We start from the raw sequence: 225952 nt of genomic DNA, 5'->3' as shown, positions 1-225952 counted from the left end.
GCGCGCGCGCAGGGCGGGGCGGCCGCCGTGCTGTTCTACGGCTCGGCCCTGCGCGACAGCGCGCTCGACGGCGTGCTCGACTTCTACGTGCTGGTCGACCACGTCGGCGACTGGCCGGGCTCGTGGCTCGCGGCCTGTGCCAACCGCGTGCTGCCGCCGAACGTCGGCTACCTGGAGGAGTCGGTCGCCGGCCGCAGCCTGCGCGCCAAGTACGCGGTCATGACGGTCGCGCAGTTCCGGCGGGCGATGTCGGTGCAGCGCATCGACACCACCCTGTGGGCCCGCTTCTCGCAGCCCTGCGCCTGCATTCATGCGCGCAGCGAGGCCGACCGGCTCACCATGCGCGATGCGGTGTGCGATGCGGTGGTGGCCGCTGCGCATTGGGCGGCGATGCTCGGGCCGCTGCGCGCCGAGCCGGTCGCCTTCTGGCGCGCCCTCTATGCGCGCACCTACGCGGCGGAGTTGCGGGTCGAGCGCAGCACGCGCGGCGCAGACCTGCTCGCGCACGACGGGCCGCGCTATGCGCGCCTGCTGCCGTTGGCCTGGGAAGAGGGCGGGCTGGCCTTCACCACGGCGCCGGGCGAAGTGGCACCCGTGCTGGCGCCGGACGAACGCACCACCGCCGAGCACCGCTGGCGCAGGCGTCGCCGGCTGGGGCCGGTGCTGAACCTGCTGCGGCTGCTGAAGGCGGCGCTGACCTTCGACAACGCCACCGACTATGTCGCGTGGAAGGTCGAGCGCCACAGCGGCTACAAGATCGAACCCACCCCCTTCCAGCGGCGGCATCCGTTGCTGGCGGCGCCGGGCATCTACTGGCGGCTGCGACGCCGCGGCGTGCTGCGCTGATGCGCTGAGAATGGGGGGATCTTTCCCGCCTTCTCGCCCATGCCTTTCTTTCCCCTGCGTTTTTCCCGGCATCGCCTCTGGCTGTGCACGGCGGTCCTGCTGGCCTCGGCCTCCTTGGTCGCCTCCGCCGCCGAACCGAGTACGCCGCCGGCGCGCGACGCCGAGGCCAAGGTCTACCCGACCCGCATCGCGCGCTCCTTCACCGTGCTCTATCAGATGCAGCGCGGTGGTATCCGGGGCAGCGGCGAGTTCGTCTGGAAACGCACGGGCGATGCCTACGAGGCGCACCTCAAGGGCACGGTCGCCGGCCTGGCGCTCATCAACTGGGCCAGCCAGGGCGGCTTCGACGCCGCGGGCGTGGCCCCCGGCAGCTACGTGGAGAAGCGCCTGGGCAAGTCCGCGCGGGAGGCGACCTTCGTGCGCAGCGAATCGAAAATCGATTTCTCGGGCTCCGCCCCGGACATCCCGCTGGTGCCGGGCGCGCAGGACCGCGTGAGCTGGCTGGTGCAGCTGCAGGCCATCCTGACGGCGGACCCGGCCAAGGCGAAGGCCGGCGGGCGGGTCGTGATGCCGGTGGTGGGCGTGCGCGGCCGAGCCGAAACCTGGATCTTCGAAGCCGCGGGTGCCGAGACGGTCAAGACCCCCGCGGGCAACCTGCGGACCCAGAAGCTGACACGCGTGCTGCGCCAGCCCGACGACACGCGGGCGGAGGTCTGGGTGGAGCCGGCGCGGCAGTTCCTTCCGGTGCGCATCCGCCTCACGCTGCCGCCCTTCGACGCGCCGCTCGACATGACGCTGGCCGACGTGAGCGGATAGCCGTCTTCCTGCAGAACGCTGCGGAACTGGAGCCCCCGCCGGGGGCTTCCCGCAACCGGTATGCTTTAGCCCCCTCCCGATTCCTTCCGCAGAGCCGTGACTGCCACCTCCACCCCCCTTGAACGGGCTCCCGCCGCCTCAGCGGCTGCACGAAATTTCGCATGGCGGGGGCAGGCGCGCGCGCTGATCGACGACCTGTTCGAACGCTCACCGGCCATCTACTGGACCGACTTCCTGCTCAGCACGGGCATCGGCTGGGCGTTGACGGCCGTCTATTTCCTGGCGACGCCCTGGAGCGCCGTGCAGATCGCCGCGTTCGTGGTCGCCAGCCTGCTGTTCTTCCGCTCGGGCACCTTCATCCACGAGATCATCCACATGCCGAACCAGCAGATGGTGTGGTTCAAGCGGGCGTGGAACCTGTTGCTGGGCATCCCGTTCCTGATGCCGTGGATCATGTACAGCAACCACATCGAGCACCACAACCACCGCCGCTTCGGCACCCCGTCGGACGGCGAATACCTGCCGCTCGGTTCGTCGCCGGTGAAGGAAACCCTCAAGTACCTGGCGCAGGCTCCGCTCCTGCCGCTCTTCATGGTGGTGCGCTTCGGCGTGCTGGGGCCGCTGTCGTGGCTCCACGGCGGACTGCGCCACTGGGTGCTGACGCGCGCGTCGGCGGCGGTGTCCAACCCGTACTACAGCGAGCGCTTCCCCAAGCGCTTCGAGAAGCACCTGAAGATCGTCGAGGCGCTGTGCTTCGCGTACATCATGGCGCTCGCCGTGCTGGTCTGGCGCGACGTCATCAGCTTCAAGCACGTGGCCATGGGCTACCTGCTGCTGGCCTTCACGCTGGGGCTGAACTGGGTGCGCAACCTGGCGGCGCACCGCTACGTCAACGACGGCACGCCGATGGACCTGGCGGGGCAGGTCGAGGAATCCATCAACATCACTGGCCAGACCTGGCTGACCATCGCCTTCTTCCCGGTGGGCCTGCGCTACCACGCGCTGCACCATCTCTTCCCGGCGCTGCCGTACCACAACATGGACGAAGCGCATCGCCGCCTGATGCAGAACCTGCCGGCGGATGCGTCCTACCGCATCACCAACCGCGACAGCTTCTTCGCCGCCGTGCGCGAGCTCTGGCAGTCGGCCCGGCAGACGCCGCACGAGCAGTCGGCGATGCGCGCTTGGCTGCCGCGGTCCGGCCGATCTTGAACGCCGAGGTGCCCGGGCTGATGCCCGTGTTGGAGTCGCTCGACGCACTGGCGACCGTTTCGATGCCGCCGTGCCTCATCGTCAACCCGTTGAGCTTTCGCGCGTCACGCGGCTTGGCCGAGCAGGCGCAGGCGCTGGCGAAGGCGCAGGGCGCCGAGGTGGTCGTGGTGGACGGTCCCGCCTCGCTCACCGCCGCGGTCGACGCCATCCTGGCCCGGCGCCAGCGCCACGTGATGGTGCTGGCCGGCGACGGGACCGTGCGCGCGGTCATCGACCAACTGGCCAGCCTGCCCACGGGGGCCTGGACGCCGGACCTGCTCGTGCTGCCCGGCGGCCGCACCAACCTGACGGCCGCCGACCTGACACCGGGTATCGACGCGATGCGCCTGCTCGAGCGCGGGCTGGCCGCCGTCGCGGACAAGCGCTGGGATGCCGCTGTCGTCGAGCGCGCCACGCTGTGCATCGAGCAGGGGCCGGCACCGGCACGCCGCGGCCTGTGGGTGGGCGCGGCGCTGATCGACGGCGTGATCCGCCGCACGCACGCCCACCGCATCGGTGGTGACGGCGCGCTGCGCACCGGCCACCTGAGCACGCTGTCGTCGTTGCTGCGCCTGGTTTGGCTGGCATTGCGTGGGCGTTCCGGCCTGTCGTGCCCCGAACTGCGCATCGATGCCGGTCCGCTGGGCCGCTTCGAGGGCAAGGTGAACCTGCTGCTCGCGACCACGCTGCAGCACCGCCAAGGCCTGTTCGACCCGTACGCCACGCGCGCCGATGGCGGCATGCGCCTGACGGCCGTGTCGCGCCATGCCAGCCGCTTCTACCGCTCGCTGCCGCGCCTGCTCACGGGGCGTTTCTCGCGCGCGATGGACACGGCCCACGGCTTCCTCAGCGGCGGCTGTGCGCAGGTCGAGATCACGGGCCTCGGCGGCTATTCGCTCGACGGCGAGGCCTACGACACCGACCCGGCGCGCCCGGTCGTGATCCGTCGCGGCCCCTCTCTTCGGTTTTTTGCCGCATGAGCGGCGAGCCCATCGACGCCGTGACTGCCGCTCGCGCCCGCGGCGCGGTGCCCATGATCGCCGCCTTCGTGCGCGCCTACCCCGGCCGCAGCCTGGCCGCGCTCGCCGCGGTCTTCGTCGCAGGCCTGCTCGATGGCCTCGGCATGTCGATGCTGCTGTCGATGCTCACGCTCACGACCGCCGGCGACCCGGGCCGCAAGCCGTCGATGCCCGAGCAGGTCGCCACGCGCATCGCCGACGTCCTCGGCCTGCCGCCGACCGCGCCGGTCATGCTCACGCTGGCGATCGCGCTGATCGCGCTGCGCGCCGGCCTCACGCTGGTGGCCAACAAGCAGGTCGGCTACACGGTGGCGCACATCGCCACCGACCTGCGCCTGGCGCTGATCCGCGCGGTGATGGGCGCGCGCTGGAGCCACTACCTGCAGCAGTCGGTCGGCCGGCTGTCGAACGCGGTCGCCACCGAGGCGCAGCGTGCCTCCGAAGCCTTCCAGTACAGCGCCGAGATGGCGGCGATGCTGCTCAATTCGCTGATCTACATGGGCATTGCCCTCGCGATCTCGTGGCAGGCGGGCGTGGCCACGGCGATTGCCGGCGGCCTGCTGCTGACCTTGCTGCACACACTGATCCGCAGTTCGCGCCGTGCGGGCCAGCACCAGACGCAGTTGCTCACCTCGCTACTGTCGGCCATCGGTGCGCAGCTGGCCGCGGCCAAGCCGCTGAAGGCGATGGCACGCGAGGACCACGTCGATGCGCTGCTGTCGGACCAGATGAAGCAACTGCGCCGTGCGCTGCGCCGCCAGGTCGTCAGCCGCGAGGCGCTCAGCGCGCTGCAGGACCCGCTGCTCGCCATCATGGTCGGCACCGGCTTCTTCCTGAGCCTGGTGGTGCTGAAGATGCCGCTGGCGTCGGTGCTGGTCATGCTCTTCCTGCTGGCGCGGGTGGTGAGCTACCTCTCCAAGACGCAGCGGGCCTATCAGCAGATCGTCGTGCGCGAGAGCGCCTATTGGGCCCTCATCGACGGCATCGACGCCGCGCATGCGCAGGCCGAGCCGAAGGGCGGCGACCGTACGGCGACGCTGTCCGACGGCATCGCGTTCGACGGCGTGCGCTTCCGCCACGGCGACGGCCGCCTGGTGCTCGAGGACGCGTCCTTCACCATCCACGCGCGCGAGCTGACCGTCATCGTCGGCCCCTCGGGCGCCGGCAAGACCACGATGCTCGACCTGGTGGTCGGCCTGCTGGAGCCGGAGGCCGGCAGCGTGCGCGTCGACGGCGTGCCGATGCCTGAACTGGCCCTGCGCCCCTGGCGGCGGCAGATCGGCTACGTGCCGCAGGATTCCGTGCTGGTCAACGAATCCATCGCCTACAACCTCGCGCTCGGCGAGCAGGACCTGAGTGAGGCCGACCTGCGCGATGCCCTGCGTGCCGCCGATGCGCTCGACTTCGTCGACGCCATGCCCGAGGGCCTGCAGACGCGGGTGGGCGAGGGCGGATCGCGCCTGTCCGGCGGCCAGCGCCAACGCCTGGCCATCGCGCGGGCGTTGGTGCACAAGCCCAGCCTGCTGGTGCTCGACGAAGCCACCAGCAGCCTCGACGCCGAGGCCCAGGCCGTGGTGATCGACACAGTGAAGCGCCTGAAGGGCAGCCTGACGATCCTGGCCGTGGCGCATCAGGGCCTGCTGATCGACGCGGCGGACCGGATCTACCGGCTGGCCGATGCGCAGGTGAGCCTGGTGCGCGGTCCGCAGGAACCAGAGGTGGCCGCGTGAGCGACGCGGAACGCCCGGTCGACTTCGGCCGCCGCCTGCGGCGCGCCCGCCGTCGCGCGCTCTTCCTCGGCTTGCGCACGCTGCTGCGCGTGGCCGGCTTCCAGCGCGTGCGCCTGCTCGGCCAACTGACGGGCGCGCTGCAGTACCGGCTGGCCTGGCGCCAGCGCCGGCGCATCGCGCACGACATGGCGCTGGCGCTGGGCAAGCCGCCCGGCGACCCGTCGATCGCGCCGCTGCTGCGCGAGGCCTACCGGGTGAACAACACCGCCGTGCTCGAGATTCTGGCGATGTTCGACCAGCGCCAGGACGAGGACATGCTCATCGCGCGTTGCGAGGTCGACGGCCTCGCGCACCTGCGCACCGCCATGGCCGGCGGGCGCGGCGCGATCCTGCTGGCCACGCACATGGGCAATGCGGCGCTGCTCACCATCCAGTTGGCCCGCGCCGGCTGGGGCGTGAGTGTGGTCTACCGCGAGGCGCGGATGATGTCGGCGGGCCTGCTGCAGAACGGGCTCGAGCAGTACGGCATCGAAGGCATCCTTGCAAACACCGGCCTGCGCGCCTATGCGCAGATGGTGTCGGCGCTGAAGCAGGGCCGCATCGTTTTCGTCATGATGGACCAGGGCGTGCAGCAGGCCGAGACCGGGCTGATGCAACGCTTTCTGGGCAAGGACGCCGCCATGCCGGCCGGCCCCGCGCAGCTCGCCCGCGCGGCGCGTGCGCCGCTGCTGCCGGTGGCCACGACGGCGGCCGAGCCGGTCTGGCGCTTCGAGATCCAGCCGCCGGTGCCCTTGGGTCAGGGGTCACTGGCGTCGGATGTCGAGCGCCTGGTTCAGCTCACCGAACAGCAGGTGCGCCAGCATCCGCAGCTGTGGAGCTGGCATCACCGCCGCTGGCGCAAGCTGCCGCTGGCCACCACGCCGCCGCCCGTCGCGTCTTCCTGACGCGGCCTTCTGACGAAGCCCCATCGGGCTTGCTTTCGGTGAGTTCGACTTGCTGCTGTCATCTAAAATTCAATCATTCGACTATGATTGGATAATGGAAACAAATGAGGCTGTCCGTGCGCTGGCCGCGCTTGCCCAACCCCTGCGGCTGCAGGTCTTCCGGCGTCTGGTGGTCGCCGGTACCGACGGCATGACGCCCGGGGCGCTGGTCGAGGCCCTCGGTGTCCCGAGCACCAGCCTCTCGTTCCACCTCAAGGAGCTGACGCATGCCGGCCTCGTCACGCAGGAGCGCCAGAGCCGCAATCTCATCTACCGCGCTGCCTTCGACCAGATGAAGGCGCTGCTCGGCTACCTCACGGACAACTGCTGCCAGGGCGAGGCTTGCATGGCCTCGGACGGCTCCCTTCGTTGTTGATCTCCACCAACCCACCGACCATCATGACCGACACTCCCCACAACGTGCTGTTCATCTGCACCGGCAACTCCGCGCGTTCCATCCTGGCCGAAGGCCTGCTCAACCAGTTGGGGGGCCGCCGGTTCAAGGCCTTTTCCGCCGGTAGCCATCCCAAGGGCGCCGTGAACCCGCTGGCACTCGAAACGCTGCGGACGCTCCACATCGAAGACCGCGGCTACAGCAGCAAGAGCTGGGACGAGTTCGCCAAGGAGGGCGTTGCGCCGATGGACTTCGTGATCACCGTCTGCGACCAGGCCGCGGGCGAGATGTGCCCGGTGTGGCCCGGCCAGCCGATCACCGCGCACTGGGGCCTGCCGGACCCCGCCGCGGTGGAAGGCACCGAGGAAGAGAAAAAGCGGGCCTTCATGGACACGGCGGTGACGCTCAAGCGCCGCATCGAGTTCATGCTGTCGCTGCCGATGGACAAGCTCGAGCGCATGGCCATCCAGCATGAAGTGCGCGAGATCGGGACCCGCCGGTGACGATGATCGTCCTGATCCTCCGCACCCACGAGAAGCGCGCCGTGTGCGATCAGACCCCATGCTGACGGCCATCCTCATTTTCATCTTCACGCTCGTCCTGGTCATCTGGCAGCCCAGAGGCCTGGGCATCGGCTGGAGCGCGTCGCTGGGCGCCGTGATCGCGCTGATCTTCGGGGTTGTGCAGCTGAGCGACATACCGGTGGTCTGGGGCATCGTCTGGAACGCCACCGCCACCTTCGTGGCCGTGATCATCATCAGCCTGCTGCTGGACGAGGCCGGCTTCTTCGAATGGGCGGCATTGCACGTCGCGCGCTGGGGCGGCGGCCATGGACGGCTGCTGTTCGCTTTCATCGTGCTGCTCGGCGCGGCCGTGTCGGCCCTGTTCGCCAACGACGGTGCCGCGTTGATCCTCACGCCGATCGTCATGGCGATGCTGCTGGCCCTCGGCTTCACGCCCGCCGCGACGCTGGCCTTCGTCATGGCCGCGGGCTTCATCGCCGACACCGCCAGTCTGCCGCTGATCGTCTCGAACCTGGTGAACATCGTCTCGGCGGACTTCTTCAAGATCGGCTTCGACGACTATGCGGCCGTCATGGTCCCCGTGAACATCGCCTCGGTGCTCGCCAGCCTCGTGGTGCTGATGCTGTATTTCCGGCACGGCATTCCCGCCACCTACGACGTGGCGCAGCTCAAGCCGCCGAGCGAAGCGATCAAGGACCGCGCCACTTTCCGGGCAGGCTGGGTGGTGCTGGCGCTCCTGCTCATCGGCTTCTTCGGCCTGGAGCCGCTGGGCGTGCCGGTGAGCGCGGTGGCCGCTGTCGGCGCTGCGCTGCTGCTGGCCGTGGCGGCGCGTGGCTCGGTGATCAGCACGCGCAAGGTGCTGCACGGCGCGCCCTGGCAGATCGTGATCTTCTCGCTCGGCATGTACCTGGTGGTCTACGGCCTGCGCAACGCGGGCCTTACCGACCGCATCGCCGGGCTGCTGAACATCTTCGCGCAGAGCGGCGTCTGGGGTGCGGCGATGGGCACCGGCGTCCTCACCGCGCTGCTGTCGTCGGTGATGAACAACATGCCGACGGTGCTGATCGGCGCGCTGTCGATCGACGCCTCTTCCGCGACCGGCGTGGTGAAGGAGGCCATGATTTATGCCAACGTGATCGGCTGCGACCTCGGCCCGAAGATCACCCCCATCGGCAGCCTGGCCACGCTGCTCTGGCTGCACGTCCTGGCCAGGAAGGGCACCACCATCACCTGGGGCTACTACTTCCGGGTCGGCATCGTGCTCACCGTGCCGGTGCTGCTTGTGACCTTGGCCGCGCTGGCGATCCGCCTGGGTTTCGCCTGAAGGGCCGGCGGGCTCCGGGCATCGAACCGGCCCGGTCTTCGCAAATAGCCGCGCGGATGCGCATTTCTTCCTGAAAGTGCGGACTGCCGCGCGCCGTCGCCTGCCTGGCGCGGCCACGCCCTCAAGGTTCACCGATCGCTGCCGATAGCTGGGTCATGCCACGCGATCGGGCCGCGGCCTGCAGAGCTTTCTTGCTATCTCTGTTCACGCTGTCCCGGCGCCTCACACGTACGGACTTCGCCGAACAAGGAACAGCTCATGCCTTGCAGAACCCCCAACGCCCTCTTCGGCGCGATCGCATCCCTGGCTGCGGCCGCCATCCTCGCGGCCTGCGGCGGTGGAGGGGGCGGTGGTGAGGGGGGCGCGGCTGGCACCGCAGGCGCGAGCGCGCCACCGGTGGCCGCCATCGACACGCCGTCGCCGCTGACCGCGGCCTGCACCGACTGCGGTGCGGTCGACGGCAGCACCTATGCCGGTGCCGGCACCGGCGTGTGGCAGGTCTCGAACGCCGGGTCGCTGGCGAAGGACTTCCCCCTCGCCATCAAGGGCCTGACCGGCCAGCTCGTGACCCTGGTCTTCACCAACGAATCGGCACAGGAAGTCGCGATGCCGTCGCTGCAGATCCTGTCGTCGTCGACCACGCTGGCGCCGACCCTGAGCAAGACGATGGCTGGCGGCGGCGACAGCGCCGACGCGGGCACGGCATTCAACGCCGACGTGGCCAACTTCAACCGCGACGGCTTCGCCCGGCTGCTGAGCACGCCGACCGCGGCGGCCGGCGTCGCCGCGAAGCTCTCCGCGCTGTCGGCCCCGACAGCGCCGGCCGCCACCTACACGGTGGGGCAGCAGCGCACCGTGTACTTGCTCGACCGGTCGCAGCGCACGGTCCGGCTCGCGGGCCAGCGCGCCACCGGCGACGGCACGGTCGTCAACGTGTGGGTGGAGACGAGCGAAATCGACCCGGCGCGCGTGTCCGCGACGCTGAGCGACCGCGTGCGCGACGCCTTCGCCGGTGCCGGCGGCATCTACGACATGCTGGTCAAGGTCGGCGGCCCGCTGTGGGGCCCGCACGGGCACACCGAGCTGCTGCCCGGCAGCGGCCAGCCGATCGACATCTTCCTCGTCAACTTCGACCGCAACGCCCAGCCCTACGGCATGGGCGGCTACTTCTGGGGCCTGAACAACTTCAAGACGGGCGCGGGCCAGCTGGCCTACAGCAACGAATCGCTGAGCATGTACATGGACACCGAGACGATGTACCTCGACGGCGAACGCGGCCTGCGCCAGGTGGTCACGGCGCTCGCGCACGAAGGCATGCACATGCAGAACTTCTACCGCCGCAGCGTCAGCATGGGTTCCCAGTTCGCCTTCGACGACTGGCTCGAGGAGATGTCGGCACTGATGATGGAAGACTGGGCCAGCTACGCGCTCGACACCAGCCACAACGCCATCCGCGATGCACGCCTGCCGTATTACCTGAACTACCGCGGCAGCGGCAGCTACAACTGCGAGCTGACCCGCTGGGACCCGATGGGCACCGTGTGCGAAAGCTACGCCGTGGTCGGCTCCTTCGGCGGCTACCTGAACCGCCAGTTCGGCCTGGGCTTCTTCCAGTCGGTGTTGCGCAGCACCGGCCTGACCGACTCGGCCGCCGTGCTCGAGGCCGCGATCAAGGCCCAGCGCCCGGATTCCGGCATCGGCCAGGAACTGCGCCGCTTCTCGTCCGCCGCGGCCGGCCTGGTGCCGTTGAGCGCCGGTGTCGCCGGCTACAGCATGCCCATGCGCAACGACGACGGCCTGCAACTGGTGGCCATGGACCCCGCGGCCCTCGGCGAGTCGGGTCGCGGCTTGCCGGCGGCGGTCCCGTCGACGCTGAAGGGCTTCGCGAGCTTCCCGGTGTCGCGCTTCCGCCTGACCGGCAGCTACAAGGAAACGGTGCGTGTGCCGCCGGGCAGCACGCTGACGGTGGTCATCCGCTGAGCCGATGAGGCCCTGGCGGGATGGTCAGCACCGGAGAACGGCCATTCACCCGCCCAGATAGGCCCGACGGATCGCCGGGTCGGCCAGCATGTCGGCCGCGGTGCCGTCCTTCACGATGCGACCGTTCTCCAGCAGGTAGGCGCGGTCGCACATTTCCAGCGCGGCGTAGGCGTTCTGCTCGACCATCAACACCGTCACACCTTCGCGGCGGATCTCCAGGATCAGGTCGAAGATCATCTCGACGAAGTTCGGTGCGAGGCCAAGCGAGGGCTCGTCGAACATCACCAGCCGCGGACGCGCCATCAGCGCACGTGCGATGGCCAGCATCTGCTGCTCGCCGCCCGACAGCGTCCCGGCCGCCTGCTTGATGCGCTCGCGCAGGCGCGGGAACTTGTCGAGCAGGCGCTCCATGTCGTCGCGCGCGCGCTGGCGGTCGGTGCGGCGGTAGGCGCCCATCTCGAGGTTCTCGCGCACCGTGAGCTGCGGGAACACCCGTCGGCCTTCGGGGCAGTGCGAGATGCCGCGGTCGATGATCGTCGCCGGCGTGGCGCCGGACACGAGATGGCCGTCGAAGTGGATGGTGCCGCCGGCGAGCGGCTCCAGGCCGTTGATGGCGCGCAGCGTGGTCGACTTGCCGGCGCCGTTGGCACCGATGAGCGTGACGAGTTCGCCTTCGCGCACATGGAGCGAGATGCGGTCGACACCGGTGGTCGCGCCGTAGCGGACCGAAACCTGATCAAGCTTGAGCACGGCGCAGTCCTGACCCGAGGTAGGCGCGGATCACTTCGGGATCCTGCTGGATGGCTGTGGGAATGCCGGTCGCGATGAGCCGGCCGTGGTTGAGCACCACGATGTGGTCGGAGATCGACATCACCATGTGCATGTCGTGCTCGACCAGCAGCACGGTGATGCCGCGGTCGCCGATGCGCCGCACGGTCGCCTTGAAGGCTTCGGTCTCCGAGGGATTCAGGCCGGCGGCGGGTTCGTCGAGGAGCAGCATGCGCGGCCTGGCCGCCAGCGCAAGCCCGACACCCAGCACCCGCTGTTCGCCGTACGACAGGCTCGACGCGAGCTCGTCGGCGCGCGACTGCAGCCCGAGAAAATCCAGCATCTCGCGCGCCTGTTCGCACAGTGCGGCTTCCTCGCGCCGGAAGCCTGGCGTGCGCAGCAGCGTCTTCCACAAACCGGCACGGCCCTGCAGGTGCAGGGCCGTGAGCACGTTGTCGAACACGGTGCAACCGGCGAACACGCTGGTGCGCTGAAAGCTGCGCACCAGACCGCGCTGGGCGATGCGGTCGGGCGACAGACCGACGATGTTCTCGCCAAAGAGCATGACCTGCCCGGCGGTCGGGCGCATGTAGCCGGAGATCACGTTGAAGGTTGTCGTCTTGCCCGCGCCGTTGGGCCCGATCAGGCTCACGATCTGCCCGGCCTCGACCGAGAAGCTGAGCTGGTCGACGGCAGTGAGGCCGGCGATCTGCATGGTGACGTTCGACAGCGTCAGAACGGGGGAGCTCATGCCGGTTCGCTCTCTGCCGCGGAAACGTGCGCGACCCTGGGCGTGCGCCGCGCTGCCACCCGGCGCTTCAGCGCGCCGGCCGCGGGAACGATGCCCTTGGGCAGAAAGATCAGCACCAGGATCATCAGCGCGCCATAGATGATCCATTGCACCTCGGGCGCCAGCACGCCGCGCAGCACTTCCGGTAGCAGCCCGAAGAGCAGTCCGCCGATCACCGGCCCGGCCAATGTGCCTTTGCCGCCGACGATGACCATGATGACCATCGTGACGGTGAACATGAACATGAAGACGTCCGGGTCGATGATGCGCACCGTGTGTGCGTACAGGCCGCCCGCCGCGCCGGCGATGCCGGCTGCGCCCACGGCGGCGATGCGCAGGAAGCGGGTCACGTCGATGCCGATGGAGCGCGCCAGCGTCTCGTTCTCGCGCAGCGCGATCATCGCCCGGCCGAGCCGGCTGGTGACCAGCGCGGCCACCAGCAGATAGGCCGCCACGGCGGCCGCGAGCACCAGCCAGTAGATCGATGCCTTGGTCGCGATCGGCAGCGTGCCGGTGCCCGGCAGCCACAGCGTGAGCGGCGGGATGTTGTTGAGCGCCATCGGGCCTTCGGTCAGATCGACCCAGTTGAGCGCGACCATCCGCATCACCTGCGCGAAGCTGATGGTCACGATCACGAAGTAGGCGCCGCGCACCCGGAAGGCGATGCGGCTGACCAGCCAGCCGAACAAGCCCGCCACCAAGATGCCGCTGGCGAAGGCCAGCCACACCGGCTTGGGCGCGACCACCCACGGCGTGCCGGTGCCGAGCAGGTCGACGTCGAAGCCCAGCGACATGAGGGCGCTGGTGTACGCGCCGATGCCGAAGAAGGCGACGTGCCCCAGGCTCAGCTGGCCGGTGAAGCCCAGCAGCAGGTTGAGGCTGATCGCCGCGATGATGAAGATGCCGCAGGAAGCCACCACCGACAGCATGTACGGATCGGGCCACAGCAGGGGCAGCACAGCGAGTGCACCGACGCATGCCACGAAGCCGAGTTGTTTCTGGCGGCTCATCCGATGCGCTCCTTGCCGGTGAAGAGGCCTTGTGGGCGAACGATCATGACGAGCAGGATCACGAGAAAGCCGATCGCATCGCGGTAGGCCGTGGAGATATAGCCAGCACCGAACTCTTCGACCAGCGCCAGCGCGAAGCCACCAAGCGCCGCGCCCGCCAGGTTGCCGAGTCCGCCGAGGATGACGATGGCGAAGGCCTTCAGGTTCGCCAGGTCGCCCATCGTGGGGCTGACCACGAACACCGGCGCCAGCAACGCACCGGCGACGGCCGCCAGGCAGGAGCCGAGCGCGAAGGTCGCGGTGTAGATGCGCGACACGTCGACACCGACGATGCGCGCCGCATCGCGATCCTGGAAGGTGGCGCGCATCGCCAGACCGAAGCGGGAGCGTTCGATGAGCAGGTAGAAGACGCCCAGCAGAACCAGCGCCGTGCACAGCACGAACAGGCGGATCGGTGACACCGACACCTCGCCCCACACCAGCGGCTCCTGCGAGAACGGCGAGGGCACGGCCTTGGCGACGCCACCCCAGGCCAGCAGCTCGGTGTTCTGCATGATGAGCATGGTGCCGATCATGATCAGCATCACCTCGTCGATGGAGCCCAGGTCACGCCGGCGCAGCAACACGTATTCGATCAGCGCGCCCATCACCAGGCCGGCAATGGCCGCGAGGATCAGCGAGCCGAAGTAATTGAGGTCGAACACCGACACGGCGGCATAGGCGACGTAGCCGCCCAGCGCGTACAGCTCGCCGTGCGCGAAATTGACCACGCGCATGATGCCGAAGATCAGCGTCAGGCCGATGCCCAGCAGCGCGTAGGTGGCCCCGAGCACGAGCCCGTTGAGCAGATGTTGAAGGAATTGATCCACCGTGTGTTCCAAGAGCCGGGCAACGGCGTGCCCGGCTGGTTGTGCTTACTTGACGGTGACCGCGCCGTCCTTGAGTTCGACGACGTAGATGTTCGGCTCGGCCTGGCCGCTCTCCTGGCCGGCAGGGCCTTCCTTGCCGAAGGCGATGTCGCCGTTCACGCCCTTGAGCTTGACCTTCCACAGCGCATCGCGGATGGCGGCCGGCTCGGCCTTGCCGGCGACCTTGATCGCCTCGGCGATGGTCAGGATTGCGTCGTAGCCGCGGAAGCCTTCGGTCTGGCCGGCGAAGTCGAGCTTGCGTGCGTTCCAGCCATCGACGAAGTCCTTGGCCACGTCGGGGTACTTGGCGCGTTCGACGGCCCACGGTGCGAAGAACAGCAGGTGCTGGCTGGCGTAACCCTTCGGGCCCGGCGTCTTCAGCAGCGGTTCCGGGAAGGAGCCACCGGTGGTGATCAGGCGCTGACCGAGGCGCTGCTCGCCCGCCTGGCGGATGGCCAGCGTGAGCTGCTCGATGCCCGAGGTGACGATCAGCGTGTCGGAGCCGGTGCCCTTGAGCGCGGCAAGCTGGGCCGACAGATCGGTCGCGTCGGGCGCCATCGTCTCGGTGCGGCCCACGGTGATGCCCTTGGCTTCCAGCATCTTCTTGAACTCGGCGGCGGCGCCCAGGCCCCAGTCGTTGTTGACCGACAGGAAGTCGACCTTCTTGATCGCCGGGCTGAACGACGCCAGCTGCTTGCCGAAGGCCAGGGCCTCCATGGCCGACGTCGGGCTGGTGCGGAAGATCCACGGGTTGCCCGAGGTGGTGATCTTGCCGGACGAGGCGGTCTCGACCACCATCGGCACGCCGTATTCCATGAGCTTGGGCATCACGGCCAGCGTGAAGGTCGAGCTCCAGGCGCCCATCATCACCGGCACCTTGTCCTTGAGGATCAGCTTCTCGGCCGAGTTGACCGCTTCACGCGGGTTCGACTTGTTGTCCTCGATGACCAGCTCGATCTGCTTGCCGAGCACGCCACCCTTCTTGTTGATCACGTCCGCCGCGATGCGCGCGCCGTTCGTCACGTAGTTGCCGGAGGCCGCGACCGCGCCGGTGAGCGGTTCCGACACACCGATCTTGATCGTGTCCTGCGCATGTGCGGACAACGCGGTCAGCGCCGTGAAGGCGGTGGCGCCAGCGATGGCGGCCCAGGTCTTGGTACGGATCCACATGGTTGATTTCCTTGGAGAGGTGGGGGACGTGAGAGGAACGGAGAAGAGCGAAGTCAGGGCCTCGAGGCGCCCGGCCACAGGCTGCGCAGCCATGCCTTGAGCAGGCTCCACAGGTCGATGGCGTTGTCGGTGGGGCGGGATGCCGGGACGGTGGCAGAGGCCAGGGGCGCGTGGCCGGTGGCGGCGCCGTCTTCGGACGACGCCGCAACGCAAGGCGCGGCCTGTGGCAACCGTGCCTGCAGCTGCTCGGCGAACTGTCGGCTCAGCTGGTCGGCCAGCGCGCGCACGATGCCTTCGCGGCTGAACTGCGCGAGCGCGCCGGTGATGGTGAAGTCGACCGTCAGCGCGACGCGGGTGGATCGCGCGTCGTCTGCATCCGGTTGCACCGAGAAGCGGGCCTCGCCTTTGATGCGGCTGCTGGTGCGGGTGTCGACCGCGCTGCCAGCGAAGCTGCCGGTGCGTGCGGTGTCGTCGAGCGCGATGCGGCCCTGGCCGGCGAAGGCCGCGGCGATCGGGCCGAGCTTTACCTTGAAGAGGAGCGGCACGCTCTGGGCGTCGGCGGGGGTGCCGGCGGGGTCGATCGAGGCGCCGGGCAGGCAGTCGACGAGCAGTTCGACATCGTGAAAGGCCGTCCACACCGGCTCGATCGGGGCGGCGAGCGTGAAGGCTTGCTCAAGCTGCATGGCGGAGCCCTTCGGTGTCGCCACGCGCGCGAAGCACGCACTGGATGGCCTTCACGATGCCGGCGTAGCCGGTGCAGCGGCACAGGTTGCCCGCCAGTTCGTCGCGGATGCGTTGCTCGTCGGCCTGCGGCAGCCGCAGCACGATGTCGCGGGCCGTCATCAGCATGCCGGGCGTGCAATAGCCGCACTGCAGCGCGTGCTCGGCCGAGAAGGCGTCGCGCAGCTGCGCCATCACGGCGTCGTCGTCGAAGGCTTCGAGCGTGCGCACCCGCTTGCCTGCGAAGCGCGTCGCCGATTGCAGGCAGGCGCGTTGCGGCGCACCGTCGACCTCCACCGTGCAGGCGCCGCACACCCCGTGCTCGCAGCCCAGATGGGTGGCGGTCAGTCCGCACTGCTCGCGCAGCGCGTCGGCCAGGTGGGTGCGGGGCTCGACCGTCATCGCGTACGCGCGTCCGTTGATGTCGAGCGTGATGCGCGCCTCGCGCACCGCCGGGAATTCGAGATTGACAGCCGTCATCGGGGTGTCTCCATGTCGTTGAGCGCGAGCCGCAGCATCTCGGCCAGCAGCGCGCGGCGGGTGTCGTCGAGGCCCTGGCCGGCGTCGTCCAGTAGCGCTTGGCGCCGTGTCATGTCGGCGGTGAGGTCGTGCAGCAGACCGGCGCCCTCGAAGACGCGGGGCGCGCCGTCGAGTGCACCCAGCACGAGCCGCTCCGTGCCGTCGGCCGGATCGATCAGCGCGCCGACCGTGGCGTGCGAGAACTCGCCGGTCTTGCGGCAGAACTTGCGGTACGACCAGCGCGCGGCTGGCGAGCGGCGCGGCACGCGCACGCCGAGGAGCAGTTCGCCGTCGGTCAGCTGGGTCTCGAAGGCGCTGGTCATGAAGCTGGCCGCAGGGATGTCCCGTCGGCCCGCTTCACCGGCCACCGCCACCGTGGCACCGAGCAGCGGCAGGCAGGCGACCCAGTCGGCCGCCGGGTCGGCGTGGCACAGGCTGCCGCCGATGGTTCCGCGGTTGCGCACGGCGCGGTAGGCGATGCTGCGGGCCACGAAGGGCATCAGGCCGCCGCTCGGGTCGGGCACGTGGCCATCCTCGATGGCGGCATGGGTCGTCATCGCGCCGAAGAAGACGTGGTCGGCGGCCTCCTTCACGTCGCGCAGTTCACTGATGCCGTCGAGGTCGACCAGCGTCTCGGGCTGGGCCAGACGCAGATTGAGCATCGCGCCGAGCGACTGGCCGCCCGCGACCGGCTTGAAGCCCCAGCCGCCGTCGCGCAGCACCGAGGTCGCAGCATCGACCGATGCGGCCGCCTCGAAAGCGTAGGCGACGGCCTTCATGCGGGTGCTCCGGTGCGCGCGGCTGCGAGCGCGCGCAGCACGCGCTCGGGGCTCGCGGGGCATTCGGTGAGCTCGGCGCCCAGCGCATGCAGCGCGTCGTTGACCGCGTTGACGATAGCCGCCGGTGGGGCGATGGCGCCGCCTTCGCCGATGCCCTTCTGGCCGAACAGCGTGAGCGGGCTCGGCGTTTCCATGTGGACGATCTTCAGCGGCGGCATCTCGCCGGCGCCGGGCATCAGGTAGTCGGCCAGGGTCGAGGCCAGCGGCTGGCCTTCGCCATCGAAAGGCATCTCTTCGTACAGCGCGGTGCCGATGCCCTGCGCCAGGCCGCCGATCAGCTGGCCTTCGACGATCTGCGGGTTGAGCAGCACGCCGCCGTCCTCGCAGATCGCGTAGTCGAGCAGGGTCACGCGGCCGGTGGCGATGTCGACTTCGACCGCGCAGGCATGGCAGGCGTAGCTGAAGGTGCCGGTGTCGGGCGCGGTCTTGTAGCCCACCACGACCTCCAGGCCGGAAGGGTCGATGCCCAGCGGGATCTTCTGCGGCGCGCGGTACCAGGTGCGCGCGATCTCGTCGAGCGCCAGGCCCGGCGAATCGGGCATGCCGATGCGTCCGCCTTCGACCCGCAGCGATGCGGCCGGCACGCCGAGCAGCGCCGCAGCGATCTCGGTCATCCGTGCCGCCAGCGCCTGGCAGGCCGTGCCGACTGCGCCGCCGGCCATGACGGCGCAGCGCGAGCCCCAGGTGCCGGTGGAGTAGGGCGAGTTGGCGGTGTCGCCGTGCTGCACGCGAACGCGGTCGATGTCGATGCCCAGCACCGTGTGCGCCACCTGCGCCATCGAGGTCTCCATGCCCTGGCCATGCGAATGCACCCCGAGCCGGATCTCCAGGATGCCGTCGGGCGTGAAGCGCGCGGCGCACTGCTCGTAGCCCGGCACCATCGGGATGCCCCAGCCGTGATAGACCGAGGTGCCGTGCGCGCCTTGCTCGCAGAACACCGCCAGGCCCAGGCCGATGCGCTTGCCGGCCGCTGCCTTCGGCTGCCGTTCGCGCCAGGCCTGCCAGCCCAGCGCCTCGACGGCCTGGGTCATGGCCGCGAGGTAGTCGCCGGAGTCGAAGTACTTGTTCGTGATGTTGGTGTACGGCATCGCCGATGCAGGCACCAGGCTGCGGGCGCGCAGTTCGTAGGGTTCGATGCCGAGTTCGCGGGCCGCGGCGTCGAGCATCAGCTCCAGCGCGAAGCAGACGCCGGTGCGCGCCACGCCGCGGTACGGCAGGATGGGCGGCTTGTTGGTCGCGACCGAGCGGGTGCGGCAGACGAAGCGGTCCATCCTGTACGGGCCGGGCAGGATCGAGCCGATCTGTGCGGCCTCGAGGCAGGCGCTGAAGGGGTACGACGAGTGCGCGCCGGAGTCGACCATGGCGTCGCAGTCGATGCCGACCAGCCGGCCGTCTGCTTCGACCTCGACCGCGATGTCGTAGGCATGTTCGCGGCAGTTGGCATTGGCGCCCAACTGCTCGCGTCGGTCTTCCAGCCAGCGCACGGGGCGGCCCAGGTGGCGCGCCAGCCAGGCACAGCAGATCTCCTCGGGCAGCAGCAGGCCCTTGTAGCCGAAGCCGCCGCCCACGTCGGGTGACACCACGCGGATTTGCCCCTGGTCGAGGCCCAGGCATTCGGCCAAGCCGGTGCGGTTGATGTGCGGCACCTGCGCCGCCGAATACATCACCAGCTGGTCGAGCCGGTGGTCCCACCAGCACAGCACGGCGCGGCCTTCGAGCGGCATCATGCATTGGCGTGAGGTGCGCAGGCGGCGGCGCACGGTGCGTGTGGGCTTCTGCGCGGCATCCGCAGCGACGGCGCTGCGCTCGGTGTTGGTCTCGGCGAAGACGTTGTCGCTCCATTCGTCGTGCACGCGCGTGCCCGAATCGACGGCGCCTTCCATGCTGGCCAGCACCGGCAGATCGATGTAGTCGACCATCACCTGCGCGGCGATGTCCTCGGCGCGGGCGCGGGTCGGCGCCACGCAGGCCGCCACCAGCTCGCCGACGAAACGCACCTTGTCCCTGGCCAGCGGATGCTGCACCGAGCGCTTGAAGCCGGGCAGTGCGGACGCGGCGAGGATCGGCTGCACGCCGTGCAGGTCGTCCATCGTGTAGACCATCGACGCCAGCCCCTCGGGCTTGTCGATGCGGCCGAGCCGGGCATGCGCCACGGGCGAGCGGACGAAGGCCACGTCGAGCATGTCGGGCATGCGGATGTCGCCCACGTACTGGCCACGGCCGAGCAGCAGGCGGCGGTCTTCCTTGCGGCGCGGGCTGCCGCCGATGCCTTGGTCGGCGTCGGCCGGAAGCACCAGACCGGCCGGTGGGGTGCGAGCGTTCATCGGTCGCTCCTCTGGAGAAGTGGGGTGTGCCACATATTGATATCGTGTTGTCTAGGCCGCGACGTGCTCAGACGCGCGTGCGCCGGTACTGCTGGTCGCGGTACTCGCCCGACAGCACCGGCGGGTATTTCGCCTGGCCTTCGGGCGCGATGCATTCGACCAGCGCGTCGTAGTTCGGATGGTGGAAGAAGGCCAGCGAGATGCGCTGTGCCGCCGGGCCGCTGCCGGGCGGCGGGTTGACCACGCGGTGCACGTTCGACACCCAGCGGTCGTTGGTCCAGCGCATCAACAGGTCGCCGATGTTCACGACGAAGGTGTCGGGGGCGGTCTCGACGCGCAGCCACTGCCCGCCGCGCGTCTGCACCTCGAGCCCGCCAGGCGTGTTCTCGCCGTTGAGGATGGTCAGCAGGCCGTAGTCGGTGTGCGGGCCGGCGCGCATCTGGCCGGCCAGCGGCGCTTCCTGCTGCGCGGGGTAGAAGTTCAGGCGCATCGCGGTGATGTGCCGGTCGATCTTGTCTTCGAAGAAGTCTTCGTCGAGCCCGAGCGCCAGGGCGGCGAGCGACATCATCTGGCCGGTGAGCCGTTCCATCTCGGCGTAGTACACGGCAGCCGCCGCGGCGAAGCCGTCGGGCCGCGCCGGCCAGCGGTTCGGGATGAAATAGCGCTGGCCCGTCTCGCCGGTGTAGTAGGGCGTGTCCGGCCAGCTTTCGCGGCCGAAGTGGTAGTACTCCTTCAGGTCGCCCGGCGCGTCGCCGGCATTGCCGCGCGACAGCGCGTCGAAGCCCAGCGCGCGGTAGCCGCGCGGCACCGTGACCCTCTCGGGCTCGGCGCGGCGCTTCTCGTCCAGTGGCAGATTGAAGAAGGTGCTGGCGTGGCCGCGCAGCGTGTCGATCAGCGCGAGTGGCACGCCATGGCCCGTGATCGTGAAGAAGCCGATGTCGGTGCAGGCGGCCTCGATCTCGCGCGCGACGCGCAGGCGCTCGGCGCGGTTGCCCTGCAGCGCCGGGGCGAGGTCGATCACGGGAATGGTGGTGTCGGGCATGGCAGCAGGCTCGGACATCAGTGGAAGTACGCGCCGCCGTCCACCACCAGCGTCTGGCCGGTGATGAAGGCCGACTGTGCGTCGGCGAAGAATTCGATGGCGCCCACGAGGTCGGCCGGGGTCATGTCCCGGGCGAGCACTCGGTTGCGCATCGACGGCTCGCGCACGCCTTCGACCAGCGTCGGGTTGCGGTGGACGCCGTCGCTCAGCGTGAAGCCCGGCGCCACGCTGTTGACGAGGATCTGGTAGCGGCCGAGCTCGGTGGCGAGCGCCCGCGTCAGCGAGATCACGGCGCCCTTGCTGGCCACGTAGTGCGCCATCCAGGGGTTGCCCTTGAAGGCTACGCCCGAGGAGATGTTGACGATGCGGCCGCCCCCGGCGCGCTGGAAGGCCGGCAGCACCGCCTGGCACATCAGGAACACGCCGATCACATTCACGTCGAACACCTGGCGCCACTCCTGCGGCGTCAGCTGCTCGAAGGGCTTGGGTTCGAGCGTCGAGTAGATGCCGGCGTTGTTCACCAGCACGTCGATGCGGCCGTGGCGCGATTCGGTGGCCTGCACGGCGGCACTCACCTGCTCGGGCGACGAGACGTCGAGCGCGACACCCGTCACCTGCAGGTCGCGCGCTGCCAGCCTGGAGGCCGCTTCTTCGGCGCCGCTGCGGTCGGCGATGACGACCCGCGCGCCCCGCTCGGCCAGGCGCTCAGCCGCGGCGAAGCCGATGCCGATGGCAGCGCCCGTGACGATGGCGACAGAACCTTGCAGACCCATGAGACCTCCGGTGGCGGACACCCGTGGCAGAAAAGCCGCGGACCCGTGGGCTTTCAAGCAACGTCCATGCCACTAGCAGCTTGCGGTATCTCTTGTCCTTGCGTTGCGTCAATATCCAGGCGAACGTGTGGCTCGGCGCATGAGATTCACGGTCACATGGAAGCTTGTCAGCGTCTCGCGGCGTGCGTGATGCACCGTATCGGTGGCATGCCGCGCATGAATGGGGCATGCCACCTATTGTCGATGCAAAGCGGGACTACGCGTTGCCGGCTTCCGATGAGGCTCAGCGCAGCCGCAGGGGTGCCACGCTCTTGTGGTTGTTCGCTTCCACCAGCCGAATCAGCTGCAGCATGAACAACTGCCGCTCGGCTGCAGGCAGGTGTTCGATGGTGCGGTCGTGGGCGCGCTGGGCTGCGGCTTCCATGCGGCGAACCATCGCCTTGCCCGTGCGACTGAGCTTGACCAGCTTCACGCGCTTGTCCTGCGCCGACTGGTTGCGCTCGATGAACTCGCGGCTTTCCAGGCGGGGCAGCACCTCGGCGACCGTGGTGCGTTCGAGGCCGATCTCCATCGCCAGGGTGTTCTGGTCCATCTCGCCGTGCTCCGCGAGGGCGGTCAGCAGGCTGTACTGCACGGGCGTGATGTTGAAGGCCTTGGTTTCTTCGGTGAAGAGGCCGCTGTGGATCTGATGCAGCCGGCGGATCAGGAAGCCCGGGCGGGCGAACAGCATCGAGCGTTCCTGCGCGGCCTGGAGTTCTGCCTGGATGGTCTTGCTCTTGGTTTTCTCTGTCATCTGAAGACGTGCGCAGCGTTGAGCGGCTTGGGCCGCATCCCGGCCCCGCGGAAGGGCGGGGCTGCGTGTCAGTTTAGCGGGCATACCGCATATCGGCTGCACGGTCGGCCGGTTCCGGGGTGGCACGAAACATGCGGCATGCCACCTATCTAATTCCTCAGAACCCATTCGGAACGACCAAGGACATGACGAACATTCTGCTCAAAGGCGGCTGCGTGATCGACCCGGCCAGCCAGCGCAACGGCATCATGGATGTGCTGGTGGCGGGCACGCGCATCGCGGCTGTCGGTCCTGACCTGGCGGTCAGCGCGCCGGCCGGCACCGAAGTGGTCGACTGTCGGGGGCAACTCGTGTTGCCAGGGCTCATCGACACCCATGCGCACGTCTACCAGGGCGTGACCGGCCGCTTCGGGATGAACGCCGACCTGTGCGGTGTGCATTCCGGCGTGACCACCCTGGTCGACCAGGGGGGGCCGAGCTCGATCACGTTGCCGGGTTTTCGCGACTACGTCGTGGCCACCGCCAAGTCGCGTGTGGTCGCCTTCATGTCCTGTTACCTGGTGGGCGGGCTCGAGGGGCACTACTACCCCGAGCTGTACCGCCCGGACTGTCTCGACGTCGATGCGGCGGTGAAGGCTGCGCGCAGCAACCGCGATCTGGTCCGCGGCCTGAAGGCGCATGCCGAGATCGGCGGCTTCGCGCGCTGGGGTGTCGACGTGATGCGCCTGGCCGCCCGCATGGGCCGTGAGGCGGACCTGCCGGTCTACATCCATTTCGGTCAGCTCTGGCCGAAGCCGCAGGAGGGTGGGCTCGCCGTCGACCCCGACTCGATCTTCAACCAGGTGGTCGACATGCTGAAGCCAGGCGACGTGCTGGCACATCCCTTCAGCCGGCACCCGGGTGGCTTCGTCGAACTCGACGGGAAACTGCATCCCCTGGTGAAGGAGGCGGTCGCACGCGGTCTGAAGATCGACGTGGGCCACGGTTCGCACTTCAGCTACCGCACGGCGCGCATCGTGCTGGATTACGGCGTCATGCCCGACACCCTCGGCGCCGACATGCACGGCTACAACACGACGGTGCCGGCGCCGCCGGGCACGCCGGAGTCGCACCCGGACGAGGAAGACCACATGTTCAAGGGCCGCATCCGCTTCAGCCTGGTGTCGGCGATGACGAGCATGCTGGCGCTGGGGCTGACGATCGAGCAGGTGGTGCCCATGGTCACGGTGAATGCGGCCCGCATGATCGGCATGGAAGACACGCTCGGCACCCTGCGGGTCGGCGCAGAAGCCGACGTGAGCGTTCTGAACGACCAGCGCGGCCGCTGGACCCTGCACGACAACGAAGGCACAGCCGTCACGACCGACCGCCTTCTGAAGCCGGCCTTCTGCTTGCGTGCCGGCGAGCGCTTCGATGCCGTCGCATCGATCCTGCCTGTGGCGCAGGCGGCCTGACGGAATGCCGGGCATGGCTTCCTCGCTGCCTGCGTCGTCGCTGGCGGCCGATGCCGCATCTTGGGCGCGGCCCTTCGAGGGCGCCAGCCTGCGCGACGTGGTGTCGCGCCGCGAGGCGTTGCCCGACCTGGGCCCGACAGTGCTGCTGCACGCCGGCCCGCCGTTCGAAGGCGAGCTTCCGCGTGCGGTGCGCAACGCCTGCGTGCAGGCGCTGCTGTTCGAAAGCCTGGCCGCCGACGAGGCGCACGCGCGCGCCATGCTGTCGACCGGCGCGGTCGAGCTTCGTCCCGCGCAAGACCACGGTGTGGTCACCCCGCTGGCGCAGGTCGTTTCGGCCTCGATGCCGATGGCCGCGGTCGGCGACGCGGCCCGCGTCGCATGGGCGCCGCTGGTCGAAGGGCCGCCGCCGGCCCTGCGCTTCGGCACCGAGGCGCCGGAGGCGCGCTTGCGTCTCGCCGCGATCGCCGATTTCGGCCTGCAGCGGCTGGCACCGCTGCTGCGTGCGCAGCCCGTGGCGCTGGCCCCGATCGTCGCGCAGGCGCTAGCGCAAGGCGACGAATGCCATGCGCGCACCGGGGCGGCCAATGCGGCGCTGGTCGAGGCCATTGCCGGCCTTGCCGCCGACGACCGGGCGGCACTGCAATCCAACCCAGGCTTCGTGCTGACGATCCTGATGGCGGCGGCATGTTGGCGGCTGCGCCACGCCACGCACGGTCTGGCCGCCGTCGGCGGCAATGGCGTCGACTTCGGGTTGCGCATGCATGGCGACAGCCGATGGCACCGATGCCCGGCCACGCCCCCGAGGGGCACGCGCATGCCCGGCCATGCCGACACCGAGGCGCTGGGCGCCATCGGAGACAGCGCGGTCATCGATTTCTGCGGGCTGGGTGGCCAGGCGCTGGCCGCGGCGCCGGCGCTGCAGGACGAATGGCTGAATGTGTTGCCCGACGCACTGGTGGCGCAGCGCGCTGCGGTGGTCGAACCGGCCACAGGGCTGGTCGACATCGCGCGCGCGGCGGCGAGCGGTGTGTCGCCGCTGGTCGATCTCGCCATCCTCGACCAGCAAGGCACGCACGGACTGATCGGCCGCGGTGTGTACCGGCCCGACGTGGCGCTGTTCGTCGAAGCCTCGGGCGAAGTCCCTGGGCGGGCCCCGACGTCGTGATCGATCGCGGATGAGCCTCTATGCCTTGCTGGGTGTGCCCGAGGACGCGAGCCTCGAGGAGATCGAAGCGGGCTATCGGCGCGCCCGCGAGGCGCTCGGGCCGGAGCGAACGGGCATTGCGCTGCGATGGCGCTGGCGGCTGCGCCGGTTGCAGCGCGCCCGTGCGTGCCTTGGGGACCCTGCGCGTCGCCAGGCCTACGACGCGATGCCGCCGCTGATCGAGCTGTTTGGGACCAGCCCGCCCGGGCTCCTGTGAGCCTTTTGGCAGCGCAGCGACTGCTGCCTTCTCTGGCGTTGGCGCGGAGCCAATGCTAGGCTCGGCGCCCATTGCATGTCCTTCCGAGGCCTCGCCGATGCCAGATGACTTTTCCCCCCGCTCCGGCCGGGCGTATTCGCGCTCCTACCGTGAAGAGCTGCAGCGCCGTCGCGCCGCACGGCGCTACCTGCTGCTGGGTGTCGGTGTGCTGGTCGCCGTGGCGGCGACGCTGTTCATGACGTGGATGCCCGATGCGCTGTCGGGGCGAGCGGCGACAGTCGCGGCCGTCGACGACGGCGGGCCGGCCGAACGCACTGCGGCGCTCCCCCCGCTCAACCTGCCGGCCGACGACGCTGCGCACGGTTCGGGCATGGAATGGTGGTACTACAACGGCATCCTCGATGCGGCGAACGGCGAGCGCTATGCCTTCCACGTGGCGGTCTTCGTCGCCACCGGCCTGGTCAAGCACACGGCCATGCATGCCGCGGTGACCGACCTGCAGACCGGCAAGCGCTATGCCAGCCAGACCCGCACCGGCGGGGTGCCGGCGCAGGCGATCGCCAACGGCTTCGACTTCTCGCAGGGGCGCTGGCGCGTCGCGGCGGCCGGGCCGTCGCACACCTTGCGGACCGCGTCCGACGACATGGCGATCTCGCTCGATCTGAAGGACGCGGGTCCGGTGGTCGCGCACCGCGCCGCCGGCTCGAAGACGCCCGGTCTGCTCGACTTCGGCAAGGCCGGCATCAGCTACTACTATTCGCGCCCGCGCATCGCCGCCAAGGGCGACATCGTGGTCGGCGGCAAGACCGTGTCGGTGAGCGGCCCGGTGTGGTTCGATCACCAGTGGGGCGAGTTCGACGCCTCCACGCTGGGCTGGAACTGGTTTGCGCTGCATCTGGCGAACGGCTCCGACGTGATGGTCTACCAGCTCTTCGACGCCGAGGGCCGCAAGGTCATGACCGCCGGCACGGTGTCCGATGCCAAGGGCGCCGTGCCGCTTAAGGGCGAGGACATCGAGCTCACGCCGGGCGCGAGCTGGACCAGCCCCGTGACGCGGATCCCCTATGTCGTCGAGTGGCGCCTGCGTCTGCCTTCGGGCGTCTACGACGTGAAGCCTTTCTACCCCGACGGCGAATTCGATTCGCGCCAGACCACGGCCAATGTCTATTGGGAGGGGCCGGTGCGCGTGAGCGGCAGCGCCGAAGGGCAGGGCTTCCTGGAGATGAGCGGCTACGACCGCCTGGCGAACCTCGCCGCTGGCCGGCGCTGAGCGGCTTTGCGCGACGGCCTGCAGCGAGGCCGGCCCGCGCAGCGGCGAGAATGGTCCGCCGCCCCTCGCCTCTTCCTCACCCGCCGCGCAGCGCATGAATCCCGTCCCTCTCCAGCCCGGCCTTCTGGTCTTGCACGGCAACCGCGCCGAACTGCTGGGCGACGCGCTGTTCGAATGGATCAGCCGCCACCCGTTGCAGCCGCTGGAGGAAGAGATCTTCCTGGTGCAGAGCAACGGCGTGGCCGAGTGGCTGAAGATGACGCTGGCGGCCACGCGCGGCGTGTGCGCGGCCACGCGGGTCGAGCTGCCGGCGCGTTTCCTGTGGCGCAGCTACCGCCAGGTGCTGGGCCGGGACGCGGTGCCGGCGCGCTCGGCGCTCGACCGTCAGGCGCTCACCTGGCGCCTGATGCACCTGCTGCCCGTCGTCGCGCCGCGTCCCGGCTTCGCGCCGCTGGCCGGCTTCCTGCGGGACGGCGACCTCGGCCGGCGCCTGCAGCTGGCGCAACGCCTGGCCGACCTGTATGACCAGTACCAGGTCTACCGCAGTGACTGGCTCGCCGCCTGGGAGGCGGGCCGCGACGTGTTGCCAAGCCTTTCAGGCATCGGCGACCTGCCGCTGCCCGACGACCAGCGCTGGCAGGCCGCGCTGTGGCGCGAACTGCTGGCCGGGCTCGATGCGGAAGCGCTGACCTCGGCCCGCACGCAGCTGCACCAGCGCTTCCTCGCGACGCTCACCACGGGCGCGCCGCTGGCCGCGCCGGTCGCGCGCCGCGTGATCCTCTTCGGCATGACCCACGTGCCGATGCAGACGCTGCAGGCGCTGGCCGCTTTGGCGGCCCACACCCAGGTGCTGATGGCCATCCCCAACCCCAGCCGCTACCACTGGGCCGACATCATCGAAGGGCGCGAGCTGCTGCGCATGGAGCGCCGCCGCCACCCCTTGCGCGGCGCGCGCGACCTGGCGTCGGTGCCGCTGGAAGAGATGCATGCGCACGGCCATCCGCTGCTCGCGGCGTGGGGCCGGCAGGGCCGCGACTTCGTGCGGCAGCTCGATGCCTTCGACGACGCGGCGGCCGCGCAGCAGCGCTTCGGCATCGCCCGGATCGACCTGTTCGACGACGCGCCGGCCAGGACGCTGCTGCAGCAGGTGCAGGCGGCCATCCGCGACCTGGTGCCGCTGCACGAGCACCCGCACACGCCGGTCGATGCGGCCGACCGCTCGGTCGTCTTCCACATCGCGCACAGCGCGCAGCGCGAGGTCGAGATCCTGCACGACCAGCTGCTCGCGCTGCTGGCCGAACCGCCTGATGGCACTCCACTGCAGCCGCGCGACATCGTGGTCATGGTGCCCGACATTGCCGCCTTCGCGCCGGCCATCCGCTCGGTCTTCGGTCAGTACCCGCGCAGCGACAAGCGCTTCATTCCCTTCGATATCGCCGACCTGAACGAGCGGGGCCACAACCCGCTGCTGGTCGCGCTTGAATGGCTGCTTCGCCTGCCGCAACAGCGCTGCGGCCTCACGGAGATTCGCGACCTGCTCGACGTGCCGGCGGTGGCCGCGCGCTTCGGCATCGGTGCCGACGAGCTGCCCTTGCTGGCGCGCTGGATGGAGGGCGCCGGCGCGCGCTGGGGCCTGAACCTGGCGCACCGGTCGGCGCTGGGGCTCGATGCCTGCGGCGAGCAGAACACCTGGCGCTTCGGCCTGCAGCGCATGCTGCTGGGCTACGCGAACGGCGAGGCGGATGACGGGGCCTTCGATGGCATCGAGCCCTACGCCGAAGTCGGCGGGCTGGAAGCCTCCGTGGCCGGCGCGCTGGCCGACCTGCTGGACGCGCTCACCGCGTGGTGGGCACAGACCGCCAGCGACGCCACGCCGGTCGCCTGGGCCGAGCGTGCCCGCGCCTTGCTCGCGACCTTCATGGCGCCGACCGACGAGCGAGAGCGCCTGGCCCTGGCCGCCGCGCAGGAAGCTCTCGGCGCCTGGCTCGAGGCCTGCGACAGCGCCGACTTCCACGAGCCGGTGCCGCTGGCCGTGCTGCGTGAGGCCTGGTTCGAAGGCATCGACGAACCCGGGCTGAGCCGCCGCTTCCGCGCCGGCGGCGTCACCTTCTGCACGCTGCTGCCGATGCGCGCCGTGCCCTTCGAGGTCGTCTGCCTGCTGGGCATGAACGACGGCGACTACCCGCGCAGCAGCCCGCGCAGCGACTTCGACCTGATGGGCCTGCCCGGCCAGCGCCGGCCCGGCGACCGCTCGCGCCGCGACGACGACCGGCAGCTGATGCTGGAAGCGCTGCTGTCGGCGCGCCGCGTGCTCTACGTCAGCTGGACGGGCCGCAGCGTGCGCGACAACAGCGAGCAGCCGCCGTCGGTGCTGGTGTCGCAACTGCGCGATTACCTGGAGGCCGGCTGGCACAAGGAGGTGGTCGAGGCGCGCACCACCGAGCATCCGCTGCAGCCTTTCAGCCGCCGCTATTTCGAGGTGCAAGAGCTCGATCCCGAGGACCGCGAGGCACCGCTTTTCACTCATGCCCGCGAATGGCGTGGCGCGCACGAAGCGGCTTCCGAATCCGATGCGCGCGATGTGGTGTGGCCCGACGGTGCGCCGGCCGCCATCGACACCGCGGTACCGATCACGTTGTCCGCACTCACCAGCTTCCTCAAGAACCCGGTCAAGGACTTCTTCCGCCGCCAGCTCGCCGTCGTCTTCGCCGAAGGCGAGGAGGTGATGGAGGACCACGAGACCTTCGCGCTCGACGGCCTCGCGCACTACGGGCTGCTCGACGAATCGCTGGATGCGCTCGACGCCGCCGGCGCGCCCGATGCCGCCGCGCCGCTCGATCGCCGCATCGACGCCCAGCTTGCGCGCATCCGCCGCAGCGGCCGTCTGCCGATGGCCGAACTGGGCGAGCGCGCCGAGCGCGAGTTGGCCAGTGCCTTGCGGCCGATGCTGGCGCGCTGGCGCACGCTGCACCACGACTACCCCGTCGCGGGCGTGAAGGAGCCCCTGCGCTTCGAGCACGAAGGCCTGGTGCTCGACGACTGGTTGGATGGCTTGCGCCTGTCGTCGACGGACTCCGGCGCGCCGGTGTGGCTGTCGCTGCAGGCCAGCCGCCTGGCCACCGACAAGGGCGCGCCACGGGTCGACAAGTTGATCGGTGCGTGGATCCACGCGCTGGTCGGCAGCGCCTGCGGCGTGCCGGTGCAGGGCGTGCTTGTCGGGCGTGACGCGACGCTCACCGTACAGGCCATGCCGGCCGACCGCGCGATGGCGACGCTGCGCGATCTGCTCGATGCTTGGCGCGAGGGCATGGGCCAACCGCTGCCGGTGGCGCCGCTCACGGCCCTTGCGTTCCTCGACGGCGGCAAGCCCGAGTCCGCCTACGAGGGCGGCATGTTCCTCGACGGCGAAGGCCGCGAAGCGTGCCTCGCGCGCGTGTTCCCCGACTTCGAGACGCTGGCGGCCGATGGTCGCTTCGAGGAGTTCGCGGAAGTCCTCTACGGACCCTTGCGCGACTGGGCGGCCACGCATGTGGCGGTCGAGATGCACGCTGCCATGACGGAGGCGTCTGCCGCATGAGCGAACACCTCGATCCGCTGACCTTGCCGCTGTGGGGCAGCCGCCTCATCGAGGCCAGCGCCGGCACCGGCAAGACCTGGACCATCGCCGCGCTCTACCTGCGGCTGGTGCTGGGCCATGGCGAGGCCGATGCCGACGGCACATCGGCCGGTTACCTGCGCCCGCTGGTGCCGTCCGAAATCCTCGTGATGACCTTCACCCGCGCGGCGACGCGTGAACTGTCGGACCGCATCCGCGCGCGCCTGCTCGAGGCGGCGCGCTGCTTCCGCGGCGAGGCGGTGCCCGACGACGGCGACGCCTTCCTGCGCAGCCTGATCGCGGCCTATGCCGAAGGTGCGCCACGCCAGTCCGCCGCCTGGCGGCTCGCCATGGCCGCCGAGAGCATGGACGACGCGGCCGTCCACACCATCGACGCCTGGTGCCAGCGCATGCTGCGCGAGCATGCCTTCGACAGCGGCTGCCTGTTCGACGAAGAGCTCACGGCCAACGAACGCGCGATGCTCGACGAGGCGGCGCAGGACTACTGGCGCCAGCAGCTCTACCCGCTGTCGGGCGACGCCCTGGACGCCGCGCTGTCGGTCTGGCCCACCGTCGACGCGCTGGCCAAGGATGCGCGCGGGCTCGTCGGCCAGACGCTGCCGGCGGACGTGGGGCAGGGTCCCTTGGGCGCGCTGATCGACGAAACGCTGGCCGCGCACCGCGCCGAGCTCGCATCGCTCAAGCTCGGCTGGGCGCAGCGCGCGCAGGCGATGCAGGGCTGGATCGACGCACAGATGGCGCGCAAGCCGTGCCCCTTCGACGGCCGCCGCATGGCACCGAAGAACTACACCGGCTGGTTGAAGGCGCTGGCCGCCTGGGCCGACGACCCGCGCGCCGACATGCCCGACCTCAAGACCGGGCGCACCCGCTTCACGCCCGAGGGCATGCAGGGCGCGCTCAAGGCCGGCGGCACCATCGACCTGCCCGAGGATTTCGCGGCCTTCGAGCAGTTGATGCTTGCACTCGATGCGCTGCAGCCCATCGATTCGGCGCTGCGCCTGCATGCCGCCGCACAGATCGCGCAACGGCTCGCCGAGCTCAAGCGCCAGTCGGGCAGCTTCGGCTTCGCCGACATGCTGCAGCGCCTGGACGATGCGCTCGACCCCGAGCGCAACGGCGAGGCCGCGCTGCGGCTGCGCGCGCGCATGCTGGCGCAGTACCCGGTCGCGCTGATCGACGAGTTCCAGGACACCTCGCCGGTGCAGTCGCGCATCTTCGACCGGCTCTACCGTATCGCGGCGAACGAGCCGTCGAGCGGCCTGCTGCTCATCGGCGACCCGAAGCAGTCGATCTACGGCTTTCGCGGCGCCGACATCCACAGCTACCTGCAGGCGCGCCGCGCCACCGAGGGCCGGCATTACATGCTGGGCACCAACCACCGCTCGACCGCGTCGGTGGTGGCGGCCGTGAACCACCTGCTGGCGCACCCGGAAACGCGCGACGGCGAGGGCGCCTTCATGTACCGCGGCGGGACCGACGACAACCCCTTGCCCTTCGCACCGGTCGAAGCGAAGGGTCGGAAGGAGTCCTTCGTCAGCGCCGCGGGTGCCGAGCCGGCGGTCACGCTGGCGCTCGACGCCACGCTGCTCAACGCCGAGACCAGCCGTCGCCACTTCGCGGCGCGCTGCGCCGAGCGCATCGTCGTGCTGCTGAACGATCCGGACGCCGGCTTCGCGGAGGCGGGCAAGCCTTTCGTGCGACTGCGCCCGGCCGACATCGCGGTGCTGGTGCGCACCGGCAAGGAAGCCGCCGCCGTGCAGCGCGAACTGCGTCGCCGTCGTGTCGCCTCGGTCTACCTCTCCGACAAGGACTCGGTCTTCGCCAGCCCCGAGGCGCAGGACCTGCTGCACTGGCTGCGTGCCGTGGCCGAGCCGCTCGACGTGCGCCTGGCGCGCGCGGCCTTCGCGACGCGCACCGTCGGCCTGTCGATCGACGAGCTGCGCGTGCTCGCGCGCGACGACGAAGCCTTCGACCTGCGCAGCGAGCAGCTGCGGCAGCTGCACGGCATCTGGCAGCAGCAGGGCGTGCTGACCATGCTGCGCCGCACGCTGCACCTGCTGGAGTTGCCGACGCGCTGGCTCGGCGGTGCGGCCGACGGCGAACGCCGACTCACCAACTTCCTGCACCTGGCCGAGCTGCTGCAGGCGGCCAGCGGCCAGCTCGACGGCGAGCAGGCACTGGTGCGCTGGCTGGCCGACCAGGTGCGCGGCGATGCAGCCGGCGGGGACGAGCAGATCGTGCGGCTCGAAAGCGATGCCGATCTGGTGAAGGTGGTGACGGTGCACAAGTCCAAGGGCCTCGAGTACCCGCTGGTCTTCCTGCCTTTCGCCAGCGGCTTCCGCGGCGTGAAGAAGGCCGGCACCTCGCACCTGAACCTGGCGGACGACGAAGGCGAACGCACGCTGCACCTGCACCTGAGCGACGCCCACATCGCCGAGGCCGACAAGGAGCGCCAGCGCGAAGACCTGCGCCTGCTGTACGTCGCGCTCACGCGGGCGCGGCATGCCGTGTGGGTCGGCCTGGCGGCGCTGAAGGAAGGCAATGCCAACGCGCCGACGCTGCACCGCAGCGCCATCGGCTACGTGCTGGGCGGGACCGAGGAGGTGCTGCCCGAGCAACTCATGACGCGCATCCAGGATGTGGTGCAGCCCTGCGCCGATATCGCGCTGGTGCCGGCCGACGACATGGCCGGCCTCGGCACGACGCCGCTGCAGCCGCGCGGTGAACCCATCGCACTGCGTGAGCTGGCGCGCTACGACGCGGACTTCGACCGGCGCTGGTCCATCGGCAGCTTCTCGGCCCTGGTGCGCACGCTGTCGGCGGTATCGCCGCTCCCGGGCGTGCTGGCATCGAGCGTGGCCGCGGTGCGCAACGACGAGCCGGGCGATGCAGTGGATGGCGAGATGGCGGCAGTGCCGTTGCGCGCCGCGCCCATCGACGCACCCTGGCACCGCTTCCCCCGCGGCGCTTTCGCGGGCAACTTCCTGCACGACCAGCTCGAATGGCTGGCGACCGAAGGCTTCGACCTCGCGGCCTCGCCCGAGCGCCAGCAACAGTTGCTGCGCCGTTGCGAGCGCCAGGGCTGGACCGAGCGCGCGCCCGACGTGCTGGCCTGGCTGCTGCGCGTGCTGCAGTCGCCGCTGCCGCCGGTCGGCGCGGCGCTCGATGCGCTCGCGGTCACCGTGCCCGAGATGGAGTTCTGGCTGCCCGCGCAGACCTTGGCTGCCGCGCAGATCGACGCCCTGTGCCGCCAGTACCTGCTGGGTGGCCGCGATCGGCCTCTGCTGCCGGAGCGCGAGCTGCACGGCATGCTGATGGGCTTCGCCGACATCGTGTTTGAGCACGGCGGGCGCTACTGGGTGCTCGACCACAAGTCGAACCACCTCGGCGGCAGCGATGCCGACTACGACCGTGATGCGCTCGAAGGCGCGATGGCTGCGCACCGCTACGACGTGCAGTCGGCCATCTACCTGCTGGCGCTGCACCGCCTGCTGCGCAGCCGCCTGGGTGCTGCCTACGACCCGGCGGCGCAACTGGGCGGCGCGGTCTTCCTGTTCCTGCGCGGCATCGACGGGCCGGCCCGTGGGTGCTACCACGTGCCGCCGGTGCTGCCGCTGCTGGATGCGCTCGATCGGCTGCTGGGCGCCACCACGGATGTCGGCGCATGACGCCCGCATCGTTGTTGACCACGCTGCGCGAGTGGGCCGAGTCCGGCTGGCTACGCCGGCTCGACGCCGCCTTCGCCGGCTTCCTGTACGAGCTGGTGCCCGACGCCGTCCCCGAGCTGCTGATGGCTGGTGCGCTGGTCGCGCACATGGAAGGCCGCGGCCACGCCTGCCTGCTGCTCGACGAACTGCTGGGGGATCCCGATGCGCTGCTCGGCTGGCCCGCCGAGGCGCAGACGGCGCTGCAGGCGGCGATGGCGTCGCTGCACACCGACCCCGGTGCATGGACTGAGACCCTCCAAGCGAGCCCGCTCGTGGGCACGGGCGACGCCCCAAGCAGCGCGCCGCTGGTGCTGCACGAAGGCCGCCTCTACCTGCGCCGCTACTGGGACTACGAACGGCGCGTCGCGACGCAGGTGCTGGCACGCGGTGCCACGCCGCTGCCGGTCGACACGATCGCGGTGCGGCGGCAGCTCGACCTGCTGTTCCCCGCAGCGGGCGACGCATCGACGCTCGACTGGCAGAAGGCCGCCTGCGGCCTCGCGCTGCGCGGCCGCTTCTCGATCATCACGGGCGGCCCCGGCACCGGCAAGACGTACACGGCCGCGCGCCTGCTCGCCTTGCTCTTCGCGATGGATGCGAGCCCCGACCGCCTGCGCGTGATGCTGGCCGCGCCCACCGGCAAGGCGGCGGCGCGGCTCAAGCAGTCGATCGATGCAGCGCTCGATGCGTTGAACGCACAGGTCGGCGACCGCCTGCCGCTGGACGAACTCGCCTCGCACATCCAGCCGGCCCGCACGCTGCATTCGCTGCTCGGCGCGCGGCCCGACACGCGGCGCTTCCGCTTCGACGCGGCGCATCCGCTGGAGGTCGACGTGCTGATCGTCGACGAGGCGTCGATGATCCACCTGGAGATGATGGCCGCGCTGCTTGAGGCGCTGCCGCCGACGGCGCGCGTGGTCTTCCTGGGCGACAAGGACCAGCTCGCCTCGGTCGAGGCCGGTGCCGTGCTGGGCGACCTGTGCCGCGATGCCGAGGCCGGGCGCTACCGGCCGGAAACACTGGCCTACCTCGAAGCGGTCACCGGCCAGCGCGTGCCCGATGCCTTTGCCGGCGACGGCCCGCCGCTGGCGCAGCAGACCGTCATGCTGCGCGAGAGCCGCCGCTTCGGCGGGCCGATCGGGCAGCTCGCGGTGGCTGTGAATCAGGGAAACGCGACATCGGCCGTGAGGCTGCTACACGGCGACCAAAGCGCGGCGCTCGCCTGGCTCGATGCCCCGTTGCCCGCCGACGTCATCGCGCTCGCACTGCGGGGCCGCGACGGTGCGCTAGGCGGTTTCGGTGGCTATCTGAAAGCGCTGCATGTGCGGCCGGCACCCGGCGATGCGCAGACCCATGCCGACTGGGTGCTGACGGTGCTCCAGGCTTTCGAACGCTTCCGCCTGCTCTGCGCCGTGCGTCAGGGCGAGTGGGGTGCCGAAGGCTTGAATGCGGCCATCGAACGCGCGATGGTGGCCGAAGGCTCCCTCGTCAAGCGCGGCGCCTGGTACGAAGGCCGCCCGGTGATGGTCACGCGCAACGATGCGGCGGTGGGCGTCTTCAACGGCGACATCGGCATCACCTTGCCTCCGGCCACGCCGGGCGCGCCGCTCCGGGCCTACTTCCTCGACGGCAATACGGCGCGCTCGGTCGGCGTGAGCCGGCTGGCCTCGGTCGAGACCGCCTTCGCGATGACCGTGCACAAGTCGCAGGGCAGCGAGTTCGACCACACCGTGCTGGTGCTGCCGCGCGATGCCGGCCGCGTGCTGACGCGCGAACTGGTCTACACCGGCATCACGCGCGCGCGCAGCGCCTTCACGCTGGTCACGCCGCGCGCGCCGGCCTTCGCGGAAGCGCTCGCGCAGCGCACGCGGCGTGCCAGCGGGCTGCTGTCGCTGTTGCGCTAGTGGGGGTGGCTGCGGCGCGGCAGCGTCAGCGCGGCGATGAGCCCAGTCGGCTCGGCGTTGCGCAGGCTCAGCTGTCCCTTGTGGTGCCGCGCGATGTCGTGCGCAATCGCCAGGCCCAGGCCGACGCCGCCGTGGTGCCGGTTGCGCGAGGCCTCGAGCCGGTGAAAGGGTTCGAGCACGCGTTCGAGGTCGGCCTCCGGAATGCCGGGGCCCTCGTCGTGCACCTCGATGCAGAGACGGTCGGCGTGGTCGATCAGGTGGATGTGCGCCGAGCCGCCGTAGCGCAGCGCGTTGTCGACCAGGTTGTCGATGCAGCGGCGCAGCGACGAGGTCTGCGCGCGGAGCGGGCGCACCGGGCCCATCGTCAGGCCGACATCCTGTCCGCAGGCCTGCCGGTCGTCGGCCAGGCTGCCCAGCAGCGAGGCGACGTCCAGCAGCACAAAGGCCTCGGGTTCGGCCGCACCGCGCAGGTAGTCCAGTGTGGCCGTGATCATCTCGTTCATCTCGACGATGTCGCGACTGAACTCGCGGCGCGCGACCGGGTCGCCGAGACCTTCGGCGCGCAGCGCCAGGCGCGTCAGCGGGGTGCGCAGGTCATGCGACACGGCTGCGACGAAGCGGTCGCGCTCGTCGAGCTGGCGGCAGATCTGCGCCTGCATCTGGTTGAAGACACGGGTGGCGGCGCGGCATTCCTCGGTGCCTTGCTCGGCCATGGGCGGCCTGCGGATGTCGAGCCCGATGTCGCGCGCGGCGGCGGCAAGCTGGCGGATGGGCTGCGAGAGCCAGCGCGCGCCGATCCAGGCGGCCAGCATCAATGCGCCGAGCCGCACGCCGATGTCGAGCAGCAGGCCGGGGTGCAGGCCCGGCGGTGGCCTCCGGGGCACGGTGCCGGGCGGCAGCGGCGGCCGCAGCTCGAACATGAGCGTGAGCGCCAGCACATGGCTGGCGAGCACGGCGACGAACAGCAGCAATGCGAGCCGGCCGAACAGGGTGCTCGGCACGAGTCGGGCCCAGGCGCGCGTCATCCGTGCTGCCAGGCGGGCTGGCCCTGCACCGATCGCACGTTGAACAGGTAGCCGGCGCCGCGCACCGTCTTGATCATCTTCGGCTCGCGCGGGTCGTCGGCCAGCTTCTGGCGCAGCCGCGACACCAGCAGGTCGATGCTGCGGTCGAAGGACTCCATCGCGCGGCCGCGCGCCTGTTCCATCAGCTGGTCGCGGCTGAAGAGACGGCGCGGCATCTGCAGGAAGGTGAAGAGCAGCCGGAACTCGGCGTTGGACAGGGCCACCATCAGGCCCGCCGGCGAGATGAGGCAGCGGTCGTCGCGGTGCAGTTCCCAGCCGTCGAAGCGGACCACGTTGCTGTGCAGCGGCGCGCTGGCCGCTTGCGCGCCCTTCGCGCGGCGCAGCACGGTCTGGATGCGGGCCACCAGTTCGCGCGGCTCGAAGGGCTTGCCCATGTAGTCGTCGGCGCCCGATTCCAGACCCAGCACGCGGTCGTACGGATGGGAGCGCGCCGTCAGCATGATGATCGGCATCGCCGTGGACCGGCGCACCTCGCGGGCCAGCTGCAGACCGTCGGTGCCCGGCAGCATCAGGTCGAGCACCAGGAGGTCGATGGCATGGTCGGCCAGCTGCCGGTGCATGGCCGCGCCGTCGCACGCCACGTGCACCTGGAAGCCGAAGCGCGCCAGGTAGTCCCGCAGCAGTTCGGTGATGCCTTCGTCGTCGTCGACGATCAGGATCTGCGGTACGGAGGGGCCGGGGGGATGCATGGGTCCGGACAGTCTAGGTGGCGCCCGCGCAGGGCCAAAGCCCGAGCAGGCGGGGGAATCGCCGCTTGTTCGGGCGCTGAATCGGCCTTTCGTATCAGCCTTGGTACACAACCGACAAACGCAGCTGACAAGCGCTCTGAAGAATGGCCGGTGCCGCTGCTCGTCGTCGATGGGCGTGGCTTTCACTCAACCATGAACTAGAAGGGGTAACGACCATGAGCGCCATCAGCGGGGTCAGTAGCGCCAGCAACAGCTGGTTCGATATGCGAAGTCAGATGCCGGCGAAGATGCTTGCCAAGGCCGACACGGACAAGAGCGGCGGTGTCGACAAGACCGAACTCCAGGGTGTCCTCGACGACATCGCCGAAAAGACCGGTGTCGCCGCGACCGGCGACACGGCCGAGCTGTTCGGCAAGATGGACGCCGACGGCGACGGCAGCCTGTCCGGCGAGGAGTTGGCCGAGGGCATGAAGGACGTGATGCCCAAGCCCGGCGGCGACAAGGGCAAGGACCTGTTCGCGAAGGCCGACGCCGACGGCGACAGCCTGGTCAGCAAGGTGGAGATGCAGATCCTCCTGGCCAAGATGACGGGCGAGGGGGCGGAAGGCACGTCGTCCACCGAGGACACGGCCGCCAGCGACGAACTGTTCGCCAAGCTCGACAGCGATGGCGACGGCAGCCTGAGCCAGACCGAGTTCGAGGCGGGCCGTCCGTCGGGCCCCGACGGCGCCCCGCCCGCCGGTGGTCCGCCGCCGGCCGGCGGTGCGGGTGGCGGCGGGGGAGGCGGTGGCGTTGCGGGTGTCACGACCTACGACCCGCTCGACACCAACGAAGACGGGGTGGTGTCGCTGGCCGAGCGGATGGCCGGCGACGTGTCGACCGATGCGGTGCAGGCGCTGCTCCAGGCGATCGACACCGACGGCGACAGCCAGGTCAGCAGCACGGAGTCGGATGCCTTCGTCCAGGCATTGAGCGCCCAGGTCGACTCCACGGACGTGTCAACACAAGGCACGCTCGGCGGCACCCAGCTGGTCGAACTGGTGCAGCGCGCCTATGCGCAGATGGCCAGCGAGTCGGCATCGCAGACCCGGGGCAGCACGCTCGACACCTCTGCCTGATGCGGCGCGGCGGGCCTGTGCCTCAGCGCAGCCTTCCGCTCAGGTAAGGCTCGGGGTCGACCGCGGTGCCGTCCTTGCGGATCTCGAAGTGCAGCTTCACGCGGTCGGCTTCGCTCTTGCCCATCTCGGCGATCTTCTGGCCCTGGCGGACGATCTCGTTCTCCTTCACCAGCAGCGCCTGGTTGTGCGCATAGGCGGTGATGAAGGTCTCGTTGTGCTTGACGATGAGCATGTTGCCGTAGCCGCGCAGCTGGCCGCCGGCATAGACCACGCGGCCGTCGGCCGCGGCCAGCACCGGGTCGCCGGCGCTGCCGGCGATGTCGATGCCCTTGTTGGACTTGCCGTTGAAGCGCGCCAGCGTCGTGCCGCTGGCCGGCCGGATGAACTGCGGCTTGGCCTGCGCCGCGGCGCCGGGGTTGCCGCTGCCCTTGGTCGGGCCGGTCGTGCCGCAGGCCACCAGGGCTGCGGTGGCGGCGGCCGCCAGGCCGATGCGAAAGGTCAGGGACAGGGGGTGTGTCAGTGGTGGCATGCGCGGTTTGGAATGGGTTCGACGGGCGAGGTTCCCGTCATTGGGGCTGGACCATGCGCTGCAGCAGCGGCTGGCGTGCCAGCACCGCGTTGCGCGGGCCGATGTCGAGCACGCGGCCGGCTTCCATCAACAGCACGGTGTCGAAGCGGTCCAGCAGGCTCAGCCGGTGGATGGAGGCGATCACGCAGGCCTCGGGGAAGGCCGCGGCAATGCGCTCGAGCACCCGCGCCTCGGTGCCGGCATCGAGCGCGCTGGTGGGTTCGTCCAGCAGCAGCAGCGAGCTGCCCTCGGCCGCGAGCACGCCGCGCGCGAGGCACAGCCGCTGGCGCTGGCCGCCCGAGAGGTTGAAACCGCGCTCGGACAACGGCGAGTCCAGGCTCCCGTTGTTGGCCTTGAGCACCTCGTCGAAGGCGCTGGCGTACAGCGCGGCTTCGATGCGCGCGTCGCTGCCAGGCCGGCCGAAGCTCAGGTTCTCGCGCACGCTGGCCTCGAAGACCTCGGTCTCCTGCGGGATCAGCGTGGCGATCTGCCGCAGGCGGCCCCATTCGAAGGGCTGCCCGTCGAAATGCAGCTGTCCGGCCTGCGGCGCGTAGAGGCCCGCCAGCAGCCGCAGCAGCGTGCTCTTGCCGCCGCCGCTCGGTCCGACCAGCGCGATACGCTGGCCGCGCCGCAGCGCGAGCGACACGTCGTGCAGGCCGCTGCGGACGGTCTCGCCCTCGACCGGCGCACCCTGCCGCTCGTACTGCCAGCGCACGCCCGTCACCTGCAGCTCCGACCAGCGGGTGGCCGCGTCGATGTGCTCGTGCGCCGGCACTTCTTCCGGCGGCGTGGTGAGCGCGGGGCCGGTGGGGGCGGCCCAGATCGGCGCCGCGCTGCCGTAGTCGGTGTGCATGCGCGCGAAGAACTGGAAGTTGGCCGCCATCGACGACACCACGCCCGCGGCTTGCTGCGCGTACTGGTAGATCATGAAGACCGAGCCCAGCAGCACCGCCTGCCCTGGCGTGCGCGACTGCCACACGTAGATGACGACCAGGCCCCAGGTCAGCAGCAGGCCGAGCATGTCGACCACGAACCACTTGCCTTCGTTGAGCACCACGGTGCGCTTGAGCGGCACCGAGATGGCGGCCATGCGCGCGCGCAGCAGCAGCCGCGAGGCGCCCTGCAGCCGCAGGCCGATCACGGTCGATGCATTGCCGATGAAGTCGAGCAGCGCCGCGACGTAGCGGCGGTCGGCGTCGTTCTCGGCTCGCGCCAGGCGCATGAGCGCCTTGTCGATGCGCAGGATGATCAGGCCGATCAGCAGGTAGCCCACCAGCGCGGTCGCGCCGCTGGCGCGCGAGAGCAGGGTGAGCGCCACCAGCGGCCCCACGATGCTCACCGCGTTGTTCAGCCAGATGAACTGGTTCTGCGCGAAATCCGACAGGGCGCGGCTGGCCTGGTGCACCCGGTGCTGCAGTTCACCGGAATGGTGGCCGTCGTGCCACGCCAGCGGCGCGGCGGCCAGGCGCGTGTAGAGCTGGTCGGCCAGCGATTCGCGCACCCGCACGCCGACGTTGCGCTCCAGGATGCGCCCGGGGCCGTGCAGCATCCACGACAGCAGGTAGACGCCGGTCAGCGTGGCGATCCAGCCGCCCGCGCCGGGCAGGTTGCCGCGCTGCAGCGCATTGATCGCCTGGCCGGCCAGGTAGGGCAGCGTGAGCTTGACCAGCTGCGACGCCGTGAGCAGCGCGGTTGCGCCCAGCAACTGGCCGCGCGCGCCTTCGGCGAAGCGCCAGAGCGCTGCATAGAGCTCGCGGACCGCACCTCCCGGTGCGTCGGGCGTTTCGTTCATCCGTGGCGGATCGCTTTCGTCACTTGACGGGGATGACGGTGGCGCGGTCGACCGGCACGGCCGTCACGCTGTTCTGTGGCGAGCCTTCGATCAGCCGGTCGGAATAGCTCAGGTAGATCAGCGTGTTGCGCTTGGCGTCGACCATGCGCACCACGCGCAGGCGCTTGAACATGATCGACTGGCGTTCGCTGAAGATCTCGTCGCGCTTCTTGAGCGGCTCGGTGAAGCTCAGCGGGCCGACCTGGCGGCAGGCGATCGAGGCCTCGGCCTTGTCTTCGGCCAGGCCCAGCGCACCCGACACGCCGCCGGTCTTGGCGCGCGAGACGTAGCAGGTCACGCCGTTGACCTTGGGGTCGTCGTAGGCCTCGACGACGATCTTGTGGTCGGGGCCGATCAGCTTGAAGACGGTGTCGACTTCGCCCACCTGTTCGGCCGCGGCCGCGCAGGCGGCCATGGCGCCGAGAAGGAGGAGGGCCAGACGTTGCTTCATGCCGTGGCTTTCAGACGATGTCGAGCGTGTGGACGCGGTCGAAGTTGCCGCGCTGGCGGTCCTCGAAGTAGAAGCGCAGGGTCTCGCGCACCGTGCGGAAGGCGATCTCGTCCCAGGGAATCTCTTCCTCGGTGAAGAGCTTCGCCTCGATGGTCTCGTGGCCGGGGTCGAACACGTCGTCGAGCAGGCGCGCGCGGTAGAACATGTGGACCTGGCCCACGCGCACCACGCTCATCACCGAGAACAGGCCTTCCATCTCGAAATGGGCACCGGCCTCTTCGTCGGTCTCGCGCGCCGCGCCTTGCGATGTGCTCTCGTTCAGCTCCATGAAGCCGGCCGGCAGCGTCCACTTGCCCCAGCGCGGCTCGATGTTCCGCTTGCACAGCAGCACCCGGTCGCCCAGCACGGGGATGGTGCCCACCACGTTGGTCGGGTTCTCGTAGTGGATCGTGTGGCAGGCCGGGCACACCGCCCGCTCGCGCGTGTCGCCGTCGTCCGGCACGCGGTAGACCACCGCGGTACCGCAGTTCTTGCAATGCTTGATGGGCAGGTGGACGACCGACATCGATCAGGCGATCTTGACAGTCAGCGTCGGCAGGCCGGCGATGGTGCCGACCAGCGTGTCCCCGGCCACCACCGCGCCGACGCCTTCGGGCGTGCCGGTCATGATCAGGTCGCCGGGTTGCAGTTCCCAGGCGGCCGACAGGTGCTCGATGGTTTCGCCGATGTTCCAGATCAGCTTGCTGACGGTGCTGCGCTGGCGGTCTTCGCCGTTCACCTGCAGGGCGATCTCGGCATTGGTTGCGTCGCCGGCGGCGGCCACGGGCACGATCGGGCCGATGGGCGCGCTCTGCTCGAAGCTCTTGCCGATGTCCCAGGGGCGGCCCTGCTTCTTCATCTCGTTCTGCAGGTCGCGGCGGGTCATGTCCAGGCCCACGGCGTAGCCGAAGATGTGCTTGTGCGCATCGGCCGCCTTGATGTTCTTGCCGCCGGTGCCGATCGCCACGACGAGTTCGATCTCGTGGTGCAGGTTCTTCGTGAGCGTGGGGTAGGCCATGGAGCCGGTCTGGCCGGCATCGACCACCACCACCGCATCGGCAGGCTTCATGAAGAAGAAGGGCGGCTCGCGGCCGGTAAAGCCCATTTCCTTCGCGTGATCTTCGTAGTTGCGGCCCACGCAGTAGATGCGGTGCACCGGGAAGCGGGCTGGTTGGCCGACGACGGGGAGGCTGACCACAGCCGGCGCAGGGAAAACGTACTCGGAAGCCATTGGGGATTCGTCCTGATGAATGCGGGAGAACACCAGTTTGCCAGAGCCGGCAGAGGTGCGGTGCGGGGCAGTGCTGCGGCTATGCTTGCGGCCATGATGAAGCTGCACAACTACTTCCGCTCGTCCGCCTCCTTCCGCGTGCGCATCGCGCTCAACATCAAGGGCCTGGCCTACGACTACGTGCCGGTGCACATCGCGCGCGGCGAGCACCACCAGCCGCCGTTCTCGGCCATTGCGCCCGAGCAGCTGGTGCCGCTGCTGGAAGAAGACGAGTCGTCCGGCGGCGAGCGCATCTCGCAGTCGATGGCCATCATCGAGTACCTCGACGAGGTCAACCCCGAGCCACCGCTGCTGCCGCACGACCCGGTGGGCCGGGCGCGCGTGCGGGCGCTGTCGCAGATCATCGCGTGCGAGATCCACCCGATCAACAACCTGCGCGTGCTGAAGTACCTCGTGAAGGAACTCAAGCTCGACGAGGCCGCCAAGAACACCTGGTACCGCCACTGGGTGCGCGAGGGCCTGGAGGCCTTCGAACGCCAGCTGGCCGAGCAGCCCGCCGGCATCTACTGCTACGGCAACACGCTGACCATGGCCGACTGCTGCCTGGTGCCGCAGATCTTCAACGCCCAGCGCTTCGACTGCGACCTGAGCGGCCTGCCGCGCACCATGGCGGCCTACGAGGCGGCCATGCAGACCGACACCGTGCAGCGCGCCCAGCCCGCGCGCTGCCCCGACGCGGAATCCTGATGCACGACTGGCTCGTGCCCGACTGGCCGGCGCCTGCGGGCGTTCGCGCGGTGTGCACCACACGGGCGGGCGGGGTGTCGCCAGGCGCGTTCGGTGGACTGAACCTCGGCGGGCATGTTGGTGACGACCCGGCGTTCGTCGCTGCCAACCGCGCGCAGTTGCAGGCGGCGATCGGCGTACGGCCGGTGTTCCTGCAGCAGGTGCATGGCACCGACGTGCTGCCCATCGATGCGGCAACGCCCGATGGCGCCGTGTCGGATGCCTGCACCACGGTCGACGCCGGGGTCGCCTGCACGATCATGGTCGCCGACTGCCTGCCGGTGCTGTTCACCGACCGCGACGGCCGGCGGGTCGCCGCGGCCCATGCCGGCTGGCGCGGGCTGGCGGCCGGCGTGCTGGAGCGTACGGCGGCCGCCTTCGGCGACACGCGGCCGATGGCCTGGCTCGGCCCCTGCATCGGGCCGACGGCTTTCGAGGTGGGCGACGAGGTCCAGGCGGCGTTCCTGGCGCAGTCCGCCGACGCCGCGGCCTGTTTCCGGCCCGGCCCGGCGCCGGGCAAGTGGTGGGCCGACCTGCCGGCGCTGGCGCGTCAGCGGCTGCGCGCCGTGGGTGTCGAGGCCATGTACGGCAACGACGGCAGCGACGCCTGGTGCACCGTACGCAACCCGTTACGTTTTTTCTCGCACCGGCGCGATGGTGTCAGCGGGCGTTTGGCCGCGGCCATCTGGCGCGGCTGACGCGGCAGCGCGGCGTGCCGCTTCCTGTACAGCCGCCTCGCGTTCCTTCAACACACGCCGGCGCGCCGGCGTGTTCAACAGGTAAACCACCAATGCGAGCGGCAGCACGCCGTAGAGTAGAAAGGTGAAGATCGCACCCAGCACGGTGCCGGTCGAGTTGGTGGCTTCGGCCACGGCCATCATCAGGGTGACGTAGAGCCAGGCGATGATGACGATGTACATGGTCGGTTTGCGGGGGGCGGTGAATGCAGCATACTCAAAAGCAGAATCGACCCGGCGAGGAATCAGGAGACTTCATGAAGCAACAGGCCCCGTTCGCAGACGCCTTCGGTCCGTTTCAGCAGGCGCTGACGCAGGGTTGGCAGAAGGCCGTCGATTCCTTGCCGCCGATGGGTGTCGCCGGCGCCGCGCCCGCGATGCCGCGCCTCGCGTTCGCGCCGGACAAGCTCAAGGCCATCCAGGAGCAGTACGTCGCCGAAGCCGGCGAACTCTGGCGCCAGGGCTTTGCCGCCACACCGGCTGGCGACCGGCGCTTTTCGAATGAGGCGTGGACCCACAACCCCCTGTCGGCCTTCGCCGCCGCGGTGTATCTGCTCAACGCGCGCACGCTGCTCGGCATGGCCGATGCGGTCGATGCCGACGCCAAGACCCGCGCGCGGCTGCGTTTCGCCATCGAGCAGTGGCTGGCGGCCTCGTCGCCCAGCAACTCGCTCGCCTTCAATGCCGAAGCCCAGCGCAAGGCGCTGGAGACGCAGGGCGAGAGCATTGCCAAGGGCATCCAGAACCTGGTGCACGACGTCCGCCAGGGCCACCTGAGCATGACCGACGAGAGCGCCTTCGAGGTGGGCCGCAATGTCGCGACCACCGAAGGCGCGGTGGTGTTCGAGAACGAACTGTTCCAGCTGCTCGAATACAAGCCGCTGTCCGCCAAGGTGTACGAGCGGCCCTTCCTGCTGGTGCCGCCGTGCATCAACAAGTTCTACATCCTCGACCTGCAGCCCGAAAATTCGCTGATCCGCTATGCGGTGGAGCAGGGCCACCGGGTGTTCGTGGTGAGCTGGCGCAACCCCGACGAGTCGATGCGCGAATTCACCTGGGACCGCTACATCGAGGACGCGGCCATCAAGGCCATCCATGTGGTGCAGGAGATCGGTGGCCAGGGCAAGGACGGCAAGATCAACGCGCTGGGCTTCTGCGTGGGCGGCACCATCCTGGGCACCGCGCTGGCCGTGCTGGCCGCACGCGGCGAGACGCCGGCCGCTTCGGTCACGCTGCTGACCACGCTGCTCGACTTTTCCGACACCGGCATCCTCGACATCTTCATCGACGAGGCGATGGTGCAGTTCCGCGAGATGCAGATGGGCAAGGGCGGCCTGCTGCCGGGCATGGACCTGGCGTCGACCTTCAGCTTCCTGCGGCCGAACGATCTGGTCTGGAACTACGTGGTCGGCAACTACCTCAAGGGCGAGACGCCGCCGCCCTTCGACCTGCTCTACTGGAACTGCGACGCCACCAACCTGCCGGGTCCGTTCTACGCCTGGTACCTGCGCAACACCTACCTCGAAAACAAGCTGGCGGTGCCGAACGCGCTGACGGTGTGCGGCGAGAAGATCGATCTGGGTCGCATCGACATCCCGGCCTACATCTACGGTTCGCGCGAGGACCACATCGTGCCGATCGGCGGTGCCTATGCTTCGACCCAGTTGCTGGGTGGCAAGAAGCGCTTCGTGATGGGCGCGTCGGGCCACATCGCCGGCGTGATCAACCCGCCTGCGAAGAAGAAGCGCAGCCACTGGATCCGCGCCGACGGCAAGCTGCCGGCCACGCACGCCGAATGGCTGGCCGGTGCCGTCGAGCATCCGGGCAGCTGGTGGACCGACTGGTCGCAATGGCTCAAGCCGCTCGCCGGCAAGCAGATCGCCGCACCCAAGGCGTATGGCAAGGGGCGCGCCTACCAGGCGAGCGAGCCCGCGCCGGGCCGTTACGTCAAAGCCAAAGCCTGATTTTTTACACACCGAACGGAGAACTCCATGGAAGACATCGTCATCGTTTCCGCCACGCGCACGGCCGTCGGCAAGTTCGGCGGCTCGCTTGCCGGCATTCCCGCCACCGAGCTCGGCGCCCTCGTGATCAAGGAAGCGCTGGCGCGCGCCAAGCTCTCGCCCGAGCAGATCGGCGAAGCCATCATGGGCCAGGTGCTGGCCGCGGGCGCCGGCCAGAACCCGGCCCGCCAGGCCTGGCTCAAGAGCGGCGGCGTGAAGGAAACGCCGGCACTCACCATCAACGCCGTGTGCGGCTCGGGCCTGAAGGCCGTGATGCTGGCCGCGCAGGCCATCGCCACCGGCGACAGCGAGATCGTCGTGGCCGGCGGCCAGGAAAGCATGAGCCTGGCACCGCACGTGCTGCCCAACTCGCGCAACGGCCAGCGCATGGGCGACTGGAAGCTGGTCGACACCATGATCGTCGACGGCCTGTGGGACGTGTACAACCAGTACCACATGGGCATCACGGCCGAGAACGTGGCCAAGAAGTACGAGATCAGCCGCGACGCGCAGGACGAACTCGCGCTGGGCAGCCAGACCAAGGCGGCCGCCGCGCAGGATGCCGGCAAGTTCAAGGACGAGATCACCGCCGTCACCATCCCGCAGAAGAAGGGCGACCCGGTCGTCTTCGACAAGGACGAGTTCATCAACCGCAAGTCCACCGCCGAAGGCCTGGCCGCGCTGCGCCCCGCCTTCGACAAGGCCGGCGGCGTGACGGCCGGCAATGCCTCGGGCCTGAACGACGGTGCGGCCGCCGTGGTCGTGATGTCGGCCAAGAAGGCGGCGGCCCTCGGCCTCACGCCGCTGGGCCGCATCGCCAGCTACGCCACCGCCGGCCTCGACCCGGCCATCATGGGCATGGGCCCGGTGCCGGCATCGACCAAGGCGCTGCAGCGCGCCGGCTGGAAGGCCGCCGACCTCGACCTGCTGGAGATCAACGAAGCCTTCGCCGCCCAGGCCTGCGCCGTGAACCGCGAGATGGGCTGGGACGTGAGCAAGGTCAACGTGAACGGCGGCGCCATCGCCATCGGTCACCCGATCGGCGCGTCGGGCTGCCGCATCCTGGTGACGCTGCTGCACGAGATGCAGCGCCGCGACGCCAAGAAGGGCATCGCCTCGCTGTGCATCGGCGGCGGCATGGGCGTGGCGCTGACCATCGAGCGTTGAGCGCGAGCGCCGGGGCGCCCGCGGCCCCCATCGTCATCGACACCAACATCGTCCTCGACCTGCTGGTGTTCGACGACCCCCGCTGGGCGCCGCTGCGGGCGGCGCTCGCGGCCGGCGAGCTGCGCTGGCTCGCGACCGCCGCCATGCGCGACGAACTGCTGCGCGTGCTGGGCTATCCGCTGATCGCGCGGCGCCTGCAGAAAGACGCACGGCAGGCCGATGCGGTGATGGCCGCCTTCGATGCGCAGGTGCACACTGTGGCGGACGTGCCGGTGCGCGCGCGTTTCGTCTGCAAGGACCCGGACGACCAGATCTTCATCGACCTCGCCGTGGCGCAGGCCGCGCGCCTGTTGAGCAAGGACCAGGCGGTGCTATCGATGCGCAAGCGGCTGGCGACGCTGGGGGTCGAGGTCACTCCGATCTTCCCGGCCGCCGCCTGAACCGTTGACACATAAACATTTGAAAAGTAATGTACTGACGCCGGGCCGTCGGTAGCGCCGACGTCCTCCTTTCCTCGTCAAGGAGTGCGTGTACATGAAGATTGCCGTCCTGGGCGGTGGCCATGGCTGTTATGCCGCGGCTGCCGATCTCTCCGAAGCCGGTCACGAGGTCCGGTTGTGGCGCCGCGATGCGGCGGCGCTGTCCGCGGTGCAAGCGGCAGGCTCGATCCGCCTGAAGGATGCCGACGGTGCGCGCGACGTGCCGATCGCGCTCGCCACTGCCGACATCGGTGTCGCGCTGCGCGAGGCCGAACTCATCGTGGTGCCGTCGCCGGCCGTCGCCCAGGCCGACATCGCGCGTGCCATGGCGCCGCATCTCGTCGATGGCCAGGTGGTGTTCCTGCCGCCCGGCACCTTCGGCAGCGTCGTCATGGCCGGCCTCGTGCGCGAGGCCGGCAGCCGTGCCGACGTGGCCTGGGCCGAGACCGGCACGTTGCCCTACCTGGCGCGCAAGCACGGCGAGCGCGAGGTGAACCTCACCATCCGCGCGCTGCGGCTGCCCACCGGGGTCTATCCGGCGCGTCAGGCCGACGCCGCCATCGCGGTGATCCGCCAGGCCTACCCCAGCGTGCATGGCTGCGGCGACGCGCTGTCGGGTGCGCTGATGAATGCCGGCCCGATCATCCATCCGCCGCTGATGGTGATGAACGCGGCGCCGTTGCAGCATTTCGAGCGCTGGGACATCCACAACGAAGGCACCCAGCCCGCGGTGCGCGCCGTCACCGACCAGCTCGACCAGGAGCGCATCGCGGTGCGCGAGGCCTTCGGTTACGGCGGCCCGCACTATCCGCTGCGCGACCACTACGACAACGATCGCTGGATGTACGGCGATGCCCACAAGAAGTTGGTGAAGTCGGGCGACTGGCGCGAGCACATCGACCTGCACACCCACCGCTACATCACGGAAGACACGGTGCTGGGCCTGGCCTTCCTCGCCTCGGCGGCGCGCCATGCCGGTGTGGACGCACCGATCGCGCACGGCCTGCTGGCCATCGTCGGCGGCTTCCTCGGGCGCGACTTGCGCCAGGGGCCGCGCAGCTTCGAGGCGCTCGGCCTGGCCGGGCTCGCACCGGAGGCGCTCCGGGCGCGGCTGCATGACGGCGCCTGAGCCCGTGACGCCGCCGCGCTTCGCCGCCGTGGGCGCCGGCCGCATGGGCCGCGGCATCGCGATCGCCTTCGCCTATGCCGGCTACCGCGTGGCACTGATCGACCTGCGCGAGCGCACCCCCGAGGCCTGGCGCAGGCTGCACGACGAGGCGCGCGCCGAGATCGCGGGCAGCCTGGCCGGCCTGGCACGGCTCGGCGTGGTCGACGCGGCACAGGTGGATGCGATCGCCGCGCGGGTGGAGCTGTTCGACGCCGGCGGCGCCGCTGCGGCGCTCGCCGGTGCGGAGCTGGTCTTCGAAGGCGTGCCGGAAACCCTGGCGGCCAAGCGTGAGGCCTTCGCCCGCATCAACGCGCACTGCCGCCCCGACGCCATCCTCACCTCGACCACCAGCAGCATCCTGGTCACGCAGATCGCCGAATTCGTCGAACGGCCGGAGCGCTTCCTGAACATCCACTGGCTCAACCCGGCCTACCTGATCCCGGTCGTGGAACTGAGTCACCATGCGGGCACGGACCCGGCGGTGCTGGCGCGCGCGAAGGCGCTGATGGAATCGATCGGCAAGCTGCCGGTGGTCTGCGGCCCGACCCCCGGCTACATCGTGCCGCGGCTGCAGGCGCTGGTGATGAACGAGGCGGCCCGGATGATCGAGGAGGGCGCGGCCACGGCCGAGGAGATCGACAAGGCCACGCGCTTCGGCCTCGGCCTGCGCTTCGCGGCGCTCGGCGTGGTGGAGTTCATCGACTTCGGCGGCGCGGACATCCTGCACCACGCCAGCCGCGAGATGTCGGCATCGATCGATGCGCAGCGCTACCGCGCGCCGGCCATCCTCGGCCGGATGATGGACGAGGGCCGGCTGGGGCTGAAGACGGGCAGCGGCTTCTACGACTACGCCGGGCGCGACGTCGGCGCCTACCGGGCCGACGTGCTGCTGCGCACCCTCGGCATGCTCCGTCATGCGGGGCTGTGGCAGCCGCCGGCCGAGCGCACCCGGGACTGAGCCCGATGCCGCCCATCCGCCGCGCCTTCGCGGACCTCTCCGTCGGCCAGGTGCACTACGCGCACTGTGGCGATGTCGATCGTCCCGCGGTGCTGCTGCTGCACCAGACGCCGCGCAGCTGGGCCGAGTACCGCGCGGTGCTGCCGCTGCTGGGCCTGCGCTACCGCGCGATCGCGATGGACACGGTCGGCTTCGGCGACTCCTGCGCGCCGCCTTGGCCGCCGAGCATCGAGGCCTGGGCCGCGGTGGCGGTGGAGCTGCTCGATGCGCTGGGCATCGCACGCGCGCATGTCGTCGGGCATCACACCGGCGGCGTGATCGCCGTGGAACTCGCCGCCGCGCATGCGGCGCGCGTCGGGCGGCTGGTGCTCTCGTCGACGCCCTTCACCGACGAAGCCTTCCGGCGTTCGCGGGCCGACCGGCCGCCGATCGACGAGGTGGCGCCCAGCGAGGACGGCACCCACCTGGCCGCGTTGTGGCAGAAGCGCCAGGGCTTCTACCCGGCGCAGCGGCCGGACCTGCTGGAGGCCTTCGTGGCCGATGCGCTCAAGATCTCCGGATCGCTCGAGGGGGGACACCGTGCGGTGGCGCAGTACCGCATGGAGGATCGCATCGCTCAGGTGCACCAGCCCACGCTCGTGCTGCGCGCGCCGTCCGACCCCTTCGCATCGCCGCATGCGGCTGAACTGGCGGCCCACCTCGCCGATGCGCGCATCGTCGACATCGAAGGCGGCATGGTGCCGCTGCCGGATCAGCTGCCCGAGGCCTTCGCACAGGCAGTGCTCGACTTCCTCGACGCCGCGCCCTGAGCGGCACCGGCGCCGGGCCGCTCAGTCGTCGTCGTCCGTCACCTCGGGCGCTGCGCTCTCGTGCAGTTCGATCATGCGGCGCAGCGTGGTCTTCAGCGCCTCGGCACTCTTCAGGCCGAAGGGCTCGAGCACGCGCCGCTCGTGCTCGGTCGCCAGTTCCATCAGATGCTTCACGGTGCGCTCGCCATCGTCGGTGATGCGCACCAGCGTGATGCGGCGGTCACTGTCATGGGGCAGGCGCTCGACATGGCCGGCGGCGGCCATGCGGTCGAGCATGCGCGTGACGGTCGGCTGCTTCATCACCGCGACCTGCGCCAGCCGGCCGATGCTGAGCGCCTGGCCGCCCGCCAGGGTCGCCATCACACGCCACTCCGACACCGAAAAACCGTGCTCCCGCGCGACCTTGTGGAACTCCGAGGAGATCAGGTGGCTGGCCTGCGCCAGCAGCGCCGGGAGGTAGTTTTCGACGAAGCGCCGCGGCGCGGGCTGGGCGGGCACGGTGCTTGCTCGTCTAGGGTTATTCATGATTGTGGATAGATTCACATCTAAAGAATATACGCCCATCGCGCTTCTCGGCGCGCGGGCTTGCAAGGAGCATCATGGCTGAACGTTCGTTTGTCGAAGAGGTCAAGAAGCTGCGGCTCGGCGCTGGCGAGGTCTTCAGCGGCGAAGGCATCCTGGCCGTGACCAAGGCGCTGCTCGAGTCGGGCGTGGCCTATGTCGCGGGCTACCAGGGCGCGCCGATCTCGCACCTGATGGACGTGCTGGCCGACGCGCAGGACATCCTCGCCGAGCAGGGCATCCGTTTCGAGAACAGCGCCAGCGAAGCGACCGCGGCCGCCACGCTGGCCGCCTCGGTCAACTACCCGCTGCGCGGCGCCGTGACCTTCAAGGCGACGGTCGGCACCAATGTGGCGTCCGACGCGCTGGCCAACCTGGCCTCCGGCGGCGTCACCGGCGGCGCGCTGGTGATCGTGGGCGAGGACTACGGCGAAGGCTCCTCGATCATGCAGGAGCGCAGCCATGCCTTCGCGATGAAGTCGCAGATCTGGATGCTCGACCCGCGGCCCAACCTGCCGTCGATCGTCGAGGCGGTGAAGCAGGGCTTCGAGTTGTCCGAGGCGAGCCACACGCCGGTCATGCTGCAACTGCGCATCCGCGCCTGCCATGTGCACGGGCAGTTCATCGCCTCCGACAACCGCGCACCGTCGTTCACCCTGAAGCAGGCGCTCGAGCAGCCGCAGCGCGACGTGGGGCGCATCGTGCTGCCGCCGGCGAGCTTCGTGCATGAACAGGAGAAGGTGAACGACCGCTGGCCCGCCGCGGTGCGCTTCATCGAGGAGCGCGGCCTCAACGAGTTCTTCGCGGAGGACGCCGGCGATCTCGGCATCATCGTGCAGGGCGGCAGCTACAACACGCTGATGCGCGCGCTCGAGCGCGTCGGCCTCGCCGACGTCTACGGCAACTCGCAGGTGCCGCTCTACGTGATGAACGTCGCCTACCCGGTGATCGACAGCGAGGTGGTGCGCTTCTGCCGCGGCAAGCGCGCGGTGCTGTTGGTGGAAGAGGGCCAGCCCAACTTCATCGAGCAGAACGTCGCCACGATGCTGCGGCAGGCCGGCTGCGACACCGCGCTGCACGGCAAGGACCTTTTACCGGTGGCCGGCGAGTACACCGCGGCCGTGCTGCTGAAGGCCGCACGCGCCTTCTTCGAGCGCTACGAGCGCATCGCGCCGGTGCCGGTCGTGCCCGTCGCACGCAAGGTGATCCCGCTGACGGCGGTGGCGTCGATCGGTGTGGACCAGGCGCCGGAGCCCGCGCTCGCCCCGATCGACGACACGGTGCATGCCCGGCCGCCGGGCTTCTGCACCGGCTGCCCGGAGCGGCCGATCTTCAGCGCCATCAAGCTGGTCGAGCGCGAACTCGGCACGCACCACATCAGCGCCGACATCGGCTGCCACCTGTTCTCCATCCTGCCGCCGTTCAACCTCGGCAACACCACCATGGGCTACGGGCTGGGCGCGGCCGGTGCGGCGGCGCTCAACGTACCGGCCGGCAAGCGCGCCATCTCGGTGATGGGCGACGGCGGCTTCTGGCACAACGGCTTGACGAGCGGCATCGCCAACGCGGTGTTCAACCGCAGCGACAACCTCACCATCGTGGTCGACAACAACTACACGTCGGCGACGGGCGGCCAGGACATCCTGTCCTCGACCGCGCACAACCCCACGCGCAGCACCGGCCACGAGATCGAGCAGGCGGTGCGCGGCGTCGGCGTGAAGTGGGTCAAGACGATCCGCCGCACCTACGACGTGGCTGGCATGCGGCGGCTGCTGCGCGAGGCGCTCACGACCGGCGAGAAGGGCCCGAAGGTGCTGATCGCGCAGTCCGAATGCATGCTCAACAAGCAGCGTCGCGAGAAGCCGCTGGTGCGCAAGGCGGTCGCCGCGGGCAAGCGCGTGGTGCGCGAGAAGTTCGGTGTCGACCCCGACACCTGCACCGGCGACCACTCCTGCATCCGCCTGTCGGGCTGCCCGTCGCTCTCCATCAAGGCGAACCCCGACCCGCTGCGCACCGACCCGGTGGCGCATGTGCTCGACAGCTGCGTGGGCTGCGGCAACTGCGGCGACGTCTCGCATGCGGCGGTGCTCTGCCCGTCGTTCTACAAGGCGCAGATTGTGAGCAACCCGAGCTGGTGGGACCGCACCCGTGACCGGGTCGGCGGCGCCGTGGTTGGCTGGCTGCAGCGCGCCGAAGCCCGGCGGCGCGACCGATACGCCTTCTGACGCCTGCAGACAAGAACTCCAGAACAACGCCCACGATGAACCCGGCACAACCTATCAAGATCGCGATCCTCGCCATGGGCGGCGAGGGCGGCGGCGTGCTCGCCGACTGGATCGTCGACCTCGGCGAACACTGCGGCTACATCGCGCAGACCACCTCGGTGCCCGGCGTCGCGCAGCGCACCGGCGCGACCATCTACTACGTCGAACTGTTCCCCGAAGCCCGAGCCCGGGCCGACGGCGGACGTCCGGTGCTGGCGCTGATGCCGCTGCCGGGCGACGTGGATGTCGTGCTGGCCTCGGAACTGATGGAGACGGGCCGTGCGGTGCAGCGCGGCCTCGTCACCGCCGACCGGACCACGCTGATCGGCTCCACCCACCGCGTGTACTCGATCGCCGAGAAGTCGGCGATGGGCGATGGCCGGGTCGACAGCGCCCAGCTCGAACGCCAGGCCGACCGCGCCGCCAAGCGCTACATCCGCTTCGACATGGCCGAGGCAGCGGAGCGGGCCGGCAGCGTGATCAGCGCGGTGCTCTTCGGTGCGCTCGCGGGCGCCGGCGTGCTGCCGTTCAGCCGGGCCCAGTTCGAAGCCACGGTCGAACGTGGCGGCGTCGGCGTGAAGCCCAGCCTGAAGGCCTTCGGTGCCGCCTTCGACCGCGCGCAGAACGGCGATGCGCCACCGACCACCGATGCCGCCACCGCCGTCGCAGCGCCGCCGCAGCCGCACCATGCGGCGGTGCGGGCGCTCGTCGAGCGGGTGCAGCAGCGCTTCCCCGTCGGGTCGCAGGCGCTGCTGCTCGAAGGCGTCCGCCGGCAGATCGACTACCAGGACATCGCCTATGCCGCGACCTATCTCGACCGGCTCGCGCCGTTCTACGAACGCACGACCGATGACGGCATCCGCCTGGCCGACGCCGTTGCCCGGCACCTCGCGCTCTGGATGTCCTACGAGGACACCGCCCGCGTCGCCGCGCTGAAGACCCGCGCCACCCGCTTCGACCGGGTGCGCGAGGAATCGCGGGTGCAGCCCGGCCAGGTGATGGCGATCCACGAGTACATGCACCCGCGGCTGCAAGAAATCTGCGAGACGCTGCCGGGCGGCATCGGCCCCTGGCTGGCCGGCTCCGGCCTGCCGCGCCGCCTGGTCGAGCGGCTGACGCGCGAGGGTCGGGTGGTGCGCACCAGTTCGCTGGGCGGCTACCTGCTGCTGCGGGCGGTGGCGAGCGCACGTCGCTGGCGCCGCTCCACGGTCCGCTTCGCGCAGGAGAACGCGCTGATCGAAGGCTGGCTGGCGCGCATCGCGCGAGCCGCCACGCTCAACCCGCAACTGGCCGCCGAGATCGCGGAATGCCAGCGGCTGGTCAAGGGCTACAGCGACACGCACGAGCGTGGCCTGCGCAACTACACGCTGGTGATGGACGCCGCGGAACGCGCCGGTCCCCAACTGGCACCTGCCACCCTGCGCGAGCTGCGCGACGCCGCCCTGGCCGACGAGCACGGCGACCGGCTGCGCGCCGCACTCGCGCGCCATGCGCTCGCCTGAGTTCGAGGAATGCCGCCCATGTCGCATCCCGCCACCGCCCAGCTCACCGTCCGCGTCGAAGAGGCGGCCCTGCTCAATCCGCTGATCCGCCAGTTCCGCCTGGTGGCCGCCGACGGCGCGCCGCTGCCCGGCTTCGAGCCCGGCGCGCATGTGCGGGTGCAGGTGACGCTGCCCGACGGCCGCATCGACTGGCGCCACTATTCGCTGATCGACACCGACGGCCGACCCGCCACGACCGCGGCGCCCGCGGCCTACCGCATCGCCGTGCGCCGCGAGGCTGATGGCCGCGGCGGCTCGCGCTTCATGCACGAGCAGCTGCAGCCCGGCGCGCTGCTGCAGATCGAGGCGCCGAAGAACGACTTCCCGCTGGACGCACCCGGCGGCGCCACCGTGCTGGTGGCCGGCGGCATCGGCGTGACGCCGCTCATCGCGATGGCGGCGCGCCGCGTGGCCGAGGGCGCGCCCGTGCACATGCACTACGCGGGCCGCAGCCGCGCGCTGATGGCCTATCTGCCGGAGTTGAGCGAGCTGCTGGGCGAACGCTTGTCGGTGCATGCCGACGACGAGGCCGGCCGGCCCTTCGACGTCGCGGCGCTGCTCGACGCCTGCGGTGCCGAGGACCACCTCTACATCTGCGGCCCGAAGGTGATGCTCGACGCGGTGCTGGCGGCCACCCAGGCGCGCGGCTGGCCGACCGGGCGGGTGCATTTCGAACTTTTCACCGAGCCGGTGGTGGAAGAGGGCGACCGGCCCTTCGAGGTCGAACTGGCGCAGTCGGGCCAGCGTTTCACCGTGGCGGCCGACCAGAGCCTGCTCGACTGCCTGATCGAGAACGGCTGCGACCCGATGTTCGACTGCAAGCGCGGCGAATGCGGGGTCTGTGCCGTGCCGGTGATCGACGGTGAGATCGACCACCGCGACTACGTGCTGAGTGCCCGCGAGAAGGCCGAGGGCAACGTGATGCAGATCTGCATCTCGCGCGCCAAGGGCGCCCGCCTGGTGCTCGACCTCTGACGCGCCGGAACGAACGAGGACCCCCACGATGACGACCTACCGAGGCAACCCCGACGCCGTCCGCGCCCTGGTGCAGCCCGACCGCGTGCACCGCGACCTGTACATCAGCCAGGAACTGTTCGAACTCGAACAGGAGCACTTCTTCGCCAACACCTGGAACTACGCCGGCCACGACAGCCAGCTGCCCGAGCCCGGCGACTACATCCGGGTGGAGATCGCCGGCCGGCCGCTGATCGTGGTGCGCCACACCGACCGCTCGGTGCGGGTGCTGATGAACCGCTGCGCCCACAAGGGCTCGCAGCTGGTGAACGCGCCGTGCGGCAACACCGGCAAGTTCTTTCGCTGCCCCTACCACGCCTGGACCTTCCGCACCGACGGCTCGCTGCTGGCGATCCCGCTGAAGAATGGCTACGAGGGCACGCAGCTGCACGAATGCGAATCCGCCAAGGGCCTGGTCGCCGTGAAGAACGTGCGGCTGTACCGCGGCTTCATCTTCGTGAAGATCAACGACGTGGGGCCGGACTTCGAGAGCTACTTCGGCGACTCGCTCAGCTCGATCGACAACATGGCCGATCGCTCCCCGGAGGGCGAGCTCGAGATCGCCGGCGGCTGCCTGCGCTTCATGCACCAATGCAACTGGAAGATGTTCGTCGAGAACCTGAACGACACCATGCATCCGATGGTGGCGCACGAATCGTCCGCCGGCACCGCCAAGGCGATGTGGGCCGGCCAGCCGGCCGACGCGCCCAAGCCGATGGCCATCGAGCAGTTCGTGCCCTTCATGTCCGACTACAAGTTCTTCGAGGACATGGGCGTGCGCACGTACGACAACGGCCACAGCTTCACCGGCGTGCACTTCAGCATCCACAGCAAGTACAAGCCGATCCCCGCCTACGACGACGCCATGAAGGCGCGCTACGGCGAGGAGAAGACGGCGCAGATCCTCGGCATGGCGCGGCACAACACCGTGTACTACCCGAACCTGACGATCAAGGGCGCGATCCAGTCGATCCGCGTGGCGCGACCGATCGCGGCCGACCGCACGCTGGTCGAGAGCTGGACCTTCCGCCTCAAGGGCGCGCCCGACGAGCTGCTGCAGCGGACCACCATGTACAACCGCCTCATCAACTCCCCCTTCTCGGTGGTGGGCCACGACGACCTGCAGGCCTACCGCGGCATGCAGGCCGGCCTGCATGCCAGCGGCAACGACTGGGTCAGCCTGCACCGCAACCACGATGCGGCCGAGGTCCGCGGCGGCGAGATCACCACCGTGGGCACCAGCGAGCTGCCCATGCGCAACCAATACCGCGCCTGGAGCCGCTACATGACGGAGACGATGTGAAAACATTGCTCGCCCCCAAGCTTCGCGCACTTCGTGTCGCTTCGCCAACCCCCTACCGGGGGCAACACCAGCGGCCTGGCGGAGCCAGTTCCGCGGTGTTCCTGGAAGAAATCCCATGGCCCCAATGAACCACCAGGCGCTGATCGACTTCGTGGTGCGCGAGGCGCGCCTGCTCGACGAACGTGCGTACGACGCCTGGAACGCGCTCTTCACCGACGACGCCTTCTACTGGATCCCGCTGGTGCCCGACCAGGCGGACGGCATCCACCACACCTCGCACCTGTACGAGGACAAGCTGCTGCGCGACCTGCGCATCGAGCGGCTCAAGAGTCCGCGGGCCTTCTCGCAGCAGCCGCCCAGCCGCTGCCACCACCTGCTGCAGATGCCCACCGTCGAAGTCTATGAACCGTCGGCCAACCGCTACGTGCTGCGCACCGAATTCCACTACACCGAGTCGCAGGGCGACGAGCTGCAGTTCTACGTCGGCACCTGCTTCCACCACCTCACCGTGGTCGACGGTGCGTTGCGCATGACGCTCAAGCGGGTCAACCTGCTCAATTGCGACGCGGCCTTGCCCGCTGTGCAGCTCTTCCTCTGAGCACCGCCCGATGCACACCGTCCACGACGCCTTCGCCACCACCGCGGCCCGCACGCCGAGGGCCGACTTCCTGTTCACCGAAGCCGTGACCGCTGCGGCCTACGGCACCGCGCCGGGCGCCATCGCATGGGGTGCGGCAGCGGCCGAGGTCGAACGCCTGCGCGCCGCCTACGCGGCGGCCGGCTACGGCCACGGCCACCGCGTGGCGCTGCTGCTGGAGAACCGGCCGGCCTTCCTTTTTCACTGGTTCGCGCTGAATGCGTTGGGTGCCAGCGTGGTGCCGGTGAATGCCGACATGCGATCGGCCGAACTGAGCTACCTGATCGGCCACAGCGAGGTCGTCTTGGCGGTGACGTTGCCCGAGCGGGCCGCCGACCTGCGCAGCGCCGCCGCGCAGGCCGGCGTGGCCACCTTCGCCACCATGGCGCCCGACGGTGCGGTGCCGCCCGCCGCGACCGCGCCGCCGCGTGTCGGCGAGCCGGTGGGCGCGAGCACCGAGTGCGCCTTGCTCTACACCTCGGGCACCACGGGGCGGCCCAAGGGCTGCATCCTGTCGAACACCTACTTCCTGAACGCCGGCCGCTGGTACGCCGCGCTCGACGGCGTGTGCAGCATCCGGCCCGACACCGAGCGCGTCATGACGCCGCTGCCGCTGACGCACATGAACGCGATGGCCTGCTCGACCATGGTGGTGCTGGTCGCCGGCGGCTGCCTGGTGCAGCTCGACCGCTTCCACCCGCGCAGCTGGCTGCAGAGCGCGCGCGAAAGCGGCGCGACGGTGGTGCACTACCTCGGCGTGATACCGGCAATGCTGCTGGCCGCGCCGCCGTCGCCGGCGGACCGTGACCATGCCATCCGCTGGGCCTTCGGCGCGGGCGTCGATCCCAAGCACCACGCCGCCTTCGAGGAGCGCTTCGGCTTCCCGCTGGTGGAGGCCTGGGCCATGACCGAGACCGGCGTGGCCGCCTGCATCATGGCCAACCGCGAACCCCGCCTGGTCGGCCGCGCCTGCTTCGGCCGTCAGCCCGACTTTGTCGAGGTGCGGCTGGTCGACGATGCCGGCCAGCCCAGTGCCACCGACGCGCCGGGCGAACTGTGGGTGCGCTCGGCCGGCGGCGATCCGCAGCGTGCCTTCTTCTCCGGCTACCTGAAGGACGAGGCGGCCACCGCCGAAGCCTGGGCCGACGGCTGGTTCCACACGGGCGACCTGGTGCGCCGGGATGCCGAAGGCAACTTCTTCTTCGTCGACCGCAAGAAGAACGTCATCCGCCGCAGTGGCGAGAACATCTCGGCCGTCGAGGTCGAGAGCGTGCTGAACCAGCACCCCGCGGTGAAGGCCTCCGCCGTCGCCGCCACGCCCGACGCGGTGCGCGGCGACGAGGTGCTCGCCTGCATCGTGCTCAAGGAGCCGGCCGACCTGCAGCGCCAGGCGCCGCTCGCGGCCGACATCGTGGCGCACGCGCTGGCCCAGCTTGCCTACTACAAGGCGCCGGGCTATGTCGCCTTCGTCGATGCTTTGCCGCTCACCCCGTCGCAGAAGATCCAGCGCGGCGAGCTGCGCGTGCTCGCGCAGGCCCTGCCGACGCAACCGCACTGCGTCGACACGCGTGCCATGAAGAAGAGGCAGGCGTGATGGCCCCATCGAAACGCAGTTCCTACGACGGCGTGGCGGTGGCCGTGCCCATCACCGTGCCTTACGTGCGCTACGCCACCGAGGGCGCGCACTGGTTCATCGGCCGGGCGCTCGACGCGCTGGTGCGCGGCGCCGGCGTCGCGAAGGAAGACATCGACGGCCTGTCGCTCAGCAGCTTCTCGCTCGCGCCCGACACGGCCGTGGGCGTGACGCAGCACCTGGGCCTGTCGCCGCGCTGGCTCGACCATGTGCCGACCGGCGGCGCATCGGGCGTGATGTGCCTGCGGCGCGCCGCGCGCGCGGTGCAGGCGGGCGATGCCGACATCGTCGCCTGCATCGGTGCCGACACCAACCACGTCGACTCCTTCCGTCAGACACTCGGTAGCTTCAGCAACTTCGCCCGCGACGCCAGCTATCCGTACGGCTCCGGCGGCCCGAACTCGATCTTCGCGATGATCACCGCGAACTACATGCGCCAGTACGGCGCGACGCGCGAGGACTTCGGCCGCATCTGCGTCGACCAGCGCACCAATGCGCTGGGCAACCCGAACGCCATGTTCAAGAAGGCGCTCACGCTCGACGAGTACATGGCCGCGCGCCCGATCTCCGACCCGATCCACCTGTTCGATTGCGTCATGCCCTGCGCCGGCGCCGATGCCTTCCTGGTGATGAGCGAGGCGCGCGCCCGCGACCTCGGCCTGGCGCACGTCGTGGTGCGCGGCGCCATCGAGCGCCACAACGCCTTCTCTGACGACCCAGTGATGGTGCGCGGCGGCTGGCTGCAGGACCGCGACGACCTCTATGCGCAGGCCGGCGTCGGCCCCGCTGCGCTTGACTTCGTCCAGACCTACGACGACTACCCGGTGATCGTGATGATGCAGTTCGAGGACCTCGGCTTCTGCGACAAGGGCGAGGGCCCGGCCTTCGTGCAGTCGCACACCATGGCCTTCGACGGCAGCTTCCCCAACAACACCAGCGGCGGGCAACTGTCGGCAGGGCAGGCGGGCGCGGCGGGTGGTTTCCTCGGCATGGTCGAGGCGATCCGGCAACTCACCGACCAGGCCGGCCCGCGCGCCGTGCCGGACGCGCAACTGGGCCTCGTTGCCGGCTTCGGCATGGTGACCTACGACCGCTGCCTGTGCACGGGCGCCGTCATTCTGGGAAGGCCGTCATGACGATGCCGATGATGCGTCCCCCGCGCAAGAACCCGGTGCTGCGCACCCGGCAGATGAACCTGCCGCCTGGCGCGCGCGGCCGCGTGGCGCTCGGCCTCACGGCCGCCGCGGCCGAGGGCCGCTTCGAGCTCCAGACCTGCGACGCGTGCGGCACGGTGCAGTACCCGCCGCGCGAGGTCTGCCACCGTTGCCTCTCGACCGCGCTGCGCTGGCGCGTGCAGGGCGGCGAGGGCGAACTGCTCGGCAGCACCACGCTGCATCACAGCAACGACCTGTTCTTTCGCGAGCGGCTGCCCTGGCGGCTCGGCCTGGTACGGCTCGACGCCGGCCCCACGCTCATGGTCCACCTGCACGGCGAGGTCGGCGAGGCGCCGCAGCGCGTGCGCGTGGGCGCCCATCTCGATCGCGCGGGCCAGGCCGTGCTCATCGGTTTCCCGAAGGAAGGAAGTGCCCATATGGCCGACGACAAGATGCTGCGCGAGATGACCAGCGACCCCAAGTTCCGCAAGGTGCTGGTGACGGACGGCAAGACCGAGACCGGCCAGGCCCTGGTGCGCGCGCTGGTCAAGGCCGGGGCCGACCTCGTCTGGGTCGGCCACGCCGAGCCGTGGAAGAAGATGGGCGACGGCCTGGACGACATCTCCGCGCTGCCGCAGGTGACGCTGGTCCCGCTGGACCTGACCAACGGGCGGCAGGTGACCGAACTGGCGGGCTCCATCGGCGGCAAGGTCGACATCGTGATCAACAACGCCGAGGTGCATCGCACCTTCGGCATCGGCGCGCGACGCGGCACCGACGTGGCCAAGGCCGAGATGGACGTCAACTACTTCGGCCTGCTGCGCCTGGCGCAGGAGTTCGGCCCGGCGCTCAAGGGCCGTTCGGCCGACGGCCCCGCGGGCGCCACGGCCTGGGTCAACCTGCTGTCGATCTACGCGCTCGCGAACTTCCCGCCGCACGGCACCTTCAGCGCGTCGAAGGCAGCAGCGCATTCGCTCGCGCAGTGCCTGCGCGCCGAGATGCGCCCGGCGGGCATCCGCGTGGTGAACGTGTTCCCCGGCCCGATCGACGACGACTGGAACCAGCACACGCCGCCGCCCAAGCTCGCACCCGCCACGTTGGCCAACGCCATCGTCAAGGCCCTGCGCGACGGCGTGGAAGACATCTATCCGGGCGACGTGGCACAGGAATGGCTGGCGCGCTGGCGCGACAACCCCAAGGTGCTGGAACGCGAACTCGCCAACGGCGGCAGCTGAGAGCAGGAGCCCACATGACGACCCCCACGACCGAACTGATGTCCACCGCCGGAATCCTCGGCGGCCTCGTGAGCGCGATGACCAGCGGCCGCATCCGCGTGATCGACCTCACCCAGACGCTCACGCCCGACTTCCCGCAGATCGCGCTGCCGCCGGAGATGGGCCAGTGCTGGCCCTTCCGCATCGAGGAGGTTTCGAAGTACGACGAGCGCGGGCCGGCCTGGTACTGGAACAACTTCTCCTGCGGCGAGCACACCGGCACCCACTTCGATGCGCCGATCCACTGGATCTCCGGGCGCGACCTGCCGAACAATTCGGTCGACACCATCCCGCCGCAGAACTTCGTGGCCGCGGCCTGCGTGATCGACTGTTCGCCGCAGGTGAAGGACGACCCCGACTACCTGCTCACGCTGGCAGACATCGAGGACTGGGAGGCGCGGCACGGCCGCATCCCGAAGGGTGCCTGGGTGCTGATGCGCACCGACTGGTCCAAGCGCGAGGACCCCGAGGCCTACCAGAACTACGACGAGACCGGGCAGCACACGCCGGGGCCGAGCGCCGAGGCGGTGCGCTTCCTGGTCGAGCAGCGCGACGTGCTGGGCTTCGGCTCCGAGGCCATCGGCACTGATGCCGGGCAGGGCTACCACCTGCGCCCGCCGTACCCGTGCCACTATTACATGCACGGGGCAGGGCGCTACGGCCTGCAGTGCCTGTGCAACCTCGACCTGCTGCCCGAGGCCGGCGCGGTGCTGATCTGCCCGCCGCTGAAGATCGAGAAGGGCAGCGGCAGCCCGTTGCGTGTGCTCGCGCTGGTGGAGCAGCGGTCATGAGCGCACGCAAGGTGGCGGCCGTCACCGGCGGCAGCGCCGGCATCGGCAAGGCGATCTGCCAGGACCTGCTCGACAAGGGCTACCAGGTGATCTCGCTGGCACGGCGCGCGAGCGACATCGCGCACCCGCGCATGCACAGCATCGAGGTCGACCTGATGGACCGTGCCGCCACCGCGGCCGCCGCACGGCAGCTCGCGCACCAGTTCGAGGTCACGACGCTGGTGCACAACGCCGGCGTCATCCGCCCGGCGCCGATCGCCGAGGTGAAGCTCGAGGACCTCGATGCCCTGGTCGACCTGCACCTGGGCTGCGCGGTGCAGCTCGTGCAGGCGGTGCTGCCCGCGATGCGCGACCAGCGCTTCGGCCGCATCGTGCTGATGTCGTCCCGCGCGGCCGTCGGCGCGCAGTCGCGCACCAGCTACTCCGCGACCAAGGCCGGCATGCTGGGCATGGCGCGCACCTGGGCGCTGGAACTCGCCCCCGAGGGCATCACCGTCAACGTGGTGGCGCCGGGACCGGTGCGCACGGACATGTTCTACGACATCGTGCAGGCCGGCGAGCGGGAGCGCGCGCTGGCTGCGTCGATACCGGTGCGGCGATTGGGCGAGGCGGACGACGTCGCGCGCGCCGTCGGTTTCTTCGCCGATGCGGCCAACAGCTTCGTCACCGGCCAGGTGCTCTACGTCTGCGGCGGCACCAGCGTCGGGAGCCTCACGCTGTGAGCGCGCTCGCCTCCATCTCTCTCATCACCCACGGAAGGATCGCCATGAACGTCTCGTCACGCCAATTCCTGCGCACCGGCATCGCGCTCGCGCTCGGCACGCTCACGTCGCTCGCGGCGACGAGTGCGCTGGCGGCCGATCTCAAGGTCGGCTTCATCACCTCGCTGTCCGGCCCGGTGTCCTCGCTGGGCATCCCCTACGAGAAGGGCATGAAGGCGGCGGTGGCCTATCGCTCCGAGGTCGACGGGCGCAAGGTGCAGCTGGTGCAGCTGGACGATGCCTCCGACCCGTCGACGGCGGCGCGCAATGCGCGCAAGCTGATCGACGAGGAGAAGGTCGACGTGATCATCGGCACCGCGGGCTCGCCCGGGGCGCTGGCGATCGCCGCCGTGGCCCGCGAGACGAAGACGCCGCTGATCTCCATCGCCAATGCGAACCTGCCGGGCGAGGAGGGCGCCTGGATGGTGACCCTGCCGCAGCCGGCGCCGCTGATGGTCAGCGCGGTGGTCGAGCGCATGAAGAAGTCGGGCGTGAAGACGGTCGGCTACATCGGCTTTTCCGACGCCTGGGGCGACCTGGTCTACGACGCGCTGCAGAAGAGCGCCGAGCCTGCCGGCATCAAGGTGGTGAGCAACGAACGCTATGCGCGTGCCGATGCCTCGGTCACCGGCCAGGTGCTGAAGATCGTGGCGCTCCGGCCCGATGCGGTCATCACCGGCACCTCCGGCACGCCCGGCGCGCTGCCGTACCTGGCGCTCGCCGAGCGTGGCTACAAGGGCCAGATCTATGGCATGCATGCGTTGATCAACCCCGACTTCGTGCGGGTCGGCGGCACCGCGGTCGAAGGCCTGCTCGCCCCCACCGGCCCGGTGATCGTCGCCGAGCAGCTGCCCGACTCGAACCCGATCCGCAAGGTGTCGATGGACTTCCGCGCGGCCTACCAGAAAGCCAACGGTGCGGCACCCACGGATGCCTTCTCGGCCTATTCCTTCGATGCCTGGCTGCTGTTCCTGGACGCCGCGTCGCGCGCCAAGGGCGAGCCCGGCACGCCGGCCTACCGGGTCGCGCTGCGCGACGCGATCGTCAGCACCAAGGAGCTGGTCGGCACGCACAGCGTCTACAACTTCAAGCCCACCGACCGCTACGGCTCGGACGAACGCTCGCGCGTGATCGTCAAGCTGGAAAAGGGCCAGTGGAAGCTGGTGCCCTGAACGAATTCCTTCATCTCTCCACCGACCGAACCATGAACAAGCCCACCTCCCTCCTGGCCGCCGCGGCGCTCGCGCTGTCCGTCTCGCAGGCCTTCGCTGCCGATCTCAAGGTCGGCTTCATCAGCTCGCTGTCGGGGCCGGTCGCGGCCCTCGGCATCCCTTACGAGAAGGGCATCCGCGCGGCCATCGCCGAGCACCCCTCCATCGGCGGGCGCAAGGTCGAGCTGATCGTGCTCGACGACGCTTCCGACCCGACCACCGCCGGGCGCAATGCCCGCAAACTGGTGGTCGACGACAAGGTCGACGTGCTGATCGGCACCTCCGGCGTGCCCGGCGCGATGGCCATCGCCGCGGTCGCACGCGAACTCAACGTGCCGCTCATCTCGCCGACGCCGGTCACCATCCCGGGGCCGGAAGGCGTCTGGACGGTGACCGTGTCGCAGCCCTTCCCGCTGATGGTGTCGGCGGTGGTCGAGCGCATGAAGAAGTCCAACGTGAAGTCGGTCGCCTTCATCGGCTTCTCCGACGCGCTGGGTGACCTGGCCTACGACTCGCTGCAAAAGAGCGCGGAGGCCGTGGGCATCAAGGTCGTCACCAACGAGCGCTATGCGCGCAGCGATTCGTCGGTCGCCGGCCAGGTGCTGAAGATCGTGGCGCAGCGGCCCGATGCGGTGTTCGCCGGCAACTCCGGCACGCCCGGTGCCTTGCCTTACCTCGGGCTGGCCGAGCGCGGCTACAAGGGCCAGATCTACGGCACGCATGGCCTGATCAATGCCGACTTCGTGCGCGTGGGCGGCAGCGCGATCGAAGGCCTGCAGGTGCCCAGCGGCCCGGTGCTGGTGGCCGACCAGCTGCCCGACAGCAACCCGATCAAGAAGGTGTCGCTGGCCTTCCGCGCGGCCTACCAGAAGACCCACGGCAGCGTGCCGACCGATGCCTTCTCGTCGTACACCTACGACGCCTACCTGCTGCTGGCCGATGCGGCCGCGCGCACCAAGGGCGAGCCGGGCACGCCGGCCTTCCGGACCGCGCTGCGCGACGCGATCGTCACGACGAAGGAGCTGGTGGGCACGCATGGCGTCTACAACTTCAGCCCCGACAACCGCTACGGCTCCGACCAGCGCGCGGTGGTGATCGTGAAGATGGAGAAGGGCCAGTGGAAGCTGGTGCCCTGAGGCGCAGCCGCCACGCCGCCGAGTCCATCGCCGTCTGAATCGCCATGTTCGACCGCTACCGAGGCCGACCCGACGCCGTCCGCGCGCTGGTGCAGGACGACCGCGTCCACCGCGACCTGTACCTGAGCGAGGAGCTGTTCGCCCTGGAGCGCGAGCAGTTCTTCGCCGCGACCTGGAACTACCTGGGCCACGCGAGCCAGGTGCCGAACGCGGGCGACTACCTGACGCAGGACATCGCCGGCCGTCCGCTGGTGATGGTGCGCCAACCCGACGGCGGGCTGAAGGTGCTCTACAACCGCTGCGCCCACAAGGGCACGCAGCTGGTGAGCGACCCGTGCGGCAACACCGGCAAGTTCTTCCGCTGCCCGTACCACGCGTGGACCTACCGGCTCGACGGCGCCCCGCTGGCGCTGCCGCTGAAGGCGGGCTACGGGGGCACGCAGCTGCGCCAGTGCGAATCGGGCCGCGGCATGGTGACCCTGGCGAACGTGGTGGTGTACCGCGACTTCGTCTTCGTGCGCCTGAGCGAGGCCGGGCCGTCGTTCGAGGACTACTTCGGCGACGTGCTGCAGGCGATCGACAACCTGGTCGACCGCTCGCCCGAGGGGCGCCTGGTGGTGGCCGGCGGTGCGATGCGCAACATCATCCACTGCAACTGGAAGATGTACCTGGAGAACATCAACGACACGGTGCATCCGATGTCGACCCACGAGTCGGCCACCCAGGCGGCGAACCAGCTGTGGGCGGGCCACGGGCCGGACGATCCCAAGCCGATGGCGATGGAACAGATCCTGCCCTTCGGCGCGGGCTACGACTTCTTCGACCGCATGGGCGGGCGCGTGCTCGCCAACGGGCACAGCGTGCTCGGCGTGAACTTCAGCATCCATTCCAACTACGCGCAGGTGCCCGAGTACGAGGCGGCGATGACCGCGGCGCATGGCGTGGAGCGGGCCGCCGACATCCTGCAGCGCTCGCCGCAGAACGCGGTGCTCTTCCCGAGCCTCGCGGCCAAGGGCTCGCCGCAGGCCATCCGCGTGATCCGGCCGCTCGCCGCCGACCGCACGCTGGTGGAAGCCTGGGCCTTCCGGCCGGCCGGTGCGCCGGATCTGCTCTTCGAGCGTTCGCTCACCTACAACCGGCTGGTGTTCTCGCCGATGTCGATCGTCGCGCACGACGACGTCGCGCTGTTCGAGAGCATGCAGCAGGGCCTGCGCGCCGACGGCAACGAGTGGATCAGCCTGCACCGCGACCACCGCGCGGGCGAGGCCGACACGCCGGTGCAGACCGTCAACGGCACCAACGAGATCCTGATGCGCAACCAGTTCCGCGCCTGGGCGCACTTCATGACGCAGGGCATGGAGGCGGTGGCATGACGGACGGCCTGTTCACGGAAGACGTGCTGTCGCGCTTCGTCGAGGACGAAGCCGCGCTGCTCGACGACGGCCGCTACGACGAATGGCTGGACCTCTTCGCCGCCGACGGCCATTACTGGGTGCCGCTCCTGGGCGCACGCCAGGCCGATCCGCACACCCACAACTCGATCGCCTACGAAGACCGGCTGCTGCTGCAGTTGCGCATCGAGCGGCTGAAGAATCCGCGTGCCCATTCGCAGCATCCGCCCAGCCAGGGGCAGCACGTGCTGCAGCGCCCGCGGGTGGTGTCCGTCGACCCGGAAGCCGGCGTGGCGGTGTTGCGGACCCCGTTCCTCTACGTTGAGGCGCGTGGCGAGCGCGAGCTGCTGCTGACCGGCCGCTACCGCCACACGCTGGTGCGCGAGGCCGGCGTGCTGCGCCTGCAGCAGAAGCGCGTCGACCTGCTGCAGCCGGAGCGGCCGCTGCCGGCGATCCAGTTGTTCATCTAGTTCCCTCCTTCCACCCATTCATCCACCCACGAGGCCCCCGCCATGAAGCGCTTGATCCGGACCCTGACACGCTGCGCCACCGCAGCCGCCGCCCTGGCCACCTTCGCCGCCTTGCTGCCGGCCGCGCAGGCGGCCGACCTGAAGGTGGGCCTGAGCGTTTCGCTCTCCGGCCCCAACTCGTCGATCGGCGTGCCCTATGCCAAGGGCATGCAGGCGGCGCTGGCGTACAAGGGCGAGGTCAACGGCCGCAAGATCCAGCTGGTGGTGCTGGACGACGGCTCCGACCCGACCGCCGCCGGGCGGAACGCGCGCAAGCTGGTGGACGAGGAGAAGGTCGACGTGCTCATGGGCACCTCGGGCGTGCCGTCGGCGATCGCCATGGCGCAGGTCGGGCGCGAGGCGAAGACCCCGCTGATCGGACTGACCCCGCTGCTGCTCGACCCGGCCGAGAACCCCTGGGTGATGACGGTGGCGCAACCCACCCAGCTCATGATCGATGCGGTGGTCGAGCGCATGAAGCGCAACGGCGTGAAGAGCGTGGGCTACATCGGCTTCTCCGACGCCTGGGGCGACCTGGTCTACAACGCGCTGATGAAGGCGGCGCCGGCCGCCGGCATCACGGTGCTGGGCAACGAACGGTATGCGCGCGCCGATGCGTCGGTCACCGGCCAGGTGCTCAAGCTGCTCGCGCTCAAGCCCGAGGCGGTGATGACCGGCGGCGCCGGCACCCCCGGTGCGCTGCCCTTCCTCGCGCTGCAGGAGCGCGGCTTCAAAGGCGGCGTGTACGGCCAGCACGGCCTGATCAACCCCGACTTCGTGCGCGTCGTCGGTTCGGCAGGGCAGGGGGCGCTGATGCCCACCGGCCCGATCATCGTGGCCGAGCAATTGCCCGCGGACCATCCAAGCAAGAAGATCGGGCTCGATTTCCGCGCCGCTTTCCAGAAGGCCAACAACGCGCCGACCACCGACGCGTTCTCGGCCTACTCCTTCGACGGCTGGCTGGTGTTCGCCGATGCCGCATCCCGCGCGATGGCCAAGGCCGAGCCGGGCACGCCGGAGTTCCGGGTCGCGCTGCGCGACGCCATCTTCAGCACCAAGGAAGTGGTCGGCGTGCACGGCGTCTATAGCTTCAAGCCCGGCAACCTCTACGGCGTCGACGAACGCGCCCGCGTGATCGTCAAGCTCGACAACGGCCAGTGGAAGCTCGCCCCTTGATCCCGTCCGTCCAACGCCTTCCACATCCCGACGCCCGGAGCAGCGCACGATGAGCTGGGACATTGCACTCATCCTCGGCATCGACGGCCTGGCCAACGGCGCGGTGTACCTGCTCGCCGGGCTCGGCCTGGTGCTGATCTTCTCGGTCACCCGGGTCGTCTTCGTACCCTTCGGCGACGTCGCCGCCTTCGCGGCGCTGACGCTCGCCGCCTTCGAGACCGGCCGCACGCCGCCGACCATTGGCCTGGTGCTCACACTGGCTGCCATCGCGGTGTTGGTCGAAGTGGTCGCGCTGGTGCGCCGCCACGAGGCCGCGCGCATCCCGAAGGCGATTGCCCTCTGGGGCCTGCTGCCGGCGGTTCCCTGCCTGCTGGCCTGGCTGGCTGCGCGCAGCGGCATGCCGGCGGCGGTGCAGATCGTCGCGTCGGTGCTGCTGGTGGTGCCGATCGCGCCGCTGCTGGCGCGCATTGTGTTCCAGCCCATCGCCGATGCCTCGGTGCTGGTGCTGCTGATCGTCTCGCTGGCGCTGCACTTCCTGCTGTCGGGCCTGGGCCTGCTGTTCTTTGGGCCCGAAGGCTCGCGCACCCAGCCGCTGGCTTCGGGTGTGCTGACCCTGGGCGACGGCTTCACCGTCAGCGCGCAGGTGATCCTGATGGTCGGCTCTGCCGTGGTGCTGAGCGGCCTGTTCTTCCTGGTGTTCGAGCGCACCGTGGCCGGCAAGGCGCTGCGGGCGACGGCCGTGAACCGGGTGGGGGCGCGGCTGGTCGGCATCCGGCCGGCGCGCACCGCCATCCTGGCGTACGGCTGCGCGTCGCTGCTGGCCGGGCTGATCGGCGTGCTGATCGCGCCGGTGACGACCATGTACTACGACTCCGGCTTCATCATCGGCCTGAAGGCCTTCGTGGCGGCCATCATCGGCGGCCTGGTGAGTTACCCGATCACCGCGGTCGGGGCGATCGCGGTCGGCCTGGTCGAGAGCTTCGCGTCGTTCTGGAGCGGTGCGCTGAAGGACGTGATCGTCTTCAGCCTGCTGATCCCGGTGCTGATGCTGCGGTCCTTCCTAAGCGTGCATTCGGAAGAGGAAGACGACGAGGTGGACCAATGAGCGCCCGTTCTTCCAGTCCTTCGTCCAGCCGCTTCTCGCGCCGCCTCTGGCTCGGCCTGGTGGTGCTCGCCTTCGCGCTGGCGCCGCTCGTGGCCGGCAACTTCACCGTCTCGCTGATGAACGACATCGGGATCGGCGCCCTGGTCGCGCTGGGCCTGGTGCTGCTGACCGGCGTGGGCGGGGCCACGTCCTTCGGGCAGGCCGCCTTCGTCGGCATCGCGGCCTACGCGACCGCCTGGCTCACCACCACGCAGGGGCTCTCGCCCTGGATCGGGCTGCTGTTCGCGCTGCTGCTCACCGGGCTGTCGGCGCTGGCCATCGGCATGCTCACGCTGCGCCTGGGCGGGCACTTCCTGCCGCTGTCGACCATTGCGTGGGGGCTGTCGATCGCGATGCTCTTCGGCAACGTCGATGCGCTGGGCCGGCACACCGGCCTGTCGAACATCCCGGCGCTGCGCGTCGGCACCTGGGTGCTGTCGGACCCGCGCTCGATCTACTACCTGATCTGGAGCATCGTCGGCCTGGCCTTCCTGTTCAGCCAGAACCTGTTGCAGTCGCGGCCGGGCCGCGCGATCCGCGGGCTGCGCGGTGGCGCCACCCTGCTGGCCAGCGTGGGGGCGGACGCTTACCGCGTGCGGCTCACGCTCTTCGTCACCGCGGCCTTGCTCGCGGGCGTCGCGGGCTGGCTCTATGCGCACATGAACCGCTTCGTGAGCCCGGCGCCCTTCGACGTGCGCGCCAGCATCGAGTACCTGCTGATGGCGGTGGCCGGCGGACTCGGCCAGCTCATGGGTGCGCTCGTCGGTGCGGCGCTGGTGCTGGTGCTCAAGAACGGGCTGCAGGACGTGCTGCCGATGCTCACGCAACGCGCCGGCCAGCTTGAGGCCATCGCCTTCGCGACGCTCTTCATCCTGCTGCTGCACTTCGCGCGCAGCGGGCTGATGGGCTTCGTGCGGCGCATCACCCAGGGCCGCTTCCAGGCGCCGCCGGCCACGGCCCCCGCCGAACCGGTGGCACCGCTGCCGCAGCGTGCGCTGCCGGTGCGCGGCACCCGCATCCTGTCGGTCGAGGGCGCGGTCAAGCGCTTCGGTGGTCTGGTGGCGGTGAACGACGTGAGCTTCGAGGTGAACGCCGGCGAGATCATCGGCCTGATCGGTCCCAACGGCGCCGGCAAGTCGACCATGTTCAACCTGCTGACCTGCACCGCGCCGATGACGGCCGGCAAGGTGCGCTTCCTCGACCGGGACATCGCCGGCCTGCCGCAGCGCGAGGTCGCGCGGCTGGGCCTGGCGCGCACCTTCCAGCACGTGAAGCTGCGTCCTCAGATGACGCTGCTGGACAACGTCGCGCTCGGCGCCTATGCGCGCACCGGCGCGGGCGTGCTCAAGGCCGGGCTGCGGCTCGACCGGGCCGAGGAGCAGCAGGTGTTGCAGGAGGCGCAGCGCCAGCTGGCGCGCATCGGTCTGGGCGACCGGTCCCACGAGCTGGCCGGCAGCCTGCCGCTGGGCACCCAGCGCATCTTGGAGATCGCCCGCGCGCTGGCGGCCGACCCGGTGCTGCTCGTGCTCGACGAGCCGGCGGCCGGTCTGCGCCGCAAGGAAAAGATGGCGCTGGGCGAGCTGCTGCGCAAGCTTCGGGAGGAGGGCGTGACCATCCTCATCGTCGAACACGACATGGACTTCGTCATGAAACTCGTCGACCGCCTGGTGGTGATGAACTTCGGCTCCAAGCTGGTGGAAGGCGTGCCCGCGGCGGTGCGCGCCGACGAGCGCGTGCAGGCGGCCTACCTCGGGAGCGTCGTATGAGCGCCGCGATGCTGGAGATCGGTGACCTGCACGTCTCGTACGGGCAGGTGGACGCCGTGCGCGGCGTGTCGCTCTCGCTCGACAAGGGCCAGATCGTGTCGGTGATCGGGCCCAACGGCGCGGGCAAGACCACGCTGCTGGCCGCGGCCATGGGCCTGCTGCCGTCGAAGGGCGTGTTGCGCTTCGAAGGCGAGGACCTGCACGGCCTGGACGTCGAGTCGCGGGTGGAGCGCGGCCTGGTGCTCGTGCCGGAGAAGCGCGAGCTCTTCGGCGAGCTCAGCGTGCTGGACAACCTGCAGCTGGGCGCCTTCTCGCGGCGGCTCCGCAGCGACGTGCTGAAGAAGCGGCTGGGCGCCGTCTACGAGCGCTTTCCGCGGCTGGCGGAACGCAAGGCACAGCGCGCCGACACGCTCTCGGGCGGTGAGCGGCAGATGCTGGCTGTGGGGCGGGCGTTGATGTCGGGGCCGCGGCTGCTGATGCTCGACGAGCCCAGCCTCGGCCTCGCGCCGCTGATCGTGCGCGACATCCTCGCCATCGTGCGCGGCCTGCGCGACGACGGCGTGTCGATCCTGCTGGTGGAGCAGAACGCGCGCGCGGCGCTGGAGAGTTCCGACGAAGGCTATGTGCTGGAGACCGGCGAGATCGCGCTGCACGGCGCGTCGCAGTCGCTGGCGAGCGACCCGCGGGTGCAGGCGACCTACCTGGGGGGCGGAACCCATGACGACTGACACCGCCGCGCGCCTGGTCGACCATGCCTGGCCGCTGGCCGAGCGCACCGTGCCGCTGCTGCTGCAGCAGCAGGCTGCGGCGCTGGGTGCCCGGCCGCTGCTGACCGTGGGCGGCGTGCGCTGGACGCATGCCGATGCGGTGGACGCCGTGGCCCGGCGGGCCGCCGCGTTGCAGGCCGCCGGTGTCGGGCGCGGCGACCGGGTGGCGATCCTGTGCGGCAACCGGGCCGAGTTCCTCGAGGTGTTCCTGGCCTGCGGGTGGATCGGTGCGGTGTCGGTGCCGATCAATTCCGCCTCGATGGGGCCGCAGATCGCGTACTTCCTGGCCGACAGCGGTGCGCGGCTGATGGTGGTGGAAGCGCCTTTCGTCGAGCGGCTGCAGACCGCCGAACTGGTCGGCACCGCGCTCGAATGCGTCTGGGTGGTGGGCGGCGAGGGGCCGATGCCCGCGCCGCAGGGCCTGCGCTGCGAGGCCTATCCGCCGGCCGGCGATGCGGTGGCCCCCGCGGCGGTGCAGCCGGGCGATCCGCTTGCCATCCTCTACACCTCCGGCACCACCGGCCCGGCCAAGGGCGTGGTCTGCCCGCATGCCCAGTACCACGGCTGGGGCGCCAACACCGCACGCATCCTGGGCCTGGGGCCGGACGACGTGCTGGCCACCACGCTGCCGCTGTTCCACATCAATGCGCTCAACACCTTCGCCCAGGCCTCGCTCACGGGCGGCGAGGTGGTGTTCCTGCCGCGCTTCTCGGCCTCGGGCTTCTGGCCCGCGATGCAGGCCTGCGGCGCCACGGTGGTCTACCTGCTCGGCGCGATGGTGCCGATCCTGCTGGCCCAGCCGGCCGGCGCGGGCGAGCGGGCGCACCGGGTGCGCACCGGGCTCGGTCCCGGCGTGCCGGCCTCGGCCAGTGCCGCCTTCCGCGAGCGCACCGGCGTCAGGCTGCTCGAAGGCTACGGCTCGACCGAAACCAATTTCGTCATCGCCACCCGACCGGACAGCGAACGCGCCGGCGTCATGGGCTGGTTGCAGCCGGGCTTCGAGGCCCGGGTGGCCGACGCCTTCGACGCGCCGCTGCCCGACGGCGAGGCCGGCGAACTGCTGCTGCGCGCCGACGAGCCCTTCGCCTTCGCGACCGGCTACTTCAACCTGCCGGACAAGACGGTGGAGGCCTGGCGCAATCTGTGGTTCCATACCGGCGACCGGGTGGTGCGCGAGCCCGACGGCGCCTTCCGCTTCATCGACCGCCTGAAGGACGCGATCCGGCGCCGGGGCGAGAACATCTCGTCGTACGAGGTCGAGCAGGTGCTGCAGGGCCATCCGGCGGTGGCGACGGTGGTGGTCTACCCCGTGCGCTCCGAGCTGGCGGAGGACGAGGTGATGGCCTCGGTCATCCTGCGGCCCGATGCCGCCGTCACGCCCGCCGACCTCGCGGGCTACTGCGACGGCCGCCTGCCGTACTTCGCGATCCCGCGCTACATCGACCTGGTCGACGACCTGCCGCGCACCGAGAACGGCAAGGTGCAGAAGTTCCGCCTGCGCGAGCGCGGCGTGACGCCGAGCACCTGGGACCGCCAGCGCTGAGCGCGCCGGCATCGCACGGGAAGCCCAGTCATGAAGGCCAACGACCCCTCGCACACCTTGCTCAGCCGCGCCAGCGAACTCGGCCACGAGGCGCGTGCCGGCAGTGGCGACCACGCGGTGCTCCGGCTCTGGCTGCGCATGCTCGCCACCACGACGCAGATCGAACGCGAGATCCGGACCCGGCTGCGCGAGCGCTTCGGCATCACGCTGGCGCGCTTCGACTACCTGGCGCAACTGCACCGCTACCGCGAGGGCCTCTCGATGCGGGCGCTGTCGCGCTACCTGATGGTGACCGGCGGCAACGTGACCGCCCTCACCGACGAACTCGAGCGCGAGGGCGCCGTCACGCGCCGCAGCAGCCCGGACGACCGGCGCTCCTGGATCGTCAGCCTGACGCCGCAGGGCCGGCGCGCCTTCGAATCCATGGCGAAGGAACACGAGCAATGGATCCTCGGGATGTTCTCCGCGCTCGACGGCGCCACGGTGCAGCAGCTGCATGCGCAGCTCGGTGCGCTGCGTGTGCACCTGCTGCAGGATGAGCCATGAGCGCCGTGCCCTTCCTGCGCGAGCGCCTGATCCGGTTTTCCGACTGCGATCCGGCCGGCATCGTGTTCTACCCGCAGTACTTCGTGATGTTCAACGGTCTGGTCGAAGACTGGGTCGAGGAGGGGCTCGGCGTGGGCTATCGGCGGCTGATCGTCGAGCGCCGCATCGGCCTGCCGACCGTACGGCTGGAGGCCGAGTTCCGCGCAGTCAGCCGGATGGGGGACCGCGTCCGGCTGCAGCTGGCGGTGAAGCGGCTGGGCGGCCGTTCGCTGACGCTCGACCTGCGCTGCATCGGCCGCGCGGCCGACGGCAGCGAGGAGCTGCGCATGCGCGTGGAACAGGTGCTGGTCACGACCTCGCTCGAGACCCACCGTTCGATCGAGGTGCCGGCCGATCTGCGCAGTGCCATCGACGCCAGCGGGCAGGGTCCGTCAGAGGCCGGGGCTGTACCAGCGACCCAGCAGCCGCGCTGACGCACGCACCCGCTGCGTGTCGCGGCCCCAGCGCCGTCCTTCGGGCAGGTGCCGCAGCCAGCGCATGCGCCGTGCGGCGTGGGCGATGCGTTCGCGCACCGCATCGCTGGCGTCGGCCTGCACCGCATGCCAGTGCTCGCCCGCAGCTTGGGGCGAGGCGGCCCGCACCAGCATCGCGGTGGAGTGCAGGTAGCTGAGCCAGTCGCGCACCTGGCATTCGGCCAGGCCCAGCGTCTCGCCGGGGTCGTCCTCGAAATCGATGTAGCCGATCACGCCGTCGGGGCATTGCACAAGGTTGCGGTCGAAGGCCTGGCTCAGGTAGAGGTCGCGCGCGTGGACGGTGGCGATGGCGTTCAGGCCATCGCGCCAGGCGGCCAGCAGGGCGGCGGGGCCGACGACGGCGGCCTGTTCGAGCCGCTCGCGCAACACGAGCACGGTCGCGCGGCTCTCGCCCAGGTCGGACATCAGCAGGCCGTCGCTCTGTTGCGCCAGCACGGCCGGCACGCGCAGGCCCGCCGCGCCCAGTTCGCGCAGGCGCCGGCCTTCGATGGCGATGGCCGCCTCGCCGCCCGGGTTGGGCACCGGCGTGAGCACGTCGAGCCGGAGAAGGCGGGCGATCAGCCCCAGCAGCCGGTAGCCCCATTTGCCGTGGCGCGGCCCGGCCTTCTTGAGCCAGACGCGTTCGGCGCCGAGGCGGTGGCTGGCCACCGGCTGGGGTTGCCGCGGCAACATGCTGCGCAGGAAGTCGGCGTAGTCGCCCGGCTTCGCATCGGGTGCGCCCGCCTCGAGCGGCGCGGGTGCCGACGCGGCACCCTTGCGCATCTGGATGCGGCCCCCGCTGCCGCCGCCGCGTCTCAGGGGATTCATGCGGCCAATGCCTGGTCGACCGGCTCAGGCATGTCCTGCGCCATCGGCTGGAAGCTGTGTGCGCTGGCCAGCGGCCAGTACATGCGGAACACGGTGTGCTGGCGGTCGAGCGGGCCGAGCAGGGCGCCCGGCTGCACCTGCATCACCAGGTTGCTCAGCAGCCGCACCTCGGTGTCGGAGATGCGCCGCACGATGTGGTGCGCGGTGATTTGCTGAGGGTGGTCGAGCCCCGCGGCCTGCACCAGCTCCTGCAGCGCATGCAGCGTGCTGCGGTGGAAGTTGCGCACGCGGTCGGCCTTGTCGGGCACCACCAGCGCCTGCTGGCGCACCGGGTCCTGCGTGGTCACGCCGGTCGGGCAGTGGCCGGTGTGGCAGCTCTGTGCCTGGATGCAACCCAGCGCCATCATGAAGCCGCGGCCGGCGTTGCACCAGTCGGCGCCCAGCGCCATCATCCGCGCGAGGTCGAAGGCGGTGATCACCTTGCCCGCGCAGCCGATCTTGATGCGGCTGCGCAGCCCCACGCCCACCAGCGTGTTGTGCACCAGCAGCAGGCCTTCCTGCAGCGGCGCGCCGACATGGTCGATGAACTCGACCGGCGCCGCGCCGGTACCGCCCTCGGCCCCGTCGACCACGATGAAGTCCGGCGTGATGCCGGTGGCCAGCATCGCCTTGACGATGGCGAACCATTCCCACGGGTGGCCCACGCAGAACTTGAAGCCGGTCGGCTTGCCGCCCGACAGTTCGCGCAAGCGGGCGACGAAATGCATCATCTCGACCGGCGTCGAGAAGGCGCTGTGCGACGAGGGCGAAATGCAGTCGACGCCGACCGGCACGCCGCGCGCGGCCGAGATCTCGGCCGTCACCTTCGGCCCCGGCAGCACACCGCCGTGGCCGGGCTTGGCGCCCTGGCTCAGCTTGATCTCGACCATCTTCACCTGCGGGTCGCGGGCGTTCACGATGAAGCGTTCCTCGCTGAAGCTGCCGTCGTCGTTGCGGCAGCCGAAGTAGCCCGAGCCGATCTCCCAGATCAGGTCGCCGCCGTGCACGCGGTGGTGCTGCGAGATCGAGCCTTCGCCGGTGTCGTGCGCAAAGCCGCCCAGCTTCGCGCCCTTGTTCAATGCCAGCACCGCGTTGGCCGACAGCGCACCGAAGCTCATTGCCGAGATGTTGAAGACGCTGGCGCTGTAGGGCTGCGTGCAGGTGAAGCCCGACGGCGTGGCCGGGTTGGGCGTGCCGCCGATGACGATGCGGAAGTCGTGGTCGGCCAGCGCGGTCGGCTGCATCGAATGGTTGATCCATTCGTAGCCGGCGATGGTGACGTTCAGCTGCGTGCCGAAGGGCCGGTTGTCGGGCTCGCCCTTGGCGCGCTGGTAGACCAGCGAGCGCTGCGCGCGCGAGAAGGGCGCGGCTTCGCTGTCGCTTTCGATGAAGTACTGGCGGATCTCCGGCCGGATGTACTCCAGCAGAAAGCGCAGGTGGCCGATGACCGGGTAGTTGCGCAGGATGGCATGGCGCGCCTGCCGCAGGTCGTGCACGCCGGTGCCGGCGAGCGTGGCGAACGCCGCCAGCGCGACCCAGCCGAACCAGGCCTGCGGCAGCAGCACCACCGCAGCCACGCTGGCCGCGAGCCCGGCGAGACACAGGACGAAGGCCGTGTAGCGGGCCGGAAAGATGGAAAACGTGGGGGTCGAAATAGGGGGTCTCCCGAAGCCTGCTGCATCATAGAGGGCTCAATCCGCCACCTTCATGACCACGAATTCCGACGCTGCGCCCGACGCGCCCACCCCCTCGACCGACCGCGAGGCCCTCGGCCCCGAGGATTTCGACCTGCTCGACACCCTGCTCGACGCCATGCGCGAGAAGGACGAGGAGATTCCGCAATGGGAGTTCTGCGAGGGCTTCCTCGCCGCGCTGGTGTGCGCCCGCCGCCCCATCGCGCCCTCCGAATACTGGCCGGTGCTGCTGGGCGACAGCTTCGTGCCCGCGCAGCAGATGGAGTTTGTCTGGCACTGGAAGCGCCGCTGGCAGGAGATCGAGCAGGCGCTCGACGCCGACGTGCAGGCGCTCGACGACGACCGCAGCTTCCAGCCCGAGGTGCTCGACACCCGCGGCGCCATCGCCTCGCTGCCCGAGGACGAACGCGCCGAGGTCGAGGGCGAGGCCATCCCGTCCTTCGCCCAAGTGTGGGCGCTGGGCTTCATGTACGCCGTGGAGAACTTCCCCGACGACTGGGCCGCGCCGCGCGACAAGGAAGCCGCCGGCATGCTCGACGACGCGCTGCAGTCGATCGTCGCCCTGACCGAGGACGACACCGGCAAGCCCGAAGTCTCGATGTTCGCCGAGGACGGCCCGCCCAGCGTGAGCCAGCGCCGCCTCGACGACTTCGGCGAGGCGATCTGGGCGGTGTACGACCTGCGCCAGCTGTGGAAGAGCCTGGGCCCGCGCGTGGAGACGATCCGCAAGGAAGCCACGCCGGGGCGGAACGACCCCTGCCCCTGTGGCAGCGGGAAGAAGTACAAGAAGTGCCACGGGGCGGGCTAGCCGCCACGCTGGAGCTCAACGGAGAATAAATTGTTTCCCGGCGCTTCATCCTGGGCAACAATTACGAATGCTTTCGACCGCATCACCCGATGGCGGCGCAGTGCGGGAAGGGTTCGTCGTGCAAGCGATGGCCCCTGCATCGGCCGTCGTCAGTTTCCCTTTCGGCTGGATCCGGCTCGCCGTTCCTGGCGAGTGGCGAGACCTGCGGGGAGAGCTGCCACCGGGTTGCCCGCCCACCTTCGCCAAGGACGGCGGGGCCGGGGTGTTGCAGCTGCGGTCGCTGCCAGCCGGCGGCGGGGCAGGGCCAGAGGCGATGCGCGCTGACCTGGACGCTGCCGACGCGCCGGCCAACTGGCGCCGCACGCTGGGGGACATCGTCCTCGTCGCCAGCTACGTGACCCTGATTCCGGGGGCGGAGATTCCTCCGGGTGAGCAGGACGAGATCGAGAGCTTGCTGAGGAATGCCGCCGTGGTGTGGGCCCAGGGCTGACCTCGATCCCGGCCAAGCCCGGCGAGCGCACCGTCAATCCGGGCCACCGGGCATCGCCAGGACGGTCTCGAATCGATAGCCTTGCCCGTAGATGGAGGCGAGCCTGAACCCCCCCTCCGGACGCAGACCGAGCACCTTGCGCACACGCGAGACGTGGGTGTCGAGCGACCGGGACATCAACTCCGTGCCGGGTGGATTCGCGTTGCCCCAGATGGCCTCGAGCAGATGCTGGCGGGACAGCAGCCGCCCCGGGTTCTGGAAGAGGAAGAGGGCGAGATCGAATTCCTTCTGTGTGAGCGCGACGGGCGCGCCATCCACCTCGAGCCGACGCACCGTCGGCAGAAAGCGGTACCGCCCCCAGACCTGCTCGTCGGGCGGCAGCTCGACGTAGGCGCGGCGCAGCAGGGCGCGCACGCGCGCGACCAGTTCCCCCACGCGCATCGGCTTGACCATGTAGTCGTCGGCACCGGCCGTCAGGCCCTCCACGATGTCGCGTTCCTGATGCCGGTTGGTCACGAAGAGGATCGGCACGCGGTCCTTCACGTTGGCGCGCACCCATCGAACGATGTCGGGGCCATTGCCATCCGGGAGATGCCAGTCGAGAACCAGCAGGTCGAACGACTCTCGCTGGAGCGCCCGTCGGAGGGCGGCACTTTCGGCATAGACATGACAGTCATGGCCGATCGATTCCAGGGTGCATTTCACAAGGTCAAGCTGAACGGTGTCGTCGTCAAGCGCGGCAACTCGCATTGTCTTCAGGGTCCTGGTGAGGGGGAGGAAGCCACAAAGGTCAACGCCTTCAGCAACAAAGTGTAGTGGCCTGTCGGACGCCATCGCGGCAACGAATGTCAACCATTGTCAAAACGTGCGCTCCCGTCTTTCTCCGGTGAGCGCTGATTCCGCGCCGTGCGTCCGGACACCTCGGGGCGCTTCAAAACTCATGGATTGTCAATTCGATTGATTGCTGTTCGCACGCTCTCTACATTTGCGCCCGTCGACCGCAGGGCCTTGCCCTGTTGCGACGACGCGTCTTTGCACTTCATGCGGCGAACGCCGTGCGAAGACCTGCTGCCGAATTTGCCATCGCCGAAAGAATGACCGACTTGCATCCCACCCTGCGCGCGAACGACAGCGCACCGTCCGACCCACGACCTCTGGCCTTGCTTCAGCGACTGGCGAGCGCGCGCCTGCCCGTCATGGTGGCGGAAGATGCCGAGATCGAACTCGTGCGGGTCCTCCAGTTGAGCGGATCGCTCAAGGCCTCCGTCCCCGAACCGCGCAGGACCTTGCACGGCCACCTGCAGGCGCCCGCCACGGTGACGGAAGTCACCCGCCTGGGCTTGCAGCTGCTCGGCAGTTTCGTTCGTTGCCGCAGTTCGTGGCGGCTACGCGCCACGCCGCACGCCCCCTTGTACCGACGCGCCGCCAGTTGCGGGCAGATGGGCGAATGATGGACGTCTTCGACCCGCGATCGCACGCGCCTGCGCCTGTGCCCATCGCACGCTCGACGATGGTGTTGCTGAGCCTCGCCCTGGCGAGCGACGGCCTGGTGTCGTGGGCGCGACGCCTGGGGTTGTCCGAGCAGGCCCTGCGGACCGCGCGCAGCCGGGGGCGGCTTTCCCCTGCGATCGCGGGCGCACTGGCGCTGGAACTCCAGCACGACCCGGGCCCCTGGATGGTCGTGGCGGCCCTGGAAACCGAACGCCAGAGCGCGTGCAAGGAACGCATGCAGAAGCACTTCGGGCTCGGTTGAAGGCGTGTCGCGGCGACCGGAAGACCGGCTGGCTCACCGCCGGCTACTACCATGTCAACGAGAACTTCAAGGTCGGCGTCGGCTACAACTTCACCGACTACTCGGACAACCTGACCGACCTGAGTTATCGCAGCCGCGGCTTCTTCGTGAATGCGCTCGGGAAGTTCTGATCGGCCTTGCGCATGGACAGGCACGACCCGCGCACCGGTCAGGCGCCGCGACCCTTCTTGATCTTGCTGGTCAGGCTCTTCAACCAGGTGGCGCTGCGTTCCTTGGCATTCTCGGCGCGCGTTGCCGACAACGCCGCGTGCAACTTGGCGAGGCTGGCCTCGTTGCACTGCCAGGTCGCATCCACCACGAAGTGGCCACCACCCTGCGATCCGACGCGCGGCGCGACGCTCGACAGGGTCGCGCCCATGCCTTCGAGCATCTTGGCGCGGGCATTGGCGAGCGCGACGCCATCGATGTCGTCGGTCGTTCGATGTTCGAAGCGGTAGACGATCTTGAAGCCCGTCGCGGCGTTCCGGGCCAGGAAGGCGGTCAGTTCCAGGAAGACGAGCTTGCGCAAGGCGATGCTCGGCGAGACGAAGGCCGGCGAATACTCGAAGTTCTGCAGCACCACGGTGCCGCCATCACGTGACATCTTGACGCTCTTGACCGTGCCGACGGGCAGGTCGCCGATCCAGACAAACACGGGCGTGCCAGGCGCGTAGGCTTTTCTGGCTTCGCTCGAAAAGACGAATCCTTCGGTGGCCATGGTTTCTCCGGCTGAGACGATGTCGCCTCGCCCGCGATCCTAGGACGGTTGTGAGTACGTCGGTTTTCGTGGTTTACCCTGGGTGGCGCAAGGCTCCGATGGCATGCGGCCAGTGGGGGATCCCCCGGCACGCGATCCCCGTGCCCGCGGACTGGGCATCATCAAGGCCTGATTCCGCATCCGGCGAACCCAGAGAAAATCCCGCCCATGACCGCTCATCTCAAGATCGATTTCGTCTCCGACGTGTCCTGCCCCTGGTGCGCCATCGGGCTGACCGCGCTGGAATCCGCACTGGCGCGCGTGGCGCCGGACGTCACGGCGCAGCTGCACTTCCAGCCCTTCGAACTCAATCCGCAGATGGCGCCCGAGGGCGAGGACACCATCGAGCACCTGACGCGCAAGTACGGCATCTCGGCCGAGCAGGCGCGCACCAACGCCGAAGCGATCCGGCAGCGTGGTGCGGCGGTCGGCTTCACCTTCGGCCTCGACAAGCGCAAGCGCATCTGGAACACCTTCGACGCGCACCGGCTGCTGCACTGGGCCGAACTGGAAGGCGAGGCCCCACAGAAGGCGCTGAAGAAGCGGCTGCTGCAGGCCTACTTCACCGATGGCGAGAACCCGTCGGACCACGACGTGCTGCTGCGTGCCGTGGCCGACGTCGGGCTCGACACCGCGCGCGCGCGCGCCATCCTCGAGAGCGACGAATACGCCGAGGAGACCCGGCAGCGCGAGCGCATGTACACCGAGGCGGGCATCCATTCGGTGCCGGCGGTCATCATCAACGACCAGCATCTGATTTCGGGCGGGCAGCCGGTCGAGGTCTTCGAGCGCGCCTTGCGGCAGATCGCCGGCGCCGCCGCGCCGCAGACCCAGACCGCCTGACGGGCGACGCCTTGTCACCCGTCTTCACGCGGCGTTGACACGGGCCTGTCAACCTGCGCGTTTCGCGAAAGGTTGAACAGGCATGTCGTTCCTCCGATCTCCCGCTGTGCAAAACGCGGCACCGACGTGGCGCCTCCTGGTTGCCTCGGTGGTCGCCTTGCTCGCGGCCTGCAGCAGCGTGCCGACACCGACGCTCGCGGTGGCGCCGGCCGACGCGGCCGCGCAGCGCCAGTGGCTCGACCGCGTGAGCTGGGGCGCGAACGCCGACGACGCACGGCAGGTGGCGTCGGTCGGCGTCCCACGCTGGCTCGGCGCGCAACTGCACCCGAGGCCGGCCCCGCTGCCGGCCGCCGCGCAGGCGCAGATCGATGCGATGCGCATCAGTCGCACGCCGCTCGAGCAGCTCGCCCGCGAACTGGAAGACCAGCGCAAGGCGGCCGACGCCCTGGCCGACGACGACGCGAAGAAAGCCGCGCGGCAGGCCTACCAGCAGGCGCTGAACCAGCTGGCGCGCGAGGCGCAGCAGCGTTTCCTGCTGCGCGCGCTGTACTCGCCCAACCAGCTGCAGGCGCAGATGACCTGGTTCTGGATGAACCACTTCAACGTGAGCACCCGCAAGGCCAACCTGCGCGCGCTGGTCGGCGACTACGAAGAGACCGCCATCCGACCGCATGCGCTGGGGCGCTTTCGCGACCTGCTGGGCGCCACGCTGCGCCACCCGGCGATGCTGCGCTACCTCGACAACGCGCAGAACGCAGCGAACCGCCTCAACGAGAACTACGCCCGCGAGCTGATGGAACTGCACACGCTGGGTGTCGGTGGCGGTTATTCGCAAGACGACGTCCAGGCGCTGGCCCGGGTGCTGACCGGCGTTGGCGTTTCGCTGCGCGAGGACGGCGCGCCGCCGCCGCGCCTGCGGCCCGAGCTGCAGGCGGCCTACGTGCGCGACGGCTTGTTCGAGTTCAACCCGGCCCGGCACGACATGGGCCCGAAGACGCTGCTGGGTGCGCCGATCACGCAGCGCGGCCTGGCCGAGGTGGACGAGGCGCTCGACCGGCTGGCGCGTGCGCCCGCCACCGCGCACTTCATCGCGAACAAGCTGGCCGTGTACTTCGTCGCCGACGTGCCGCCGCCCGCGCTGGTCGAACGCATGAGCGCCACCTTCCAGCGCAGCGACGGCGACATCGCCGCGGTGCTGACGACGATGTTCGAGTCGCCCGAGTTCACCGCCTCGCTGGGTCGCAAGTTCCGCGACCCGGTGCATTACGTGGTCGGCAGCGTGCGGCTGGCCTACGGCGGGCGTGTGGTGGCCAGCATGGACCCGATGATCGGCTGGATCAACCGCATGGGTGAGACGCTCTATGCGCACGAGACGCCCGACGGCTATCCGCTCACGCAGGACGCCTGGGCCAGCGCCGGCCAGATGACGACGCGCTTCGAGATTGCGCGCGCCCTGGGCGCCAACGGTGCGGTGCTGTTCCGCGGCGACAACCAGGCGCCGCTGGAGAAGCCGCCGTTCCCGCCGCTGGCGGAATCCGCGCCGGTGCGCGATGGCCTGCCGGCCCTGAGCAGCGCGACGCGCCAGGCACTGGCGCAGGCCGCGACACCACAGGACTGGAACACCTTCTACCTCGCGTCGCCGGAACACAACCACCGCTGAAAGGCCCCGCCATGCAACGCCGTGACCTGCTGAAGTTGCTTGCCGTCGCCGCACCCCTGGGCGGCGGCACGGGTCGCCTGATGGCTGCGCCCGCTGCGGACGGTGCCAGGCTGCTCGTGGTGTTCCTGCGCGGCGCCTACGACTGCGCGAACCTGCTGGTGCCGATCTCCGGCGCGGCCAGCGACTTCTACCGCAGTGCGCGCCCCGGCATCGCGGTGCCGATGCCTGGCGAGGCCAACGGCGCGCTGCCGCTCGACGGCGACTGGGGCCTGCACCCGGCGCTCGCGGGCAGCCTGTTGCCGCTGTTCCAGAAGAAGCAGGCGGCGTTCATTCCCTTCGCCGGCACCAACGACCTGACGCGCAGCCACTTCGAGACGCAGGATTCGATCGAACTCGGCCAGGCGCTCGACGGCGGGCGCGACTACCGCTCCGGCTTCCTCAACCGGCTGGCCGGCGTGCTCGGCGGCGGGCCGCTCACGGCCGTGGCGCCCATCGCCTTCACCGACCAGCTGCCGCTCGTGATGCGCGGCGAGGCCAAGGCCGCCAACATGGCGCTGGGCAACGTCGGTCGCCAGGGCATCGACGCACGGCAGAGCCAGGTGATCGCGGCGATGTACCGCGACACCGCGCTGGCCCAGCCCGTGGCCGAAGGCTTCGCGGTGCGCGACGAGGTGCTGCGCTCGGTGAAAGCCGAGATGGACGCGGCCAGCCGCAACGCGATGACGGCCAAGGGCTTCGAGCTGGTTGCGCGCCGCATGGCCCGGTTGATGAAGGACCGCTTCGACCTCGGTTTCGTCGATGTCGGTGGCTGGGACACGCACGTCGGGCAGGGCGCGGGCACCGGCTATCTCGCCACCCGTTTCGAGGAACTGGGCCGGGGGGTGGCGGGCTTTGCCGAGGAGATGGGCGAGGCGGCCTGGCGGGACACGGTGGTGGTCGTCATCAGCGAGTTCGGCCGCACCTTCCGCGAGAACGGCAACAAGGGCACCGACCATGGCCACGGCACGGTGTACTGGGTGCTCGGCGGCGGCCTTGCGCAGGCCGGCGGCCGCGTGGTGGGCGAGCAGGTCGCGCTGACGCAGCCCGGTGCGCTGTTCCAGAACCGCGACCATCCGGTGCTCAACGAGTACCGGGCGGTGTTCGGGGGGCTGTTCGCCCGCATGTACGGGCTGTCGCCCGCGCAGCTGGACCACGTCTTCGGCGGCGTGGCGCCCAAGGATCTGGCGCTGGTCTGAGGCGCGCCGTTCTTTTCGTGCGCTTCCGATGCGTCTACCAGCTGCCCGACGCGCCGCCCCCGCTGCTCGAGCCGCCGCCACTGGACGAACTGCTGCTGGAGGAGGAACTGCTGGACGACGAGGAGCTGCTGCTCGACGAATCATCGTCGTCGTCGTCGCTGCTGCCCCCACTGCTGCCACCCAGCGATGCCGCGAAGACGAACAGCATCGACAGCGCAGCCGCCAGGGCGACGGGGATCCAGCCTTCGGCCGCGTAGGCCACGTAGCCCGTGATGCCGAGCACGATCAGCCACTGCACCATGAAGCCGACCCGGCTTCTTCGGTAACCCGCCCGCATCCCGAAGCCGATGATGCCGAGGATCAACGCGCCGAAGGCCGCCGCGAAGCAGCCACCGACCACCAGCATCAGGCCCTGGGCCAGGTCGTCGCCGCCGACGAACCGGGCCGCGCCCCAGAGGCCCACACCGACGGCCACCAGTCCGGCGGTGACGAAGCGCATGGCGCGCCAGCGGTAGCTGCCGTAGCAGAGCAGGACGGCGAACACCATGAGGACGAGCTGGCCGGCCGGCGTGAGGGTCCCGCCGCGCGGCGCATCGTCGGCGTCCGTGATGTCCGTGGTGCCGACAGCCGATTCATCGCCCACAGCGCTCCCGTCCACCCCCATGCCGCCGCCCAGCCGTTCGATCAGCGCATCGACTGCCGCGTCGATGCCGCCGTGGTAGTCGGCCTGCCGAAAGCGCGGTGCCATCTGCGCATCGATGATGTGGCTGGCCGCCAGGTCCGGCACACGGCCTTCGAGGCCCTGGCCCACTTCGATGCGCATGCGCCGGTCTTTCAGCGCCACCAGGATCAAGAGGCCGTCGTCGTCCGCCGCGCTGCCCAGCCGCCACTGGGCGAACACGCGCGTGGCATAGGCTTCGATGTCCTCGGGGCCCGTGGTCGGCACCACCAGCACCGCGAGCTGCGGACCCAGGCGGGCCTGGAGGTCATCGAGCTTCTCGCGCAACGCCGCCTGCTGCGCCGGTGTCAGGGCGCCGGTGGTGTCGGTTACCAGGGAGTGCCGCTCGGGCACGGCGATCAGCGGGCTCGGCGCCAGGGCGGCGGCTGCGGGTTTGGTGGGGGCTGCGGCAGCGGTCGGGCCGATGCAGATCCACAGGCACAACAGCCACGCCAGGGCCCGGAAACGCGCGGCCGGCGCTCGCCGGTGTCGAAGGAAATGCATGCGCCGATGCTACCGGCGCGCGCCGGCCTTCAGCTGGCGTGCCCGCCCAGGTAGGCCGCGCTCACCCGCGGGTCCTTCGCCATGCTGGCCGCGTCGCCCTCGAGCACGATGCGGCCGCTGTCCATCACGTAGGCGGTGTCGGCCACGCGCAGCGCGGCGCGCGCGTTCTGCTCGACCAGCAGCACCGCCGTGCCTTCGGCACGGATGTCTCGCACCAGCTCGAAGACCTGCCGCACGACGATCGGCGCAAGGCCCATCGACGGCTCGTCCATCAGCAGCAGCCGCGGCCGGCTCATCAGTGCGCGGGCGATGCACAGCATCTGCTGCTCGCCGCCGGACATCGAGCCGGCCTTCTGCCCGATGCGTTCCTTCAGGCGCGGGAAGCGCGTGAGCATGCGGTCGAGGTCGTGCGCGAACTCGCTGGCCGGGCGCTTGCCGGCACCGAGCTTGAGGTTCTCCAGCACCGTCATCGCCGAGAAGATCTGCCGGCCTTCAGGCGCCTGCGCCAGCCCGCCCGCGACGATCTCGTGCGGCGGCCGGTTGGTGATGTCGCGCCCTTCGAACATGACCTGGCCCGATGTGGTCTTGTACACGCCCGACAGCGCGCGCATCAGCGTGGTCTTGCCCACGCCGTTGCTGCCGAGCACGCTGACGATGCCGCTCTGTGGCACCTCGATCGACACGTCGTGCAGGATGGTCTGTTGTCCGATGCGGACGCCGAGGTGGTTGACGCGCAGCAGCGGCTCGTTCATGCGGGTTCTCCCAGGGCGAGGGCGACGGGCGCGTCGTCCTCGAGGTCGGTGCCGAGGTAGGCGTCGAGCACCTTCGGGTCCTGCGAGACGGCGGCGGGCGTGCCGTCGGCGATCTTCTGGCCCGAGGCCATCACCATCACGCGTTCGCAGAGGTTCATGACGAAGCCCATGTCGTGTTCGACCAGCAGGATCGTCATGCCTTCGTCCGACAGCGCGCGCACGAAGCGCGAGAGCTCGGCGGTCTCGGTGTCGTTCAGGCCGGCCGCGGGCTCGTCGAGGATCAGGAGCGTCGGCTGCAGCGCGAGGGCGCGGGCGATCTCGAGGTACTTGCGCTTGCCGTAGGACAGGTTGGCCGCCAGCTCGCCGGCCAGCGATTCGAGGCCGGTGCGTTCCAGCGCCTGCATCGTGAGGTCGCTGATGCGCCCCGAGATGGCGCGCCGCCCGAACAGGCTGTTCCACGGGCTGTGGCCCACGTGGCCCAGCGCGCCGATCGACACGTTGTCGAACACCGTCACGTTCGGCAGGATGCGCAGGTTCTGGAAGGTGCGGGCGATGCCCAGGCGCGCGACCTCGTGCGGCTTGAGCGCTGAGATGGATTGGCCCTTGAAGCGCACGTCGCCCGAAGACAGCCTGGTGTAGCTGGTGATCAGGTCGAACAGCGTGGTCTTGCCCGCGCCGTTGGGGCCGATCAGGCCGACGCGCTCGCCCTGGGCGATGTGGCCGCTGAAATCGCCGACGGCGGTGAGGCCGCCGTAGTGGCGCGAGACGTTGTCGATGTCGAGGAGATGGGTCATGTCGCGTCGTTCCCGGCTCAGCGCCAGCCCAGCGTGTCGGACGAACGCCAGGCCGCGCCGAAGCGCTTGCGCACGAGTTCGATGGCCGACACCTCGCCGAACAGGCCCTTGGGCCGGAACATGATCGACAGGAACATCACCAGGCCAACCACGATCATGCGGAAGTCGCCGATGGGGCGCATCAGCTCGGGCAGGCCGATCAGCAGGGCCGCGCCGATGATGGCGCCCGGCAGGCTGCCCAGTCCGCCGACCACGATCATCGAGAGGATCAGGATCGACTCCGAGAAGCGGAAGTCCGCCGGCGACACGTAGCCCGTGCTGTGGGCCCACAGCGCGCCCGCCACGCCCGCGAAGAAGCAGGAGAAGCCGAAGACCTGGACCTTGAGCCGCACCACGTTCAGGCCCATGGCCTCGGCGCACTGGTCGTCTTCGCGCACCGCGCGCAACGCATTGCCGAAGTAGGAGTGCGACAGCCGGTGCACCACCGCCACCGTGACCGCCAGGCACAGGGCCGTGACCAGGTAAGCCGCCATGTCGCTGTTGGCCGGCAGGCCCGGCAGGCCGAGCGACGAGATGCCCGTGATGCCCATCGGCCCGCGCGTGAAGCCGACCCAGTTGAGCAGCGTGACGTGGATGATCTCGCCCACGCCCAGCGTGGCGACCGCGAAGTAGATGCCGACCAGCCGCATCGTCGGCAGCGCCAGCAGGACGCCCGAACAGGCGGTGACGATGCCGGCCACCGGAATGGTCAACCACACCGGCCAGTGCAGGGCGGTGCCCAGCAGCGCGGCCGCATAGGCGCCGATGCCGTAGAACGCCGCATGGCCCAGCGACAGCAGCCCGGTGGTGCCGGTGATGAGGTTGGCGCTCAGCGTGAGGATCGCGAACACGCAGATGGTGGTCGCGATGCGGAAGACGTAGCCGCCGCCGGCGGCGAGGCCGATGGCCGGCACCACCAGCAGCAGCACCGCCAGCAGCACGAACGTGAGGGTTCGGGGAGATTTCATGTCGGCACAGCGTGTGTTCAGGCGCGTTCGCGCCCGCCGCCGAACAGGCCGGTCGGGAAGAAGACGAGCGTGATCAGGAGGAACAGGTAGGCGACCATGTCGCCCCAGCCCTGCGCGACGAAGGTGGTGGTCAGCGCCTCGGCCATGCCCAGGATCAGCGCGCACACCACGGCACCGCCGATCGAACTGAGCCCGCCCATCACCATCGCGACGAAGGCCTTCACGCCGGGCGTGAAACCCATCGACGGAAAGATCGAGCCCTGGTAGAGGCCCACGACCAGGCCCGCCACCGCACCCATCATCGAGCCGATGACGAAGGTCGCGACGATGGTGCGCTCGGTGTTCAGGCCGACATACATCGCACCCATCGGGTTGTTCGCCACCGCGCGGATCGACAGCCCGATGCGCGTGCGGAACAGCAGGAAGTACAGGCCCGCGAGCATCACGATCGACAGCCCGAAGATCACGAATTGGCCGCTCGAGAATGAGATGGGGCCGATCTCGATCGGCGTCATCAGCAGGTAGTCTTGCGGGATGGTCTGCATGCTGGCGCCGAAGAACTTCTCGACCAGTTCGCGGATGACGATCGACAGCGCGAGCGACGACAGCAGCGTCGCTTCGCGGATGGCCTTCGACTTGAGCGAGGCCTCGTCGCGGAAGCGGCGGAAGGGCCGGAAGGCGATGCGTTCCAGGCTGAAGCCCAGCGCCGCGCCCACCGCCAGCACGAACAGCAGCACCGCGAACAGCGGTGGTGCCGTGCTGGTGATGAACAGCAGGCCCGCGTAGGCGCCCAGCATGTAGATCTCGCCGTGGGCGAAGTTCACGACGTTGAGCACACCGAAGATCAGCGTGAAGCCGATCGCCATCAGCGCATAGACCAGGCCGAGGCTCAGGCCGTTGGCGAGCTGCTGGACCAGGAAGGCATCGAACATGAGGGCCCGCGCCTTACTTGGCGACGACGGTGAAGGCGCCCGCGTTCACTTCCATGCGCGTGAGGCCCTTCGACGGCTCGCGCGTCTTCGGGTCGAAGGTGGTGTCGCCGGTCACGCCCGGGAAGCCCTTGGTGGCGGCGAGCGCGTCGCGCACCTTCTGACGCGTGGGGTTGGGGCCGGCCGCGACGATGGCGTCGAGCATGATGTTGGTCGCATCGAAGGCCTGCGCGGCGAACATGCTGGGTTCGGCGCTGTAGTGCTTCTTGTACTCGTCGACGAAGGCCTTGACCTTGGGGGCCGGATTGCTCGCGACGAAGGTGGTCGGGAACTTTACGCCGTTGGCGCTCGGGCCGGCCAGCTCGATGAGCTTGGGTGCGTACATCGACGAAGCGCCGTAGATGGGCGTCTTCACGCCCAGCTGCGTGCGTTGCTGCAGGAAGGACGCGCCTTCTTCATAGAACATGAACATCACGATCGCATCGGGCTTGTCACGGCTCTGTTTGGTGATGATCGAGCGGAAATCGCGGTTGCCGGGGTTGAAGAACTCGGTGCTGGTGATCTGCGTGCCCGCCGCCTTGGCGGCATCGGTGAAGGCCTTGACGGCGCTCAGGCCCCAGTCGTTCTGGATGGCGACCACCGCGTATTTCTTCAGGCCGTTCTCGGCCAGCCACCTGGCGATGAAGGGCGACTCGATCTCCATCGTCGTGATGTTGCGGAACTGCCAGTCGCTGATCTTCAGGAAGTCGGGGTGCGACGCGGTCTGCGACAGCTGCGGCACCTTCTGCTGCGCGTACACCTGGCCCGCGGCCATCGACACGGTCGAGTTGAAGTCGCCCAGCACGCCGACGATGGCGGCGTCGTCGGAGAACTTCTTGGCGATGTTCACGCCCTCCTTGGCGTCGCTCTTGCTGTCCTCGTAGCGGATCTCGACCGTGCTGCCCTTGAGCCTGCCCGCCTTGTTGAAGTCGTCCAGCGCGAGGGTGGCCGAGTTCTTGAACAGCGTGCCGTACTGCGAGTTGTCGCCCGACAGCGGCAGCTGGTAGCCGATCACGATCTTGTTCTGCGCGAGGGCAGCCGTGGCAACAACGCCGAGGGCAGCGGCCAGCACGGTGGGCAGGGCACGACGGAGGATGGATGTCATGGGAGCTTCCGATGAGAAAGAGAAAAAGGGTTCAGGCGGCGGCGGGCGTGGGAAAGATCGGCTCGCCCAGGTTCAGCATCAGGCGGTTGGCCCAGGCGAACAGCGCCACGGAATGGACCAGGTCGAGCACCTCGATGTCGGTCAGGCCGACGGCCTTGAGCGTCTGCACATGCGCGGCCGACAACGCATCGGGCCGCAGCGTGAGCTCGGCCGAGAACTGCACGATGGCCTTCTCGCGTTCGGTCGTGCCGGCGGTGGCCGGGTCTTCGAAGACCTGCTCGATCACGTCGCGGCGCTTGGCCAGCTGCTCGAAGCGCTGCGCATGCACCGAGGTGCAGTACACGCAGCCGTTGATGCGCGATTCGACCGTGGCGCCCAGCTCGCGCTCCGCGCGCGGCATGCCGCCCGGCGCGAACATGATCGCGTTGAAGGCGATGGAGCGCTGCAGCAGGATCTCGGGCTGGTGCGCCAGCAGCAGGAAGTAGGCCGACTGCTTGGCGGTGGGGCTCATCTCGTCGAGCGCGGCAATCTGTTCGGGCGTGGCGTCTTCCAGCTTGACGGTGTCGAGCCAGGATTCCCAGTCCAGCACCGCGTTGGTGAAGCCGTTGATGTTGATCACCTCGGGCTTCGGCAAACCTCCGCCCTCCGGGCTGCGGTGCTGAGCGCCTTCGGGCCGCCGGGCGGCGCTCGCTGCCCCCTCCGCAGCCGCCATGGCCTTCAGGCCCGCAACGACGCGCACCTGGTACGACAGGAACGCGATGAGCTGCGCCAGCGCCACGATGGCCGGCGTGGAGATGCCGGCCTTCACCAGCGTCTGCACCGCCTCGCGGTCGCCGTCGATCGGGCGTTCGATCAGCTTGGTGGTGAAGTCGAGGATGGCGGCGATGCGTGCATCGTCGATCGCCGCGATGCGGCCGGCCTCGACGGCGGCGATCAGCGCTGCATCGGCCTTCTCGGCGACCAGGCGCTCACGGTAGTGCGCGGCCAGGCTGTCGGCCTTCGACAGGCGGCAGGCATGAAAGGCCGTCAGCAGGCGCTCGACCACCGAGATGCCTTCGATCTCGGGTGCGAAGAGGCCGTCGTAGCTGCCTTGCGTGGCGGCGACGACCTTGGTGCGTTGGTGGCGAACGGCGTGTGTTGCCTGCGAGGGTGCGAGGGGCACGGCGTGGTCGATCACGTCGGTGGGGAATGGACTTGTCATGTGGTTCTCGGGAATAGGGTTCGTCAAGGCGGTGCGTGTGCTCAGGCCGGCGTCCACTCGTTGCCGAGCAGTTCCGGGTCGTCATAGGCTTCGAGCCGCGCGAAGTGGTACTCGAAGTCTTCCCGGTAGAACAGGCTGGCGATGCCGTTGGCCAGGCGGCGCGCGCCGTCGCTGATGGCCGGGATGTCGCCCGACACCGCGCCATGCGAGAGGGTGGCCGGGTAGCAGAAGCAGTGGATGCGGTCGAGACCGGGGCAGGCGCCGGCGGTCTTTTCCTGCAGCTCGAAGACCGGCCCGAGGTCAGGCGAGTCGGCGAGTTCCGTGTCGTCGGCGCCGGGCGCGGGGGTGAAGCGGTCCTTCCAGGCGCGCACGTGCGGCGCGATGGCGGCGTACTCGGGTCGAACGGCCCAGTCGATCTTGAAGCCGGTCGAGACGATGAGGAAATCGAAAGCGAACTCGCCCTTGGGGGTGTTCACGCGCATGGCCTGACCGTCGCGCGCCACCGACAGCACCGGGCAGCCGAAGTTGAAGCGCGCATTGGCATGGCGCGACACGCGCAGCGTGCTGCCGTGCGGCGGCGGCACGTTGGCCACGTTGATGTAGTGACGCAGCCGCCATTTCAGCTCGTCGGGCAGGTCGAAGTGGCCCTGCGTCAGGCCCGGCACGCCGGCGCCCTTGGACTTGTTGATGCGCGGCAGGTCGTCGCGGCGGATCAGCAGGTCGACGCTCTTGGCGCCGATCTCGAGCGCGGTCGCGGCGCTGTCCATCGCCGACGAGCCGGCACCGATCACGCCGACGCGCAGGCCTTCGAGCTGCGCGTAGTCCATCACGTCCGACGAATGCGCCCACTGCGTGCGATCGAGTGTCTGCACGAAGGCCGGCACGGCCGGGCCGCCCAGGCCATCCCGGCCGGTGGCGAGCACCACGCGGCGCGCCAGCACGCGCGAGTCGCCGGCCGGTGTCTGCAACGCCAGCAGCACCTTGCCGTCGGCCCGGGGCGTGACGGCGGTGATGGCCGTGTCGTTGCGCACGTCGACCGCCATCACGCGGCGGTACCAGCGCAGGTAGTCCATCCACTGCAGGCGCGGGATCTTGTCGAGCTGCGTCCAGGCGTCGGCGCCGAACTGCGCCTCGAACCAGGCGCGGAAGGTGAGCGCGGCCAGGCCCAGTGCCGGGCCGGTGAGTTCCTTGGGTGAGCGCAGCGTTTCCATGCGCGCGGTGGTGGCCCAGGGGCCTTCGAAGTCGCGCGGCGCGCGGTCGAACACCACGGCGTGGATGCCTTGCTGCGCCAGCGCGGCCGCGGCCGCCAGACCGGCCTGGCCGGCACCGATGATGGCGACGTCGAGCACGGGCATGCCGTCTTCGGCGGCCTGCTGCGGCATCCAGTCGCGGGCCGGCCAGCCCAGGCATTCGAGGTCTTTCGCCAGGCGCTGTTCGAGCGCGATCAGTCCGGTGGCGGGCGGGGAGAGTTCCGTGGTCATGAAGCGTGCGGCGTGTGGGGTCGTGTCAATCGATGCTGATGTTCGCCGCCTTGGCCACCTCGGCCCACTTCACGCGGTTGTCGTGCACCGTCTTCTTGAACTGGGCCGGTGATTCGATGCGCACCGTGTTGCCCTGTGCCTCGAACCTGGCGCGCAGCTCCTTGTCTTCGAGCACCGCCTTGATGGCGCCGTTGAGCTTGTCGACGATCTTCGGATCGGTGCCCTTGGGGGCGAACACCGCGAACCAGATGGAGCTGTCGAAACCCTTCGTGCCCGGCAGTCCGCTCGAGGCGATGGTCGGCACTTCCTTCACGGCCGCCACCGGCGCGGCGGTGGTCACGCCCAGCAGGCGGACCTTGCCGGCCTTGTACTGCGGCAGCACCGTCTGCACCTGGTTCATGATGCAGCAGGTCTCGCCCTTAACCACCGAGCTGATGGCTTCGGGGCCGCCCTTGTAGGGCACGTGCGTCATCTGCAGGCCCAGGCGCGAATTGAACTCCGCGAAGGCCATGTGCGTTCCCGCGCCGTTGCCGGTGGAGGCGTAGTTGTACTTGCCCGGGTTGGCCTTCACCAGGTCGACGAACTCCTTGAGCGTGGTCACGTTCATCACCTCGGGGTTGATGGTGAGCACGTTCGACACATCGAGCACCGGCGCCACGGCGACGAAGTCGTCTTCCACGTCGAAGGGCAGCTTCTTGTAGAGCGCCGCGTTGCTGCCATGGGTGGCCGCGGTACCGAAGGCCAGCGTGTAGCCATCGGCCTTGGCACGCGCCACGTATTCGCTCGCGATGTTGCCGGCCGCGCCCGACTTGTAGTCGATGATGACCGGCTGGCCCAACTGCTTGGCCAGGGGCTCCTGGATGGCGCGGGCCACCACGTCGACGCCGGATCCGGCGGGGAAGCCCATGATCATCGTCACGGGCTTGGTCGGCCATTCTTCCGCGGCAACGGGTGCGGCATGAACGAAGAGGGAAAGCGCCGCCGAGAGCAGGGCGATGGTGCGGCTGGAGCGGAGGGATGGGGTCATGCGGTCCTCGTTGGAAGGGGATGGCTTGTCAAGGCAATGTCCATGCCAAGTAGTAATTTATCAACAGCAGTCTGGCGATCGTTAGATATAAGTTTTCGCCATATCGATATAACGAGAAAAATATTTCCAACAGAAGCCGGGGCGGCGATTGTGCGCGAACAACGTTTGCCCCGCTGGCGGCCCTGACGACAAAAATTTTCTCGTGCTCCAGGCCGTGCCTTGCCGTGGCGTCGCGAACGACATCATGGCGCGAACAGGCGGCGCCTGAAAAGGGTGCGCCTCAAGCCTGCGGCATGCACGATTCGATGCGCCCCGACGTGTCGCGCCCATGGCTGGCGGTGCCCATGCAAACGGCCCGCACGAGGCGGGCCGATGAATGCAGCATGCAGGCGCTCGGCGCCGAGGGATCAGAGGTGCCGCTGCATGCGGTCGAGCGCCGACTGCATGTCGCGCATCAGATCGTTGCAGGACTCCAGCCCGGCGTGGATGCGCAGCAGCGGGCCTTCGAGCGCCCACGGCCGGACCGCGCGTGTGGGCGCATCGACCGGCAGTGCCAGGCTTTCGTAGCCGCCCCAGGACAGGCCGATGCCGAAGAGCTCGAGGCTGTCGAAGAACACGCCCAGCGCCTCGCGGCCGACCGGCTTCAGCGCGACGCCGAAGAGCCCGCTCGCGCCTCGGAAGTCGCGGCGCCACAGCGCGTGGCCGGCATCGCCGGGCAGTGCCGGATGCAGCACCTGGGCAACCATCGGGTGGCGCGCCATGCTCTCGGCCAGCAGCACGCCGTTTTCCCAGTGGCGATGCAGGCGGACCGCCAGGCTGCGCAGGCCCCGCAGCGCGAGGTAGAGGTCGTCCGGCCCGGCCGTCTGGCCGAAGTCGTGGGCGGTCTGCTGCAGCAGCGCCCAGGCGCGCTCGTTGGCCGTGGCCGCGCCGAGCAGCGCGTCGGAATGCCCGACGATGTACTTCGTCGCGGCCTGCACCGAGATGTCCACGCCGTGCTCGAAGGGCTTGAAGAACAGCGGCGTCGCCCAGGTGTTGTCCATGACCACGAAGGCGTCGACCTTGTGCGCTTCTTCGGCGATGGCGGGGATGTCCTGCACCTCGAAGGTGGTGGAGCCGGGCGACTCGACGAACACGACACGCGTGGACGGTCGGATCTGCCGGCGGATCTCGCCTGCCGCGAGCGGGTCGAAGAACTCGACATCGATGCCGAAGCGCGTGAGCACCTTGGTGGCGAAGCTGCGCGTCGGGCCGTAGACGCTGTCGCTGATCAGCGCGTGGTCGCCGGGTTGGAGCAAGGCGAGCAGGCTGTGGGTACAGGCGGCCAGACCCGACGGAAACACGATGGAGCGGTAGCCGCCTTCGAGTTCTGCCAGCGCGGTTTCGAGGGCGCGGGTGGTGGGCGTGCCGAAGCGACCGTACGACGCATAGGGGTTGCCCGGGAGCTTGCGCGACTCCCACTCGGTGAGCGAATTCGACAGGATGGTCGAGCCGCGGAACACCGGCGTGTTGACCATGCCGCCATGGCTGGAGGGGTCGCGCCCGGTGCGGACCAGAACGGTTTCGGAATCGAAGGAAGTCAACGGCCGGTCTTTCGGTGAATGCTGTGGCGGTGCTCCAGTCTAGAAAGGAGAACGTGGTTTCTTTTGCTGAAATTTGCCTCTTCATGTCGTCATCGCGCAAAATTCTTCTCAACATGACATCCATATTGGATTGGGATACTCAATGGACAAGATCGACAAGGCGATCCTCGAACTGCTGCAAGTCAATGCGAGCGCCTCGCTGCAGGAGATCAGCGAACAGGTGAGCCTGTCGGCCACGCCCTGCTGGCGCCGCATCCAGCGCCTCGAGCGCGAGGGCTACATCCGCCAGCGCGTGGCCTTGCTCGACCCCGACAAGCTCAACGTGGGCGTGACGGTCTTTGTCGCCATCCGCACCAGCCAGCACAACGAGAAATGGTTCAAGCGCTTCAGCGCCGTGGTCGCGGCCATCCCGCAGATCGTGGAGTTCTATCGCATGAGCGGCGACGACGACTACCTGCTGCGCGTCGTGGTGCCCGACATCAAGGCCTACGACGCGGTCTACAAGCGCTTGATCCGCGAGATCGAGCTGTCGGACGTGAGTTCGAGCTTTGCCATGGAACAGATCAAGTACACGACCGCCTTGCCGCTCGATTACGCCTGAGGGTAAGGGGCAGGCGGCGGAATGTTCACATGAGGTTACGGCGCCCGATGGCGCATGGTTTCCAATGGAGGGCCGCGCCGCCATGGCGCTCGAAAGGAAGTTGCACCCATGTCCGAGCGTGAACCCGATTTCCGGCCCGCCCGACAGTCGCCCGTGACGGCCGTCGTCGTGGCGGTGCTGATCGCCATTGCCGCCGGGGGCTGGTGGTACTGGTCGCAGCGCGACGTGGCCGCACCCGTGCCGCCAGCCGCCGCCACCGCACCGGCCGTGCCCGATGCGCCACCGCCCGCGCCGCCGGTGGCGGCCATGGGCCCGCAGAACCCGGTCGATGCACTGGCCGAACCCGATGCCGTGCTGCCCGCGCTGGGCGACTCGGACGCCCAGGCGAAGAAGGCGCTGACCGATCTGCTGGGCGCCCAGCGCGTGACCACGCTGCTCAACATCGACGGTTTCGTGCGGCGCGTGGTCGCCACGATCGACAACCTGCCGCGCGCGCAGGCGCCGTCGCGCATGTGGCCGATGGTGCCGGCGCCCGAACGCTTCACCGTCGACGCCGGCGCGACGCGCACGACCATCGGGCAGGCCAACAGCACGCGCTATGCCGCCTTCACCCAGATGGTGGAGGCGGTGGACGCCGAACGCGCAGCGTCGCTCTACGCGCGCTTCTACCCGCTGTTCCAGCAGGCCTACGAGGAGCTCGGCTACCCGGGCCGCTACTTCAACGACCGGCTGGTGGCCGTCATCGACCATCTGCTGGAGACGCCCGAGCCGACCGGCCCGGTGCAGGTGCAGCTGACCGAGGTGCGCGGCGAGTTCACGGCCGAGCGGCCCTGGACGCGTTACGAGTACGTCGACCCGGCGCTCGAATCGATGTCCAGCGGCCAGAAGCTGATGGTGCGCGTGGGCCTGGCGAACGAGCGGCGGCTCAAGGCCAAGCTGCGTGCATTCCGCGCGCAGGTGGCGACCGGTGCCGTGGCCAAGCGCTGATTCATGAAGATCGCGACCTTCAACGTCAATGGCGTGAATGGTCGCCTGCCCCGGCTGCTGGAATGGCTGGCCGAATCGAAGCCCGACGTGGCCTGCCTGCAGGAGCTGAAGTCGCCCGACGCCAACTTCCCGGCCGAGGCGATCCGGGCCGCCGGCTACGGCGTGGTGTGGCACGGGCAGCGGTCGTGGAACGGCGTGGCGATCCTCGCCCGGGGTCGCGAGCCGATCGAGACCGGCCGCGGCCTGCCGGGCTTCGAGGACGACCCGCAGAGCCGCTACCTCGAGGCCGTGGTCGACGGCATCGTCATCGGCTGCCTCTACCTGCCCAACGGCAATCCGCAGCCCGGCCCGAAGTTCGACTACAAGCTGGCGTGGTTCGAGCACTTCAATGCGCATGCGAAGCGGCTGTTCGGCTGCGGCCTGCCGGTGGTGCTGGCCGGCGACTACAACGTCGTGCCGACCGACGTCGACATCTACAACCCGGCGTCCTGGCGCGACGACGCCTTGCTGCAGCCGGCCGCCCGCGATGCCTTCGCGCGTCTGCTCGAGCAGGGCTGGACCGATGCACTGCGTGCCCGCCACCCCGGCGAGCGCATCTACACCTACTGGGACTACTGGCGCAACCGATGGCCGCGCAACGCCGGCCTGCGCATCGATCACCTGCTGCTGAGTGCCGACCTGGCGTCACGGCTGCAGGACGCCGGCGTCGACCGCGACGTCCGCGGGCGCGCCGGTGCGAGCGACCATGCGCCGACCTGGGTCGTGCTGTGAACCGGTGAGGCGCCCGGACGCACTGTAGGAATCGCTCTGTACACTCCGGCGGGTCCTCCTGTCTCGACCGCGGCCCTGCGCTGGCGCCGGTCTGCCCCGTTCATGAACCACAGCGCGCCTTCCTTGCCGCCCATCGCCTCGGCCGACCACCTGCTTCTGGCGCGCATGGTTCGCGTCGACCAGCTGGTGTCGGTGCGGCGCAGCGTGCTGGCGGCCATGCCGATCAACATCGTGCTCAGCTGCACCGCGGCACTGGTGGCGATCAAGTCGGGCCGCCCGGCCATGGGTCTCTCCTGGCTGATGCTGACGCTGACGGTCAGCGTGGTGCGCATCGTCACCAGCCGCCGCCTGCTCGAGCGCTCGGCCGCCACGGCGGCGCAGGGCGGCGATACCGGCCTGGCCAATGCCCACTGGGTCGAATGGCAGCTGCGGTTGACGGCCATCGCCGCCGGCGTCTCGGGCTGCGTGTGGGCCCTGGTGAGCTTTCTGTGCGACGGCTACACCTCGCCGCAGACGGTGTTCTACCTGACGATCGTCTGCGGCACCTGCGCGGGCGCCGTCACCTACAGCAGCGCCTATGCCCTGGCACCGCTGAGCTTCATCCTGCCGACGCTGCTCTCGGTGATGGTGTCGCTGGTGATCGCCGGCGGTTTCGAGAACGTGAGCCTGGCCGCGATGGTGCTGCTGTACTTCGTCGGCCTCACCCGCGGCTCGCTGGTGAGCGAGAAGGCCTTCCGCGCCGGCAGCCGGCTCAAGAACGAGGCCACCGAACTCGCGGCACGGCTGCACCAGGCGCACCAGTCGCTGCAGGCGTCGACGCAGGCGCTGGCCCGCCGGGCGTCGCACGACTTTCTCACCGGGCTGCTCAACCGCGAAGGCTTCACCCAGGCTGTGGCTGCCCATCTGGCCGAACATCCGCAGCAGTCGCACTGCCTCATGCTGCTCGACCTGGACGGGTTCAAGACCGTCAACGACGTCTTCGGCCACAAGGTCGGCGACCGGGTCCTGGAGGACGTGGCCCGCTGGCTGACCAACGAGCTCGACGGCCTGCAGGCGGTGGCGGGTCGATGGGGCGGCGACGAGTTCGCCATCCTGTACAGCCCGGGCGGGCTGACGACGCCGGAGAAGCTGGCCGAGGCCCTGATCCGTTCCATCCCCTTCGCCACCTCGCACTACGGTGGACACCTGGGGGTGAGCATCGGTGTCCTGAAGTTCCAGGCAGCGGACGCGCTGGCGTTCACCGACCTGATCAGCGTCGTCGACGAGGCGCTCTACGAAGCCAAGCGGGCCGGCCGCAACCGTTACCAGGTGGTCGACGAGGCGCTGAACCTGCAACTGGCCACACGCCGCGAAGTGGAGCGCGACCTGCTGGGAGCGATCCAGTCGCGCAGCATCGAGCTGTGGTACCAGCCGATCCTGGAGCGCCAGAACGGACGCGTCCACAGCCTGGAGGCGCTGATCCGCTGGACGCATCCCCGGCATGGCCGCATCTCGCCTGAACACGTGGTGTTTGCAGCCGCCAGCACCGGCATCGCCGAGAACCTGCTGCGCTACATCCTGGATGAAATCTGCCGGGCCATGGCGCAGCTCGATGCGCCCGGTTCGCCCCTGGCCGGCGTGCCGGTGGCCATGAACGTGTCGCCGCGCGAGATGGCCCAGCTGGCGGTCGACGAGATCGTGCTGGGGACGCTGGCGGCGCGCGGCATCGCCACCTGCCGGCTGCAGATCGAGATCACCGAAGAGGTCGCCCTCGATACGCAGGCCACGCGCGGCCGCCTGAGCGCGCTGTCGGCCGCGGGCGTGGCGATCGCCGTCGACGACTTCGGCGTGGGCTATTCGTCGCTGGCCTCGCTGCGCAGCGACTACGTGCGGCAGGTCAAGATCGACCGCAGCTTCATCGACGGGCTGGAAACCTCGCCCGGCAACGCGGTGCTGGTCAATTCGATCGTGCAGCTGGGCAACTCGCTCGACATCCTCGTCGTGGCCGAGGGCGTCGAAACCAGGGCCGAGCTGGAAGTGCTGACCCTGCTGGATTGCCGGCTGGTGCAGGGCTACCTGTTCGCGCGGCCGGCACCGCTGCCCGAGGTGATGGCCTGGGCGGCGGCTCTACCGAACTGAGCGCGCGGCGTCCCCGTCAGCGGCGCTGCAGCTCGCTGCCGCCGATGTAGATGCGGTTGTGCACCGGCGCGATCACCAGCTCGTTGATGCACACGTGCGGCGGCATCTCGGCGATGAAGCGGATGGTGCGGCCCATGTCTTCCTCCTGCAGCATCAGCGCCTTGTCCTCGGCGCTCGGTTCCACCGGGCGCTTCTTCAGGATCGGCGTGGCCACTTCGCCCGGGCACACGGCCGTGGCGCGCAGGCCGTGCACGCATTGCTCGATGTTGAAGTTGTGCGTCATGGCCGTGAGGCCCGCCTTGCTTGCCACGTAGGCCGGGCCGGTGAGGTAGCTCTGGTGCCAGCCGGCGAAGGACGCGATGTTGATCACCGTGCCGCGGCGCCGCGCCTGCATGCCCTTGAGCACCGCCAGCGTGCAGAAGGTCGCGCCGTTGAGGTTGATGTTGACCACCTTGGCGAAGGTGTCGCCGTCGGTCTCGCTCCAGAAGCGCTTGGGGAAGTTGACACCGGCGCTGTTGACCAGGATGTCGACGCCGCCGTGCCGCGCCTCGATGGCGGCGGCCACGGCGTCGACGGCGGGGCGGTCGCCCACGTCGAGCGCCATCGCCGTGATGCTGCCCCGCGGTGCGCCCTTGGCCTCGGCGTCGGCGATCGCGGCGTCGAGCTTGGCCGCTTCGCGCCCGGAGATCACGACCTGGCAACCGGCCTTCGCCAGGTCGATGGCGCCGGCCAGTCCGATGCCGCTGCCGCCGCCGGTGACCCAGGCGATCTGCCCGTCGAGGGGCTGCTTCGTTTCACTCATCGATGTCTCTCCTTGGAATGGGAAACATCGATTGTGCCGCCGCGATCAGCTCGTCGTGTACGCGTCCACCGGCACGCAGCTGCAGAACAGGTTGCGGTCGCCGTAGACGTTGTCGACGCGGCCGATCGGCGACCAGTACTTGGCCTGCTTGAGGGCGGCCAGCGGGTAGGCACCGAGCTCGCGCGAGTAGGGGTGGGTCCACTCGGTGCTCATCAGGCTGGCGGCGGTGTGCGGCGCGTGCTTGAGCGGGTTGTCCTCCTTCGGCCACACGCCTTCCTCCACCCGGCGGATCTCGCCGCGGATGGCGATCATCGCGTCGATGAAGCGGTCGAGCTCGGCCAGCGGCTCGCTCTCGGTCGGCTCCACCATCAGCGTGCCGGGCACCGGGAAGCTCAGCGTGGGCGCGTGGAAGCCGTAGTCGATCAGGCGCTTGGCGACGTCCTCGGCGGTGACGCCGCAGCGGTCCTTGATGGGTCGCAGGTCGAGGATGCACTCGTGCGCGACATGCCCGTTCGGGCTCGCGTAGAGCGTAGGGTAGTGGTCCTTCAGGCGCGCGCTGATGTAGTTGGCCGAGAGGATCGCCGTCTCGGTCGCGGCCTGCAGCCCGGCCGCGCCCATCATGCGGCAGTACATCCAGCTGATCGGCAACACCGCGGCGTTGCCCAGCGGCGCTGCAGACACGGCGCCGACGTCGTGCCCACCGACACCGGCCGTCGCATGGCCCGGCAGGAAGGGCACGAGGTCTTCCACCACGCACACCGGGCCGACGCCGGGGCCGCCGCCGCCGTGGGGGATGCAGAAGGTCTTGTGCAGGTTCAGGTGGCTCACGTCGCCGCCGAACTCGCCCGGGGCAGCCACGCCGACCAGCGCGTTCATGTTGGCGCCGTCGACGTACACGCGGCCGCCATGCGCATGCACCAGCTCGCAGAGTTCCTTCACGCGGGTCTCGAACACGCCGTGCGTGCTCGGGTACGTGATCATCACTGCGGCGAGGTTCGCGCTGTGCTTCTCGCAGGCGCGCTTCAGGTCGTCGAGGTCGACGTTCCCTTGCGCGTCGCAGGCGGTCACGACCACCTGCATGCCGGCCATCTGCGCGCTGGCCGGGTTGGTGCCGTGCGCCGACGACGGGATCAGGCAGATGTTGCGCTGGCCTTCGCCCTTGGACACATGGAAGGCCTTGATCGCCAGCAGGCCGGCGTACTCGCCCTGCGAGCCGGCGTTGGGCTGCAGGCTGATGCCGGCGTAGCCCGTGGCTTCGCAGAGCCAGTCGCGCAGCTGCTGGTCGAGCTCGGCGTAGCCCTGCAACTGGTCGGCCGGCGCGAAGGGGTGGATGTTCGCGAACTCGGGCCAGGTGATCGGGATCATCTCGCTGGTCGCGTTGAGCTTCATGGTGCAGCTGCCCAGCGGGATCATGCTGCGGTCGAGCGCCAGGTCCTTGTCGGAGAGGCTGCGGATGTAGCGCAGCATCGCCGTCTCGCTCTTGTGCGTGTTGAACACCGGGTGCGTGAGGAAGGCCGAGGTGCGGCGCAGGTCGTCCGGAATGCGCACCGGGGCGGTGTCGGCCAGCTCCTCGAAGCGCGGCATCGGCGTGCCGGTGGGCACGAACAGCGCCCACAGCGTCTCGATGTCGGCGCGCGTCGTCGTCTCGTCGAGCGAGATGCCCAGGTGCTGCTGCAGCCGATGGCGCAGGTTGACGCCGGCCGTGTTCGCGTGCGCGAGGATGGCGGCGGTGTCGTCGCCGCTCTTCACGGTCAGCGAATCGAAGGCGGTGGTGTTGACCAGCTCGCGGCCCATCTGCTCGAGGCCCGCGGCCAGGATGCCGGTGAGCGCTGCCACCCGCTGCGCGATGCGCGTGAGGCCGGCCGGGCCGTGGTACACGGCGTACATGCTCGCGACGACGGCCGGCAGCACCTGCGCCGTGCAGATGTTCGACGTGGCCTTCTCGCGGCGGATGTGCTGTTCGCGCGTCTGCAGCGCGAGGCGGTAGGCGGGCGAACCGTGCACGTCGACGCTCACGCCGACCAGCCGGCCCGGCAGTGAGCGCTTGAACGCATCGCGGCAGGCCAGGTAGGCGGCGTGCGGGCCGCCGTTGCACATCGGCATGCCGAAGCGTTGGGTGGTGCCGCAGACGATGTCGGCGTCCCATTCGCCGGGGGGCGCCAGCAGCGTCAGCGCCAGCAGGTCGGCCGCCACGCACAGCGCGGCGTCGCAGGCATGCGCATGGCCGGCCAGCGGACGCAGGTCGTGCACCTGGCCGGTGGTGCCGGGGTACTGCGCCAGCACACCGAAGAAGTCGCCGCTGGTCATGAGGTGCGGCAGCGTTTCGGACGCAGTGCTCACCTTGATCTCGATGCCCAGGGGGGCAGCGCGCGTGCGCAGCACTTCGATGGTCTGCGGGTGGCAATCGCCGGCCACCAGGAAGATGTTGCTTTTGGACTTCACGCTGCGCTTGGCGAGCGTCATGGCCTCGGCCGCGGCCGTCGCTTCGTCGAGCATCGACGCGTTGGCGATCGCCATGCCGGTCAGGTCGCAGACCATGGTCTGGAAGTTGACCAGCGCCTCCATGCGGCCCTGCGAGATCTCGGCCTGGTAGGGCGTGTAGGCCGTGTACCAGGCGGGGTTCTCGAGGATGTTGCGCAGGATCACGCCAGGTGTGTGGGTGCCGTAGTAGCCCTGGCCGATGAAGTTGCGCGCCACCGTGTTCTTCGCCGCCATCTTCTTCAGTTCGGCCAGTGCGTCGGCCTCGCTCACCGGCGCGGGCAAGCGCATCGGCCGCGTACGGCGGATGGCCGGCGGCACGATGCCGTCGATCAGTTCCTCGCGCGTGGCCGAGCCGATGACCGGCAGCATGCGCGCCTCGTCGGCCGGTTCGATGCCGATGTGACGGGCGATGAATTCGTCGGCGTTCTCGAGTTCGCGCAGGGTGGGGAAGGATGGCGTCGGCATGGGAATGAAGCGATGGGGGCGAGGAAGAAAGGCGGATCAGCTTTCGGCGGCGAACTTGTCGTAGTCGGCCGCGTCGAGCAGGGTGTCGAGCTGCAGCGGGTCGCTCAGCTTGACCTTGAAGAACCAGCCGGCGGCCAATGGGTCGCTGTTGGCGAGCGAGGGGTCGGCGCGCAGGGCTTCGTTGACTTCGGTGATTTCGCCCGAGACGGGCATGAACACGTCGGCCGCGGCCTTGACCGACTCGACGACGCCGGCGACTTCGCCCTGCGCGAAGGTCTTGCCGACGTCCGGCAGATCGACGAACACGACGTCGCCCAGCGCGTCCTGCGCATGCACGGTGATGCCGACGATCGCGTCGCTGCCGGTGGCCTGGACCCACTCGTGGTCCTTGGTGAATTTGGTGCTCATGGGGGCTCCTGAAAAGGGATGAAAAAGAAATCAGCCTCGGTAGTATCGGGTCGGCACGAAGGGCAGGGTGGTGACCTCCATCGGCACTGGCTTGCCACGCACGATGGCCTGGATGCGGGTGCCCGGCTCCGCATACGCGGTGGCGACATAGCCCATGGCGATCGGCCGGTCGGCCGTCGGCCCGAGCAGGCCGCTGGTCACCTGGCCGATGGCGGCACCCTCGAAGGACTCGAGCGGCGTGCCGTCGCGCACCGGGATGCGTTCCAGCGCGACCAGGCCGACGCGGCGGCGCTTGAGCGTGTCGTGGTCGGCGATGCCCGCCGCGCCCGACGCTGCGGCCGCCAGCTGGGCCAGCACCTTGTCGGCACCGGGAAAACCGCCGGCCCGCGCGCCACCGGTGCGGCGCACCTTCTGGATCGCCCAGTTGAGCGAGGCCTCGACCGGCGTGGTCGTCTCGTCGATGTCGTGGCCGTAGAGGCACAGGCCCGCTTCCAGCCGCAGCGAGTTGCGCGCGCCCAGGCCGATCGGCTGCACCTCGGGCTGCGCCAGCAGCAGGCGGGCCAGCGCCTCGGCGTCGTCGGCCTTCACCGAGATCTCGAAGCCGTCTTCGCCGGTGTAGCCGCTGCGGGTGACGAAGGCCGGGATCTTCACGTCCTTGTCGCCGATCTGCACCGCGCCGCCCGTCATGAAGACGAAGCGCTCGACGCCAGGCGACAGCCGCGCCAGCGTGGCGGCGGCCTGCGGGCCCTGCAGCGCGAGCAGCGCGTGGTCGGGCATCGGCTGCACGTCGCAGCGCGCGCCGATGCGAGCCTGGATGTGCGCCAGGTCGGCCACCTTGCAGGCGCCGTTGACGATGACGAAGAGCGAGTCGTGGCCTTCGTTGAAGAACATCAGGTCGTCGAGGATGCCGCCGGCATCGTTCAGCAGCAGGCCGTAGCGCTGCTTGCCGGGCGCCAGGTCGACCACGTCGACCGGCATCAGCGTCTCGAAGGCCGCGGCGGCGTCGGGGCCGACCAGGCGCAGCTGGCCCATGTGCGAGATGTCGAACAGGCCGGCGGCCGTGCGGGTGTGCTTGTGCTCGGCCATCAGGCCGGCGGGGTACTGCACGGGCATCGAGTAGCCGGCGAAGGGCACCATGCGGGCGCCGAGTTCGACGTGCAGGGCGTGCAGCGGGGTCTTCTGGAGCGGAAGCGAATCGTCGGAAGCAGCCATGGGCGCTCTCCAAAACAAGGGGCAGACGGAATCCACGACGCAAGTCATGGGCCACCCCTGCTGTCCGCTCTACCTGAGAGATTCGCCCCGCCTCGTCAAAGGCTTAGGGTTTGCTCCTTCGGTGGGCCGGCGTGTCGCGATGGACTACCGACCTCTCTCCAGCAAGGAAACGCCCGGGTGAACGGGCGCCTCGTCAGTCCTTGGTACCTGAGCGTTCGGATGGATCCTGCGCCTTCGGCGGCCCGTTGCGGGCACTCTCCTGACCGGGTGAGTGTAGTGGATCGGCGCGGGCTCAGTGCACCGTTTCGGCTGGCAACAACCTGGCAATGCGATCACGGATGGCGTCGGCGCGCTCGTCGCCAGCGGCCTGGCGGATCTCCGCGAGCATCGTGTCGGCGACGGCCAGCATGGAGGGGCGGTCGCGCGCCTCGCGCAGCGTGTCTCGCAGGACCTGCGCCATCGCGGGGTCGCGCCGCGCGAACATGCGCTCGCACAGGTCGAACAGGAACATGCGCGTGGTGGCCAGCGACGGCTTGCCGTCGAAAGGGTCGGCCGATGCGGTGGCGGGCACAGCGGGCGCCGACGGCTCGGGCACCTCCGCGACGACGACGGCTGGTGCGTCGAGCCGCTCGTCCGGCGCGTGCAGATACCCCTCGTGCAACAGGTGGCGCGCCACGCGCAGCGCCTCGTCCCGGTCGGTGAAGAGCGGCACGAAGTCGGTCACCGAGCGCTGGCCGTCGGCCATCAGCAGCACGGCGCGCTCGCGCTGCGTCAGCGTGCGGCGGCCGGGGCGCAATTCGTCGCGGGCCTTGTCGGTCTTGCTGAAGAACATCGGATGCCGGGCGGAGGATAGGACTCGCCAGCATCGGGGCTGGGCGTGACAGCGGCATGAAGGCCACTGTCACGCCCGTGCACTATTTCGCGTAGACCAGGTCGCGCAGCGTGAGGGAGATCGCCGGGAAGTAGGTGATCAGCATCAGGCAGCCGAGCACCACCCCCACGAAGGGGATCAGGTCCTTCACGATGCGGTCCAGGGATATTCGCGCCACGGTGCAGGCCGCGAACAGGTTCACGCCGAAGGGCGGCGTGATCATGCCGAGCGCCAGGTTGACCACCATGATCAGCCCGAAGTGCACCGGGTCGATGCCGAAGTGCATCGCCACCGGCGCCAGGATGGGCGCGAGCACGATGATGGCCGCACTGGTTTCGATGAACATGCCGATGACGAACAGCGCCGCGTTCACGCCCAGCAGGAACATGGCGGGCGACTGCAGCACCTGCTCGAGCCAGCGGCCGATGGCGTCGGGCACGCCCGCGCGCGTGATCAGGAAGGCGAACAGCCCGGCGTTGGCGATGATGAACATGATCACCGCCGACGACAGCACCGACTTGCGCAGGATCACGAACAGGTCGGTGACCTTGATCTCGCGGTAGATCACCATGCCGACGACCAGCGCGTAGAACACGGCCACGGCCGATGCCTCGGTGGGCGTGAAGACGCCGCCGTAGATGCCGCCGAGGATGATCACCGGCATCAGCAGTGCCCAGCCGGCCTGCCACAGGGCGCGGCCGAAGGGCATGCGGCCCTCGCCGTCGTTCTTGCCCCAGCCCTTGAACTTGCAGTAGACCCACACGAAGAGCATCAGCGCCAGGCTGATCAGGATGCCCGGGCCGAAGCCGGCGATGAACAGTTCGCCGATCGACACCTCGGCGCTCACGCCGTACAGGATCATCGGGATCGATGGCGGGATGATCACGCCCAGCTCGGCGCTGGTGGCCTGCAGCGCGGCGGCGTACGAGGTGGGGTAGCCGTGCTTGATGAGCGCGGGGATCAGGATGGCGCCGATGGCGAAGGTGGTGGCCACCGACGAGCCCGACACCGCCGCGAAGATCATGCAGGTGAGCACGCAGGTCATCGGCAGGCCGCCCTGCACGCCGCCCACGATGCTCTTGGCGAACTCCACCAGGCGGCGCGAGATGCCGCCGGTTTCCATGAGGTTGCCGGCCAGGATGAAGAAGGGGATCGCCGCTAGCGGAAACTTGTTGATCGAGTTGAAGATCTCCTTGGCGGAGATCAGCATGTTGGCGCCGTTGACCTGCATGCCCACGATCGAGGCGAGGCCGATCGAGACGGCGACAGAGACCGACAGTGCGAAGCACAGCACCATCGTGCCAACCATCATGGGCGTCATTGCGCGGTCTCCAGTTCGAGCCGCTTCGGATCGAGAAAATTGCCGGCGATGCCGAACAGGGAAAAGACGGCGCCGACGGGCAGCGCGAGGTAGGCCCAGACCATCGACAGGCTCTCCAAGCCCGCCATCGACTGCACGCGGCCGCGCATCGCGTAGTCCCAGCCGTACCAGAGGATGATCAACATCAGCGTGAGTGCGGCGAGGCTCACCACCGCGTCCAGCACGCGGCGAAAGCGCGGCGGGCTCCAGCGGTAGAGCACGTCGACGCTCACCATGGCGCCCTGGCGGAATGCCATCGGGATGCCCAGGAAGACCATCCAGATCAGGCTGACCCGGATGAGGATCTCGCTCCACTCGGCAGGCCGCTCGAGCACGAAACGGGTGACGATCTGGAACACGCCGAGCGAGGAGGCGATGACCAGCATCGCGCAGGCGAGCACCATGGACGCGCCGGTCGTCCAGCGCTCCAGGCCAAGGAATTTATCTTTCATCTCTACGCCGTTCTCAAAAACAAAAAAGCCCGCCGAAAGCTGCGGCGGGCCCCGGTGCCATCCCGTGCGGGACGGCGGCCCGGGCATCACTTCACATCGCGGATCTTGTCGAGGTTGGCCTTGCCGAACTGCTTCTCGAAGTCGGCGTTGACGGGCGCCAGCATGGCGACGAACTTCGCCTTGTCGACGTTCTCGATCACGGTCATGCCCTGGGCGCGCAGTTCCTTCACGCCGTTGGCATCGTCCTGGTCGACGCGGTCGCGGTTGGCCTTCACGGCCACCTTCGCGGCCTCGAGGAACGCGGTCTTGTCGGCGGCGCTGAGCTTGTCGAACGACGCCTTGTTCATGACGAAGATGCAGGGCGAGTACACGTGGCCCGTCAGCGACAGGTGCTTCTGCACCTGCGAGAACTTGGCCGACATGATCACCGGCAGCGGGTTCTCCTGGCCGTCGACCGTGCCCTGTTGCAAGGCGGTGAAGACCTCCGGGAAGGCCATCGGCGTCGTGATGATGCCCAGGCCCTTGTACGCCGCGATGTGCACCGGGTTCTCCATGGTGCGCATCTTCAGGCCCTTGAGGTCCTCGGGCGCCTTCACGTCGCGCTTGCTGTTGGTCATGTGGCGGAAGCCGTTCTCGCCCCAGGCCAGTGCCTTGAAACCCTTGGCGTCGAACTTGGCCAGCAGGTCCTGGCCGATCGGGCCGTCGAGCACCGCGCGGGCGTGCGCCTTGTCGCGGAACAGGAAGGGCACATCGAGGATCTTCGTCTCGGGCACGAAGTTGGGGACGGGGCCGGTCGACGAGAAGGCCAGCTCCTGCGTGCCGAGCTGAACCGCCTCGATGGATTCGCGTTCGCCGCCGAGTGCGCCGTTGTAGAAGGTCTCGACCTTGTAGCGGCCGCCGGTGCGGGTCGCGACTTCCTTGGCGAAGGTGTCGATGGCGACGCCCTGGTGCGAGTTCTGCGCGGTCGAGATGCTGATCTTCATGGTGGTCTGCGCGAACGCGGCGCAGGCCAGGCCCATTCCCAGAACCAGGCCAGCGGCCAGTCGGTTCAACTTCATGCGGTGTCTCCTGTTTTGAAAAAGACTGCGCGCGGGACATGCCGGCGCGCAGGCAGGCCGCGACTATGCCGCACTCTGCTGCAGTGCAGCGTCGGGATTTCCACGGGGAGCGCGCCGTGTTAAGAGCGCGCGTTTCCGGTGTGTTTCAGGCGCGGGCCGGGCGGATCGCCGACTTCGGCCGGAAGGCCTTGCAGACGGCGTCGTCCGTCTCGAGGTACGGCCCGCCGATCAGGTCGATGCAGTAGGGCACGGCCGCGAAGATGCCCGGCACGGCCTGCGAGCCGTCGGCGTTCTTCAGGCCTTCGAGCGTCTCCGCGATGGCCTTGGGCTGGCCCGGCAGGTTGAGGATCAGCGCGCGGTCGCGAATCACCGCGACCTGGCGCGACAGGATCGCCGTCGGCACGAAGCGCAGGCTGATCTGCCGCATCTGCTCGCCAAAGCCCGGCATTTCCTTGTGCGCCACGGCCAGCGTCGCCTCGGGCGTGACGTCGCGCAGGGCGGGGCCGGTGCCGCCGGTGGTGAGCACCAGCGCGCAGCCGGCGTCGACCAGCTCGATCAGCGTGGCGCTGATGCCGGCCTGCTCGTCGGGGATCAGCCGCGCCTCGAAGTCGATCGGGTTGCGCAGGGCGCGGGTCAGCCAGTCCTTCAGCGCGGGCAGGCCCTTGTCTTCGTACACGCCGGTGGAGGCGCGGTCGCTGACCGAGACGATGCCGATGTGGACGGGGTCGAACGTGTCGTTCACGCGTCGCGCTCCCGCGATTCCTCGCTGGCTTCGGCCGCACGGTCGCTGCCTGCGTGGGCGGCCAGTTGCGCGCGCACCAGCTGGAACACCTCGCGGTAGGACTTGCCCTGGCGCGGTGCTTCGCCGGGCTTGCCGGCCTTGATGTCCTTGCGGGCCTGACGCACCAGGGCGCGCAGCTGCTGGCTGTCGGTGTCGGGATGGGTTTCTATCCAGCCGCCGAGCGCGTCGTCGTCGGCGATGAGCCGGTCGCGCCAGCGCTCGGCCTCGTGCAGCATGGCGGTTTCCTCGGCGGGTCCGCTGTGCTGTTCGTCGAGCGCGCTGCGCACGGCGTCGAGCACCTCGGGGTCGAGCGCGCGCATCAGCTTGCCGATGAACTGCATCTGGCGGCGCTTGCCTTCGAAATTGGTGATGCGGCGCGCCTCGACGATCGCGTCGACCAGCTTCTCGCCGAGCGGCAGCTGGTCGAACAGGCCGGCGCGCAGACCGAGCAGGTCTTCACCGAGCTTCTGCAGCTCGGCGCTTTCGCGCTTGAGGTCGGTCTTGCTGGCGTCGTCGGTGCCCTTGAGCTCGCGTTTGAGCTCCAGGTCGAGTTCGCTGCCTTCGGCAACGAATTCGCCACGGACGTAGTAGCCTTTTTTGGGTTTGCGGGACATCGGGAGATCCTGGGCCGCAAAGGACCGCGCGAGAGAGGAGAACAGGGGGCCAAGTATCATAGCCAACACATGACGACATCCTCCACGCGCCCCGCGTCCGGCTTTGCGTACAGCCGCTCTTTCTTCGAAAACCTGGTCGACTCCGCCTTGGCGCATGCCAAGAAGCTGGGCGCCACCGACGCGGGGGCCGAGGCCTCCGAGGGCTGCGGCCTGAGCGTGTCGGTGCGCAAGGGGGAACTGGAGAACGTCGAGCGCAACCGCGACAAGTCGCTGGGGATCACGGTGTACGTCGGCAACCGCCGCGGCAACGCGAGCACCTCCGATTTCTCCGAGGCCGCCATCGCCCAGACGGTGCAGGCTGCCTACGACATCGCACGCTTCACCGCCGAAGACCCGGTCGGTGGACTGCCCGACGAGGCCGACATCGTGCGCGAGCAGCCCGATCTCGACCTGTTCCACCCCTGGGACATCGACAGCGAGCGCGCCGCCACGCTGGCGCTCGAATGCGAGGCTGCGGCCCTGTCGACCGACAAGCGCATCACCAACAGCGAAGGCGCCGGCGTCTCGGCCCAGCAGAGCCACTTCTTCAGCGCCCACACGCACGGCTTCCGCGGCGGCTATGCCAGCTCGCGGCATTCCATCTCAGTCGCACCGATCGCCGGCAAGGGCGACGACATGCAGCGCGACGCCTGGTACAGCTCCATGCGCTCGGCCGACGAACTGGCCAGCCCCGCATCGGTGGGCCGCTATGCCGCGGAGCGTGCGCTGTCGCGCCTGAAGTCGCGCAAGATCAAGACGACGCAGTGCCCCGTGCTGTTCGAGTCGCCGCTGGCCGCCGGCCTGCTGGGCGGCCTGGTGCAGGCCACCAGCGGCGGCGCGCTCTACCGCAAGAGCACCTTCCTGCTCGATTCGCTCGGCAAGCCGGTGCTGCCCCAGCACATCGACGTGGCCGAAGACCCGCACCTCCTGCGCGGCAAGGGCAGCGCGCCCTTCGACGACGAAGGCGTGACGACCCGGCCGCGCAAGATCGTCGACGGCGGTCGGCTCGAGGGCTATTTTCTCAGCACCTACTCGGCCCGCAAGCTGGGCATGAAGACCACCGGCAACGCCGGCGGCTCGCATAACCTGACGCTGCGCTCGCGTCTGACGAAGCCCGGCGACGACCTCGACGAGATGCTGCGCAAGCTGGGCACCGGGCTGTTCGTGATCGAGCTGATGGGACAGGGCGTGAACTACGTGACCGGCGACTACTCGCGCGGCGCCAGCGGCTTCTGGGTCGAGAAGGGCCGCATCGCGTTTCCGGTGCAGGAGATCACCATCGCCGGCAACCTCAAGGACATGCTGATGGGCATCCAGGCGGTGGGCGCCGATGCCTACAACTACGGCGCCAAGACCACCGGCTCGATCCTCATCGACCGGATGAAGATCGCCGGGAGTTAGGCCCACCCCCGAAGCGGCGCACTGCGTGTCGCCGCTCCCCCCTCAAGGGGGCGCACCCGGCGGACTGTCGGAGCCAGATCCGCGGGTGCCCTGCCACTGAGTTGATCAGCGCGCTGCGCGCGCCATCGCGATGGCGCGGCGATAGGGCTCCGCGAAGCCGTCCAACGGCGCATCTGGCGCCAGCCAGCGGAAGCGGAATACCAGCCCATCCTCCTCCGGGCTGCCGCTGGCGACATGCTCGAAGGTCTCGGGCAGCACGCCGTCCAGCCGCATCACGTAGAGGTGCCACAGCTGGGCATGTCGGTGCACGTTGCCTTCCACGCCCGCCTCGCACTCGCGTTCCATCGTGCCCAGTGGTTCCAGCGCGCCTTCATAGGCGATGCCCGACTCCTCCAGCAACTCGCGCCGCACGGCGTCTTCGGGCGTCTCGCCGGGCTCCACCGTGCCCTTGGGCAACTGCATGCCGCCGTCCTCCGGGTGGTCGAACACCAGCAGGCGGCCGCGGCTGTCCACCAGGCAGGCGCAGGCCTTGTGGACAGGACGCCGGGCCTCGGCGTCCATCAGGCGCCTGACAAGGCCGCCTTGACGGCTGCGCTGACCTGGCCCATGTCGGCCTTGCCGGCCAGGCGCGTCTTCACGACGCCCATGACCTTGCCCATGTCGCCGGGGCCGCTGGCGCCCAGTTCGGCCACGATGGCCTTCACGGCGGCCACGGTCTCCTCGGCGCTCATGCGCTGGGGCAGGTAGACCTCCAGGACCTTGATCTCGGCGGATTCCTTGTCGGCCAGGTCGGCGCGGCCACCGGTCGTGAAGGCGGCGATCGAGTCCTTGCGCTGCTTGACCATCTTGTCGACGATGGCCACGACCATGGGGTCGTCGAGTTCCACGCGTTCGTCGACTTCCTTCTGCTTCAGCGCGGCCAGCAACAGACGGATGGTGCCCAGGCGCTCGCTGTCCTTGGCGCGCATCGCGGTCTTCATGTCTTCGGTGATCTGTTCCTTGAGGGTCATGGCTTTCTTCTTTCCTTGTCGGCGGCAAAAACAAAAGCCGCGGCAGGTTTCCCCGGCGCGGCTCGGTTCACTGGCACGCGGCCAGCGAAGGGGTGCTTAGTACAGCTTCTTGGGGAGCTGCATGCTGCGCACGCGCTTGTAGTGGCGCTTGACGGCCGCAGCCTTCTTGCGCTTGCGCTCGGCGGTCGGCTTTTCGTAGAACTCGCGGGCACGCAGGTCGGTCAGCAGGCCGAGCTTTTCGATGGTGCGCTTGAAGCGACGAAGGGCAACGTCGAAGGGCTCGTTTTCTTTAACGCGGATGGTGGTCATTGATGAATCGTTGAACTGAAGTTGGCCGGGGGAGATCGAGGCCCCAGGCCGGGGTTCCTCAACTGAAAATCTTGGTGGCCGTTGAGGGAAGGCCAAAAGTTAGCCCGCGATTATAACGCGTTGGCGCACGCATGGGCACTGGCCCACGCCCATTGAAAGTTGTAACCGCCCAGCCACCCCGTCACGTCGACCACTTCGCCGATGAAAAAGAGGCCCGGCTGCTTCGATTCGAGGGTCTGGGACGAGAGGTCGCGCGTGTCGACGCCACCGGCCGTGACCTCGGCCTTCTTGTAGCCCTCGGTGCCGGCCGGGGTGATGGCCCAACGGCTGACGCGCTCGGCCAACTGGTTCAGGGCCTTGTCGGCGGCCTCGTTCACCGGGCGCTGGAGAGCCGGGTCGCCGCCCACCCAGGCGTCGGCCAGCCGCGACGGGACCAGTGCCGCCAGTTCGTTGGCGATGCGCTTGCGCGAGCGGGACTTGGCCTCGCCCAGCGCCGCCGCCACGTCGGTGCCGGGGGCGAAATCGATCGTGAGCGGCTCGCCCTCGCGCCAGTAGCTCGAGATCTGCAGCACGGCCGGACCCGACAGGCCGCGGTGGGTGAAGAGCAGGTCTTCCAGGAAGGCGATGCGTTCCTTCTTGCGGCCGGTTTCGATCTGCACCGGCAGCGCCAGGCCGGCCAGCCCGGCGTAGGGTGCCCAGCCGTCGCCGGCGAAGGTGAGCGGGACCAGCGCTGGACGGGGCGCCACCAGACGCAGGCCGAACTGCTGGGCCAGCCGGTAGCCGAAGTCGCTCGCGCCCAGTTGCGGGATCGACAGGCCGCCCGTCGCCACCACCAGCTGGGGTGTTTCGACCCTGCCGCGGTCGGTGTCGAGGCAGTAGAGGGCCTGGCTTTCGTCGAACGCCACGCCCCGCACGGCGCAGGGTTGCCAGCGCGTCACGCCGCCCGCGTCGCACTCGGCCAGCAGCATGTCGATGATCTGCTGCGACGGTCCGTCGCAGAACAGCTGGCCCTTGTGCTTCTCGTGGTACGCGATACCGTGCCGCTCGATCAGCCCGATGAACTGCTGCGATGTGTAGCGCGACAGGGCCGAACGGCAGAAATTCGGGTTCTCGCTCACGAAGTGGCGCTGCGGCGCGCGCACGTCGATGTCGCGGTTGGTGAAGTTGCAGCGGCCGCCGCCCGAGATGCGGATCTTCTCGGCCACGCGTTCGCTGTGGTCGATCAGCAGCACCTTGCGGCCGCGCTGGCCGGCCTGCGCTGCGCAAAACAGCCCGGCGGCCCCCGCACCGATGACGACGGCGTCGAACGTCAACGCGCGGTCGTCCCGTCGACCACGATCACCGGCGGCGGGTTGTACTTGAGGTGGCCGACGTAGCGCAGCGGCTGCGTTGCGGGGATCGACGGCACGTCGCCCTCGCGCATGTGCAGCAGGTCGGCCGGGCTCACCCAGCGCGGGTCGGCCATGGTCACGGGCAGGCCGGCCTGGTTGTAGGCTTCCAGCACGAACTGCGAACAGAAGAATTGGTCGTTGCGACTCGCGCCCAGTTGCACCATGGCGAAGCCGCGCAGGCAGAAGTCGCGTGCGGCGCCGGGCATCAGCGGCAACTCGCAAATGCGTCGGTTCAGCACGAAGGGCGCGTTCAGCATCACGCCGACCGTGTTGTAGCGCGTGCCGACCTGCGACATCGCCCAGCCACGCAGGCGCTGCGCGTGCTCGGCGTCGATGCCGGGGTGACGGAAGGCGACCACCATCTGTTCTTCGGCCACCACGTCGTCGATGCGACGCGCACGCACGCCGTCGCCCACGGCTTCGGCGACTTGGCCGTCGCCCAGGTACAGCACGGCGTGGCTCACCGGCGAAAAGGTGCCCAGCCGGATGCCGAAGGAGCCCAGCGTCGCGACCGACGTGAGCAGGATGTCCCCGGGCTCGAGCGCGGTCGCCGGGATCAGCTCGCCGCCGTTGCCCGGCGCGATCGCCGAGCTCTGGACGTTGAGCCGCGGCAGCCCGCCGTTCTCGGAAGGCTCGAAGCGCGAGGCGCAACCGGCCAGCAGCAGGGCGGCGACGAACAGGGAAGCGCCACGCAGGCCGGTCGGGCTCAAGGCGCTCAACCCTTCCACACGAACGGAAACTTCAGCTGCTTGAAGAACCCATTCGGCACGTAGTCGCCCAGCACGCCGTACTGTTCCGGCCAGAGCTTGGTGCTCTTCACCGCGGTGCCGAAGAGGTAGTCGAGGAAGGCGTAGTGCGCTGCGTAGTTGCGGTCGAGCGCCTCCTGGTCCTGCGCATGGTGCCAGTGGTGGAAGTTCGGCGTGACGATGAGGTAGCGCAGGGGGCCGAGGCGCACGTTCACGTTGCAGTGGTTGAACACCGCCTGGAAGCCGACCACCACGATGTACGCGTCGATCACTTCCTTGCTGAAGCCCAGCACGTAGATCGGCGCCAGCACCAGCGTGCGCGTGATCAGCAGTTCCAGGATGTGCTGACGCGAGCCGGCCATCCAGTCCATGCTCTTGACGCTGTGGTGCACCGCGTGCAGGCGCCAGAGCACCGGCACCTCGTGGTAGGCGCGGTGCGTCCAGTACTGCACCAGGTCGGCCACCAGGATGATCAGCAGCACACCCGCCCAGAAGGGCAGGCCGGCGATCCAGCCGCGGATGCCGTCGTTGGCGGCCCAGCCGAAGAGCTTGTGCACCAGCAGGTTGGTCGCCAGCAGCACGAAGCCCACGATCATGTGGTTGACGACGAAGTGATGGAAGTCGGTCTGCCATTCGGCGCGGAACACCGGCTGGTCCTTGCGGTGCGCGAACAGTTTCTCGATGAAGATGAAGATCAGCGCCGAGCCCAGCAGGTCGAGGATGAACCAGTCCAGGCCGATGTAGGGCGTGTTGTCCGCGAAGTCGTTCACCGGCACCTTGTGGCCGCCCAGCAGCGCCGCCGAGACGATCAGCAGGAAGGCCGCCGACGACAGCCAGCGCGAGCGGTTGAACACGATGTTCACCAGCGCCAGACCGCCCGCCACGACCATCGCCACCAGCAGGATGGTGCGCATGATGTCGACGTTGTAGCTGCGGCGCAGCTCGGGCGTGGTGAGGTACTGCGGGAAGTGGAAGGCCAGCACCCCGAGGAAGCACAGGATGCCCAGGCTCAGCGCGATGGTCCCGGTGACCAGCCCCTTGCCGCGCTGCAGCTCGCCGTGGCTCGCCGTGAACTCGTTGAGCTTGTCGATCTTGAGCATGCCGACCCCTCGATGTTGTTGTGGAATCGGCGGATTTTAGGGGCAGCCCTCGCGCGACGCGACAGGCCGAACGGCGTGTGCCGCCGTCGTGCCCTTACCTGCGCCCGGCCTCTCGGCGCGAAGCCTCCGGCTGCACGCCCGCCGCCGCCAGACCGCGCAGCACGTCGCCCACCACGATCACCGCCGGGCTGCCCAGGCCGGCGTCGGCCATGTCGAGGCACAGGCGCTCGAGCGTGGTCGCCACGTGGCGTTGGTGCGGCAGGCTCGCGTACTGCACGACCACGACCGGCGTCGAGGCCGGCAGGCCCTGCAGCAGCTCGCGCTGGATGTGCGCCGCACCGGCCACGCCCATGTAGATCACCAGGGTCAGGCGCGCGTGATGCGCCATGCCGGCCAGGCCGCGCCAGTCGGTCGGGTCCTGCTGTGCGCCGGCGCCGGTCTTGGCGTGGCCGGTGACGAAAACAACGCCCTGCGCGTGGTCGCGGTGCGTCAGCGGCACGCCCAGCGCGGTCACGGCGGCCAGGCCGGCGGTGATGCCGTTGACCACGGCGACCTCGATGCCGGCCTCGCGCAGGTGTTCCACCTCCTCGCCGCCGCGGCCGAAGATGAAGGGGTCGCCGCCCTTGAGGCGCACCACCGTCTCGCCCTCGCGCACCGCGGTGATCATGAGCTTCTCGATGAAGGCCTGCGGCGTGCTCTTGCAGCCGCCGCGCTTGCCCACGTGCACGATGCGTGCGCCGGGGCGGGCATGCTCGAGGATGGCGTCGTTCACCAGGTCGTCGACGAAGAGCACGGTGGCTGCGCCGATCGCCTTGACCGCCTTGAGCGTCAGCAGTTCCGGGTCGCCGGGGCCGGCGCCGACCAGCGTGCAGGCGCCGTGGTGGCCGTGATGGGTGAGGTCGTTCATGCGTGGGAGGCCAGTTGTCGGATGTGCGCGACCTGCGTGGCGATCGCTTCAGGCACGGGCAGTTCGCCCGCCAGCACGCGGCGCGTGTAGTGCACGGTCGATGCGATGTCGATCTCGGTCGGCAGGCCAGGCACCTCGGCCAGCGTGCCGGCCTGCTGCGCCTGCAGTTCCTGCCGCGCGCCGCGCACGTAGCCGTCGATCTGCGCGGTGCGGCGCGGGTCGGACACGACCTCGCCCTCGAGCCCGCGCGACAGCAGCGCCGTGGTGCCGGTGAGCGCGAAGGTGTCGCCCATCACCGTGGCGTAGGCCGGATGCGTGTAGCTCGCGACCACCACGCAGGGGCCGGCGGTCGGCCGCATCAGCTTCACGACGCTGTGGCCGGGGTTGCGCAGGCCGACCACGCGGCGCACGTCGAGCAGTTTCTTCAGCGCCGGGTTCAGCAGCTCGGTCGACGCGAAGGCCACCTCGCCGTCGGCGATTGCGCGCACGGCGGCGAGCGCCGGCACGTCGAGCGCGGCCAGCACGTTCGACGCCAGCACGCGGCTCGACTCGCTGGCACTGCCGTGCACCAGCACCGGCAGGCCTTCGCGCGCCAGCAGCATCGCAAGCAGCGGCGTGAGCACCGGCAGCTTGCGCGCGCCGTTGTAGCTGGGCAGCACGACCAGCGCGCGGCCCGCGGCGGGAAACAGGGTCAGGCGCGCGTGGGTGGCGTCGAGGAAGCCGGCCATCTCCTCGGGCGTCTCGCCCTTGATGCGCATGGCCAGGCAGAAGCCGCCGATCTCGAGGTCGGTGACGGTGCCGTCCAGCACCTGGCCGAACAGGTCGGCCGACTGTTCGCGCGTGAGTGGCCGGGCGCCTCGGGCGCCGCGGCCGATTTCCTTGATGTACTGGCTGATTCCCATGGGTAGGCGGATTGTCCCGCAAGGCTTATGCCGAAAAAGCGCTTCGCTTATGCCCGTGGACGCACCAAGGACGTTCACGACAGCGCCACCTCGGGTGCGGCGGCCGCGGCCGGCGTGGCGTGCAGCATGCGCTGCAGTTCGGGCAGGCAGGAGCCGCAGTTGGTGCCGCATTGGAGTTCGCCCTGCAGCGCGGCCAGGCGTTCGCGATCCGCGCCTGTGCAGCGCGGCAGGTGCAGCTGGATGGCGGTTTCGGTCACGCCGAAGCAACTGCAGACGACCTTGCCGCGTGCCTGCATGGGCACCGGTGCCGTGACACCCGGCCGCAGGAGCTGGCGGCCGAAGGCCTGGGCGGGCAACTGGTCCTGCAGCAGCGGTTTGAGCCAGGCTTCGGCGCGCGTATCGCCGCCCAGCAGGAAGGTGTCGAGCCGTGCTTCCTGCGGGTCGGTGTCCGAGCGCACCAGCCGCGCGGCGCGGTGCTGGCCCCGGCGAGCGTCGATGTAGCGCAGGGTCTCCGGTGCGGCCAAGCCGAGCAGGGCCTCGATCTCGGCGAGCAGTTCGGGTGACGCAGCTTCGGTGTCGGCCGCGCGGAACAGCAGCCCGCTGCGTTCGGACGCGCCGCCCGCCAGCGCGCCGCCGCTGCCGAAGGGCACGCAACTGGCGAAGGCGAAGCGCGGCATCAGCGCGCGCAAGGCGGTATGCGCCGCGAGCACCCGGTCGCCGGGCAGCCAAGCCACAGCGAGCAGCGACCAGGGCAGCTCGGCCTTCGCAATCTGCACCGCCGCGTGCTTGAGTTCGGGCTGCTTCGAATCGGGGCAGAACACCGGGGTGCTCAGGGTGTTGACGCCGGCCAGCCGCTCGCCGGCGCTCGACCGGCCGCTCAGCGCCTCTTCGCCCCAGTGCATGGCGATGAAGCTCTGGCCCGGGCCGATGTCGGTGCTGCCCTGCGCCGGCAGCACGATCGCGCCGCGCTTGGATGCGACCTGCACGAGGTCGCCGTCGCGAAGCGCCCGGTGCACCATGTCCTGCGGGTGCATCTGCACGACCGGCTCCGGCACGTGGCCGAACAAGCGGCCCAGCGTGCCGGTGCGGCTCATGCCGTGCCACTGGTCGCGCAGCCGGCCGGTGTTGAGAGAGAGCGGGTAGCGCGGTTCGCGCGCTTCGGCCACCGGCTTGTAGGCGACGTCGTAGAAGCGGGCGCGGCCGTCGGGTGTGGGGAACACGCCGTCTTCGTACAGGCGGGCCTTGCCGAACTGGCGCCTGACGGCCGGCAACGCGGTCGCGTTGCCGTTGTCATTGCCGCCGCAGGCCGTGTCCGCAGGACACGGCCATTGCTGCGGACCTTGTGCGTCCAGAATGGGCCAGCTGAGTCCGGTGATGTCCAGGTCGCGGCCACGCGTGCTCTCGCGGTGCTCGTTCCAGATGGCTTCGGCACCGGCTTCGGCGTCGAGGGCGTAGGGGAAGAGCGGCGTGACGCTGCGCGGCGGCAGCACCGCTTCGAGACGCTGCGCGAAATCGGCGACCGCCGACCAGTCGTGCCGCGCCCCGCCGGGGGCGGGCACCGCTTGGCGGACGCGCGAAATGCGGCGCTCGCTGTTGGTCACGGTGCCCAGCTTCTCGCCCCAGGTCGTGGCCGGCAGCAGCAGGTCGGCGTAGGCGCAGGTCGCGGTGGTGGCGAAGGCCTCCTGCACGACCACGAACTCGCAGCGCTCCAGCGCGCGGCGCACGGTGGCCTGGTCGGGCATCGACTGCGCGGGGTTGGTGCAGGCGATCCACAGCGCGCGGACCTCGCCGTCGGCCGCGGCCTGGAACATCTCGACCGCGGTCTTGCCCGGTGCGGCCGGTACGTCTGCCACGCCCCACAACGCCGCCACCTCGGCCCGGTGCGCGGGGTTGGCCAGGTCGCGGTGCGCGCCCAGCAGGTTCGCCATGCCGCCGACCTCGCGGCCACCCATCGCGTTGGGCTGGCCGGTCAGCGAGAAAGGCCCGGCACCGGGCCGGCCGATTTGCCCGGTCGCCAGGTGCAGGTTGATCAGCGTCGCGTTCTTCGCCGTGCCCGACGACGACTGGTTCAAGCCCTGGCAGTACAGGCTCAGCGTGGCGGCCGAGGTGGCGAAGAGGCGTGCGGTTTCGAGCAGGTCGCGCGCATCGATGCCGCAGACCTGTGCCACGCGCTCGGGCGTGCAGTCGCGCACCCGCGCCGCCAGCGTATCGAAGCCGCTGGTGTGCGCTGCGATGTAGTCCGGGCGGGTCCAGCCTTCGCGCAGCATCAGGTGCAGCAGGCCGTGGAACAGCATCACGTCGGTGCCGGGCTGGATGGCCAGGTGCAGGTCGGCGATCTCGCAGGTGTCGGTGCGGCGCGGGTCGACCACGACGATCTTCATCGCCGGGTTCGCGCGCTTTGCGTCCTCGATGCGACGGAACAAAATGGGGTGCGCCCAGGCCGTGTTGCTGCCCACGATGAACAGGCACTGCGCGTGGTTGAAGTCGTCGTAGCAGGCCGGCGGCGCGTCGGCGCCCAGCGTCTTCTTGTAGCCCGCGACCGCGCTGCTCATGCACAGGCGCGAGTTGGTGTCGATGTTGTTGGTGCCGATCAGGCCCTTGGCCAGCTTGTTGAAGACGTAGTAGTCCTCGGTGAGGAGCTGGCCCGAGATGTAGAAGCCGACGGCGTCGTGGCCGTGGTCGCGGATCACCTGGGCGAACTTTGCGGTGGCGGTGTCGAGCGCGGCGTCCCAGGTGATGGCCGCAGGCGCCGTGCCGCGTTCCGCGCGCCGCATCGGCTGCAGCAGGCGCGTCTGCATCGTGACCGCGGCTGTCGCCGTGAGGTGCAGCGTCGAGCCCTTGGTGCACAGCCGGCCGAAGTTGGCCGGATGGTCGGGGTCGCCGCGCACGCCCGTGATCTGCGCGCCGGCGGACTCGATGATCACGCCGCAGCCCACGCCGCAATAGGGGCAGGTGGACCGGGTTTCCCGCGTCGCGCCGTGCATGGACAGGCCGAGGCTCATGGCGGCTCAGGCGTTCTCGCCGAACATCAGCGTGTCGCGGATGCCCTGCACGCTGCTGCCGTCGCGCAGCAGTTGCAAGTACCAATTGCCGTCCACCGTGTCGCCGTAAAGGCAGGCGCCGACCAGCTTGTCGTTCTTGATCACCAGCTTCTTGTAGACGCCACCCGTGGGGTCGCGCAGCACGATGGCCTCGGTGCCTTCGCCGCCCATGAAGTCGCCGGCGCTGAAGAGGTCGATGCCGGTCACCTTCAGCTTGGTCGAGGTGAGCGATCCCATGTAGCGGCCGTAGCCCATCTCGGCCAGGTGGTTGGCCGCAACGCGCGCTTGCTCGAACAGCGGCGCGACCAGGCCGTAGGCAATGCCGCGGTGCGCTGCGCATTCGCCCACCGCGTAGATGCGCGCGTCGGTCACGGTCTGCAGCGTGTCGGTGACGACGATGCCGTGCTGGCAGTGCAGCCGCATCGATTCGGCCAACTGCACGTTGGGGCGGATGCCCACGGCCATCACCACCAGGTCGGCCGGTTCTTCGCTGCCGTCCTGGAAGCGCACCGCGCGCACGCGGCCCGCGCCGTCGTCCAGCAATGCCTGCGTGTGGGCACCCAGGCGGAACTTCAGGCCGCGGTCTTCGAGCGACTGGCGCAGCAGGCCGGCCGCCACGTCGTCGAGTTGGCGGTTCATCAGCCATTCGCTGACGTGCACCACGGTCACGGTCATGCCGCGCAGCATCAGGCCGTTGGCCGCTTCCAGGCCCAGCAGGCCGCCACCGATGACGACCGCGTGGCGGTGCGTCTTGGCGGTCTCGATCATGGCCTGCGTGTCGGCGATGTCGCGGTAGGCGATCACGCCCTCCAGCGTGTTGCCCGGCACAGGGAGCACGAAGGGATGGGAGCCGGTGCACAGCAGCAGGCGGTCGTAGGGCGCCTCGGTGCCGTCGTCGGCGCGCACGATGCGCCGCACGCGGTCGACCTCGACCACCCGGCGGCCCGCATGCACCGTGATGCCGTGCTCCTCGTACCACGACCAGGGGTTCAACACGATCTCGTCGAGCGACTGCTCGCCCGCCAGCACCGGCGACAGCAGGATGCGGTTGTAGTTGGGATGCGGCTCCGCGCCGAACACGGTGATGTCGTAGAGCGCCGGGTCGATCTTGATCAGTTCCTCGAGCGTGCGCACGCCGGCCATCCCGTTGCCCACGAGCACCAGCTTCTGCTTTTTCACGCGCATGTCCATGGCGGTTCCCGGCATGCGGCGTTCAGGCCGCCTTCTCGACGTGGCCCTGCCGCGTGTAGAGGAAGTCGATGACCGCCTTGCGGTAGTGCACGTAGTCGCGGTCCTCGGCCAGCTCGACGCGGTTGCGCGGCCGTGGCAGGTTCACCGGCAGCACCTCGCCGATGGTGGCCGAGGGGCCGTTGGTCATCATCACGATCTTGTCGGACAGCAGCACCGCCTCGTCCACGTCGTGCGTGACCATCACGACCGTACTCTGCGTCTTCTGCACGATGGCCAGCAGTTCGTCCTGCAGGCGGGCGCGGGTCAGCGCGTCGAGCGCACCGAAGGGCTCGTCCATCAGCAGCACCTTGGGTTCCATCGCCAGCGCACGGGCGATGCCCACGCGCTGCTTCATGCCGCCGGAGATCTCGCCGGGCCGCTTGCCCGTGGCGGGCGTGAGGCCGACGAGCGCGAGCGCCGCGTCGGTGCGGGCCTTCAGCTGCGCCTTGCTCTCGGTTGCCGCGAAGACACGCTCCACGCCGAGGTAGATGTTCTCGTAGCAGGTGAGCCAGGGCAGCAGCGAGTGGTTCTGGAAGACCACGGCGCGCTCCGGGCCGGGGCCGGCGATTTCCTTGTTGGCGCACAGCAGCGTGCCGTGCGTCGGTCGGGTCAGGCCCGCGATCAGGTTCAGCAGCGTCGACTTGCCGCAGCCCGAGTGGCCGATCAGCGCGACGAACTCGCCCTTGGCGACCGTCAGGTGAATGTCGCGCAGGGCCTGGAAGCTGCCCTTGGGCGTCTTGAAGGTCTGCTCGACGCTCTGGATGTCGATGAACTTGGAATCATCATTCATGACTTCACCTCTTCGAACGTGAACGCAGTGGCGATCTTGATGAGCGCGAATTCGAGCACCAGGCCGACCACGCCGATGACGAAGATCGCGATGATGATGTTGGCGACGTTGAGGTTGTTCCACTCGTCCCACACCCAGAAGCCGATGCCCACGCCACCGGTCAGCATCTCGGCCGCGACGATCACCAGCCACGCGGTGCCGACGGCCAGGCGCACGCCGGTCAGCATGTAGGGCAGCACGGCAGGGAAAAGGATCTTGGTGAGGATCTTCCATTCGGAGAGGTTCAGCACCTTGGCCACGTTCATGTAGTCGCTCGGCACGCGCTGCACGCCGACCGCGGTGTTGATCACCATCGGCCAGATCGAGCAGATGAAGATGGTCCAGATGGCCGCCGGGTTGGCGCCCTTGAAGACCAGCAGGCCGATCGGCAGCCAGGCCAGCGGCGACACCGGGCGCAGCAGGCTGATGAGCGGGTTGAACATGCGCGAGAGGAACTCGAAGCGTCCGATGGCGAAGCCCGCCGGGATGCCGACCAGCGCCGCCAGGCCGAAGCCCATCGCCACGCGCTGCAGCGACGACAGCACGTTCCAGCCCACGCCCTGGTCGTTCGGCCCCTTGCTGTAGAACGGATCGGCGAACACCGTCAGCGCCTGCTTGCCCGTGACCAGCGGCGAGGGGAAGCCGGTGGTGCTGTTCATCGCGATCAGCTCCCAGACCAGCAGCAGCAGGCCGAAGCCGGCCAGCGGCGGCAGCACGCGCATCCAGAAGGCGCGCAGGTCGATCGGCTTGCGGGGCGCAGTCTGCACCGGCGCAGGCGCCGCAACGGCGGCGGCCTTGGCTGGTACGGCGGCCGACGCGGTGGCCGGTGTGGCGAGAGGCACATGGGCCTCCAGGGGGGAATGAAAGACGGCGCTCACCATGGTGTTCTCCTCAGGCCTTGACCTTGAACGAATCGGCGTACTTGGCCGGGTCCTTCCCGTCCCACACCACGCCATCCATCAGCTTGCTGGTGCGCATCGGCGAGGCGGGAACGGGCGTCTTGGTGGCGGTGGCCGCCTGCTTGTAGATGTCGACGCGGTTGATCTCGGTGGCCACCTTCAGGTAGTCCGGGTGTGCCTTGAGCAGCCCCCAGCGCTTGTGCTGCGTGAGGAACCACATGCCGTCCGACAGGTACGGGAAATTCACCGCGCCGTCGTTGTAGAACTTCATGAAGTTCGGGTCGTCCCAGCTCTTGCCCATGCCGTTGACGTAGCGGCCCAGGATGCGCTGGTTGATCGCGTCCACGCTGGTGTTGACATAGCTCTTGTCGGCGATCGTCTCGGCCATCTTGTTCTTGTTCTGCAGCCCGGCGTCGATCCACTTGCCGGCCTCGAGGATGGCGGCGGTCACGGCGCGCGCGGTGTTCGGGTACTTCTTGACGAAGTCGGCCGTGGTGCCCAGCACCTTCTCGGGGTGGTCCTTCCAGATGTCCTGGGTGGTGATGGCCGTCACCCCGATGCCGTCCATGATGGCGCGCTGGCCCCAGGGCTCGCCCACGCAGAAGCCGTCCATGTTGCCGATGCGCATGTTCGCCACCATCTGCGGGGGCGGCACCACGATGTTCTTCACGTCCTTGAACGGGTCGATGCCGGCCGAGGCCAGCCAGTAGTACAGCCACATCGCGTGCGTGCCGGTCGGGAAGGTCTGGGCGAAGGTGTAGTCGCCCTTTTCCTTGGCGATCAGCTTGGCGAGCGAGGGCGCGTCGACCGCGCCCTTGTCGGCCAGCTTCTTCGACAGCGTGATCGCCTGGCCGTTGTTGTTCAGGGTCATGAGCACCGCCATGTCCTTCTTCGGGCCGCTCAGGCCGAGGTGCACGCCGTAGACCAGGCCGTACAGCACATGGGCCATGTCGAGGTCGCCATTGACCAGCTTGTCGCGCACACCGGCCCAGCTGGCTTCCTTGCTGGGCACGATCTTCACGCCGTACTTCTTGTCGATGCCTAGCACCGAGGCCATCACCACGCTGGCGCAGTCGGTCAGCGGGATGAAGCCGATCTTGACCTCTTCCTTCTCGGGCTTGTCGGAGCCCTGCGCGTAGGCGAGGGCGCGCAGCGCGGGGTCGATGCCGGCGGCACCGACAGCGGCAGCCTGCAGCACGCGGCGGCGGCTCAACTTCGTTTTCAGCAGATCGGTCATGGGGCGAACTCCGGAAGGAATGGCAAGGCCAGAGACAAACAACAAAACAAAAACAAAAAAGGCGTCCGCGTCGCGCCGAAGCTGCTGGGAAGCGAGCTTCGACGGACACGGACGCCTTTGTCCGGTTCGGTGGGAGACACCCCGCGTTGGATGCCGCCTGCCTGAAGACCTACGTCGGTCTATGCACGGTGACATGCAAGCGGTGTGCCAGCAGTCGAGAATCTGTTTTTGCTACTGAAGTTGTAGCGACGAAGCAAGGTCTGGCTGGGGGCGGGGGCTCATTGGATCGACCAGCCTTGTGCAGCACGCTTGTTGTGCGATGCACCAATTGCGCTCAGGGCTTCCCGTCCACGGGCAGGTACTCCGCCATCGAGAGCACCGATTCGGCCACGTCGATCAGCCGCCGGTTCTGGTTCATCGCGGTTTGGCGCAGCATCTTGTGCGCTTCGGCCTCGCTCAGGCGGCGGTGCGCCATCAGCAGGCCCTTGGCCCGCTCGACCAGCTTGCGTTCGTTGAGCGACGCACGCACGGTGTCGAGCTCGTCGCTCATGGCCTGCAGGCGCAGCGACTGCTCCTGGACCATGTCGAGGATCGAGCGCTCCAGCTGGCGGCCGTACGGCGGTCCGCCGGCGGCGGGCGAGGCGGCGAGCAGCGGCGTGGCCGGCTGGTCGAAGAAGGCGGCTGGCGAGGCGGGCGGCGCGTGAGCGAGCTGCGCCAGCAGCGACTCGTGGGTCTGCAACTCGCCGCGGGCGCGGCTGATCTTGGCGATACACAGCTGGTGCAGGTCCGCCGCCAGCCGCTCCTCGACCGTCTGCATGGCGTCGATGCGCCGCGTGCAGCAGTCGAACCACACCGGGCTCAGGTTGGGGTCGAGCGCCACGCCGGCGGGCGCGGCGCAGGCGATGCGACGCAGCCGCTCGAGCTCCGCCGTCTGGGCCGGCGGCAGGTGGGCCAGCCACTGCGCCTCCAGCTCGGGGCCGGAGAACTCCGAGAAGACCTGAAAGCAGCGCTCCTGCGATTCGATCAGATGCAGCCATTGCTGCTGCCGTGCCGCCTCGTTGCGGCCGGACGCGAAGGCCGCAGCACCGCAGGCGCGCTCCTGGCCGGCGAGCTCCTTGCCCTGCATGAAGTTGAACATCGCCACCAGCAGGCGGGAAATCTCGGGGTCGGTCGCGCCATCGGCGGCCTCGAACACCACCGCGAGCAGGCCGGCGATCACCTTGACGAAGGCACCCGTCGCCTCGGCGGCCGGCATCTGCAGGGCACCGATGCGCTGGCGCAGCGCCGGCAAGGCGTCCAGGCCCGGTACCACCCACGCGATGCGGCTGAACAGCCGGGCACTGTTGCCCAGGCGGCGCGGGTCCGCTTCGAGCGCGTCGAAGCATTCGCGCACCGCCTGCTCGAGGCCGGCGCACTCGGCGATCTGCGCAGTCCGTTCGGCGGCGAAGCGCTGGCCACCGGAGGCCAGCAGCACGTTGGAGATGCCGCGCTCGCGCTGCAGGGCATGCACCAGCCGGCCGATGGTGCCGACCAGCGCGCTGGTGCGCGACAGCTGATCGAGTTCGTCGATCTCGCTGCGCAGGGCGGCGATCAGGAAGCTCAGTCCGGATTTCATCGTGTCGTGGGCGTTCCGAGGGGCGGGTGAAGGGGCATGCAGCAACATCCATGCCCCGCAAGCGCGCGCATCCTACACTCGCGGCCATGCTCGTATTGGGAATCGAATCGTCGTGCGACGAAACCGGCGTGGCGCTGGTCGAATGGGAGGGCGCGGCCGTGCCGCGGCTGGCCTCGCACGCACTGCACAGCCAGATCGCCATGCACCAGGCCTACGGTGGCGTGGTGCCCGAACTCGCGAGCCGCGACCACATCCGCCGCGTGCTGCCACTGACGCAGACGGTGTTCGACGAAGCCGGCAAGCGGCTGGCCGATGTCGATGTCGTCGCCTACACGCGCGGCCCCGGCCTGGCGGGCGCATTGCTGGTCGGCGCTGGCGTGGCCTGCGCGCTGGGCGCGGCGCTGGGCAAGCCGGTGCTGGGCGTACACCACCTCGAAGGGCATCTGCTGTCGCCGTTCCTGAGCGAAGATCCGCCGGAATTTCCCTTCGTTGCGCTGCTCGTGTCGGGCGGCCACACCCAGCTGATGCGTGTGGACGGCGTGGGCCGCTACGAGATCCTGGGCGAAACCATCGACGACGCCGCCGGCGAGGCCTTTGACAAGTCCGCTAAGCTGATGGGTCTGCCGTACCCCGGCGGACCGTGGCTGGCCAAGCTGGCGGAGCAGGGCGACCCGGCGGCCTTCAAGCTGCCGCGCCCGCTGCTGCACAGTGGCGATCTCGACTTCTCCTTCGCGGGCCTCAAGACCGCGGTGCTCACGCAGGCCAAGAAGCTCGGCGACCAGCTCGACGTGCGCAAGGCCGATCTGGCGGCATCGACGCAGGCCGCCATCGTCGAGGTGCTGCTCAAGAAGAGCCTGTCGGCGCTGGCCGAGACTGGCCTGAAGCGCCTGGTGGTGGCCGGCGGCGTCGGCGCCAACCGGATGCTGCGCCAGCAGCTCGACGCCGCCTGCGCACAGCGCGGCGTGCGGGTGCACTACCCGGAGCTGCACCTGTGCACCGACAACGGCGCCATGATCGCCATGGCCGCCGCCATGCGCCTGCAGGCCGGCCTGCAGGAAGCGACCGAGGCCTACGCCTTCGACGTCAAGCCGCGCTGGCCGCTGGACAGCCTGGTGCAGACCGCGACCCCCGTCGCCACGGCCACGTTCACGGGCTAGCGGCCGCCGCGGCCTGGCGCGGGTGGTGCGGCTGTCATCCGGTCGACATCCACCGGTCTCCCAATCTTGTACATTTGGAAACGTTCGTAACTTAGCGAATGACAAATGTGGGCGCGTCGATGCGGGCATCTCGCCGTTGCCATCGCGGGCCGACCGGGGAGACATTTTTGAGGTTTTTTGGCAGGGCCATCGCGGCCGGCGCGCTCACCTTGCACGCCTTCTTTCTACCGACGACAGCCCAGGCCCAGGGGACACCGGTCACCTTGGCGGGCCTGGCGTTCTCTGGCGACGCGGCCAGCCTGGACCAGCGCTTTCCGTATTCCCGCGCCTATGAGAAGGGCCTGGAGCAGGCGGGAGACCGGGCCTACGCACGCATCCAGGCGAACATCGCTGCGACGCCGCCCCGGCATCTGACCATCGCGCCGGGCATGATCGAGGAGCTCAAGGGCCGCGACCAGGCGATCGTCACCTCGCTGGTGGTGAATTCGGAGACGGTGTCGGTCGAGCACTTCGGCAGCCTGCGCAAGCTGTTCGTGCTGATCCGTGCACAGGCGCTGTTCTTCGACTTCAAGACCATGACCGTCGTCCGGTCGTATCCGCTGAGCTTCGCGTACATCGATGTCTTCGACCGCGAGCCCACGAAGGCCGAGGTCCTCGCGCGGGTGCAGGCCGTGTACGAAGGTGCCGCGAACAAGCCGGGGATCTTCGTGCGCTATGCCAACGTCCTGGCCGATGCGACGCTCCCGTCGCAGGTGCCGCGCCTGCTCAAGGTTTCCAAGGTCAGCCTGGACCCGAGCGTCATGGCCAGCCTGCCGCCATACCTCAAGAGCGAGCCGGGCATGGCCGAGACGTGGGCCGCCGACATAGTGAGCGAGGCGATTTCGACCCGCGCTGGTGTTCCGCTGATTCCCTATTCGCAAGGCTACGCCGTGGGCAACGTGTTCGCCATGCGCGTGTCCGACGGCACCGTCTTCACCTTGAAGCTGCCCGAGCCCGACTACACGATCGCGGTGGATCTCACCGGCATCAAGAAGGTGAAGTTCGGCTCCGTCGCGGCCGGCGACAGCTTCGTCTACGGCACCTACGCCACGATGAAGATCGAGCAGCCGCTGATGGGCACGGCCTACCTCCACACGGCGCTGAAGAACGGCGAGACCAAGGTCGTCCCCGCCACGCAGACCTACGTCGACGACTTCCCGGCGTACTACGACTCGTGGAACGGCCTGTTCACGCGGTTGGCGACGGCGGTCGCCACCAAAGACATGGGTTGGGTGAAGGCGGCAGCCGCAGCACCCGACATCGAAGCACAGATCCTGAAAACCAACCTCCTGATGTCCCAATGCAAATAACTCGCTCACTCATGGCCGTCGTCCTGGCGTGCTTCGCTGTCGCTTCGGTGGCCCAGGTCCAGCAGGCCCGCGGCAAGGCGTCGGTCACCTACCCCGGCCGGTCGGTGTCGGCCGACGACAAGGCCCGCGCCACGCAGGCGGCGCAGCTCAAGGCGATCGAGTTCTACTACGCCGAAGCCGGCGAGTCGGAGAGCGAGAACTTCGATGTCGTGCGGGAGAAGATCCTGGCGAACCCCGACCGGTACATCCTTGAATCGACCGTGCTGGGCGAAGAAGACATGCCCGACAAGCGCCAGTACACGGTCGCTGTTCGCGTCTCGCTGAACGTGGCCAACCTGCGCAACCTGGTGAAGTCGAACTCCGCCGTCGCCAAGGCGGGGGCCGCCGAGAAATCGCAGCTGGTCTTCGTCTTCGTCTCTCGCGAGGTGGCATCGGTCAAGTCCTTCGACGACCGCGTCTACAAGCGCGTCGACCAGAACGTCAGCGTCAATGCACGCGGTGCGACCAGCGCCAAGGGCACCGAAGGCGAGTCCATCCGCGGCAACCAGATCAGCACCAACGAGTCGACCTCCGCGACGGCCGACTTCTCCGCGAACCGCAGCCGCAGCATCGAGACGGGTGGCAGCACGGTCACGCGTGCGAGCGAAGCCACCTATCGCCTCTACCCGAGCGCCAACCTGAACGTCGTCTTCACCGGCATGTTCGCCCGCGCCGGCTTCGAGGTCATCGAAGCGGGCATGGCCGAACCGGCCACCGGCGGCCGCTTCTCGGTGGCCAAGGTGGAGGAGGACTACCAGACCGGCAACGACCTGAAGTCGGCCACCCTGCAATCCATCGCCGCCGGCATGCGCACGGCCGGCGTGCCCTACGTCGCCCTTGGCACGCTGGACATCGCCCCGGCCGGCAAGGACCCGGCCACGGGCCTGGTGCGCGTTGGCGTGACCGTCAATGCGAAGGTCTACAACGTGTCCAAGGCCATCCCCTCGACCCAGGCGGCCGTCGGCCCGGTCCAGTACGCCGGCGTGGGCCCCGACGAATCGACCGCACGCGGCAGCGCGCTCACGCAGGCCGCGAACAACGCCGCGCGCGAGCTCACCAGCCAGCTGACGGCCAAGGGCATCCAGTAAGCCGGCCCGCCTCGCTCTTCCAAAACCAACCGCATCTTTCGAAAGACAAAACAATGAACAAGCTTCAGATCGCCATCGCTTCCGCCATCCTCGCTCTCGGTGCCGGCACCGCAGCGCACGCACAGTTCTCCATGCCGTCGATCCCCGGCGTGAAGGGCCTGGGCGGCTCGGGCGGCGCCTCGGCCGGTGACCTGACCGGGCAGCAGGATTCGCTGGTGCGCGGCTACGTGGCGGCGAACAAGGACGTGCTGAACGCCAACAGCCTGATGGCCGAGGCGCTGGGCCTGAAGACGGCGGCAGCCACGTCGGCCGCGACCTCGGCGTCGCTGACCGAAGGCGCCACCAAGGATTCGCTGGAAGAGTCGAACAAGGCGGTTGCCGCATCGACCAGCGCCGTGGCCGCCGAAATGGCGAAGAAGCCGGTGCTGGACGCGAATTCGAAGGCGTTGTATTCGAAGGGCCTCGTGCTCCTGGGTACCGGGACCACCAAGCTGGTCGCCGTGGGCAAGAACGTGTCGACCATGGGTTCGAGCCTGAAGAGCGCGTCTCCGCTGCAGTTGCCGAAGCTCCAGTCGGCGGTCTACATCGTCTCCAACTTCCCCGGTTCGATGTCCAACGTCGGCGGCGCACTGCAGAACGCGATCGCGTTCGCGCAGAGCCAGGACATTCCGGTGCCGACCGATGCCAACGATGCCCTCAAGGCCCTGTGAACATCGGCTGATCACTCATGCGTCCACTTCTTCGTATGACCGCCGTCGCTGCGGCGGTGCTGCTGGCTGCCTGCAACAAGGCCGAGCCTGAAAAACCCGCACCGGCGCCCACGCCGATGAGCGTTGCGGCGCCGGCGCCCGATGTCGGCAAGCTGTCGAACGTGCAGACCACCGCGCAAGGCTACGGCGCATCGCCGGGCGAGGCGGTGGCCGAAGCCATGAAGCTGGCCATCCTTCAGGTCAACGGCGCCGCGGTGCAGTCCGCCAGCGTGAACGTCAAGTTCGGCCTCGACGTCAGCCTCGGCCAGGACGCCGCTTCGCTGCGCGGCAACGCGTTTGCCGATGCGGTCACGCAGCGCTCCGGCGGTGTCATCCAGAACTTCAAGCTGGTCGAGATGAAGGAGCCGGGCGTGCTCGGCGGCCAGCAGTACAAGGCGACCATCGAGGCCCGGATCGCGAAGTTCGAGGCCTCTGCGGAGATGCAGAAGGTCAAGCTGGTCATCGGCCAGATCCGGTTCGACAGTGCCAGCCTCCCGATGGGCGACCGCTCGGTGCCGTCGGCGGAAGTCGCAGTGACCCTGCGCCAGCGCATCAGCGACGCGCTGGTGCAGACGGGGCGTTTCGCGGTGCTCGACCGGGAATTCAGCCCCGACATCCAGGGCGAGCTCGACATGATCTCCTCGGGTCAGGCGCCCAGCGCCGAGCTCGCCAAACTCTCGCAGGCCGCGAGCGCGGATCTCGTCTGGAGCGGGCGCGTCAGCAACCTGGCCTACAACCGGCATGCGCGCCAGCTCAGGACGAGCGAGCGCGAGCTGGTGAGCTACTCCGGCGGCTGGGCGCTGACCCAAAAGCTGGTGAACGTGGCGACACGGCAGGTGATGGCGTCGGACGCGCTGCGCGGCAGCGCGCCCTCGACGGAAGCCACCACGCTCGGGCGCGGCGTGGACGGCGGCAAGGTGCTGGAGGACATGAGCACCGACCTGGTCAACCAGGTCGTGACCTCGGTGCTGCGGCGGACCTTCCCCGTGACGGTCGTCTCACGGGACGGAACCAACGTGGTGCTCAGCCAGGGCGGCCAGGCGCTCAAGGAAGGCGCGCGCTACGCGATGGTCACGATGGGTGCCGAGATGAAGGACCCGCAGACGGGCCAGAGCCTCGGCCGCGTCGAGTCGCCGTGCTGCGAACTGGTGATCGAACGCGTGACGCCGAATCTGTCCTATGGCCGGCTGGAGAATGTGCGTTCGAACCTGGATCAGTTGCCACAGGGTGGCCTGCAACTGCGTGCCGAACTCAAGGGTGCGGTGCTCGCCAAGGCGCAGCCCGCCGAAGCGGTTGCGGCAACGGGCGGCGCAGCGGCGCCCGCCGCGCCGGCACAACGGCCCGCCCAGGCGCGCCCGGCGGTTGCGCCCTTGGCGACGCCTGCCACGCCGTCCAAGAGCGACGATAAGTGGTGATGACTTCAGGAGCGCGCAGCCACCTGCGTGCCTGAGGCGCGCGTCGCCGGGCCGGTCGCTCAGCCCGGCCGCTGGGCCGTCTTGCGCAGGCTGGACGGCCCGGTGCCCGTCCACCGGTTGACGGCCCGCCGCAGGCTGCGCGCGCTGGTGTAGCCCGAGCGTGTCGCCACTTGGGTCAAGGACGCGTCCGACTGCGTCACCAGCGTCAGCGTGCGGATGCGCCGGTCGTCGGCGACCAGTCCGCGGAAGCTCAGACCCTCGTCGCACAGCCGGCGGCGCAACGAGCGCTCGCTCATGTTCAAGGCGCGGGCCACCTGCGCCAGCGGCGGGGGGGCGCCGTGGTGCCGGCGGATGATCTGGGCCACGGCCGCACCGATCTCCTGGACGGGCTGGGCCGACCGGGCCGCCTGCAGCGCCTCCTGCATCGCGCGCGCCACCGAGGGCTCGGCGCAGGGCAGGGGGTGCGCTTCCCCGGCAAAGACCAGCCGGTTGGCCGGCCGCTCGAACTGCGGCATCTGTCCGAAGGCCTGCTCGTAGGCGGCCGTGGCAGCCGGCCGTGGCAGGGCCAGCTCAACCGACAGCGGGCGGCAGGCCGGGCCGACGATCTGGCGCGCCAGCGACGCCAGCGAGGCCAGGGTGTAGGTCACCAGAAAGCGCTGCAGCTCCGGGTCGTGGAACAGCGGCTGGGCCACGACGCAAAAGTGCGTCGCGGTCGATTCGCCGTGCAGCGACAGCAGGCAGCCGGCCGGGCGCGGGAACGCGATCAGGAATTCGAGCATCCGCTGCAGGTTCTCGCTCGCCATCATCCCCAGGCCGACCTTGCCGAGCGACACGACGTTAAGCGCCTCGCCGATCTCCAGCCCCAGGTGGGGATTCGGCAGCAGCACGAGCGCGCGCCGGATGGCCTCGGCGCACTGCCGGTACGACACCTGCAGCACGGGGGAGTCCAGATCGACCAGGTCGAAGCCCAGGCCGCGCAGGAGGCCGGACGGGTCCTTCGCGCGGGCTCGTGCATGCGCCACGAGCAAGCGCAGCACGACCGGCGCGATGTCGGCGCGGTGCTCGACCTCGCAGGCCGTGGCAGCGCCACCGGCGGCGGCGTGCAACGCAAGGGCGGGGCGAGGGGATTCCATGGCCCCGATGCTAGAGAGGCGAGCCCTCGGTCAATTGGGCGATGTTGGCCGGATAAGTCCTCTATTTCGTCACTCGTGCCCTCTTGGAGGGCGCCTTGCCCACCGAAATAGAAGGGTGACTGTCGCACCTGTCTGCGGCCTCTGTGGCCGTTGGCCATGGGCTGGGCCTCGTGCGCATTCCTGGAACCAACATGAACCTGAACTTGATGTCGAACCGGAAGAACGCTCAGTTTCTCGTTGCGCCCGCCATGGGCGTGCTTGGCGGTGCGGCCTGTCTGTTCCTGTCCTCGGCGAGCCTCGCGGGTGGGGCCTGCTTCGTGGCGCTGACCGGCCTGGGCGCGGCGGCGGGCTGGTTCGCCGTGAAGGCACAGCGGTCGACCGACGAGTCGCTGCGCCTCTACTTCGTGGGACACCGCGCCTTCAGCGCCGACGTGGCGCCGGTCTGGTCCGGCCAGATCGAAGCCTCGCGCAGCCAGATGGAAACGGCCATTGCCGCGTTGAGCGAACGCTTCGCGGCCATCGTGCAGAAGCTCGGGACGATGCTGTCGGACTCCGGCAGCGGTGGGGGCCAGACGTCGGACGCCGCCGCCGCGGCGCTCTATGCGGACAGCCAGGAACAGCTCCAGGCCGTCGTCGCCTCGCTGCGCGACGCCATGCAGAGCAAGGCGCAGATGCTCGACAAGGTGCAAGGGCTGCAGATCTTTGTCGGCGAACTCCACGAGATGGCCGACGGCGTGTCGCGGCTGGCCCAGCAGACCAACCTGCTGGCCATCAACGCGGCCATCGAGGCGGCGCACGCGGGCGAAAGCGGCCGCGGCTTCTCGCAGGTGGCGCAGGAGGTGCGCGCGCTGTCGCGGGCGTCCGGCGAGACTGGCCGCCTCATCGCCAGCAAGACCGGCGCGATCCGCAGCGCCATCGACGAGGTGCGCAGCGTGGCCGAGGTGACGCGTTCGCAGGAGCAGCAGGTCGTCTCCGCCTCGGAGGCGCGCATCCGCGACGTGCTCGCGCAGTTCCAGGGCCTGACCGGCTCGCTGGCCGATTCGGCCGCCTTCCTGCGCGAGGAGAGCGTCGGTATCCAGGCCGAGGTCAACGACGCCCTGGTGCAGCTGCAGTTCCAGGACCGCGTGAGCCAGGTGCTGGCGCACGTGCGCGACAACATCACGCGCATGCCGACCGTGGTGCAGGACCACTGCGATGCCTGCGAGCGCGACGGCGACCTGCAACCGCTGGAGGCGGCGGGCCTGCTCAAGGAACTCGAGGCCACCTATGCGATGGCCAGCGAGCGCGACATCCACCAAGGCCCCGGCGGTGCCAAGGCATCGGCCCCGGCCCCGCAGAACGAGATCACTTTCTTCTAGAGGACTCCCATGGCAAAGACCATCCTGATCGTCGACGACTCCGCTTCGGTGCGCCAGGTCGTCGGTATTGCGCTCAAGGGCGCCGGGTACGACGTCATCGAGGGCCGCGACGGCCAGGATGCGCTGACCAAGCTCACCGGCCAGAAGGTGCACCTGATCGTCAGCGACGTGAACATGCCCAACATGGACGGCATCACCTTCGTGAAGAACGTCAAGGCCATGCCGGCCTACCGGTTCACGCCGGTCATCATGCTCACCACCGAAAGCCAGGAAGCCAAGAAGCGCGAAGGCCAGGCGGCCGGCGCCAAGGCCTGGGTGGTCAAGCCCTTCCAGCCGGCGATGCTGCTGGCAGCGGTCGAGAAGCTGGTGCTGCCATGAGCGCCCGCTCGTCGCTCGCTCTGGAGGGCGAGCTCACCATCTACGGCGCGGCGGAACTGCAGGCGCGCCTGATCGCGGCGCTTGCCGATGCGCCCGAGGGCCTGGACATCGACCTGGCCGGTGTGACCGAGATCGACAGCGCCGGCGTGCAGCTGTTGATGGCGACGCACCGCGCAGCCCAGGCCAGCGACCGCAGCGTGCGGCTGCGCGCGCCCAGCGAGGCCGTGCGCGACGTCCTGGACCTCTTCGACCTCGTGTCCTTCTTCGACATCGCGGCGGCAGCGCTGCCGCTGGGAGAGCCCGCATGAACATGGACGATGCCCTCCAGACCTTCTTCGTCGAATGCAGGGAACTGCTCGAGGAGATGGACGCCGCGCTGCTCGGCGTGCTGCAGGAGGACGACCCCTCCGACTCCGTCAACGCCATCTTCCGCGCGGCGCACACCATCAAGGGGTCGGCCGGCCTGTTCGGCCTCGACTTCATCGTGGAGTTCGCCCACGTGGCCGAGAGCGTGCTCGACAAGGTGCGCGCCGGCGCGCTGCCGCTGGACGATGCGATGGTCACGCTGCTCCTGGCCTGCCGCGATCACGTCGGCAGCCTGGTCGATGCCGCGGCGGCGGGACACACCGAGGCCGACGACGACCTGACAGCGCGCGCCGCACCGCTGCTGGTGGCGCTGCACCGCCACCTCGGCAGCGAACCGGCCCACGCGCCGGTGGCGGCATCATCGACCGTGGCGGCAGCGTCGAGCGGCACCGAAGCCGACCCCGCCCATTGGCACATCTCGCTGCGCTTCGGCCCGGACGTGCTGCGCAACGGCATGGACCCGCTGTCCTTCCTGCGCTACCTCAAGAAGCTGGGCACCATCACCGCCATCGCCACCTTGCCGGATGCACTGCCGGCGCTGGCCGAGATGGAGGCGGAGTCGTGCTACCTGGGCTTCGAGCTCGCATTGCAAAGCACGGCGGACCGCGCGGCCATCGAAGGCGCCTTCGAGTTCGTGCAGGACGACTGCGCCGTGCGCATCGTGCCGCCGGGCAGCCCGGTGGCCGACTACCTCGATCTGCTCGGCGCCGAGGGTGCGCAGGAGATGGGCGAGATCCTGGTGCATTGCCGCAGCCTCACGCGGGCGGTGCTCGACGCGGCGCTGGCCGGTGCGACGGCCGATGCGCCCTCGGGCGAGCCACCCGTCGCCGAGGTCCAGGCCGCCGGCGCGACCGCCGAGGCGGCGGCGCCGCGGCAGCGCGCGGCCAAGGACGCGAAGGCCGGCGAGACGCAATCGGTGCGCGTCGATGCCGACAAGCTCGACCGCCTGGTCGACCTCGTCGGGGAATTGATCACTGCATCGGCGACCGCCAGCGTGGCGGGGCGTCACCTGCAGAACACCGCCCTTCAGGAGGCGCATTCGACGCTGGTGAGCCTGGTGCAGGAAGTGCGCGACAGCGCGCTGCAACTGCGCATGGTGAAGATCGGTGCGACCTTCAGTCGCTTCAAGCGCGTGGTGCACGACGTCTCGCGCGAGATCGGCAAGGACATCGCGCTGGAGATCCACGGCGAGGACACCGAACTGGACAAGACGGTGGTCGAGAAGATCGCCGACCCGCTGACGCACCTGGTGCGCAACAGCATGGACCACGGCATCGAGAACGCGGCGCTGCGCGCCGAACGCGGCAAGCCCGCGCGCGGCACGGTCACGCTCAACGCGTACCACGACTCCGGCAGCATCGTGATCGAGGTGAGCGACGACGGCGGCGGGCTCTCGCGCGACCGCATCCTGGCCAAGGCGGTGGAACGCGGGCTGATCGAGCCGGGCAAGCCGCTCAGCGATCCCGAGATCTACGGCCTCATCTTCGAACCCGGCTTCTCCACCGCCGAACAGGTGACGAACCTGTCGGGCCGTGGCGTCGGCATGGACGTGGTCAAGCGCAACATCACCGCGCTGCGCGGCGTGGTCGGCATCGACAGCCGGCCCGGTGAAGGCGCGACGGTGACGGTGCGCCTGCCGCTCACGCTGGCCATCATCAACGGCTTCCAGGTCACCGTCGGCAACGCCGTGTTCGTGCTGCCGCTGGAGGTGATCGAGGAGTGCGTGGAGTTCACGGCGGACACGGGCCACGACTACGCCGAACTGCGCGGCCAGGTGCTGCCCTTCATCCGGCTGCGCAAACTCTTCAAGGTGGCGGGTGCGCCCAGCGCACGGCAGAGCATCGTCGTCGTCAAGCAGGGCGCGCAGCGCTTCGGCCTGATCGTGGACCGGCTGCTCGGCGAGGCGCAGACCGTCATCAAGCCGATGGCGCCGATGTTCGCGCACCTGGAAGGCATCAGCGGCTCCAGCATCCTGGGCAGCGGCGAGGTCGCGCTCATTCTCGACGTGCCCATGCTGCTTCGGCAGACGCAAAGCACGAAGCCGGTCGAGAGGCCCGGCACCCCTTCGTTTTCCTGAAACTTCACCAAGGACGGTTCGCCATGTTCTCAAATCTGAAGATCGGGGTGCGGCTGATTGCCGGCTTCCTGATCGTTGCCGGCATCAGTGCCATCGTCGGCGCCATCGGCATCTCGAACGCCTCGAAGATGAACGAGAAGGCGGACGACATGTACGCCATGGAGCTGATGGGGCTGTCCTACATCAAGGAGGCCAACATCGACCTGATCTCGATCGGTCGTGCGCGCAGCAACTTCCTGCTGGCCACCTCGGAAGAAGAACGCTCCCGGCACCTGGCGTCGATCGCCAAGAGCACCGAGTCGCTCAAGGCCAACATCGGCAAGGGCCGTCCGTTGTTCACGTCGGACCGTGCCAAGGAACTGTTCGCTTCGTTCGACAAGGTGTCCGACGACTACCAGCGCGAGATGAAGCAGGCGCTGACGATGGCCAGCGCCAAGAAGCTGGCCGACCGCGACGAGGCGCTGAGCCAGTCGCTGGACAGCGTGCGCGCCAAGGCCAACACGCTGGACGACTACCTGGGCGAGCTGACCCAGCAGAAAGAGGTGCGCGCCAAGGCGGCCGCGGAAGAGACCACCACGCTGTACGAGAGCGGACTGCGCCTGATGCTGGGCGTGATCTGTGGCGGCGTGCTGATCGGCATCGCGCTGGGCTACATCATCAGCCGCAGCGTGACGCGGCCATTGGCCCGCGCCGTGGACGCCGCGAACCGGCTGGCCGAGGGCGATCTGACGGTGGCGGTCGAGGCCACGTCGCGTGACGAGACCGGCCAACTGCTGCTGGCCATGCAGAACATGGTCACGCGCCTGTCGCAGGTGGTAGCCGAAGTCAACGGCGGCGCCGAATCGCTGGCCAGTGCCTCCGAGGAGGTGAGTGCCACAGCGCAGTCGCTGAGCCAGGCGTCCAGCGAACAGGCGGCCGGCGTCGAAGAGACCAGCGCGTCGATGGAAGAGATGACCGCCTCGATCTCGCAGAACACCGAGAACGCCAAGATCACCGACAGCATGGCGACCAAGGCGGCGGCCGAGGCCAGCGAAGGCGGCGAAGCGGTCAAGGCCACGGTGGCAGCGATGAAGCAGATCGCCCAGAAGATCAACATCATCGACGACATCGCCTACCAGACGAACCTGCTGGCGCTCAATGCCGCCATCGAGGCGGCGCGTGCCGGCGAGCACGGCAAGGGCTTCGCGGTGGTGGCAGCCGAAGTGCGCAAGCTGGCCGAGCGCAGCCAGGTGGCGGCCCAGGAGATCGGCACCGTGGCCACGTCCAGCGTGGAGCTGGCCGAGCGCGCGGGCAAGCTGCTCGATGCGATGGTGCCCAGCATCAACAAGACCTCGGACCTGGTGCAGGAGATCACGGCGGCGAGCGAGGAGCAGTCCTCGGGCGTGGGCCAGATCAACTCGGCGGTGAGCCAGCTGAGCCAGACGACGCAGCAGAACGCGACGAGCTCGGAAGAGCTGGCGGCCACGGCCGAGGAGATGAGCAGCCAGGCCGAGCAACTGCAGCGCACGATGAGCTTCTTCAAGCTGGGCGGTGCCAGTGCAGCGGTGTCGGCACGCAAGCCGATCAAGGGCACCGTGGCCAAGGCACCCAAGCCGATGGTCACCAGCCGCAAGAGCGGCAGTCCGAGCCTGGCGCTGGCGGGTGGCGAGCTGGTCGGCGTGGACGAGAGCCACTTCGCCCGTTACTGAAAGGACGCGTGATGAACACCGCTGCAATCCAGAGCCGGGGCTTGGCCCCGACACCGGCCGCGATGGCTGCCCCCCCCGAACCCCTGCAGTACCTGACCTTCATGCTCGGCGGCGAAGCCTTCGCCATCGGCATCCTGGCGATCAAGGAAATCATCGAGTACGGCCACTTGACGGAGGTACCGATGATGCCCGCGAGCGTGCGCGGGGTGATCAACCTGCGCGGCGCGGTGGTGCCGGTGATGGACCTGCAGGCGCGCTTCGGCCGCCCGGCCAGTGCTGTGACCAAGCGCACCTGCATCGTGATCGTGGAAACCGCGCCGACGGATGCAGCCGACGACGGCCAGGTCATCGGCGTGGTGGTCGATGCGGTCAGCGAGGTGCTGGAGCTGCCGGCCTCCGACATCGAGCCCCCACCGAGCTTCGGCTCGGCCATCCGCAGCGACTTCGTCTGCGGCATGGCCAAGGTCCGCGGCAAGTTCGTCATCGTGCTCGACGCCGCGAACGTGCTGTCGATCGAGCCTGTTCTCCTTGAAGCTAGAAGGCATCTATGTTCTCCAACATGAAACTGGCGACCAAGCTCTTTGGCGCCTTCGCGATCGTCCTGGCCTTGATGGCGGGGCTCGGCTTCTACGCCATCGTGCAGCTTTCGACCGTGAACGGCTCGACGATCGACCTGGCGACGAACTGGATGCCGAGCATTCGGAATTACCTGTCCATCAAGTCGGACATGAACCGGGTCCGGGTGCTGGAATACCGCGCCATTCTTGCGGATGACCCGCCCGCCATTGCGCAAGTCCGCACTGAACTCGACAAGCAGAACACCAAGGTGCAAACGTTGGTGGATCAGCAGCGCGCGCTCGTGAGCACGCCCGAGGAGCAAAAGCTTTACCAGACGTTCACGAGCGCGCTCGGGGCGTTTCTGGCCGAGCACCGCAAGGTCATCGACCTCGCGTCGGCGGGGAACGACGGCGAAGCCACGAAAACCATGCAGGGAGAGTCGCTCAAGCAATACAACCTGCTGCGCGAGACGCTGGACAAGCTCTCGGACACGAACGTCGAAGGCGGTGACGCAGCGGCTGCGTCGGCCGCGCAGACCTATGCCACGGCGCGCATGTATGTCGTCGGCGCGTTGATCTTCTGCGTGATCGTGGCGCTGTTGATGGCGTGGACCATCACGCGCAACATCACGCGCCCGATCGGCGTGGCCGTGGAGATCGCCAACAAGCTTGCCCGCGGCGACATGTCCGTGCAGATCGACGTGCATGGCAAGGATGAGACCGCCCAGCTTCTGCAGGCCATGAAGGATATGGCGGCCGTGACGGCGAGCAGCGTGGGCGACGTGGTGCGGGTGGTGGGCGGCATGGCGCAAGGCGACCTGACGCAGCGTGTGGATGGCCAGTACCCGGGGATCTACGACGAGTTGAAGACCTATGTGAACACCACGGCCGACAAGCTGGGCCAGGTGGTGGCCGAAGTCAATGGCAGTGCCGAGTCGCTGGCCAGTGCCTCCGAGGAGGTGAGTGCGACGGCGCAGTCGCTGAGCCAGGCGTCCAGCGAACAGGCCGCCGGCGTCGAAGAGACCAGCGCGTCGATGGAAGAGATGACGGCGTCCATCTCGCAGAACACCGAGAACGCCAAGATCACCGACAGCATGGCGACCAAGGCGGCGGCCGAAGCCAGCGAAGGCGGCGAAGCGGTCAAGGCCACGGTGGCAGCGATGAAGCAGATCGCCCAGAAGATCAACATCATCGACGACATCGCCTACCAGACGAACCTGCTGGCGCTCAATGCCGCCATCGAGGCGGCGCGTGCCGGCGAGCACGGCAAGGGCTTCGCGGTGGTGGCAGCCGAAGTGCGCAAGCTGGCCGAGCGCAGCCAGGTGGCGGCCCAGGAGATCGGCACCGTGGCCACGTCCAGCGTGGAGCTGGCCGAGCGCGCGGGCAAGCTGCTCGATGCGATGGTGCCCAGCATCAACAAGACCTCGGACCTGGTGCAGGAGATCACGGCGGCGAGCGAGGAACAGTCCTCGGGCGTGGGCCAGATCAACTCGGCGGTGAGCCAGCTGAGCCAGACGACGCAGCAGAACGCGACGAGCTCGGAAGAGCTGGCGGCCACGGCCGAGGAGATGAGCAGCCAGGCCGAGCAACTGCAGCGCACGATGAGCTTCTTCAAGCTGGGCGGTGCCAGTGCAGCGGTGTCGGCACGCAAGCCGATCAAGGGCACCGTGGCCAAGGCACCCAAGCCGATGGTCACCAGCCGCAAGAGCGGCAGTCCGAGCCTGGCGCTGGCGGGTGGCGAGCTGGTCGGCGTGGACGAGAGCCACTTCGCTCGCTACTGAAAAGACCACTGGGAAAATCATGAAACTCAGCCTCAAGCTCCCTTTGGTTTTTGCGTTCGTGCTTGCCCTGGTTCTCGCCGCGGCCCTCTACGGCATCAGCAGCCTGAACCAGTCGGTGAACAGTTATGGAACGGTGGTTCAGGCCAGCCATGACAACGAACGCGCCGTAGGCGACCTGACCATCGCCTTTAAGTTGCAGGTTCAGGAATGGAAGAACACGCTGCTGCGTGGCAAGGAGCCCAAGGATCTGGACAGGTACTGGGGCGCCTTCTCCAAGCTGGAACAGGAGGTGGCCGCCAAAGCCAAGAAACTGCAGGCCGTGCTCCCCCAGGGCGAGAGCAAGTCGCTGGTGGACAAATTTGTTCAGGCGCACGCCAAGATGGGTGAGAGCTACCGCAAGGGGTTCGATGCTTTCAAGGCCGCTGGCTTCGACCCCACAGTGGGCGACGCTGCCGTGCACGGGATGGACCGCGAGCCCGTCCAGCTGCTGGATGAAGCAGGCGACAAGATCGCCGCCGACAGTGCCGCAGTTTCGACCCAGGCCGGAGTGGACGGCAAGCGTGCTACGACGCTCAGCTTGGTCCTGATGCTGTTGGCATTTCTCCTTGGGATCGGTGCCAGTGTCTGGTTCAGCCGAAACGTCATCAGGCAGCTTGGCGGCGAGCCGGACTATGCAGCCGATTTGCTGCGGCAGGTGGCGAACGGCGATCTGAACGCCGATGTCAGGCTCAGGAAGGGCGACGAGCACAGCATGCTGTTCGCGGTGCACCAGATGGTTCTGCGCCTGAAGCAGGTGATCGAAGGGCAACGCTCTGTCGTAGACGCTGCGAATCACGGCAGGTTCGACACGCGCGTCGAACTGGCCGGGCTTCAGGGCTTTCAGAAAGAGATGGGCGAAGGCCTGAATACGCTGGTCATGACCACCGGCGACAGCATCAACGATGTGGTCCGCGTGATGGGGGCGATGGCGCAGGGTGATCTCACAAAGACCATCGAGAAGCCCTACCAAGGCTCGTTCGAAGAGATGAAGACATATGTGAACGACACGGTGTCCAAGCTCTCGCGGGTGGTCAAGGAGGTCAATGGCAGTGCCGAGGCCCTGGCGGGAGCGTCCGAAGAAGTCAGCGCTACAGCACAGTCACTGTCACAGGCGGCCAGCGAGCAGGCGGCCGGCGTCGAAGAGACGAGCGCGTCGATGGAGCAGATGACCGCCTCGATCTCGCAGAACACGGAAAACGCCAAGGTCACTGACGGCATGGCCAGCAAGGCCGCAACCGAAGCCAGCGAAGGCGGCGAAGCTGTCAGGGCCACGGTGCTGGCGATGAAGCAGATCGCCCAGAAGATCGGCATCATCGACGACATCGCCTACCAGACGAACCTGCTGGCACTGAACGCGGCGATTGAAGCCGCCCGTGCCGGAGAGCATGGCAAGGGCTTCGCGGTGGTGGCCGCCGAAGTGCGCAAGCTGGCAGAGCGCAGCCAAGTCGCGGCACAGGAGATTGGTGAGGTGGCCGGTTCCAGCGTCGAACTCGCTGAGCGCGCGGGCAAATTGCTCGACGCGATCGTGCCGAACATCAAGAAGACCTCTGACCTGGTACAGGAGATCACGGCGGCCTCGGAAGAGCAGAGTTCCGGTGTTGGGCAGATCAATTCGGCGGTGACGCAGCTGAGCCAGACCACGCAGCAGAACGCGTCGAGCTCGGAAGAGCTGGCCGCGACGGCCGAGGAAATGAGCAGCCAGGCCGAGGAACTGCAGCGCATCATGAGCTTCTTCAAGCTCGACGGTGCGACGGTGGTGTCGTCGGTGCGCAAGGCGAGCAGGAGCACGCCCATCCGCGTCGCCAAGCCGGTGATGGCCGGCCGCAAGAGTGCAGGTCAAAGTCTGGCGCTGGCGGATGGTGACCCGGCCGGCGTGGACGAGAGCCACTTCGCCCGCTATTGAGGACACCGAGATGAGCACTGCTGCACTTCAGAGCCGGGCGACCGGTGCAAACAAGGTCGCGACCCTGGTGGCCGCGCCCCCCGAGCCCCTGCAATACCTGACCTTCATGCTGGCCGGCGAGATGTTCGCCATCGGCATCCTGGCGATCAAGGAAATCATCGAGTACGGCCACTTGACGGAGGTGCCGATGATGCCCGCGAGCGTGCGCGGGGTGATCAACCTGCGCGGCGCGGTGGTGCCGGTGATGGACCTGCAGGCGCGCTTCGGCCGCCCGGCCAGTGCTGTGACCAAGCGCACCTGCATCGTGATCGTGGAAACCGCGCCGACGGATGCAGCCGACGACGGCCAGGTCATCGGCGTGGTGGTCGATGCGGTCAGCGAGGTGCTGGAGCTGCCGGCCTCCGACATCGAGCCCCCACCGAGCTTCGGCTCGGCCATCCGCAGCGACTTCGTCTGCGGCATGGCCAAGGTCCGCGGCAAGTTCGTCATCGTGCTCGACGTGGCGAACGTGCTGGCCATCGAAGATTTTTCCACCCTGGTCGATCTCCCGGCCTGATTCACGCCGTCACAACGTCAAGACAAGCAAAGGCTCCCCATGTTCAATCAAATGCGTCTCGCGACCCGCCTCGGGTTCTGCTTTCTCGTCGCACTGGCGGCACCGGCGGTGCCGTGGGCACTGGCGCAGGCGCAGGTGCTATCGGCCGGGGCCGCATGGGCGGTGGCGGGCGTCGCCGCCATTCTGAGCATGCTGATCGCCGCCTCGGCGACGGCCGACATCACCCGCGCCGTGAAGGCCGCCGGGGACGCCGCACGTCGATTGACCGAGGGCGACTTCCGGGAGTCGACCGAAGCATCGGTCACGCCGTCGACCGAGCTGGGGGCGCTGCACGCTGCGCAGCATGCGTTGCTGGAGAAGCTCAAGCGCGTGATGTCCGAACTGGGGCGCATGTCGCGGGAGCACGATGCGGGCGACATCGACGTCGTGATCGACACCGGCGGGCTGCAGGGCGAGTTTCTGCACATGGCCAGCGGCATCAACCAGATGGTGGGCGGCCACATCGCAGTCAAGAAGAAGGCCATGGCCTGCATCGCCGAATTCGGCCGCGGCAACTTCAATGCGCCGCTGGATGCCTTCCCCGGCAAGAAGGCCTTCATCAACGACACCATCGAGCAGGTGCGCCGCAACCTGATCGGCCTGATCGCCGAGATGAACCGCATGTCCACCGAGCACGACAAGGGCGACATCGACGTCTTCATCGATGCGTCGCGCTTCGACGGCGATTTCCGCGCCATGGCCGAGGGCATCAACCAGATGGTCGGTGGCCACATCGCGGTCAAGAAGAAGGCCATGGCCTGCATCGCCGAGTTCGGCCGCGGCAACTTCAACGCGCCGCTGGACGCCTTCCCCGGCAAGAAGGCCTTCATCAACGAGACCATCGAGCAGGTGCGCTCCAACCTCCAGGCGCTGATCGTCGATACCAAGCTCCTGGTCGAGGCCGCCACCGCCGGCCGGCTGGACATGCGGGCCGATGCCAAGCTGCACCACGGCGATTTCCGGGAGATCGTCGACGGGATCAACAGCACGCTCGACGCCATCGTGGAGCCGGTGAACGAGGTCAGCCGTGTGCTCCACGTGATGGCGCAGGGTGATCTGACCCAGGTCGCGCGCACGGACTTCAAGGGGCAGTTGCAGTCCCTCTGTGAAAGCGTCAATGCCACGGTAAGCAAGCTGGCCGAGGTGGTGGCCGAAGTCAATGGCAGTGCCGAATCGCTGGCCAGTGCCTCCGAGGAGGTGAGCGCGACCGCCCAGTCCTTGAGCCAGGCGTCCAGCGAACAGGCGGCCGGCGTGGAAGAGACCAGCGCGTCGATGGAAGAGATGACGGCCTCGATCTCGCAGAACACCGAGAACGCCAAGATCACCGACAGCATGGCGACCAAGGCGGCGGCCGAAGCCAGCGAAGGCGGCGAAGCGGTCAAGGCCACGGTGGCAGCGATGAAGCAGATCGCCCAGAAGATCAACATCATCGACGACATCGCCTACCAGACCAACCTGCTGGCGCTCAATGCCGCCATCGAGGCGGCGCGTGCCGGCGAGCACGGCAAGGGCTTCGCGGTGGTGGCAGCCGAAGTGCGCAAGCTGGCCGAGCGCAGCCAGGTGGCAGCGCAGGAGATCGGCACCGTGGCCACGTCCAGCGTGGAGCTGGCCGAGCGCGCGGGCAAGCTGCTCGATGCGATGGTGCCCAGCATCAACAAGACCTCGGACCTGGTGCAGGAGATCACGGCGGCGAGCGAGGAGCAGTCCTCGGGCGTGGGCCAGATCAACTCGGCGGTGAGCCAGCTGAGCCAGACGACGCAACAGAACGCGACGAGCTCGGAAGAGCTGGCGGCCACGGCCGAGGAGATGAGCAGCCAGGCCGAGCAGCTGCAGCGCACGATGAGCTTCTTCAAGCTGGGCGGTGCCAGTGCAGTGGTGTCGGCACGCAAGCCGGTCAAGAGCGCCGTGGCCAAGGCGCCCAAGCCGATGGTCAGCGGCCGCAAGAGCGGCAGCCAAAGGCTGGCGCTGGCGGGCGCCGACGTGGCGGAGGTGGACGAGAGCCACTTCGCGAGCTATTGAGTCGCCGACCATGCAAGCGATGGCGCCCGCTCTCCTGAAACGATCGATCCTGGTCGTCGACGACAGCGCCGTGCAGCGTCAGCACGCTGTGACGCTCTGCCGTGCGCTCGGCATCTCGGCGGTGCACGAAGCGGCCGATGGGCTGGAGGCGCTGGCCGCGATCGAGGCGCTCGATGTGATGCCGGGCCTGCTCATCGTCGATCTCGAGATGCCCAGGATGGATGGCATCGAACTAATCGAGGAGCTGCACCGGCGTGGCGTGCATGTGCCGATCGCACTGGTGTCCTCCCGGGAGCACCCCCTGATCGAATCGGTGCAGGCCCTGGGCCATTCGGTCGTGGCCGGTCTGCGCAAGCCGCTGACGCACGAGAACCTGGTGACCGCATTGAGCGCCGGCAGCTCGTTTCTTGCCACGATCCCTTCGCGAAGCCGCCTGCTGCGCCTGCCGATCACCGTGGCGATGTTGCGCCAGGCGATTGCCGAGCGCGCCATCGTCCCGCACTTCCAGCCGAAGGTCGATACGCAAAGCTGTGCGCTGCAGGGCGTCGAGGCGCTGGCGCGCTGGTCGCACCCCACGCTCGGCATGGTTCCGCCGGACGAGTTCATCCCGATCGCGGAGAGCACGGGCCTGATCCACGCGCTCACGCTGTCGATCATGGAACAGGCCTTCGCGCAGTGCGCGGACTGGAACGAGCAGGGCCTGGTCCTGTCGGTGGCCATCAACCTGTCGCCGAGGCTGCTCGTGCATCCGGAGATCGTGATGCAGATCTGCGAGCTGCAGCGGCGCTACCGGCTGCGCGCCGAGCAGGTGATTCTGGAGGTCACCGAAAGCTCGGTGGTCGATGCCACGGGGTCCGCGCCCGGCGTGCTCGCGCGCCTGCGGCTCAAGGGCTTCGGGCTGTCGATCGACGACTACGGCACCGGCTTCTCGTCGCTGCAGCAGCTCACACGCATTCCCTTCACCGAACTGAAGATCGATCGGGCCTTCGTCTGCGGCGCGCACCGGCGCAAGAGCATCCGCACCATCCTCGAATCGGCCGTCGAGCTGGCGCACCGGTTGCAGCTTGCGACGGTCGCGGAGGGTGTCGATGCCGTTGACGACTGGCGGCTGCTGCAATCCTTTGGCTGCACGCAGGGCCAGGGATGGCTCATCGCGCCTGCGATGACGGGGCCGGAATTGCAAGCCTGGGCGGCAACCTGTCAAGAACGCTTGGCGCCGTTGCAGGCGCTGGCACATCCCTCCTCGCCATGAACAGCCAGTCCATCTCCGACCGCGACTTCGCCAACTTCCAGCGCTTCATCTTCGACGCGGCGGGCATCACCTTGTCGCCGTCCAAGAAGGCGCTGGTCTGCGGACGCCTGGCCAAGCGGGTGAGCGCGCACGGCCTGGATGGCTACGCCGCCTATTTCGCCCTCCTCAAGAAGGGCGATGCGCCCGAGGAAGTGCAGACGGCCGTTGACCTGCTCACGACCAACGAGACCTACTTCTTTCGCGAGCCCAAGCACTTCGACCTGCTGCGCGCCGCCGCGACGGCCCACACCGGCCCCGGGCCGTTCAGGGTGTGGAGCGCGGCGAGTTCGAGCGGCGAGGAGGCCTACAGCATCGCGATGGTGCTGGCCGATTGCCTGGGCGAGCGGCCCTTCGAGGTGCTCGGGACGGACATCAGCACCCGCGTGCTCGCCCGCGCCCGCGTGGGCCACTACCCCGAACAGCGCGTGCGGCAGATCCCGCAGAACTACCTCAAGAAGTACTGCCTCAAGGGCATGGGCGATCAGCAGGGCACCTTGCTGGTCGACCGCTCGCTGCGCCAGAAGGTGCGCTTCGCGCATGCCAACCTCAACGAGCGGCTGCCCGATCTCGGGCTCTTCGACGTGGTGTTCCTGCGCAACGTGCTGATCTATTTCAACGGCGAAACCAAGCGGCAGGTGGTGGCACGCGTGCTGGGGCCGCTCAAGCGCGGCGGTTTCTTCTTCATCGGCCATTCGGAGAGCCTCAACGAGGTGAACACCGACGTCGTGCAGATGGCGCCCGCGGTCTACCGCAAGCCCTGATGGCCCGGCACGAAAACGCTACCGAATGAAATCCATCCAGGTTCTCGTGGTCGATGACTCGGCGGTCGTGCGCCAGGTGCTGACGGCCCTGATCGACGCCACCCCGGGCATGGAGGTCATGCACGCCGCAGCCGATCCGCTGCTCGCAATGGAACGCATGCGGCGGCAGTGGCCGGACGTGATCGTGCTCGACGTCGAGATGCCACGCATGGACGGCATCACCTTCCTGCGCAAGATCATGACGGAGCGCCCGACGCCGGTGGTGATCTGTTCCACGCTGACCGAGCAGGGCGCCAAGACCACGCTGGAGGCACTGGCCGCCGGCGCCGTGGCCATCGTGACCAAGCCCAAGCTGGGCCTCAAGCAGTTCCTGACGGATGCAGCGGACGACCTAGTCACCACCGTGCGGGAGGCCGCCCGGGCCAACGTGCGGCGGCTGGCGCCGCGGCGCGAGGCCGCACCCCTGCAACCGGTCGCCAAGCTCACGGCCGATGCGATCCTGCCGCCGGGTGCCGGCCGCGCCATGACGCAGACCACCGAGCGCGTGGTGGCCATCGGCACGTCCACCGGCGGCACGCAGGCGCTCGAGGAGGTGCTGACGGCGCTACCGCGTGTGTGCCCGGGCATCGTGATCGTGCAGCACATGCCCGAGAAGTTCACGGCGGCGTTCGCCAGCCGGCTCGACAGCGTCTGCCGCATCGCCGTCAAGGAAGCCGAACACAACGACCGCGTGCTGCCCGGCCGCGCGCTGATCGCCCCGGGTGGCAAGCACATGGTGCTGCGACGCAGTGGGGCGCAGTACCACGTGGACGTGGTGGACGGCCCGCTGGTGAACCGGCACCGGCCCTCGGTCGACGTGCTGTTCCGTTCGGTGGCCAAGTGCGCCGGCGCCAACGCGGTGGGCATCATCATGACCGGCATGGGCGACGACGGCGCGGCGGGGCTGCTCGAGATGCACAACGCCGGCGCGCGTACCGTGGCGCAGGACGAGGACAGCTGCGTCGTGTTCGGCATGCCCAAGGAGGCGATCAAGCGCGGCGGCGTCGACAAGACGGTGACGCTGTCGGCGATCTGGCGTGAGATCGGCGCCTGAAGCCAGGCGCCGCTACGGCTTTTCCTCGGTGCTGCCGTCGGCGTCGAACACCATGCCGGGCCGGTACTTTGCCGATTCCTTCTGCAGCCGCTGGAACTCGGCCGCGTAGGTGCCCGCGAGCTGGGGCCAGCGGCGGAACAGGTTGAAGTTCTCGGCGTTCTGCTGAGCCCCGGCACGGGTGAAGTTCATCGAGCCGAAGCCCACCGTGTCCTGGTCGATGACCACGAACTTGTGGTGCATGACCGGGTAGCGCGCGTTGATCCACAGCGGCACGCCGTGGTTGTGGAAGTAGGTTGCGCTCGAATAGCGCAAGCTCACCTGTGAGCGGTCGAGCACGACGCGCACGTCGAGCCCGCGTTCACGCGCCTGGTCGATGGCTTTTGCGAGGACCGACGAGGTGAAGTAGTAGCCCGCGATCCAGACACGCTGGCGCGCCTGCGCCATGGCCTGGGCGATCGCGCGATCGGTTCCGTCGTCGGGGGAGAAGAAGACCTGGACCTGGGCACCCGCCGAAGGCGCCGGCAACGGGACGACGGTGGCGGTGGCGTGCGCGTGAGTGACCGCAACGGCCAGGAGCGCCCAGGCGCAGGCGAGGGTGGTCCCCCGGAATGGCGTCATGCGATCTTCCCTGAATGAGCGGCAGCGGGTGTGCCGGACCGCCCATTGTCGCGGCCGCCGCGTCGAACCGGTGCGCGTCAGGCCGGCAGGGCCATCGCAGCCGGCTGCGTCTTCGGGCTCGCGAACGAAGGGAGAGGCAGCACGTCGAGCAGGCTGCGCCAGAGGCGCGACCATTGCGGCCAGTCGTGGCCGCCTTCGGTCGTGAACACATGACCGTCGGGCAGCACGTCGGCCAGCAGCTGATGGTTCGCGGCAAAGCGGTCGGCCAGGCCGTAGCCCAGGTACAGCCGCGGGAGCATGCCGGTGGAATCCGGGTCGGCGTATTGCTGCAGCCAGGGCCAGAGCTTGCGGTCGATCTCGTCGTCGGTCGGGGCTTCGGGCGCTTTCCAGGCGCGCAATCCACCGGCCTTCTGGATTTCGGCGCCGATCGGCCGGCGGCCCAGGTAGGGCGCGAGGACGACGATGCCGTCGACGAGGCCAGGGCGGCTCAGTTCATGGGTGAGGGCACCGAAACCGCCGATCGAGATGCCGACCAGCCAGATGGTGGCGTAGCCGGCGCTGCGCGCGGGGGCCAGCACGTCGTCGCTGAGCCGCTGCACGAAACTCTGGTCGTAGTAGTACGACACGTTCGCGTCGACCAGCATCACGTCGGCCGCCACGTCCCGCTCGCGTACGGCGCTGACGAAACCCTCGCGCTCGAACTCTTCCGGCTTCAGAAAGGCACCCGGCAGGAACACCAGGAGCGTGTCCGAACGCTGACCTGGCTTGGCGGTCTGCAGATGTGTGTCCAACGGGGAGCCCCTTTATGTCGAGACCCCGCTGAACACGGGCTTTTCAGCGGAAGCGCGACCTCGAATTAAGAAAATAGTTTTGTAAAACAATCACTTGGCGTGATCTTTTACACACCTTTCAGATTGAAGCATAAAAAAAGCCGGCCACAAATGTGGCCGGCCGGCGTATTGGGGGAAAAGTGTAAGTAAAAGCGGCGAGACGCCGCCTTCACGCCGCCCCTCAGTTGATGGCGAGCGGCTGCACCTGGCTCACCGGCACGACCTTGCCCAGCTTGAGGGTCAGGACACCGTTCTCCAGCTTTGCGTCGCTGGCGGTGACGTCGATGGCTTGCGGCAGTTCGTAGGCGGCCTTGAAGGGGCGCTTGGCATCGGCCTTGGTTTCGATGCGCACGACAGGGCCTTCGATGCCGATGCTGAGGTCGTCACGCGACAGGCCGGGCACGTCCAGGCTCAGCGTCCAGGTCTTGTCGTCCTGCTCGACATTGAGCGAACGCTGCGGGCCGCTCGGGAACGTGTCGTTGACGAAGCGTTCGAAGCTGCGGTCGAGGGCGCGAGGGACGAAGCGGGCGGTGCGGACGGCGGGTGCGAAGAACATGGTGAGACTCCTGAAGATGAACACAATGGGGACAAGAAAGGTGTGTCCCGTACACTGCGCGGCCGTTCAACATGAGTGCCGCTTGCCACCTCATCTAGGCATGCGCGCACGCGTTTCAAGAGAATGAATCAGAGCTTTATTTGGCGCCGTCGGGCCTTGAAATTCGCGGCCTCGGCGCTATGCGTGGCGGTCGCCGCGCCCGCGGTGCAGGCCCAGCCCGCGGCCCCCATCCGCCTGGCCCTGATCGAGAGCATGAGCGGCCCCTTCGCGAACACCGGCGAGGCCGTGTTCCGCAACATTCTCTGGGCCGTGGAGCGCGTCAACGCCCGCGGCGGGGTCAAGCTGCCGGGCGGTGCCCGCCTGCTGCAGCTCGACCGCTACGACAGCAAGGGCCAGAACGAGGAGGCGCTGTCGGCACTGCGCGCCGCCATGGACGACGGCGCGCGCATCGTATTGCAGGGCAACTCGTCGGCGACGGCGGCGGCGCTGGTCGACGCCATCGACAAGAACAACGAGCGCGACCCGTCGCGCCGGGTGATCTTCCTGAACTACTCCGCGGTGGACCCGGTGCTGACCAACGAGCGCTGCAGCTTCTGGCACTTCCGTTTCGACGCGCACGCCGACATGCGCGTGACGGCGCTGATGGACGTGGTGAAGGATGACGCGTCGCTCAAGCGCGTCTACCTGATCGGCCAAGACTACAGCTTCGGCCAGGCCGTGCTGCGCGAATCGAAGCGGCAGCTCACGGCGTTGCGGCCCGATGTGCAGGTGGTCGGCGACGAACTGCATCCCATGGGGCGGGTGAAGGACTTCTCGCCCTACGCCACGAAGATCATCGCCAGCGGCGCGCAGGCCGTGATGACCGGCAACTGGGGCAACGACCTGACGCTGCTGGTCAAGGCGGCGCGCGAGGCCGGCTTCAACGGCAGCTTCTACACCTTCTACGGCAACGCGCTGGGCGCGCCGGCGGCCATCGGCGACGCCGGCATCGGCCGCGTGATCGCGGTGGCCGACTGGTTGCCGAACGTGCAGACGGCCCCCTCCGAAGCCTTCTACCAGTCGTTCCGCGCGCGCTTCCCGAAGCCGTCCGAAGACTACGTGCACATGCGCATGCAGCTGCTGGTCGAGTCGCTGGCCCAGGCGATCGAGCGCGCCGGCAGCACCGACACGGTGGCAGTCGCGCGGGCCCTGGAGCGGGCCGACGTCACGCTGGCCGGCCAGCGCGGCCGCATGCGCGCGGCGGATCACCAGTTCCAGCAGCAACTGGTCGTGGGCATGATGGACAAGCAGGGCGCCCCCGGCGTGAAGTTCGACGTCGAGGGCTCGGGCTACGGCTTCCGCGTCGTGAAGACCGTGGCCGCCGAGCGTGCCGAGATGCCCACCACCTGCAAGATGCAACGCCCCTGAGCGGGCCCGGAGAACCCAGCATGCGCCAAGCCATCCTCGACCTCGAAGCCTCCAAGATCCGCGAAGTCGCCAACGCCGGCATCGGCCGCGACGACGTGCTCGCCTTCTGGTTCGGCGAGAGCGACGAAGTCACGCCCGAGGTCGTGCGTCAGGCCGCGATCGATTCGCTGCAGCGCGGCGAGACCTTCTACGCCCACAACCTCGGCCTGCCCGAGCTGCGCGAGGCCATCGCCGGCTACGCCAGCAGCCTGCACCCGCGGATCGACGCGTCGCGCATCGCCGTCACCTCCGGCGGCGTGAATGCGCTGATGCTGGCGGTGCAGGCGCTGGTCGATGCGGGCGACGAGGTCGTGGCCGTGACGCCGGTGTGGCCCAACCTGGTGGCGCAGCCCGCCATCATGGGCGCCATCGTGCGCACCGTCGCCCTGAAGCCGGTCGACGGCGAATGGACGCTCGACCTCGAGGCGCTGCGCGCCGCCATCACCTCGCGCACCAAGCTGCTGATCGTCAACGCGCCGAACAACCCGACCGGCTGGACGCTGACCGGTGACGAGCAGCGCGCCATCCTCGACCATTGCCGCCGGGCCGGCACCTGGATCCTGGCCGACGAGGTCTACGAGCGCCTGTACTTCGAGCCGACGCCCAACGGCTGCGCGCCGAGCTTCCTGGACGTGGCCGCGCCGGACGACCGCCTGGTGGTGGCCCACAGCTTCTCCAAAAGCTTCCTGATGACCGGCTGGCGCCTCGGCTGGCTGGTGCTGCCGCCGGCGCTCGTGGACGGGATGGGCAAGCTGATCGAATTCAACACCTCGTGCGCGAGCGTGTTCACCCAGCGCGCGGGCGTGGCCGCGATCCAGCACGGCAAGGACATCACGCCGCGCGTCGTGGCCCACCTGAAGGCCTGCCGCGACGTGCTGGTGCCGTTGCTGGCGGCCGTGCCCGGCGTGCAGGTGGCACCCGCCAGGGGCGGCATGTACGCCTTCTTCAAGCTCGACGGCTTCGACGATTCCCTGGCGGTCGCCAAGCGCCTGGTCACCGAAGCCGGCCTGGGCCTGGCGCCAGGCAATGCGTTCGCCCCGGAGGCGCAAGGCTGGCTGCGCTGGTGCTTCGCGTCGAAAGACCCGCAGCGCCTGGTTGAAGGCGTCCGTCGCCTCAAAATCTGGCTTGCCGCCTGTTCGTGAAACACCGCGGAACCGGCTTCGCCGGGCCGCTGGTGTTGCCCCCGGTAGGGGGTGCGGAGCGCTACACGCAGTGAGCGCGACCTGGGGGCGAGCCAAGGCAGGCTATAATGCTGGGCTATCCGCCGCAAGGCACACGGTGCGTGCAGTTCCAGCGCACACCGCAAGTCAAACTATTTGGAACGAAGGAAATCATCATGATCGCAGCCTCCATCAAGGCCGAAGTCGTCAAGGACAACGCCCGCGCCGCCAACGACACGGGCAGCCCCGAAGTGCAAGTCGCACTGCTGACCGCCCGCATCAACGAGCTCACCCCTCACTTCAAGACCCACGCCAAGGACCACCACGGCCGTCGCGGTCTGCTGCGCATGGTGAGCCGCCGCCGCAAGCTCCTGGACTACCTCAAGTCCAAGGATGCCGACCGTTACACCGCGCTGATCGCCAAGCTGGGCCTGCGCAAGTAATTCGAATCGCATGCAAAAAACGCCTGGGTTAGTCCGCTAGCTCAGGCGTTTTTTACTTCGCGAACAAGTTTTCGGAGCGACAGAACAGAGCGAAGCTGTGTCATTCCAATGGGGTTCGTGCCGAGCCTCGCTGGAATGGCATCGTGTTCTGCGAAGCGCTCCAACCCCTGCGGGTGCTGCCGATACGGTGGTTCGCCGCTCTCAAATCAGGAGCAAACATGAGCCTCTTCAACAAAGTCACCAAGTCCTTCCAATGGGGCGACAAGACCGTCGTCCTGGAAACGGGCGAAATCGCCCGCCAGGCCAGCGGCGCGGTCAAGGTCGACATCGACGGCACCGTCGTGCTGGCCACCGTGGTCGCCTCCAAGTCGGCCAAGCCCGGTCAGGACTTCTTCCCGCTGACCGTCGATTACATCGAGAAGACCTATGCCGCCGGCAAGATCCCCGGCAGCTTCTTCAAGCGCGAAGCCAAGCCGAGCGAACATGAAACCCTGACCAGCCGCCTGATCGACCGCCCGATCCGCCCGCTGTTCCCCGAAGGCTTCCTCAACGAAGTGCACGTGGTCATCCACACGCTGTCGCTCAACCCCGAAGTCGACGCCGACATCGCCGCCATGATCGGCGTGAGCGCCGCGCTGTCGGTCTCCGGCATTCCGTTCAGCGGCCCGATCGGCGCGGCCCGCGTGGGCTACATCAACGGCCAGTACGTGCTGAACCCGGGCCAGACCGCCCGCAAGGATTCGCAGATGGACCTGGTCGTCGCCGGCACCGAAGCCGCCGTGCTGATGGTCGAGTCGGAAGCCCTGCAGCTGTCGGAAGAAGTCATGCTGGGGGGCGTGGTGTTCGGCCACGAACAGGCCAACATCGCGATCAACGCGATCCACGAACTCGTCCGTGACGCCGGCAAGCCGGTGTGGGACTGGACGGCACCGGCGGAAGACGAAGCCTTCGTTGCCAAGGTCAACGGCCTGGCCGAAGAGAAGCTGCGCGCGGTCTACCAGATCCGCAGCAAGCAGGCCCGCACGCAAGCCCTGCGCGAAGCCAACGCCGGCGTGATGGCCGCGCTGAAGGAAAGCGGCGAGCCTTTCGATGCGGGCAAGGTCAACGACCTGCTGTTCGCGATCGAATCGAAGATCGTGCGCAGCCAGATCCTCGAAGGTGAGCCGCGCATCGACGGCCGCGACACGCGCACCGTGCGCCCGATCGAGATCCGCAATTCCGTGCTGCCGCGCACCCATGGCTCGGCCCTGTTCACCCGCGGTGAAACCCAGGCGCTGGTCATCACCACGCTGGGTACCGAGCGCGACGCACAGCGCATCGACGCGCTGGCCGGCGAGTACGAAGACCGCTTCCTGTTCCACTACAACATGCCTCCCTTCGCCACCGGCGAAGTCGGCCGCATGGGCTCGACCAAGCGCCGCGAGATCGGCCACGGCCGCCTGGCCAAGCGCGCGCTCGTCGCCGTGCTGCCGTCGAAGGAAGAATTCCCGTACACGGTGCGTGTCGTCTCGGAAATCACCGAGTCGAACGGCTCGTCGTCGATGGCCTCGGTCTGCGGCGGCTGCCTGTCGATGATGGACGCCGGCGTGCCGATGAAGGCCCACGTGGCCGGCATCGCCATGGGCCTGATCAAGGAAGGCAACCGCTTCGCGGTGCTGACCGACATCCTGGGCGACGAAGATCACCTGGGCGACATGGACTTCAAGGTGGCCGGCACGACCAACGGCATCACCGCGCTGCAGATGGACATCAAGATCCAGGGCATCACCAAGGAAATCATGCAGGTTGCCCTGGCGCAAGCCAAGGAAGCGCGCATGCACATCCTGGGCAAGATGCAGGAAGCCATGGGCGAAGCCAAGGCTGAGGTCTCGACCTTCGCACCGCGCCTGACCACGCTGAAGATCAACCCCGAGAAGATCCGCGACGTGATCGGCAAGGGCGGCGCGGTCATCCGCGGCCTGCAGGAAGAAACCGGCACGACGATCAACATCGACGAAGACGGCACCATCACCATCGCCTCGACCGACCCGGAAAAGGCCGAGTTGGCCAAGCAGCGCATCGAGCAGATCACGGCGGAAGTCGAAATCGGCAAGGTGTACGAAGGCCCGGTCACGAAGATCCTGGACTTCGGCGCGCTGATCAACCTGTTGCCCGGCAAGGACGGTCTGCTGCACATCAGCCAGATCGCGCACGAACGCGTCGAGAAGGTCACCGACTATCTGAGCGAAGGCCAGATCGTGAAGGTCAAGGTCCTCGAGACGGACGAGAAGGGGCGCGTCAAGCTGTCGATGAAGGCCCTGACCGAGCGTCCGGCCGGCATGGAATTCCAGGAACGTGCACCGCGCGAAGACCGCGGTGACCGTCCGCCGCGCAACGACCGCGGCCCGCGCGAAGACCGTGGCGACCGCGCACCGCGTGGCGACCGTCCCCCGCGCTTCGAAGAGCGTGGCAACGGCGGCGAGCAAGCGCCCGAGCAGGGCGCCGCACAGCCGGTGTCCGACGCGAACCGCGGCGGCGACCAGCAAGGCTGAGAAAGAAGAGGGCGGTGCGAGCCGCCCCATCTTTCCCTTCCCACGATGAAAGCCATTGAAATCACTTCGTTCGGTGCGCCGGACGTGCTGCGCGTCGTCGATCGGCCGGACCCGGTGGCGGGCGAGGGCGAACTGCTGATCCGTGTCGCGGCCAGCGGCGTCAATCGCCCGGACGTACTGCAACGCACCGGCAACTACCCGGTGCCGCCGGGCGCGTCCGATCTGCCGGGCCTCGAAGTGGCCGGCGAGATCGTCGCTGGCGACGCCAAGGCGCTGGCCGATGCCGGCCTGGCGATCGGCGACCGCGTCTGCGCACTGGTCGCGGGCGGCGGCTATGCCGAACTCTGCGTGGCGCCTGTCGCGCAGTGCCTGCCGGTGCCCAAGGGCTGGAGCGACATCGATGCCGCCTCGCTGCCCGAGACCTTTTTCACCGTCTGGAGCAACGTGTTCGAGCGCGGTCGCCTCCAGAAGGGCGAGACGCTGCTGATCCAGGGCGGCTCGAGCGGTATCGGCGTGACCGCCATCCAGCTCGGCAAAGCCATGGGCGCGACGGTCATCGTCACGGCCGGCAGCGACGACAAGTGCGAGGCTTGCCTCAAGCTGGGCGCCGACCACGCCATCAACTACAAGTCGAGCGACTTCGTCGCCGAGATCAAGCGCATCACGGACGGCCGGGGCGTCGACGTGATCCTCGACATGGTCGCCGGTGCCTATGTGGCGCGCGAGATCGACTGCCTGGCCGAAGACGGCCGGCTGGTGATCATCGCGGTGCAGGGCGGCATCAAGGCCGAGATCAACGCCGGGCTGGTGCTGCGTCGCCGCCTGACGGTCACGGGCTCGACCCTGCGTCCGCGCTCGATCGCCTTCAAGGGCGCCATCGCGCAGGCGCTGCGCGACAAGGTGTGGCCGCTGCTGGAGAGCGGCGCGATCAAACCTGTCGTGCACAGCACCTTCGCCGCCATCGGCGATCCCAGCGGCGGGGCGCAGGCCCATGTCCTGATGGAATCGAACCAGCACATCGGCAAGATCGTGCTGAGCTGGTGAACAACGGAACAAGACGACGATGACCCCACGGAAGCTGATTGCCGGCAACTGGAAGATGAACGGCAGCCTGTCGGCCAACGACGCGCTGCTGAAGGCGCTGCTGCAGGGCGTCGGCACGCCGGGCTGCGACGTCGCGGTGTGCGTGCCGGCACCGTACTTCGCGCAGGTGCAGTCATTGGTGGCGGGCTCGCCCGTCGCGCTGGGCGCGCAGGACATTTCGGCCCAGCCGCAAGGCGCCTTCACCGGCGAGCAGTCGGCGGCGATGTTGAAGGACTTCGGTGTGCGCTACGCCATCGTCGGCCACTCGGAGCGGCGCCAGTACCACGGCGAAACCGATGACGTCGTGGCGGCCAAGACGGCAGCCGCGCTCGCCAATGGCATCACGCCGATCGTCTGCGTGGGCGAAACGCTCGCGGAGCGCGAAGCCGGCCGCACGGAAGAGGTGGTGAAGCGCCAGCTCGCCGCGGTCATCCACGTCAACGGCCATTGCATCAGCGAGATCGTGGTGGCGTACGAGCCGGTCTGGGCCATCGGCACGGGCAAGACGGCCACACCCGAACAGGCGCAGGGCGTGCATGCCGTGCTGCGCGCACAGTTGCACCACGCGGCGAGCGAACACGCCGCGGGCATCCGCATCCTCTACGGCGGCAGCATGAACGCGGCCAATGCGGCGGAACTGCTCGCCCAGCCCGACATCGACGGCGGTCTGATCGGCGGCGCGTCGCTCAAGGCGCCTGACTTTCTACACATCATTGCAGCCGCACGCTGAGTCGCGCGCGGCAGATCCTTAGGAGAAACAACGAATGAACATGGTCCTCAACATCCTCGTCGGTGTGCAGATGCTCACCGCGCTGGCAATGATCGGCCTCATCCTGGTGCAGCACGGCAAGGGCGCCGACATGGGCGCGGCCTTCGGCAGCGGCAGCGCTGGTAGCCTGTTCGGTGCCAGCGGCAGCGCCAACTTCCTGTCGCGCACCACGGCAGTCCTCGCCGCGGTGTTCTTCGTGTGCACGTTGCTGCTGGCCTACTTCAGCCATGCGCGGCCTGCGTCGGGCGGCAACAGCCTGCTCGAGCGCGCGGCCATCGGTGCGCCTGCGCCGGCTGCATCGGGTGCTGCGCAGATTCCGGCCGCTGGCACGCCGGCTGCGCCGGGCGCCAGTGCACCGGCTTCGGCACCTGCCGCGCCCGCTTCCGGTGCAACGCAGATCCCGACGAAGTGATCCACGCAAATCTGTGTGCATTCATTGCAGCAGTGCACTGAAAACAACTGCATTTCAGGGTAAACTCTAAAGCTGTCCGGAAAGCCAAAACCCTCTGGGTTCCTCATGCCATCCGGGCAGCAAAAAACCGCGGTCGTGGTGAAATTGGTAGACACGCTATCTTGAGGGGGTAGTGGCGAAAGCTGTGCGAGTTCGAGTCTCGCCGACCGCACCAAATCTCACCGGCAGAAGGCAGCCATCGCGCTGCTTCCTGTCGGTGTCAAGCGGTGATAGAACCCCCTGATGAACCTCGATTCCTACCTCCCCGTCCTGTTGTTCATTCTGGTCGGCATCGGGGTCGGCATCGCACCCCAGGTTCTGGGCTACATCCTTGGTCCCAATCGGCCCGACGCGGCCAAAAATTCCCCTTACGAGTGCGGTTTCGAAGCGTTCGAGAACGCCCGCATGCAGTTCGATGTCCGCTACTACTTGGTGGCCATCCTCTTCATCCTGTTCGACCTGGAAATCGCCTTCCTCTTCCCCTGGGCCGTCGCGCTCAAGGAAGTGGGTCCGGCGGGCTTCTGGGCGGTCGTGATCTTCCTGGCCATCCTCGTCGTGGGCTTCGCCTACGAATGGAAAAAGGGTGCGCTTGACTGGGAATAGCCGGAACTCGGCAACAAGGTACAGCCATGGCCATTGAAGGCGTTTTCAAAGAAGGCTTCGTCACCACGTCCTACGACTCGGTGGTGAATTGGGCCAAGACCGGCTCGTTGTGGCCCATGACCTTCGGTCTGGCCTGCTGCGCGGTCGAAATGATGCATGCGGCCGCCGCGCGCTACGACATCGGGCGCTTCGGCGCCGAGGTGTTCCGCGCCAGCCCGCGCCAGTCCGACCTGATGATCGTGGCCGGCACGTTGTGCAACAAGATGGCGCCGGCGCTGCGCAAGGTGTACGACCAGATGGCCGAGCCCCGCTGGGTGCTGTCGATGGGCTCGTGCGCCAACGGCGGCGGCTACTACCACTACAGCTACTCGGTCGTGCGCGGCTGCGACCGCATCGTGCCGGTCGACGTCTACGTGCCGGGCTGCCCGCCCACGGCGGAGGCCCTGATCTACGGGATCATCCAGCTGCAGCAGAAAGTGCGCCGCACCAACACCATCGCCCGCGCCTGAACGGGACCGACATGACAGTCTTTGCGATCGATCCCGGTGCCCTGAAGGACACCATTGCCGCGGCCCTTGGCGACAAGGTCAAGAGCATCAATGTGGCGCTCGGCGAGGTGACGCTGGTGGTGAAGGCCGCCGACTACCTGGCCGCCATGCAGACCCTGCGCGACGCGCCGGGCTGCCAGTTCGAGCAGCTCGTCGACCTCTGCGGCGTCGACTATTCGTCGTACCGCGACACCGAATGGGAAGGCCTGCGCTACTGCGCGGTGTCGCACCTGCTGTCGGTAAGCCTGAACCAGCGCGTGCGCGTGAAGGTGTTCTGCGCCGACGACGATTTCCCCGTGCTGCCGTCGGTGATGCACCTGTGGGCTTCGGCCAACTGGTTCGAGCGCGAAGCCTTCGACCTGTTCGGCATCGTGTTCGAGGGTCATGAAGACCTTCGCCGCATCCTGACCGACTACGGCTTCATCGGCCACCCGTTCCGCAAGGACTTCCCGCTGTCGGGCCATGTCGAGATGCGCTACGACGAGGCGCTCAAGCGCGTGGTCTACCAGCCGGTGTCGATCGAACCCCGCGAAGTCACGCCGCGCGTGATCCGCGAAGAGAACTACGGAGGCCTGCACTGAGGCTTCGTGCCACGGTGATTCAACATGGCTGAAATCAAGAACTACACGCTCAACTTCGGTCCGCAGCACCCGGCCGCGCACGGTGTGCTACGCCTGGTGCTCGAGCTCGACGGCGAAGTCGTCCAGCGCGCCGACCCGCACATCGGGTTGCTGCACCGCGCGACCGAGAAGCTCGCCGAGCACAAGACCTACATCCAGTCGCTGCCCTACATGGACCGCCTCGACTACGTGTCGATGATGTCCAACGAGCATGCCTATTGCCTGGCCATCGAGAAGTTGATGGGCATCGAGGTGCCGATCCGCGCGCAGTACATCCGCGTGATGTTCGCCGAGATCACGCGCCTGCTGAACCACCTGATGTGGCTCGGCTCGCACGGCAACGACTGCGGCAGCTCGACCATCCTGATCTATGCGTTCCGCGAACGCGAAGACCTGTTCGACATATACGAAGCCGTCTCGGGCGCGCGCATGCACGCGGCGTACTTCCGCCCGGGCGGCGTCTACCGCGACCTGCCGGACACGATGCCGCAGTACAAGGTCAGCAAGATCAAGAACGCCAAGGCGCTCGAGCGCATGAACGAGAACCGCCAGGGTTCGATGCTTGACTTCATCGATGACTTCACGAAGCGTTTCGTGAAGCACATGGAGGAGTACCACACGCTCCTGACCGACAACCGCATCTGGAAGCAGCGCACCGTTGGCATCGGCGTCATGACGCCCGAGCGCGCGCTCAACCTCGGCCTCACCGGCCCGATGCTGCGCGGCTCCGGCATCGCCTGGGACCTGCGCAAGAAGCAGCCGTACGACGTGTACGACCGCATGGACTTCGACATCCCGGTCGGCAAGACCGGCGACTGCTACGACCGCTACCTGGTCCGCATGGAAGAGATGGCGCAGTCCAACCGCATCATCAAGCAATGCGTCGACTGGCTCCGCGTGAATCCCGGCCCGGTCATCACCGACAACCACAAGGTGGCAGCGCCGGCCCGTGAGTCCATGAAGGGCAACATGGAAGAGCTGATCCACCACTTCAAGCTCTTCACCGAAGGCTTCCACGTGCCCGAAGGCGAGGCGTATGCCGCCGTCGAGCACCCGAAGGGCGAGTTCGGCATCTACCTGGTCAGCGACGGCGCCAACAAGCCGTACCGCCTGAAGATCCGCGCGCCCGGCTTCGTGCATCTGTCGGCGCTCGACGAGATGACGCGTGGCCACATGATCGCGGACACCGTCGCCGTGATCGGCACCCTGGACATCGTGTTCGGAGAAATCGATCGATGAGCAATCCCAGCACCCCCGCGGCCGCGAAGCCGCTGTCTGCCGCTGCCCTGGAACGCTTCGCGCGCGAAGTGGCCAAGTACCCGGCCGACCAGGCGCAGTCCGCCGTGATGGCCTGCCTGTCGATCGTGCAGCAGGAACAGGGCTACGTGAGCCTCGAAAGCGAGAAGGTCGTCGCCGACTTCCTCGGCATGCCGCAGATCGCCGTGCATGAGGTCACGACCTTCTACAACATGTACAACCAGCAGCCGACCGGCCGCTTCAAGCTCAACGTGTGCACGAACCTGCCGTGCCAGTTGCGCGACGGCGTCACGGCGCTGAACCACCTCGAGAAGAAACTCGGCGTCACCATGGGGGGCACGACCGACGACGGTATGTTCACGCTGCAGCAGAGCGAATGCCTCGGCGCCTGCGCCGATTCGCCGGTGATGTTGGTCAACGACCGCACCATGTGCAGCTTCATGAGCAACGAGAAGCTCGACCAGCTCATCGACGGCCTGCGTGCCTCGTCGAAGGGAGACGCCGCATGACGCCCGAACAAGTCCTCTCGCAGTTCCGGGCCACGGGTGTCCAGACCTGCTTCCATGACCGCCACATCGGCGCTCAGATCTATGCCGGCCTCGACGGCACCAACTGGCGCCTGGCCGACTATGAAGCGCGCGGCGGTTACCAGGCCCTGCGCAAGATCCTGACCGAGGGCCTGACGCCCGACCAGGTGATCGCCGAGGTCAAGGCTTCCGGCCTGCGCGGCCGTGGCGGCGCGGGCTTCCCGACCGGCCTGAAGTGGAGCTTCATGCCCCGCCAGTTCCCGGGCCAGAAGTACCTCGTCTGCAATTCGGACGAAGGCGAGCCGGGCACCTGCAAGGACCGCGACATCCTGCAGTTCAACCCGCACATCGTGATCGAAGGCATGGCCATTGCGGCGTACGCGATGGGCATCAGCGTCGGCTACAACTACATCCACGGCGAGATCTTCCAGGCCTACGAACGCTTCGAAGAAGCGCTGGAAGAGGCGAGGGCGGCCGGTTACCTCGGCAATGCCATCATGGGCAGCACGTACAACTTCCAGTTGCATGCGGCCCACGGCTTCGGCGCGTACATCTGCGGCGAAGAAACCGCACTGCTCGAATCGCTTGAAGGCAAGAAGGGCCAGCCGCGCTTCAAGCCGCCGTTCCCGGCGAGCTTCGGCCTGTACGGCAAGCCGACCACCATCAACAACACCGAGACCTTCGCGGCGGTGCCCTGGATCATCCGCAACGGCGGCCAGGCCTACCTCGAATGCGGCAAGCCGAACAACGGCGGCACCAAGATCTACTCGGTGAGCGGTGACGTCGAACTGCCGGGCAACTACGAGGTGCCGATGGGCACGCCGTTCTCCAAGCTGCTCGAACTCGCCGGTGGCGTGCGCAAGGGCCGCACGCTCAAGGCGGTGATCCCGGGTGGGTCGTCGTCGCCGGTGCTGCCGGCCGACATCATGATGGCCTGCACCATGGACTACGACTCCATCGCCAAGGCCGGCTCGATGCTGGGTTCGGGTGCGGTCATCGTCATGGACGACAGCCGTTCGATGGTCGAGTCGCTCAAGCGCCTTTCGTACTTCTACATGCACGAATCCTGCGGGCAGTGCACGCCGTGCCGCGAAGGCACGGGCTGGATGTGGCGCGTGGTGGACCGCATCCACAACGGTCACGGCAAGCAGACCGACATGGACCTGCTGAACTCCGTGGCCGACAACATCCAGGGCCGCACGATCTGTGCACTGGGCGACGCTGCGGCGATGCCGGTGCGCGCCATGATCAAGCACTTCCGCCACGAGTTCGAGGCGCTGATTCCGGGCTACGTCCCCAAAGTGGCCGCCAAGGCCTGAGGGACCGGGAAAACATATGGTTGAAATCGAACTCGACGGCAAGAAGGTCGACATCGTCGAAGGCAGCATGATCATGCATGCGGCCGACAAGGCGGGCACGTACATCCCGCACTTCTGCTACCACAAGAAACTCAGCATTGCGGCCAACTGCCGCATGTGCCTGGTCGACGTGGAGAAGGCGCCCAAGCCGATGCCGGCCTGCGCCACGCCCGTGACCCAGGGCATGATCGTCCGCACCAAGAGCGAGAAGGCCATCAAGGCCCAGCAGTCGGTGATGGAGTTCCTGCTCATCAACCACCCGCTCGACTGCCCGATCTGCGACCAGGGCGGTGAATGCCAGCTGCAGGATCTGGCCGTGGGCTACGGCGGCTCTTCCTCGCGCTACGAGGAAGAGAAGCGCGTGGTGTTCCACAAGGACGTCGGCCCGCTCATCAGCATGGAAGAGATGAGCCGCTGCATCCACTGCACGCGCTGCGTCCGCTTCGGCCAGGAAGTCGCCGGCGTGATGGAGCTCGGCATGATCCACCGCGGCGAGCATTCCGAAATCACGACCGTGATGGGCGAGACCGTCGACTCCGAACTCTCGGGCAACATGATCGACATCTGCCCGGTCGGTGCGCTCACCAGCAAGCCTTTCCGTTACAGCGCCCGCACGTGGGAGCTCTCGCGTCGCAAGTCGGTCAGCCCGCACGACTCGACCGGCGCCAACCTGATCGTCCAGGTCAAGAACCACCAGGTGATGCGCGTCGTTCCGCTGGAGAACGAAGACGTCAACGAATGCTGGATCGCCGACCGCGACCGCTTCTCGTACGAATCGCTCAACAGCGACGAGCGCCTGACGCAGCCCATGCTCAAGCAGGGCGGCCAATGGCAGGCCGTCGATTGGCAGACCGCCCTCGAATACGTGGCCAACGGCCTGCGCCAGATCAAGACCGACCATGGCGCGTCCGCCATCGGCGCGCTGGTCAGCCCGCACAGCACCGTCGAAGAGCTGGCGCTCGCCGGCGCCCTGGTGCGCGGCCTGGGCAGCGAGAACATCGACTACCGCTTGCGCGCCGCCGACTTCACGCCGGCCGGCGGCATCCGCTGGCTCGGCACCTCGATCGCGTCGCTGTCGAACCTGCAGCGCGTGCTGGTCGTGGGCTCGAACCTGCGCAAGGACCATCCGCTGTTCGCGCAGCGCATCCGCCAGGCCGCCCGCAAGGGTGCGGCCGTGAGCGTGATCGCCTCGGCGAACGAACTGGCTTCGCGCGACGCGTGGGCCATGTCGCTCGCCGGCGTGACGACCGTGGCCGCTGGCGGCTGGGTACAGGCCCTGGCCGACGTGGCGACGGCCATCGGGGCAGAGAAGGGCGTTTCGGCGCCTGCCCAAGGCAACGCGAGCGACGAGGCCAAGGCCGTCGCGCAATCGCTGCTGGGCGGCGAGCGCAAGGCGATCCTGCTCGGCAATGCCGCGGCCCACCATGCCGACGCATCGCGTCTGCTGGCGCTCGCGCAGTGGATCGGCGAACAGACCGGCGCCAGCGTCGGCTACCTCACCGAAGCCGCCAACACGGTCGGCGCCCAATGGGCGAACGCACTGCCTGGCGCGAACGGCCTGAACGCCGGCCAGATGCTGTCGGGCGGCCTGAAGGCCGTGCTGCTGCTCAACAACGAACCTGAATTCGACTCGGCGGCGGGCGCCCGTGCGGCAACTGGCCTCGAGCATGCCCAGATGGTCGTGACCCTGAGCCCCTTCAAGGCGAACCTCGCCATCAGCGACGTGCTGCTGCCGATCGCGCCGTTCAGCGAAACGCCCGGTACCTTCGTCAATGCCGAAGGCCGGATCCAGAGCTTCCATGCCGTGGTCAAGCCGCGCGGCGAAGCCCGTCCGGCCTGGAAGGTCCTGCGCGTGCTGGGCAACATGCTCGGCCTGCCGAACTTCGATTTCGAAACCGCGCAGGACGTGCTGGCCTCGGTGCGTGGCGCCGACGCCGGCGCGACGCACATCGCTGCCGACCGGCTGTCGAATGCAGCGCCTGCCGGCGTCGACTTGTCGAAGGCGGCGGTCGATGCCGCAGCGCCGGTCACGGCGTCGATCTACCAGCTGGACGGCCTCGTGCGCCGCGCCACCTCGCTGCAGCTGACCGCCGATGCGCGCGGTGCTTCGCATGCGGCGCTCGGTGTGTGGCCCGGCCAGCATCCGGTCCTGGATGAGGTGACGGCATGATCGATTCCATCTACGGTTTCGGCCAGGGCCTCATCGGCGCACACTGGTGGACCGCCGGCGGCTGGCCGGTGCTCTGGGCACTGATCAAGATCATCTGCGTGCTGCTGCCGCTGCTCGGCGCCGTGGCCTATGCGACGCTGTGGGAGCGCAAGTTCCTGGGCTGGATCCAGGTCCGCCATGGCCCCAACCGCGTGGGGCCCTTCGGCCTGCTGCAGCCCATCGCCGACGCACTCAAGCTGCTCACCAAGGAACTGATCAACCCGACCGCCGCGTCGCCCGGGCTGTTCCGTCTCGGCCCGATCATGGCCATCATGCCGGCGCTCGCCGCCTGGGTCGCGATTCCTTTCGGGCCCGAGGCGATCCTCGCGAACGTCAACGCTGGCCTGCTGCTGATCATGGCGATCACCTCGATCGAGGTGTACGGCGTGATCATCGCCGGCTGGGCCTCGAACTCGAAATACGCCTTCCTGGGCGCGCTGCGCGCGTCGGCCCAGATGGTGAGCTACGAAATCGCCATGGGCTTCTGCCTGGTCGTCGTCATCATGGTGACGGGCAGCCTGCACCTAGGCGACGTCGTGGCTTCGCAGGGCAAGGGCATGGGCGTGAACATGGGCCTGGGCTTCCTGTCGTGGAACTGGCTGCCGCTGCTGCCGATCTTCGTGGTCTACGTGATCTCCGGCGTGGCCGAGACCAACCGCCACCCCTTCGACGTGGTCGAAGGCGAAGCGGAAATCGTGGCTGGCCACATGGTCGAGTACTCGGGCATGGGCTTCGCGATCTTCTTCCTGGCCGAGTACGCCAGCATGTGGCTCGTGTCGATCCTGGCCGCGCTCATGTTCCTGGGCGGCTGGCTGTCGCCGATCGGCTTCCTCGATTTCATCCCGGGCTGGATCTGGCTGGGCCTGAAGACCTTCTTCGTGCTCACGCTCTTCATCTGGATCCGCGGCACCTTCCCGCGCTTCCGCTATGACCAGATCATGCGTCTGGGCTGGAAGATCTTCATTCCGGTCACCCTGGTGTGGCTGCTGGTGGTCGGGGGCTGGATGCAGACGCCCTGGAACATCTGGAACTAAGCGGAGAACCCCACGATGTCTTCAGCTGTTGCTGCTTCCACCTTCTCGGTCAAGGACTTCCTCAAGAGCTTCATGCTCACGGAACTCCTCAAGGGCATGGTCCTGACGGGGCGCTACGCGTTCCGCCGCAAGATCACGGTCCAGTTCCCCGAGGAAAAGACCCCGCTGTCGCCGCGCTTCCGCGGCCTGCACGCGCTGCGCCGCTATGACAACGGCGAAGAGCGTTGCATCGCCTGCAAGCTGTGCGAGGCCGTGTGCCCGGCGGTGGCGATCACGATCGAATCCGACGTGCGCGACGACGGCTCGCGCCGCACCACGCGCTACGACATCGACCTGACCAAGTGCATCTTCTGCGGCTTCTGCGAAGAGAGCTGCCCGGTCGACTCGATCGTCGAGACGCACATCCTCGAGTACCACGGCGAGAAGCGGGGCGACCTGTACTTCACCAAGGAAATGCTCCTGGCCGTGGGCGACCGCTACGAAAAAGAGATCGCTGTGAACAAGGCAGCCGACGCGAAATACCGTTAACGGCAGACGCCCCAAAGAAAAATTCCATGGACGTCAAGACAGGCTTCTTCTATCTGTTCTCGCTGGTGCTGCTGTTCGCGGCCTTCCGAGTCATCACGGCGCGCAATCCCGTGCACGCCGTGCTCTACCTGATGCTCGCGTTCTCGCAGGCATCGGCCGTGTGGCTGCTGCTGCAGGCCGAGTTCCTGGCCATCGTGCTGGTGCTCGTCTACCTGGGCGCCGTGATGGTGCTCTTCCTGTTCGTCGTGATGATGCTCGACCTGAACATGGACAGCCTGCGAGAGGGCTTCTGGAAGCACTTCCCGCTGGCCGCGCTGGTCGGTGTGGTGATCGCGCTCGAGATGGCCTACGTGCTGATGGGCGGCTTCCGTGAGATGCCCGCGGCGGCGCAGGCGGCCATGACGCAGGGCGGCTCCAACACCAAGGCGCTGGGCATCCTGCTGTACACGGAGTACCTGTACCCGGTGCAGATCGCCGCCGTGATCCTGGTGGTGGCGATGATCGCGGCCATCGCGCTCACGCTGCGCCAACGCAAGGACACCAAGTTCATCGATGTGAGCGACCAGATCCACGTGAAGGCACGCGACCGCATGCACCTCGTGAAGGTCGACGCCACGCGTGCGGCACCGCCGCCCCCGCCGGCCGAGCCTGCACCTGCCGCACCGGAGAAGAAGGCATGACACTGACCCTCTCACATTACCTGTCGCTCGGCGCGATGCTCTTCGCGATGTCGGTCATCGGCATCTTCCTGAATCGCAAGAACCTGATCGTGCTGCTGATGTGCATCGAACTGATGCTGCTGGCGGTCAACATGAATTTCGTCGCCTTCTCGCACTACCTGGGCGACATGCACGGCCAGATCTTCGTGTTCTTCATCCTGACGGTCGCCGCGGCCGAGTCGGCCATCGGCCTGGCGCTGCTGGTGCTGCTGTTCCGCAACAAGTCGAGCATCAATGTCGACGAGCTCAACACGCTCAAGGGATAAGGCTTTCTCATGAGCGCAACACTTTCCGCATCCACGCTGCTGGCGGTCCCGATGGCGCCGCTGGTCGGCGCAGCACTGGCCGGCCTGTTCGGCACGAAATTCGGCGGCAACCACATCGGCCGCAAGGTCACGCATTCGCTGACCATCCTCGGCGTCGCCATCGCCTTCCTGATCTCCGCGATGACGCTCAAGAGCGTGGTCGTCGACGGCGCGCGCTTCAACGCCACGCTCTACGAATGGATGATCGTCGGCGGCCTGAAGATGGAAGTCGGCTTCCTGGTCGACGGCCTCACGGCCATGATGATGTGCGTCGTGACCTTCGTGTCGCTGATGGTCCATATCTACACCATCGGCTACATGGAAGAGGACGAGGGCTACAACCGCTTCTTCGCCTACATCTCGCTGTTCACCTTCTCGATGCTGATGCTCGTCATGAGCAACAACATGCTCCAGCTGTTCTTCGGCTGGGAAGCGGTGGGCCTGGTGTCGTACCTGCTGATCGGCTTCTGGTTCAACAAGCCGACCGCGATCTTCGCGAACATGAAGGCCTTTCTGGTCAACCGCGTGGGCGACTTCGGCTTCATCCTGGGCATCGGCCTGATCGCCGCCTACGCCGGCACGCTGAACTACGGCGAAGCCTTCGCCAAGGCCGACGACCTGGCCAAGCTGACCTTCCCGGGCACCGAGTGGATGCTGGTGACCGTGATCTGCATCTGCCTGTTCATCGGCGCGATGGGCAAGAGCGCGCAGTTCCCGCTGCACGTCTGGCTGCCCGACTCGATGGAAGGCCCGACCCCCATCTCGGCACTGATCCACGCGGCGACCATGGTGACCGCCGGCATCTTCATGGTGGCACGCATGTCCCCGCTGTTCGAGCTGAGCGACACGGCCCTGAGCTTCATCCTCGTGATCGGCTCCATCACCGCGCTCTTCATGGGCTTCCTGGGCATCATCCAGAACGACATCAAGCGCGTGGTCGCCTACTCGACGCTGTCGCAGCTGGGCTACATGACGGTGGCGCTGGGCGCCTCGGCCTACTCGGTGGCCGTGTTCCACCTGATGACGCACGCCTTCTTCAAAGCCCTGCTGTTCCTCGGCGCCGGCTCGGTGATCATCGGCATGCACCACAACCAGGACATCCGCTGGATGGGCGGCGTGCGCAAGTACATGCCGATCACCTGGATCACCTCGTTGCTGGGCTCACTGGCGCTGATCGGCACGCCGCTGTTCTCGGGCTTCTACTCGAAGGACAGCATCATCGAAGCGGTGCACGAGAGCCACCTGTGGGGTGCCGGCTTCGCCAACTTCGCGGTGCTCGCAGGCGTGTTCGTCACGGCCTTCTATTCGTTCCGCATGTATTTCCTGGTGTTCCACGGCAAGGAGCGCTACGACCAGAACCCGGACGCGCACCACGACGATCATCACGCGCACGACGACCACGGTCATGGCGATCATGGCCACGGCCATGACGCGCACAAGCCGCACGAGTCGCCCTGGGTGGTCTGGCTGCCGCTCGTGCTGTTGGCCATCCCCTCGGTCGTGATCGGCTTCCTGACGATCCAGCCGATGCTCTACGGCGAGTTCTTCAAGGACGCGATCTTCTTCAACCTGGACAAACATCCGGCGATGAAGGAAATGGAAGAAGCCTTCCACGGACCGCTGGCCATGGCGATCCACGGCCTGACCACGGCGCCGTTCTGGCTGGCCCTGGCGGGTGTGGCGCTGTCGTACTACATGTACATGATCAACCCGGCGCTGCCGGCGGCGATCAAGCGTGCCTTCGGCCCGGTGTACCGCCTGCTGGAGAACAAGTACTACCTCGACTGGATCAACGAGAACATCCTCGCCCGCGGCGCACGTGCATTGGGCACGGCGTTCTGGAAGGGCGGCGACCAGGCCCTGATCGACGGTGCCGTGGTGAACGGTTCCTGGAAGCTGATCGGCCGCATCGCCGGCGTCGTGCGCTGGATGCAGTCGGGCTACATCTACCACTACGCCTTCGCGATGCTGCTGGGCATCTTCGTGCTCATGACGTACTTCGTCTGGTTCAACAAGTAAGCGTGCGCGCTGGAGAAAAAGAAAAATGGGTTTGTTGAGCCTTGCCATCTGGGTGCCGATCGCCTTCGGCGTCCTGCTCCTGGCCATCGGCCGTGACGACCGTGCCAACATGGTCCGCTGGATCGCGCTGGTCGGCTCCCTCGTGAGCTTCCTGGTCACGATCCCGCTGTACACGCGTTTCCAGCTCGGCACCGCTGCAATGCAGTTCGTCGAGAAGTTCAGCTGGATCCAGCGCTTCAACGTGAGCTACCACGTGGGCGTCGACGGCCTGTCGCTGTGGCTGGTGCTGCTGACCGCTTTCATCACCGTGATCGTCGTGATCTCGGCCTGGGAGGTGATCACCGAGCGCGTGAGCCAGTACTTCGGCGCCTTCCTGATCCTGTCGGGGTTGATGATCGGCGTGTTCTCGGCGCTCGACGGCATCCTGTTCTACGTGTTCTTCGAAGCCACGCTGATCCCGATGTACCTCATCATCGGCATCTGGGGCGGCCCGAACAAGATCTACGCCGCCTTCAAGTTCTTCCTGTACACGCTGCTCGGCTCGCTGCTCATGCTGGTCGCGCTGATCTACCTGTACAACAAGTCGGGCGGCAGCTTCGACATCCTGACCTGGCACAAGCTGCCGCTGGAAAGCGGCGCGCAGAGCTTCCTGTTCTTCGCTTTCTTCGCGGCCTTCGCCGTAAAGGTGCCGATGTTCCCGGTCCACACCTGGCTGCCCGATGTGCACGTCGAGGCGCCGACCGGTGGCTCGGCCGTGCTGGCCGCCATCATGCTGAAGCTGGGTGCCTACGGCTTCCTGCGCTTCTCGATGCCGATCGCGCCCGACGCCTCGCGCGAATGGGCCTGGCTGATGATCGGCCTGTCGCTCATCGCCGTGATCTACGTCGGCCTGGTCGCGCTGGTGCAGCAGGACATGAAGAAGCTGGTGGCGTACTCGTCGGTCGCCCACATGGGCTTCGTCACGCTCGGCTTCTTCATCTTCAACGAGCTCGGCGTGTCCGGCGGCATCGTGCAGATGATCGCGCACGGCTTCGTCTCGGGTGCGATGTTCCTGGGCATCGGCGTGCTGTACGACCGCGTGCACTCGCGTCAGATCGCCGACTACGGCGGCGTGGTCAACACCATGCCCAAGTTCGCCGCCTTCGCGCTGCTGTTCGCCATGGCTAACTGCGGCCTGCCGGGCACCGCCGGCTTCGTGGGCGAGTGGATGGTGATCCTCGGCGCGGTCAAGGCGAATTTCTGGGTCGGCTTCGGTGCGGCCACTGCGTTGATCTTCGGCGCCGCCTACACGCTCTGGATGTACAAGCGCGTCTACCTGGGCCCGGTGGGCAACGACCATGTGAAGGAGCTCAAGGACATCAACGCCCGCGAGTTCCTGATGCTGTCGCTGCTGGCCATCGCCGTGCTGTGGATGGGCCTCTTTCCGAAGCCTTTCACCGACGTGATGGATGCCTCCGTGGTCGACCTGCTGCGCCATGTCGCCGCGTCCAAGCTTCCCTGAAATCCACGCTGACAAGAGAACGAGATGATTGACAAACTCAGCTGGATGGCGATCTACCCCGAAGTGCTGCTGCTGGTCATGACCTGCATCATCGCGCTGGTCGATCTGTCGACGACCGGCGCCCGCCGCACCCGCACCTACATCCTGACCCTGCTCACGCTGGCGGTGGTGGCAGTGCTCACCGGCCTGAATGCCTCCAACGGACGCACGGTCTACGGCTTCGGCGGCATGGTCGTGAGCGACCCGATGGGCAACTGGCTCAAGTGCTTCGCGACCCTGGCCCTGATGGTGACGCTGGTCTACGGCCGTCCCTATGCGGCCGACCGCGGCATGCTGCGCGGCGGCGAGATGTTCACGCTCAGCATGTTCTCGCTGCTGGGCGGATTCGTGATGATCTCGGGCAGCAACTTCCTGATGATCTACCTGGGCCTGGAACTGCTCACGCTCTCCAGCTATGCCCTGGTGGCGCTGCGCCGCGACAACGCGACCGCCAGCGAAGCCGCCATGAAGTACTTCGTGCTCGGCGCCATGGCCAGCGGCTTCCTGCTGTACGGCCTGTCGATGATGTACGGCGCCACAGGTTCGCTCGACGTCAACGAGGTCTTCCGAGCGATCGCGAGCCGCAAGGTGAACCACCAGGTGCTGGTGTTCGGCCTGGTCTTCGTGGTGGCCGGCCTGGCCTTCAAGGTCGGCGCCGCCCCGTTCCACATGTGGGTGCCCGACGTGTACCAGGGCGCGCCGACGGCGATCACGCTGCTGATCGGCGCCGCGCCCGAACTGGCGGCCTTCGCCATCATCATCCGCCTGCTGGTGGAAGGCATGCTGCCGCTGGCCATCGACTGGCAGCAGATGCTGGCGGTGCTGGCCGTCGCCTCGCTGCTGGTGGGCAACCTGGCTGCCATCGCGCAGACCAACCTCAAGCGCATGCTGGCCTACTCGACCATCTCGCAGATGGGCTTCATGCTGCTGGGTCTGGTGGCGGGCGTGGTCAACGGCAGCACCTACAACGCGCAGTTCGCGTACAGCGCCTCGATGTTCTACGTCGTGACCTATGTGCTGACCACGCTGGCGAGCTTCGGCATCATCCTGCTGCTGGCGCGCGAAGGCTTCGAGAGCGAAGAGATCACCGACCTGGCCGGCCTGAACCAGCGCAGTCCGCTGTACGCCGGCGTGATGGCCATCGCGATGTTCTCGCTGGCCGGCCTGCCGCCGCTGGTTGGCTTCTACGCCAAGCTGGCCGTGCTGCAGGCGCTCATCGCGTCGGGACAGGCCATCTACATCGGCCTGGCCGTGTTCGCGGTGATCATGTCGCTGATCGGCGCCTTCTACTACCTGCGTATCGTGAAGGTCATGTACTTCGACGCACCGGTCACGGCGACCACCGTGTCGGCCCCGCGCGACGTGCGTGCGGTGCTCACGGTCAACGGCGCGCTGATCCTGATCCTCGGCATCGTGCCTGGTGGCCTGATGACGCTGTGCGCACAGGCCATCGTGGCCACGCTGGCGAACTGACGGCGGCGTGTCGCAAAGCGCCTCCGTCTGGCTGGTCCTGCTGCTGGCCCTGGTGGCCGCGAACCTGCCGTTCCTGAACGAGCGCTTGCTCGCGGTGCTTCCTGTCGGCACCGGCGGCAAGAAGTCGCTGGCGATTCGGCTGGCGGAACTGGTGCTGCTCTATTTCATCGTCGGCGGCATCGGACTGCTGTTCGAGCGCCGGGTCGGGCAGATCGCGCCGCAGGGTTGGGAGTTCTACGCCATCACCGGCGCACTCTTCATCGTGCTGGCCTTTCCCGGCTTCACCTGGCGCTATCTGCTCAAACACAGGAACTGACCCCATGGACGACGCGCATCTGAAGGAAGAGGGCATCGCGAGCGAGTCGCTCTTCGAGGGCAATTTCCTCCACGCCAAGCGCGACACCGTGCGCCTGCCCGACGGCCACACGGCGACGCGCGAGTATGTGATCCATCCCGGCGCCGTGGTGGTGGTGCCGTTGCTCGACGACGGCCGCCTCGTGCTCGAGCGGCAGTACCGCTACCCGGTGGGACAGGTGATGACCGAGTTTCCGGCCGGCAAGCTCGATGCGGGTGAATCGCCGCTGGTCTGCGGCCAGCGCGAACTGCTGGAGGAAACCGGCTACACCGCGCGCGAGTGGGCATATGCCGGCCTGATGCACCTGGCGGTCGGCTATTCCACGGAGATCATCCACATCTTCTTTGCCCGCGGGCTGACGCTCGGCGATCGCCAGCTCGACCATGGCGAGTTCGTCGACGTGTTCACAGCCACGCCGCAGGAGCTGTTCGACGGCTGCCGCGACGGCCGGGTGACCGACGCCAAGACGCACAGCTGCATGCTCTGGCTGCAGAACGTCCTGTCGGGCGTGTGGACGCTCGACTGGCAGACCCTGCCCGCCGCGAACGGCGACTGATAATTGCCGGCATGAAGGTTCTCGACCTCCAATGCCAGCACGGCCACGCCTTCGAGGGCTGGTTCGCCTCCAACGATGCCTTCGACGAACAGCGCGCGACCGGCCTGGTTGCCTGCCCGATCTGTGGCGACACCTCCGTCACCAAGCTGCTGTCGGCGCCGCGCCTCAACCTGAGCGGCGCGAAGGCGCCGGAAACCGCATCGGCATCGGCCAACGCCGTGGCCGCACCGGATTCACCCGAGGCGCGGTGGATGCGCGCCGTGCGCGAGGTGATGGCCAAGACCGAAGATGTCGGCGAACGCTTTGCCGACGAGGCGCGTCGCATGCACTACGGCGAGACGGCCGAACGCGGTATCCGCGGGCAGGCCACGCGCGAGCAGACCGAAGCGCTGCTCGACGAGGGCATCCCGGTGCTGCCCTTGCCGCTGCCCGCGGCGCTCAAGGAAACCCTGCAGTAGCGCCAGCGCTCGAACTCAGGCCGTGAACTGCAGCGCCGCCAGCCGCGCATAGACGCCGCCTTGCGCCACCAGCGTGGCGTGCGTTCCCTGTTCGACGATGGCGCCGTGGTCCAGCACGACGATGCGGTCCGCTTTCTGGACGGTCGCCAGCCGGTGGGCGATCACCAGGGTCGTGCGGCCCGCCATCGCCGATTCCAATGCCGCCTGCACCACGCGCTCGCTCTCGGCGTCCAGCGCGCTGGTGGCCTCGTCGAGCAGCAGCAGCGGCGGGTTCTTGAGCATCGCCCGCGCGATCGCGATGCGCTGGCGCTGGCCGCCTGACAAGCGCACGCCGCGCTCGCCCAGGAAAGTGTCGTAGCCCTCGGGCAAGGCCTTCAGGAAGTCGTCGGCGTAGGCGGCGCGCGCGGCGGCGTACACCTCGTCGGCGCTCGCGTCCGGACGGCCGTAGCGGATGTTCTCGAAGGCGCTGGTCGAGAAGATGACCGCGTCCTGCGGCACCAGGCCGATGCGATGGCGCAGGTCCTCGAGCGCGAGGCTGTCGAGCGGCACGCCGTCGAGCGCGATGCGGCCGGTGCCGGGGTCGTAGTAGCGCAGCAGCAGCTGGAAGACCGTGCTCTTGCCGGCGCCGCTCGCACCGACCAGCGCCACGGTCTCGCCCGGCGCCACCTGCAGGCTGAAGTCGCGCAGCGCGGGCGTGAGCGGTCGCGAGGGATAGTGGAAGGTCACCGCGTCGAAGCCGATGCCGCTGCCGGCCGGCGGCACTGGCGCCGCGGCCGGTTGCGCCGGCGACGCGATGGCCGAGCGGGCGTGCAGCAGCTCCATCAGCCGCTCGGTGGCGCCGGCGGCGCGCAGCAGGTCGCCGTAGACCTCGCCCAGCACGGCGGCCGCGCCGGCCAGGATGATCACGTACACCACCGTCTCGCCCAGGTGGCCCGCGGTGATCGTGCCCTGCAGCACCGCCTGCGTGCCCTGGTACAGGCCCCACAGCAGCGCGGCCGAGGTCGCGATGATGATGAAGGCGACCAGCACCGAGCGCGCCTTGGCGCGGCGCACGGCGGTGCGGAAGGCGTTGTCGGTCGAGGCATCGAAACGGGCCGCCTCGCGCGCTTCTGCCGTGTAGCTCTGCACCACGGGGATGGCGTTCAGCACCTCGGCCGCGATGGCGCTCGAATCGGCCACGCGGTCCTGGCTGGCGCGCGACAGCTTGCGCACGCGGCGGCCGAACCACATGCTCGGCAGCACGACGAGCACCAGCACGCCCAGCACCTGGCCCATCACATAGGGATTGGTCCACACCAGCATCCCCAGCGCCCCGATGCCCATCACCGCGTTGCGCAGGCCCATGCTCAGCGACGAGCCCACCACCGTCTGCACCAGCGTCGTGTCGGCCGTCAGCCGCGAGAGCACCTCGCCGGTCTGCGTCGTCTCGAAGAATTGGGGGCTCTGGCGCAGCACGTGCGCGTAGACCGCGTTGCGCAGGTTGGCCGTGATGCGTTCACCGAGCCAGCTCACCGTGTAGAAGCGCGCCGCCGAGAACAGCCCGAGCGCCACGGCCACGCCGAAGAGCGCGAAGAAGTGGTCGCGTAGCGCCATCGTCTGCGCGCCGCGGTCGGTGGTCACCAACCCGCCGTCGATCAGCCGCCGCAAGGCCAGCGGGAACACCAGCATGGCGCCGGCCGCCGCCACCAGGAAAACAGCCGCCAGTGCGATCTGCCAGCGGTAGGGCCTGAGAAAAGGGAGGAGGCCCGACAGGGATTTCGGGGAGCCTTTGGCAGGCGTGCGGGAGACGGAGACGGACATGGGCGCCGATTCTACTTACCGGTTGCCCTTGCAAAGGTCGCCTTGACAGTAATTGCCTAAGCAACTAATATCGCGCCCCGATGAACGATCCCCATTTGCCCGAGAAGTCCGCGGCCGGCACGGCGCCCTTGGCGGTGCCGACCTTCTATTCGGCGGCCACCTACCGGTCCGAAGAGAGCGTCGGCTACCTGATGCGGCGCATCATGACGGCGGTCGGACAGGCCGTGGATTGCCAGATTTCCGAACCAGGCGGCCCGACCTACCCGCAATGGATTCCATTGCACAAGCTCGAGATGGGCGCCGCCACCACCGTGGCCGAACTGGCGCGCGAATGCCTGCTGGATGCCGGCGCGATGACCCGGCTGCTCGACCGGCTCGAGGCCAAGGGCCTGTGCCGCCGCGTGCGTTCGCTGGAGGACCGCCGCGTCGTCAACATCGAACTGACCGACGAGGGCAGGGCCGCCGCACAGCAGGTGCCGGAGGTCCTGAGCCGGGTGCAGAACGAGCACCTCGCGGGCTTCAGCGAAGCCGAGTGGGAGCAGCTCAAGAGCTACCTGCGTCGCATCCTCGACAACGCACAGGCCCTGGCGGCCCGTGGAGAAAAGAAATGACCCGTCCTCCTTTCATGTTCCGTCGCGGCGCGGCGCTTTCGGTCGCTGCGGCCGTTCTGGTCGTGCTCGCCGGCTGCGCCGACATGTCCGGCATCGCATCGCAAGCCAGGCTGCGCGATGCCGACTCGCTCGGCCTGAAGGCGGCGCCGTTCACCACCGGCACCAGCGAGGTCGACGCCCGCTGGTGGCTCGGCTTCGGCGATGCGCAGCTCGATGCGTTGGTCGACGAGGCGCTGGCCGGCAGTCCGAACCTCGCGGTGGCGCGGGCGCGGCTGTCGCGTGCGCAGGCCGCCATCGCCACGGCCGAATCGGCCGACCGGCCGCAACTCAACGGTTCGCTCGACGCCACCCGCCAGAAGTTCAGCAGCAACTACATCTACCCGGCACCGCTCGCCGGCTCGATCCAGGAGGTGGGCACGCTGCAGCTCAACGGCAGCTGGGAGATCGACTTCTTCGGCAAGAACCGTGCGGCGCTCGACAGCGCCCTGGGTTCCTCCAACGCCGCGGCCGCCGAGGTCGATGCCGCACGCATCCTCCTGGCCAGCAATGTCGCGCGCGGCTACATCCAGTGGGCCCGCCTGAACGACCAGCTGGCGGTCGCCAGGCGCACCCTGGCGCAACGCGACGAGACGCTGCAGCTGGTGCGCGACCGGGTGTCCGCCGGCCTGGACACGCGCCTCGAACTGCGCCAGAGCGAAGGCGGCCTGCCCGAGGCGCGCCAGCAGATCGAGGCGCTCGACGAGCAGATCGCGATCGCGCAGCACGCCCTCGACGCATTGGTGGCACGCCCCGACGCCACGAAGCCGTTGAACCCGCCCAGCCTGGCGTCGCTGCACGCCGTGGCGCTGCAGCCCACCATCCCGGCCGACCTGCTCGGGCGGCGCGCCGACATCGCCGCCGCGCGCTGGCGCGTCGAGGCCGCCACCGGCGACGTGGCCGGCGCGAAGACGCAGTTCTATCCCAACGTCAATCTCACCGCCTTCGTCGGCGTGCAGAGCCTGGGCTTCGACAACCTCCTGAAGTCGGACAGCGCGCAATGGGGCGTCGGCCCGGCCATCCGCCTGCCGATCTTCGAAGGCGGGCGGCTGCGTGCCAACCTGCGCGGCAAGGCGGCCGACCTCGATGCCGCCATCGAGAGCTACAACGCCAGCGTGCTCGATGCGGTGCGCGACGCGGCCGACCAGGTGAGCAGCGCGCAATCGGTGGTACGCCAGCAAGCGCAGCAACGCGAGGCACAGACTGCTGCCGAAGGCGCCTACGAGATCGCCGTGCAGCGCTACCGTGCCGGCCTCGGCAATTACCTCAACGTGCTGACCGCCGAGTCCACCGTGCTGGCGCAACGCCGCCAGGCGGTCGACCTCGCGGCCCGCGCGCTCGAAACCCAGGTCGGCCTGGCGCGCGCGCTGGGCGGCGGATGGCAGCCACCCGTCGCGGTCGCCGCCTCCGGCAAGACCGCCACCACGCACTGAAGCGCGAGCGCGCACAACGTTTTTTTGCGCCGCCACCCAACGCCCGAACCCGAAGGACACTGACATGGACAACAACAACACAGTCGCCACCGCTGCAGCACCCGCCCCGGTGGCGAAGGCCGGCAACCCGAAGCGCCGCCGCGCGCTCACCGCCCTGGCCGCGGTCGTCGTCGTCGCCGGCGCAGGGTGGGGCCTGTACGAATACCTGGTGGCCAGCCACTACGAAGACACCGACAACGCCTACGTGCAGGGCAACGTCATCCAGATCACGCCGCAGGTCACCGGCACCGTGCTGTCGATCATGGCCGACGACACCGACTTCGTGAAAGCCGGCCAGCCGCTGGTGCAGCTCGACCCGGCCGACGCCCGGCTCGCGCTCGCGCAGTCCGAAGCCGCGCTGGGCCAGGCCGTGCGGCAGGTGCGCACGCTCTACGCCAACAACGGCTCGCTGGCCGCGCAGGTCACGCTCAAGCAGTCCGACATCGCCAAGGCGCAGAGCGACATCGCCCGCGCGCAGGACGACCTGAAGCGTCGCCAGGCGCTCACCGGCAACGGCGCGGTGTCGAAGGAAGAACTCAACCATTCCGAGACGGCACTCGCCAACGCGAAGAGTGCGCTCGCCGCCGCGCAGGCCGGTGTCGTGTCGGCCCGCGAGCAGCTCGCCAGCAACCAGTCGCTGACCGAAGGCACCAGCGTCGAGCAGCACCCGAACGTGCTGGCCGCCGCCGCCAAGGTGCGCGAGTCGTGGCTCGCGGTGCAGCGCGTCGCGCTGCCGGCGCCGGTCGACGGCTACGTCGCCAAGCGCACGGTGCAGCTCGGCCAGCGCGTCGCCGCGGGCACGCCGATGATGTCGATCGTGCCGCTCAACCAGCTGTGGGTCGACGCCAACTTCAAGGAAGTGCAACTGCGCAACATCCGCATCGGCCAGCCCGTGAAGCTCACGGCCGACCTCTACGGCAAGAAGGTCGAGTACGACGGCAAGGTGGCGGGCCTGGGCGTGGGCACCGGCGCGGCCTTCGCACTGCTGCCGGCGCAGAACGCCACCGGCAACTGGATCAAGGTGGTGCAGCGTGTGCCGGTGCGCATCGCGCTCGACGCCGAACAGCTCAAGGCCAGCCCCTTGCGCGTCGGCCTGTCGATGGACGCCGAGGTCGACGTGACCGACAAGGGCGGCAAGGCGCTGGCCGATGCACCGCGCAGCACCGCCTTCGCGCAGACGCAGGTGTATGCCGATGCCGACCGTTCTGCCGAGGCCGACGCCGACGTCGCCCGCATCATCGCGGCCAACCTCGGCCGCCCCGTGAAGCCGCTAAACGACACCCCGTCGAGGAGCGAGGGCCAGCCGTCGACAAGCCTGCACCCCGCCGCACAGAACGGGCGTGGCGCCACGCTGGCCATGGGCCGGGCCGCGCGCGGCTGATCGGCACGTCGCCATGGCCACCAACGCTGCGCCACCCGCCGCCCATCCGCCCCTGGAGGGCTCCGCGCGGATCCTCGGGACGATCGCGCTGTCTGCCGCGACCTTCATGAACGTGCTCGACACGTCGATCGCGAACGTCTCGCTGCCCGCCATCTCGGGCGACCTGGGCGTCAGCCCGACCCAGGGCACCTGGGTCATCACCAGCTTCGCCGTGGCGAACGCGATCGCCGTGCCGCTCACCGGCTGGCTCACGCAGCGCTTCGGACAGGTGCGCCTGTTCCTGCTCAGCATCCTGCTGTTCGTGATCAGCTCCTGGCTGTGCGGCCTGGCGCCGAACATGACCACGCTGATCCTGTTCCGCGCCGTGCAGGGCTTCGTCGCGGGGCCGATGATCCCGTTGTCGCAGACGCTGCTGCTGGCGAGCTACCCGCGTGCATTGGCCGGGACGGCGATGGCGATGTGGGCCATGACGACGCTGGTCGCGCCCGTCATGGGGCCGCTTCTGGGCGGCTGGATCACCGACAACGTCTCCTGGCCGTGGATCTTCTACATCAACATCCCGGTGGGCCTGCTGGCCGCAGGCATCACCTGGTCGATCTACCGCAAGCGCGACAGCCAGATCAAGCGCCTGCCGATCGACGGCGTCGGCCTGGCGTTGCTGGTGCTCTGGGTCGGGGCCATGCAGCTGATGCTCGACAAGGGCAAGGAACTCGACTGGTTCCATTCGCCGGCGATCGTGACGATGGCCGTGGTGGCGGTGGTGGGCTTCGTCTTCTTCATCATCTGGGAGCTCACGGACGAGCACCCGGTGGTCGACCTGTCGCTCTTCCGGCGGCGCAATTTCTGGTCGGGCGCGGTGGCGACCGCGGTGGCCTACGGGCTCTTCTTCGGCAACCTCGTGCTGATGCCGCTGTGGCTGCAGCAGTACATGGGCTACACCGCGACGCAGGCCGGCATGGTGCTGGCGCCGGTCGGTGCGTTCGCGATCGTGCTGTCGCCGCTCGTGGGCATGACGGTGGCCAAGGTCGATCCGCGGCGCTACGCGACCTTCTCCTTCCTCGTGTTCGCGCTGGTGCTGTGGATGCGGTCCAACTTCAACACGCAGGCCGACATCGGCACCATCATGATCCCGACGATCATCCAGGGCATCGCGATGGCGTTCTTCTTCATCCCGCTGGTCACGCTGACGCTGTCGGGCCTCACGCCCGACCGCATTCCGGCCGCCTCGGGGCTGTCGAACTTCCTGCGCATCACGGCGGGCGCGATCGGCACGTCGGTTGTCACGACCGTGTGGGACAACCGCGCGACCGTGCACCACGCGCAGCTGGCGGAGTCGATCAACCCGGGCAACGCGACGGCGATGGCGACGATGAACAGCCTCGGCAGCAGCGGCCTGAGCGCCGACCAGGTGCTCGCGCAGATCAACCGCCTGGTCGACCAGCAGGCGTTCATGCTGGCGTCGAACGACGTGTTCTATGCGTCGGCTGTGCTGTTCGTCTTCCTGATCCCGCTGGTCTGGCTGGCGCGGCCGCAGATGGGCGGCAGCGGCGGCGATGCGGCTGCCGGCGCGCATTGATCGACACCTGACACTGCGCTGACAGCCGTGCGTCCACAACGCGCGCAGGTTGCAGTGCAGCATAGGCATTTGCCCCAGTAGGCACGGGGGAGGGGGTCGCCAACAATGCGGACGCGCTCAAGGTGGGCGCGAACAGACGCACCGCATGACCGACCTTTCTTCCCAGCCTTCGGGCTCCCGCGCGAGATGAGCGACATCATTCTCGAGACGCGCCAGCTCACCAAGGAATTCAAGGGATTCACCGCGGTCAGCAAGGTCGACCTCAACGTGGTGCGTGGGTCGATCCACGCGCTCATCGGCCCCAACGGTGCGGGCAAGACGACCTGCTTCAACCTGCTGACGAAATTCCTGGAGCCCACCTCCGGCGCCATCCTGTTCAACGGGCAGGACATCACGGGCGAACGACCGGCGCAGATCGCACGGCGCGGCATCATCCGCTCGTTCCAGATCTCGGCGGTGTTCCCGCACCTCACGCTGCTGGAGAACGTGCGGCTCGGTCTGCAGCGTGCACTCGGCACCTCGTACCACTTCTGGAAGAGCGAACGGTCGCTCAAGCCGCTCGACATCCGCGCGCGTGCGCTGCTGGCCGAGGTCGGGCTCGAAGACCTCGCCGACGAACTCACGGTGAACCTGCCCTACGGTCGCAAGCGTGCGCTCGAGATCGCGACCACGCTCGCGATGGACCCGGAGCTGATGCTGCTCGACGAACCCACGCAAGGCATGGGCCATGAGGACGTGCACCGCGTGGCCGAGCTCATCAAGCGCGTGTCGGTGGGCCGCACCATCCTCATGGTCGAGCACAACATGAGCGTGGTGTCGACCATCGCGGACACCATCACGGTGCTGCAGCGTGGCGCCGTGCTGGCCGAAGGGCCGTACGCCGAAGTCTCCAAGAACCCGCTGGTGATGGAGGCCTACATGGGCACCACCGACGGCCAACTGCAAGGCGCGCACTGATGTCGGCACCCGCACTCCAGATCAAGGACCTGCATGCCTGGTACGGCGAGTCGCATGTGCTGCACGGCGTGGACATGGTCGTGCAGCCCGGCGAAGTCGTCACGCTGCTGGGCCGCAACGGCGCCGGCCGCACGACCACCATGCGCGCCATCATGGGCCTCGTGGGCGCGCGCAAGGGCAGCATCCAGGTCAACGGCGTCGAAACCATCGGCATGGCGACGCACCGCATCGCGCACCTCGGACTGGGCTACTGCCCCGAGGAACGCGGCATCTTCGCGAGCCTGTCGGCCGAAGAGAACCTGTTGCTGCCGCCGGTGCTCAAGGGCATGGGGCCGGGCATGTCGATCGACGAGATCTACGCCATGTTCCCCAACCTGGCGGAGCGCCGCCACAGCCAGGGCACGCGCCTGTCGGGCGGCGAGCAGCAGATGCTCGCGGTCGCCCGCATCCTGCGCACGGGCGCCAAGCTGCTGCTGCTCGACGAGATCTCCGAGGGCCTCGCCCCGGTCATCGTGCAGGCGCTGGCGCGAATGATCCACATGCTGCGTGGCAAGGGCTACACCGTGGTCATGGTCGAGCAGAACTTCCGCTTCGCCGCACCGCTGGCCGACCGCTTCTACGTGATGGAGCACGGCCGCATCGTCGAGACCTTCGGCGCGTCGCAGCTCGAAGCCAAGATGCCGGTGCTCAACGAACTGCTCGGCGTCTGACGTTCCGCTTTCTTTCACGACAACAGCACGGAGACAAATCAATGAAAAAAAGATTGAGTGCAATCGGCCTGGCAACTGCATCATTGCTTCTGGGGGCCACGGCGGTGCATGCCCAGGAGAAGGTCAAGATCGGCTTCGTCACCGACCTGTCCAGCCTCTACGCCGACCTGGAAGGCAAGGGCGGCATCACCGCCATCCAGATGGCAATCGACGACTTCGGTGGCAAGGCCCTCGGGCAGCCCATCGAGCTGCTCACGGCCGACCATCAGAACAAGGCCGACGTGGCCGCCTCGAAGGCGCGGGAGTGGATCGACACCGCCGGTGTGACGATGGTCTTCGGCGGGACCAACTCCGGCACGGCGCTGGCCACCGCCAAGGTGGCACAAGAAAAGAAGCGCGTGTACTTCAACAACGGCGCGGGCACCTCGGCGCTCACCAACGAGCAGTGCAGCCCCTACACGGTGCACTACGCCTACGACACCGTGGCACTGGCCAAGGGAACGGGCGGCGCGGTGGTCGACAAGGGCGGTAAGAGCTGGTTCTTCCTGACTGCCGACTACGCCTTCGGCCATGCGCTGGAGGCCGACACCTCGACGGTGGTCAAGGCCAAGGGCGGCACCGTGGTCGGCACCGTGCGGCATCCGCTCAACGCATCGGACTTCTCGTCCTTCCTGCTGCAGGCGCAGAACTCCAAGGCCCAGATCCTGGGCCTGGCCAACGCCGGCGGCGACTTCATCAACGCAGTGAAGGCGTCGAAGGAGTTCGGCATCAACAAGACGATGAAGACGGCCGGCCTGCTGGTGTTCCTGAGCGACATCCACAGCCTGGGCCTGAAGAACACCGAAGGCCTGCTGCACACCACCAGCTGGTACTGGGACCTGAACGACGACACCCGCAAGTTCGCCGCCCGCTTCTTCGAGAAGACCAAGCGCATGCCGACCGACGTGCAGGCCGCCGACTACTCGGCCACCACCACCTACCTGAAGGCCGTGGCCGCAGCCAAGACCACCGATTCGGACAAGGTGATGGCGCAGCTCAAGAGCATGAAGATCGACGACTTCTACGGCAAGGGCCAGATCCGCGCCGACGGCAGCTTTATCCACGAGATGTACCTGGTCGAGGCGAAGTCGCCCGCCGAATCGAAGAAGCCCTGGGATTACCTGAAGGTGATCGCCAAGCTGCCCGGCGAACAGGTCTTCACGACCAAGGCCGAGACCAAGTGCGCCCTCTGGAAATGACCCGCCCGTCACGACGCCTGCACCCCCGCATCGACCGCACCCCCTTCATCCAGGAGACACCATGAAACGCACCCTCATCGCCACCGTCTGCACGCTCGCCGTCGGCCTCCTCGGCGCCGCTGCGGCGCAGGCCCAGGCCACCGACAAGGTCAAGATCGGCTTCATCACCGACATGTCGAGCCTGTACGCCGACGTGGAAGGCAAGAACGGCGCACTGGCCATCCAGATGGCCATCGACGACTTCGGCGGCAAGGTCAACGGCATGCCCATCGAGCTGCTCACGGCCGACCACCAGAACAAGGCCGACATCGCAGCGTCGAAGGCGCGCGAATGGATCGACACCCAGGGCCTGACGATGCTCTTCGGCGGCACCAGCTCCGGCACGGGCCTGGCCATGGCCAAGGTGGCCCAGGAGAAGAAGCGGGTCTTCATGGTCAACGGGGCCGGCAGCTCGGCGCTGACCAACGAGCAGTGCACCCCGTACACCGTGCACTACGCCTACGACACCGTGGCGCTCGCCAAGGGCACCGGCAGCGCGGTGATCGCACGCGGCGACAAGAACTGGTTCTTCCTGACCGCCGACTACGCCTTCGGCCACGCGCTCGAAGCCGATGCGAGCAAGGTCGTCAAGGAGAAGGGTGGCACGGTGGTGGGCGCCGTCCGGACGCCGCTCAACACCTCGGACTTCTCGTCCTTCCTGCTGCAGGCCCAGAACTCGAAGGCGCAGGTGCTCGCCCTGGCCAATGCGGGCGGCGACACCATCAACTCGATCAAGTCGGCGCGCGAGTTCGGCATCACCAAGTCGATGAAGATGGTCGGCCTGCTGGTGTTCGTCACCGACATCCACAGCCTGGGCCTGAAGAACACCGAAGGCCTGCTGCTCACCACCAGCTGGGACTGGAACCTCGACGACAAGACCCGAGCCTTCGGCAAGAAGTTCTTCGAGAAGACCAAGCGCATGCCGACCGACATCCAGGCGGCCGACTACTCGGCCACGATGACCTACCTGAAGGCATTGCAGGCCACCAAGACGACCGATGCCGACAAGGTGATGGAGTACATCAAGAAGACGCCGATCGACGACTTCTACGCCAAGGGCTACGTGCGCCAGGACGGTCGCTTCGTTCACGACATGTACCTGATGGAAGTCAAATCGCCCGCCGAGTCGAAGCAGCCGTGGGACTACTACAAGGTGGTGACCAAGCTCAAGGGCGAGGACGTCTACACGACCAAGGCCGAGTCGCGCTGCGCGCTCTGGAAGTAATTGGCCGCCCCTTCCGCGCGGCCGGGCGCGGAGCGCCGTGAATCCGAAACCCGATCGTTGTTGTTGAAGCGTCTTCCATGAATATCTCCATGCCGGCCTTGTTGAGCCAGCTCCTTCTGGGGCTGGTCAACGGCTCGTTCTACGCGATCCTGAGCCTGGGGCTGGCCGTGATCTTCGGCCTGCTCAACGTGATCAACTTCGCCCACGGGGCATTGTTCATGCTGGGGGCGGTGCTCAGCTGGATGGCGATGGAGTATTTCGGCATCAACTACTGGGTGATGCTGCTGGCTGCGCCGATCATCGTGGGCCTGTTCGGCGTGCTGATCGAGCGGCTGCTGCTGCGCTGGATCTACAAGCTCGACCACCTCTACGGCCTGCTGCTCACGCTGGGCCTCACGCTGCTGATCGAGGGCGTCTTCCGCTCGATCTACGGCGTGTCCGGCCTGTCCTACGACGCGCCCGACGCCCTGTCGAGCGCGACCGACCTGGGCTTCATGGTGCTGCCCAACTACCGCGCCTGGGTGGTGGTGGCGTCGCTGGTGATCTGCTTTGCCACCTGGTACGTCATCGAGAAGACCCGCCTGGGCGCCTACCTGCGCGCAGGCACCGAGAACCCGCGGCTGGTCGAGGCCTTCGGCGTCAACGTGCCGCTGATGATCACGCTGACCTACGCCTTCGGCTGCGCGCTGGCCGCCTTCGCCGGCGTGCTGGCGGCGCCGGTGATCCAGGTGTCGCCGCTGATGGGGCAGAACCTCATCATCGTGGTCTTCGCGGTGGTCGTGATCGGCGGCATGGGCTCGATCATGGGCGCCATCCTCACCGGTCTGGGCCTGGGCGTGATCGAAGGGCTCACCAAGGTGTTCTATCCGGAGGCCTCCTCCACTGTCGTGTTCGTGATCATGGTGATCGTGTTGCTGATTCGTCCGGCCGGTCTGTTCGGCAAAGAGAAATAAGAAGCGCGGTATGAAGAAGCTCTCCACTGTCATCTACCTGCTGCTGCTCGTTGCATTGCTGGTCGCGCCTTTCGCCGGGGCGTACCCGGTGTTCGTGATGAAGCTCATGTGCTTCGCGCTGTTCGCCTCGGCCTTCAACCTGCTGCTGGGCTACACCGGCCTGCTGTCCTTCGGCCATGCCGCCTTCCTGGGCGGCTCGGCCTACGTGGCCGGCCATGCGATCAAGGTCTGGGGTCTGACGCCCGAGCTGGGCCTGCTGGCCGGCACGCTGGCCGGCGCGCTCATGGGCTGGCTCTTCGGCGTGCTCGCCATCCGCCGGCAGGGCATCTACTTCGCGATGATCACGCTGGCGCTGGCGCAGATGATGTTCTTCGTTGCGCTGCAGGCCAAGTTCACCGGCGGCGAGGACGGCCTGCAGGGCGTGCCTCGCGGCAAGCTGTTCGGCCTGATCGACCTGTCGAACGACCTCACCATGTACTACGTGGCGCTCGTCGTCGTGGTCGCGGCCTTCCTGCTGATCGTGCGCACCATCCATTCGCCCTTCGGGCAGGTGCTCAAGGGCATCAAGGAGAACGAGCCGCGCGCGCTTTCGCTGGGCTACGACGTGGCCCGCTTCAAGCTGCTGGCCTTCGTGATCTCGGCCGCGCTATCGGGTCTGGCGGGTTCGCTCAAGACGCTGGTACTGGGCTTCGCCACGCTGTCCGACGTGCACTGGACGGCGTCAGGCCAGGTCATCCTGATGACGCTGGTGGGCGGGCTGGGCACGCTGTCGGGGCCGATCGTCGGTTCGGCGGTCGTGGTGCTGCTGGAGAACAAGATCGGCGAACTGGGCAACTTCCTGGCGCGTGTCACCACGGTCGACTGGTTCAACACGCTGGGCGAGTCGGTCACCATGGTCACGGGCCTGATCTTCGTGATCTGCGTGTTGGCCTTCCGCAAGGGCATCATGGGCGAGATCATCGCCTTCATCGAGCGGCGGCGCGGCAAGCGCGCCTGAGCGGGGCCGATCGCGCTGGCGGCGCGTCGCGCCTCAGGTCGCGCGGTGCAGGGCGCGCACCAGGTCCGACTGGGTGATGATGCCGACGAGCCGCCGCTCCGCATCGATGATGGGAATGTGGTGGTGCCCGCCTTCCGAGAAAAGTGGCACCAGCTCCGACACCATCCGTCCCTCGCTCGCCACGCGCACCTCGCGCGTCATGATCTGGCCGACCGCGTCGGGCTTGTCGTCGTGCGAGACGCTGCTGCGCCGCACCAGGCTGCGCAGCCGTTCACCGATGCCGTCGTGCCGACCGATGTCGGCATGCCGCATGAAGTCGGCGACGGTGACGATGCCGACGATCCGCTGGGCGCGGTCCACCACGGGCAGGGCCTTGACCTTGCGTTCGCGCATCATCGACCACGCGTCCTGCAGCGAGGTGCCGAACTGCACCGAGAGCGGCTCGCGCGACATGATGTCGCGGCAGCGCAGGGCGCCGAAGCGTCGGGCGTAGGCCGCGGCCTCGGCGTGCTGGAGCAGGGCCTCGAGGTCGTCGCGGCTCACGTCGAGCACCTGGTTGTAGTGGGCGAGCGCGGCGTCCAGGTCGGCCGCACTGAAGCGTGACCCGTGGGGGACCGGCGTCGCCGACGGTGGCCGCTGGGCATGCGGATAGCGCCGGCCGGTGAGGCTGTTGTAGGCCACGCCGGCCGCGACGAGCAGCAGCGAGTTGACCAGCATGGGCGACAGGGCGAACTGGAAACCCGTGGCCCCCAGGGCGGTCAGCAGCGCCGTCGCCCCGCCGGGCGGATGCAGGCAGCGCAACGCGAACATCAGCGCGATGGCGGCCGCCACGGCGACCGCGCCGGCCCAGGCCGGGTCGCCGATCAACATCGCGCAGGCGGCACCCACGAGGGCCGACAAGGTGTTGCCGCCAACCACGGCCCAGGGCTGCGCGAGCGGGCTGGCCGGCGCCGCGAACACCAGCACCGCGCTGGCGCCCAGCGGCGCGACGAGCCAGGGTTGCGGCGCGCCCGTGCCGATCCACCAGCGGCTGATGAGCGCCGTGACCAGGATGCCCAGGCCGGCGCCGGCCACGGCACGCCAGCGCTCCGTCGAGTCGGCGAACACGCGCTCCGGTCGCAGTCCGCTCAGGATCTGGCGCAGGCGGGTCTGAGCGCGGAGCAGCGATGGCGTCATGGGGTAGGTCTCTTCGGGGCCGTTCGGTCGCGGCGCGTGAGGATGCCACAGCCCGCGTGTCTCCCAGATTCCTCCGCAGTCGCTGCCGATCATGCGGCATGCATTTTTTCAAATTTCGCCTGCTGGGCGCGGCCACGGCGGTGGCCGGCGCACTGGCAGCACCGGCCGCCTGGGCCATCGATCCTTTCGCCGTGCGCGACATCCGTGTGGAGGGCCTCCAGCGCGTGGAGCCCGGCACCGTCTTCGCCACCGTGCCGCTGCATGTCGGCGACACCTACACCGACGAGCGCGGCTCGGCATCCATCCGTGCGCTGTTCGAGCTCGGGGTCTTCAAGGACGTGCGCATCGACGTGCGCGACGGCACCTTGATCGTCATCGTGGAGGAACGCCCCACCGTGGCCGACGTCGACTTCGTCGGCGCCAAGGAGTTCGACAAGAAGGCGCTCATCAAGGCCCTGGCCGAGGTGGGCCTGGCCGAAGGGCGCGCTTACGACAAGGCGCTGACCGACCGCGCCGAGCAGGAGATCAAGCGCCAGTACGTGAGCCGCAGCCTCTACAACGCCACGGTCGTGACCACCGTCACGCCGATCGACCGCAACCGCGTGAACCTGAGCTTCAACGTGACCGAGGGCGAACCCGCACGCATCCGCGAGATCCGCATCGTGGGCCAGCACGCCTTCTCGGAGGACACGCTGCTGAGCCTGTTCGACCAGGACAGCGGCGGCTGGATGAGCTGGTACACCAAGTCGAACCAGTATTCGCGCACCAAACTCAATGCCGACCTGGAGACGCTGCGCTCCTACTACTTGTCGCGCGGCTACATGGAGTTCCGCATCGACTCCACGCAGGTGGCCGTCTCGCCCGACCGCGAAGACCTCAGCGTGACGGTGAAGATCACGGAGGGCGAGCGCTTCGTGGTCGCCGGTGTGCGGCTCGAGGGCGACTACCTGGCGCGCGAGAAGGAGTTCCAGACGCTGCTCGACGTCCGCGTGGGCGAGCCCTACAACGGCGAGCAGGTCACGGCGACGACCAAGGCCTTCACCGACTACTACGCGAGCTTCGGCTACGCCTTCGCCAGGGTCGCGGTGCAGCCGGAGATCGACCGCGAGCGGCGCCGCGTGACACTGGTGCTCAAGGGCGAGCCGCAGCGCCGCGTGTACGTGCGGCGGGTGAACATCGGCGGCAACAGCCGAACGCGCGACGAGGTGATCCGGCGCGAGTTCCGCCAGTACGAGGCGAGCTGGTACGACGGCGACAAGATCAAGCTGTCGCGCGACCGGGTGGACCGCCTGGGCTACTTCACCGACATCGACATCCAGACGCAGGAGGTCGCCGGCTCGCCGGACGAGGTTGATCTGGTGGTCGACGTCAAGGAGAAGCCCACCGGCAGCCTGCAGCTGGGCGCCGGCTTCTCCACCTCGGACAGCGTCACCGTGACCTTCGGCATCACGCAGGAGAACGTCTTCGGCTCGGGCAACTATCTGGGGCTGTCGGTGAGCCTCGGGTCGTACAGCAAGGCGATCTCGCTGTCGGCCACCGACCCGTACTTCACGCGCGACGGCATCTCGCGCACGGTTTCGGCCTTCTACTCGACGTCACGGCCCTACTACGACGTGGACGGCAACTACGAGCTGGTGCACGAAGGCGCATCGATCAAGTTCGGCGTGCCTTTCAACGAGATCGATCGCGTCTTCTTCGGCATCGGCCTGGAGAAGTACCACTTCGACCCCGGCTCCAACGGCACGACCACGACGGTGGATGGCACGACCTACGACACCGGCGTGCCGCAGTCCTATGGCGACTACTTCGGCTGCAGCCGGGACGCCAGCAGCGGCGTGGTCACGAACTGCACGAAGGCGGGCGTCTGGGGCATTCCGCTGACCGTGGGCTGGTCGCGCGACGATCGCGACAGCGCGCTGGTGCCCACCAAAGGCCGCTTGCAGTCGGCCAACCTGGAGCTGGGCATCGGGGGCGACATGCGCTACCTCAAGAGCGACTACCAGTACCAGCAGTACTTCGCGCTCAACAAGCAGTACACGTTGGCGGTCAATGGCCAGCTCGGCTACGCCAAGGCGCTGGCCGGCCAGACCTACCCCGTGTTCAAGAACTTCTACGCCGGCGGCCTGGGCTCGGTGCGCGGTTTCGAGAGCAACTCGCTCGGGCCGCGCGACAGCGTGACCGACGGCGCGCTGGGCGGCACCCGCAGGGCGATCTTCAATGCCGAGCTGAGCACGCCCTTTCCGGGCGCTGGCAACGATCGCACGCTGCGCCTCTACAGCTTCTTCGACATGGGCAACGTGTTCGCCGAGCGCAGCGCCGGCCTGACCGATGCGCAGTGGAAGGCACAGCAGGCCCTGCGGGCGTCGGTGGGCCTGGGCATCAGCTGGATCTCGCCGCTCGGGCCGTTGCGGGTGGCCTATGCCATTCCCGTGAAGTACCAGAAGGCCGACGATGCGAACGGCATCGCGAAAGACCGGACGCAGAGCTTCCAGTTCCAGATCGGCACGGCGTTCTGAGCCAGCGGGCTCAGGGGCTCAGGGCAGGCGATCGAGGAGGTCGCCGATCAGCTGCGCCAGCGCGACCCCTGCGTGCCAGAGCGCTTGCAGGGTGCGCAGGAATTCCATGGGTGAGTGCTGAAGAGGCTGTCCGCGTCCGGGGCAGTCGGCGCTAGATCAGCGGACGTTGCAGCGTGCCATGCGACGAAGGCGGTTGTGATGCGGGCCACGCCGACCTGTCGGACGTGGTGTCGAGCGCGCCCTGCAGCCGGTACAGCAGCTTGATCCAACCCAGTGCGAGCGTGCCGCTGGCGCTGCTGAACTGCTGCGAATAGAGCATGAGCTGCTGGTAGCGCTCCAGCACGTCCAGCTCCGAGCCGGAACCGTTCTGCTGGCGCGCGAGCGCATCGTCGAAGGCCTGGCGCACGGCGGTGGCTCGTGCTTCCAGCGCGGCGGTCTTGGCGCGCTGTTCCTGCAACTCGCTCACTGCGGCCGCGACTTCCGCCTGGGCGCGCTCGATCACGCTGTCGACGTAGCCGCCGTCCACGCGCGCTGGCGACGCGGCGGCGATGGCATGCAGCGCCTGGGCCAGCACGACGTCCTGCCGTTCGAAGACCCAGTCGGCCGGCGTCTGTTCGGGGAGGCTGGCGTTGAACCGTGGCAGCGGCTGTTCGGTGCCGGCCGGTGCGACCAGGGCTTCCAGGGCCGTCGTGTCCATCCCGCAGCGTGAAGCAAGCAGCGCGATCAGTGTCGCGCGCTGATCGAGCAGAGTGCGCTCGGCGGCCATCGCGTCGGCCATGCGCCGTTGCAGCACCGAGCGGTCTGCGTCCGAGAGTTTGCCGCCGCTCATCAGCTCGGCCTGGCGACGCGTGGCCGCCATCGCTTCGCGGATGAGCTCGACGCCGATGCTGTCGACCCTGGCGCTCACGTACGCTGCGGCCACCTGCATCTCGATCGGCAGGGCGAGTGCGTCGCCTGCGACCATGTGCGTTGCCGTGGTGTCCGGATCGCTGCCGCCATGGTGGCGTGCCGCCAGGATGAGCGCGTTGAGCGCGTCGTCCTGGAAGCCCAGCCACCAGACCTCGGATGCAACGGGGCCTGCGTCGGCGGTGCGAGTCGCCGGTGGGCCCAGCGCCGTCGCGACACCGCGTTGCATCGGCGTCGGCGACATCGCCAGATTGGCTTCTGCGCCGATGGCCACCGACAGGCCGAGCAGGGCCACGAAGGGAAGGGGGATCCGCATGTGCGCCTCGCGGGCTCAGGGCTGGCGCCCGGGCCGGACCATCGGCGGGCCGCTCTCGTCGTCCTCGCTGCCGCGATCCGGCGTGGGGCCCGGCGGCCGAAGCGCCTGAGGTGGTGGTGGTGCGTGAAATGGCGGCGGGGGCGGCAGCATGACGCAGCCGCTCAGTCCCAGGGCGGCCGTCACGGCCAGCATGCAATCGCGTCTTTTCATCACTCGACTCCTTCTTGAAAGGCTTCGACTGTGCGCAGCGAATGCGGAGGAAATTGGGAAGGCGGAGCCGGCCTGCGCGAAGACCGGATCAGGTGTCCGGCGTCTCCAGCGAGAAACCGATGCCGTAGACCGAACGGATCCAGTCGTGGGTCGGCGAGAGCGCGGCAAGCTTGCGGCGCAGGTTCTTGACGTGGCTGTCCACGGCGCGCTCGGTCACGTCGTCGACCGGCTCGTAGGCCAGCTCGAGCAGTTGCCCGCGCGAGAAGATGCGGCCGGGGTGGCGGGCCAGCGCCTGCAGCAGGCGGAACTCGCGCCGCGTCAGGTTGAGCGGCTCGCCATGCAGGCTGGCGCTCCACTGTTCTTCGTCGAGCGTGAGGGCGCACGGTGGCGTGTTGGACACCGCCGCCTGGGCCGTGCGGCGCAGCACGGCGCGCACCCGCGCCACCACCTCGCGCGGCGAGAAGGGCTTGCAGATGTAGTCGTCCGCGCCCAGCTCGAGGCCGATCAGCCGGTCGACTTCCTCGGTGCGCGCGGTGAGCATGATCACCGGCGCGTCCGAGCGTGCGCGGGCGCCGCGCAGCACGGCCAGGCCGTCGAGCCGCGGCAGCATCACGTCGAGCAGCGTCAGGTCGGGCGGGGCCGCCTGGATGCGCGCCAGCGCGAGCTGGCCGTCGGCGATGTGTTCGGTGTCATAGCCCTGGTGCCGCAGGTAGTCCTGCAGCACCGATGCGATGTCGGGTTCGTCTTCGACGATGAGGATGCGTGTCATGGTGCGGGGCTCAGAGGAAGGGTGACGATGACGCGAAGCCCGCCCATCGGCGATGGCGACGCGTCGATGCTGCCGCCGTGCTCCTCGACGATGGTGCGGCAGATGGACAGGCCGAGGCCCGAGCCACCGGTCTCGCGGCTGCGCGATGCCTCGCCGCGAAACAGGCGGTCGAACAGCCGCGGAACCTCATGCACCAGCGGGCCGGGCGCGCTGTCGTCGAAACGCAGGTGCAGCAGGCCGTCGGTGGTGCTGCCTTCGACACTGGCGCTCAGTCGCAGGCTGCCGCCGGCATCGGTGTAGTTGAGTGCGTTTTCCAGCAGGTTCATGAAGACCTGGTGCAGCCGCGGCGCGTCGCCACGCATGGCCAGACCGTTGTCGACGCTGCCCAGTCGGCGCGTGTCGACCGCGATGTCGCGTTGTGCGAAGCGTTCGCGCATCGTCTCGACGGCCTCGGTCAGCAGCATGAAGGGGAACACCGTCGCGAACGCGGCGGTGCCGTGCGTGGTCACGTCGTCCGGCTCGCGCATGCTGCTGCGCAGGTCGTCGACCAGCTGGCCGAGACGCATCACCTGACGGTGCAGGCGCAGCGCGGTCTTGTCGTCGAAGCGGCGCACGCCGTCCTGCAGCGCTTCGATCTCGGCGCGCATCGCGGCCAGCGGCGTGCGCAACTCGTGCGCGACGTCGGCCAGCCAGGCGCGGCGCGAGGTCTCGATGGTGTCGAGCCGTTCGGCCATGGAGTTGAAGGTCTGGCCGAGCAAGGCGATCTCGTCGGTGCCATCCACCCTCACGCGGGTGTGGAGACGGCCATGGGCGATTTCCTGTGCGGCGCGGCTCAGTCCGTCGATCGGCGCGAGCCAGCGGCGCGCCACCAGCCACGACAGCAGCAGCGCCAGCATCAGCCCGACCAGGCCGGTCCAGGCGAGGAAGCCCGATTGGCGTGCCAGGAACGCACGATCGACCTGGCCTCTAAAGACGGCGGGCGGCGCCAGCACGAGGTAGCCGATGACGCGGTTGCGTTGCATGAGCGGCAGGCGCGCCGCGTCGGCCGGGTTGACACGGGCGCCGGCCACGTAGCCGCCCTCGGCGTCGGTCACGCCGAGGTGTTCGAAGATCATGTCGGGTCCGCCGTTCCCGCCCTCGTCGAGCGGCGGCGGCGGGAAGGCGCGCTCCTGCAGCGGCAGCAGGCCGTCGCCGGGCCCGCCGGGCGGCGGGCCGGACCGGCCGTACCACGGCGGCAGGCGGCGCCCGTCCAGCTGTGCACCGGCCACGTCGCGCTCGCCCCACTGCAGACGCGGCCAGATCAAGCCATCGCGCCGCAGCGACTCCCAGTTGCCGTCGGCGGCGTATTTCTTCTGCAGCCCCTCGGCCAGCCAGGTCATCCGGCGGATCTGGATCTCCGCGGCGTAGGGCCCGAGGCCGCGCTGCAGGCCGACGATCGAGAAGGCGGTGAAGATGAGGAGCAGCAGAACGAGCAGCGTCGCGAGCGCGAGGAAGATCTTTCGGGACAGCGTCAGGCGAGGTAGAAGAGGGCGGCGCACAGGAATCCGTTCGAAGGGCGAGGTGCGCTGCGGGCGGCGCATCGACAGGGCCGAGGTAGCGACGCGATCTTGCGGGGCAATTGCGGAGAGATTGGGGAGACGCCGTGCTCACCGCGGCCGCCAGCGATTCTCGGGAGCGCACGAACACGCCAGGTGTCGCCCGTGTAAAGGCGGCGTGAAGCCGGATGGACAGGTGCTGCTACAGCTGCAGCCGCGCTGCGTAGCCCGTCATTTCCAGGTAGCCGCGCCCGACGCGCCGGCCCTGGTCGTCGAGCAGTTCGCTCAGCCCCTCCCAGTACACCGCGCCGGCCGATCCTCGGCTGTCGAGTTCCTGGTCGTCGAGCAAGGCCCGCACCGTGAAGCGCCCGGCGGGCGTGTCGATGCGCCACTGCACCGGGTAGGCGGCGCGCGTGCGCGGGCTGGTCCAGCGCCGCTCGGCGTCGAAGCGCACCGTGTCGGCGCCGAAGCTGCGCGCCTCGCCGCCGCGCGGCCGCCACGAGCCGCCGCCCCACAGCGCGCTGCCGTCGGCGCGCCGCAGGTGGAAGGCGGTGAGCGCGCTGCCATCGTCGAGGTTCATGCCGATCCAGTCCCAGCCGACGGCCTCGGGGTGCATCAGCGCCTCGCTCCATTCGTGGTCGAGCCAGGCGGTGCCCGCCACGTCGAAGCCCTGGCCCTGCACGGTGAGGCGACCGCGCGTGGCGAGCTGCGGTTCGCTGTAGTAGTAGCTGGCCTGCTCGGGTTGCGGCCCCTTGCGCGACAGGCCGGCGCTGCCCTGCAGCAGCACCGGCTGGGTCGGCGTGAAGTCGAGCGCCAGTGCGAAGTCGCCGGCGGGCAGCCGCGCCTGGTAGCGGCCGTCGGCGCCGCGCTGCAGCGTCCAGTCGCGCAGGCGCACATCGGTGTCGGTCTCGCCGGCCTGCGCGATGCCGAAGCCCGCGCGCGCGATGCGCTGGTCGTGCAGCAGTTTGAGCCCCTGCAGGTCGGTGACGGCGGCATGCGCGAACACCAGCTGCTTGGCCGCGAAGGCCGAACGCATGGCCTGCGTGTCGTCCACGCGCGAGCGGAAGAAGGTCAGCTGGAAGCCGAATTCGCGCGTGCCCGATTGCGCGTGGCCCGTGATGTACCACCACTCGGTGCGCAGATCGGGGTGGCTGCCGAAGTCGCGCGGAAATTGCAGCGCACGTGGTGGCAGCGCCCAGGCGGCGGGTGCCGACAGCATCGCCAGCAGCAGGGTGCGGCGATGCATCGGGGTCATGCGAGCGCGCGGCCTTGGGCCAGGTAGCGGGCCATCTCGTCCTCCGGCACCATGCCGCCGCCGGTGGCCCACACGAGGTGCGTGGCGCGGCCCATCCGCGCTTCGGACAGCCCCATCCGTTGGCGGTAGCCCTGCGTCTCGGTCAGCACCTGCACCATGCCGGGCAGGCCGGCCACGGCGGAGGGCTCGAGCTGTACGCCTTCGAGCGCGTCCATCTGCGCGATGCGTCGGTACAGCGTGTCGTCGCCGACCGTGATGTAGCCATCGATCAGCCGCTGCATCGCGCGCCCGACGAAGCCCGACGGCCGGCCCACGGCCAGGCCGTCGGCCGCGGTCACGCCGTCGATGCCGAAGTCCTGCACCGACACGTCCTCGTGCAGGCCAGTGCGCACGCCCAGCAGCATGCAGGGCGCGTGCGTGGGTTCGGCGAAGACGCAGTGCACCGCGTCGCCGAAGATCAGCTTCAGCCCGAAGGCCACGCCGCCCGGCCCGCCGCCCACGCCGCAGGGCAGGTAGACGAAGAGTGGGTGCTCGGCATCGACCGCAAGGCCTTCGGCGACCAGTTGCTTCTGCAGCCGCTCGGCGGCGACCGCGTAGCCGAGGAAGAGGTCGGTCGAGTTCTCGTCGTCGACGAAGTGGCACTGCGGGTCGGCCTCGGCCTGGCGGCGGCCTTCGGCCACGGCGGCGCTGTAGTCGGACGCGTACTCGACCACGTGCACGCCGTTCGCGCGCAGCCGTGCCTTCTTCCAGGCGCGCGCGTCGGCCGACATGTGGACCGTGACATGGAAGCCGAGCTTGGCGCCCATCAGGCCGATCGAGAGGCCGAGGTTGCCGGTCGAGCCGACGGCGATGCGGTGCTGGCCGAAGAAGGCGCGGAAGGCGTCGCTGTCGAGGCGCGCGTAGTCGTCGTCCTCGTGCAGCAGGCCGGTGGCCAGGGCCAGGCGCTCCGCATGGGCCAGCACCTCGTAGATGCCGCCGCGCGCCTTGATCGAGCCGGAGATCGGCAGGTGGCTGTCCTTCTTGAGCCACAGCGCGCCCTGTGGCGCGATGCCGGCGTCGCGGCACAGCACGGCCTGCATCGCGGGCAGCGCGACGATGCCAGATTCGATCAGCCCGCCGGCGGGCTGCGTCTCGGGGAACACGCGCGCGATCCACGGCGCGAAGCGCTGCAGCCGCGCGCTGGCCGCGGCCACGTCGGAGGCATCCAGGCCGACATCGGCCAGGGCTTGCGCCGTGGGCGCGATGCCGGGGTTGAACCAGCTCAGTTCCTTCAACGCCACGAGGTCGTCGATGAGCGGGATGGCGTTGCGCCATTCGGCGGCACTGCGGCCGCCCAGGGTGTTGTCGTCGTTCATTCAGTTTCTCTACGGATCTCTACCAATCTTCCTTGACCGCCAGCACGGCGTCGCGCCCGGCCGCCGCGCGGCCTGCCAGCCAGGCCGTGAGCGTACCGGCTGCAACGACTGCGGCGCACAGCGCCACGAGGCGCCACCAGGGCACGAGCAGGTCCATCGTCCAGTGGAAGCTCTGCGGGTTCACCACGTGCACCAGCACGACCGACACCGCCAGCCCCAGGGCCAACCCGGCGACCGCGCCGATGGCCGTCCACGCCGCGCCTTCGCCGGCGACCACGGCCAGCACCTGGCGGCGCGTGAAGCCCAGGTGCGCCATCAGCCCGAATTCCTTGCGCCGGGCCAGCACCTGCGCGCTGAAGCTCGCGGCGATGCCGAACAACCCGATGGCGATCGCCACCGCCTGCAGCCAGTAGGTGACCGCGAAGCTGCGGTCGAAGATGCGCAGCGAGGTCGCGCGGATCTGCGCCACCGACGACAGCTCCATCGCATCGCCCAGCCCCGGCTCGTCGGCCGCGAGCTTTCGTACCGCCGCCTGCACCTCGCCCTCGGCCGCGCCGGGCGCGAGCCACAGCGCCACGTCGCTCGCGCTGCGGTCGCCGGTCAGGCGCTCGAAGTCGCGTGCGTCCATCGTGAGGGTGCCGAACTGCCGCACGTAGTCGCGCCACACGCCGGCCACGAAGAACGTCGACGTCGTGCCAAGTGCCTGCGCGAGTGGCGCGAAGGTGGTGCCCGGCCGTGCGCCGTACAGGTCGACCATCGCCTCGCTCACATAGATGCCGATCTGCCCCGCGGGCACCGGCAGCGCCTCGCCGACCAGCGGCAGCGTGCGCGCCGCGCCGCCGTCCTCGAAGCTGCGGCCGATCAGCGAGACGGCCGGGCGTGCCGGGTCGAGCAGCAGCGGGCGCAGCCGCAGCGTGCCGGTGCGCGCCACGCCCGGCAGCTGCGCGAGCCGCTGCACGAAGGCGGGCGTGAAGGCCGCGTCGTCGCCGCCGGTGCTGCCAGTGCTGCCGGCCACGCGCAGGTAGAGGTCGGCCGGCAGCACCACGTCGAGCCACCGCGTGACCGAATCGCGGAAGCTCGCGACCATCACCGTCAGCGCCACCGCCAAGCTCAGGCTCGCGACCACGCCGCTGACGGCGACCGCCGCGGTGCCGCGCATGCGGCGTGCGCGCTCGATGGCCAGCATCGGCAGGACGCGTTGCGCAAAGGCCGGCGCGATGCGGTCGTACAGCAGCGCGATGAGCCAGGGCAGTGCGGTGATGCCGCCCACCAGCAGGAAACCGACCGACACATACGCGGCGACCGGGATGTCGGCGATCGGCGGCAGCCTCGCGAGCACGACGCCGATCGCCAGCAGCGCCAGCGGCACGATCCGCCCGCCGCGCTGCGGCGCCGTGGCGCCCAGGCCCTTGAGCGTCTGCGCTTCCGGCAGCGACTGCGCCGCGCGCGCCGGCCACCAGCCGCCGACGCCGGCTGCCGCGATGCCGAGCGCACCGTAGAGCAGGGCGGCGCTGCTGTTCCAGCGCAGCGTGGGCGCGACGCCCGCGAAGTAGCCGCCGCCGAGATCGCCGCCCAGCACCTTCAGCGCGAACGCGGCCAGTGCCGCGCCGAGCGCGATGCCGGCGATGCTGCCGACCGCACCGAGCAGCAGCGATTCGGCCAGCACCAGCCCGAGCCGGCCGCGCGGCGTGAGGCCCAGCACGCCCAGCAGCGCGAACTGCTGCGCCCGCTTGGCCACGCTGAGCGCGAGCACCGAGAACACCAGGAAGGCGCCGGTGAAGAGTGCGACCAGCGCCAACACCGTGAGGTTGACGCGGTAAGCGCGCGAGAGGTTGCTCACGCGCTCGGCCGCGTCGCCAGGCTCGGCGATGCGCACGTTCGTCGGCCAGCCGGGCGCGGCTTCGAGCGCGCGTGTGAAGGTGGCGCGGTCGATGCCGTCCGCCAGCCGCAGGTCGATGCGCGTGAGCTGGCCGATGCGGCCGAACAGTTCCTGCGCGGCGCCGATGTCCATCACCGCCAGGGCCGTGCCGCCGGCCGAGACGCTGCCGGCGATCTGCACCTCGCGGCGCTGCGCGCCGAGTTGCAGCGTGACGCGTGGCACCGTGTCGCCCAGCGCCGTGCGCGCGGCGGCGTTGAGGAAGACCTGGCCCGGCGCGAAGAGCGAGAATCGCACCGAGCCTTCAGCCGGCACCGGCATCAGCGCGGGCGCAAGCGTCGGCAGCACCAGCGCATCGACACCGACGATGCGCAGCGGCAGCCGCCGATCGCCCATCAAGGCGGTCGCAGAAACCTCGATCACCGGGCTGGCCAGCGCGACCTGCGGATGCCGCGCCACACGCGCGAAGAGTGCCTCGTCGAAGCTGCCTTGCGCGGCGCGCAGTTCCAGGTCGGGTTGGCCGTTGACCGAGCGCACGGCGCTGGAGAACTCGTCGAGCGCCGAGGCGTTGATGAGGTGCACCGAGAAGGCCAGCGCCACACCCAGCATCACGGCGACGACGGCGGCCGCGTTGCGCCACGGGTGATGCCGCAGTTCCTGCCAGGAGAAGGTGAGAAGCAGCGCGCGCATCGCTCGATTGTGGCCCGCCGCATCGGACGCCATGCCGCGATTGTTTCGTTCCCGGGAACACCGTGGTTCCTTTTGGCCCGTGTTGCACGCGGGTGTGCGGCCGACAATTCATCCCAACAGAGCAGCAGACGCAACCGGGTTGAAGACGCTGATCTGGGTGAGCTAGGCACCGAGCGTGGTGGCCGCCCCCATCAAGAGGACGGCGCCCCCCGATACCGGTTCGAAATTCATCCAAACTTTTGAAGGAATCATCATGAAGACCACGCAACTGAAGACCTCGCAATTTCTCGGCGCTGTCTTTCTTTCCATCCTCGGCGTCTCCACCGGTGCCCAGGCCGAAACCTACCAAGGCGTGCAGACCGTGAGCTCGGCGGTGAGCCGTGCCGATGTGGCCTCGCAGGCCCGTGCTGCGGCCCGTGCCGGCGATCAGTTCAGCGAAGCGTCGTACAGCGGTACCGCGCCCGTGGTGAACTCGGGCCTGACCCGTGACGCCGTCCGCGCCCAGGCCAGCCAAGCCGCTCGCCAAGGTGATATCTACAGCGACGCGGCGCTCTATGGGTTCCCGGCACCGACCATCGGGCAGGCCGACCGTGCCGCGGTTCGTGCACAGGCCCGTGAGGCCGCACGCAACACGACGGCCGTGCCGCTCTGACCGGGTCGCCAGCGTCGCTGGTTTCAAACGAGGCCGCCGTCGAAAGACGGCGGCCTTTTTTCATGCCCGGGGGCGTGCACAGCGGCGGAGGTGATCCGCTAAGCTTCCTGCATGATTTCACTGCCCACCTACGACGATGTGGCCGCCGCCTCCGAACGGCTGGCGGGCCACGCCCACCGCACCCCCGTGCTGCGTTCATCCACCGCCGACGCGCGCTGGGGTGCACAGTTCTTCTTCAAGTGCGAGAACTTCCAGCGCATGGGCGCCTTCAAGTTCCGCGGCGCCTTCAATGCGCTGTCGCGCTTCGACGCGGCGCAGCGCAAGGCCGGCGCCCTCGCGTTCTCATCGGGCAACCACGCGCAGGCCGTCGCGCTGTCGGCCCGGCTGCTCGGCATGCCGGCCGTGATCGTCATGCCGCTGGATGCGCCAGCCGCCAAGGTGACGGCCACGCGTGGCTACGGTGCCGAGGTGGTGACCTACGACCGCTTCACCGAAGACCGCGAGGCGATCGCCACGCGCCTGGCGACCGAACGCGGCATGACGCTGATCCCGCCCTACGACCACCCGGACGTGATCGCCGGGCAAGGCACCGCGGCCAAGGAGCTGATCGAGGAGGTCGGTCCGCTCGATGCGCTCTATGTGTGCCTGGGCGGCGGCGGGCTGACCAGCGGCTCGGCGCTCGCGGCCCATGCGCTGTCGCCGGGCTGCAAGGTCTACGGCGTGGAGCCCGAGGCCGGCAACGACGGTCAGCAGTCGCTGCGCGCCGGCCACATCGTGCGCATCGAGACGCCCAAGACCATCGCCGACGGCGCCCAGACCCAGTACCTGGGTGCGTACACCTTCGGCATCATCCGCCGCGACGTCGCCGACATCCGCACGGTGAGTGACGCGCAGCTGATCGATGGCATGCGCTTCTTCGCCGAGCGCATGAAGATGGTGGTCGAGCCGACCGGCTGCCTGGCCTTCGCCGGCGCGGTGGCCGATGCGCCAGCGCTGCAGGGCGCGAAGGTCGGCGTGATCGTGAGCGGGGGCAACGTCGACCTGGCGCGCTATGCGGCCTTGCTCGGCGGCGCCTGAACGCTCACTCGCCGATGCCGTCGGCGCGTAAATGCAGCACGCGATCGGCGCGCGCCGCGGCGGTCTCCGAATGCGTGACGAGCACCAGTGACGCACCGTGCTCGCGCGTCTGCGCGAGCAGCACGTCCATCACCTTGGCGGCGGTGGTGGGGTCGAGGTTGCCGGTCGGCTCGTCGGCCAGCAGCAGGGCGGGGCGGTGCACCAGCGCGCGCGCAATGGCCACGCGCTGCAGCTGGCCGCCGCTCAACTGCTGCGGCAGCCGCGCGCCGAAGCCGGCCAGGCCAACCACCTCGAGCATGCGGGCCACGCGCGCGTCGTCGCGTTGCTTGAGCAGCATCAGCGGCAGCGCCACGTTCTGCGCCACGTCCAGGTGCGGCAGCACGTGGAAGGCCTGGAAGACGAAGCCCACGTGGCTGCGGCGCCAGAGCGCACAGGCCTCGGCGTCGAGCGCGCCGATGTCGGTGCCGTCGTGCACGATGCGGCCGGCGTCCCAGTGGTCGAGGCCGGCCATGCAGTTGAGCAGCGTCGACTTGCCGACGCCCGATTCGCCGACGATGGCGACGAACTCGCCGGGCGCCACATCGAGCGAGACGTCGGCGAAAACGGTCGCGTCGCCATAGCGCTTGGCCAGGCCTTCGACATGCAGGGTCATGGAACTTCCAGGATGCGGTCGACCACCTGCGCGGTGGCGTCCGGTGCCTCGGCGGCGATGACGTGGCGCTGCGGCATGCTGCGCAGCCAGGTGATCTGGCGCTTGGCGAGCTGGCGCGTGGCGGCGATGCCGCGCTCGCGCAGTTCGGGCATCGGGAACATGCCGTCGAGCGCTTCCCAGGCCTGGCGGTAGCCCACGCAGCGCATCGACGGCAGGTCGGGGTCGAGGTCGCCGCGTGCGCGCAGCGCCTGCACCTCGTCGATGAAGCCCGCGGCCAGCATGGCGTCGAAGCGTTCGGCGATGCGGCCGTGCAGCCAGGCGCGCTCGGTGGGCTCGAGCGAGACCAGCAGCGAACAGACGGGTCGACCGGGTGCGGGCTCGGCCCTGCCGGCCGCATGGAAGTGCGATAGCGGCTGGCCGCTGGTGTGCCAGACCTCCAGCGCCCGCTGGATGCGCTGGCTGTCGTTGGGCGCAAGCCGCGCGGCGGTGGGCGGATCGACCTCGGCCAGGCGCGCATGCATCGCGGGCCAGCCATGGGCTGCGGCGTCGGCTTCGAGCATGGCGCGCACGGCCGGGTCGGCTGCGGGCATGGCGTCGATGCCGTCGGCCAGCGCCTTGAAGTACAGCATCGTGCCGCCGACCAGCAGCGGCAGGCGGCCGCGTGCCGCGATCTCGCCGATGAGGCGCGTCGCATCGGCCACGAAGGCCGCGGCGCTGTAGGCCTCGCGCGGGTCGCGGATGTCGATCAGGTGGTGCGGCACCGCGGCGCGCTCGGCTGGCGTGGGCTTGGCGGTGCCGATGTCCATGCCGCGGTAGACCAGCGCCGAATCGACGCTGACGATCTCGACCGGCCGGCGCGCCGCCACGGCCAGTGCGGCGGCGGTCTTGCCTGACGCGGTGGGGCCGGCGATGGCGGCGTAGCGCAAGGCGCGTTCAACCATGCTTCTGCACCACCGTCCACGCCAGCAGCGCCACGCAGACGCTCCAGAAACCCATGCCGTAGGTCAGCGGCAGCACGGTGCCGTCGAGGTGCGTGCCCAGCCAGCCGCCGACACCGAAGACGGCCAGCATCATGACGAAGCCGTTGAGCGCCGACGCTGCGCCCGCCGCCTGCGGGAACGGGCCGACCGCGCCGCTCTGGCCGCAGGGCTGGTGCACGCCGTGGCCCAGCATCATGAGCGTGAGTGGGCCGACGATCGCCGCCGTCGAGTGGATGCCGGCGAAGGCCAGGCCGGCCATCAGCAGCCCGCCCGACAGCGTGAGCACCGCGCCGCGCGCCACGCTGCGGCGCACGCCATGGCGCGCCAGCCAGTAGCGGCAGACAAAGGTGCCGCCGATGTACGACAGCGAATTCCACAGCATCACGAGCCCGTACTGCGTCTTCGTCAGGCCCAGCACCTGGATGAACACGAAGGACGAGGCGGCCAGAAAGGTGAAGAGCAGCGCGTACGACGCGGTCGTGAGCGCGCAGAAGGCCAGGAAGGTCGGGTGGCGCAGCACCGTCGCCCAGGTGCGCACCAGCGTGGCGGGCTGCAGTGCCTGTGGGTCGCGGCGAGCCAGCGATTCGTCGAAGCGCCAGGCGACCAGCCCGAGCGCCACGGCGCCGAACAGCGCGGGCACCAGCAGCGCGACGCGCCAGCCGGCCAGGTCGGAGACCAGCCCGCCGATCGGGGCGCAAAGACATGCGATCACGCCCAGGCCCGTGAGCGCACGCGACATCACGCGCGCGCCGTCGGCCGGTTGGTACAGGTCGCGCACGATGGCGCGGGCCGCCATCACCGACGCGCCCATGGCCGCGCCCTGCAGCGTGCGCCAGCCGATCAGGAGCGCCATCGACGGTGCCAGCGCCGCGCCGACCGCCGCGAGCACATAGGCCGCCAGGCCCCACAGCAGCACCGGCCGGCGGCCGAAGCGGTCGGACAGCGGGCCGAGCACCAGTTGCGACAACCCGAAGGCAAGCAGGAGGGCGGTGAGCGTCAGCTGCGCCTGCGCCACCGGCGCACCGAAGCCGGTGGTCAGCGCCGGCAGCGCGGGCAGGTAGAGGTCGGTGGTGACGGGCTGGATGCCCAGCAGCAGCGCCAGGGTGAGGACGACCAGGGCGGGCGGCATGCCGAGGGCAGGCCGCGCGCTGGATGAGACGGCCGGTGCAGGCGAAGAGGGCGGCATGCGCCAGAGGGTAACAAATGACACGCACCCCGGGCGGGGCGTGGTCGGCGCGCTCAGATGGCGTGCGCGTTGTCGCCGGCGACGTCGGTGGAGCCCGGCGGCTTCATGCGGAACAGCTGCGACAGGGCCGCCCGGTACTGCGCCGCGCCGACCGAGTTGGTGTTGTGGTGCGAGCCGCCCTCGACCAGCACGAACATCTTGGGCACCTTGGCCGCTTCGTAGAGCTTGCGGCCCAGCGTCGGGTTGATCAGGCTGTCGGCCGTGCCGTGCACCACCAGCAGCGGTGCGCCGATGTCCTTGACCTTGCTGATGGCCTCGAAACGCTGGGTGATGAGCGCGCTGAAGGGCAGCCAGCCCCACTTGAAGCTGCCCACCACGTCGGCGATCGAGGTGAAGGTGCTCTCGACGATGGTGCCGCTCTCGTCGTTGACGCTGGCGGCCAGGTCGATGCCGATGGCGCCGCCCAGCGAGTGGCCGAAGATGTAACGGTGCTGCTGCGGGTGGCGGGCGGCCAGCCAGGTCCAGGCGGCGCGGGCGTCCTCGCGGGCGGTGGCTTCGGACGGCAGGCCGGCCGAGCTCTTGCCGAAGCCGCGGTAGTCGATGGCCAGCACCGAGAAGCCGAGGTCATGCATGCGCCGCATGCGCGGGGCCGAGCCGGCCACGTTGTAGCGGGCGCCGTGCAGGTACAGCAGCACGGGGGTGTCGGCCGTTTCAGGTGCGCCGCCCAGCCAGAGCCCATGCAGGCGGGCCGGCTCGCCGGTGACGTTGGACTTGAAATCGATCCAGACGTGGTCCATGCCCTCGGTCATGGCCTCCGAATTGCCCCAGCTGCGGTCGCTGGGCTGGAAGATCCACTCGCGCTGACGCTCGTCGAGCGTCGAGCAACCGCCTGCCAGCAGGGCGAGGGCCGCGGTGGCCGTGGCGAACAGGGACCAGTGTTTCATGCGTGGGCAGACAGACAGGCGATGACGTCGGAAAGTTCCGACAGGGAGCCCATGCAACGTGCGTGCCCGCTCGTCCGATGACGATCGGAAACCCCGATATAACTATTGTTACCGGCCGCGCAGGAAAAGCCCGTCGAGCTCCCGCACCGAGAGCTGGCGCCAGGTCGGACGGCCGTGGTTGCACTGGTCGGAGCGCTCGGTGGCTTCCATCTGCCGCAGCAGGGCGTTCATTTCGTCCACGGTCAGCTTGCGGTTGGCGCGCACCGCGCCGTGGCAGGCCATGGTGCCGAGCAACTCGTTCTGGGCGCGCTGGACCACGGTGCTGGCGTCGTGCTGGGCCAGTTCGGCCAGCACGCTGCGCGCCAGCTCCACGGGGTCGCCATCGGCCAGCGTCCCCGGCACGGCGCGCACCGCCAGGGTGCGTGGCGAGAAGGGCGTGATCTCCAGCCCCAGCGTCGGTAGCACCCCGGCGCAGGCCTCGGCCGTGGCGACTTCCTGGGGGGTGGCGGCAAAAGTTGCGGGAATCAGCAAGGGCTGGCTGCTGATCGCGGCACCATCGAGCTGGGTCTTGAGCCGCTCGTAGACGATCCGCTCATGCGCGGCGTGCATGTCGACAATGACCAGGCCCTGGGCGTTCTCGGCCAGGATGTAGATGCCCTGGAGCTGCGCCAGGGCACGGCCGAGCGGCCAGACCGGGGCGGTCTCCGGGTCGGGCGCTGGCGCCGCCGGGGTGCCGGCGGCGGGCGTTCCGGGGACGAGGTCGGCCCAGGTCCGTGCGGTGACCGGCGCCGCCGGGGCTGCCGCGGGCGCGCCGGGCCACATCGCGGCGGCGTCGCCGGTGCCGCGCTCGGCGGCGAAATGCATCCGTGGCTGGGTCCAGGCGGGCAGGGCCGGTGCCGGGGCGGGCTGGGGAAACAGGGTGGCGGCCGCCGGCGTTTCGGCCTCGCCGGCGCGCGGCGCGGCCAGCGCCTTCTCGACCGCCTGGCGCACCGCCTGGTGCACCTCCCGGCCGTCGCGGAAGCGCACCTCGATCTTGGTCGGGTGCACGTTGACATCGACCCGGGCCGGGTCGATGGTCAGGTACAGCGCATACACCGGCTGGCGCTGGCCGTGCAGCACGTCTTCGTAGGCGCTGCGCACGGCGTGGTTGAGCACCTTGTCGCGCACGAAGCGGCCGTTGACGTAGAAAAACTGCTGATCGCCGCGCGCGCGCGCCGCGTCGGGAATGCCGGCACGGCCTTCGACGCGCACCGCGCCCAGCAGGTGTTCGACCGAGACGCTGCGCGCGACGAAGTCGTCGCTCAGCGCGTCGGCCAGGCGTGGGTCGCGGGCGGCGGTGGCGCGCCATTGCTCGACCAACTTGCCTTCGTGCCACACGGCGAAACCGACGTCCGGCCGCGCCAGCGCATGCCGGCGCACGGCCTCGACGCAGTGCGCGAGTTCGGTGGCGTCGGTCTTCAGGAATTTGCGCCGGGCCGGCGTGGCGTAGAACAGTTCCCGCACCTCGACCGTGCTGCCCACCGAACGCGCTACCTGACGCAGCTCGCCGGTGCGGCCGTCGAGCGCATAGGCCGCGTCGGCGCCCCGGGCGCGCGAGTGCAGCGTGAGTTCGGCGATCGAATTGACGGCGGCCAGCGCCTCGCCGCGGAAGCCCATGGTGCCGACGGTCTCGAGGTCGCCTAGGCTGGCGATCTTGCTGGTGGCGTGGCGGCGCAATGCCACCGACAGTTCGTCGCGCGGAATGCCATGGCCGTCGTCTTCCACCGAGATCAGGCGCACGCCGCCGGCCGACAGCCGCACCGTGACCTGGGTGGCGCCCGCGTCGAGCGCGTTGTCGACCAGCTCGCGCACCACGGAGGCGGGCCGCTCGACCACTTCGCCGGCGGCGATCTGGCTGATCAGCTCGTCGGGCAACTCACGGATGGGGCGGCGGGCGCTGGCGTCGCCGCCGGGTGGAATGGGCAGGGAAGAAGGAAGGGCACTCACCGGGGCATTCTAGAAGTCGGCATCGGGATAATGCGCCGCATGGACATCGTGCACTTTCTTCTGGATTTCATCCTCCACATCGACAAACACCTCGAGGCCTTCGTGATCGCCTACGGGCCTTGGGTGTATGCGCTGCTCTTCGCCATCGTGTTCGTGGAGACGGGCGTGGTGGTCATGCCCTTCCTGCCAGGCGACTCGCTGCTCTTCATCGTCGGGGCCTTGTGCGGCATCGGCCTCATGAGCTTTCCCATTGCCTGCGTGGTGCTGACCGCGGCCGCCATCCTGGGTGACCAGTGCAACTACAGCATCGGCCGCTATTTCGGGCCGAAGGTGTTCCAGTGGGAAGACTCGCGCTTCTTCAACAAGAAGGCCTTCAACCAGGCGCACGGCTTCTACGAGCGCTATGGCGGCGTGACCGTCATCCTCGCGCGCTTCATGCCCTTCATCCGCACCTTCGCGCCCTTCGTGGCCGGCGTGGCCGAGATGAACCGCGCCAAGTTCACGATGTTCAATGTCGTCGGCGCGCTGATCTGGGTGCTGGGCATCGGCACCGCCGGCTACTTCTTCGGCAACCTGCCGCTGGTGCGCGAGCACCTCGAGAAGATCATCTGGGGCCTGATCCTCGTGCCCGGCCTCATCGCCATCTTCGGCGCCTGGCGCGCCGGCCGCGCCGAGAAGGCGCGCGCCGCAGCGCAACCTCAACCCTGACCCCCAAAAGAAGAAAGCGCGCTCGAGGCGCGCTTTCGACTGTTCCAGAGATACCGCGGAACCGGCTCCGCCGGTCCGCTGGTATCGCCCCCGGTGAGGGGGTGGGCGGCTACACGCAGTGAGCCAACCTGGGGGAGAGGCTAGTACCGGGGGCCGTTGTTCGGGTAGTAGGACCGTTGTTGGTTGCGTTGGTCGGCGTTGCGGCCGACTTCGTTGCCCACCAGGCCGCCGATGGCCGCGCCGCCGACGGTCGCCGCCGTGCTGCCGCCGATCGCATTGCCGATCAGGGCGCCGCCGACGGCACCGCCCGCCACGCCCAGTTGCTGGTTGGGGCCCGTGCCGGCGCAGCCGACCAGGGTCATGAGGGAAGCGGCAGCCGCCGCGCTGATCCAGAGACGTGTCTTCATGGTGTCCACCTTTCGATGATGTGATGACGCCATTGTCTGGACCGGCCGGGCGAACCCTGTAGGAACAAGCCGCCGCTGCCTGCGCGACGGCGCGCGCCATCGCTGCGGGACAGGCTGGCTCACAGCTGACGGCTGCGCGCCAGCGGCGGGTTCTGCGCGAAGTAGCGCTGGATGCCGCGCATCAGCGCATCGGCCAGGTTCTCCTGGTACTGCGTGCTGCGCAGCTTGGCTTCCTCGTCGGGGTTGCTGATGAAGGCGGTTTCGACCAGCACGCTCGGGATGTCCGGCGCCTTCAGCACCGCGAAACCGGCCTGCTCGACGCTGCCCTTGTGCAGGCGCGCCCCGATGTTGCGGATCTCGCCGAGCATCGCGCTGCCGAGCTTGAGGCTGTCGTTGATCTGCGCGGTGGTGCTCATGTCCAGCAGTGCGCGCTGCACCTGCACCTCGTGCTCGCCGACGTTGAGCCCGCCGACCTTGTCGGCCTGGTTCTCCTTGTTGGCCATCCAGCGCGCGGCGCTGCTGGAGGCGCCCGACTGGCTCAGCGCGAACACGCTCGCGCCGCTGGCCGCCGGCGTGGTGAAGGCGTCGGCATGGATGCTGACGAACAGGTCGGCCTGCACGCGCCGCGCCTTCTGCACGCGCACGCCCAGCGGCACGAAGAAGTCGGCGTCGCGCGTCAAGAAGGCGCGCATCGGGCTGCCGTTGACGCTGGACGCGTTGATGCGCTCCCGCAATCGGTGCGCCACCTGCAGCACGATGTCCTTCTCGCGGGTGCCGGCCGGGCCGATGGCGCCCGGGTCTTCGCCGCCGTGGCCGGGGTCGAGCGCGATGATGATGATGCGGTCGGTGCGGCTGGCGGTGGCCGTGGCGGGCGGTGTGTTCGTCGGCACGGGTGGGGCGGCCGGTTTCAGCGGCGCGGTGGCCACCACCGGCGGCAAGGTCGGCGGCGCGACCAGCGACGGCGCCCCCGAGGTCTGCGGTGCCGGGCGGGCCGACTGCTGCGCCATCAGGTCACCCAGCGGGTCGACGCCGGGCGGGGCCGCGCGCGTGGGGGCAGGCGGCGCACCGAGCGTGGCCAGATCGCGCGGCGCGATGCCCGCCACGGCGGTGTCGCCGCTGCCTGCGCGGGGCGCATCGCGCAGGCGCTCGGCAATCAGCGCCTCCATCGGGTCGACCGGACGTTCCGGGTACAGGTCGAGCACCAGCCGGTGCCGGTACGCGGCGATCGGCGCGAGCGAGAACACCTGCGGCTGCACCGCCTGCTTCAGGTCGAACACGATGCGCACCACGTTCGGTGCGAACTGGCCGACGCGCAGTCCGTTGATGAAGGGGTCGCCGGGCTTGATCTTGCCGACCAGGTCGCGCAGCGCCGGGTTCAGTTCGATGCCCTGGATGTCGACCGCCAGCCGCGGCGGGCTGCCCACCGTGAGCTGCTGGGTCTGCAGCCGGCCGTCGGATTCGATGGTGACGCGCGTGTAGTCGTTCGCGGGCCAGACGCGCACCGCCATGATGGTGGCGCCGCGTGCGATCTCCTGCACGCCCAGCAGCAGCACCAGGCTGCCGGCCTTCAGGAAGGTCCGGCGCGGCGATGGGGTCGAGTGCTGTGCCTTCGTCATGCGGCAGCGGTCGCCAGCAGCGTGTGGCCGCGCGGCGTGCCGGCGGTCAGTTGGACGGTGCGGGTGTCGTCGGTCATGGCTTCGATCCTAAGGGTGAGGTCCGCGGGCGGCAGATGGCCCGCGGCGTTGTCCGGCCACTCCGCCAGCTTGAGGCCGGGGCCCGCGAAGAGGTCGCGAAAGCCCGCGTCTTCCCACTCGCGCGGGTCGCTGAAACGGTAGAAGTCGAAGTGAAAGATGGGCAGGCCGTCGGGCGCCTCGTGCGGCTCGACGACGGCGTAGGTCGGGCTCTTGATGCGGCCGGTGATGCCGAGCGCGCGCAGCAGGTGCCGCACGAAGGTGGTCTTGCCGGCGCCCAGGTCGCCCTGCAGCGCGATGAAGGCGTCTCGCAACGCCGGGCTCGCCGCGAGCGCGCGCGCGAAGGCTTCGGTGTCGGCTTCGCCGTGCCACGTGAGGGTCGTGCTGGAAAGGGAGCCCACGGGTCGTCCTGGTAGGAATGAGGGATGGTTGCCTGGCGCTTGGAACTGCTCCAGCCGGTCCCCATCCCCAGGCAGTTCGGACGGTCACCGCTCGGAGCGCGGTACTTCGGTCCAAAGCTTAGCAGCACGGCGTCAGGCGGCATCGCGGTCGCGTACCTGGACGATGGCTTCGGCCCGCGTGCGCACGCCGAGCTTGTCGAAGATGCTGGAGACCTGGTTGCGCACGGTCTTCTCGCGCTTGCGGAGCTGGCGCGCGATGGCCGAATTGTCGAGCCCCGCCACCACCAGGCGCAGGACCTCGCGCTCGGCCGGTGTCAAACCGGCCTCGCTGGCGGCGGCGTCGGCCGCGGGCATCGCCGCCATCTGCAGGAAGCCGGCCACCTCCGCCAGGAAGTGCGGCCACGCGGGCTCGCTGTCGAGCAGCACATGGTTGTCGCTGTCCAGCGGAACGAAGCGCGCGCCCGGAATCAACGCGGCCAGCTGGCGGCCTTCGTCGAACGGCACCCGCGCATCGCCCCGCGCATGCAGGACCAGCGTGGGCACCTGCAGGCGACACGCCAGATCGGACACGTCCACGCGATGGAAGGCCTCGAGCGTGCGCGCCGCGTTGTCCGCGCTCGACGTCAGTCGCTCGAGCTCGTTCCACCACTGGTGCTGCGCCGGTGTGCCGCCCGGAATGAAGAGGTTGGTGAACACCTGCCGGAAGGCCGGGTTGTCGCGTCCCCAGCCCAGCCGGATCAGGTTCACCAGCGTCTGGGCCTCGAGCCGGTCCTTGTCGCCCGTGGCGCGCACCAACGCCCCGCGTGCATAGGCGCCCACCAGCACCAGGTGCGACACCCGCTCGGGATGGCGCAGCGCGTAGGCGACGGCCACGGCGCCCCCCTGCGACATGCCGATGAGCGGGAAGCGCCGCAGCTTGAGGCTGTCGACCACCGCTTCGAGGTCGCCCACCCAGGCATCGAGCGACAGGTCGGACACCTCGCGGTCGGACAGGCCGCAGCCGCGCTGGTCGTAGCGGATGTAGGTGTGATGGCGTGCGAGTTCGGCCAGCCAGGGGCGCCACACCGGGCTGGCCTGGTCGTGCTCGACATGGCTGAGCCAGTGCGCGGCGCGAACCAGCGGCGGACCGGAGCCGACCGATGCGACCGCGATCCGCGTGCCGTCCCTTGCCGTGCAGAAGCGGAGCGTCTGGCGGAACTGCATGCCGCATTATCCGGCGCCAGGCTCCCGTGGACACCGCGCAGATGGGACAGGCAGCCCACGAACAGCGCGCTTTCGTGGGCCGCGCGGGCGTGCGCGGGACATCGCCCCCATGCGCGGCGGGCGCGGTTCTCGAATGATGCAAGCACGTCGATCCGACGCATCACCCCAGAGGAGCCGCCATGTCATCCACCCCCGCTTTCACCGACACGCAGCGCTACGCGAGGACGATCGAGGCGTCCAAGCGCGTGCGCTGGGACATCGACCGCGACGTCATCCGCGGGCGCGAATTCCATCTGGCCGACCGTTTTCTTCCGGAAGGGCTCTCGCTGGCCGATGAGCTGCCCTGGCTGGATGCGCGCGAGAAGCTGTTCATGAGCCAGGTGCAGGGCCGGACCTACGCCCACATGTTCGGGCTCGTCGAGCGCTTCATCGGCGCCAAGATGCTGGAGGTGAGCCGCGACCACTGGCTGGGCGACCAGACGGCGCTCGAGGCCATCGTCCGCTTCACCGACGAGGAACTGAAGCACCAGGCGCTGTTCCGGCGCATCGAGGCGCTGGTGGCGGCCCGGATGCCGGCCGGCTATCGGTTCGACGTCGCGCCCGACGATGTCGCGGGTTTCGTACTCGGCAAAAGCACCTGGGCGGTGCTGGCGCTGACCTGCCACATCGAGCTCTTCTCCCAGGCCCACTACCGCGCCAGCATCGAGGGCGCGGAGGGGCTGTCGCCGCTCTTCAAGGATGTCTTCCTGTACCACTGGAAGGAGGAATCGCAGCACGCGATCATCGACGAACTGGAGTGGGTCCGCGAGGACGCGAAGCTCGCTTCGGATGCCGAGCGCGACCGGGCGGTGGACGACCTGATCGCGCTGATCGCCGGCGTCGACGGCATCCTGCAGGCGCAAGCCCGGTGCGACGCGGCGTACTTCCTGCATGCCTGCGGCATGGACGATGACGACGAGCGGGCGGCCGACGTCCATGCCGTGGTCCTCAAGGCGTATCGCTGGCAGTACATCGTCTCGGGCGCGGGCGAGCCTCGCTTCCAGAAGGTGCTCGCCAGTCTGGTGAGCGCATCGCAGATGCAGCGCATCCAGGCCGCGCTCGCGCCATTGGCCCATGCCGTGCCGCGCGTCGCCATGGCCATGGCGGCATGAAGCCGTGGCCTCAGTGGATGACCTTGTCCGCGCGGTTCAGCACGGCGCGCGGAATGGTCAGGCCCAGTTGCTTGACGGTCTTCAGGTTGATCAGCAGCTCGAACTTGGTCGGCTGCTCGATCGGCAGGTCGGCCGGGCGCGCGCCCTTGAGGATGCGGTCGACATAGCGCGCGCCGTCCTTGCCCTCGGTGCCGTAGCCGGGGCCGTAGGCCATCATGCAGCCGTTCTCGGCGTAGTCGCCCCGCGCGCAGATGGTGGGAAGGCCGCGCGCCAGGGCGAGGTCGGCGATGAGCTTCTGGTTGGAGTTCGCCACCGGGTTGAGCGTGACCCAGACCGCGCCGCTCCTGGAGCGCACCGCCTCCGCGAAGGCCGTCGCATAGTCCGACGCCTGGCTGGTCGGCATCGACACCAGCGTCAGCCCCAGCGTGCGCGCCGGGTCCTGGCTCGCGTCCCACTGTGGAATGGAACCGGGCGCCTGCGGGTCCCACATCACGGCGATGCGCGTGACCTGCGGCAGCACTTCCTTCAGCAGCTCGAGCCGCTTGCCGCTGAGGATGGCCGCGACATTGGTGATGCCGGTGCTGTTGCCACCCGGGTGCGCGAGGCTCTTCGCCAGGCCGATGGCGATCGGGTCGGTCACGCCCATGAAGACGATCGGCGTCGTGGTGGTGGTGCGCTGCGCCGCCTGCGCGGCGTTGGACGTGACCGCCACCAGCACGTCGATGTCCTGGCGGAGCAGCTCGGCCGCCAGGCCCGGCAGGCGCTGCAGGTCACCGCTCTCGTGGCGGTACTCGATCAAGATGCTCTGGCCTTCGACATAGCCCAGGTCGCTCAGCCCCTTGCGAAAGGCGGACAGGCGTGGCGCATCGGCACTGGCGGAGACGGCAGCCAGGTAGCCGATGCGCGGGATGCGCCGCGTCTGCTGCGCTTGCGCCCCGTCGGCCCACAGCGGCACGAGCACGCCCAGCACCGCGCAGAGCCACCGGCGCGTCGTTCTGCCGAGCGGGGTTGGGAAGACCATCTGCGAGGCATTCTGCGCCGCCGCGAGCCTCGCGGAACACCACGGTCGCGCTAGGCGCATCGGCCATGCGGCCTACCCGCAGCGCCTTCCCATCGCGCGGCACGGCGGGTCCAATCACGGGCGTGATGTCTCTGCCGGACTCCTCGCCCCATCCGCTGCCGGACGCGCGCGCGTCGCCCTCGGGCATGAAGCGCCTGTGGCTGTGGTCGCCCGCCACGCGCGAGATCCATCGCGGCCGGCTGTTTCGCCGCTACCTGTTGCTGATGCTGTTCCTGGTGACGATGGTGCTGGGCGTCTCGAGCGCGATCGGGCTCTATTTCTCCTACCAGGAGAACAAGTCCGCGTTGGCCAGCCTGGAGAAGGAGAAGGCCATCAGCGCCGCGTCGCGCATCGAGCAGTACGTCCAGCAGCTCACCCAGCAGCTGGGCTATGCGTCCCTCGCGCAGCTCGATGCGTCCGACCTGGAGGCGCGCCGCACGGAGTTCTGGCGGCTGCTGCGGCAGGCACCCGAGGTGACCGACATCGCGCAGCTCGACCGTCGCGGCCGCGAGCAGATCGCCGTCTCGCGCCTGGGGCTGGACACCATGGGCTCGGCCATCGATCGCTCCGCGGAGCCGGCTTTCCGCGAGGCCGTGGCCGAGGCCCCGTGGTTCGGCCCGGTCTACTTCAACCGCGACACCGAGCCCTACATGACGGTGGCCATCCGCGCCGGCGGCGACCAGGGCGGCGTGACGATCGCGCAGCTGAACCTGAAGTTCATCTGGGACGTGGTGTCGCGCATCCAGGTGGGCCAGAACGGCAAGGCCTATGTGGTCGACCGCGACGGCCTGCTGGTGGCCCATCCGGACATCGGGCTGGTGCTGCGCAAGACCAGCGTCGCCGCACTCGCGCATGTGCGCGCAGCGGCACAGGGCGGTGCGCAGCACGACGAGGCCATGGTCTCGCAGGACCTGCAGGGGGCGGCCGTCCTGACCTCGACCGCGCTGATCCAGCCGCTGGGCTGGCGGGTTTTCGTGGAGCAACCGATCTCGGAGGTGTACGCCAAGCTCGATGCCTCGATCCTCCGGGCGGTGCTGCTGCTGCTGGCGGGCCTCGCGGTCTCGGCGCTGGCCGCGTCGCTGCTCGCCCGGCGCATGGTGCAGCCGATCCGCACGCTGGCGCGGGGTGCGCGGCGCATCGGCGAAGGCGAACTCGACCAGCAGATCGTGGTGAACACCGGCGACGAACTCGAGGGCCTGGCCGCGCAGTTCAACCGCATGTCGGCCCAGCTGCGCGAGTCGTATGGCGAGCTCGAACGCAAGGTGGCGGTGCGCACCGCCGAACTGAGCGCATCGCTCGAGTTCCAGACGGCCACGGCCGAGATCCTGCGGGTGCTGAGCCGGTCGCCGACCGATCTGCAGCCGGTGCTGGAGGCCGTGACGCAGCGGCTGCTGACACTCTGCCGCGCGCAGGGCTGCCGGATCTGGCTGCCGGAAGACGACGGCCTGCTTCCTGCGGCCGGCCACGCGGGCCACCTCGATGATGTCGATCCGCGCCCCTTGCTGGCCTTCGACGACCCGGCCCTGGTCGCGCGTGCGTTTCGCGAGGCGCACACGCTGCACGCCGATGGTCCCGCGGCGGACCGGCCGGCCCACGACGGCGTCGGTTCCGCCCTCGCGGTGCCGATGCTGCGCGAAGGCACGGCCGTGGGTGTGATCGCCGTTTCGCGCGACGCACCGGGCGGCTTCCCGGCGGCGCAGGTGCGCCTGGTCGAGACCTTCGCCGACCAGGCGGTGATCGCCATCCAAAACGCGCGCATGTTCCGCGAGATCGAAGAGAAAAGCCGGCAGCTCGAGATCGCCAACCGCCACAAGTCGGCCTTTCTCGCGAACATGACCCACGAACTGCGCACCCCGCTCAACGCCATCATCGGTTTCTCCGAGGTGCTGAGCGAGGGCCTGTTCGGCGACATCAACGAGCGGCAGCTCGAGTACCTGCGCGACATCCATTCGTCCGGTCGGCACCTGCTCTCGCTGATCAACGACGTGCTCGACCTCTCGAAGATCGAGGCGGGGCGCATGGAGCTGGACTTGAGCTGCTTCAACCTCGGCCTGCTGCTGGACGATGCGCTCACGCTGGTGCGCGAACGTGCGCAGCGCGCCGGCCTGTCGCTGTCGGTCGAGGTCGGGCCGGGGCTGGAGGAATGGATCGCGGACGCGCGCAAGGTCAAGCAGGTGGTGATCAACCTGCTGTCGAACGCGCTGAAGTTCACGCCGCCGGGCGGCAGCATCCGGCTGTGCGCACGCCGCGCCGATGTCGACGCGCAGCCGATCGCCGAACTGAGCGTCTCCGACACGGGCGTGGGCATCGCGATGGAAGATCAGACCATCGTCTTCGAGGAATTCCGCCAGGGCGGTGGCGATCGGGTGCGCAAGGCGCAGGGCACGGGCCTGGGCCTGCCGCTGTCGCGCCGTTTCGTCGAACTGCATGGCGGCCAGCTGAGCCTGACCAGCCGGCTGGGCGAGGGCTCGACCTTCCGCTTCACCTTGCCCCTGCAGGGCCTGGAGGTTCCGGCGTGAGCGCGGCGGCGATCCTGATCGTGGACGACGTCGACCGCAACGTCCGGTTGTTGGCCGGCATCCTGGCGGCGCGTGGATTTCGCACGCGCACCGCGGACTCCGGCGAGGCGGCCTTGCGCTGCATCGCGGCGGACCCGCCGGACCTGGTGCTGCTGGACGTGATGATGCCCGGCATGAACGGCTACGACGTGTGCCGCGCCATCCGGGCCGACCCGTCGTGCGCGGTGTTGCCCGTGGTGCTGGTGACCGCACTCGATCCGGAGCAGGAGCGGGTCAAGGGGCTGGAGGCGGGCGCGGACGACTTTCTGAGCAAGCCGATTCATCAGGCCGAACTGATGGCCCGTGTGCGTTCGCTGCTGCGCGTCAAGTCGCTCTACGACGAGGTCCAGCGGCAGCGCCTCGAACTGCAGGCCTGGAACCGGACGCTGGAACAGCGCGTGGAGGAGGGCGTGCGTCAGCTCGAACGCGTCAGCCGTCTCAAGCGCTTCTTCTCGCCGGCCCTGGCCGAAGCCATTCTTGCGGGCGGCGCCGACGACCCGCTGCGCAGCCACCGGTGCGAGATCACCGTGGTCTTCCTCGACCTGCGCGGCTTCACGGCCTTCACCGAGACCTCCGACCCCGAAGAGGTGATGGGGGTGCTGGGCCAGTACCACGCGGCCATGGGCCGGCTGGTGCTGGCGCACGAGGGAACGCTGGAGCGCTTCTCGGGCGACGGCATGATGATCTTCTTCAACGATCCGCAGCCACTGCCCGATGCGCCGCAGCGGGCGGTGCGCATGGCCATCGAGATGCAGCGCGCGATGATGGTGCTCAGCACCCAGTGGCGTCGCCGCGGATACGACCTGCACATGGGCATCGGCATCGCGCAGGGGTTCGCGACGCTTGGCGGCATCGGCTTCGACGGCCGCATCGACTATGGGGCGATCGGCACCGTGACGAACCTGGCCGCGCGCCTGTGCGGCGAGGCGGCGGGCGGGGAGATCCTCATCTCGCCGCGGGTCCGGGCCGCCGTGCAAGAGGCGCAGGACAAGGAGGTGGGGGGTGTGCGGTGGCGCATCGAGGATGCGGGCGAACTGGACCTGAAGGGCTTCCACCGGAAGGTGCGCGCGGCGCGCGTGCTGGGCGTGGGGTCAGGGGATGCGAGCGATGCCGAATGAGACCCGCACCTGCCACGCCGGCGGTCGATGGATGTGCTGGCCGCATGTCCCCATGACGGCCAGCCCCACCCGGCGGTCAGCGGGCCACCGTGCCGTCTTCGGCCTGCGCGCTGGTGATCACGGCCAGCCCGCCGTGGCGGATGCGCTCGACCTCGGCCACGAAGGCCGGGCCGTGGCGCATCTGTTCGAAGACCGCCAGCTGCGCGCGGAAGGCCGGCGCGTTCGGGTCGAAGTTCTCCTGACCCGCCACCTGGGCCATGCCCGAACGGATCCAGAGGTTCAGGTCGGCGGCGACCTCGGCGCTGGTCAGTGCGCCGGTCGGCGTCGGCGCGGGTCCGACGCGCAGTTCCTGCGGCGCCGACGCTTCGGCGCGCGCGGCGATGAATTCGCCGATCACGTCGTCGCGGCTGGCCGCGCTCACGGCGTGCAGCGGCGCGCCCACCCAGGCTTCGGCCGGGACGGTTTGAGCGAAGACGGGCGCGACCAGCGCCAGGACAGAGATGCTGAGAATTTGCTTGGCATTCATGATGTGTACTCCGGATGTGCGTGCGGTGAGCGGGGATCGCTGCCGTCACGGATGTCACTGTGCCGATCGGCGGCCGAAAGGGATGTGAGCCTGCTCACAGCTTTCGACAGGTCGTGCCGACGTGGTGTGCGATGACACCCGGTCGCTCCAGCCTCGCGCTCAGTCGCATCGCGCTGCTGGAAGGCCTGTCGCCGGCGCGCCTCGATGCGCTCGCGCAGCGTTGCCGGTGGCAGAACGTGCCGGCCGGCAAGTCGCTGCTGGTGCGATCCGAAGCGCTCAGCGACGTGTACTTCCTGGTCTCGGGACGCCTGCGTGTCACGACCTACGCCACCAACGGTCGGCAGGTGACCTTTCGGGACTCGACCGAAGGCGAGTACTTCGGCGACATCGCGGCCATCGACGGCAAGCCGCGCAGCGCAGACGTCGTGACGCTCAGCCCCTGCGTGGTCGCGGTGCTCGACCCCGCGGGCTTCCTGGCGTTGCTGCGCGAGGAGCCCGACGTGGCCCTGCGCGTGATGCGCGGCCTGGCCGCGCGGGTGCGCGAACTGTCCGAACGGGTGATCGACCTCAGCACCGTGGGCGTGCCGCAGCGGCTGCACGCGGCGCTGCTGCGCCTGGCGCAGGCCGCGGGCGTGGTCGACAACCGGGCGCGGATTGACCCGCTGCCCACGCACCTCGAACTGGCGAACCAGATCAGCACGGCGCGCGAGCAGGTCACACGCGAACTCGGCATCCTGGCGCGGTCCGGCGTGGTGGAGAAGGACGGTCGGGCGCTGGTCGTGCGTGATGTGCGCCGGCTTCAGGGGCTGATCGAGGCTCCCGCCTCGATTCCTACAATCGGCCGGTGACCGGCAACCCTCCACTCGTTCATCGGATTCAGGCCTGGGCCCGGGAACTGGGCTTTTCCCGGATCGGCATCGCGGGCATCGACCTGTCGAGCGCTGAGGCCGGCCTGATGCAGTGGCTGGCCGAGGGCTTCCATGGCGAGATGCATTACATGGCGGCCCACGGTGCGCGCCGCGCCCGGCCGGCCGAGCTGGTGCCGGGCACGGTGTCGGTCATCACCGCGCGCATGGACTACCTGCCGCGCGCCACCTCGGACGACTGGCAGGCGGTCGAATTCGATCGGCTGACGCGGCCCGGCGAAGCGATCGTCTCGCTGTATGCGCGAGGCCGCGACTACCACAAGGTGCTGCGCGGCCGGCTCGCGAAACTGGCCGAGCGCATCGCGCAAGAGGTGGGGCCTTTCGGCCATCGCGCCTTCACCGATTCCGCGCCGGTCATGGAGGCCGAACTCGCCGCGCGCAGCGGCCAGGGCTGGCGCGGCAAGCACACGCTGGTGCTGGACCGCGATGCCGGCTCGATGTTCTTCCTGGGCGAGATCTACATCGACATGGCATTGCCCGAAAGCGCACCGGTCACGCCGCATTGCGGCAGCTGCAGCGCGTGCATCGACGTCTGCCCGACCCAGGCCATCGTTGCGCCGCAGCGGCTCGACGCGCGGCGCTGCATCTCGTACCTGACCATCGAGCATCCCGGCGCCATTCCACTGGAACTGCGCGCGCCGATGGGCAACCGCATCTACGGCTGCGACGACTGCCAGCTGATCTGCCCCTGGAACAAGTTCGCCAAGAAGAGCGCGTTGCCCGATTTCGATGCGCGCGACGGGCTCACCGGCCGAATGCTCGCCGACCTGTTCGCGTGGACCGAGGACGAATTCCTGCGCCACACCGAAGGCAGCCCGATCCGCCGGATCGGCCACGAGCGCTGGCTGCGCAACATCGCCGTGGCCTTGGGCAATGCGGTGCGGGCCGGGCAGGGCGAGGGGGCCGCGGCGCTTGCGTCAAGGCTCGAGCACCCGAGCCCGCTGGTGCGCGAGCATGTCGCGTGGGCCCTGGCACAGTCCGTCTGAAGACGCGCTATTCGTCGTGCGAATCGTGCGTCGCGGCCGTGCCCGCGCGCCAGTAGCCCGACGCGCGGATCCACTTCGGGTTGGCACGGCATTCGTCGATCAGGTGCGCGCGCAGCGCCTTGGCATGGGCCGATTCGCAGCCGATCCAGGCATGGAAGGCGCCGGTCGGCAGACGCGTGGCGTGCAGCGCGGCCAGCAGCGGCGGCGTGCCGGCGGCTGCGCGGGCTTCGTTGCGGTGCACCCAGCTGATGTCGACGTCGGCCGCGCTCGGCAGGTCGACATGGTCGGCGGCACTGTCGACTTCGGCCAGCACGACGGCGCGCGTGCCCTTCGGCAGCTCGGCCAGCCGCCGCGCGATGGCCGGCAAGGCGGTGTCGTCGCCGATCAGCAGATGCCAGTCGAATGCGGTCGGCACGATGAAGGAGCCGCGCGGTCCGCCGACGCCCAGGCGCTGGCCGACGGCCGCCTGTTCGGCCCAGCGCGTGGCGGGGCCGGCTTCGTGCAGCGCGAAGTCGATCTCCAGCGTCTGCGCCATGGCGTCGAAGTGGCGGGGCGTGTAGTCGCGCATCGTCGGCTTGCGGCCTTCGGGCCAGATCGGGCCGTCGGGCCCGGCGGTCGGCAGCGTCAGCGCGCCCGTGGCTTCGTCGGGAAAGAAGAGCTTCACATGGTCGTCGAAGCCGGGGCTGGTGAAGCCTTCGAGTGCGTCGCCGCCGAGCGTGACGCGCACCAGGTGCGGCGTGACGCGCTGCACCGATTGCACCGTGAGTTCACGGAAGCGCAGCGTGTGGCGCACGCGCTGCGGCGTGCGGTCGGGAAGGAGGGCGGTGTCGTTCATGGTCAGATCTGTTCCAGTTGTTGGGCCGCGTGGTCGAGCACGGCGGCGAAGGCGTTCGCTTGCTCGGGCGTCAGCGCTTCACGCGACAGCCGCATGCGCATGGCGAGCTTGAGGTTCTCGATGGCGCGCGTGACCTGCGGTGGCCGGCCGCCTCGTGGGCCGGCGCCATCGACGCCGCCCTGCATGCGCGCCAGCATGGCGTCGGCGGTGGTGCGGTTCTCTTCGAGGAAGGTGCTGCCGGCCGCGGTGATGCGGTAGCGCTTGCGGCCGCCGGCATCGGCTTCCGCCACGCTGAGGTAGCCCTGTTCTTCCATCAGCGTGAGCGTCGGGTAGACCGTGCCCGGGCTCGGGCTGTAGGCGCCGCCAAGGCGGTCCTCGATCGACTTGATGAGTTCGTAGCCGTGGCTGGGCTTGTCGGCGATCAGCTGCAGCAGCACGAAGCGCAGGCCGCCGTGGCCGAAGATGCGGCCGCCGCGCGGGCCGTCGCCGTCGCCGCGGTGGCCGCGGCCGCCACCCAGGCCGTCGTCGTGCTCGCCGCGGCGGATGCAGGCGTGGTGATGGCCGTGGGCAGGGTGGTGGTGGTGAGAAGGGTGCATGACATCTATTCCGTTGTATCGTATTTGATAACGATATATCTAAATAGAGTCTAAGTCAACCTTCGCCGGCGCAAGACGCCGCTCGGCGTCCGTCACCGAGAGACGAGGTCTCACCGGCGCAGGGCGGAATCCCGGTGCTCGACGATCTTGCCGTTCTCGATGCGGAACCTGTCGAACCGGATCGACGTCTTTCAGGTCGTTGTCAGGGCCTGCCGGACCATCGCACTGTCGACGACCTGCTCCATGCTCAGGATCTTGCCGTCCTGGAGCCGGTACAGATGCGCGAAGGTTGCGCGCATCGACTTGCCGGTCTTCGCATAGGTGCCGGAGTACACCCCGAACGCCGCGACGCGATCGCCGTCGGCCAGGTAGGTGTGGACCTGGGCCTTGTAGCCCACCCACTCGGTGGCCAGCCGGCGAAAGACCCCGTCGAAGATTTCCGCCGGGCCGGTGTAGGTGCCGGCGTAGGGGAAGCCCGCCGCTTCGGTCCAGGTGGCCTCGGGGGCCAGGGCGGCGAGCAGGTGCCGGCCGTTCTCTTCCGGCGGACCTTCGTAGGTGGCGCGGATGACGTCCAGGTGGGTGGTCATCGCCTCAACCCCACTTCATTTCGCCTTTGGCGACCTTCGCCCCGATCTGCAGCGCGACGCCCATGCCGGCCGTCGGGTAGCGCTTGCTCATGGCCGCGATGAGGGCGGCGCTGTCGGCGGCCTTGGCCAGTTCTTCCTCGAACGCCACGAGGTAGTCGCGCGTGTAGACGATCGCCGATGCGTTCGTCGCGGCGCCGGGTGCCATGTGGCCCGGGATCACCACGGCCGGCTTGCGGGCGGCCATCGCATCGAGCGTCTTGATCCAGGCGCGGCGACCCTCGGCGCCCGGGGTGTCGGCCGTCCACACGTGCACGCCGGAGAACACCAGCACGCCACCGAAGACGGCGTCGAGCGACTTGACTGCCAGGTAGCGGCGGTTGGCGAGGCCGCCGGCATCGACGATGTCGATGGACTGGCCTTCCAGCGTGATCGAGGCGCCGTCGAACGCCTCGGGCATCACGATGTCCGACAGGGCCTGCGGGCCGTTGTCCTTGAGCTGGGGCCCCCAGGTCGCCAGCTTCTTCTCGACGCTGCTTTGGATGGCGGCGATGGTGGCCGATGCCGCGATGACGCGCGCTGCGGGAAAGGCCGCCTTGATCGGGCCCAGGCTGAAGTAGTAGTCGGGATCGCTCTGGCTGATGTAGATCGTGGTCAGCGTCTTGCCGCTGGCCTTGATCGCTTCGACGAGGGCCTTGCCGTCGGGCAGCGTGAAGCCACCGTCGA

207 protein-coding genes, 1 tRNA gene, 1 pseudogene and 2 riboswitches (2 of these 211 running past the window's edge) are annotated in these 225952 nt (G+C 68.8%); of the genes and pseudogenes, 122 read left to right on the top strand and 87 right to left on the bottom strand.

Features of this window, described 5'->3' with window-relative positions; all coding sequences use genetic code 11:
• From QTH86_RS07495 to QTH86_RS07450, 10 genes are all read left to right on the top strand, one after another.
• On the top strand, positions 1 to 846 hold the 3' portion of the coding sequence (locus QTH86_RS07495; protein ID WP_286645300.1) for a hypothetical protein. The gene continues 87 nt to the left of window position 1, outside the view; only the last 846 of its 933 coding nucleotides appear in the window; the start codon falls outside the window, past its left edge; the stop codon is at positions 844 to 846.
• A gap of 39 nt (positions 847 to 885) precedes the next feature.
• Positions 886 to 1662 (top strand): DUF3108 domain-containing protein, encoded by a 777-nt coding sequence (locus QTH86_RS07490; protein ID WP_286645301.1) that lies wholly within the window; start codon positions 886 to 888, stop codon positions 1660 to 1662.
• Between the two features lie 96 nt (positions 1663 to 1758).
• Positions 1759 to 2874: a fatty acid desaturase family protein gene (locus tag QTH86_RS07485; protein ID WP_286645302.1), complete on the top strand. Its 1116-nt coding sequence runs from the start codon at positions 1759 to 1761 to the stop codon at positions 2872 to 2874.
• Positions 2847 to 3893, top strand: a complete 1047-nt coding sequence (locus tag QTH86_RS07480) for a diacylglycerol kinase family protein (RefSeq protein WP_286645303.1) — start codon at positions 2847 to 2849, stop codon at positions 3891 to 3893. Before QTH86_RS07485 ends, QTH86_RS07480 begins: the two co-directional genes overlap by 28 nt.
• On the top strand, positions 3890 to 5662 hold the full coding sequence (locus QTH86_RS07475; protein ID WP_286645304.1) for an ABC transporter ATP-binding protein: 1773 nt from the start codon (positions 3890 to 3892) through the stop codon (positions 5660 to 5662). Before QTH86_RS07480 ends, QTH86_RS07475 begins: the two co-directional genes overlap by 4 nt.
• A complete protein-coding gene (locus QTH86_RS07470) occupies positions 5659 to 6606 on the top strand; it encodes a lysophospholipid acyltransferase family protein (RefSeq protein WP_286645305.1) in 948 nt (315 codons plus the stop codon). Before QTH86_RS07475 ends, QTH86_RS07470 begins: the two co-directional genes overlap by 4 nt.
• A gap of 94 nt (positions 6607 to 6700) precedes the next feature.
• Positions 6701 to 7021 (top strand): ArsR/SmtB family transcription factor, encoded by a 321-nt coding sequence (locus QTH86_RS07465; protein WP_286645306.1) that lies wholly within the window; start codon positions 6701 to 6703, stop codon positions 7019 to 7021.
• A gap of 20 nt (positions 7022 to 7041) precedes the next feature.
• Positions 7042 to 7542, top strand: a complete 501-nt coding sequence (locus QTH86_RS07460) for an arsenate reductase ArsC (RefSeq protein ID WP_444813796.1) — start codon at positions 7042 to 7044, stop codon at positions 7540 to 7542.
• 58 nt (positions 7543 to 7600) lie between these two features.
• Positions 7601 to 8887, top strand: coding sequence for an arsenic transporter (locus tag QTH86_RS07455; protein WP_286645308.1), 1287 nt, complete (start codon positions 7601 to 7603; stop codon positions 8885 to 8887).
• Between the two features lie 258 nt (positions 8888 to 9145).
• Positions 9146 to 10867: a M30 family zinc metallopeptidase gene (locus QTH86_RS07450; protein ID WP_286645309.1), complete on the top strand. Its 1722-nt coding sequence runs from the start codon at positions 9146 to 9148 to the stop codon at positions 10865 to 10867.
• A 45-nt stretch (positions 10868 to 10912) separates the two neighbouring features.
• On the opposite strand, the gene QTH86_RS07445 is transcribed toward QTH86_RS07450, so the two are convergent.
• From QTH86_RS07445 to QTH86_RS07390, 12 genes are all read right to left on the bottom strand, one after another.
• Positions 10913 to 11617, bottom strand: a complete 705-nt coding sequence (locus QTH86_RS07445) for an ABC transporter ATP-binding protein (RefSeq protein WP_286645310.1) — start codon at positions 11615 to 11617, stop codon at positions 10913 to 10915.
• Entirely contained in the window at positions 11604 to 12386 is a 783-nt protein-coding gene (locus QTH86_RS07440; protein WP_286645311.1) for an ABC transporter ATP-binding protein, read from the bottom strand. Before QTH86_RS07440 ends, QTH86_RS07445 begins: the two co-directional genes overlap by 14 nt.
• A complete protein-coding gene (locus QTH86_RS07435; protein ID WP_286645312.1) occupies positions 12383 to 13435 on the bottom strand; it encodes a branched-chain amino acid ABC transporter permease in 1053 nt (350 codons plus the stop codon). The genes QTH86_RS07440 and QTH86_RS07435 overlap by 4 nt, the downstream gene beginning before the upstream one ends.
• A complete protein-coding gene (locus QTH86_RS07430) occupies positions 13432 to 14304 on the bottom strand; it encodes a branched-chain amino acid ABC transporter permease (protein WP_286645313.1) in 873 nt (290 codons plus the stop codon). Before QTH86_RS07430 ends, QTH86_RS07435 begins: the two co-directional genes overlap by 4 nt.
• Before the next feature lie 45 nt (positions 14305 to 14349).
• Positions 14350 to 15513 (bottom strand): ABC transporter substrate-binding protein, encoded by a 1164-nt coding sequence (locus tag QTH86_RS07425; protein WP_286645314.1) that lies wholly within the window; start codon positions 15511 to 15513, stop codon positions 14350 to 14352.
• A 53-nt stretch (positions 15514 to 15566) separates the two neighbouring features.
• Positions 15567 to 16196, bottom strand: coding sequence for an SRPBCC family protein (locus tag QTH86_RS07420; RefSeq protein ID WP_286645315.1), 630 nt, complete (start codon positions 16194 to 16196; stop codon positions 15567 to 15569).
• The gene (locus tag QTH86_RS07415; RefSeq protein WP_286645316.1) at positions 16186 to 16713 is read right to left on the bottom strand and encodes a (2Fe-2S)-binding protein; all 528 of its coding nucleotides are present in this window, start codon (positions 16711 to 16713) and stop codon (positions 16186 to 16188) included. Before QTH86_RS07415 ends, QTH86_RS07420 begins: the two co-directional genes overlap by 11 nt.
• A complete protein-coding gene (locus tag QTH86_RS07410; protein WP_286645317.1) occupies positions 16710 to 17531 on the bottom strand; it encodes an FAD binding domain-containing protein in 822 nt (273 codons plus the stop codon). The genes QTH86_RS07415 and QTH86_RS07410 overlap by 4 nt, the downstream gene beginning before the upstream one ends.
• Positions 17528 to 19915, bottom strand: coding sequence for a xanthine dehydrogenase family protein molybdopterin-binding subunit (locus QTH86_RS07405; protein WP_286645318.1), 2388 nt, complete (start codon positions 19913 to 19915; stop codon positions 17528 to 17530). Before QTH86_RS07405 ends, QTH86_RS07410 begins: the two co-directional genes overlap by 4 nt.
• Positions 19916 to 19982: 67 nt before the next feature.
• Positions 19983 to 20957, bottom strand: coding sequence for an isopenicillin N synthase family dioxygenase (locus tag QTH86_RS07400; protein ID WP_286645319.1), 975 nt, complete (start codon positions 20955 to 20957; stop codon positions 19983 to 19985).
• Positions 20958 to 20974: 17 nt separating this feature from the next.
• Entirely contained in the window at positions 20975 to 21730 is a 756-nt protein-coding gene (locus QTH86_RS07395; RefSeq protein WP_286645320.1) for an SDR family NAD(P)-dependent oxidoreductase, read from the bottom strand.
• A gap of 283 nt (positions 21731 to 22013) precedes the next feature.
• Positions 22014 to 22523, bottom strand: a complete 510-nt coding sequence (locus tag QTH86_RS07390; RefSeq protein WP_286645321.1) for a MarR family winged helix-turn-helix transcriptional regulator — start codon at positions 22521 to 22523, stop codon at positions 22014 to 22016.
• 185 nt (positions 22524 to 22708) lie between these two features.
• On the opposite strand from QTH86_RS07390, the gene QTH86_RS07385 reads away from it, so the two are divergent.
• From QTH86_RS07385 to recD, 7 genes are all read left to right on the top strand, one after another.
• The gene (locus QTH86_RS07385; RefSeq protein WP_286645322.1) at positions 22709 to 23977 is read left to right on the top strand and encodes an amidohydrolase/deacetylase family metallohydrolase; all 1269 of its coding nucleotides are present in this window, start codon (positions 22709 to 22711) and stop codon (positions 23975 to 23977) included.
• 13 nt (positions 23978 to 23990) lie between these two features.
• Positions 23991 to 25142 (top strand): oxamate carbamoyltransferase subunit AllG family protein, encoded by a 1152-nt coding sequence (locus QTH86_RS07380; protein ID WP_286645323.1) that lies wholly within the window; start codon positions 23991 to 23993, stop codon positions 25140 to 25142.
• Between the two features lie 10 nt (positions 25143 to 25152).
• Positions 25153 to 25398 carry a DnaJ domain-containing protein gene (locus tag QTH86_RS07375; protein ID WP_286645324.1) on the top strand — a complete coding sequence of 82 codons (246 nt, stop codon included), beginning with the start codon at positions 25153 to 25155 and terminating at the stop codon, positions 25396 to 25398.
• A 97-nt stretch (positions 25399 to 25495) separates the two neighbouring features.
• Positions 25496 to 26668 (top strand): lipocalin-like domain-containing protein, encoded by a 1173-nt coding sequence (locus QTH86_RS07370; RefSeq protein ID WP_286645325.1) that lies wholly within the window; start codon positions 25496 to 25498, stop codon positions 26666 to 26668.
• A gap of 94 nt (positions 26669 to 26762) precedes the next feature.
• Positions 26763 to 30245, top strand: a complete 3483-nt coding sequence (gene recC, locus QTH86_RS07365; protein WP_286645326.1) for an exodeoxyribonuclease V subunit gamma — start codon at positions 26763 to 26765, stop codon at positions 30243 to 30245.
• A complete protein-coding gene (gene recB / locus QTH86_RS07360; protein WP_286645327.1) occupies positions 30242 to 33952 on the top strand; it encodes an exodeoxyribonuclease V subunit beta in 3711 nt (1236 codons plus the stop codon). Before recC ends, recB begins: the two co-directional genes overlap by 4 nt.
• Positions 33949 to 35895 carry an exodeoxyribonuclease V subunit alpha gene (gene recD, locus QTH86_RS07355; protein ID WP_286645328.1) on the top strand — a complete coding sequence of 649 codons (1947 nt, stop codon included), beginning with the start codon at positions 33949 to 33951 and terminating at the stop codon, positions 35893 to 35895. The genes recB and recD overlap by 4 nt, the downstream gene beginning before the upstream one ends.
• On the opposite strand, the gene QTH86_RS07350 is transcribed toward recD, so the two are convergent.
• Positions 35892 to 36920, bottom strand: coding sequence for an ATP-binding protein (locus QTH86_RS07350; RefSeq protein WP_286645329.1), 1029 nt, complete (start codon positions 36918 to 36920; stop codon positions 35892 to 35894). The two genes, recD and QTH86_RS07350, sit on opposite strands and share 4 nt — an antisense overlap.
• A complete protein-coding gene (locus QTH86_RS07345; RefSeq protein ID WP_286645330.1) occupies positions 36917 to 37669 on the bottom strand; it encodes a response regulator in 753 nt (250 codons plus the stop codon). Before QTH86_RS07345 ends, QTH86_RS07350 begins: the two co-directional genes overlap by 4 nt.
• Positions 37670 to 37884: 215 nt before the next feature.
• Here QTH86_RS07345 and xopAW point away from each other — a divergent pair, with 215 nt between their 5' ends.
• Entirely contained in the window at positions 37885 to 38787 is a 903-nt protein-coding gene (xopAW, locus tag QTH86_RS07340) for a XopAW family type III secretion system calcium-binding effector (RefSeq protein WP_286645331.1), read from the top strand.
• A 22-nt stretch (positions 38788 to 38809) separates the two neighbouring features.
• On the opposite strand, the gene QTH86_RS07335 is transcribed toward xopAW, so the two are convergent.
• From QTH86_RS07335 to QTH86_RS07315, 5 genes are read right to left on the bottom strand one after another with little or no spacing between them, the layout of a single operon-like run.
• Entirely contained in the window at positions 38810 to 39316 is a 507-nt protein-coding gene (locus tag QTH86_RS07335) for a murein hydrolase activator EnvC family protein (protein ID WP_353505987.1), read from the bottom strand.
• A 37-nt stretch (positions 39317 to 39353) separates the two neighbouring features.
• Positions 39354 to 41147 carry an ABC transporter ATP-binding protein gene (locus QTH86_RS07330; protein WP_286645332.1) on the bottom strand — a complete coding sequence of 598 codons (1794 nt, stop codon included), beginning with the start codon at positions 41145 to 41147 and terminating at the stop codon, positions 39354 to 39356.
• A 19-nt stretch (positions 41148 to 41166) separates the two neighbouring features.
• Positions 41167 to 41637 (bottom strand): CreA family protein, encoded by a 471-nt coding sequence (locus QTH86_RS07325; RefSeq protein WP_286645333.1) that lies wholly within the window; start codon positions 41635 to 41637, stop codon positions 41167 to 41169.
• Positions 41638 to 41647: 10 nt separating this feature from the next.
• Positions 41648 to 42202 carry an NUDIX hydrolase gene (locus QTH86_RS07320; RefSeq protein ID WP_286645334.1) on the bottom strand — a complete coding sequence of 185 codons (555 nt, stop codon included), beginning with the start codon at positions 42200 to 42202 and terminating at the stop codon, positions 41648 to 41650.
• Positions 42203 to 42205: 3 nt separating this feature from the next.
• Positions 42206 to 42907: a fumarylacetoacetate hydrolase family protein gene (locus QTH86_RS07315; protein WP_286645335.1), complete on the bottom strand. Its 702-nt coding sequence runs from the start codon at positions 42905 to 42907 to the stop codon at positions 42206 to 42208.
• Positions 42908 to 43003: 96 nt separating this feature from the next.
• On the opposite strand from QTH86_RS07315, the gene maiA reads away from it, so the two are divergent.
• Positions 43004 to 43654, top strand: coding sequence for a maleylacetoacetate isomerase (gene maiA / locus QTH86_RS07310; protein ID WP_286646745.1), 651 nt, complete (start codon positions 43004 to 43006; stop codon positions 43652 to 43654).
• Positions 43654 to 44391 carry a peptidoglycan editing factor PgeF gene (pgeF, locus tag QTH86_RS07305; protein ID WP_286645336.1) on the top strand — a complete coding sequence of 246 codons (738 nt, stop codon included), beginning with the start codon at positions 43654 to 43656 and terminating at the stop codon, positions 44389 to 44391. Before maiA ends, pgeF begins: the two co-directional genes overlap by 1 nt.
• Here the strand turns inward: pgeF and QTH86_RS07300 are convergent.
• Positions 44323 to 44613: a hypothetical protein gene (locus tag QTH86_RS07300; RefSeq protein WP_286645337.1), complete on the bottom strand. Its 291-nt coding sequence runs from the start codon at positions 44611 to 44613 to the stop codon at positions 44323 to 44325. The two genes, pgeF and QTH86_RS07300, sit on opposite strands and share 69 nt — an antisense overlap.
• A gap of 74 nt (positions 44614 to 44687) precedes the next feature.
• On the opposite strand from QTH86_RS07300, the gene phaC reads away from it, so the two are divergent.
• The 6 genes from phaC (at position 44688) to QTH86_RS07270 (ending at position 51014) form a co-directional block, all read left to right on the top strand.
• Positions 44688 to 46394 (top strand): class I poly(R)-hydroxyalkanoic acid synthase, encoded by a 1707-nt coding sequence (phaC, locus tag QTH86_RS07295; protein WP_286645338.1) that lies wholly within the window; start codon positions 44688 to 44690, stop codon positions 46392 to 46394.
• Positions 46395 to 46421: 27 nt separating this feature from the next.
• Entirely contained in the window at positions 46422 to 47600 is a 1179-nt protein-coding gene (locus QTH86_RS07290; protein ID WP_286645339.1) for an acetyl-CoA C-acetyltransferase, read from the top strand.
• Entirely contained in the window at positions 47597 to 48040 is a 444-nt protein-coding gene (locus tag QTH86_RS07285; RefSeq protein ID WP_286645340.1) for a putative toxin-antitoxin system toxin component, PIN family, read from the top strand. The genes QTH86_RS07290 and QTH86_RS07285 overlap by 4 nt, the downstream gene beginning before the upstream one ends.
• 94 nt (positions 48041 to 48134) lie before the next feature.
• Entirely contained in the window at positions 48135 to 49208 is a 1074-nt protein-coding gene (locus tag QTH86_RS07280; RefSeq protein WP_286645341.1) for an NAD/NADP-dependent octopine/nopaline dehydrogenase family protein, read from the top strand.
• The gene (locus QTH86_RS07275; protein WP_286645342.1) at positions 49195 to 50205 is read left to right on the top strand and encodes a 3-hydroxybutyryl-CoA dehydrogenase; all 1011 of its coding nucleotides are present in this window, start codon (positions 49195 to 49197) and stop codon (positions 50203 to 50205) included. The genes QTH86_RS07280 and QTH86_RS07275 overlap by 14 nt, the downstream gene beginning before the upstream one ends.
• 5 nt (positions 50206 to 50210) lie before the next feature.
• The gene (locus QTH86_RS07270; RefSeq protein ID WP_286645343.1) at positions 50211 to 51014 is read left to right on the top strand and encodes an alpha/beta fold hydrolase; all 804 of its coding nucleotides are present in this window, start codon (positions 50211 to 50213) and stop codon (positions 51012 to 51014) included.
• Between the two features lie 21 nt (positions 51015 to 51035).
• Here QTH86_RS07270 and QTH86_RS07265 read toward each other — a convergent pair whose 3' ends face one another.
• On the bottom strand, positions 51036 to 51539 hold the full coding sequence (locus QTH86_RS07265) for a MarR family winged helix-turn-helix transcriptional regulator (RefSeq protein WP_444813604.1): 504 nt from the start codon (positions 51537 to 51539) through the stop codon (positions 51036 to 51038).
• Positions 51540 to 51613: 74 nt separating this feature from the next.
• Between QTH86_RS07265 and QTH86_RS07260 the strand changes: the two genes are divergently transcribed.
• The 21 genes from QTH86_RS07260 (at position 51614) to QTH86_RS07160 (ending at position 75609) form a co-directional block, all read left to right on the top strand.
• Positions 51614 to 53800 (top strand): thiamine pyrophosphate-dependent enzyme, encoded by a 2187-nt coding sequence (locus QTH86_RS07260; protein ID WP_286645345.1) that lies wholly within the window; start codon positions 51614 to 51616, stop codon positions 53798 to 53800.
• A 35-nt stretch (positions 53801 to 53835) separates the two neighbouring features.
• A complete protein-coding gene (locus QTH86_RS07255; protein ID WP_286645346.1) occupies positions 53836 to 55341 on the top strand; it encodes an indolepyruvate oxidoreductase subunit beta family protein in 1506 nt (501 codons plus the stop codon).
• Positions 55342 to 55359: 18 nt separating this feature from the next.
• A complete protein-coding gene (locus QTH86_RS07250; protein ID WP_286645347.1) occupies positions 55360 to 56355 on the top strand; it encodes a PDR/VanB family oxidoreductase in 996 nt (331 codons plus the stop codon).
• Between the two features lie 28 nt (positions 56356 to 56383).
• Complete coding sequence (locus QTH86_RS07245; protein ID WP_286645348.1) at positions 56384 to 57697, top strand: aromatic ring-hydroxylating dioxygenase subunit alpha; 1314 nt, start codon at positions 56384 to 56386, stop codon at positions 57695 to 57697.
• A gap of 115 nt (positions 57698 to 57812) precedes the next feature.
• Positions 57813 to 58295, top strand: coding sequence for an aromatic-ring-hydroxylating dioxygenase subunit beta (locus tag QTH86_RS07240; protein ID WP_286645349.1), 483 nt, complete (start codon positions 57813 to 57815; stop codon positions 58293 to 58295).
• A 10-nt stretch (positions 58296 to 58305) separates the two neighbouring features.
• Positions 58306 to 59928 (top strand): AMP-binding protein, encoded by a 1623-nt coding sequence (locus tag QTH86_RS07235; protein ID WP_286645350.1) that lies wholly within the window; start codon positions 58306 to 58308, stop codon positions 59926 to 59928.
• Positions 59928 to 61103, top strand: coding sequence for a thiolase family protein (locus QTH86_RS07230; protein ID WP_286645351.1), 1176 nt, complete (start codon positions 59928 to 59930; stop codon positions 61101 to 61103). Before QTH86_RS07235 ends, QTH86_RS07230 begins: the two co-directional genes overlap by 1 nt.
• The gene (locus QTH86_RS07225) at positions 61100 to 62356 is read left to right on the top strand and encodes an SDR family NAD(P)-dependent oxidoreductase (protein ID WP_286645352.1); all 1257 of its coding nucleotides are present in this window, start codon (positions 61100 to 61102) and stop codon (positions 62354 to 62356) included. Before QTH86_RS07230 ends, QTH86_RS07225 begins: the two co-directional genes overlap by 4 nt.
• A gap of 14 nt (positions 62357 to 62370) precedes the next feature.
• Positions 62371 to 63186: a cyclase family protein gene (locus QTH86_RS07220; RefSeq protein ID WP_286645353.1), complete on the top strand. Its 816-nt coding sequence runs from the start codon at positions 62371 to 62373 to the stop codon at positions 63184 to 63186.
• Positions 63183 to 63908, top strand: coding sequence for an SDR family NAD(P)-dependent oxidoreductase (locus QTH86_RS07215; RefSeq protein WP_286645354.1), 726 nt, complete (start codon positions 63183 to 63185; stop codon positions 63906 to 63908). The genes QTH86_RS07220 and QTH86_RS07215 overlap by 4 nt, the downstream gene beginning before the upstream one ends.
• Positions 63909 to 63952: 44 nt before the next feature.
• Positions 63953 to 65119, top strand: a complete 1167-nt coding sequence (locus QTH86_RS07210; RefSeq protein ID WP_286645355.1) for an ABC transporter substrate-binding protein — start codon at positions 63953 to 63955, stop codon at positions 65117 to 65119.
• A 32-nt stretch (positions 65120 to 65151) separates the two neighbouring features.
• The gene (locus tag QTH86_RS07205) at positions 65152 to 66294 is read left to right on the top strand and encodes an ABC transporter substrate-binding protein (protein ID WP_286645356.1); all 1143 of its coding nucleotides are present in this window, start codon (positions 65152 to 65154) and stop codon (positions 66292 to 66294) included.
• 44 nt (positions 66295 to 66338) lie between these two features.
• Positions 66339 to 67667, top strand: coding sequence for an aromatic ring-hydroxylating dioxygenase subunit alpha (locus tag QTH86_RS07200; RefSeq protein ID WP_286645357.1), 1329 nt, complete (start codon positions 66339 to 66341; stop codon positions 67665 to 67667).
• Entirely contained in the window at positions 67664 to 68155 is a 492-nt protein-coding gene (locus QTH86_RS07195) for an aromatic-ring-hydroxylating dioxygenase subunit beta (protein WP_286645358.1), read from the top strand. The genes QTH86_RS07200 and QTH86_RS07195 overlap by 4 nt, the downstream gene beginning before the upstream one ends.
• A gap of 42 nt (positions 68156 to 68197) precedes the next feature.
• Entirely contained in the window at positions 68198 to 69370 is a 1173-nt protein-coding gene (locus tag QTH86_RS07190; protein ID WP_286645359.1) for an ABC transporter substrate-binding protein, read from the top strand.
• A 49-nt stretch (positions 69371 to 69419) separates the two neighbouring features.
• Entirely contained in the window at positions 69420 to 70475 is a 1056-nt protein-coding gene (locus QTH86_RS07185; RefSeq protein ID WP_286645360.1) for a branched-chain amino acid ABC transporter permease, read from the top strand.
• Positions 70472 to 72280 (top strand): branched-chain amino acid ABC transporter ATP-binding protein/permease, encoded by a 1809-nt coding sequence (locus QTH86_RS07180; RefSeq protein ID WP_286645361.1) that lies wholly within the window; start codon positions 70472 to 70474, stop codon positions 72278 to 72280. Before QTH86_RS07185 ends, QTH86_RS07180 begins: the two co-directional genes overlap by 4 nt.
• Complete coding sequence (locus QTH86_RS07175; protein ID WP_286645362.1) at positions 72277 to 73008, top strand: ABC transporter ATP-binding protein; 732 nt, start codon at positions 72277 to 72279, stop codon at positions 73006 to 73008. Before QTH86_RS07180 ends, QTH86_RS07175 begins: the two co-directional genes overlap by 4 nt.
• Positions 72998 to 74590, top strand: a complete 1593-nt coding sequence (locus tag QTH86_RS07170; protein WP_286645363.1) for an ATP-dependent acyl-CoA ligase — start codon at positions 72998 to 73000, stop codon at positions 74588 to 74590. Before QTH86_RS07175 ends, QTH86_RS07170 begins: the two co-directional genes overlap by 11 nt.
• Positions 74591 to 74620: 30 nt before the next feature.
• On the top strand, positions 74621 to 75136 hold the full coding sequence (locus QTH86_RS07165; RefSeq protein ID WP_286645364.1) for a MarR family winged helix-turn-helix transcriptional regulator: 516 nt from the start codon (positions 74621 to 74623) through the stop codon (positions 75134 to 75136).
• Positions 75133 to 75609, top strand: a complete 477-nt coding sequence (locus QTH86_RS07160) for an acyl-CoA thioesterase (RefSeq protein ID WP_286645365.1) — start codon at positions 75133 to 75135, stop codon at positions 75607 to 75609. The genes QTH86_RS07165 and QTH86_RS07160 overlap by 4 nt, the downstream gene beginning before the upstream one ends.
• On the opposite strand, the gene QTH86_RS07155 is transcribed toward QTH86_RS07160, so the two are convergent.
• Positions 75568 to 76476: a BUD32 family EKC/KEOPS complex subunit gene (locus tag QTH86_RS07155; protein ID WP_286645366.1), complete on the bottom strand. Its 909-nt coding sequence runs from the start codon at positions 76474 to 76476 to the stop codon at positions 75568 to 75570. The two genes, QTH86_RS07160 and QTH86_RS07155, sit on opposite strands and share 42 nt — an antisense overlap.
• Complete coding sequence (locus QTH86_RS07150; RefSeq protein WP_444813795.1) at positions 76473 to 78170, bottom strand: FMN-binding glutamate synthase family protein; 1698 nt, start codon at positions 78168 to 78170, stop codon at positions 76473 to 76475. The genes QTH86_RS07155 and QTH86_RS07150 overlap by 4 nt, the downstream gene beginning before the upstream one ends.
• 52 nt (positions 78171 to 78222) lie before the next feature.
• Between QTH86_RS07150 and QTH86_RS07145 the strand changes: the two genes are divergently transcribed.
• The gene (locus QTH86_RS07145) at positions 78223 to 79017 is read left to right on the top strand and encodes a YecA/YgfB family protein (protein ID WP_286645368.1); all 795 of its coding nucleotides are present in this window, start codon (positions 78223 to 78225) and stop codon (positions 79015 to 79017) included.
• Between the two features lie 67 nt (positions 79018 to 79084).
• On the top strand, positions 79085 to 79507 hold the full coding sequence (locus tag QTH86_RS07140) for a hypothetical protein (protein WP_286645369.1): 423 nt from the start codon (positions 79085 to 79087) through the stop codon (positions 79505 to 79507).
• 33 nt (positions 79508 to 79540) lie between these two features.
• Here the strand turns inward: QTH86_RS07140 and QTH86_RS07135 are convergent, their stop codons facing one another.
• A complete protein-coding gene (locus tag QTH86_RS07135) occupies positions 79541 to 80257 on the bottom strand; it encodes a response regulator transcription factor (protein ID WP_286645370.1) in 717 nt (238 codons plus the stop codon).
• A gap of 353 nt (positions 80258 to 80610) precedes the next feature.
• On the opposite strand from QTH86_RS07135, the gene QTH86_RS07130 reads away from it, so the two are divergent.
• From QTH86_RS07130 to QTH86_RS07120, 3 genes are read left to right on the top strand one after another with little or no spacing between them, the layout of a single operon-like run.
• A complete protein-coding gene (locus tag QTH86_RS07130) occupies positions 80611 to 80958 on the top strand; it encodes a hypothetical protein (protein ID WP_286645371.1) in 348 nt (115 codons plus the stop codon).
• A gap of 38 nt (positions 80959 to 80996) precedes the next feature.
• Positions 80997 to 81260: a hypothetical protein gene (locus QTH86_RS07125; protein WP_286649358.1), complete on the top strand. Its 264-nt coding sequence runs from the start codon at positions 80997 to 80999 to the stop codon at positions 81258 to 81260.
• Positions 81257 to 81430: a hypothetical protein gene (locus QTH86_RS07120; protein WP_286645373.1), complete on the top strand. Its 174-nt coding sequence runs from the start codon at positions 81257 to 81259 to the stop codon at positions 81428 to 81430. The genes QTH86_RS07125 and QTH86_RS07120 overlap by 4 nt, the downstream gene beginning before the upstream one ends.
• A gap of 38 nt (positions 81431 to 81468) precedes the next feature.
• On the opposite strand, the gene QTH86_RS07115 is transcribed toward QTH86_RS07120, so the two are convergent.
• Positions 81469 to 82017, bottom strand: a complete 549-nt coding sequence (locus QTH86_RS07115) for a hypothetical protein (protein ID WP_286645374.1) — start codon at positions 82015 to 82017, stop codon at positions 81469 to 81471.
• A 207-nt stretch (positions 82018 to 82224) separates the two neighbouring features.
• On the opposite strand from QTH86_RS07115, the gene QTH86_RS07110 reads away from it, so the two are divergent.
• The 3 genes from QTH86_RS07110 to QTH86_RS07100 all read left to right on the top strand — a co-directional run bounded on the left by QTH86_RS07110 (position 82225) and on the right by QTH86_RS07100 (position 85794).
• Positions 82225 to 82899 carry a DsbA family oxidoreductase gene (locus tag QTH86_RS07110; RefSeq protein ID WP_286645375.1) on the top strand — a complete coding sequence of 225 codons (675 nt, stop codon included), beginning with the start codon at positions 82225 to 82227 and terminating at the stop codon, positions 82897 to 82899.
• Between the two features lie 82 nt (positions 82900 to 82981).
• The gene (locus QTH86_RS07105; protein WP_286649416.1) at positions 82982 to 84559 is read left to right on the top strand and encodes a DUF1800 domain-containing protein; all 1578 of its coding nucleotides are present in this window, start codon (positions 82982 to 82984) and stop codon (positions 84557 to 84559) included.
• 11 nt (positions 84560 to 84570) lie between these two features.
• The gene (locus tag QTH86_RS07100; protein WP_286645376.1) at positions 84571 to 85794 is read left to right on the top strand and encodes a DUF1501 domain-containing protein; all 1224 of its coding nucleotides are present in this window, start codon (positions 84571 to 84573) and stop codon (positions 85792 to 85794) included.
• 34 nt (positions 85795 to 85828) lie between these two features.
• Here QTH86_RS07100 and QTH86_RS07095 read toward each other — a convergent pair whose 3' ends face one another.
• The 10 genes from QTH86_RS07095 to metC all read right to left on the bottom strand — a co-directional run bounded on the left by QTH86_RS07095 (position 85829) and on the right by metC (position 96931).
• Positions 85829 to 87016: a TPM domain-containing protein gene (locus QTH86_RS07095; RefSeq protein ID WP_286645377.1), complete on the bottom strand. Its 1188-nt coding sequence runs from the start codon at positions 87014 to 87016 to the stop codon at positions 85829 to 85831.
• Positions 87017 to 87045: 29 nt separating this feature from the next.
• Positions 87046 to 87756 (bottom strand): ABC transporter ATP-binding protein, encoded by a 711-nt coding sequence (locus QTH86_RS07090; RefSeq protein ID WP_444813794.1) that lies wholly within the window; start codon positions 87754 to 87756, stop codon positions 87046 to 87048.
• Between the two features lie 8 nt (positions 87757 to 87764).
• Positions 87765 to 88562 carry an ABC transporter ATP-binding protein gene (locus tag QTH86_RS07085; RefSeq protein ID WP_286645379.1) on the bottom strand — a complete coding sequence of 266 codons (798 nt, stop codon included), beginning with the start codon at positions 88560 to 88562 and terminating at the stop codon, positions 87765 to 87767.
• Between the two features lie 17 nt (positions 88563 to 88579).
• Positions 88580 to 89569: a branched-chain amino acid ABC transporter permease gene (locus tag QTH86_RS07080; RefSeq protein ID WP_286645380.1), complete on the bottom strand. Its 990-nt coding sequence runs from the start codon at positions 89567 to 89569 to the stop codon at positions 88580 to 88582.
• 17 nt (positions 89570 to 89586) lie between these two features.
• Positions 89587 to 90501 carry a branched-chain amino acid ABC transporter permease gene (locus QTH86_RS07075; RefSeq protein ID WP_286645381.1) on the bottom strand — a complete coding sequence of 305 codons (915 nt, stop codon included), beginning with the start codon at positions 90499 to 90501 and terminating at the stop codon, positions 89587 to 89589.
• Between the two features lie 13 nt (positions 90502 to 90514).
• Complete coding sequence (locus QTH86_RS07070) at positions 90515 to 91642, bottom strand: ABC transporter substrate-binding protein (RefSeq protein WP_286645382.1); 1128 nt, start codon at positions 91640 to 91642, stop codon at positions 90515 to 90517.
• A 31-nt stretch (positions 91643 to 91673) separates the two neighbouring features.
• Positions 91674 to 92843: a CMD domain-containing protein gene (locus tag QTH86_RS07065; RefSeq protein WP_286645383.1), complete on the bottom strand. Its 1170-nt coding sequence runs from the start codon at positions 92841 to 92843 to the stop codon at positions 91674 to 91676.
• Positions 92844 to 92884: 41 nt separating this feature from the next.
• Positions 92885 to 94324, bottom strand: coding sequence for a flavin-containing monooxygenase (locus QTH86_RS07060; protein WP_286645384.1), 1440 nt, complete (start codon positions 94322 to 94324; stop codon positions 92885 to 92887).
• Between the two features lie 25 nt (positions 94325 to 94349).
• Positions 94350 to 95351: a Bug family tripartite tricarboxylate transporter substrate binding protein gene (locus QTH86_RS07055; RefSeq protein WP_286645385.1), complete on the bottom strand. Its 1002-nt coding sequence runs from the start codon at positions 95349 to 95351 to the stop codon at positions 94350 to 94352.
• A gap of 407 nt (positions 95352 to 95758) precedes the next feature.
• Positions 95759 to 96931, bottom strand: a complete 1173-nt coding sequence (gene metC, locus QTH86_RS07050; protein WP_353505988.1) for a cystathionine beta-lyase — start codon at positions 96929 to 96931, stop codon at positions 95759 to 95761.
• Positions 96932 to 97073: 142 nt separating this feature from the next.
• On the opposite strand from metC, the gene QTH86_RS07045 reads away from it, so the two are divergent.
• The 4 genes from QTH86_RS07045 (at position 97074) to QTH86_RS07030 (ending at position 101408) form a co-directional block, all read left to right on the top strand.
• Positions 97074 to 97532 (top strand): Lrp/AsnC family transcriptional regulator, encoded by a 459-nt coding sequence (locus tag QTH86_RS07045; protein WP_286645386.1) that lies wholly within the window; start codon positions 97074 to 97076, stop codon positions 97530 to 97532.
• A gap of 108 nt (positions 97533 to 97640) precedes the next feature.
• On the top strand, positions 97641 to 98519 hold the full coding sequence (locus tag QTH86_RS07040; protein WP_286645387.1) for a DUF3014 domain-containing protein: 879 nt from the start codon (positions 97641 to 97643) through the stop codon (positions 98517 to 98519).
• A gap of 3 nt (positions 98520 to 98522) precedes the next feature.
• The gene (locus QTH86_RS07035) at positions 98523 to 99290 is read left to right on the top strand and encodes an exodeoxyribonuclease III (protein ID WP_286645388.1); all 768 of its coding nucleotides are present in this window, start codon (positions 98523 to 98525) and stop codon (positions 99288 to 99290) included.
• 123 nt (positions 99291 to 99413) lie between these two features.
• Positions 99414 to 101408 carry a putative bifunctional diguanylate cyclase/phosphodiesterase gene (locus tag QTH86_RS07030; RefSeq protein WP_286649415.1) on the top strand — a complete coding sequence of 665 codons (1995 nt, stop codon included), beginning with the start codon at positions 99414 to 99416 and terminating at the stop codon, positions 101406 to 101408.
• A 16-nt stretch (positions 101409 to 101424) separates the two neighbouring features.
• Here the strand turns inward: QTH86_RS07030 and QTH86_RS07025 are convergent, their stop codons facing one another.
• The 10 genes from QTH86_RS07025 to yjgA form a co-directional block, all read right to left on the bottom strand.
• The gene (locus QTH86_RS07025) at positions 101425 to 102210 is read right to left on the bottom strand and encodes an SDR family oxidoreductase (protein ID WP_286645390.1); all 786 of its coding nucleotides are present in this window, start codon (positions 102208 to 102210) and stop codon (positions 101425 to 101427) included.
• A gap of 45 nt (positions 102211 to 102255) precedes the next feature.
• Entirely contained in the window at positions 102256 to 105156 is a 2901-nt protein-coding gene (gcvP, locus tag QTH86_RS07020; RefSeq protein WP_286645391.1) for an aminomethyl-transferring glycine dehydrogenase, read from the bottom strand.
• A gap of 36 nt (positions 105157 to 105192) precedes the next feature.
• The gene (gene gcvH, locus QTH86_RS07015) at positions 105193 to 105564 is read right to left on the bottom strand and encodes a glycine cleavage system protein GcvH (protein ID WP_286645392.1); all 372 of its coding nucleotides are present in this window, start codon (positions 105562 to 105564) and stop codon (positions 105193 to 105195) included.
• A gap of 30 nt (positions 105565 to 105594) precedes the next feature.
• Positions 105595 to 106776 carry a glycine cleavage system aminomethyltransferase GcvT gene (gene gcvT / locus QTH86_RS07010; RefSeq protein WP_286645393.1) on the bottom strand — a complete coding sequence of 394 codons (1182 nt, stop codon included), beginning with the start codon at positions 106774 to 106776 and terminating at the stop codon, positions 105595 to 105597.
• A 50-nt stretch (positions 106777 to 106826) separates the two neighbouring features.
• Positions 106827 to 106948, bottom strand: a riboswitch (glycine riboswitch).
• A gap of 12 nt (positions 106949 to 106960) precedes the next feature.
• Positions 106961 to 107048: riboswitch (glycine riboswitch) on the bottom strand.
• Between the two features lie 20 nt (positions 107049 to 107068).
• Entirely contained in the window at positions 107069 to 107608 is a 540-nt protein-coding gene (locus tag QTH86_RS07005; protein ID WP_286645394.1) for a hypothetical protein, read from the bottom strand.
• A gap of 82 nt (positions 107609 to 107690) precedes the next feature.
• On the bottom strand, positions 107691 to 108968 hold the full coding sequence (locus QTH86_RS07000) for a TRAP transporter large permease (RefSeq protein WP_286645395.1): 1278 nt from the start codon (positions 108966 to 108968) through the stop codon (positions 107691 to 107693).
• Positions 108965 to 109459: a TRAP transporter small permease gene (locus QTH86_RS06995; protein ID WP_286645396.1), complete on the bottom strand. Its 495-nt coding sequence runs from the start codon at positions 109457 to 109459 to the stop codon at positions 108965 to 108967. The genes QTH86_RS07000 and QTH86_RS06995 overlap by 4 nt, the downstream gene beginning before the upstream one ends.
• 86 nt (positions 109460 to 109545) lie before the next feature.
• Complete coding sequence (locus QTH86_RS06990; protein ID WP_286645397.1) at positions 109546 to 110517, bottom strand: TRAP transporter substrate-binding protein; 972 nt, start codon at positions 110515 to 110517, stop codon at positions 109546 to 109548.
• Positions 110518 to 110662: 145 nt separating this feature from the next.
• Entirely contained in the window at positions 110663 to 111259 is a 597-nt protein-coding gene (gene mog, locus QTH86_RS06985) for a molybdopterin adenylyltransferase (RefSeq protein WP_286645398.1), read from the bottom strand.
• On the bottom strand, positions 111256 to 111912 hold the full coding sequence (gene yjgA / locus QTH86_RS06980; protein ID WP_286645399.1) for a ribosome biogenesis factor YjgA: 657 nt from the start codon (positions 111910 to 111912) through the stop codon (positions 111256 to 111258). The genes mog and yjgA overlap by 4 nt, the downstream gene beginning before the upstream one ends.
• Before the next feature lie 69 nt (positions 111913 to 111981).
• Between yjgA and pmbA the strand changes: the two genes are divergently transcribed.
• Positions 111982 to 113352 (top strand): metalloprotease PmbA, encoded by a 1371-nt coding sequence (gene pmbA, locus QTH86_RS06975; protein WP_286645400.1) that lies wholly within the window; start codon positions 111982 to 111984, stop codon positions 113350 to 113352.
• Positions 113353 to 113457: 105 nt separating this feature from the next.
• On the opposite strand, the gene QTH86_RS06970 is transcribed toward pmbA, so the two are convergent.
• The 14 genes and pseudogenes from QTH86_RS06970 to QTH86_RS06905 all read right to left on the bottom strand — a co-directional run bounded on the left by QTH86_RS06970 (position 113458) and on the right by QTH86_RS06905 (position 128568).
• Entirely contained in the window at positions 113458 to 113913 is a 456-nt protein-coding gene (locus tag QTH86_RS06970; protein ID WP_286645401.1) for an NUDIX domain-containing protein, read from the bottom strand.
• Entirely contained in the window at positions 113913 to 114362 is a 450-nt protein-coding gene (locus QTH86_RS06965; RefSeq protein ID WP_286645402.1) for a GatB/YqeY domain-containing protein, read from the bottom strand. The genes QTH86_RS06970 and QTH86_RS06965 overlap by 1 nt, the downstream gene beginning before the upstream one ends.
• Before the next feature lie 96 nt (positions 114363 to 114458).
• Positions 114459 to 114671, bottom strand: a complete 213-nt coding sequence (gene rpsU, locus QTH86_RS06960) for a 30S ribosomal protein S21 (RefSeq protein ID WP_007833691.1) — start codon at positions 114669 to 114671, stop codon at positions 114459 to 114461.
• A 110-nt stretch (positions 114672 to 114781) separates the two neighbouring features.
• Positions 114782 to 115984 carry a BaiN/RdsA family NAD(P)/FAD-dependent oxidoreductase gene (locus tag QTH86_RS06955; RefSeq protein WP_286645403.1) on the bottom strand — a complete coding sequence of 401 codons (1203 nt, stop codon included), beginning with the start codon at positions 115982 to 115984 and terminating at the stop codon, positions 114782 to 114784.
• Complete coding sequence (locus QTH86_RS06950) at positions 115981 to 116772, bottom strand: YaeF family permuted papain-like enzyme (RefSeq protein WP_286645404.1); 792 nt, start codon at positions 116770 to 116772, stop codon at positions 115981 to 115983. The genes QTH86_RS06955 and QTH86_RS06950 overlap by 4 nt, the downstream gene beginning before the upstream one ends.
• Positions 116773 to 116777: 5 nt before the next feature.
• The gene (locus QTH86_RS06945) at positions 116778 to 117908 is read right to left on the bottom strand and encodes a sterol desaturase family protein (protein ID WP_286645405.1); all 1131 of its coding nucleotides are present in this window, start codon (positions 117906 to 117908) and stop codon (positions 116778 to 116780) included.
• A gap of 94 nt (positions 117909 to 118002) precedes the next feature.
• A complete protein-coding gene (gene cobA / locus QTH86_RS06940) occupies positions 118003 to 118815 on the bottom strand; it encodes a uroporphyrinogen-III C-methyltransferase (protein ID WP_286645406.1) in 813 nt (270 codons plus the stop codon).
• A complete protein-coding gene (gene ybiB / locus QTH86_RS06935; RefSeq protein ID WP_286645407.1) occupies positions 118812 to 119717 on the bottom strand; it encodes a DNA-binding protein YbiB in 906 nt (301 codons plus the stop codon). Before ybiB ends, cobA begins: the two co-directional genes overlap by 4 nt.
• 74 nt (positions 119718 to 119791) lie before the next feature.
• Entirely contained in the window at positions 119792 to 122719 is a 2928-nt protein-coding gene (locus QTH86_RS06930; protein WP_286645408.1) for a nitrate reductase, read from the bottom strand.
• 12 nt (positions 122720 to 122731) lie between these two features.
• Positions 122732 to 123943: pseudogene (locus tag QTH86_RS06925) on the bottom strand (NAD(P)/FAD-dependent oxidoreductase); the annotation flags it as partial.
• A gap of 28 nt (positions 123944 to 123971) precedes the next feature.
• Positions 123972 to 124778, bottom strand: coding sequence for an ABC transporter ATP-binding protein (locus QTH86_RS06920; protein WP_286645409.1), 807 nt, complete (start codon positions 124776 to 124778; stop codon positions 123972 to 123974).
• Positions 124775 to 125698 (bottom strand): nitrate ABC transporter permease, encoded by a 924-nt coding sequence (gene ntrB, locus QTH86_RS06915; RefSeq protein WP_286645410.1) that lies wholly within the window; start codon positions 125696 to 125698, stop codon positions 124775 to 124777. Before ntrB ends, QTH86_RS06920 begins: the two co-directional genes overlap by 4 nt.
• A gap of 10 nt (positions 125699 to 125708) precedes the next feature.
• Positions 125709 to 126953, bottom strand: coding sequence for a CmpA/NrtA family ABC transporter substrate-binding protein (locus QTH86_RS06910; protein ID WP_286645411.1), 1245 nt, complete (start codon positions 126951 to 126953; stop codon positions 125709 to 125711).
• Between the two features lie 334 nt (positions 126954 to 127287).
• Positions 127288 to 128568 (bottom strand): nitrate regulatory protein, encoded by a 1281-nt coding sequence (locus tag QTH86_RS06905; RefSeq protein ID WP_286645412.1) that lies wholly within the window; start codon positions 128566 to 128568, stop codon positions 127288 to 127290.
• 86 nt (positions 128569 to 128654) lie between these two features.
• Between QTH86_RS06905 and tsaD the strand changes: the two genes are divergently transcribed.
• The 5 genes from tsaD to QTH86_RS06880 all read left to right on the top strand — a co-directional run bounded on the left by tsaD (position 128655) and on the right by QTH86_RS06880 (position 134365).
• Positions 128655 to 129725, top strand: a complete 1071-nt coding sequence (gene tsaD, locus QTH86_RS06900) for a tRNA (adenosine(37)-N6)-threonylcarbamoyltransferase complex transferase subunit TsaD (protein ID WP_286645413.1) — start codon at positions 128655 to 128657, stop codon at positions 129723 to 129725.
• A gap of 209 nt (positions 129726 to 129934) precedes the next feature.
• Positions 129935 to 131074, top strand: a complete 1140-nt coding sequence (locus QTH86_RS06895) for a hypothetical protein (protein ID WP_286649359.1) — start codon at positions 129935 to 129937, stop codon at positions 131072 to 131074.
• An 11-nt stretch (positions 131075 to 131085) separates the two neighbouring features.
• Entirely contained in the window at positions 131086 to 132201 is a 1116-nt protein-coding gene (locus QTH86_RS06890) for a hypothetical protein (RefSeq protein WP_286645415.1), read from the top strand.
• Positions 132202 to 132254: 53 nt separating this feature from the next.
• Positions 132255 to 132911 carry a hypothetical protein gene (locus QTH86_RS06885; RefSeq protein ID WP_286645416.1) on the top strand — a complete coding sequence of 219 codons (657 nt, stop codon included), beginning with the start codon at positions 132255 to 132257 and terminating at the stop codon, positions 132909 to 132911.
• Between the two features lie 35 nt (positions 132912 to 132946).
• Positions 132947 to 134365: a CsgG/HfaB family protein gene (locus QTH86_RS06880; protein ID WP_286645417.1), complete on the top strand. Its 1419-nt coding sequence runs from the start codon at positions 132947 to 132949 to the stop codon at positions 134363 to 134365.
• Positions 134366 to 134424: 59 nt separating this feature from the next.
• Here the strand turns inward: QTH86_RS06880 and QTH86_RS06875 are convergent, their stop codons facing one another.
• Complete coding sequence (locus QTH86_RS06875) at positions 134425 to 135498, bottom strand: AraC family transcriptional regulator (RefSeq protein WP_286645418.1); 1074 nt, start codon at positions 135496 to 135498, stop codon at positions 134425 to 134427.
• Between the two features lie 191 nt (positions 135499 to 135689).
• Here QTH86_RS06875 and QTH86_RS06870 point away from each other — a divergent pair, with 191 nt between their 5' ends.
• The 13 genes from QTH86_RS06870 to QTH86_RS06810 are packed head-to-tail and all read left to right on the top strand — an operon-like array spanning position 135690 to position 151404.
• Positions 135690 to 136856 (top strand): methyl-accepting chemotaxis protein, encoded by a 1167-nt coding sequence (locus tag QTH86_RS06870; RefSeq protein WP_286645419.1) that lies wholly within the window; start codon positions 135690 to 135692, stop codon positions 136854 to 136856.
• A gap of 9 nt (positions 136857 to 136865) precedes the next feature.
• On the top strand, positions 136866 to 137234 hold the full coding sequence (locus tag QTH86_RS06865; RefSeq protein WP_262076251.1) for a response regulator: 369 nt from the start codon (positions 136866 to 136868) through the stop codon (positions 137232 to 137234).
• Entirely contained in the window at positions 137231 to 137542 is a 312-nt protein-coding gene (locus QTH86_RS06860; protein ID WP_286645420.1) for an STAS domain-containing protein, read from the top strand. Before QTH86_RS06865 ends, QTH86_RS06860 begins: the two co-directional genes overlap by 4 nt.
• On the top strand, positions 137539 to 139677 hold the full coding sequence (locus QTH86_RS06855; protein WP_286645421.1) for a chemotaxis protein CheA: 2139 nt from the start codon (positions 137539 to 137541) through the stop codon (positions 139675 to 139677). The genes QTH86_RS06860 and QTH86_RS06855 overlap by 4 nt, the downstream gene beginning before the upstream one ends.
• A 23-nt stretch (positions 139678 to 139700) precedes the next feature.
• A complete protein-coding gene (locus tag QTH86_RS06850; protein WP_286645422.1) occupies positions 139701 to 141365 on the top strand; it encodes a methyl-accepting chemotaxis protein in 1665 nt (554 codons plus the stop codon).
• An 11-nt stretch (positions 141366 to 141376) separates the two neighbouring features.
• A complete protein-coding gene (locus QTH86_RS06845; protein WP_444813596.1) occupies positions 141377 to 141928 on the top strand; it encodes a chemotaxis protein CheW in 552 nt (183 codons plus the stop codon).
• Entirely contained in the window at positions 141913 to 143703 is a 1791-nt protein-coding gene (locus QTH86_RS06840) for a methyl-accepting chemotaxis protein (protein ID WP_286645423.1), read from the top strand. The genes QTH86_RS06845 and QTH86_RS06840 overlap by 16 nt, the downstream gene beginning before the upstream one ends.
• A 19-nt stretch (positions 143704 to 143722) precedes the next feature.
• Entirely contained in the window at positions 143723 to 145645 is a 1923-nt protein-coding gene (locus QTH86_RS06835) for a methyl-accepting chemotaxis protein (protein WP_286645424.1), read from the top strand.
• Between the two features lie 10 nt (positions 145646 to 145655).
• The gene (locus tag QTH86_RS06830; protein ID WP_286645425.1) at positions 145656 to 146201 is read left to right on the top strand and encodes a chemotaxis protein CheW; all 546 of its coding nucleotides are present in this window, start codon (positions 145656 to 145658) and stop codon (positions 146199 to 146201) included.
• A gap of 39 nt (positions 146202 to 146240) precedes the next feature.
• Positions 146241 to 148259, top strand: a complete 2019-nt coding sequence (locus QTH86_RS06825; RefSeq protein ID WP_286649381.1) for a methyl-accepting chemotaxis protein — start codon at positions 146241 to 146243, stop codon at positions 148257 to 148259.
• Positions 148260 to 148278: 19 nt separating this feature from the next.
• Positions 148279 to 149511: an EAL domain-containing response regulator gene (locus QTH86_RS06820; RefSeq protein ID WP_286645427.1), complete on the top strand. Its 1233-nt coding sequence runs from the start codon at positions 148279 to 148281 to the stop codon at positions 149509 to 149511.
• On the top strand, positions 149508 to 150311 hold the full coding sequence (locus QTH86_RS06815) for a CheR family methyltransferase (protein ID WP_286645428.1): 804 nt from the start codon (positions 149508 to 149510) through the stop codon (positions 150309 to 150311). Before QTH86_RS06820 ends, QTH86_RS06815 begins: the two co-directional genes overlap by 4 nt.
• 25 nt (positions 150312 to 150336) lie before the next feature.
• Positions 150337 to 151404, top strand: coding sequence for a protein-glutamate methylesterase/protein-glutamine glutaminase (locus QTH86_RS06810; protein ID WP_286645429.1), 1068 nt, complete (start codon positions 150337 to 150339; stop codon positions 151402 to 151404).
• A gap of 12 nt (positions 151405 to 151416) precedes the next feature.
• On the opposite strand, the gene QTH86_RS06805 is transcribed toward QTH86_RS06810, so the two are convergent.
• From QTH86_RS06805 to QTH86_RS06795, 3 genes are all read right to left on the bottom strand, one after another.
• Positions 151417 to 152022: a phospholipase D family nuclease gene (locus QTH86_RS06805; protein ID WP_286645430.1), complete on the bottom strand. Its 606-nt coding sequence runs from the start codon at positions 152020 to 152022 to the stop codon at positions 151417 to 151419.
• Between the two features lie 77 nt (positions 152023 to 152099).
• Positions 152100 to 152813 (bottom strand): alpha/beta hydrolase, encoded by a 714-nt coding sequence (locus QTH86_RS06800; protein ID WP_286645431.1) that lies wholly within the window; start codon positions 152811 to 152813, stop codon positions 152100 to 152102.
• Between the two features lie 220 nt (positions 152814 to 153033).
• A complete protein-coding gene (locus QTH86_RS06795) occupies positions 153034 to 153408 on the bottom strand; it encodes an Hsp20/alpha crystallin family protein (RefSeq protein WP_286645432.1) in 375 nt (124 codons plus the stop codon).
• A 123-nt stretch (positions 153409 to 153531) separates the two neighbouring features.
• On the opposite strand from QTH86_RS06795, the gene QTH86_RS06790 reads away from it, so the two are divergent.
• The 25 genes from QTH86_RS06790 to QTH86_RS06670 all read left to right on the top strand — a co-directional run bounded on the left by QTH86_RS06790 (position 153532) and on the right by QTH86_RS06670 (position 177400).
• Positions 153532 to 154815 (top strand): branched-chain amino acid ABC transporter substrate-binding protein, encoded by a 1284-nt coding sequence (locus QTH86_RS06790; protein ID WP_286645433.1) that lies wholly within the window; start codon positions 153532 to 153534, stop codon positions 154813 to 154815.
• A 20-nt stretch (positions 154816 to 154835) separates the two neighbouring features.
• Entirely contained in the window at positions 154836 to 155996 is a 1161-nt protein-coding gene (locus QTH86_RS06785; RefSeq protein ID WP_286645434.1) for a pyridoxal phosphate-dependent aminotransferase, read from the top strand.
• A 194-nt stretch (positions 155997 to 156190) separates the two neighbouring features.
• A complete protein-coding gene (rpsO, locus tag QTH86_RS06780; protein ID WP_007837783.1) occupies positions 156191 to 156457 on the top strand; it encodes a 30S ribosomal protein S15 in 267 nt (88 codons plus the stop codon).
• 218 nt (positions 156458 to 156675) lie between these two features.
• Positions 156676 to 158988, top strand: coding sequence for a polyribonucleotide nucleotidyltransferase (gene pnp / locus QTH86_RS06775; RefSeq protein WP_286645435.1), 2313 nt, complete (start codon positions 156676 to 156678; stop codon positions 158986 to 158988).
• 45 nt (positions 158989 to 159033) lie between these two features.
• Positions 159034 to 160032, top strand: coding sequence for an NAD(P)H-quinone oxidoreductase (locus QTH86_RS06770; RefSeq protein ID WP_286645436.1), 999 nt, complete (start codon positions 159034 to 159036; stop codon positions 160030 to 160032).
• A 19-nt stretch (positions 160033 to 160051) separates the two neighbouring features.
• Positions 160052 to 160801, top strand: coding sequence for a triose-phosphate isomerase (gene tpiA / locus QTH86_RS06765; protein ID WP_286645437.1), 750 nt, complete (start codon positions 160052 to 160054; stop codon positions 160799 to 160801).
• Positions 160802 to 160835: 34 nt separating this feature from the next.
• Positions 160836 to 161252: a preprotein translocase subunit SecG gene (secG, locus tag QTH86_RS06760; RefSeq protein WP_286645438.1), complete on the top strand. Its 417-nt coding sequence runs from the start codon at positions 160836 to 160838 to the stop codon at positions 161250 to 161252.
• Between the two features lie 129 nt (positions 161253 to 161381).
• A tRNA-Leu gene (locus tag QTH86_RS06755) sits at positions 161382 to 161466 on the top strand.
• A gap of 68 nt (positions 161467 to 161534) precedes the next feature.
• Entirely contained in the window at positions 161535 to 161894 is a 360-nt protein-coding gene (locus QTH86_RS06750; protein WP_262074822.1) for an NADH-quinone oxidoreductase subunit A, read from the top strand.
• A gap of 26 nt (positions 161895 to 161920) precedes the next feature.
• The gene (locus QTH86_RS06745) at positions 161921 to 162403 is read left to right on the top strand and encodes a NuoB/complex I 20 kDa subunit family protein (RefSeq protein WP_140839331.1); all 483 of its coding nucleotides are present in this window, start codon (positions 161921 to 161923) and stop codon (positions 162401 to 162403) included.
• An 11-nt stretch (positions 162404 to 162414) separates the two neighbouring features.
• Positions 162415 to 163023: an NADH-quinone oxidoreductase subunit C gene (locus QTH86_RS06740; protein WP_286645439.1), complete on the top strand. Its 609-nt coding sequence runs from the start codon at positions 162415 to 162417 to the stop codon at positions 163021 to 163023.
• Between the two features lie 24 nt (positions 163024 to 163047).
• Positions 163048 to 164301, top strand: coding sequence for an NADH-quinone oxidoreductase subunit D (locus QTH86_RS06735; protein WP_286645440.1), 1254 nt, complete (start codon positions 163048 to 163050; stop codon positions 164299 to 164301).
• A complete protein-coding gene (nuoE, locus tag QTH86_RS06730) occupies positions 164298 to 164828 on the top strand; it encodes an NADH-quinone oxidoreductase subunit NuoE (protein WP_286645441.1) in 531 nt (176 codons plus the stop codon). The genes QTH86_RS06735 and nuoE overlap by 4 nt, the downstream gene beginning before the upstream one ends.
• Positions 164825 to 166165: an NADH-quinone oxidoreductase subunit NuoF gene (gene nuoF, locus QTH86_RS06725; protein WP_286645442.1), complete on the top strand. Its 1341-nt coding sequence runs from the start codon at positions 164825 to 164827 to the stop codon at positions 166163 to 166165. Before nuoE ends, nuoF begins: the two co-directional genes overlap by 4 nt.
• Positions 166166 to 166181: 16 nt before the next feature.
• Entirely contained in the window at positions 166182 to 168374 is a 2193-nt protein-coding gene (gene nuoG, locus QTH86_RS06720) for an NADH-quinone oxidoreductase subunit NuoG (RefSeq protein ID WP_286645443.1), read from the top strand.
• Positions 168371 to 169447: an NADH-quinone oxidoreductase subunit NuoH gene (nuoH, locus tag QTH86_RS06715; RefSeq protein ID WP_286645444.1), complete on the top strand. Its 1077-nt coding sequence runs from the start codon at positions 168371 to 168373 to the stop codon at positions 169445 to 169447. Before nuoG ends, nuoH begins: the two co-directional genes overlap by 4 nt.
• A 15-nt stretch (positions 169448 to 169462) precedes the next feature.
• Positions 169463 to 169975 carry an NADH-quinone oxidoreductase subunit NuoI gene (gene nuoI, locus QTH86_RS06710; protein ID WP_286645445.1) on the top strand — a complete coding sequence of 171 codons (513 nt, stop codon included), beginning with the start codon at positions 169463 to 169465 and terminating at the stop codon, positions 169973 to 169975.
• 26 nt (positions 169976 to 170001) lie between these two features.
• Complete coding sequence (locus QTH86_RS06705; protein ID WP_286645446.1) at positions 170002 to 170655, top strand: NADH-quinone oxidoreductase subunit J; 654 nt, start codon at positions 170002 to 170004, stop codon at positions 170653 to 170655.
• Entirely contained in the window at positions 170652 to 170960 is a 309-nt protein-coding gene (gene nuoK, locus QTH86_RS06700; RefSeq protein ID WP_262074813.1) for an NADH-quinone oxidoreductase subunit NuoK, read from the top strand. The genes QTH86_RS06705 and nuoK overlap by 4 nt, the downstream gene beginning before the upstream one ends.
• Before the next feature lie 9 nt (positions 170961 to 170969).
• The gene (gene nuoL, locus QTH86_RS06695) at positions 170970 to 173018 is read left to right on the top strand and encodes an NADH-quinone oxidoreductase subunit L (protein WP_286645447.1); all 2049 of its coding nucleotides are present in this window, start codon (positions 170970 to 170972) and stop codon (positions 173016 to 173018) included.
• A 25-nt stretch (positions 173019 to 173043) separates the two neighbouring features.
• The gene (locus tag QTH86_RS06690; RefSeq protein WP_286645448.1) at positions 173044 to 174519 is read left to right on the top strand and encodes an NADH-quinone oxidoreductase subunit M; all 1476 of its coding nucleotides are present in this window, start codon (positions 173044 to 173046) and stop codon (positions 174517 to 174519) included.
• A 24-nt stretch (positions 174520 to 174543) separates the two neighbouring features.
• The gene (gene nuoN, locus QTH86_RS06685) at positions 174544 to 176031 is read left to right on the top strand and encodes an NADH-quinone oxidoreductase subunit NuoN (protein WP_286645449.1); all 1488 of its coding nucleotides are present in this window, start codon (positions 174544 to 174546) and stop codon (positions 176029 to 176031) included.
• 7 nt (positions 176032 to 176038) lie between these two features.
• Positions 176039 to 176347 carry a DUF2818 family protein gene (locus QTH86_RS06680; protein WP_286645450.1) on the top strand — a complete coding sequence of 103 codons (309 nt, stop codon included), beginning with the start codon at positions 176039 to 176041 and terminating at the stop codon, positions 176345 to 176347.
• Positions 176348 to 176351: 4 nt separating this feature from the next.
• Complete coding sequence (locus QTH86_RS06675; RefSeq protein ID WP_286645451.1) at positions 176352 to 176942, top strand: NUDIX domain-containing protein; 591 nt, start codon at positions 176352 to 176354, stop codon at positions 176940 to 176942.
• Positions 176943 to 176953: 11 nt separating this feature from the next.
• Positions 176954 to 177400: a DUF1178 family protein gene (locus QTH86_RS06670; protein WP_286645452.1), complete on the top strand. Its 447-nt coding sequence runs from the start codon at positions 176954 to 176956 to the stop codon at positions 177398 to 177400.
• 15 nt (positions 177401 to 177415) lie between these two features.
• Here QTH86_RS06670 and QTH86_RS06665 read toward each other — a convergent pair whose 3' ends face one another.
• Complete coding sequence (locus tag QTH86_RS06665; protein WP_286645453.1) at positions 177416 to 179200, bottom strand: ABC transporter transmembrane domain-containing protein; 1785 nt, start codon at positions 179198 to 179200, stop codon at positions 177416 to 177418.
• An 80-nt stretch (positions 179201 to 179280) separates the two neighbouring features.
• Here QTH86_RS06665 and QTH86_RS06660 point away from each other — a divergent pair, with 80 nt between their 5' ends.
• The 10 genes from QTH86_RS06660 (at position 179281) to QTH86_RS06615 (ending at position 190395) form a co-directional block, all read left to right on the top strand.
• Positions 179281 to 179811 (top strand): MarR family winged helix-turn-helix transcriptional regulator, encoded by a 531-nt coding sequence (locus QTH86_RS06660; protein ID WP_286645454.1) that lies wholly within the window; start codon positions 179281 to 179283, stop codon positions 179809 to 179811.
• The gene (locus QTH86_RS06655; RefSeq protein WP_286645455.1) at positions 179808 to 181280 is read left to right on the top strand and encodes an efflux transporter outer membrane subunit; all 1473 of its coding nucleotides are present in this window, start codon (positions 179808 to 179810) and stop codon (positions 181278 to 181280) included. The genes QTH86_RS06660 and QTH86_RS06655 overlap by 4 nt, the downstream gene beginning before the upstream one ends.
• 64 nt (positions 181281 to 181344) lie before the next feature.
• Complete coding sequence (locus QTH86_RS06650; RefSeq protein WP_286645456.1) at positions 181345 to 182700, top strand: HlyD family secretion protein; 1356 nt, start codon at positions 181345 to 181347, stop codon at positions 182698 to 182700.
• Between the two features lie 13 nt (positions 182701 to 182713).
• Entirely contained in the window at positions 182714 to 184276 is a 1563-nt protein-coding gene (locus QTH86_RS06645) for a DHA2 family efflux MFS transporter permease subunit (RefSeq protein ID WP_286645457.1), read from the top strand.
• Positions 184277 to 184462: 186 nt separating this feature from the next.
• The gene (locus QTH86_RS06640; protein ID WP_286645458.1) at positions 184463 to 185233 is read left to right on the top strand and encodes an ABC transporter ATP-binding protein; all 771 of its coding nucleotides are present in this window, start codon (positions 184463 to 184465) and stop codon (positions 185231 to 185233) included.
• Complete coding sequence (locus QTH86_RS06635; protein WP_286645459.1) at positions 185233 to 185943, top strand: ABC transporter ATP-binding protein; 711 nt, start codon at positions 185233 to 185235, stop codon at positions 185941 to 185943. Before QTH86_RS06640 ends, QTH86_RS06635 begins: the two co-directional genes overlap by 1 nt.
• A 41-nt stretch (positions 185944 to 185984) precedes the next feature.
• The gene (locus tag QTH86_RS06630) at positions 185985 to 187181 is read left to right on the top strand and encodes an ABC transporter substrate-binding protein (protein WP_286645460.1); all 1197 of its coding nucleotides are present in this window, start codon (positions 185985 to 185987) and stop codon (positions 187179 to 187181) included.
• Positions 187182 to 187242: 61 nt separating this feature from the next.
• Positions 187243 to 188445, top strand: a complete 1203-nt coding sequence (locus QTH86_RS06625; RefSeq protein ID WP_286645461.1) for an ABC transporter substrate-binding protein — start codon at positions 187243 to 187245, stop codon at positions 188443 to 188445.
• A gap of 77 nt (positions 188446 to 188522) precedes the next feature.
• Positions 188523 to 189398: a branched-chain amino acid ABC transporter permease gene (locus QTH86_RS06620; protein WP_286645462.1), complete on the top strand. Its 876-nt coding sequence runs from the start codon at positions 188523 to 188525 to the stop codon at positions 189396 to 189398.
• A 10-nt stretch (positions 189399 to 189408) separates the two neighbouring features.
• A complete protein-coding gene (locus tag QTH86_RS06615; RefSeq protein ID WP_286645463.1) occupies positions 189409 to 190395 on the top strand; it encodes a branched-chain amino acid ABC transporter permease in 987 nt (328 codons plus the stop codon).
• A gap of 33 nt (positions 190396 to 190428) precedes the next feature.
• Here the strand turns inward: QTH86_RS06615 and QTH86_RS06610 are convergent, their stop codons facing one another.
• Positions 190429 to 191571, bottom strand: a complete 1143-nt coding sequence (locus QTH86_RS06610) for an HPP family protein (RefSeq protein ID WP_286645464.1) — start codon at positions 191569 to 191571, stop codon at positions 190429 to 190431.
• A gap of 98 nt (positions 191572 to 191669) precedes the next feature.
• On the opposite strand from QTH86_RS06610, the gene bamA reads away from it, so the two are divergent.
• A complete protein-coding gene (gene bamA, locus QTH86_RS06605; RefSeq protein ID WP_286645465.1) occupies positions 191670 to 194087 on the top strand; it encodes an outer membrane protein assembly factor BamA in 2418 nt (805 codons plus the stop codon).
• Between the two features lie 151 nt (positions 194088 to 194238).
• Here bamA and QTH86_RS06600 read toward each other — a convergent pair whose 3' ends face one another.
• From QTH86_RS06600 to QTH86_RS06570, 7 genes are all read right to left on the bottom strand, one after another.
• Complete coding sequence (locus tag QTH86_RS06600; RefSeq protein WP_286645466.1) at positions 194239 to 195309, bottom strand: TolC family protein; 1071 nt, start codon at positions 195307 to 195309, stop codon at positions 194239 to 194241.
• A 15-nt stretch (positions 195310 to 195324) separates the two neighbouring features.
• Positions 195325 to 195519: a hypothetical protein gene (locus QTH86_RS06595; protein ID WP_286645467.1), complete on the bottom strand. Its 195-nt coding sequence runs from the start codon at positions 195517 to 195519 to the stop codon at positions 195325 to 195327.
• An 88-nt stretch (positions 195520 to 195607) separates the two neighbouring features.
• Positions 195608 to 196288: a response regulator gene (locus tag QTH86_RS06590; RefSeq protein ID WP_286645468.1), complete on the bottom strand. Its 681-nt coding sequence runs from the start codon at positions 196286 to 196288 to the stop codon at positions 195608 to 195610.
• Complete coding sequence (locus tag QTH86_RS06585; protein WP_286645469.1) at positions 196285 to 197868, bottom strand: ATP-binding protein; 1584 nt, start codon at positions 197866 to 197868, stop codon at positions 196285 to 196287. Before QTH86_RS06585 ends, QTH86_RS06590 begins: the two co-directional genes overlap by 4 nt.
• Positions 197869 to 198025: 157 nt before the next feature.
• Positions 198026 to 199069, bottom strand: a complete 1044-nt coding sequence (locus QTH86_RS06580; protein WP_286645470.1) for a lipocalin-like domain-containing protein — start codon at positions 199067 to 199069, stop codon at positions 198026 to 198028.
• A 5-nt stretch (positions 199070 to 199074) separates the two neighbouring features.
• Complete coding sequence (gene dsdA / locus QTH86_RS06575) at positions 199075 to 200433, bottom strand: D-serine ammonia-lyase (RefSeq protein ID WP_286645471.1); 1359 nt, start codon at positions 200431 to 200433, stop codon at positions 199075 to 199077.
• Positions 200434 to 200452: 19 nt separating this feature from the next.
• The gene (locus QTH86_RS06570; RefSeq protein WP_286645472.1) at positions 200453 to 202999 is read right to left on the bottom strand and encodes an FtsX-like permease family protein; all 2547 of its coding nucleotides are present in this window, start codon (positions 202997 to 202999) and stop codon (positions 200453 to 200455) included.
• A 253-nt stretch (positions 203000 to 203252) separates the two neighbouring features.
• On the opposite strand from QTH86_RS06570, the gene QTH86_RS06565 reads away from it, so the two are divergent.
• Positions 203253 to 203651, top strand: coding sequence for a helicase SNF2 (locus QTH86_RS06565; RefSeq protein WP_286645473.1), 399 nt, complete (start codon positions 203253 to 203255; stop codon positions 203649 to 203651).
• Positions 203652 to 203762: 111 nt separating this feature from the next.
• Positions 203763 to 204728 (top strand): threo-3-hydroxy-L-aspartate ammonia-lyase, encoded by a 966-nt coding sequence (locus QTH86_RS06560; RefSeq protein ID WP_286645474.1) that lies wholly within the window; start codon positions 203763 to 203765, stop codon positions 204726 to 204728.
• A gap of 4 nt (positions 204729 to 204732) precedes the next feature.
• Here QTH86_RS06560 and QTH86_RS06555 read toward each other — a convergent pair whose 3' ends face one another.
• From QTH86_RS06555 to mutL, 5 genes are all read right to left on the bottom strand, one after another.
• Entirely contained in the window at positions 204733 to 205380 is a 648-nt protein-coding gene (locus QTH86_RS06555) for an ABC transporter ATP-binding protein (protein ID WP_286645475.1), read from the bottom strand.
• Positions 205377 to 206321, bottom strand: coding sequence for a tRNA (adenosine(37)-N6)-dimethylallyltransferase MiaA (gene miaA / locus QTH86_RS06550; RefSeq protein WP_286645476.1), 945 nt, complete (start codon positions 206319 to 206321; stop codon positions 205377 to 205379). Before miaA ends, QTH86_RS06555 begins: the two co-directional genes overlap by 4 nt.
• Complete coding sequence (locus QTH86_RS06545) at positions 206314 to 207489, bottom strand: multidrug effflux MFS transporter (protein ID WP_286645477.1); 1176 nt, start codon at positions 207487 to 207489, stop codon at positions 206314 to 206316. Before QTH86_RS06545 ends, miaA begins: the two co-directional genes overlap by 8 nt.
• A 110-nt stretch (positions 207490 to 207599) precedes the next feature.
• Positions 207600 to 208490 carry an alpha/beta hydrolase gene (locus QTH86_RS06540; protein ID WP_286645478.1) on the bottom strand — a complete coding sequence of 297 codons (891 nt, stop codon included), beginning with the start codon at positions 208488 to 208490 and terminating at the stop codon, positions 207600 to 207602.
• 108 nt (positions 208491 to 208598) lie between these two features.
• Positions 208599 to 210476: a DNA mismatch repair endonuclease MutL gene (gene mutL, locus QTH86_RS06535; RefSeq protein WP_286645479.1), complete on the bottom strand. Its 1878-nt coding sequence runs from the start codon at positions 210474 to 210476 to the stop codon at positions 208599 to 208601.
• Positions 210477 to 210515: 39 nt separating this feature from the next.
• Here mutL and QTH86_RS06530 point away from each other — a divergent pair, with 39 nt between their 5' ends.
• Positions 210516 to 211184, top strand: a complete 669-nt coding sequence (locus tag QTH86_RS06530; RefSeq protein WP_286645480.1) for a DedA family protein — start codon at positions 210516 to 210518, stop codon at positions 211182 to 211184.
• Between the two features lie 140 nt (positions 211185 to 211324).
• Here QTH86_RS06530 and QTH86_RS06525 read toward each other — a convergent pair whose 3' ends face one another.
• From QTH86_RS06525 to QTH86_RS06510, 4 genes are all read right to left on the bottom strand, one after another.
• On the bottom strand, positions 211325 to 211591 hold the full coding sequence (locus QTH86_RS06525; RefSeq protein WP_286645481.1) for a YMGG-like glycine zipper-containing protein: 267 nt from the start codon (positions 211589 to 211591) through the stop codon (positions 211325 to 211327).
• Between the two features lie 119 nt (positions 211592 to 211710).
• Positions 211711 to 213207 carry an N-acetylmuramoyl-L-alanine amidase gene (locus tag QTH86_RS06520; RefSeq protein WP_286645482.1) on the bottom strand — a complete coding sequence of 499 codons (1497 nt, stop codon included), beginning with the start codon at positions 213205 to 213207 and terminating at the stop codon, positions 211711 to 211713.
• Positions 213204 to 213683 (bottom strand): tRNA (adenosine(37)-N6)-threonylcarbamoyltransferase complex ATPase subunit type 1 TsaE, encoded by a 480-nt coding sequence (tsaE, locus tag QTH86_RS06515; RefSeq protein ID WP_286645483.1) that lies wholly within the window; start codon positions 213681 to 213683, stop codon positions 213204 to 213206. The genes QTH86_RS06520 and tsaE overlap by 4 nt, the downstream gene beginning before the upstream one ends.
• Before the next feature lie 132 nt (positions 213684 to 213815).
• Complete coding sequence (locus QTH86_RS06510) at positions 213816 to 214886, bottom strand: alpha/beta fold hydrolase (protein WP_286645484.1); 1071 nt, start codon at positions 214884 to 214886, stop codon at positions 213816 to 213818.
• Between the two features lie 179 nt (positions 214887 to 215065).
• Here QTH86_RS06510 and QTH86_RS06505 point away from each other — a divergent pair, with 179 nt between their 5' ends.
• Positions 215066 to 216037, top strand: a complete 972-nt coding sequence (locus tag QTH86_RS06505) for a hypothetical protein (RefSeq protein ID WP_286645485.1) — start codon at positions 215066 to 215068, stop codon at positions 216035 to 216037.
• A gap of 10 nt (positions 216038 to 216047) precedes the next feature.
• Here QTH86_RS06505 and QTH86_RS06500 read toward each other — a convergent pair whose 3' ends face one another.
• On the bottom strand, positions 216048 to 217058 hold the full coding sequence (locus tag QTH86_RS06500; protein WP_286645486.1) for an ABC transporter substrate-binding protein: 1011 nt from the start codon (positions 217056 to 217058) through the stop codon (positions 216048 to 216050).
• 125 nt (positions 217059 to 217183) lie between these two features.
• Here QTH86_RS06500 and QTH86_RS06495 point away from each other — a divergent pair, with 125 nt between their 5' ends.
• Both QTH86_RS06495 and QTH86_RS06490 read left to right on the top strand, forming a co-directional pair.
• Positions 217184 to 219616, top strand: a complete 2433-nt coding sequence (locus QTH86_RS06495) for an ATP-binding protein (protein WP_286645487.1) — start codon at positions 217184 to 217186, stop codon at positions 219614 to 219616.
• Positions 219613 to 220773 (top strand): adenylate/guanylate cyclase domain-containing protein, encoded by a 1161-nt coding sequence (locus QTH86_RS06490; protein WP_286645488.1) that lies wholly within the window; start codon positions 219613 to 219615, stop codon positions 220771 to 220773. The genes QTH86_RS06495 and QTH86_RS06490 overlap by 4 nt, the downstream gene beginning before the upstream one ends.
• Positions 220774 to 220849: 76 nt before the next feature.
• Here the strand turns inward: QTH86_RS06490 and QTH86_RS06485 are convergent, their stop codons facing one another.
• Positions 220850 to 221299, bottom strand: coding sequence for a hypothetical protein (locus QTH86_RS06485; RefSeq protein ID WP_286645489.1), 450 nt, complete (start codon positions 221297 to 221299; stop codon positions 220850 to 220852).
• Positions 221300 to 221430: 131 nt separating this feature from the next.
• Between QTH86_RS06485 and QTH86_RS06480 the strand changes: the two genes are divergently transcribed.
• Positions 221431 to 222147 carry a Crp/Fnr family transcriptional regulator gene (locus tag QTH86_RS06480; RefSeq protein ID WP_286645490.1) on the top strand — a complete coding sequence of 239 codons (717 nt, stop codon included), beginning with the start codon at positions 221431 to 221433 and terminating at the stop codon, positions 222145 to 222147.
• Positions 222144 to 223211 (top strand): tRNA epoxyqueuosine(34) reductase QueG, encoded by a 1068-nt coding sequence (gene queG / locus QTH86_RS06475; protein ID WP_286645491.1) that lies wholly within the window; start codon positions 222144 to 222146, stop codon positions 223209 to 223211. The genes QTH86_RS06480 and queG overlap by 4 nt, the downstream gene beginning before the upstream one ends.
• Before the next feature lie 7 nt (positions 223212 to 223218).
• Here the strand turns inward: queG and QTH86_RS06470 are convergent, their stop codons facing one another.
• The 4 genes from QTH86_RS06470 to QTH86_RS06455 all read right to left on the bottom strand — a co-directional run.
• Complete coding sequence (locus tag QTH86_RS06470; RefSeq protein WP_286645492.1) at positions 223219 to 224046, bottom strand: siderophore-interacting protein; 828 nt, start codon at positions 224044 to 224046, stop codon at positions 223219 to 223221.
• Positions 224047 to 224048: 2 nt separating this feature from the next.
• The gene (locus tag QTH86_RS06465; protein ID WP_286645493.1) at positions 224049 to 224642 is read right to left on the bottom strand and encodes a PadR family transcriptional regulator; all 594 of its coding nucleotides are present in this window, start codon (positions 224640 to 224642) and stop codon (positions 224049 to 224051) included.
• 191 nt (positions 224643 to 224833) lie between these two features.
• On the bottom strand, positions 224834 to 225229 hold the full coding sequence (locus QTH86_RS06460; protein WP_286645494.1) for a nuclear transport factor 2 family protein: 396 nt from the start codon (positions 225227 to 225229) through the stop codon (positions 224834 to 224836).
• Between the two features lie 4 nt (positions 225230 to 225233).
• Positions 225234 to 225952, bottom strand: partial view of an MBL fold metallo-hydrolase gene (locus QTH86_RS06455; protein ID WP_286645495.1) — the 3' portion only. The gene runs 181 nt beyond the window's last position; the window shows 719 of its 900 coding nt (coding positions 182–900); its start codon lies off the right edge, out of view; the stop codon is at positions 225234 to 225236.

Source organism: Variovorax sp. J2L1-78, from assembly GCF_030317205.1.
In the GTDB taxonomy this organism is placed as follows: Bacteria; Pseudomonadota; Gammaproteobacteria; order Burkholderiales; family Burkholderiaceae_C; genus Variovorax; species Variovorax arabinosiphilus.
Note: the sequence above shows the minus strand (reverse complement) of the source record. Positions and strands in the feature narration are given on the sequence as shown.

Coding starts and splice junctions, on each gene's coding strand:
- QTH86_RS06705 (WP_286645446.1), top strand. CDS start 170,002: ATGGACGTCAAGACAGGCTTCTTCTATCTGTTCTCGCTGGTGCTGCTG.
- yjgA (WP_286645399.1), bottom strand. CDS start 111,912: ATGTCCCGCAAACCCAAAAAAGGCTACTACGTCCGTGGCGAATTCGTT.
- QTH86_RS06970 (WP_286645401.1), bottom strand. CDS start 113,913: ATGGACGCCGAGGCCCGGCGTCCTGTCCACAAGGCCTGCGCCTGCCTG.
- secG (WP_286645438.1), top strand. CDS start 160,836: ATGAACATGGTCCTCAACATCCTCGTCGGTGTGCAGATGCTCACCGCG.
- QTH86_RS07385 (WP_286645322.1), top strand. CDS start 22,709: ATGACGAACATTCTGCTCAAAGGCGGCTGCGTGATCGACCCGGCCAGC.
- QTH86_RS07005 (WP_286645394.1), bottom strand. CDS start 107,608: ATGTTCTTCAGCAAGACCGACAAGGCCCGCGACGAATTGCGCCCCGGC.
- QTH86_RS06850 (WP_286645422.1), top strand. CDS start 139,701: ATGTTCTCAAATCTGAAGATCGGGGTGCGGCTGATTGCCGGCTTCCTG.
- QTH86_RS06620 (WP_286645462.1), top strand. CDS start 188,523: ATGAATATCTCCATGCCGGCCTTGTTGAGCCAGCTCCTTCTGGGGCTG.
- QTH86_RS07065 (WP_286645383.1), bottom strand. CDS start 92,843: ATGACAAGTCCATTCCCCACCGACGTGATCGACCACGCCGTGCCCCTC.
- QTH86_RS07290 (WP_286645339.1), top strand. CDS start 46,422: ATGGAAGACATCGTCATCGTTTCCGCCACGCGCACGGCCGTCGGCAAG.
- QTH86_RS06670 (WP_286645452.1), top strand. CDS start 176,954: ATGAAGGTTCTCGACCTCCAATGCCAGCACGGCCACGCCTTCGAGGGC.
- tsaD (WP_286645413.1), top strand. CDS start 128,655: ATGCTCGTATTGGGAATCGAATCGTCGTGCGACGAAACCGGCGTGGCG.
- QTH86_RS07440 (WP_286645311.1), bottom strand. CDS start 12,386: ATGAGCTCCCCCGTTCTGACGCTGTCGAACGTCACCATGCAGATCGCC.
- QTH86_RS06855 (WP_286645421.1), top strand. CDS start 137,539: ATGAACATGGACGATGCCCTCCAGACCTTCTTCGTCGAATGCAGGGAA.
- QTH86_RS07170 (WP_286645363.1), top strand. CDS start 72,998: ATGACGACTGACACCGCCGCGCGCCTGGTCGACCATGCCTGGCCGCTG.
- ntrB (WP_286645410.1), bottom strand. CDS start 125,698: ATGGTGAGCGCCGTCTTTCATTCCCCCCTGGAGGCCCATGTGCCTCTC.
- tpiA (WP_286645437.1), top strand. CDS start 160,052: ATGACCCCACGGAAGCTGATTGCCGGCAACTGGAAGATGAACGGCAGC.
- QTH86_RS07435 (WP_286645312.1), bottom strand. CDS start 13,435: ATGAGCCGCCAGAAACAACTCGGCTTCGTGGCATGCGTCGGTGCACTC.
- QTH86_RS07300 (WP_286645337.1), bottom strand. CDS start 44,613: ATGTACATCGTCATCATCGCCTGGCTCTACGTCACCCTGATGATGGCC.
- QTH86_RS07140 (WP_286645369.1), top strand. CDS start 79,085: ATGCTTTCGACCGCATCACCCGATGGCGGCGCAGTGCGGGAAGGGTTC.
- QTH86_RS06790 (WP_286645433.1), top strand. CDS start 153,532: ATGAATCAGAGCTTTATTTGGCGCCGTCGGGCCTTGAAATTCGCGGCC.
- QTH86_RS06625 (WP_286645461.1), top strand. CDS start 187,243: ATGAAACGCACCCTCATCGCCACCGTCTGCACGCTCGCCGTCGGCCTC.
- QTH86_RS07320 (WP_286645334.1), bottom strand. CDS start 42,202: ATGTCGGTCGTCCACCTGCCCATCAAGCATTGCAAGAACTGCGGTACC.
- QTH86_RS07095 (WP_286645377.1), bottom strand. CDS start 87,016: ATGCATTTCCTTCGACACCGGCGAGCGCCGGCCGCGCGTTTCCGGGCC.
- QTH86_RS06665 (WP_286645453.1), bottom strand. CDS start 179,200: ATGTCCGTCTCCGTCTCCCGCACGCCTGCCAAAGGCTCCCCGAAATCC.
- phaC (WP_286645338.1), top strand. CDS start 44,688: ATGAAGCAACAGGCCCCGTTCGCAGACGCCTTCGGTCCGTTTCAGCAG.
- QTH86_RS06635 (WP_286645459.1), top strand. CDS start 185,233: ATGTCGGCACCCGCACTCCAGATCAAGGACCTGCATGCCTGGTACGGC.
- QTH86_RS07110 (WP_286645375.1), top strand. CDS start 82,225: ATGACCGCTCATCTCAAGATCGATTTCGTCTCCGACGTGTCCTGCCCC.
- QTH86_RS06570 (WP_286645472.1), bottom strand. CDS start 202,999: ATGCGCGCGCTGCTTCTCACCTTCTCCTGGCAGGAACTGCGGCATCAC.
- QTH86_RS06830 (WP_286645425.1), top strand. CDS start 145,656: ATGAGCACTGCTGCACTTCAGAGCCGGGCGACCGGTGCAAACAAGGTC.
- QTH86_RS06660 (WP_286645454.1), top strand. CDS start 179,281: ATGAACGATCCCCATTTGCCCGAGAAGTCCGCGGCCGGCACGGCGCCC.
- QTH86_RS06545 (WP_286645477.1), bottom strand. CDS start 207,489: ATGCCGCCCGCCCTGGTCGTCCTCACCCTGGCGCTGCTGCTGGGCATC.
- QTH86_RS07070 (WP_286645382.1), bottom strand. CDS start 91,642: ATGACATCCATCCTCCGTCGTGCCCTGCCCACCGTGCTGGCCGCTGCC.
- xopAW (WP_286645331.1), top strand. CDS start 37,885: ATGAGCGCCATCAGCGGGGTCAGTAGCGCCAGCAACAGCTGGTTCGAT.
- QTH86_RS06845 (WP_444813596.1), top strand. CDS start 141,377: ATGAACACCGCTGCAATCCAGAGCCGGGGCTTGGCCCCGACACCGGCC.
- QTH86_RS07390 (WP_286645321.1), bottom strand. CDS start 22,523: ATGACAGAGAAAACCAAGAGCAAGACCATCCAGGCAGAACTCCAGGCC.
- QTH86_RS06750 (WP_262074822.1), top strand. CDS start 161,535: ATGAACCTCGATTCCTACCTCCCCGTCCTGTTGTTCATTCTGGTCGGC.
- nuoL (WP_286645447.1), top strand. CDS start 170,970: ATGAGCGCAACACTTTCCGCATCCACGCTGCTGGCGGTCCCGATGGCG.
- QTH86_RS07025 (WP_286645390.1), bottom strand. CDS start 102,210: ATGAGTGAAACGAAGCAGCCCCTCGACGGGCAGATCGCCTGGGTCACC.
- QTH86_RS07195 (WP_286645358.1), top strand. CDS start 67,664: ATGACGGACGGCCTGTTCACGGAAGACGTGCTGTCGCGCTTCGTCGAG.
- QTH86_RS07280 (WP_286645341.1), top strand. CDS start 48,135: ATGAAGATTGCCGTCCTGGGCGGTGGCCATGGCTGTTATGCCGCGGCT.
- QTH86_RS06825 (WP_286649381.1), top strand. CDS start 146,241: ATGTTCAATCAAATGCGTCTCGCGACCCGCCTCGGGTTCTGCTTTCTC.
- maiA (WP_286646745.1), top strand. CDS start 43,004: ATGAAGCTGCACAACTACTTCCGCTCGTCCGCCTCCTTCCGCGTGCGC.
- gcvP (WP_286645391.1), bottom strand. CDS start 105,156: ATGCCGACGCCATCCTTCCCCACCCTGCGCGAACTCGAGAACGCCGAC.
- QTH86_RS07450 (WP_286645309.1), top strand. CDS start 9,146: ATGCCTTGCAGAACCCCCAACGCCCTCTTCGGCGCGATCGCATCCCTG.
- QTH86_RS07410 (WP_286645317.1), bottom strand. CDS start 17,531: ATGAAGGCCGTCGCCTACGCTTTCGAGGCGGCCGCATCGGTCGATGCT.
- QTH86_RS07225 (WP_286645352.1), top strand. CDS start 61,100: ATGACGATGCCGATGATGCGTCCCCCGCGCAAGAACCCGGTGCTGCGC.
- pmbA (WP_286645400.1), top strand. CDS start 111,982: ATGACGACATCCTCCACGCGCCCCGCGTCCGGCTTTGCGTACAGCCGC.
- QTH86_RS06565 (WP_286645473.1), top strand. CDS start 203,253: ATGAAGACCACGCAACTGAAGACCTCGCAATTTCTCGGCGCTGTCTTT.
- QTH86_RS06505 (WP_286645485.1), top strand. CDS start 215,066: ATGTCATCCACCCCCGCTTTCACCGACACGCAGCGCTACGCGAGGACG.
- QTH86_RS07215 (WP_286645354.1), top strand. CDS start 63,183: ATGAGCGCACGCAAGGTGGCGGCCGTCACCGGCGGCAGCGCCGGCATC.
- QTH86_RS07210 (WP_286645355.1), top strand. CDS start 63,953: ATGAACGTCTCGTCACGCCAATTCCTGCGCACCGGCATCGCGCTCGCG.
- QTH86_RS06485 (WP_286645489.1), bottom strand. CDS start 221,299: ATGAATGCCAAGCAAATTCTCAGCATCTCTGTCCTGGCGCTGGTCGCG.
- QTH86_RS06735 (WP_286645440.1), top strand. CDS start 163,048: ATGGCTGAAATCAAGAACTACACGCTCAACTTCGGTCCGCAGCACCCG.
- recB (WP_286645327.1), top strand. CDS start 30,242: ATGAGCGAACACCTCGATCCGCTGACCTTGCCGCTGTGGGGCAGCCGC.
- QTH86_RS06860 (WP_286645420.1), top strand. CDS start 137,231: ATGAGCGCCCGCTCGTCGCTCGCTCTGGAGGGCGAGCTCACCATCTAC.
- QTH86_RS07115 (WP_286645374.1), bottom strand. CDS start 82,017: ATGGCCACCGAAGGATTCGTCTTTTCGAGCGAAGCCAGAAAAGCCTAC.
- QTH86_RS06990 (WP_286645397.1), bottom strand. CDS start 110,517: ATGAAGTTGAACCGACTGGCCGCTGGCCTGGTTCTGGGAATGGGCCTG.
- QTH86_RS06630 (WP_286645460.1), top strand. CDS start 185,985: ATGAAAAAAAGATTGAGTGCAATCGGCCTGGCAACTGCATCATTGCTT.
- QTH86_RS06785 (WP_286645434.1), top strand. CDS start 154,836: ATGCGCCAAGCCATCCTCGACCTCGAAGCCTCCAAGATCCGCGAAGTC.
- QTH86_RS07455 (WP_286645308.1), top strand. CDS start 7,601: ATGCTGACGGCCATCCTCATTTTCATCTTCACGCTCGTCCTGGTCATC.
- QTH86_RS07105 (WP_286649416.1), top strand. CDS start 82,982: ATGTCGTTCCTCCGATCTCCCGCTGTGCAAAACGCGGCACCGACGTGG.
- QTH86_RS07405 (WP_286645318.1), bottom strand. CDS start 19,915: ATGAACGCTCGCACCCCACCGGCCGGTCTGGTGCTTCCGGCCGACGCC.
- nuoG (WP_286645443.1), top strand. CDS start 166,182: ATGGTTGAAATCGAACTCGACGGCAAGAAGGTCGACATCGTCGAAGGC.
- QTH86_RS07395 (WP_286645320.1), bottom strand. CDS start 21,730: ATGGGTCTGCAAGGTTCTGTCGCCATCGTCACGGGCGCTGCCATCGGC.
- QTH86_RS07000 (WP_286645395.1), bottom strand. CDS start 108,968: ATGACGCCCATGATGGTTGGCACGATGGTGCTGTGCTTCGCACTGTCG.
- gcvH (WP_286645392.1), bottom strand. CDS start 105,564: ATGAGCACCAAATTCACCAAGGACCACGAGTGGGTCCAGGCCACCGGC.
- nuoF (WP_286645442.1), top strand. CDS start 164,825: ATGACGCCCGAACAAGTCCTCTCGCAGTTCCGGGCCACGGGTGTCCAG.
- QTH86_RS06865 (WP_262076251.1), top strand. CDS start 136,866: ATGGCAAAGACCATCCTGATCGTCGACGACTCCGCTTCGGTGCGCCAG.
- QTH86_RS07075 (WP_286645381.1), bottom strand. CDS start 90,501: ATGTTCGATGCCTTCCTGGTCCAGCAGCTCGCCAACGGCCTGAGCCTC.
- QTH86_RS06465 (WP_286645493.1), bottom strand. CDS start 224,642: ATGCACCCTTCTCACCACCACCACCCTGCCCACGGCCATCACCACGCC.
- QTH86_RS06945 (WP_286645405.1), bottom strand. CDS start 117,908: ATGCTCAAGATCGACAAGCTCAACGAGTTCACGGCGAGCCACGGCGAG.
- QTH86_RS06525 (WP_286645481.1), bottom strand. CDS start 211,591: ATGAAGACACGTCTCTGGATCAGCGCGGCGGCTGCCGCTTCCCTCATG.
- QTH86_RS06520 (WP_286645482.1), bottom strand. CDS start 213,207: ATGACGAAGGCACAGCACTCGACCCCATCGCCGCGCCGGACCTTCCTG.
- QTH86_RS07490 (WP_286645301.1), top strand. CDS start 886: ATGCCTTTCTTTCCCCTGCGTTTTTCCCGGCATCGCCTCTGGCTGTGC.
- QTH86_RS06920 (WP_286645409.1), bottom strand. CDS start 124,778: ATGAATGATGATTCCAAGTTCATCGACATCCAGAGCGTCGAGCAGACC.
- QTH86_RS06500 (WP_286645486.1), bottom strand. CDS start 217,058: ATGGTCTTCCCAACCCCGCTCGGCAGAACGACGCGCCGGTGGCTCTGC.
- QTH86_RS07180 (WP_286645361.1), top strand. CDS start 70,472: ATGAGCGCCCGTTCTTCCAGTCCTTCGTCCAGCCGCTTCTCGCGCCGC.
- bamA (WP_286645465.1), top strand. CDS start 191,670: ATGCATTTTTTCAAATTTCGCCTGCTGGGCGCGGCCACGGCGGTGGCC.
- QTH86_RS06745 (WP_140839331.1), top strand. CDS start 161,921: ATGGCCATTGAAGGCGTTTTCAAAGAAGGCTTCGTCACCACGTCCTAC.
- QTH86_RS06995 (WP_286645396.1), bottom strand. CDS start 109,459: ATGAAAGATAAATTCCTTGGCCTGGAGCGCTGGACGACCGGCGCGTCC.
- QTH86_RS06740 (WP_286645439.1), top strand. CDS start 162,415: ATGACAGTCTTTGCGATCGATCCCGGTGCCCTGAAGGACACCATTGCC.
- QTH86_RS07335 (WP_353505987.1), bottom strand. CDS start 39,316: ATGCCACCACTGACACACCCCCTGTCCCTGACCTTTCGCATCGGCCTG.
- QTH86_RS06470 (WP_286645492.1), bottom strand. CDS start 224,046: ATGAACGACACCGCCCTCCTTCCCGACCGCACGCCGCAGCGCGTGCGC.
- QTH86_RS06810 (WP_286645429.1), top strand. CDS start 150,337: ATGAAATCCATCCAGGTTCTCGTGGTCGATGACTCGGCGGTCGTGCGC.
- QTH86_RS07040 (WP_286645387.1), top strand. CDS start 97,641: ATGTCCGAGCGTGAACCCGATTTCCGGCCCGCCCGACAGTCGCCCGTG.
- QTH86_RS07275 (WP_286645342.1), top strand. CDS start 49,195: ATGACGGCGCCTGAGCCCGTGACGCCGCCGCGCTTCGCCGCCGTGGGC.
- QTH86_RS06820 (WP_286645427.1), top strand. CDS start 148,279: ATGGCGCCCGCTCTCCTGAAACGATCGATCCTGGTCGTCGACGACAGC.
- QTH86_RS06595 (WP_286645467.1), bottom strand. CDS start 195,519: ATGAAAAGACGCGATTGCATGCTGGCCGTGACGGCCGCCCTGGGACTG.
- QTH86_RS07370 (WP_286645325.1), top strand. CDS start 25,496: ATGCCAGATGACTTTTCCCCCCGCTCCGGCCGGGCGTATTCGCGCTCC.
- QTH86_RS06805 (WP_286645430.1), bottom strand. CDS start 152,022: ATGACGCCATTCCGGGGGACCACCCTCGCCTGCGCCTGGGCGCTCCTG.
- QTH86_RS06650 (WP_286645456.1), top strand. CDS start 181,345: ATGGACAACAACAACACAGTCGCCACCGCTGCAGCACCCGCCCCGGTG.
- QTH86_RS07155 (WP_286645366.1), bottom strand. CDS start 76,476: ATGAATCCCCTGAGACGCGGCGGCGGCAGCGGGGGCCGCATCCAGATG.
- QTH86_RS06460 (WP_286645494.1), bottom strand. CDS start 225,229: ATGACCACCCACCTGGACGTCATCCGCGCCACCTACGAAGGTCCGCCG.
- nuoH (WP_286645444.1), top strand. CDS start 168,371: ATGATCGATTCCATCTACGGTTTCGGCCAGGGCCTCATCGGCGCACAC.
- QTH86_RS06965 (WP_286645402.1), bottom strand. CDS start 114,362: ATGACCCTCAAGGAACAGATCACCGAAGACATGAAGACCGCGATGCGC.
- QTH86_RS07345 (WP_286645330.1), bottom strand. CDS start 37,669: ATGCATCCCCCCGGCCCCTCCGTACCGCAGATCCTGATCGTCGACGAC.
- QTH86_RS06615 (WP_286645463.1), top strand. CDS start 189,409: ATGAAGAAGCTCTCCACTGTCATCTACCTGCTGCTGCTCGTTGCATTG.
- nuoI (WP_286645445.1), top strand. CDS start 169,463: ATGTCTTCAGCTGTTGCTGCTTCCACCTTCTCGGTCAAGGACTTCCTC.
- QTH86_RS07265 (WP_444813604.1), bottom strand. CDS start 51,539: ATGAATAACCCTAGACGAGCAAGCACCGTGCCCGCCCAGCCCGCGCCG.
- QTH86_RS06600 (WP_286645466.1), bottom strand. CDS start 195,309: ATGCGGATCCCCCTTCCCTTCGTGGCCCTGCTCGGCCTGTCGGTGGCC.
- QTH86_RS07035 (WP_286645388.1), top strand. CDS start 98,523: ATGAAGATCGCGACCTTCAACGTCAATGGCGTGAATGGTCGCCTGCCC.
- QTH86_RS07200 (WP_286645357.1), top strand. CDS start 66,339: ATGTTCGACCGCTACCGAGGCCGACCCGACGCCGTCCGCGCGCTGGTG.
- recC (WP_286645326.1), top strand. CDS start 26,763: ATGAATCCCGTCCCTCTCCAGCCCGGCCTTCTGGTCTTGCACGGCAAC.
- QTH86_RS07165 (WP_286645364.1), top strand. CDS start 74,621: ATGAAGGCCAACGACCCCTCGCACACCTTGCTCAGCCGCGCCAGCGAA.
- QTH86_RS06770 (WP_286645436.1), top strand. CDS start 159,034: ATGAAAGCCATTGAAATCACTTCGTTCGGTGCGCCGGACGTGCTGCGC.
- QTH86_RS07205 (WP_286645356.1), top strand. CDS start 65,152: ATGAACAAGCCCACCTCCCTCCTGGCCGCCGCGGCGCTCGCGCTGTCC.
- recD (WP_286645328.1), top strand. CDS start 33,949: ATGACGCCCGCATCGTTGTTGACCACGCTGCGCGAGTGGGCCGAGTCC.
- QTH86_RS07350 (WP_286645329.1), bottom strand. CDS start 36,920: ATGACGCGCGCCTGGGCCCGACTCGTGCCGAGCACCCTGTTCGGCCGG.
- QTH86_RS07055 (WP_286645385.1), bottom strand. CDS start 95,351: ATGACCCCATCCCTCCGCTCCAGCCGCACCATCGCCCTGCTCTCGGCG.
- QTH86_RS06675 (WP_286645451.1), top strand. CDS start 176,352: ATGGACGACGCGCATCTGAAGGAAGAGGGCATCGCGAGCGAGTCGCTC.
- dsdA (WP_286645471.1), bottom strand. CDS start 200,433: ATGAACGACGACAACACCCTGGGCGGCCGCAGTGCCGCCGAATGGCGC.
- cobA (WP_286645406.1), bottom strand. CDS start 118,815: ATGAACGACCTCACCCATCACGGCCACCACGGCGCCTGCACGCTGGTC.
- QTH86_RS06610 (WP_286645464.1), bottom strand. CDS start 191,571: ATGACGCCATCGCTGCTCCGCGCTCAGACCCGCCTGCGCCAGATCCTG.
- QTH86_RS07045 (WP_286645386.1), top strand. CDS start 97,074: ATGGACAAGATCGACAAGGCGATCCTCGAACTGCTGCAAGTCAATGCG.
- QTH86_RS06560 (WP_286645474.1), top strand. CDS start 203,763: ATGATTTCACTGCCCACCTACGACGATGTGGCCGCCGCCTCCGAACGG.
- pnp (WP_286645435.1), top strand. CDS start 156,676: ATGAGCCTCTTCAACAAAGTCACCAAGTCCTTCCAATGGGGCGACAAG.
- QTH86_RS07465 (WP_286645306.1), top strand. CDS start 6,701: ATGGAAACAAATGAGGCTGTCCGTGCGCTGGCCGCGCTTGCCCAACCC.
- QTH86_RS07145 (WP_286645368.1), top strand. CDS start 78,223: ATGACCACGAATTCCGACGCTGCGCCCGACGCGCCCACCCCCTCGACC.
- QTH86_RS06835 (WP_286645424.1), top strand. CDS start 143,723: ATGAAACTCAGCCTCAAGCTCCCTTTGGTTTTTGCGTTCGTGCTTGCC.
- QTH86_RS07060 (WP_286645384.1), bottom strand. CDS start 94,324: ATGACCACGGAACTCTCCCCGCCCGCCACCGGACTGATCGCGCTCGAA.
- nuoN (WP_286645449.1), top strand. CDS start 174,544: ATGATTGACAAACTCAGCTGGATGGCGATCTACCCCGAAGTGCTGCTG.
- QTH86_RS06870 (WP_286645419.1), top strand. CDS start 135,690: ATGAACCTGAACTTGATGTCGAACCGGAAGAACGCTCAGTTTCTCGTT.
- QTH86_RS07270 (WP_286645343.1), top strand. CDS start 50,211: ATGCCGCCCATCCGCCGCGCCTTCGCGGACCTCTCCGTCGGCCAGGTG.
- QTH86_RS07330 (WP_286645332.1), bottom strand. CDS start 41,147: ATGAACGAAACGCCCGACGCACCGGGAGGTGCGGTCCGCGAGCTCTAT.
- QTH86_RS07420 (WP_286645315.1), bottom strand. CDS start 16,196: ATGCAGCTTGAGCAAGCCTTCACGCTCGCCGCCCCGATCGAGCCGGTG.
- QTH86_RS06510 (WP_286645484.1), bottom strand. CDS start 214,886: ATGCAGTTCCGCCAGACGCTCCGCTTCTGCACGGCAAGGGACGGCACG.
- QTH86_RS06530 (WP_286645480.1), top strand. CDS start 210,516: ATGGACATCGTGCACTTTCTTCTGGATTTCATCCTCCACATCGACAAA.
- QTH86_RS06580 (WP_286645470.1), bottom strand. CDS start 199,069: ATGCATCGCCGCACCCTGCTGCTGGCGATGCTGTCGGCACCCGCCGCC.
- QTH86_RS07325 (WP_286645333.1), bottom strand. CDS start 41,637: ATGAAGCAACGTCTGGCCCTCCTCCTTCTCGGCGCCATGGCCGCCTGC.
- QTH86_RS06840 (WP_286645423.1), top strand. CDS start 141,913: ATGTTCTCCAACATGAAACTGGCGACCAAGCTCTTTGGCGCCTTCGCG.
- rpsU (WP_007833691.1), bottom strand. CDS start 114,671: ATGACCACCATCCGCGTTAAAGAAAACGAGCCCTTCGACGTTGCCCTT.
- QTH86_RS07085 (WP_286645379.1), bottom strand. CDS start 88,562: ATGACCCATCTCCTCGACATCGACAACGTCTCGCGCCACTACGGCGGC.
- QTH86_RS07230 (WP_286645351.1), top strand. CDS start 59,928: ATGGCCCCATCGAAACGCAGTTCCTACGACGGCGTGGCGGTGGCCGTG.
- QTH86_RS06910 (WP_286645411.1), bottom strand. CDS start 126,953: ATGACCGATCTGCTGAAAACGAAGTTGAGCCGCCGCCGCGTGCTGCAG.
- QTH86_RS07080 (WP_286645380.1), bottom strand. CDS start 89,569: ATGAAATCTCCCCGAACCCTCACGTTCGTGCTGCTGGCGGTGCTGCTG.
- QTH86_RS06495 (WP_286645487.1), top strand. CDS start 217,184: ATGTCTCTGCCGGACTCCTCGCCCCATCCGCTGCCGGACGCGCGCGCG.
- nuoE (WP_286645441.1), top strand. CDS start 164,298: ATGAGCAATCCCAGCACCCCCGCGGCCGCGAAGCCGCTGTCTGCCGCT.
- QTH86_RS06885 (WP_286645416.1), top strand. CDS start 132,255: ATGAACAAGCTTCAGATCGCCATCGCTTCCGCCATCCTCGCTCTCGGT.
- QTH86_RS06585 (WP_286645469.1), bottom strand. CDS start 197,868: ATGCGCCGCCCGCAGCGCACCTCGCCCTTCGAACGGATTCCTGTGCGC.
- QTH86_RS07475 (WP_286645304.1), top strand. CDS start 3,890: ATGAGCGGCGAGCCCATCGACGCCGTGACTGCCGCTCGCGCCCGCGGC.
- QTH86_RS06555 (WP_286645475.1), bottom strand. CDS start 205,380: ATGACCCTGCATGTCGAAGGCCTGGCCAAGCGCTATGGCGACGCGACC.
- QTH86_RS07250 (WP_286645347.1), top strand. CDS start 55,360: ATGTCGCATCCCGCCACCGCCCAGCTCACCGTCCGCGTCGAAGAGGCG.
- QTH86_RS07190 (WP_286645359.1), top strand. CDS start 68,198: ATGAAGCGCTTGATCCGGACCCTGACACGCTGCGCCACCGCAGCCGCC.
- QTH86_RS06640 (WP_286645458.1), top strand. CDS start 184,463: ATGAGCGACATCATTCTCGAGACGCGCCAGCTCACCAAGGAATTCAAG.
- QTH86_RS07415 (WP_286645316.1), bottom strand. CDS start 16,713: ATGACGGCTGTCAATCTCGAATTCCCGGCGGTGCGCGAGGCGCGCATC.
- ybiB (WP_286645407.1), bottom strand. CDS start 119,717: ATGGGAATCAGCCAGTACATCAAGGAAATCGGCCGCGGCGCCCGAGGC.
- QTH86_RS06815 (WP_286645428.1), top strand. CDS start 149,508: ATGAACAGCCAGTCCATCTCCGACCGCGACTTCGCCAACTTCCAGCGC.
- QTH86_RS07375 (WP_286645324.1), top strand. CDS start 25,153: ATGAGCCTCTATGCCTTGCTGGGTGTGCCCGAGGACGCGAGCCTCGAG.
- QTH86_RS06930 (WP_286645408.1), bottom strand. CDS start 122,719: ATGAGCCTCGGCCTGTCCATGCACGGCGCGACGCGGGAAACCCGGTCC.
- QTH86_RS06540 (WP_286645478.1), bottom strand. CDS start 208,490: ATGAAACACTGGTCCCTGTTCGCCACGGCCACCGCGGCCCTCGCCCTG.
- miaA (WP_286645476.1), bottom strand. CDS start 206,321: ATGGTTGAACGCGCCTTGCGCTACGCCGCCATCGCCGGCCCCACCGCG.
- QTH86_RS06890 (WP_286645415.1), top strand. CDS start 131,086: ATGGCCGTCGTCCTGGCGTGCTTCGCTGTCGCTTCGGTGGCCCAGGTC.
- QTH86_RS06655 (WP_286645455.1), top strand. CDS start 179,808: ATGACCCGTCCTCCTTTCATGTTCCGTCGCGGCGCGGCGCTTTCGGTC.
- QTH86_RS07380 (WP_286645323.1), top strand. CDS start 23,991: ATGGCTTCCTCGCTGCCTGCGTCGTCGCTGGCGGCCGATGCCGCATCT.
- QTH86_RS07255 (WP_286645346.1), top strand. CDS start 53,836: ATGAACCCGGCACAACCTATCAAGATCGCGATCCTCGCCATGGGCGGC.
- pgeF (WP_286645336.1), top strand. CDS start 43,654: ATGCACGACTGGCTCGTGCCCGACTGGCCGGCGCCTGCGGGCGTTCGC.
- rpsO (WP_007837783.1), top strand. CDS start 156,191: ATGATCGCAGCCTCCATCAAGGCCGAAGTCGTCAAGGACAACGCCCGC.
- QTH86_RS07220 (WP_286645353.1), top strand. CDS start 62,371: ATGACGACCCCCACGACCGAACTGATGTCCACCGCCGGAATCCTCGGC.
- QTH86_RS07235 (WP_286645350.1), top strand. CDS start 58,306: ATGCACACCGTCCACGACGCCTTCGCCACCACCGCGGCCCGCACGCCG.
- QTH86_RS06690 (WP_286645448.1), top strand. CDS start 173,044: ATGGGTTTGTTGAGCCTTGCCATCTGGGTGCCGATCGCCTTCGGCGTC.
- gcvT (WP_286645393.1), bottom strand. CDS start 106,776: ATGGCTGCTTCCGACGATTCGCTTCCGCTCCAGAAGACCCCGCTGCAC.
- QTH86_RS07240 (WP_286645349.1), top strand. CDS start 57,813: ATGGCCCCAATGAACCACCAGGCGCTGATCGACTTCGTGGTGCGCGAG.
- QTH86_RS07175 (WP_286645362.1), top strand. CDS start 72,277: ATGAGCGCCGCGATGCTGGAGATCGGTGACCTGCACGTCTCGTACGGG.
- QTH86_RS07135 (WP_286645370.1), bottom strand. CDS start 80,257: ATGCGAGTTGCCGCGCTTGACGACGACACCGTTCAGCTTGACCTTGTG.
- nuoK (WP_262074813.1), top strand. CDS start 170,652: ATGACACTGACCCTCTCACATTACCTGTCGCTCGGCGCGATGCTCTTC.
- QTH86_RS07185 (WP_286645360.1), top strand. CDS start 69,420: ATGAGCTGGGACATTGCACTCATCCTCGGCATCGACGGCCTGGCCAAC.
- QTH86_RS06875 (WP_286645418.1), bottom strand. CDS start 135,498: ATGGAATCCCCTCGCCCCGCCCTTGCGTTGCACGCCGCCGCCGGTGGC.
- QTH86_RS06645 (WP_286645457.1), top strand. CDS start 182,714: ATGGCCACCAACGCTGCGCCACCCGCCGCCCATCCGCCCCTGGAGGGC.
- QTH86_RS07100 (WP_286645376.1), top strand. CDS start 84,571: ATGCAACGCCGTGACCTGCTGAAGTTGCTTGCCGTCGCCGCACCCCTG.
- QTH86_RS07260 (WP_286645345.1), top strand. CDS start 51,614: ATGGCTGAACGTTCGTTTGTCGAAGAGGTCAAGAAGCTGCGGCTCGGC.
- QTH86_RS06590 (WP_286645468.1), bottom strand. CDS start 196,288: ATGACACGCATCCTCATCGTCGAAGACGAACCCGACATCGCATCGGTG.
- QTH86_RS06880 (WP_286645417.1), top strand. CDS start 132,947: ATGACCGCCGTCGCTGCGGCGGTGCTGCTGGCTGCCTGCAACAAGGCC.
- QTH86_RS06480 (WP_286645490.1), top strand. CDS start 221,431: ATGACACCCGGTCGCTCCAGCCTCGCGCTCAGTCGCATCGCGCTGCTG.
- QTH86_RS07315 (WP_286645335.1), bottom strand. CDS start 42,907: ATGGCTTCCGAGTACGTTTTCCCTGCGCCGGCTGTGGTCAGCCTCCCC.
- QTH86_RS07400 (WP_286645319.1), bottom strand. CDS start 20,957: ATGCCCGACACCACCATTCCCGTGATCGACCTCGCCCCGGCGCTGCAG.
- QTH86_RS06905 (WP_286645412.1), bottom strand. CDS start 128,568: ATGAAATCCGGACTGAGCTTCCTGATCGCCGCCCTGCGCAGCGAGATC.
- QTH86_RS07160 (WP_286645365.1), top strand. CDS start 75,133: ATGAGCGCCGTGCCCTTCCTGCGCGAGCGCCTGATCCGGTTTTCCGAC.
- QTH86_RS07245 (WP_286645348.1), top strand. CDS start 56,384: ATGACGACCTACCGAGGCAACCCCGACGCCGTCCGCGCCCTGGTGCAG.
- QTH86_RS06795 (WP_286645432.1), bottom strand. CDS start 153,408: ATGTTCTTCGCACCCGCCGTCCGCACCGCCCGCTTCGTCCCTCGCGCC.
- QTH86_RS07425 (WP_286645314.1), bottom strand. CDS start 15,513: ATGTGGATCCGTACCAAGACCTGGGCCGCCATCGCTGGCGCCACCGCC.